The 220,588-nt window shown below is 64.7% G+C and carries 207 protein-coding genes, 5 tRNA genes, 1 rRNA gene, 2 pseudogenes and 1 riboswitch; of the genes and pseudogenes, 52 read left to right on the top strand and 163 right to left on the bottom strand.

Annotation, left to right across the window (positions count from 1 at the left end):
- Positions 1-285: 285 nt before the first annotated feature.
- A complete protein-coding gene (locus CFB43_RS02505; RefSeq protein ID WP_089424403.1) occupies positions 286-1,062 on the bottom strand; it encodes an enoyl-CoA hydratase in 777 nt (258 codons plus the stop codon).
- Between the two features lie 129 nt (positions 1,063-1,191).
- On the opposite strand from CFB43_RS02505, the gene paaN reads away from it, so the two are divergent.
- The 5 genes from paaN (at position 1,192) to paaK (ending at position 6,816) form a co-directional block, all read left to right on the top strand.
- Positions 1,192-2,898 carry a phenylacetic acid degradation protein PaaN gene (gene paaN / locus CFB43_RS02500; RefSeq protein WP_089494030.1) on the top strand — a complete coding sequence of 569 codons (1,707 nt, stop codon included), beginning with the start codon at positions 1,192-1,194 and terminating at the stop codon, positions 2,896-2,898.
- Positions 2,899-2,985: 87 nt separating this feature from the next.
- A complete protein-coding gene (gene pcaF, locus CFB43_RS02495) occupies positions 2,986-4,188 on the top strand; it encodes a 3-oxoadipyl-CoA thiolase (RefSeq protein WP_089494029.1) in 1,203 nt (400 codons plus the stop codon).
- Positions 4,189-4,233: 45 nt separating this feature from the next.
- Positions 4,234-5,025, top strand: a complete 792-nt coding sequence (gene paaG / locus CFB43_RS02490) for a 2-(1,2-epoxy-1,2-dihydrophenyl)acetyl-CoA isomerase PaaG (RefSeq protein ID WP_089494028.1) — start codon at positions 4,234-4,236, stop codon at positions 5,023-5,025.
- A gap of 1 nt (position 5,026) precedes the next feature.
- Positions 5,027-5,479 carry a hydroxyphenylacetyl-CoA thioesterase PaaI gene (gene paaI / locus CFB43_RS02485; RefSeq protein WP_071335534.1) on the top strand — a complete coding sequence of 151 codons (453 nt, stop codon included), beginning with the start codon at positions 5,027-5,029 and terminating at the stop codon, positions 5,477-5,479.
- Positions 5,480-5,517: 38 nt separating this feature from the next.
- Positions 5,518-6,816 carry a phenylacetate--CoA ligase PaaK gene (gene paaK / locus CFB43_RS02480; RefSeq protein WP_089494027.1) on the top strand — a complete coding sequence of 433 codons (1,299 nt, stop codon included), beginning with the start codon at positions 5,518-5,520 and terminating at the stop codon, positions 6,814-6,816.
- Between the two features lie 264 nt (positions 6,817-7,080).
- Here paaK and mltA read toward each other — a convergent pair whose 3' ends face one another.
- Positions 7,081-8,205 (bottom strand): murein transglycosylase A, encoded by a 1,125-nt coding sequence (gene mltA / locus CFB43_RS02475; RefSeq protein WP_226275398.1) that lies wholly within the window; start codon positions 8,203-8,205, stop codon positions 7,081-7,083.
- 28 nt (positions 8,206-8,233) lie between these two features.
- Here mltA and CFB43_RS38745 point away from each other — a divergent pair, with 28 nt between their 5' ends.
- Positions 8,234-8,365 carry a hypothetical protein gene (locus CFB43_RS38745; RefSeq protein WP_256940834.1) on the top strand — a complete coding sequence of 44 codons (132 nt, stop codon included), beginning with the start codon at positions 8,234-8,236 and terminating at the stop codon, positions 8,363-8,365.
- A 22-nt stretch (positions 8,366-8,387) separates the two neighbouring features.
- Here the strand turns inward: CFB43_RS38745 and apaG are convergent, their stop codons facing one another.
- On the bottom strand, positions 8,388-8,762 hold the full coding sequence (gene apaG, locus CFB43_RS02470) for a Co2+/Mg2+ efflux protein ApaG (protein WP_011350820.1): 375 nt from the start codon (positions 8,760-8,762) through the stop codon (positions 8,388-8,390).
- A 178-nt stretch (positions 8,763-8,940) separates the two neighbouring features.
- On the opposite strand from apaG, the gene rpe reads away from it, so the two are divergent.
- The 8 genes from rpe to CFB43_RS02430 all read left to right on the top strand — a co-directional run bounded on the left by rpe (position 8,941) and on the right by CFB43_RS02430 (position 16,255).
- On the top strand, positions 8,941-9,627 hold the full coding sequence (gene rpe, locus CFB43_RS02465; protein ID WP_011883156.1) for a ribulose-phosphate 3-epimerase: 687 nt from the start codon (positions 8,941-8,943) through the stop codon (positions 9,625-9,627).
- Positions 9,628-9,631: 4 nt separating this feature from the next.
- On the top strand, positions 9,632-10,396 hold the full coding sequence (locus tag CFB43_RS02460) for a phosphoglycolate phosphatase (protein WP_089494026.1): 765 nt from the start codon (positions 9,632-9,634) through the stop codon (positions 10,394-10,396).
- Between the two features lie 357 nt (positions 10,397-10,753).
- On the top strand, positions 10,754-12,247 hold the full coding sequence (gene trpE, locus CFB43_RS02455; RefSeq protein WP_039362349.1) for an anthranilate synthase component I: 1,494 nt from the start codon (positions 10,754-10,756) through the stop codon (positions 12,245-12,247).
- A 13-nt stretch (positions 12,248-12,260) separates the two neighbouring features.
- The gene (locus CFB43_RS02450) at positions 12,261-12,851 is read left to right on the top strand and encodes an aminodeoxychorismate/anthranilate synthase component II (protein ID WP_089430556.1); all 591 of its coding nucleotides are present in this window, start codon (positions 12,261-12,263) and stop codon (positions 12,849-12,851) included.
- A 13-nt stretch (positions 12,852-12,864) separates the two neighbouring features.
- On the top strand, positions 12,865-13,896 hold the full coding sequence (gene trpD, locus CFB43_RS02445; RefSeq protein WP_043191545.1) for an anthranilate phosphoribosyltransferase: 1,032 nt from the start codon (positions 12,865-12,867) through the stop codon (positions 13,894-13,896).
- Positions 13,897-13,925: 29 nt separating this feature from the next.
- Positions 13,926-14,711, top strand: a complete 786-nt coding sequence (trpC, locus tag CFB43_RS02440) for an indole-3-glycerol phosphate synthase TrpC (protein WP_089472085.1) — start codon at positions 13,926-13,928, stop codon at positions 14,709-14,711.
- Positions 14,711-15,337 carry a CYTH domain-containing protein gene (locus tag CFB43_RS02435; RefSeq protein WP_089494025.1) on the top strand — a complete coding sequence of 209 codons (627 nt, stop codon included), beginning with the start codon at positions 14,711-14,713 and terminating at the stop codon, positions 15,335-15,337. Before trpC ends, CFB43_RS02435 begins: the two co-directional genes overlap by 1 nt.
- A 12-nt stretch (positions 15,338-15,349) precedes the next feature.
- Entirely contained in the window at positions 15,350-16,255 is a 906-nt protein-coding gene (locus CFB43_RS02430; RefSeq protein ID WP_089494024.1) for a uracil-DNA glycosylase, read from the top strand.
- 117 nt (positions 16,256-16,372) lie between these two features.
- Here the strand turns inward: CFB43_RS02430 and CFB43_RS02425 are convergent, their stop codons facing one another.
- From CFB43_RS02425 to CFB43_RS02410, 4 genes are all read right to left on the bottom strand, one after another.
- On the bottom strand, positions 16,373-16,969 hold the full coding sequence (locus CFB43_RS02425) for an FMN-dependent NADH-azoreductase (protein ID WP_089472082.1): 597 nt from the start codon (positions 16,967-16,969) through the stop codon (positions 16,373-16,375).
- A 147-nt stretch (positions 16,970-17,116) separates the two neighbouring features.
- A complete protein-coding gene (locus CFB43_RS02420) occupies positions 17,117-18,916 on the bottom strand; it encodes a M61 family metallopeptidase (RefSeq protein WP_089494023.1) in 1,800 nt (599 codons plus the stop codon).
- A gap of 102 nt (positions 18,917-19,018) precedes the next feature.
- Positions 19,019-19,747, bottom strand: a complete 729-nt coding sequence (locus CFB43_RS02415; protein WP_089424391.1) for a DsbC family protein — start codon at positions 19,745-19,747, stop codon at positions 19,019-19,021.
- Positions 19,748-19,841: 94 nt separating this feature from the next.
- Positions 19,842-21,020 carry a UbiH/UbiF family hydroxylase gene (locus tag CFB43_RS02410; protein ID WP_089494022.1) on the bottom strand — a complete coding sequence of 393 codons (1,179 nt, stop codon included), beginning with the start codon at positions 21,018-21,020 and terminating at the stop codon, positions 19,842-19,844.
- A 246-nt stretch (positions 21,021-21,266) separates the two neighbouring features.
- On the opposite strand from CFB43_RS02410, the gene ychF reads away from it, so the two are divergent.
- Together ychF and CFB43_RS02400 are read left to right on the top strand one after the other, a co-directional pair.
- Positions 21,267-22,361 carry a redox-regulated ATPase YchF gene (gene ychF, locus CFB43_RS02405; RefSeq protein WP_089439131.1) on the top strand — a complete coding sequence of 365 codons (1,095 nt, stop codon included), beginning with the start codon at positions 21,267-21,269 and terminating at the stop codon, positions 22,359-22,361.
- A gap of 358 nt (positions 22,362-22,719) precedes the next feature.
- Positions 22,720-23,925, top strand: coding sequence for an IS110 family transposase (locus tag CFB43_RS02400; RefSeq protein ID WP_179254787.1), 1,206 nt, complete (start codon positions 22,720-22,722; stop codon positions 23,923-23,925).
- Positions 23,926-23,959: 34 nt separating this feature from the next.
- On the opposite strand, the gene CFB43_RS02395 is transcribed toward CFB43_RS02400, so the two are convergent.
- The 5 genes from CFB43_RS02395 to CFB43_RS02375 form a co-directional block, all read right to left on the bottom strand.
- Positions 23,960-25,021 (bottom strand): radical SAM protein, encoded by a 1,062-nt coding sequence (locus CFB43_RS02395; protein WP_089494020.1) that lies wholly within the window; start codon positions 25,019-25,021, stop codon positions 23,960-23,962.
- 39 nt (positions 25,022-25,060) lie between these two features.
- Positions 25,061-26,032, bottom strand: coding sequence for an alpha/beta hydrolase family protein (locus CFB43_RS02390; RefSeq protein WP_226275387.1), 972 nt, complete (start codon positions 26,030-26,032; stop codon positions 25,061-25,063).
- A 240-nt stretch (positions 26,033-26,272) separates the two neighbouring features.
- Entirely contained in the window at positions 26,273-27,664 is a 1,392-nt protein-coding gene (gabP, locus tag CFB43_RS02385) for a GABA permease (RefSeq protein ID WP_089494019.1), read from the bottom strand.
- Positions 27,665-28,082: 418 nt separating this feature from the next.
- A complete protein-coding gene (locus tag CFB43_RS02380; protein ID WP_089494018.1) occupies positions 28,083-28,427 on the bottom strand; it encodes an MmcQ/YjbR family DNA-binding protein in 345 nt (114 codons plus the stop codon).
- Positions 28,428-28,508: 81 nt separating this feature from the next.
- Positions 28,509-29,813, bottom strand: a complete 1,305-nt coding sequence (locus CFB43_RS02375; RefSeq protein ID WP_089494017.1) for an MFS transporter — start codon at positions 29,811-29,813, stop codon at positions 28,509-28,511.
- Positions 29,814-30,006: 193 nt separating this feature from the next.
- Between CFB43_RS02375 and gcvA the strand changes: the two genes are divergently transcribed.
- The 3 genes from gcvA to ettA all read left to right on the top strand — a co-directional run bounded on the left by gcvA (position 30,007) and on the right by ettA (position 33,189).
- Positions 30,007-30,924: a transcriptional regulator GcvA gene (gcvA, locus tag CFB43_RS02370; RefSeq protein ID WP_089494016.1), complete on the top strand. Its 918-nt coding sequence runs from the start codon at positions 30,007-30,009 to the stop codon at positions 30,922-30,924.
- Positions 30,925-31,008: 84 nt separating this feature from the next.
- Positions 31,009-31,317 (top strand): DUF3761 domain-containing protein, encoded by a 309-nt coding sequence (locus CFB43_RS02365; protein ID WP_089494015.1) that lies wholly within the window; start codon positions 31,009-31,011, stop codon positions 31,315-31,317.
- 204 nt (positions 31,318-31,521) lie between these two features.
- Positions 31,522-33,189, top strand: coding sequence for an energy-dependent translational throttle protein EttA (gene ettA / locus CFB43_RS02360; RefSeq protein WP_089472072.1), 1,668 nt, complete (start codon positions 31,522-31,524; stop codon positions 33,187-33,189).
- A 137-nt stretch (positions 33,190-33,326) separates the two neighbouring features.
- Here ettA and CFB43_RS02355 read toward each other — a convergent pair whose 3' ends face one another.
- The 4 genes from CFB43_RS02355 to CFB43_RS02340 are packed head-to-tail and all read right to left on the bottom strand — an operon-like array spanning position 33,327 to position 36,641.
- Positions 33,327-33,950 carry an HAD family hydrolase gene (locus tag CFB43_RS02355; protein WP_089494014.1) on the bottom strand — a complete coding sequence of 208 codons (624 nt, stop codon included), beginning with the start codon at positions 33,948-33,950 and terminating at the stop codon, positions 33,327-33,329.
- Positions 33,947-34,498 (bottom strand): cysteine hydrolase family protein, encoded by a 552-nt coding sequence (locus CFB43_RS02350; RefSeq protein ID WP_089494013.1) that lies wholly within the window; start codon positions 34,496-34,498, stop codon positions 33,947-33,949. The genes CFB43_RS02355 and CFB43_RS02350 overlap by 4 nt, the downstream gene beginning before the upstream one ends.
- Before the next feature lie 55 nt (positions 34,499-34,553).
- Positions 34,554-36,368 (bottom strand): aminopeptidase P family protein, encoded by a 1,815-nt coding sequence (locus CFB43_RS02345; RefSeq protein WP_089494012.1) that lies wholly within the window; start codon positions 36,366-36,368, stop codon positions 34,554-34,556.
- Positions 36,369-36,386: 18 nt separating this feature from the next.
- Positions 36,387-36,641 carry a hypothetical protein gene (locus CFB43_RS02340; protein ID WP_039352130.1) on the bottom strand — a complete coding sequence of 85 codons (255 nt, stop codon included), beginning with the start codon at positions 36,639-36,641 and terminating at the stop codon, positions 36,387-36,389.
- Between the two features lie 171 nt (positions 36,642-36,812).
- Between CFB43_RS02340 and CFB43_RS02335 the strand changes: the two genes are divergently transcribed.
- The 7 genes from CFB43_RS02335 (at position 36,813) to CFB43_RS02305 (ending at position 42,912) form a co-directional block, all read left to right on the top strand.
- Positions 36,813-37,577: a response regulator transcription factor gene (locus CFB43_RS02335; RefSeq protein ID WP_089494011.1), complete on the top strand. Its 765-nt coding sequence runs from the start codon at positions 36,813-36,815 to the stop codon at positions 37,575-37,577.
- Positions 37,578-37,603: 26 nt separating this feature from the next.
- The gene (gene hemA, locus CFB43_RS02330) at positions 37,604-38,902 is read left to right on the top strand and encodes a glutamyl-tRNA reductase (protein ID WP_089424380.1); all 1,299 of its coding nucleotides are present in this window, start codon (positions 37,604-37,606) and stop codon (positions 38,900-38,902) included.
- 81 nt (positions 38,903-38,983) lie between these two features.
- Entirely contained in the window at positions 38,984-40,066 is a 1,083-nt protein-coding gene (gene prfA / locus CFB43_RS02325; protein WP_089430537.1) for a peptide chain release factor 1, read from the top strand.
- A 7-nt stretch (positions 40,067-40,073) separates the two neighbouring features.
- Positions 40,074-40,916, top strand: a complete 843-nt coding sequence (prmC, locus tag CFB43_RS02320; protein WP_089494010.1) for a peptide chain release factor N(5)-glutamine methyltransferase — start codon at positions 40,074-40,076, stop codon at positions 40,914-40,916.
- A gap of 67 nt (positions 40,917-40,983) precedes the next feature.
- Positions 40,984-41,295: a Grx4 family monothiol glutaredoxin gene (gene grxD / locus CFB43_RS02315; RefSeq protein ID WP_011350791.1), complete on the top strand. Its 312-nt coding sequence runs from the start codon at positions 40,984-40,986 to the stop codon at positions 41,293-41,295.
- A gap of 16 nt (positions 41,296-41,311) precedes the next feature.
- Positions 41,312-41,908 carry a UbiX family flavin prenyltransferase gene (locus tag CFB43_RS02310; RefSeq protein ID WP_089494009.1) on the top strand — a complete coding sequence of 199 codons (597 nt, stop codon included), beginning with the start codon at positions 41,312-41,314 and terminating at the stop codon, positions 41,906-41,908.
- 212 nt (positions 41,909-42,120) lie between these two features.
- The gene (locus CFB43_RS02305) at positions 42,121-42,912 is read left to right on the top strand and encodes a DODA-type extradiol aromatic ring-opening family dioxygenase (protein ID WP_089494008.1); all 792 of its coding nucleotides are present in this window, start codon (positions 42,121-42,123) and stop codon (positions 42,910-42,912) included.
- Positions 42,913-43,023: 111 nt separating this feature from the next.
- Here the strand turns inward: CFB43_RS02305 and CFB43_RS02300 are convergent, their stop codons facing one another.
- On the bottom strand, positions 43,024-44,622 hold the full coding sequence (locus tag CFB43_RS02300; RefSeq protein WP_089472067.1) for an APC family permease: 1,599 nt from the start codon (positions 44,620-44,622) through the stop codon (positions 43,024-43,026).
- Between the two features lie 420 nt (positions 44,623-45,042).
- Between CFB43_RS02300 and CFB43_RS02290 the strand changes: the two genes are divergently transcribed.
- A complete protein-coding gene (locus CFB43_RS02290; protein ID WP_006477070.1) occupies positions 45,043-45,246 on the top strand; it encodes a cold-shock protein in 204 nt (67 codons plus the stop codon).
- A gap of 99 nt (positions 45,247-45,345) precedes the next feature.
- Here the strand turns inward: CFB43_RS02290 and CFB43_RS02285 are convergent, their stop codons facing one another.
- The 3 genes from CFB43_RS02285 to CFB43_RS02275 form a co-directional block, all read right to left on the bottom strand.
- Positions 45,346-46,596, bottom strand: coding sequence for an Hsp70 family protein (locus CFB43_RS02285; RefSeq protein ID WP_089424376.1), 1,251 nt, complete (start codon positions 46,594-46,596; stop codon positions 45,346-45,348).
- 188 nt (positions 46,597-46,784) lie between these two features.
- A complete protein-coding gene (locus CFB43_RS02280) occupies positions 46,785-47,390 on the bottom strand; it encodes a nitroreductase family protein (protein ID WP_089439116.1) in 606 nt (201 codons plus the stop codon).
- Between the two features lie 164 nt (positions 47,391-47,554).
- Positions 47,555-48,838 carry an MFS transporter gene (locus CFB43_RS02275; protein WP_089494007.1) on the bottom strand — a complete coding sequence of 428 codons (1,284 nt, stop codon included), beginning with the start codon at positions 48,836-48,838 and terminating at the stop codon, positions 47,555-47,557.
- 219 nt (positions 48,839-49,057) lie between these two features.
- Between CFB43_RS02275 and CFB43_RS02270 the strand changes: the two genes are divergently transcribed.
- Positions 49,058-49,678: a TetR/AcrR family transcriptional regulator gene (locus tag CFB43_RS02270; RefSeq protein WP_069247011.1), complete on the top strand. Its 621-nt coding sequence runs from the start codon at positions 49,058-49,060 to the stop codon at positions 49,676-49,678.
- Between the two features lie 55 nt (positions 49,679-49,733).
- Positions 49,734-50,306 carry a DUF1415 domain-containing protein gene (locus CFB43_RS02265; RefSeq protein ID WP_089494006.1) on the top strand — a complete coding sequence of 191 codons (573 nt, stop codon included), beginning with the start codon at positions 49,734-49,736 and terminating at the stop codon, positions 50,304-50,306.
- Positions 50,307-50,331: 25 nt separating this feature from the next.
- Here CFB43_RS02265 and CFB43_RS02260 read toward each other — a convergent pair whose 3' ends face one another.
- From CFB43_RS02260 to CFB43_RS02250, 3 genes are all read right to left on the bottom strand, one after another.
- Positions 50,332-51,222: a class I SAM-dependent methyltransferase gene (locus tag CFB43_RS02260; protein ID WP_089424408.1), complete on the bottom strand. Its 891-nt coding sequence runs from the start codon at positions 51,220-51,222 to the stop codon at positions 50,332-50,334.
- An 89-nt stretch (positions 51,223-51,311) separates the two neighbouring features.
- Positions 51,312-52,445: a methyltransferase gene (locus CFB43_RS02255; RefSeq protein WP_089494005.1), complete on the bottom strand. Its 1,134-nt coding sequence runs from the start codon at positions 52,443-52,445 to the stop codon at positions 51,312-51,314.
- 138 nt (positions 52,446-52,583) lie between these two features.
- Positions 52,584-53,078, bottom strand: a complete 495-nt coding sequence (locus CFB43_RS02250) for an LEA type 2 family protein (protein WP_089494004.1) — start codon at positions 53,076-53,078, stop codon at positions 52,584-52,586.
- A 642-nt stretch (positions 53,079-53,720) separates the two neighbouring features.
- On the opposite strand from CFB43_RS02250, the gene CFB43_RS02240 reads away from it, so the two are divergent.
- Entirely contained in the window at positions 53,721-55,889 is a 2,169-nt protein-coding gene (locus tag CFB43_RS02240) for a M1 family metallopeptidase (protein ID WP_089494003.1), read from the top strand.
- 123 nt (positions 55,890-56,012) lie between these two features.
- Here the strand turns inward: CFB43_RS02240 and CFB43_RS02235 are convergent, their stop codons facing one another.
- Complete coding sequence (locus tag CFB43_RS02235; protein WP_089494002.1) at positions 56,013-56,933, bottom strand: LysR family transcriptional regulator; 921 nt, start codon at positions 56,931-56,933, stop codon at positions 56,013-56,015.
- A 161-nt stretch (positions 56,934-57,094) separates the two neighbouring features.
- On the opposite strand from CFB43_RS02235, the gene CFB43_RS02230 reads away from it, so the two are divergent.
- The gene (locus CFB43_RS02230; RefSeq protein ID WP_089494001.1) at positions 57,095-58,072 is read left to right on the top strand and encodes a quinone oxidoreductase family protein; all 978 of its coding nucleotides are present in this window, start codon (positions 57,095-57,097) and stop codon (positions 58,070-58,072) included.
- Positions 58,073-58,099: 27 nt separating this feature from the next.
- Positions 58,100-58,246, top strand: a pseudogene (locus CFB43_RS02225) (DUF1427 family protein); the annotation flags it as partial.
- Between the two features lie 27 nt (positions 58,247-58,273).
- Here the strand turns inward: CFB43_RS02225 and CFB43_RS02220 are convergent.
- On the bottom strand, positions 58,274-59,299 hold the full coding sequence (locus tag CFB43_RS02220) for a transporter (protein WP_089494000.1): 1,026 nt from the start codon (positions 59,297-59,299) through the stop codon (positions 58,274-58,276).
- A gap of 201 nt (positions 59,300-59,500) precedes the next feature.
- On the bottom strand, positions 59,501-60,454 hold the full coding sequence (locus tag CFB43_RS02215) for a phage tail protein (protein WP_089455494.1): 954 nt from the start codon (positions 60,452-60,454) through the stop codon (positions 59,501-59,503).
- A 121-nt stretch (positions 60,455-60,575) separates the two neighbouring features.
- Between CFB43_RS02215 and CFB43_RS02210 the strand changes: the two genes are divergently transcribed.
- From CFB43_RS02210 to CFB43_RS02195, 4 genes are all read left to right on the top strand, one after another.
- Positions 60,576-61,421: a M15 family metallopeptidase gene (locus CFB43_RS02210; protein ID WP_089493999.1), complete on the top strand. Its 846-nt coding sequence runs from the start codon at positions 60,576-60,578 to the stop codon at positions 61,419-61,421.
- A gap of 301 nt (positions 61,422-61,722) precedes the next feature.
- Complete coding sequence (tssM, locus tag CFB43_RS02205; protein WP_089493998.1) at positions 61,723-65,667, top strand: type VI secretion system membrane subunit TssM; 3,945 nt, start codon at positions 61,723-61,725, stop codon at positions 65,665-65,667.
- Complete coding sequence (gene tagF / locus CFB43_RS02200) at positions 65,664-66,653, top strand: type VI secretion system-associated protein TagF (protein ID WP_069246999.1); 990 nt, start codon at positions 65,664-65,666, stop codon at positions 66,651-66,653. The genes tssM and tagF overlap by 4 nt, the downstream gene beginning before the upstream one ends.
- 4 nt (positions 66,654-66,657) lie before the next feature.
- Positions 66,658-67,620: an OmpA family protein gene (locus CFB43_RS02195; protein ID WP_179254786.1), complete on the top strand. Its 963-nt coding sequence runs from the start codon at positions 66,658-66,660 to the stop codon at positions 67,618-67,620.
- A 138-nt stretch (positions 67,621-67,758) separates the two neighbouring features.
- Here the strand turns inward: CFB43_RS02195 and CFB43_RS02190 are convergent, their stop codons facing one another.
- The 15 genes from CFB43_RS02190 to CFB43_RS02125 form a co-directional block, all read right to left on the bottom strand.
- Positions 67,759-68,415: a hypothetical protein gene (locus CFB43_RS02190; RefSeq protein ID WP_089493997.1), complete on the bottom strand. Its 657-nt coding sequence runs from the start codon at positions 68,413-68,415 to the stop codon at positions 67,759-67,761.
- A gap of 227 nt (positions 68,416-68,642) precedes the next feature.
- Positions 68,643-69,398: a hypothetical protein gene (locus tag CFB43_RS02185; protein WP_144023032.1), complete on the bottom strand. Its 756-nt coding sequence runs from the start codon at positions 69,396-69,398 to the stop codon at positions 68,643-68,645.
- A gap of 49 nt (positions 69,399-69,447) precedes the next feature.
- Positions 69,448-70,233, bottom strand: coding sequence for a hypothetical protein (locus CFB43_RS02180; RefSeq protein WP_089493995.1), 786 nt, complete (start codon positions 70,231-70,233; stop codon positions 69,448-69,450).
- Between the two features lie 32 nt (positions 70,234-70,265).
- A complete protein-coding gene (locus CFB43_RS37520) occupies positions 70,266-71,015 on the bottom strand; it encodes a hypothetical protein (protein WP_144023031.1) in 750 nt (249 codons plus the stop codon).
- Between the two features lie 46 nt (positions 71,016-71,061).
- On the bottom strand, positions 71,062-72,585 hold the full coding sequence (locus CFB43_RS02175; protein WP_089493994.1) for a hypothetical protein: 1,524 nt from the start codon (positions 72,583-72,585) through the stop codon (positions 71,062-71,064).
- A 1-nt stretch (position 72,586) separates the two neighbouring features.
- The gene (locus CFB43_RS02170; RefSeq protein ID WP_089493993.1) at positions 72,587-75,265 is read right to left on the bottom strand and encodes a type VI secretion system Vgr family protein; all 2,679 of its coding nucleotides are present in this window, start codon (positions 75,263-75,265) and stop codon (positions 72,587-72,589) included.
- Between the two features lie 121 nt (positions 75,266-75,386).
- Positions 75,387-76,508: a type VI secretion system protein TssA gene (tssA, locus tag CFB43_RS02165; protein WP_089493992.1), complete on the bottom strand. Its 1,122-nt coding sequence runs from the start codon at positions 76,506-76,508 to the stop codon at positions 75,387-75,389.
- Positions 76,509-76,550: 42 nt separating this feature from the next.
- Positions 76,551-79,220 (bottom strand): type VI secretion system ATPase TssH, encoded by a 2,670-nt coding sequence (gene tssH, locus CFB43_RS02160; protein WP_089493991.1) that lies wholly within the window; start codon positions 79,218-79,220, stop codon positions 76,551-76,553.
- A gap of 52 nt (positions 79,221-79,272) precedes the next feature.
- Positions 79,273-80,373, bottom strand: a complete 1,101-nt coding sequence (gene tssG / locus CFB43_RS02155; protein WP_089493990.1) for a type VI secretion system baseplate subunit TssG — start codon at positions 80,371-80,373, stop codon at positions 79,273-79,275.
- Positions 80,337-82,172 (bottom strand): type VI secretion system baseplate subunit TssF, encoded by a 1,836-nt coding sequence (tssF, locus tag CFB43_RS02150; RefSeq protein ID WP_089493989.1) that lies wholly within the window; start codon positions 82,170-82,172, stop codon positions 80,337-80,339. Before tssF ends, tssG begins: the two co-directional genes overlap by 37 nt.
- 77 nt (positions 82,173-82,249) lie before the next feature.
- Positions 82,250-82,735, bottom strand: coding sequence for a type VI secretion system baseplate subunit TssE (gene tssE / locus CFB43_RS02145; protein ID WP_021161818.1), 486 nt, complete (start codon positions 82,733-82,735; stop codon positions 82,250-82,252).
- Between the two features lie 62 nt (positions 82,736-82,797).
- Positions 82,798-83,301, bottom strand: coding sequence for an Hcp family type VI secretion system effector (locus CFB43_RS02140; RefSeq protein WP_006477093.1), 504 nt, complete (start codon positions 83,299-83,301; stop codon positions 82,798-82,800).
- A 70-nt stretch (positions 83,302-83,371) separates the two neighbouring features.
- Positions 83,372-84,862 carry a type VI secretion system contractile sheath large subunit gene (gene tssC / locus CFB43_RS02135; protein WP_011350759.1) on the bottom strand — a complete coding sequence of 497 codons (1,491 nt, stop codon included), beginning with the start codon at positions 84,860-84,862 and terminating at the stop codon, positions 83,372-83,374.
- Positions 84,863-84,877: 15 nt separating this feature from the next.
- On the bottom strand, positions 84,878-85,393 hold the full coding sequence (gene tssB / locus CFB43_RS02130) for a type VI secretion system contractile sheath small subunit (protein WP_027783377.1): 516 nt from the start codon (positions 85,391-85,393) through the stop codon (positions 84,878-84,880).
- A 46-nt stretch (positions 85,394-85,439) separates the two neighbouring features.
- Complete coding sequence (locus CFB43_RS02125) at positions 85,440-86,069, bottom strand: tetratricopeptide repeat protein (RefSeq protein ID WP_089439098.1); 630 nt, start codon at positions 86,067-86,069, stop codon at positions 85,440-85,442.
- Between the two features lie 374 nt (positions 86,070-86,443).
- On the opposite strand from CFB43_RS02125, the gene tssJ reads away from it, so the two are divergent.
- From tssJ to icmH, 3 genes are all read left to right on the top strand, one after another.
- Positions 86,444-87,055: a type VI secretion system lipoprotein TssJ gene (tssJ, locus tag CFB43_RS02120; RefSeq protein WP_089424355.1), complete on the top strand. Its 612-nt coding sequence runs from the start codon at positions 86,444-86,446 to the stop codon at positions 87,053-87,055.
- Positions 87,056-87,158: 103 nt separating this feature from the next.
- Positions 87,159-88,505 carry a type VI secretion system baseplate subunit TssK gene (gene tssK / locus CFB43_RS02115; protein ID WP_039352024.1) on the top strand — a complete coding sequence of 449 codons (1,347 nt, stop codon included), beginning with the start codon at positions 87,159-87,161 and terminating at the stop codon, positions 88,503-88,505.
- Positions 88,502-89,284, top strand: a complete 783-nt coding sequence (gene icmH / locus CFB43_RS02110; RefSeq protein ID WP_071335501.1) for a type IVB secretion system protein IcmH/DotU — start codon at positions 88,502-88,504, stop codon at positions 89,282-89,284. Before tssK ends, icmH begins: the two co-directional genes overlap by 4 nt.
- Positions 89,285-89,372: 88 nt before the next feature.
- On the opposite strand, the gene CFB43_RS02105 is transcribed toward icmH, so the two are convergent.
- The 6 genes and pseudogenes from CFB43_RS02105 to tssI form a co-directional block, all read right to left on the bottom strand.
- The gene (locus tag CFB43_RS02105; protein WP_089493988.1) at positions 89,373-89,690 is read right to left on the bottom strand and encodes a DUF7716 domain-containing protein; all 318 of its coding nucleotides are present in this window, start codon (positions 89,688-89,690) and stop codon (positions 89,373-89,375) included.
- Between the two features lie 164 nt (positions 89,691-89,854).
- On the bottom strand, positions 89,855-90,229 hold the full coding sequence (locus CFB43_RS02100; RefSeq protein ID WP_089493987.1) for an Imm10 family immunity protein: 375 nt from the start codon (positions 90,227-90,229) through the stop codon (positions 89,855-89,857).
- Positions 90,230-90,275: 46 nt separating this feature from the next.
- Positions 90,276-90,803 (bottom strand): annotated as a pseudogene (locus CFB43_RS02095) (RHS domain-containing protein); the annotation flags it as partial.
- A gap of 103 nt (positions 90,804-90,906) precedes the next feature.
- The gene (locus CFB43_RS02090; RefSeq protein WP_089460360.1) at positions 90,907-91,329 is read right to left on the bottom strand and encodes a hypothetical protein; all 423 of its coding nucleotides are present in this window, start codon (positions 91,327-91,329) and stop codon (positions 90,907-90,909) included.
- Positions 91,322-95,995, bottom strand: a complete 4,674-nt coding sequence (locus CFB43_RS02085; protein ID WP_179254785.1) for an RHS repeat-associated core domain-containing protein — start codon at positions 95,993-95,995, stop codon at positions 91,322-91,324. The genes CFB43_RS02090 and CFB43_RS02085 overlap by 8 nt, the downstream gene beginning before the upstream one ends.
- Before the next feature lie 37 nt (positions 95,996-96,032).
- On the bottom strand, positions 96,033-99,212 hold the full coding sequence (tssI, locus tag CFB43_RS02080; protein WP_089493985.1) for a type VI secretion system Vgr family protein: 3,180 nt from the start codon (positions 99,210-99,212) through the stop codon (positions 96,033-96,035).
- 322 nt (positions 99,213-99,534) lie between these two features.
- On the opposite strand from tssI, the gene CFB43_RS02075 reads away from it, so the two are divergent.
- Positions 99,535-100,335: a transporter substrate-binding domain-containing protein gene (locus tag CFB43_RS02075; RefSeq protein WP_034189797.1), complete on the top strand. Its 801-nt coding sequence runs from the start codon at positions 99,535-99,537 to the stop codon at positions 100,333-100,335.
- Positions 100,336-100,394: 59 nt separating this feature from the next.
- Here the strand turns inward: CFB43_RS02075 and CFB43_RS02070 are convergent, their stop codons facing one another.
- The gene (locus CFB43_RS02070; RefSeq protein WP_011350748.1) at positions 100,395-100,598 is read right to left on the bottom strand and encodes a hypothetical protein; all 204 of its coding nucleotides are present in this window, start codon (positions 100,596-100,598) and stop codon (positions 100,395-100,397) included.
- 357 nt (positions 100,599-100,955) lie between these two features.
- Positions 100,956-101,498 carry a hypothetical protein gene (locus tag CFB43_RS02065; RefSeq protein ID WP_089493984.1) on the bottom strand — a complete coding sequence of 181 codons (543 nt, stop codon included), beginning with the start codon at positions 101,496-101,498 and terminating at the stop codon, positions 100,956-100,958.
- A 460-nt stretch (positions 101,499-101,958) separates the two neighbouring features.
- Here CFB43_RS02065 and CFB43_RS02060 point away from each other — a divergent pair, with 460 nt between their 5' ends.
- Positions 101,959-102,981, top strand: coding sequence for a sensor histidine kinase (locus tag CFB43_RS02060; protein WP_373452524.1), 1,023 nt, complete (start codon positions 101,959-101,961; stop codon positions 102,979-102,981).
- Position 102,982: 1 nt separating this feature from the next.
- Complete coding sequence (locus CFB43_RS02055) at positions 102,983-103,717, top strand: LytR/AlgR family response regulator transcription factor (protein ID WP_089493982.1); 735 nt, start codon at positions 102,983-102,985, stop codon at positions 103,715-103,717.
- A 69-nt stretch (positions 103,718-103,786) separates the two neighbouring features.
- Here CFB43_RS02055 and CFB43_RS02050 read toward each other — a convergent pair whose 3' ends face one another.
- The 12 genes from CFB43_RS02050 to CFB43_RS02000 all read right to left on the bottom strand — a co-directional run bounded on the left by CFB43_RS02050 (position 103,787) and on the right by CFB43_RS02000 (position 116,424).
- Complete coding sequence (locus tag CFB43_RS02050; protein WP_256989899.1) at positions 103,787-104,296, bottom strand: hypothetical protein; 510 nt, start codon at positions 104,294-104,296, stop codon at positions 103,787-103,789.
- Positions 104,297-104,324: 28 nt separating this feature from the next.
- Complete coding sequence (locus CFB43_RS02045; protein ID WP_089493981.1) at positions 104,325-106,223, bottom strand: TIGR02594 family protein; 1,899 nt, start codon at positions 106,221-106,223, stop codon at positions 104,325-104,327.
- Positions 106,224-106,247: 24 nt separating this feature from the next.
- Positions 106,248-106,796 (bottom strand): hypothetical protein, encoded by a 549-nt coding sequence (locus CFB43_RS02040; protein ID WP_226207853.1) that lies wholly within the window; start codon positions 106,794-106,796, stop codon positions 106,248-106,250.
- Positions 106,797-106,799: 3 nt separating this feature from the next.
- On the bottom strand, positions 106,800-109,700 hold the full coding sequence (locus CFB43_RS02035; RefSeq protein ID WP_089493980.1) for a type VI secretion system Vgr family protein: 2,901 nt from the start codon (positions 109,698-109,700) through the stop codon (positions 106,800-106,802).
- A gap of 897 nt (positions 109,701-110,597) precedes the next feature.
- Entirely contained in the window at positions 110,598-110,801 is a 204-nt protein-coding gene (locus CFB43_RS37515; RefSeq protein ID WP_144023030.1) for a hypothetical protein, read from the bottom strand.
- Between the two features lie 481 nt (positions 110,802-111,282).
- Positions 111,283-111,358, bottom strand: a tRNA-Thr gene (locus tag CFB43_RS02030).
- 18 nt (positions 111,359-111,376) lie between these two features.
- On the bottom strand, positions 111,377-111,904 hold the full coding sequence (locus tag CFB43_RS02025) for a ClpXP protease specificity-enhancing factor (protein WP_089493979.1): 528 nt from the start codon (positions 111,902-111,904) through the stop codon (positions 111,377-111,379).
- A gap of 71 nt (positions 111,905-111,975) precedes the next feature.
- Positions 111,976-112,587, bottom strand: coding sequence for a glutathione S-transferase N-terminal domain-containing protein (locus CFB43_RS02020; protein ID WP_006400565.1), 612 nt, complete (start codon positions 112,585-112,587; stop codon positions 111,976-111,978).
- Positions 112,588-112,679: 92 nt separating this feature from the next.
- Complete coding sequence (locus CFB43_RS02015; protein WP_071335456.1) at positions 112,680-113,438, bottom strand: cytochrome c1; 759 nt, start codon at positions 113,436-113,438, stop codon at positions 112,680-112,682.
- Positions 113,439-113,459: 21 nt separating this feature from the next.
- The gene (locus CFB43_RS02010; RefSeq protein WP_089493978.1) at positions 113,460-114,842 is read right to left on the bottom strand and encodes a cytochrome b; all 1,383 of its coding nucleotides are present in this window, start codon (positions 114,840-114,842) and stop codon (positions 113,460-113,462) included.
- A complete protein-coding gene (gene petA / locus CFB43_RS02005; RefSeq protein WP_039366620.1) occupies positions 114,839-115,459 on the bottom strand; it encodes a ubiquinol-cytochrome c reductase iron-sulfur subunit in 621 nt (206 codons plus the stop codon). The genes CFB43_RS02010 and petA overlap by 4 nt, the downstream gene beginning before the upstream one ends.
- Positions 115,460-115,677: 218 nt before the next feature.
- Positions 115,678-116,424 carry a Nif3-like dinuclear metal center hexameric protein gene (locus CFB43_RS02000; protein WP_089439076.1) on the bottom strand — a complete coding sequence of 249 codons (747 nt, stop codon included), beginning with the start codon at positions 116,422-116,424 and terminating at the stop codon, positions 115,678-115,680.
- Positions 116,425-116,445: 21 nt separating this feature from the next.
- Between CFB43_RS02000 and CFB43_RS01995 the strand changes: the two genes are divergently transcribed.
- The gene (locus CFB43_RS01995; RefSeq protein WP_089493977.1) at positions 116,446-117,651 is read left to right on the top strand and encodes a Do family serine endopeptidase; all 1,206 of its coding nucleotides are present in this window, start codon (positions 116,446-116,448) and stop codon (positions 117,649-117,651) included.
- A gap of 212 nt (positions 117,652-117,863) precedes the next feature.
- Here the strand turns inward: CFB43_RS01995 and tatC are convergent, their stop codons facing one another.
- The 29 genes from tatC to CFB43_RS01850 all read right to left on the bottom strand — a co-directional run bounded on the left by tatC (position 117,864) and on the right by CFB43_RS01850 (position 139,434).
- Positions 117,864-118,652: a twin-arginine translocase subunit TatC gene (gene tatC, locus CFB43_RS01990; protein ID WP_046544799.1), complete on the bottom strand. Its 789-nt coding sequence runs from the start codon at positions 118,650-118,652 to the stop codon at positions 117,864-117,866.
- Between the two features lie 41 nt (positions 118,653-118,693).
- Positions 118,694-119,224 carry a Sec-independent protein translocase protein TatB gene (tatB, locus tag CFB43_RS01985; RefSeq protein WP_089493976.1) on the bottom strand — a complete coding sequence of 177 codons (531 nt, stop codon included), beginning with the start codon at positions 119,222-119,224 and terminating at the stop codon, positions 118,694-118,696.
- Positions 119,225-119,250: 26 nt separating this feature from the next.
- A complete protein-coding gene (tatA, locus tag CFB43_RS01980; RefSeq protein ID WP_021161850.1) occupies positions 119,251-119,481 on the bottom strand; it encodes a Sec-independent protein translocase subunit TatA in 231 nt (76 codons plus the stop codon).
- 93 nt (positions 119,482-119,574) lie between these two features.
- Entirely contained in the window at positions 119,575-119,940 is a 366-nt protein-coding gene (locus tag CFB43_RS01975; RefSeq protein ID WP_059491979.1) for a histidine triad nucleotide-binding protein, read from the bottom strand.
- 31 nt (positions 119,941-119,971) lie between these two features.
- Positions 119,972-120,364: a DUF4870 family protein gene (locus CFB43_RS01970; protein ID WP_046544796.1), complete on the bottom strand. Its 393-nt coding sequence runs from the start codon at positions 120,362-120,364 to the stop codon at positions 119,972-119,974.
- 69 nt (positions 120,365-120,433) lie between these two features.
- Positions 120,434-120,799, bottom strand: coding sequence for a phosphoribosyl-ATP diphosphatase (locus CFB43_RS01965; RefSeq protein ID WP_006485344.1), 366 nt, complete (start codon positions 120,797-120,799; stop codon positions 120,434-120,436).
- On the bottom strand, positions 120,796-121,212 hold the full coding sequence (gene hisI / locus CFB43_RS01960; RefSeq protein WP_089493975.1) for a phosphoribosyl-AMP cyclohydrolase: 417 nt from the start codon (positions 121,210-121,212) through the stop codon (positions 120,796-120,798). Before hisI ends, CFB43_RS01965 begins: the two co-directional genes overlap by 4 nt.
- Positions 121,212-121,985, bottom strand: a complete 774-nt coding sequence (hisF, locus tag CFB43_RS01955; protein ID WP_011350732.1) for an imidazole glycerol phosphate synthase subunit HisF — start codon at positions 121,983-121,985, stop codon at positions 121,212-121,214. Before hisF ends, hisI begins: the two co-directional genes overlap by 1 nt.
- A gap of 107 nt (positions 121,986-122,092) precedes the next feature.
- Positions 122,093-122,848, bottom strand: a complete 756-nt coding sequence (hisA, locus tag CFB43_RS01950; RefSeq protein WP_089472032.1) for a 1-(5-phosphoribosyl)-5-[(5-phosphoribosylamino)methylideneamino]imidazole-4-carboxamide isomerase — start codon at positions 122,846-122,848, stop codon at positions 122,093-122,095.
- Between the two features lie 164 nt (positions 122,849-123,012).
- Positions 123,013-123,654, bottom strand: coding sequence for an imidazole glycerol phosphate synthase subunit HisH (gene hisH, locus CFB43_RS01945; RefSeq protein WP_089424337.1), 642 nt, complete (start codon positions 123,652-123,654; stop codon positions 123,013-123,015).
- Entirely contained in the window at positions 123,651-124,271 is a 621-nt protein-coding gene (locus CFB43_RS01940) for a YchE family NAAT transporter (RefSeq protein ID WP_039366649.1), read from the bottom strand. The genes hisH and CFB43_RS01940 overlap by 4 nt, the downstream gene beginning before the upstream one ends.
- 66 nt (positions 124,272-124,337) lie before the next feature.
- Entirely contained in the window at positions 124,338-124,925 is a 588-nt protein-coding gene (gene hisB / locus CFB43_RS01935; protein WP_011350728.1) for an imidazoleglycerol-phosphate dehydratase HisB, read from the bottom strand.
- A gap of 65 nt (positions 124,926-124,990) precedes the next feature.
- Complete coding sequence (gene hisC / locus CFB43_RS01930; RefSeq protein ID WP_089493974.1) at positions 124,991-126,064, bottom strand: histidinol-phosphate transaminase; 1,074 nt, start codon at positions 126,062-126,064, stop codon at positions 124,991-124,993.
- Positions 126,065-126,208: 144 nt separating this feature from the next.
- Positions 126,209-127,525: a histidinol dehydrogenase gene (hisD, locus tag CFB43_RS01925; protein ID WP_089424335.1), complete on the bottom strand. Its 1,317-nt coding sequence runs from the start codon at positions 127,523-127,525 to the stop codon at positions 126,209-126,211.
- Positions 127,526-127,549: 24 nt separating this feature from the next.
- Positions 127,550-128,203, bottom strand: coding sequence for an ATP phosphoribosyltransferase (gene hisG / locus CFB43_RS01920; RefSeq protein WP_089493973.1), 654 nt, complete (start codon positions 128,201-128,203; stop codon positions 127,550-127,552).
- Complete coding sequence (gene murA, locus CFB43_RS01915) at positions 128,200-129,549, bottom strand: UDP-N-acetylglucosamine 1-carboxyvinyltransferase (protein ID WP_089493972.1); 1,350 nt, start codon at positions 129,547-129,549, stop codon at positions 128,200-128,202. The genes hisG and murA overlap by 4 nt, the downstream gene beginning before the upstream one ends.
- 14 nt (positions 129,550-129,563) lie before the next feature.
- Complete coding sequence (locus CFB43_RS01910) at positions 129,564-129,803, bottom strand: BolA family protein (RefSeq protein ID WP_006477131.1); 240 nt, start codon at positions 129,801-129,803, stop codon at positions 129,564-129,566.
- A gap of 56 nt (positions 129,804-129,859) precedes the next feature.
- A complete protein-coding gene (locus CFB43_RS01905; RefSeq protein ID WP_256989898.1) occupies positions 129,860-130,699 on the bottom strand; it encodes an ABC transporter permease in 840 nt (279 codons plus the stop codon).
- Positions 130,696-131,622: an ABC transporter ATP-binding protein gene (locus CFB43_RS01900; protein ID WP_059522281.1), complete on the bottom strand. Its 927-nt coding sequence runs from the start codon at positions 131,620-131,622 to the stop codon at positions 130,696-130,698. The genes CFB43_RS01905 and CFB43_RS01900 overlap by 4 nt, the downstream gene beginning before the upstream one ends.
- A gap of 192 nt (positions 131,623-131,814) precedes the next feature.
- Complete coding sequence (locus CFB43_RS01895; RefSeq protein ID WP_089493970.1) at positions 131,815-132,090, bottom strand: STAS domain-containing protein; 276 nt, start codon at positions 132,088-132,090, stop codon at positions 131,815-131,817.
- A complete protein-coding gene (locus CFB43_RS01890) occupies positions 132,087-132,716 on the bottom strand; it encodes an MlaC/ttg2D family ABC transporter substrate-binding protein (RefSeq protein WP_050013177.1) in 630 nt (209 codons plus the stop codon). Before CFB43_RS01890 ends, CFB43_RS01895 begins: the two co-directional genes overlap by 4 nt.
- Positions 132,717-132,827: 111 nt before the next feature.
- Positions 132,828-133,793 carry an MlaA family lipoprotein gene (locus tag CFB43_RS01885; protein WP_046546273.1) on the bottom strand — a complete coding sequence of 322 codons (966 nt, stop codon included), beginning with the start codon at positions 133,791-133,793 and terminating at the stop codon, positions 132,828-132,830.
- A 30-nt stretch (positions 133,794-133,823) separates the two neighbouring features.
- Positions 133,824-134,387, bottom strand: coding sequence for an outer membrane lipid asymmetry maintenance protein MlaD (mlaD, locus tag CFB43_RS01880; RefSeq protein WP_089439068.1), 564 nt, complete (start codon positions 134,385-134,387; stop codon positions 133,824-133,826).
- A 24-nt stretch (positions 134,388-134,411) separates the two neighbouring features.
- Positions 134,412-135,179, bottom strand: coding sequence for a lipid asymmetry maintenance ABC transporter permease subunit MlaE (gene mlaE, locus CFB43_RS01875; protein ID WP_006486220.1), 768 nt, complete (start codon positions 135,177-135,179; stop codon positions 134,412-134,414).
- Positions 135,176-135,997, bottom strand: a complete 822-nt coding sequence (locus CFB43_RS01870; protein WP_006477138.1) for an ABC transporter ATP-binding protein — start codon at positions 135,995-135,997, stop codon at positions 135,176-135,178. Before CFB43_RS01870 ends, mlaE begins: the two co-directional genes overlap by 4 nt.
- A gap of 84 nt (positions 135,998-136,081) precedes the next feature.
- A complete protein-coding gene (thiE, locus tag CFB43_RS01865) occupies positions 136,082-137,206 on the bottom strand; it encodes a thiamine phosphate synthase (protein ID WP_089493969.1) in 1,125 nt (374 codons plus the stop codon).
- Positions 137,203-138,018: a thiazole synthase gene (locus CFB43_RS01860; protein WP_089455465.1), complete on the bottom strand. Its 816-nt coding sequence runs from the start codon at positions 138,016-138,018 to the stop codon at positions 137,203-137,205. The genes thiE and CFB43_RS01860 overlap by 4 nt, the downstream gene beginning before the upstream one ends.
- 49 nt (positions 138,019-138,067) lie before the next feature.
- On the bottom strand, positions 138,068-138,265 hold the full coding sequence (thiS, locus tag CFB43_RS01855; protein WP_011350713.1) for a sulfur carrier protein ThiS: 198 nt from the start codon (positions 138,263-138,265) through the stop codon (positions 138,068-138,070).
- 32 nt (positions 138,266-138,297) lie between these two features.
- Complete coding sequence (locus CFB43_RS01850; RefSeq protein ID WP_089493968.1) at positions 138,298-139,434, bottom strand: FAD-dependent oxidoreductase; 1,137 nt, start codon at positions 139,432-139,434, stop codon at positions 138,298-138,300.
- A gap of 225 nt (positions 139,435-139,659) precedes the next feature.
- Positions 139,660-139,783, bottom strand: a riboswitch (TPP riboswitch).
- A 269-nt stretch (positions 139,784-140,052) separates the two neighbouring features.
- Between CFB43_RS01850 and CFB43_RS01840 the strand changes: the two genes are divergently transcribed.
- The 4 genes from CFB43_RS01840 (at position 140,053) to CFB43_RS01825 (ending at position 145,434) form a co-directional block, all read left to right on the top strand.
- Positions 140,053-141,822 (top strand): ABC transporter ATP-binding protein/permease, encoded by a 1,770-nt coding sequence (locus tag CFB43_RS01840; protein ID WP_089493967.1) that lies wholly within the window; start codon positions 140,053-140,055, stop codon positions 141,820-141,822.
- Entirely contained in the window at positions 141,819-142,595 is a 777-nt protein-coding gene (locus CFB43_RS01835; protein WP_089493966.1) for an SDR family NAD(P)-dependent oxidoreductase, read from the top strand. The genes CFB43_RS01840 and CFB43_RS01835 overlap by 4 nt, the downstream gene beginning before the upstream one ends.
- Before the next feature lie 234 nt (positions 142,596-142,829).
- Positions 142,830-144,092, top strand: a complete 1,263-nt coding sequence (locus CFB43_RS01830; RefSeq protein ID WP_089493965.1) for an MFS transporter — start codon at positions 142,830-142,832, stop codon at positions 144,090-144,092.
- A 25-nt stretch (positions 144,093-144,117) separates the two neighbouring features.
- Entirely contained in the window at positions 144,118-145,434 is a 1,317-nt protein-coding gene (locus tag CFB43_RS01825) for a D-amino acid dehydrogenase (protein ID WP_089493964.1), read from the top strand.
- An 87-nt stretch (positions 145,435-145,521) separates the two neighbouring features.
- Here CFB43_RS01825 and thpR read toward each other — a convergent pair whose 3' ends face one another.
- From thpR to CFB43_RS01795, 5 genes are all read right to left on the bottom strand, one after another.
- Positions 145,522-146,100, bottom strand: a complete 579-nt coding sequence (gene thpR, locus CFB43_RS01820) for an RNA 2',3'-cyclic phosphodiesterase (protein ID WP_089493963.1) — start codon at positions 146,098-146,100, stop codon at positions 145,522-145,524.
- Entirely contained in the window at positions 146,097-147,587 is a 1,491-nt protein-coding gene (locus CFB43_RS01815) for an alanine/glycine:cation symporter family protein (RefSeq protein ID WP_089493962.1), read from the bottom strand. Before CFB43_RS01815 ends, thpR begins: the two co-directional genes overlap by 4 nt.
- 367 nt (positions 147,588-147,954) lie before the next feature.
- A complete protein-coding gene (locus CFB43_RS01810) occupies positions 147,955-149,421 on the bottom strand; it encodes a glutamate synthase subunit beta (RefSeq protein WP_089493961.1) in 1,467 nt (488 codons plus the stop codon).
- Positions 149,422-149,506: 85 nt separating this feature from the next.
- Positions 149,507-154,210, bottom strand: a complete 4,704-nt coding sequence (locus CFB43_RS01805; RefSeq protein WP_089424321.1) for a glutamate synthase-related protein — start codon at positions 154,208-154,210, stop codon at positions 149,507-149,509.
- 289 nt (positions 154,211-154,499) lie between these two features.
- The gene (locus tag CFB43_RS01795; RefSeq protein WP_006477151.1) at positions 154,500-155,213 is read right to left on the bottom strand and encodes a transposase; all 714 of its coding nucleotides are present in this window, start codon (positions 155,211-155,213) and stop codon (positions 154,500-154,502) included.
- A 193-nt stretch (positions 155,214-155,406) separates the two neighbouring features.
- Between CFB43_RS01795 and CFB43_RS01790 the strand changes: the two genes are divergently transcribed.
- Positions 155,407-156,132, top strand: a complete 726-nt coding sequence (locus tag CFB43_RS01790; RefSeq protein ID WP_089472018.1) for an OmpW/AlkL family protein — start codon at positions 155,407-155,409, stop codon at positions 156,130-156,132.
- 169 nt (positions 156,133-156,301) lie between these two features.
- Here CFB43_RS01790 and ugpQ read toward each other — a convergent pair whose 3' ends face one another.
- The 12 genes from ugpQ to CFB43_RS01730 all read right to left on the bottom strand — a co-directional run bounded on the left by ugpQ (position 156,302) and on the right by CFB43_RS01730 (position 168,422).
- A complete protein-coding gene (ugpQ, locus tag CFB43_RS01785) occupies positions 156,302-157,075 on the bottom strand; it encodes a glycerophosphodiester phosphodiesterase (RefSeq protein WP_089493960.1) in 774 nt (257 codons plus the stop codon).
- Positions 157,076-157,103: 28 nt separating this feature from the next.
- Positions 157,104-158,189 carry a sn-glycerol-3-phosphate import ATP-binding protein UgpC gene (locus tag CFB43_RS01780; protein WP_089493959.1) on the bottom strand — a complete coding sequence of 362 codons (1,086 nt, stop codon included), beginning with the start codon at positions 158,187-158,189 and terminating at the stop codon, positions 157,104-157,106.
- Between the two features lie 32 nt (positions 158,190-158,221).
- A complete protein-coding gene (gene ugpE, locus CFB43_RS01775) occupies positions 158,222-159,067 on the bottom strand; it encodes a sn-glycerol-3-phosphate ABC transporter permease UgpE (RefSeq protein WP_039366729.1) in 846 nt (281 codons plus the stop codon).
- Positions 159,064-159,948 (bottom strand): sn-glycerol-3-phosphate ABC transporter permease UgpA, encoded by an 885-nt coding sequence (ugpA, locus tag CFB43_RS01770; RefSeq protein WP_089493958.1) that lies wholly within the window; start codon positions 159,946-159,948, stop codon positions 159,064-159,066. The genes ugpE and ugpA overlap by 4 nt, the downstream gene beginning before the upstream one ends.
- Before the next feature lie 102 nt (positions 159,949-160,050).
- Positions 160,051-161,385, bottom strand: coding sequence for a sn-glycerol-3-phosphate ABC transporter substrate-binding protein UgpB (gene ugpB, locus CFB43_RS01765; protein ID WP_089424316.1), 1,335 nt, complete (start codon positions 161,383-161,385; stop codon positions 160,051-160,053).
- 90 nt (positions 161,386-161,475) lie between these two features.
- On the bottom strand, positions 161,476-162,684 hold the full coding sequence (locus tag CFB43_RS01760; protein WP_089493957.1) for a deoxyguanosinetriphosphate triphosphohydrolase: 1,209 nt from the start codon (positions 162,682-162,684) through the stop codon (positions 161,476-161,478).
- Positions 162,685-162,725: 41 nt separating this feature from the next.
- A complete protein-coding gene (aroB, locus tag CFB43_RS01755; RefSeq protein WP_089493956.1) occupies positions 162,726-163,805 on the bottom strand; it encodes a 3-dehydroquinate synthase in 1,080 nt (359 codons plus the stop codon).
- On the bottom strand, positions 163,802-164,356 hold the full coding sequence (locus CFB43_RS01750) for a shikimate kinase (RefSeq protein ID WP_089424313.1): 555 nt from the start codon (positions 164,354-164,356) through the stop codon (positions 163,802-163,804). The genes aroB and CFB43_RS01750 overlap by 4 nt, the downstream gene beginning before the upstream one ends.
- A 40-nt stretch (positions 164,357-164,396) precedes the next feature.
- Positions 164,397-166,028 (bottom strand): type IV pilus secretin PilQ, encoded by a 1,632-nt coding sequence (locus CFB43_RS01745; protein ID WP_089493955.1) that lies wholly within the window; start codon positions 166,026-166,028, stop codon positions 164,397-164,399.
- The gene (locus CFB43_RS01740; RefSeq protein ID WP_089493954.1) at positions 166,025-166,894 is read right to left on the bottom strand and encodes a pilus assembly protein; all 870 of its coding nucleotides are present in this window, start codon (positions 166,892-166,894) and stop codon (positions 166,025-166,027) included. The genes CFB43_RS01745 and CFB43_RS01740 overlap by 4 nt, the downstream gene beginning before the upstream one ends.
- Positions 166,891-167,499: a fimbrial protein gene (locus CFB43_RS01735; RefSeq protein WP_089493953.1), complete on the bottom strand. Its 609-nt coding sequence runs from the start codon at positions 167,497-167,499 to the stop codon at positions 166,891-166,893. Before CFB43_RS01735 ends, CFB43_RS01740 begins: the two co-directional genes overlap by 4 nt.
- Positions 167,496-168,422, bottom strand: a complete 927-nt coding sequence (locus tag CFB43_RS01730) for a competence protein ComA (RefSeq protein ID WP_089493952.1) — start codon at positions 168,420-168,422, stop codon at positions 167,496-167,498. The genes CFB43_RS01735 and CFB43_RS01730 overlap by 4 nt, the downstream gene beginning before the upstream one ends.
- Positions 168,423-168,648: 226 nt before the next feature.
- Here CFB43_RS01730 and CFB43_RS01725 point away from each other — a divergent pair, with 226 nt between their 5' ends.
- On the top strand, positions 168,649-171,033 hold the full coding sequence (locus CFB43_RS01725) for a penicillin-binding protein 1A (protein WP_089493951.1): 2,385 nt from the start codon (positions 168,649-168,651) through the stop codon (positions 171,031-171,033).
- 90 nt (positions 171,034-171,123) lie between these two features.
- Here the strand turns inward: CFB43_RS01725 and cyaY are convergent, their stop codons facing one another.
- A complete protein-coding gene (cyaY, locus tag CFB43_RS01720; protein ID WP_069246934.1) occupies positions 171,124-171,453 on the bottom strand; it encodes an iron donor protein CyaY in 330 nt (109 codons plus the stop codon).
- A 36-nt stretch (positions 171,454-171,489) separates the two neighbouring features.
- Between cyaY and lptM the strand changes: the two genes are divergently transcribed.
- Positions 171,490-171,765 carry an LPS translocon maturation chaperone LptM gene (lptM, locus tag CFB43_RS01715; RefSeq protein ID WP_089455451.1) on the top strand — a complete coding sequence of 92 codons (276 nt, stop codon included), beginning with the start codon at positions 171,490-171,492 and terminating at the stop codon, positions 171,763-171,765.
- A 78-nt stretch (positions 171,766-171,843) separates the two neighbouring features.
- On the opposite strand, the gene msrQ is transcribed toward lptM, so the two are convergent.
- The 5 genes from msrQ to CFB43_RS01685 all read right to left on the bottom strand — a co-directional run bounded on the left by msrQ (position 171,844) and on the right by CFB43_RS01685 (position 177,972).
- Positions 171,844-172,530 (bottom strand): protein-methionine-sulfoxide reductase heme-binding subunit MsrQ, encoded by a 687-nt coding sequence (msrQ, locus tag CFB43_RS01710; RefSeq protein WP_089493950.1) that lies wholly within the window; start codon positions 172,528-172,530, stop codon positions 171,844-171,846.
- A gap of 20 nt (positions 172,531-172,550) precedes the next feature.
- Complete coding sequence (gene msrP, locus CFB43_RS01705; protein WP_089493949.1) at positions 172,551-173,546, bottom strand: protein-methionine-sulfoxide reductase catalytic subunit MsrP; 996 nt, start codon at positions 173,544-173,546, stop codon at positions 172,551-172,553.
- Between the two features lie 158 nt (positions 173,547-173,704).
- Positions 173,705-174,895, bottom strand: a complete 1,191-nt coding sequence (gene ccsB, locus CFB43_RS01700; RefSeq protein WP_089493948.1) for a c-type cytochrome biogenesis protein CcsB — start codon at positions 174,893-174,895, stop codon at positions 173,705-173,707.
- 4 nt (positions 174,896-174,899) lie between these two features.
- On the bottom strand, positions 174,900-177,116 hold the full coding sequence (locus CFB43_RS01695) for a cytochrome c biogenesis protein ResB (RefSeq protein WP_089493947.1): 2,217 nt from the start codon (positions 177,114-177,116) through the stop codon (positions 174,900-174,902).
- Positions 177,117-177,318: 202 nt separating this feature from the next.
- Positions 177,319-177,972 carry a c-type cytochrome gene (locus tag CFB43_RS01685; RefSeq protein WP_089493946.1) on the bottom strand — a complete coding sequence of 218 codons (654 nt, stop codon included), beginning with the start codon at positions 177,970-177,972 and terminating at the stop codon, positions 177,319-177,321.
- Positions 177,973-178,186: 214 nt separating this feature from the next.
- Here CFB43_RS01685 and yihA point away from each other — a divergent pair, with 214 nt between their 5' ends.
- A complete protein-coding gene (yihA, locus tag CFB43_RS01680) occupies positions 178,187-178,846 on the top strand; it encodes a ribosome biogenesis GTP-binding protein YihA/YsxC (RefSeq protein ID WP_089444802.1) in 660 nt (219 codons plus the stop codon).
- Positions 178,847-179,098: 252 nt separating this feature from the next.
- The gene (gene hemB, locus CFB43_RS01675; protein WP_089424302.1) at positions 179,099-180,097 is read left to right on the top strand and encodes a porphobilinogen synthase; all 999 of its coding nucleotides are present in this window, start codon (positions 179,099-179,101) and stop codon (positions 180,095-180,097) included.
- 151 nt (positions 180,098-180,248) lie between these two features.
- Here the strand turns inward: hemB and dsbD are convergent, their stop codons facing one another.
- The 50 genes from dsbD to rrf form a co-directional block, all read right to left on the bottom strand.
- Positions 180,249-182,105 (bottom strand): protein-disulfide reductase DsbD, encoded by a 1,857-nt coding sequence (dsbD, locus tag CFB43_RS01670; RefSeq protein WP_089493945.1) that lies wholly within the window; start codon positions 182,103-182,105, stop codon positions 180,249-180,251.
- Positions 182,098-182,424: a divalent-cation tolerance protein CutA gene (gene cutA / locus CFB43_RS01665; RefSeq protein ID WP_089472004.1), complete on the bottom strand. Its 327-nt coding sequence runs from the start codon at positions 182,422-182,424 to the stop codon at positions 182,098-182,100. Before cutA ends, dsbD begins: the two co-directional genes overlap by 8 nt.
- 202 nt (positions 182,425-182,626) lie before the next feature.
- On the bottom strand, positions 182,627-183,022 hold the full coding sequence (rplQ, locus tag CFB43_RS01660; protein ID WP_006477175.1) for a 50S ribosomal protein L17: 396 nt from the start codon (positions 183,020-183,022) through the stop codon (positions 182,627-182,629).
- A gap of 138 nt (positions 183,023-183,160) precedes the next feature.
- Positions 183,161-184,138, bottom strand: coding sequence for a DNA-directed RNA polymerase subunit alpha (locus tag CFB43_RS01655; RefSeq protein ID WP_006477176.1), 978 nt, complete (start codon positions 184,136-184,138; stop codon positions 183,161-183,163).
- 124 nt (positions 184,139-184,262) lie between these two features.
- Positions 184,263-184,886 carry a 30S ribosomal protein S4 gene (gene rpsD / locus CFB43_RS01650; protein WP_021161733.1) on the bottom strand — a complete coding sequence of 208 codons (624 nt, stop codon included), beginning with the start codon at positions 184,884-184,886 and terminating at the stop codon, positions 184,263-184,265.
- A gap of 154 nt (positions 184,887-185,040) precedes the next feature.
- The gene (gene rpsK / locus CFB43_RS01645; protein ID WP_004197937.1) at positions 185,041-185,442 is read right to left on the bottom strand and encodes a 30S ribosomal protein S11; all 402 of its coding nucleotides are present in this window, start codon (positions 185,440-185,442) and stop codon (positions 185,041-185,043) included.
- 28 nt (positions 185,443-185,470) lie between these two features.
- On the bottom strand, positions 185,471-185,836 hold the full coding sequence (gene rpsM, locus CFB43_RS01640; protein WP_006477178.1) for a 30S ribosomal protein S13: 366 nt from the start codon (positions 185,834-185,836) through the stop codon (positions 185,471-185,473).
- 38 nt (positions 185,837-185,874) lie between these two features.
- Positions 185,875-185,991, bottom strand: coding sequence for a 50S ribosomal protein L36 (rpmJ, locus tag CFB43_RS01635; protein ID WP_004199844.1), 117 nt, complete (start codon positions 185,989-185,991; stop codon positions 185,875-185,877).
- 20 nt (positions 185,992-186,011) lie between these two features.
- Positions 186,012-186,230: a translation initiation factor IF-1 gene (infA, locus tag CFB43_RS01630; protein ID WP_004521905.1), complete on the bottom strand. Its 219-nt coding sequence runs from the start codon at positions 186,228-186,230 to the stop codon at positions 186,012-186,014.
- 7 nt (positions 186,231-186,237) lie between these two features.
- Positions 186,238-187,587 (bottom strand): preprotein translocase subunit SecY, encoded by a 1,350-nt coding sequence (gene secY, locus CFB43_RS01625; protein WP_006482915.1) that lies wholly within the window; start codon positions 187,585-187,587, stop codon positions 186,238-186,240.
- 42 nt (positions 187,588-187,629) lie between these two features.
- On the bottom strand, positions 187,630-188,064 hold the full coding sequence (gene rplO / locus CFB43_RS01620; protein ID WP_006477180.1) for a 50S ribosomal protein L15: 435 nt from the start codon (positions 188,062-188,064) through the stop codon (positions 187,630-187,632).
- Positions 188,065-188,090: 26 nt separating this feature from the next.
- Positions 188,091-188,273 carry a 50S ribosomal protein L30 gene (gene rpmD / locus CFB43_RS01615; protein ID WP_006400644.1) on the bottom strand — a complete coding sequence of 61 codons (183 nt, stop codon included), beginning with the start codon at positions 188,271-188,273 and terminating at the stop codon, positions 188,091-188,093.
- A 15-nt stretch (positions 188,274-188,288) separates the two neighbouring features.
- Complete coding sequence (gene rpsE / locus CFB43_RS01610; protein ID WP_006482895.1) at positions 188,289-188,807, bottom strand: 30S ribosomal protein S5; 519 nt, start codon at positions 188,805-188,807, stop codon at positions 188,289-188,291.
- 14 nt (positions 188,808-188,821) lie between these two features.
- Positions 188,822-189,187, bottom strand: a complete 366-nt coding sequence (gene rplR / locus CFB43_RS01605; RefSeq protein ID WP_006477183.1) for a 50S ribosomal protein L18 — start codon at positions 189,185-189,187, stop codon at positions 188,822-188,824.
- A gap of 12 nt (positions 189,188-189,199) precedes the next feature.
- Complete coding sequence (gene rplF / locus CFB43_RS01600) at positions 189,200-189,730, bottom strand: 50S ribosomal protein L6 (protein ID WP_006758786.1); 531 nt, start codon at positions 189,728-189,730, stop codon at positions 189,200-189,202.
- An 18-nt stretch (positions 189,731-189,748) separates the two neighbouring features.
- Positions 189,749-190,144 (bottom strand): 30S ribosomal protein S8, encoded by a 396-nt coding sequence (gene rpsH / locus CFB43_RS01595; RefSeq protein WP_011350677.1) that lies wholly within the window; start codon positions 190,142-190,144, stop codon positions 189,749-189,751.
- 14 nt (positions 190,145-190,158) lie between these two features.
- Positions 190,159-190,464 carry a 30S ribosomal protein S14 gene (rpsN, locus tag CFB43_RS01590; protein ID WP_011350676.1) on the bottom strand — a complete coding sequence of 102 codons (306 nt, stop codon included), beginning with the start codon at positions 190,462-190,464 and terminating at the stop codon, positions 190,159-190,161.
- 7 nt (positions 190,465-190,471) lie between these two features.
- Positions 190,472-191,011, bottom strand: coding sequence for a 50S ribosomal protein L5 (rplE, locus tag CFB43_RS01585; protein ID WP_006477186.1), 540 nt, complete (start codon positions 191,009-191,011; stop codon positions 190,472-190,474).
- A 16-nt stretch (positions 191,012-191,027) separates the two neighbouring features.
- Entirely contained in the window at positions 191,028-191,336 is a 309-nt protein-coding gene (rplX, locus tag CFB43_RS01580; protein WP_006477187.1) for a 50S ribosomal protein L24, read from the bottom strand.
- Between the two features lie 9 nt (positions 191,337-191,345).
- Positions 191,346-191,714 carry a 50S ribosomal protein L14 gene (gene rplN, locus CFB43_RS01575; protein WP_006482918.1) on the bottom strand — a complete coding sequence of 123 codons (369 nt, stop codon included), beginning with the start codon at positions 191,712-191,714 and terminating at the stop codon, positions 191,346-191,348.
- A gap of 309 nt (positions 191,715-192,023) precedes the next feature.
- Entirely contained in the window at positions 192,024-192,296 is a 273-nt protein-coding gene (rpsQ, locus tag CFB43_RS01570; protein ID WP_006477189.1) for a 30S ribosomal protein S17, read from the bottom strand.
- Complete coding sequence (gene rpmC, locus CFB43_RS01565) at positions 192,293-192,487, bottom strand: 50S ribosomal protein L29 (RefSeq protein WP_006400652.1); 195 nt, start codon at positions 192,485-192,487, stop codon at positions 192,293-192,295. Before rpmC ends, rpsQ begins: the two co-directional genes overlap by 4 nt.
- 9 nt (positions 192,488-192,496) lie before the next feature.
- The gene (gene rplP / locus CFB43_RS01560; protein WP_006482873.1) at positions 192,497-192,913 is read right to left on the bottom strand and encodes a 50S ribosomal protein L16; all 417 of its coding nucleotides are present in this window, start codon (positions 192,911-192,913) and stop codon (positions 192,497-192,499) included.
- Positions 192,914-192,915: 2 nt separating this feature from the next.
- Positions 192,916-193,716, bottom strand: coding sequence for a 30S ribosomal protein S3 (gene rpsC / locus CFB43_RS01555; RefSeq protein WP_006482899.1), 801 nt, complete (start codon positions 193,714-193,716; stop codon positions 192,916-192,918).
- Positions 193,717-193,727: 11 nt separating this feature from the next.
- On the bottom strand, positions 193,728-194,057 hold the full coding sequence (gene rplV, locus CFB43_RS01550) for a 50S ribosomal protein L22 (protein ID WP_004199272.1): 330 nt from the start codon (positions 194,055-194,057) through the stop codon (positions 193,728-193,730).
- Between the two features lie 12 nt (positions 194,058-194,069).
- Positions 194,070-194,345: a 30S ribosomal protein S19 gene (gene rpsS / locus CFB43_RS01545; RefSeq protein ID WP_004199273.1), complete on the bottom strand. Its 276-nt coding sequence runs from the start codon at positions 194,343-194,345 to the stop codon at positions 194,070-194,072.
- 10 nt (positions 194,346-194,355) lie between these two features.
- Positions 194,356-195,183 (bottom strand): 50S ribosomal protein L2, encoded by an 828-nt coding sequence (gene rplB / locus CFB43_RS01540; protein WP_006482900.1) that lies wholly within the window; start codon positions 195,181-195,183, stop codon positions 194,356-194,358.
- Between the two features lie 2 nt (positions 195,184-195,185).
- Complete coding sequence (rplW, locus tag CFB43_RS01535; protein WP_004199275.1) at positions 195,186-195,500, bottom strand: 50S ribosomal protein L23; 315 nt, start codon at positions 195,498-195,500, stop codon at positions 195,186-195,188.
- Positions 195,497-196,117: a 50S ribosomal protein L4 gene (rplD, locus tag CFB43_RS01530; RefSeq protein ID WP_011350675.1), complete on the bottom strand. Its 621-nt coding sequence runs from the start codon at positions 196,115-196,117 to the stop codon at positions 195,497-195,499. The genes rplW and rplD overlap by 4 nt, the downstream gene beginning before the upstream one ends.
- Positions 196,117-196,767 (bottom strand): 50S ribosomal protein L3, encoded by a 651-nt coding sequence (gene rplC / locus CFB43_RS01525; protein WP_006482922.1) that lies wholly within the window; start codon positions 196,765-196,767, stop codon positions 196,117-196,119. The genes rplD and rplC overlap by 1 nt, the downstream gene beginning before the upstream one ends.
- 177 nt (positions 196,768-196,944) lie before the next feature.
- Complete coding sequence (gene rpsJ / locus CFB43_RS01520) at positions 196,945-197,256, bottom strand: 30S ribosomal protein S10 (RefSeq protein WP_004199280.1); 312 nt, start codon at positions 197,254-197,256, stop codon at positions 196,945-196,947.
- A 287-nt stretch (positions 197,257-197,543) separates the two neighbouring features.
- Positions 197,544-198,734 carry an elongation factor Tu gene (gene tuf / locus CFB43_RS01515; RefSeq protein WP_011350666.1) on the bottom strand — a complete coding sequence of 397 codons (1,191 nt, stop codon included), beginning with the start codon at positions 198,732-198,734 and terminating at the stop codon, positions 197,544-197,546.
- 39 nt (positions 198,735-198,773) lie between these two features.
- A complete protein-coding gene (gene fusA, locus CFB43_RS01510; RefSeq protein WP_089472003.1) occupies positions 198,774-200,876 on the bottom strand; it encodes an elongation factor G in 2,103 nt (700 codons plus the stop codon).
- A gap of 123 nt (positions 200,877-200,999) precedes the next feature.
- The gene (gene rpsG / locus CFB43_RS01505) at positions 201,000-201,470 is read right to left on the bottom strand and encodes a 30S ribosomal protein S7 (RefSeq protein ID WP_006477195.1); all 471 of its coding nucleotides are present in this window, start codon (positions 201,468-201,470) and stop codon (positions 201,000-201,002) included.
- A gap of 172 nt (positions 201,471-201,642) precedes the next feature.
- Positions 201,643-202,023, bottom strand: coding sequence for a 30S ribosomal protein S12 (rpsL, locus tag CFB43_RS01500; RefSeq protein WP_006400662.1), 381 nt, complete (start codon positions 202,021-202,023; stop codon positions 201,643-201,645).
- Between the two features lie 227 nt (positions 202,024-202,250).
- The gene (gene recQ / locus CFB43_RS01490; protein ID WP_089424299.1) at positions 202,251-204,098 is read right to left on the bottom strand and encodes a DNA helicase RecQ; all 1,848 of its coding nucleotides are present in this window, start codon (positions 204,096-204,098) and stop codon (positions 202,251-202,253) included.
- Positions 204,099-204,335: 237 nt separating this feature from the next.
- Complete coding sequence (rpoC, locus tag CFB43_RS01485) at positions 204,336-208,580, bottom strand: DNA-directed RNA polymerase subunit beta' (RefSeq protein ID WP_046544763.1); 4,245 nt, start codon at positions 208,578-208,580, stop codon at positions 204,336-204,338.
- 21 nt (positions 208,581-208,601) lie between these two features.
- Entirely contained in the window at positions 208,602-212,708 is a 4,107-nt protein-coding gene (gene rpoB / locus CFB43_RS01480) for a DNA-directed RNA polymerase subunit beta (protein WP_039339224.1), read from the bottom strand.
- Positions 212,709-213,085: 377 nt separating this feature from the next.
- Positions 213,086-213,460, bottom strand: a complete 375-nt coding sequence (rplL, locus tag CFB43_RS01475; RefSeq protein ID WP_021161757.1) for a 50S ribosomal protein L7/L12 — start codon at positions 213,458-213,460, stop codon at positions 213,086-213,088.
- A gap of 63 nt (positions 213,461-213,523) precedes the next feature.
- Positions 213,524-214,021, bottom strand: coding sequence for a 50S ribosomal protein L10 (gene rplJ, locus CFB43_RS01470; protein WP_021161756.1), 498 nt, complete (start codon positions 214,019-214,021; stop codon positions 213,524-213,526).
- Positions 214,022-214,329: 308 nt separating this feature from the next.
- A complete protein-coding gene (gene rplA, locus CFB43_RS01465; RefSeq protein ID WP_006482906.1) occupies positions 214,330-215,028 on the bottom strand; it encodes a 50S ribosomal protein L1 in 699 nt (232 codons plus the stop codon).
- Complete coding sequence (rplK, locus tag CFB43_RS01460) at positions 215,029-215,460, bottom strand: 50S ribosomal protein L11 (protein WP_006477201.1); 432 nt, start codon at positions 215,458-215,460, stop codon at positions 215,029-215,031.
- Positions 215,461-215,602: 142 nt separating this feature from the next.
- Complete coding sequence (gene nusG, locus CFB43_RS01455) at positions 215,603-216,160, bottom strand: transcription termination/antitermination protein NusG (RefSeq protein WP_006400672.1); 558 nt, start codon at positions 216,158-216,160, stop codon at positions 215,603-215,605.
- Between the two features lies 1 nt (position 216,161).
- Positions 216,162-216,542, bottom strand: coding sequence for a preprotein translocase subunit SecE (gene secE / locus CFB43_RS01450; RefSeq protein ID WP_006482892.1), 381 nt, complete (start codon positions 216,540-216,542; stop codon positions 216,162-216,164).
- A gap of 43 nt (positions 216,543-216,585) precedes the next feature.
- Positions 216,586-216,661 (bottom strand) — tRNA-Trp (locus CFB43_RS01445).
- A 59-nt stretch (positions 216,662-216,720) separates the two neighbouring features.
- Positions 216,721-217,911 (bottom strand): elongation factor Tu, encoded by a 1,191-nt coding sequence (gene tuf, locus CFB43_RS01440; protein WP_011350666.1) that lies wholly within the window; start codon positions 217,909-217,911, stop codon positions 216,721-216,723.
- 66 nt (positions 217,912-217,977) lie between these two features.
- A tRNA-Thr gene (locus CFB43_RS01435) sits at positions 217,978-218,052 on the bottom strand.
- A gap of 24 nt (positions 218,053-218,076) precedes the next feature.
- Positions 218,077-218,150 (bottom strand) — tRNA-Gly (locus CFB43_RS01430).
- 44 nt (positions 218,151-218,194) lie between these two features.
- Positions 218,195-218,280 (bottom strand) — tRNA-Tyr (locus CFB43_RS01425).
- A gap of 2,191 nt (positions 218,281-220,471) precedes the next feature.
- Positions 220,472-220,584: ribosomal RNA gene (gene rrf, locus CFB43_RS01420) — 5S ribosomal RNA — on the bottom strand.
- Positions 220,585-220,588: the final 4 nt, after the last annotated feature.

Here is a 220,588-nt window from a genome sequence, read left to right as displayed (position 1 = left end):
ACACTGCATCGTTGCGACTGCGGGGCTCAACTTCCAGGCCAGCTGCGCGCTCCAGACTCCAGCACACCGCCAACCCTGCTTCCCTTCTCCCGCGCCGCGTTTCCGTTAGCGCGAAAGAGGCGTGATTCTAAGCACCCGCCCCCGTCTACGCAAGCCCCTTTGTGAAAATATTTTGAAAAAGCCCCCGTGCGCTGACGCGCACGGGGGCTTGGGGCTCGGCAAGCCCGGCAATCACGCCGACAACCGATACCCACCAGTCGCCGGCCAACTACCCAAGTAGCCCGATCAGCGGTGCTTGAACACCGGCTTCCGTTTCTCGACGAATGCCGCCATCCCTTCCTTCTGGTCTTCGGTCGCGAACAGCGAATGAAACAGCCGACGCTCGAAGTGGACGCCTTCGGCCAGCGTCGTCTCGTACGCACGGTTCACCGACTCCTTGACCATCATGACCGCCGGCAGCGAAAACTCGGCGATCGTCGCCGCGGCGGCAAGCGCCTCGTCGAGCAGCGTGTCGGCCGGCAGCACGCGAGACACGAGCCCCGCGCGCTCCGCTTCGGCAGCATCCATGAAACGGGCAGTCAGGCACATATCCATCGCCTTCGCCTTCGACACCGCGCGCGGCAGACGCTGCGTGCCGCCCGCACCCGGCATGACACCCAGCTTGATTTCCGGCTGGCCGAACTTGGCCGTGTCCGCTGCAAAAATGATGTCGCACATCATGGCCAGCTCACAACCACCGCCCAGCGCAAAGCCCGAAACCGCCGCAATGATCGGCTTGCGGATCTCACGGACCGTCTCCCAGTTGCGCGTGATGTAGTCGCCCCGGTAGACATCCATATAGGAGTAGGTCGCCATCATGCCGATGTCCGCGCCAGCCGCGAACGCCTTCTCGCTCCCGGTCACGACGATCGCGCCGATGCCATCGTCCGCATCGAACGCCTTCAGCGCGTCGCCCAGCTCATCCATCAGTGCATCGTTCAGCGCATTCAGCGCCTTCGGACGGTTCAGCGTAACCAGCCCGACACGCCCCCGGGTCTCCACCAGGATGTTCTCGTAAGCCATCTATTTCTCCTCGATCAATGAAATGAGAAACGCCTCGCACATGCGAATAGTTTGATGCTACCATTCTCCGACCAACCGGTCGGTTAATTAATCGATCCAACCCCTCTCAACGTCCATCAGGCTGCCGCCATGACCCATGCACTGTTCACGAAGCACGAAGACACGCTGAAACACGCACTCGCCGCCATCGAGAGCCGCGGGTACTGGAGCCCGTTCGCCGAAATGCCAAGTCCCAAAGTGTACGGGGAAAGCGCGAACGCAGATGGTGAGGCCGCGTTCAAGTCGCACCTCGACAAGACGTTCGCGCTCGACCAGCCGGCGTCCGGAGAAACGGTCGGCGCAGAGCGGTCGCCGTACGGCATTGCACTGGGCATCCGGTATCCGAAGTCGACGCCCGACGAACTGATCGCCGCCGCTGCCGCAGCACAACGCTCGTGGCGCGAAGCCGGCCCAAGCGCCTGGATCGGTGTCAGTCTCGAAATCCTCGCGCGCCTGAATCGCGCCAGCTTCGAAATCGCCTACAGCGTGATGCACACCACGGGACAGGCATTCATGATGGCGTTCCAGGCCGGCGGCCCGCACGCACAAGATCGTGCGCTCGAAGCAGTCGCCTATGCATGGGACGAACTGCGCCGCATCCCGGCCGACGCGCACTGGGAAAAACCGCAAGGCAAGAACCCGCCGCTCGCGATGCACAAGCGCTACACGATCGTCCCGCGCGGCACCGGGCTCGTGCTCGGCTGCTGCACCTTCCCGACCTGGAACGGCTATCCCGGCCTGTTCGCCGATCTCGCAACCGGCAACACCGTGATCGTCAAGCCGCATCCGGGCGCGATCCTGCCGCTCGCCATCACCGTCCGGATCGCTCGCGACGTGCTACGCGAAGCCGGTTTCGATCCGAACGTCGTCACGCTCCTCGCGACCGAACCCAACGACGGCGCACTCGTCCAGGATCTCGCGCTGCGCCCCGAGATCAAGCTGATCGACTTCACCGGCAGCACGCAAAACGGCACGTGGCTCGAACGCCATGCCCACCAGGCACAGGTCTATACAGAGAAGGCTGGCGTCAACCAGATCGTGATCGACTCGACCGACGACCTGAAGGCCGTCGCCAAGAACATCGCGTTCTCGCTAGCGCTGTACTCCGGCCAGATGTGCACGGCACCGCAGAACATCTACGTGCCGCGCGACGGCATCCGGACGGCGGACGGCCATGCGAGCTTCGACGAGGTCGCACAAGCCATCGCCGTTGCCGTGCAAAAACTCACCGGCGACCCGGCACGCTCGGTCGAACTGATCGGCGCAATCCAGAACGAAAGCGTGACCGCACGCATCGACAACGCCCGCGAGCTCGGCCGCGTGCTCGCCGATAGCCTGACCCTCCAGCACCCTGCGTTCCCCGATGCCCGCGTGCGCACGCCGCTCGTGCTGCAACTCGACGTGGCCGATCGCGAGAAATTCACGCAGGAATGGTTCGGCCCGATCTCGTTCGTGATCGCGACCGACTCGACCACGCAGTCGCTCGACCTCGCCGGGGAAATCGCGGCCGAACATGGCGCGCTGACCCTCTCCGTCTACAGCACCGACGACGCGATCGTCGACGCCGCCCACGACGCGGCGGTACGCGGTGGCGTCGCATTGTCGATCAACCTGACGGGCGGCGTGTTCGTGAACCAGTCTGCCGCGTTCTCGGATTTCCACGGCACGGGCGCGAATCCGGCAGCCAACGCGGCGTTGGCCGACCCGGCGTTCGTCGCCAACCGGTTCCGCGTAGTGCAAAGCCGCGTCCATGTTGCGCCGAAAGCAGCCCCCGTGGAAGCCGGCCAACCGGTATAACCCGAATGGCCGACGTGCAAACGCCGCCACGTTCTCTACCATGAACGAATCCGCCACCCGGCGGGTTCGTTGCTCATCGATACGCCCATGACAGACGCCTTTATCTGCGACGCGATTCGCACTCCCATCGGCCGCTACGGCGGCGCCCTGAAAGACGTCCGTGCCGACGACCTCGGTGCGGTGCCGCTCAAGGCGCTCGTCGAGCGCAACCGTGACGTCGACTGGACGGCAATCGACGATGTGATCTACGGCTGCGCGAACCAGGCCGGCGAGGACAACCGCAACGTCGCGCACATGTCGGCGCTGCTCGCGGGCCTGCCGACCGACGTGCCCGGCACGACGCTGAACCGGCTGTGCGGCTCCGGGATGGACGCGGTCGGCACCGCCGCCCGCGCGATCAAGGCCGGCGAGGCGCGTCTGATGATCGCGGGCGGCGTCGAGAGCATGACGCGTGCGCCGTTCGTGATGGGCAAGGCCCCGAGCGCGTTCGCACGCCAGGCCGACATCTTCGACACGACGATCGGCTGGCGCTTCATCAATCCCCTGATGAAACAGCTGTATGGCGTCGATTCGATGCCCGAGACGGCCGAAAACGTCGCAGTCGACTACAACATCAGCCGCGCCGACCAGGATCTGTTCGCGCTGCGCAGCCAGCAGAAGGCCGCGCGTGCGCAGCAGGACGGGACGCTCGCTGGCGAAATCGTCGCGGTCACGATTCCGCAGAAGAAAGGCGATCCGGTGGTCGTCTCGCGCGACGAGCATCCGCGCGAGACTTCGCTCGAAGCGCTCGCGAAGCTGAAGGGCGTCGTGCGCCCGGACGGCTCGGTGACGGCCGGCAACGCCTCGGGTGTCAACGACGGTGCGTGCGCGCTGCTGCTCGCCAATGCGCAGGCAGCCGACCAGTACGGCCTGCGCCGCCGCGCACGCGTTATCGGCATGGCGACAGCCGGCGTCGCGCCGCGCGTGATGGGCATCGGCCCCGGGCCGGCCACGCAAAAACTGCTGCATCAGCTCGGCATGACCATCGATCAGTTCGACGTGATCGAGCTGAACGAGGCGTTCGCGTCGCAAGGTCTCGCGGTGCTGCGCATGCTCGGCGTCGCCGACGACGATCCGCGCGTGAACCCGAACGGCGGTGCGATCGCGCTGGGACATCCGCTCGGCGCATCGGGCGCCCGGCTCGTGACCACGGCGCTCCACCAACTCGAGCGTACGGGCGGCCGCTTTGCGCTCTGTACGATGTGCATCGGCGTCGGCCAGGGCATCGCACTCGCGATCGAACGCGTGTAACCGACGCACCGCACGCCTATAACGAAGTCATGAAGGAGACACCGCATGTCCTATCAGGCGATTCAGCTGGAAATCGATCAGGCCTCGAACGTAGCCACGATTACCCTCAACCGCCCCGACAAGCTGAACAGCTTTACGCGGGCGATGCATCGCGAGTTGCAGTCGGCACTCGATGATGTCGAGGCGGCCGGCGCGCGCGCGCTGATCCTGACGGGTGCGGGGCGCGGCTTCTGCGCGGGCCAGGACCTGGCTGATCTCGACTTCACGCCGGGCGCGTCCACCGATCTCGGCGCGCTGATCGACGAGCACTTCAATCCCCTGATCCGCCGCCTGCAGCGTCTGCCGATTCCGGTGATCGCCGCCGTCAACGGCACGGCGGCCGGCGCCGGTGCGAACCTCGCGCTCGCCTGCGATCTCGTGTTCGCCGCCCGCTCGAGCAGTTTCATCCAGGCCTTCGTCAAGATCGGTCTCGTGCCCGATTCGGGCGGCACGTGGTTCCTGCCGCAACGCGTCGGCATGGCACGCGCGCTGGGGCTCGCGCTGACCGGCGACAAGCTCGGCGCCGAACAGGCCGAGCAATGGGGCTTGATCTGGCGCGCGGTCGACGACGACGCGCTCGCTGCGTCAGCCCGTCAGCTCGCCACCCAGCTCGCGCAGCAGCCGACGCTCGCGATCGCATCGATCAAGCAATCGATGCGTGCCAGTGTCACGAACACGCTCGACCAGCAACTCGACATGGAACGCGACCTGCAGCGCATGCTCGGCCAGTCGCACGACTACGCGGAAGGCGTGAAGGCATTCATCGAGAAGCGTGCGCCGCGCTTCGAGGGGCGTTGACATGACAAACGCCACTGCCACGCTGGACCCCGATGCGCTCGCCCGCGCCACCGCGCGGGCCATGTACGACGCCGACGCATGCAGCCGTGCGTTCGGGATGGAAATCGCCGAAGTACGCGCCGGCTACGCGCGCCTGCAGATGCGCGTGCGGCCCGAATTCCTGAACGGGCATCAGACCTGCCATGGCGGGATCATCTTCACGCTGGCCGATTCGACGTTCGCGTTCGCGTGCAACTCGTACAACGTGAATACCGTCGCGGCCGGCTGCTCGATCGAATTCCTGCGCCCCGTGCACGGCGATGACGTGCTGACGGCCGAGGCGATCGAACAGGCGCGCGCCGGCCGCCAAGGCATCTACGACATCCGTGTCACGAACCAGACCGGCGAAACCGTCGCGATGTTTCGCGGCAAATCCGCCCAGATCAAGGGCACGGTCATCCCGGAAGACCGCTGACGTCGACGGCTCGCACATAACAAACACTGGAGACATGCATGACTACCCCGCTACCGCTCGAGCCGATCGAGACCGCCTCACGCGACGAGCTGACCGCGCTGCAGCTCGAGCGCCTCAAGTGGTCGCTCCGGCATGCGTATGACCACTCTCCCGTCTATCGTCGCAAGTTCGACGACGCGGGCGTCCATCCGGACGACCTGAAGACGCTCGCCGACCTGTCGCGCTTCCCGTTCACGACGAAGAGCGACCTGCGCGACAGTTACCCGTTCGGGATGTTCGCGGTGCCGCAGGACCAGATCTCGCGCATTCATGCGTCGTCGGGCACGACCGGCAAGCCGACGGTCGTCGGCTATACGGCCGGCGACATCGACACATGGGCGAATCTCGTCGCGCGCTCGATCCGCGCCGCCGGTGCGCGCCGCGGCGACAAGGTGCACGTCAGCTACGGCTATGGCTTGTTCACGGGCGGGCTTGGCGCGCACTACGGTGCCGAACGCGCAGGGCTGACCGTGATCCCGTTCGGTGGCGGCCAGACCGAGAAGCAGGTGCAGCTGATCCAGGATTTCCGACCCGACATCATCATGGTCACGCCGAGCTACATGCTGTCGATCGCCGACGAAATCGAGCGCCAGGGTCTCGATCCCGTGCAGAGTTCGCTGCGCATCGGCATCTTCGGCGCGGAACCCTGGACCAACGACATGCGCGTCGCGATCGAGCAGCGGATGGGCATCGATGCGGTCGACATTTACGGGCTGTCCGAAGTGATGGGCCCCGGCGTCGCATCCGAATGCGTCGAGACCAAGGATGGTCCGACCATCTGGGAAGACCACTTCTACCCGGAAATCATCGATCCCGAAACCGGCGAAGTGCTTCCGGACGGCGAACTCGGCGAGCTCGTGTTCACGTCGCTGACGAAGGAGGCGCTGCCGATCGTCCGCTACCGGACCCGCGACCTCACGCGGCTGTTGCCCGGCACTGCCCGCACGATGCGCCGGATGGAGAAGATCACCGGGCGCTCGGACGACATGATGATCGTGCGCGGCGTCAACGTGTTCCCGACGCAAATCGAGGAGCAGTTGCTCAAGCAGCACGCGCTCGCCCCGCACTATCAGATCGTGCTGACGAAGGAAGGCCCGCTCGACGTGATGACGCTCAATGTCGAGCCTTGCCCCGAGACAGCACCCGATACGGCGGCGATCCATGCGGCAAAACAGGCGCTCGCCTACGACATCAAGTCGCTGATCGGCGTGACGGCCGTGATCAACGTGCTGCCCGTGAACGGGATCGAGCGGTCGGTCGGCAAGGCGCGACGCGTCGTCGACAAGCGCAGGGGCTGACGAAAGTCGCTGCGCGTGAATGACGCGCGGTGAATCCGTGGCTGCAAATGAAACAGCCCGATCGGCCAACACCGATCGGGCTGTTTCATTCCGGGATGCATTTGGGCATCCGCCGACGCAACAAGCGCATCACGAAATCTGACACTGCACGTCCGCCCTCACGATCAGAGCAACGTGCCCCACGCGCACAGCCGCTTCTACGAATGCAGCGTCTGCCGCATCGGCGGTGACCCGAGGAACCCCAGCCACCCGCGCCGCGTCACATCACGAATTCGGGAACAGCAGCCACATCCGGCCGACCTGCTTCATCCGCCCAGCCTGATCGCCTGCATCGTCGCCGAGCCCCCAGAAATAGTCGGCCCGCACGCCGCCCTTGATCGCGGAGCCCGTATCCTGCGCGAACACGAGCCGGTTCATCGGCGTATTCGTCAGCGGGCGCGTCGTCTGCAGGAACACGGGCGTGCCAAGCGGGATCGACGACGGGTCGACGGCGATCGAACGCTCCGGCGTCAGCGGCACGCCCAACGCGCCGATCGGGCCGTCCGCACCGCCGTGCGGTGCATCTTCCTTGGTCGGCATGTCGCGGAAGAACACGAACCGCGGGTTCGTGTCGAGCAACGCGTCGACCCGGGTCGGGTTCGCCTTTGCCCACGCCTTGATGCCCTGCATCGTCGCCTGAGCGGGCGTCAGCTCGCCACGATCGAGCAGCCACTTGCCGATCGAGCGGTACGGCTGGTTGTTGGTGCCGCCGAAGCCGACCCGCATCACCGAACCGTCGTCGAGCAGCACGCGCCCCGAGCCCTGCACCTGCAGGAAGAACGCTTCGATCGGGTCGTCGACCCACACGAGTTCGTTGCCGTTCAGGATGCCGGCGCGTTCGAGCTGCGCGCGTGCCGGGAGCGCGGCGCCCGCGCGATAACCGGCCGGCCAGCGGTAGAGCGCGTACTGATACGGACCGCGACGCACGCGCGAACCGTGCAGCAGCGGCTCGTAATAGCCGGTCACGAGCCCGTCGAGCGTACCGTCGGTGTTCGCGAGCTGGAACGGCGTGAAATACGTTTCGAAAAACGTGCGTGCACTGCTGACGTCGAGCTCGTCGAGCCTGTCGGCGGCCGCGCACGCGCGTGCCCAGGCCGGCTGGCGCGCGAGCCGCACGCAGTTCTGCCGCAGCGCGGCGGTTGCGCCGAGCAGCGAATCGTCCTGCCAGCCCGGCACCTGCTGCCACGCGACCGGCGTGAGCCGCTTCGCGGCAACCTGGCCCGGCACGATCGCCGCGCCGGTCGGCGGTTTCAGCGACGACGTCCGCGTCGGCGCGCCACCGCACGCCGCCAGCAGCGCCGCCGCGGCTGCAGCCGCAACCCACCCGGCCACCCGGGGCCCAAACCACATACAATGTCCGTTCTTGATGGAAACCGCCATGTCAGATTTTCTCGACCAATATCCGATGCTCATCTTCGCGCTCGAAGCCTTCGTAGCGCTCGCCCTGCTGATCTTCATCGTCGTGTGGACGTCGTCGGGCAGAAAGAAGCACACCCGCAAGCCGCGCTAACACCCTGACGCACGCCGCACGCTCAATGCAGCGTGCGCGGCATGTGCAGGGCGAACTCGTCGACCGGCGCCTCGAAGCGCTCGCCGTCCTCCGCCACGCAGAAGTACGCGCCACGCATCGTGCCGACCGGTGTCGCGATCACGGCCCAGCTCGTGTACTCGAAGTGCTCGCCCGGCTGCAGCAGCGGCTGGTGCCCGACGACGCCGAGCCCCTTCACTTCCTGCACGTGGTTCTCGCTGTCCGTGATGATCCAGTGACGCGCGATCAGCTGTGCCGCGACCTGCCCGGTGTTGCGGATCGTCAGCGTGTACGCGAATGCGTATTGACGGCGATCGGGGTCGGATTGTTCCGGCAAGTAGCTGGTTTTCACCGAAACGGTGAATTGATACTGACTCATGGTGTTTCCGCTGGAAGATGACTGCCCGTGCCGGCATGGGCAACGGGGCCGCGGGCGCGCCGCATTGGTTCGGCATTCTATGCGCAATCCGGCCTCGACCGCACGGCCTGCGGCCGCGCACCGGGTCGCCGGACGGTAGAATGGCGGTTTTGCGCCGCAACGTCCCCGCTCCCCTGCCATGACCCAATTCCGCATCGCTCCCAGCATCCTGTCGGCCGATTTCGCACGGCTCGGCGAAGAAGTCCGCAACGTGGTCGCCGCCGGCGCCGACTGGATCCACTTCGACGTGATGGACAACCATTACGTGCCGAACCTGACCATCGGCCCGCTCGTATGCGAAGCGATCCGCCCGCACGTACAGGTGCCGATCGACGTGCACCTGATGGTGCGCCCGGTCGACCGGATCGTGCCCGATTTTGCGAAGGCCGGTGCCAACCTGATCAGCTTCCACCCGGAAGGCTCCGATCACATCGACCGCACGCTGTCGCTGATCCGCGACCACGGCTGCAAGGCCGGCCTCGTGTTCAACCCGGCCACGCCGCTGAACTACCTCGACCACGTGATGGATCGCCTCGACTTCGTGCTGCTGATGTCGGTCAACCCGGGCTTCGGCGGCCAGTCGTTCATTCCGGAAACGCTGAACAAGCTGCGCGAAGCACGCGCACGCATCGACGCGTACACCGAGCGCACCGGCCGCGAGATCCTGCTCGAGGTCGACGGTGGCGTGAAGACCGACAACATCGCGGAAATCGCGGCGGCCGGCGCCGACACCTTCGTCGCGGGTTCGGCGATCTTCGGCAAGCCCGACTACCGCAAGGTGATCGACGAGATGCGCGCCGCGCTCGCTACCGTCGAGCGGAGCTGACGCCGTGGCCGACTCGTCGCTCGCCGGCCATGCGCCGGCCGGGGCCGCGCCGCAAGCCGCCCCGATCCGCTTCGCCACGTCGCGCATCGACGCGGCGCTGATCGATCTCGACGGCACCATGGTCGATACGGCCGACGATTTCACGGCCGGCCTGAACGGGATGCTGGCGCAGCTCGGCGCGCCGGCCACGTCGCGCGGCGAGGTGATCGGCTACGTCGGCAAGGGCTCCGAACACCTGATCCAGAGCGTGCTGAAGCCGCGCTTCGCGGCCGACGAGGCGCACGCGCGCTTCGACGACGCGCTGGCGATCTACCAGACCGAGTACGCGAAGATCAACGGCCGCCACACACGCCTCTACCCGGACGTTGCCGAAGGCCTCGACGCGCTGCGCGCAGCCGGCATCCGGCTCGCGTGCGTGACGAACAAGCCGCATCGCTTCGCGGTCGAGCTGCTCGAGCAATACGGGCTGGCCGATTGCTTCGGCATCGTGCTCGGCGGCGACAGCGTCGCGCGCAAGAAGCCCGATCCGCTGCCGATGCTGACGGCCTGCAACGCGCTCGGCGTCGCACCGGATGCGGCAGTCGCGATCGGCGACTCGGAAAACGACGCGCTGGCAGGCCGCGCGGCCGGGATGGCGACGCTGACGGTGCCGTACGGCTACAACCATGGCAAAGCTATACAAACGATAAATTCGGATGGTATAGTCGATTCGTTGCTGGTCGCGGCTCGCGCAATCTCCGCGCACAACGCAGGCCGGCCAACTCTCTGATTATTTCTTCCATCTGCATGTTTCTGAATAAAAAACGGAGTCTGAGCAGCATCGACCGGGGAGCCTGGCCCTGGCGTCGCTGGTCGCGCTAACCTCTTCGATGAGGTACGCTGAAGCACGTCTTCAGCGCCGTTTTTTATCTCGCTGCGCATCCGCGCGCCGATCGTCGCACCACCTCGAGTTCTACCGCGTCCGAACGCTTGCGTTCCGGCTCGGCCGCAGGCTCGCGACGTTCACGCCCGGAGTGCCGGCCGGCAACAGGCACTTCTCGATCGACCGCCCTTTCGCCGACGGCAACCTGCGCAGCGTCAAGTGATCCCTGGCGCACGCGCCGCTCGTCCCGAACAGGACCGGAACATGACCGAACTCGAATTTCAATCGCTCGCGAACGAAGGCTACAACCGCATCCCGCTGATCGCGGAAGCCCTCGCCGATCTCGAAACGCCGCTGTCTCTCTACCTGAAGCTGGCCCAGCCCGAACGCTCGGGCGCCAACTCGTTCCTGCTCGAATCGGTGGTCGGCGGCGAACGCTTCGGCCGCTATTCGTTCATCGGCCTGCCGGCCCGTACGCTCGTGCGGACCCGCAACGGCGTATCGGAAGTCGTGCGCGACGGCCAGGTCGTCGAGACACATGACGGCGACCCGTTCCAGTTCATCGAATCGTTCCAGGCGCGCTTTAAGGTGGCGCAGCGCCCGGGCCTGCCGCGCTTCTGCGGCGGTCTTGCCGGCTACTTCGGCTACGACGCGGTGCGCTACATCGAGAAGAAGCTCGCGAACACCGCGCCGCGCGACGATCTCGGCCTGCCCGACATCCAGTTGCTGCTGACCGAGGAAGTCGCGGTCATCGACAACCTCGCCGGCAAGCTGTACCTGATCATCTACGCGGACCCGAGCCAGGCCGAAGCCTATACGAAGGCGAAACAGCGCCTGCGCGAACTGAAGCAGCGCCTGCGCACGACCGTGCAGCCGCCCGTTACGTCGGCGAGCGTGCGCACCGAGACGTTCCGCGAATTCAAGAAGGACGACTATCTGGCCGCCGTGCGCCAGGCGAAGGAATACATCGCGGCCGGCGAGCTGATGCAGATCCAGGTCGGCCAGCGCCTGACGAAACCGTACCGCGACAATCCGCTGTCGCTGTATCGCGCGCTGCGTTCGCTGAATCCGTCGCCGTACATGTACTACTACAACTTCGGCGATTTCCACGTGGTCGGCGCATCGCCGGAAATCCTCGTGCGCCAGGAAAAACGCGGGGAAGACCAGATCGTCACGATCCGCCCGCTCGCCGGCACGCGACCGCGCGGCAACACGCCCGAGCGTGACGCGGAACTCGCGACCGAGCTGCTCAACGATCCGAAGGAGATCGCCGAGCACGTGATGCTGATCGACCTCGCGCGCAACGACGTCGGCCGCATCGCGGAAATCGGCTCGGTGCACGTGACCGACCAGATGGTCATCGAGAAATACTCGCACGTGCAGCACATCGTCAGCTCGGTCGAAGGCAAGCTGAAGCCCGGCATGACGAACTACGACGTGCTGCGCGCGACGTTCCCGGCTGGCACGCTGTCCGGCGCGCCGAAGGTCCGTGCGATGGAACTGATCGACGAACTCGAGCCGGTCAAGCGCGGGCTGTACGGCGGCGCCGTCGGCTACCTGTCGTTCTCGGGCGAGATGGATCTCGCGATCGCGATCCGCACGGGCCTGATCCACAACGGCAACCTGTACGTGCAAGCGGCGGCCGGCGTCGTCGCGGATTCGGTGCCCGAATCCGAATGGCAAGAGACCGAAAACAAGGCGCGCGCGGTGCTGCGTGCGGCCGAACAGGTCCAGGACGGCCTCGATAGCGACTTCTGACCGGAGACTGACCATGCTGCTCATGATCGACAACTACGACTCGTTTACCTACAACCTGGTCCAGTACTTCGGCGAACTCGGCGAGGACGTGCGCACCTACCGCAACGACGAAATCACGCTCGACGAAATCGCGCGCCTGAATCCCGATGCGATCTGCCTGTCGCCCGGCCCGAGCAACCCGCAGCACGCGGGCATCACGCTCGACGTGCTGAAGGAATTCGCGGGCAAGAAGCCGATCCTCGGCGTGTGCCTCGGCCATCAGGCGATCGGCGAGGCCTTCGGCGGCCGCGTCGTGCGCGCGAAGACCATCATGCACGGCAAGGTGAGCAAGATCGAAACCGACTGCCGCGGCGTGTTCGCCGACCTGCCGAAGCACTTCGACGTCACGCGCTATCACTCGCTTGCGATCGAGCGCGAATCGCTGCCCGACTGCCTCGAGGTGTCCGCCTGGACCGACGACGGCGAAATCATGGGCGTGCGCCACAAGACGCTGCCGATCGAAGGCGTGCAGTTCCACCCGGAATCGATCCTGTCCGAGCATGGCCATGCGCTGCTCGAGAATTTCCTGAAACAGGCCCGCGCCGCGGCCGCGCAAGCCGCCTGACGGGAGCCTCACGATGACGATTACCCCGCAGGAAGCGCTGCAGCGCACGATCGAACACCGCGAAATCTTCCACGACGAGATGCTGCACCTGATGCGGCTGATCATGCGCGGCGACATGTCGCCCGTGATGGCGGCCGCGATCATCACCGGGTTGCGCGTGAAGAAGGAGACGATCGGCGAGATCGCCGCCGCCGCGACCGTGATGCGCGAATTCGCGAACCACGTCGAGGTGCAGGACAATTCGAACTTCGTCGACATCGTCGGCACCGGCGGCGACGGCTCGCACACGTTCAACATCTCGACCGCGTCGATGTTCGTCACGGCCGCGGCCGGCGCGAAAGTCGCGAAGCACGGCAACCGCGGCGTATCGAGCAAGTCCGGCAGCGCCGACGTGCTCGAGGCGCTCGGCGTGAACATCGACCTGCAGTCCGACCAGGTTGCCGCGTCGATCGCCGAAACGGGCATGGGCTTCATGTTCGCGCCGAACCATCACCCGGCGATGAAGAACATCGCGGCCGTGCGCCGCGAGCTCGGCGTGCGCACGATCTTCAACATCCTCGGCCCGCTGACCAACCCGGCCGGTGCGCCGAACCAGCTGATGGGCGTGTTCCACCCCGACCTCGTCGGCATCCAGGTGCGCGTGATGCAGCGCCTGGGCGCGCAGCACGTGCTGGTCGTGTACGGCAAGGACGGGATGGACGAGGTATCGCTTGGCGCGGCAACGCTCGTCGGCGAGCTGCGCGACGGCAAGGTGCACGAATACGAGATCCATCCGGAAGACTTCGGCCTGCAGATGGTGTCGAACCGCACGCTGAAGGTCGAAAATGCCGACGAATCGCGCACGATGCTGCTCGGCGCGCTGGACAACCAGCCGGGCGTCGCGCGCGAGATCGTCACGCTGAACGCCGGCACCGCGCTCTATGCGGCGAACGTCGCCGAGTCGATCGCGGACGGCATCCAGCTCGCCCGCGAAGCGATCGCGAGCGGCAAGGCCCGCGCCAAAGTCGACGAACTCGTGCGCTTCACGCAGCAGTTCAAGCGCTGACTCCCCTTACGAATCAAGCAGGAATCCACATGAGCGACATTCTCGACCGAATCATCGCCGTCAAGCGCGAAGAAGTCGCGGCGGCCATGCGCAGCGCGCCGCTCGAGGCACTGAAACTGGAAGCGTCCGCGCGCGACCTGCGCGACTTCGTCGGCGCATTGCGCGCGAAGCATGCGGCCGGCCACGCGGCCGTGATTTCCGAAATCAAGAAGGCCAGCCCGTCGAAGGGCGTGCTGCGCGAGCATTTCGTGCCGGCCGACATCGCGCGTTCGTATGCAGCGCACGGCGCCGCGTGCCTGTCGGTGCTGACCGACGAGCAGTTCTTCCAGGGCAGCGCCCGCTATCTCGAACAAGCGCGCGCGGCCTGCGAGCTGCCGGTGCTGCGCAAGGACTTCATCGTCGACGCGTACCAGATCATCGAAGCGCGCGCGATGGGTGCCGACGCGATCCTGCTGATCGCCGCCGCACTCGACACGCCGCTGATGCAGGATCTCGAAGCGTATGCGCACTCGCTCGGCCTCGCGGTGCTGGTCGAAGTACACGACCGCAACGAGATGGAGCAGGCGCTGACGCTCAAGACGCCGCTGCTCGGCATCAACAACCGCAACCTGCGCACGTTCGAGACGTCGATCCAGACCACGCTCGACATGCTCGACATGATTCCGGCGGACCGGATCGTCGTGACCGAATCCGGCATCCTGTCGCGCACCGACGTCGACACGATGCGTGCGGCAAACGTGAACACGTTCCTCGTCGGCGAGGCGTTCATGCGCGCCGAGCAGCCGGGCGAGGAACTCGCACGGATGTTCTTCTGATGGCGATCGAAAAGGAAATCAAGCTCGCGCTGCCGGCCGGCCAGGCCGACGCCGCGCGACGCTTCTTCGAGACGCTGACCGGCGAACCCGGTCGCGACATCATGCTCGCAAACGTCTATTACGACACGCCCGATCTCGCGCTGGCCCGCTCGAAGAGCGCGGTGCGCGTGCGCCGCACGCCGCAAGGCTGGCTGCAGACGTTCAAGACGGTCGGCAGCGCGGAAGGCGGCCTGCATCGCCGCCACGAGTGGGAGCTGCCGGTCGCCGGCGACGCGCTCGAAATCGACGCGCTCGTCGCGGCCTGCGACGTGCCGGAAGCCGCCGCCGCGCTGAATGACGCGGCCGGCTCGCTGTCGGCGCTGTTTCGCACGGATTTTTCGCGTACGCTGTGGCGCATCGCAATCGGCGGCGCAACCGTCGAAGCCGCGGTGGACCTCGGCGAGATCGTCGTCCAGGCGGAACACGAAACGCGCCGCGAACCGATCAGCGAAATCGAACTCGAACTGATCGACGGCCCGGAGGCGGCGCTCGCAACGCTCGCCGCCGAATTGCAGCAAGCGCTGCCGGGCCTCGTTCCCGAAAACATCAGCAAGGCGCAGCGCGGCTACCGGCTGCGCGCGCAATAACCCGCATCACGCATGGCAACCCGCAAGACTTCCCGCGCGCCGCAACAGGCGTCGCTGTTCGATGATCCCGTGCCGGAAACGGCACCGGCCGATACCCCGTCCCCGGCGCCCGAAGCGCCCGCGGCCGGACGCAAGCCCGCAAAGAAAGCCGCGGCTCCGGCTGCGGCCCCGACGGCACCGCAGCCCGTTGCCGCCGACGTCCCGCACCTCGCCGCGCAATTCGACGCGCTGCCGCCCGTCTGGCGCGACGTGCTGAAACCCTTTACCGACAGCGACGCGTACGCGCCGCTGTGCCGCTTCGTCGATGACGAGCGTGCGGCCGGCAAGACGGTCTACCCGACCGACGTGTTCCGCGCGCTGCGCCTGACGAGCCCGGACGACGTAAAAGTCGTGATCCTCGGCCAGGATCCGTACCACGGCGACGATCGCGGCACGCCGCAGGCGCACGGGCTCGCGTTCTCGGTGCCGCCGGCCGTGCGCACGCCGCCGTCGCTGCGCAACATCTTCAAGGAAATCGCCGCGAACTTCGGCCACGACACACCGCGCCACGGCTGCCTCGACACCTGGGCGCGCCAGGGCGTGCTGCTGCTCAACACGGTGCTGACGGTCGAGCGCGGGGCCGCCGCGAGCCATGCGAAGCGCGGTTGGGAGCAATGCACGGACACGCTGATCCGCGAACTCGCCGGCCGCCATCAGGGGCTCGTCTTCATGCTGTGGGGCGCCCACGCGCAGGCGAAGCGCGCGCTGTTCGACGCCAGCGCGCACCGCGTGCTCGAGGCGCCGCATCCGTCGCCGCTGTCCGCGCACCGCGGCTTCCTCGGCTGCCGCCATTTCGCGCTCGCGAACGATTATCTGGTCGAGGCAGGCCGCGAACCGATCGACTGGCGCCTGCCTGAAGTGGCGGAAACGCTCGCGTAACCGCCGCGCCGCCGTTCGTTCGCCACGGCAGCCGGCATGCGAAAACGCCGCGCCCCTTTCGGGACGCGGCGTTTTTTTATCGGGCGATACGGCGGGTGCGGCGCACCCGCATCGACCTTACGCGGCGGCGATCGCTTCGCGTGCGCCGGCCAGCGCTGCGCTTTGCGCATCCGCGCCGAGGTTCAGGCCTTCCGCGAAGATGAAGTTCACGTCGGTCATGCCGACGAAGCCGAGGAACGTGCGCAGGTACGGGGTCTGGCTGTCGTTCGGCGTACCGGCGTACTTGCCGCCACGGGCCGTCACCACGTGAACCTTCTTGCCCTTGATCAGGCCTTCCGGACCGTTCTCGGTGTAGCGGAACGTGACGCCTGCACGTGCGATCCAGTCGAAGTACGTCTTCAGTTGCGACGAGATGCCGAAGTTGTACATCGGTGCGCCGATCACGATGATGTCGGCAGCTTGCAGTTCGGCGATCAGTGCATCGCTCTTCGCGACGATCGCATTCTGTTCCGCGGTGCGCTGGTCGGCCGGCGTGAAGAACGCGCCGAGCACCGATTCGTCGAGGTGCGGCAGCGCATCGGCCAGCAGGTCGCGAACCACGACGTTCGCGCCGGGATTCGATTGTTGCAGCTTTGCCGTCAGTTCGTTGGCCAGCAGCGTGGATTGCGCACCTTGCGAACGCGCGGCGGAATTGATTTGCAGAATGGTCGTCATGTCAGGCTCCAGTAGGGTTGCGCTTTGGTAGCGCGAGTGACGCCATTGTGCGTGGCCGCATGACCGCGAAAAAGCGGGTTCAAGGCGACGGATTGTTGCAGCAGCAGAACAATCGTTGATCGCGCCCCGATACCCGCTTCAATACGCTCAACCCTTCAGCCAGGCCTCCCGGGCCTTCGAGACCGCGGCCGGCTTCGCGGCCGCCGACAGCCGGTAGCGCGTGACTTCCGGGCCGTCGAGCTTCAGTTTCGCGGTGCGGAGCTCGTCGCGACGGAAGGCGTGAACCTCGACCTTGTCACCCGGCCGGTAGCGAGCGAGCAGTGCGTCGAGGTTGGTGCCCGTAACGCGCAGCCCGTCGACGGCGATCAGCGTGTCGCCGGCCGACAGCCCCGCGCGATGTGCGGCGCCGCCTTCGTAGACGGCCGCGAACGTGCAGTCCGCGCCGCCGCGCAGGCGCGCGCCGATCGTCGGCTTCGCGATCGCGCCGTTCGCGACATCGGGCGCAAGCGTCACGCCGAACGGTGCGAGCAGTTCGGCGAGTGGCAGGTCGCGCGTGCCGTGCACGGCATCGGCGAACAGGCGGCCGAGCGCGACGCCCGTCGCCTCTTCGATCAGCGCCTCGACTTCGTTCTCCTCGACGCCCGCCTGCTTGCCGCGGTAGAAATCGCGGCCGTAGCGCTGCCACAGCAGGCGCATCACGTCGTCGAGCGACTTCTTGTTGCGCGTCTGCGCGCGGATCGCGAGATCGAAGGCGAGCGCGACGAGCGAACCCTTCGTGTAGTAGCTGACGATCGCGTTGGTCGCGTTCTCGTCCTGGCGGTAGTACTTGATCCACGCGTCGAACGAGCTTTCGGCGACGCTCTGCTTCAGGCGCCCCGTGCCGCGCAGCACGCCGCCGACCGTACGGCCGAGCGCCGCGAAATATTCGTCCTGCGACATCAGCCCGCTGCGCACCAGCATCAGGTCGTCGTAATACGACGTGAAGCCTTCGAACAGCCACAGCAGCGACGTATAGTTTTCCTTCGACAGGTCATACGGCACGAACGCCGCCGGCTTGATGCGCTTCACGTTCCACGTATGGAAGTACTCGTGGCTGCAGAGCCCGAGATACGTGCGATAGCCTTCCGTCGTTTCGGGCCGCCCCTTCACCGGCAGGTCGGTGCGGTTGCAGATCAGCGCGGTCGACGCGCGGTGCTCGAGGCCACCGTAGCCGTCGCTGACCGCCAGCGTCATGAACACATAGCGGTCCATCGGCGCTTTCTTCGATTTCGGCTCGAACAGCGCAATCTGCGCTTCGCACACGCGCTTCAGGTCGGCGCGCAGGCGCTCCAGGTCGAGTTGCGTCACGCGCCCCGCGATCACGATGTCGTGCGGCACGCCGTGCGCGTCGAACGTCGCGAGCGCGAATTCGCCGATCGTCACCGGATGGTCGGAGAGCTCGTCGTAGTTCGCTGCGCGATAGGCGCCGAACCCGTAACGCTTGGTGCCGCGCGCCTCGGGCAGCGACGTGCCGACGCGCCATGCGCGGAACGCCGCACCGGCCGGCTTCGCGATATCGACTTCACACGGCGCCTCCTCGTGGCCCGCAACGCTCAGGAACACGGCCGTCGCGTTGAAGAAGCCGCCCGATTCATCGAGATACGCGGAGCGCACCGACAGGTCCCACGCATACACGTCGTAGCGCAGCGTCAGCGTGCCGTTCACGGGTGCGGCCTGCCACGTGTGCTTGTCGGTCTTCGCGATCCGCACCTTGCGGCCTGCGTCGTTGAACGCGCCGAGCGTCACGATGTTGCGCGCGAACTCGCGCACCAGGTAGCTGCCCGGAATCCACACCGGCAACGAAAAGCGCTGGCCTTCGGGGTCGGGATCGGTGACCGTCACCGACACTTCGAACAGGTGCGCGGCAAGATCTTTCGGAACTATCGAATAGCGGATCGGCTGGGTCATCGTGGCAATCGGTCGGTCGAATACGGCGGCGGAAACGAAGAGAGGCGCCGGCAGATGCGGGCGCCCCTCGCTGGCCGGGCCATACGGCCCGGCGTGTGTCGGTTACTTGCTCGAGGCGAGCGCCTGGTTGAGCTGGTCGGCCGACACGGCGCCCGGCAGGCGGCGGCCGTCCGGCAGGAAGATCGTCGGCGTGCCCGTGACGTTCATCCCGCGGCCGAGCGCGAGGTTCTTGTCGAGCGCGGTCGTGTCGCAAGTACCGGCGCCGGACGGCGCGCGGTGGTCGAGCATCCAGCCCTGCCACGTTTTCGCGCGATCGGTCGCGCACCAGATCGCCTTCGACTTCGCGGTCGAATCCGGCGACAGCACCGGGTACAGGAACGTGTAGACGGTCACGTTGTCGACCGACTGCAGCGTCGTCTCGAGCTTCTTGCAATACGGGCAGTTCGGATCGGAGAACACGGCGATCTTGCGGGCGCCGTTGCCCTTGACGACCTTGATCGCATTCGCGAACGGCAGGCTCGCGAAGTCGATCTTGTTGATTTCGGACAGGCGCGCGTCGGTCAGGTTCTTGTGCGTCTTGGTGTCGACGAGATCGCCGAGCAGCACGTAATCGCCTGCCGCATCGCTATAGATGATCTGCGAGCCGAGGTTGACTTCGTAAAGGCCGGCGACCGGCGCTTTCGACACGCTCTTGATCGGTGCGTCGCTGCCGAGGCGGGCCTGCAGCGTTGCTTTCAGCTTGTCGGTGGTCTGGTCGGCCTGCGCGGTGCAGCCAAGCGTCGCCATCGTGACGGCCAGCGCCAGCGACGCGATGCGGATCGTTTTTTTCATCGAAATCTTCCTTCAGCTCAATCGGAGTGCACGGCACAGTGTACGCCGTAACGGAACCGTGTCCGACCGGCGAAGCGGCCGAAGGTTCGATCGATCAGCCGAGCGCGGCCGATACGAGCCAGCGCTTCACGAGCGGCTGCGCGCCGACGAAGGCCATGCCCGCGTTGCGCACGACCTTCGCGAGCGAGCCCGGCACGGCGAACAGCCGCTGCAACCCATCGGTCGCGACCATCAGCGCGCGGATGTCCTCGCGGCGCGAACGCTCGTAGCGACGCAGCAGCACCGTATCACCGAGGTTGCGGAAGCTTTCCTTGCCCGCGATCGCGTCGGCAAGCGCCGCGACGTCGCGCAAGCCGAGATTCATCCCCTGCCCCGCGAGCGGGTGGATCAGGTGCGCGGCATCGCCGACGAGCGCGACGCGCGGTGCGATCAGCTTGTCGACCGTCTGCAGCGCCAGCGGGAAGCCGGCAGCCGGCGTCACGCAGTCGAGCGTGCCGACCTGACCGTGCGACACGCGCTCGACTTCGGCCGCGAGCTGCGCCGGATCGAGTGCGAGCAATTCGTCTGCATGCGCGGTGTGCGCGGACCAGACGAGCGATACATGGCCGTCCGGCAGCGGCAGCAGCGCGACGATCTCGCCTTCGTGGAACCACTGGTAGGCGGTCTCGCGGTGCGGCAACGACGCCTTGAAGTTCGCGACGACGCCGGTTTGCCGGTAGTCGCGCCGCTCGACCTTGGCCCCCATTTGCGAGCGCACCCACGAATGCGCGCCGTCCGCGCCGACGACGAGGTCCGCTTCCAGCACCTGCCCCGACGACAGCGTGAGCACGGCCGCGTCGTCGCGCACGTCGAAGCCCTGTGCGCGCGCATCGAACCACGTGAGGTTCGGCTGGAACCGCAGCGCGGCGTCGAGCGACGCCTCGACCAGCGACGATTCGGCGATCCACGCGAGCTGCGGCACGGACGCCTGGTACGCGGAGAAATGCAGTTCCGCGTGCGCGTCGCCGTACACGCGCATGTCGTAGACCGGCGCAAGCCGGCTGTGATCGAGCGCCTGCCAGACGCGCAGCCGCTCGAGCAGCGCCTGCGAACTGGAGGACAGCGCGTAGACGCGCGTGTCGAAGGCGAGATCGGCGGGGCGCGGCGTGGCCGGCTGGGCGAGCAAGGCTGTCTTGTAGCCGGACTGGGTCAGCGCGAGCGCGGCCGTCTTGCCGACGAGCCCGCCGCCGACCACGGCGACGTCGAAGGTGTGGTGGGCAGTCATGGCGGGCATTATAGCCGCGGGGCCAAACCCTTACGCGGCCGGACTTTGCGGGAAATCAGCAGAATCGCAGGGCGATGCGGCAACGCAGCGGCCCGCCGCATCGGCCATTCGGCGCCTGCCCGGAATCCGGGGCGTCGGCACGGTACAATAGCGACTTTGACCGTCGGCCCGCCGCGCCCCACGCGCCGGCCGCCCTTTTTTCCCGCGCCGCCGTGCCCTGTCCGGCCGCGCCGCCTTACCCGTCCGAAGGATTCCATGAGTCTCAAATGCGGCATCGTCGGCTTGCCCAACGTCGGCAAGTCCACCCTGTTCAATGCGCTGACCAAGGCCGGCATCGCCGCCGAGAACTACCCGTTCTGCACGATCGAGCCGAACGTCGGCATCGTCGAAGTGCCCGATACGCGCCTGAAGGCGCTCTCCGAGATCGTCAAGCCGGAGCGTGTCGTACCGGCCGTCGTCGAATTCGTCGACATCGCGGGCCTCGTCGCGGGCGCGAGCAAGGGTGAAGGCCTCGGCAACCAGTTCCTCGCGAACATCCGCGAAACCGACGCGATCACGCACGTCGTGCGCTGCTTCGAGGACGAGAACGTCATTCACGTCGCCGGCAAGGTCAGCCCGATCGACGACATCGAAGTGATCAACACCGAGCTCGCGCTCGCCGACCTCGGCACCGTCGAGAAGGCGCTCACGCGCTATTCGAAGGCCGCGAAGTCGGGCAACGACAAGGAAGCGGCAAAGCTCGTCGCGGTGCTCGAAAAAGTGCGCGCTCAACTCGACCAGGGCAAGGCCGTGCGCGGCCTCGAACTGTCGGACGACGAAGCGGCGCTGATCAAGCCGTTCTGCCTGATCACCGCGAAGCCGGCGATGTACGTGGCCAACGTGAAGGACGACGGTTTCGAGAACAACCCGCATCTCGACGCGGTCCGCAAGTACGCGGAAAGCGAGAATGCGCCGGTCGTGGCCGTATGTGCGGCGATCGAGGCGGAAATCGCCGATCTCGACGATGCGGACAAGGAAGCGTTCCTCGCCGACATGGGCATGGAAGAGCCGGGCCTCGACCGCGTGATCCGCGCGGGCTTCAAGCTGCTCGGTCTGCAGACGTACTTCACCGCGGGCGTGAAGGAAGTGCGCGCATGGACGATCCATATCGGCGACACGGCGCCGCAGGCAGCCGGCGTGATCCACACCGACTTCGAGCGCGGCTTCATCCGCGCGCAGACGATCGCGTTCGACGATTTCGTCACGTACAAGGGTGAGCAAGGCGCGAAGGAAGCCGGCAAGATGCGGGCGGAAGGGAAGGAATATGTCGTGCACGACGGCGACGTGATGAACTTCCTGTTCAACGTCTGAGCGTTGCGTTATCGCCTCAGTGAAAAGCCCGCTTCTGCGGGCTTTTCACTTTTCGGTGTACCTGCCTAGTCACGACCGGAGCCGCCCGTGTCCGATTTAGATCCGGCTATGCATAGCTGCATGGTGCCCCCGTTACTATCTTCACGCCCCGATAATTGGGGCTTTGGCCAGCCAGGCCCGGCATGATTCTCGCCCCCAGTCGCAGTCATGATCCGGGGGGTGTTGTCACCGGGCCTGGTGGGTGGCTGGTGATCGCTAATAGGGGTTTGGCCGGGATATCCCGACGCCGTCCGTAACGTGGATGCCGAGACTTGCCACCGTTGTTGCAGGCCAATCCGTTCACTCTGCTCATACTTCGATGCAAGACACTCAACAACATGGCGCCGTCGATGTCTTCATCGGCGTCGATGTCGGTAAAGGCCAGCATCATGCCGTCGCGCTTGATCGGAACGGCAAGCGCCTGTACAACAAGGCGCTACCCAACGACGAGGCCAAGCTGCGAGCCCTCATCGCCGAGCTCAAGACTCAGGGTCAACTGCTATTCGTCGTCGATCAGCCATCCACCATCGGCGCGCTTCCTGTAGCCGTCGCCCGCGCCGAAGGCGTACTCGTCGCCTATCTGCCGGGACTGGCTATGCGCCGCATCGCCGACCTACATGCAGGCGAAGCCAAGACCGATGCCCGCGATGCCGCGATCATTGCCGAAGCCGCTCGCTCGATGCCGCACACACTGCGCTCGCTTCGGTTGGCCGACGAGCAGCTCGCCGAACTCACCATGCTGTGCGGCTTCGACGACGATCTCGCCGACCAAGTCACTCAAACCAGCAACCGCATTCGCGGCTTGCTCACCCAGATCCATCCCGCTCTCGAACGCGTTCTCGGACCGCGCCTCGATCATCCAGCGGTACTCGATCTGCTTGAGCGCTACCCGTCGCCAGCCGCGCTTGCCGCCACCAGCGAGAAGACGCTCGCCAACCGCCTGACCAAACTCGCACCGCGCATGGGCAAAGGCTTGGCGACCGAGATCGTTCAGGCACTCAGCGAACAAGCCGTGACCGTGCCCGGCACGCAAGCCGCCACCATCGTCATGCCTCGCTTGGCCCAGCAGCTTGCGGCCTTGCGTAAGCAACGTGACGAGGTCGCCGCCGAAGTTGAGCGACTGGTGCTTGCTCACCCTCTTTGGCCGGTCCTGACCAGCATGCCGGGAGTCGGCGTCAGGACCGCCGCCAGACTCCTGACCGAGGTCGCGCATAAAGCGTTCGCTTCGGCCGCCCACTTGGCGGCCTACGCTGGTCTTGCCCCGGTCACCCGGCGCTCAGGCTCATCCATCCGTGGTGAGCACCCATCCAGACGCGGCAACAAGGTGCTCAAGCGCGCCTTGTTCCTATCCGCCTTCGCGGCATTGCGGGATCCTGTCTCGCGGGCTTACTACGCGCGCAAGATCCAGCAGGGCAAGCGCCACAACCAAGCACTCATCGCGCTGGCACGGCGACGCTGCGACGTCCTGTTCGCCATGCTGCGCGACGGCACCATTTACCAACCCAAGTCCGCCCCTAACGCTTGACGAAGGACATAGGGGCACCCCCCCCTGTGCCGTCTCATTGCATTGCGCAAATCGACGCGCGCTCCATACGGTTGCGCGGATGGTATTTCGACCAGACAAACTGACTGAAATAGCTTTCAGCAACCTCCGTCCATGTCCGAAGTCCGTCGTCTTCCTGCAGTACGTGCCTCGCGTTAACCAGCAACCAGGACATCACGGCCTGGCTGTCGCGACACTTCGCGCATTCTCCTGACGTACAACAGCGCGCAAGCGAGACAAAATCGGCACGATACGCATTGAACCTGGGTAGCGCGGGCCACCCCGACGCGAACCGATCCACGTTTTGCGGATGATCTTCGCTGACGCTCGGACAACTAGCACCATTGAATGCTCCCCAGGCGGTCTCACCCCGCATCAGGGCCGTCAGATAATAGGGATGGCTTGCAATGGTTTCAGGGTATTTCGCTTTCAAGTCGAGCAGGACGTCCAGCAACCGCTCCTCGCCTCGTCGACGTAGCGGGCCGTCAACGTCGTAGGGACTGTAGTAATTGAACAGCAACCGATTCCCGTTATCTCGAATTTTGCGCACCGTTTCCTCGATGTACGCAATACCGTCAATCGTCACTGCATAGACAAAACCCGCACGTTCGTCGTCGCGATAGTTTGCCAGCGTCTTGTCGAATAAGCCGGTGAAGCGTTTTCCGTTCGGACCAATCGCACGCAATTCATCGTCGAGTGGCCCGCCGCCAAATACGGAGATCGCGATGGTGATGTCCTCGAATCCTTCATACGGGATTTTTCGAAGTCCATTCGTCGACACTGACACTTTCGGCATGTATTTCCTGAACATCCGTATCCGATCGAGGTGCAATGCAGGCTCGCCGCCAATCAATAGCGGCGCGTTGACCCCGCGCGCAGCCTCCTCCGTCACACGCTGCTCAAGGCGACGCGCATCGCTCAACTCTTGCGATGCTGTATCGAATTCGTTCTCGAAAAACCAGCAGCCCTTGCAACGGAGGTTGCATTGATTCGTGAGATGGTAAAGCGACGCGCGCGTCTCCTTCGCCTCATTTCTGACGGCCCTGAAGCGCGATTTCATTTCTGTTGAATCATCCATCATGGTCTCCTGATGTGAGGATGCGAACGACACGCGCCGTCAGCGCAGCAACCCTCTGGTGAGTTCCGGCCACAGCGACGAATGCTCGCGGCGGAACATGCCGACGTGGCCAATTGCTCGGCCGTCGGGATTTTCTGGATGGATGAAGTGGACGTCGGACTTGGCGCTCGGCAGCAGGCGCAGCCAATCTGCAATATTGGCCGGCGTGGCAAGCGGGTCGTCGGTTGCGGCCACAACGGTGACGGGAGCGATAAATTCGTCGTAGTAGTGGCGCACCACCTCTGCTCCGAATTCGTTCGCCACATATCCGGGCCGACGGCACCATCGGGCCCACTGACGTCCGACGCACGGCGGCAGATCATCTCCCCAGCCGAATACCCTGGCCGGAACGTAACCGAGCAGTCGAGCGGAAATCGGCACATACAGATGGGCAAGCAGCAAGGCCGCGAAACGCTTTGGCCAGCGAATATTGCCGACATACCCGGAAGACGCCGAGATGGCGCATAGCGAGCGAATCGACGCGTGATTCGGCATCAGACCGACCAGCTGTGCGCCCGCGCTATGCCCAATCAAGTGCGCGTCGCGCGCCCGGGTTTTGCCAAGGAGCCAGTCGAGCGCTGCGGGCATGTCGAGTTGCCCCCAGTCCTGTTTTCGCGCCCGGGACTGGCGGACGTGATCCGTACCGAGCGACGCGCCGATCCCCCGATAATCGAATACGACCGTTGCATGACCGCCTTTGCTTAGCCAATCTGCAAACGGGAAATAAAAGGATTGTCGGATTCCCGTCGCAGGGCAGATGAGCACCGGGGAACGATCACCCTCGGCCGCCGGGAAATAGGTTCCCTTGAGCTGGAATCCGTCGCGGGCGGAGAAAGTTATGCCGACGCGAGCAGTCGAACGCTCAGTCATTGTTGCGACCTCGATACAGTCGACAAACGACAAGGCGTATCGATCGCGCAATTGGATATCAGGTGCTTCCTGATAATGCCGATCATCAACAAAGGATGCCAAATTGATTCATCCATCGATTCACCTCGGTAATCGAAGCAATCAATGTACGAGCATGTCTTTGTTGACGAAATCAGACGAGTTCGATTATTGCGAGCTAGTTGCTTCTTGCCTCTCGCAACGCGTCGCGCGTCGGCATTTTCGGCCGCATTGGATGCGACAAAAGCAAATGGCCCGACCGGCAAACGCCGGTCGGGCCATTTTTCATGACGCGGGCTTTCCGCCCGCCATCACTTCACCCACTCAAGTCGCCGACACGCGCCGCCCTTCGCTCGCCTGCGCATCGCGACCACGCTTGTTCAGCCACGACGCCAGCAACACGATCAGCGCCAGCACGGCCGTCGCCCCCACTTCCATCCGGTGATCCTCGCTCACGAGCATCACGGTCAGTGTGCCGCAGATGAACAGGATCACCAACCACGTGAGCCACGGGAACAACCACATCCGCAGCGTCAGGTCCGCACCGGTCGATTCGAGCGTCTTGCGCATCCGCAGCTGCGAGATCGCGATCACGAGATACACGAGCAGCGCGATCGCGCCCGACGTTGCCAGCAGGAAGCCGAACACCTGCTCCGGCATCAGATAGTTCGCGATCACGGTCAGGAAACCGAACGCGGTCGACGCGAGCACGGCCGCGCGCGGCGTGCCGGTCGAATCGGTGCGGTGCAGGAACGCGGGCGCATCCTTGCGCTTGGACAGCGAGAACAGCATCCGCGACGCGGTGTACAGCGCCGAATTCAGGCAGCTCGCGACCGACACCAGCACGATCACGTCGATGATCGCCTTCGCGTTCGGGACGCCGATCAGCTCCATCGCGCGCTGATACGAGCCGTGCTTCGGCAGCAGCGGGTCGTTCCACGGCACGATGGCCGCAACGACGAGAATCGAGCCGAGATAGAACAGCGTGATACGCCAGATCACCGAGTTGGTCGCGCGCACGATCTGGCGTTGCGGGTTGTCCGATTCGGCGGCCGCGATCGTCACGATCTCGGTGCCGAGGAACGAGAACATCGTCGTCAGCATCGCCGCGAGCACCGCGCCGGCGCCGTGCGGCATGAAGCCGTCATGCACGAACAGGTTCGACACGCCCGACACAGCCGGCGCCGGGATGATGCCGACGATCGCCGCACCGCCGATGCACAGGAACACGACGATCGCGACAACCTTGATTAGCGCGAACCAGAATTCGAATTCGCCGTAGTTCTTGACCGAGAAGAGGTTGGTCACCGTCAGCACCAGCGTGATGCCAAGCGCGAAGACCCAGGTCGCGACGCCAGGGAACCATGCGTTGAGAATGGTCGCGGCGGCGGTCGCCTCGATCGGGATCACCAGCACCCAGAACCACCAGTACAGCCAGCCGATCGAGAAACCGGCCCAGTGGCCGATCGCGCGATCGGCATAGGTGGAGAACGAACCGCTGTCCGGATGGGCGACTGCCATCTCGCCGAGCATGCGCATCACGAGCACGACCAGCACCCCTGCGATCGCATACGCGAGGATCGACGCCGGGCCGGCTTCCGCGATCGCGTGGCCGGAGCCGACGAACAGGCCCGCGCCGATCACGCCGGCAATCGACATCATCGTCACGTGCCGCTGCTTCAGGCCCGTGCCCAGGCCTGTGTTGCTTCCACTCATCTGTCTCTCTCCAAAAAACGGTTCCGGTATGGCCGGGTATCGCGTGAAGGCAGCACGGGGGATTGTGGTTCTTGAGCCGGGCCGGATGCGGCGCCTGCACGGGATGCAGGCGCGCAGCCGGATCGGGGGCCGTTCCGGAACGGGTCGCGACGCAGTCTGCGAAGCTGCGGGTGCGATGCGGCACGCAGGGCGCCGGCGCATCGCGTGCGCCCTTTCCGTCGGCTTTCGTCAGCTGCCTTCGAAGCGAAGGAGTGTAAGCATCAAACGGTTCTTCACTAAGAACCAATTGAAGAATTTCGATGGAACCACTTGTTGCATCGACATCGATCGATGCAACGCTTGTACCGTCCGTGGCGACTCGCGAGCGCGCCGAAAGCGCCCGGCGACATCGGGTCAGTCAGTCGCAACCGGCGGCGCGTCAGCGCGTGCCGTTCGCCATCTCGTCACGCCATTTGGCGGGGACGACGGCCTGCCATTCTCGCAGAAGCAGGCTTTTCACGGCGTCCGGATGGGCCGCCGACAGCCGCACCAGCACGATCGGCCAGCCGACGTAGTGATCCGTCACGTAATACACGTCGGGTTCCGATTCGATCAGCCACGCGCGCTCGTCGGGGCCGACGCCTTTCACGACGAGCGTGTCGCCGTCCTCGCGCAGCCGCGCGAGCATCTTGCCCTTCACCTTGAGTGAGGGCGTGCCGTATGACGTGCCTTCCTCGACGCCGCGCCACGCCAGCGCGATCTGCCGGACTTCGTCGAATGTCATGGAGCCTCCCGGCTGGATGCCTTCGGTTCACGATCCGGCCACCCTACCGGAATTCGCGAAGCCGTGCCGTGGGCAGTGCGCTTATCCGCGCGCTGCACGCGCGGCCGTCGACGCACGCCCCGTCGTCGCGACGATCGCGAACGCGATCGCATTCGCGGCGGCACTGGCCAGGATCGGAACGAGATAGCCGCCGCCCGCGTCATAGATGAAGCCGGCCGCGGTCGGCCCGATCAGCGTGCCGAATGCGACGCTCGTATAGAGCACGCCGATGATCCCGCTCACGTTGCGGCCGCCGAAATAGTCCATCACCACCGCCGGCAGCACCGCGACCCAGCCCCCGTAGAACACGCCGAACCCGAGTGCGAACGCGGCAAGCGTGGGGACGGTGCCGGCGCCGGCCCACGCAACGAGCGCGACGGCCATGCCCGCGAACATCGCGAGCAGCGACGTGCGGCGGCCGAAGCGGTCGGCGAGGCCGCCGAGGAAGAAGCGGCCGGCCGTGCTGCCGACGCCGATCGCGCCGAGCAGCAGCACGGCCGTCGATGACGAGACGCCATGATCGAGCGCGTACGGCACGAGATGAACGAACGGGACGAACACGCCAAACGAGCAGATGAGGCATGCCGCGTAGAGACTCGCGAACGAACGCGACGTAACGGCTTCGCGCACCGTCGCGCCGGCAGCCGGCTTGCGACTCGCGGCTGTACCGGACACCGAAGCCCCCGCATCGCGCGCGGTGGCTTTCGCGCCGCCGCCCTCGACGGACTCATGCGCCGCCTCCCCGTCCGGCAGCAGCCCCCGCCCGCGCGGATCGTTCTCGATCAGCAACGCCATCCCCGCGCCGATCACGACCGCGATCACGGCCAGCGCGAAATACGCACCGCGCCAGCCGACGTGCGCGATCAGCGCGGACGCGAGCGGCGGCATCACCAGCGTGCCGACGCCGATCCCGGCGACCGCGAGCCCCGACGCGAAGCCGCGCCGGCGCACGAACCAGCGCTGCACGGCGCCGACAGCCGGCACGTACGCGCAGCCGACGCCGAGACCGACACCGAGCCCGTACGCGACATAGACCTGCACCAGCGTATGCGCGGCGCCGGCAGCCGCGAGCCCGATGCCCGTCAGCAGCATCCCGGCGACAGCGAGCCGCCGCGAGCCGAAGCGGTCGGCCAGCGGCCCGCTGACGATGCCGAAGCCGAAATACAGGAAGCCGGCGAGCGAGAACACGAGCGAGATCTGTCCGCGCGACGCGGCGAAATCCTGCTGCAGCGACTCGACGAAGGCGCTGAACGTGTATGCGCTGCCGAAACCGACGAACGTGACGGCAAACGCGGCCGCCACCACGTACCAGCCGTAGAAAACGCGCGATGCGCCCTGGCGGTTCATGACGATGCTCCTCTCAGGTTCCGCCGGCTGCCGGGCGGCGTCCGGATTGCCTCATGGATATAGTTGAACTATGTTGATCGCACCGGCTGCCGACAGGCAGTCGCGAAGCATACGATCCGATGCGTCAACGGTACTCGTGCATACGCATCGTCTCAAACGATATTTCGTCGGACTTTCGATTTAGAAAAACTGAATGAATCGTTCCCGCTTGCCGCCTCTCAACCCGCTGCGCGCATTCGAAGCGGCCGCCCGCCACCTGTCGGTGAAGGCGGCTGCCGAGGAGCTGTCGGTCACGCCCGGCGCGGTAAGCCAGATGATCCGCACGCTCGAGACGCATCTCGGTGTACAGCTGTTCGAGCGCGTCAACCGCGGCATCCTGCTCACGGCCGCCGGCCGCGACTACCTGCCGCCGGTGCGCAACGCGTTCCGGCAGATCGCCGATGCGTCGCAGCGCGTGTCGGGTGCGGCCGACAGCGGCGTGCTGACGGTGAGCGTCACGCCGTTTTTCGCATCCGCGTGGCTCGTCCCGCGCCTCGCGCAGTTTCGGGAGGCTTGCCCGGACGTCGACCTGCAGGTCGTCACGAGCCATGCACCGGCTGATTTCTCGCGCGACGGTGTAGACGTCGCGATCCGTCATGGCCTCGGGCGCTACATCGGGCTGTGCAGCGAGCGCCTGCTGACGGTGGAGATCGTCGCGCTCGCGTCGCCCGAACTCGTCGCGCGGCTCGGCATGCCGGCGACGCCGGCCGAGCTCGTCGGCTGGCCGCAGTTGCACGACGCCGAGCGCAAGGGCTGGCACATCTGGTTCGGCGCACAGCGGATCGACGACTTCGGCCCGCCGCGCGGCCCCGCGTTCGACGACTCGGGCCTGTTGCTGCAGGCGATCGTCGCCGGCCAGGGCGCCGGGCTGCTGCCGGCCGCGATGGTGCGCGGCGAGCTGGCGAGCGGCCGACTCGTGCAGCTCGCCGACGTCGCGTGGCTCGACGATTTCGCGTACTACCTCGTCTATCCGCCGCATCACGCGGAACGGTCAAAAGTTGCCGCCTTTCGCCGATGGATCCTCGACGCCGCACTGGCCGACGGCGCGGCATCGATGTCCGGCGCGGCGTAGCGTCACGCGCCCCTCACGGCGCGGCTTCTCCGCCGATCGGCTAACATGCGGCCCGGCACCGATAACAACAGACCGAGAGAGACCATGCCCGCCCTGCTCCGCCGCGCGACACGCATTGCGACGCTGTCCGCCGCATTTTTCGTCGCGTGCACCGTGCTGCCCGTTCCGGCCCACGCGTACCGCGCACCGACCGGCTACGGCAACGAAGCCGATCTCGACCGACACGACACGTATCGCAACCGCGACGGCGAAACCGTGCACGCCCCCGCGCATTCGAAATCGGGCCGCGTGCCCGACGGCGCGAGCGCGCGCTGCCGCGACGGCACGTACAGCTTCAGCCGCCACCGGCGCGGCACGTGCTCGGGGCACGGCGGCGTCGCCGCGTGGCTGTAGCCTCGGCCGAATGGCCAATCCGGACCGCTGCAGCCCCCCGCCGCTGTCAGCGACGCTCGGCGGCGAAGTACAATAGCCGCTCGCACCGCCCACACGCGGCGACGCCGCCGCGCCCTGCGCGGCACGCTCCGTACCGAATCACCCGACGCCGCCACGCCCGCGCGCTGCGCGGCAGTCTCAACCACTTCTGACTTTCACACCGAAATGGCCCAATACGTTTTCACGATGAACCGGGTCGGCAAGATCGTGCCGCCCAAGCGCCAGATCCTGAAGGACATCTCGCTGTCGTTCTTTCCCGGCGCGAAGATCGGCGTGCTCGGCCTGAACGGCTCGGGCAAGTCGACGCTGATCCGCATCATGGCGGGCGTCGACAAGGACATCGAAGGCGAAGCCACGCCGATGCCGAACCTGAACATCGGCTACCTGCCGCAGGAACCGCAGCTCGACCCGACGAAGACGGTGCGCGAAGCCGTCGAGGAAGGCCTTGGCGACCTGTTCCAGGCCAACAAGAAGCTCGAGGAAATCTACGCGGCGTACGCGGAGCCGGACGCCGACTTCGACGCGCTCGCAGCCGAGCAGGCGAAGTACGAGGCGATCCTCGCGTCGAGCGACGGCGGCAGCCCCGAGCAGCAGCTCGAAGTGGCCGCCGACGCACTGCGCCTGCCGTCGTGGGACGCCAGGATCGAACACCTGTCGGGCGGTGAAAAGCGCCGCGTCGCGCTGTGCAAGCTGCTGCTCGAAAAACCCGACATGCTGCTGCTCGACGAACCGACCAACCACCTCGACGCGGAATCGGTCGACTGGCTCGAGCAGTTCCTGGTGCGCTTCCCGGGCACCGTCGTCGCGGTCACCCACGATCGCTACTTCCTCGACAACGCGGCCGAGTGGATTCTCGAACTCGACCGCGGCCACGGCATTCCGTGGAAGGGCAACTACAGCAGCTGGCTCGACCAGAAGGAAGAGCGCCTGAAGCAGGAAGAAGCGTCGGAATCGGCGCGCCAGAAGGCGATCAAGAAGGAACTGGAGTGGGTGCGCCAGAACCCGAAGGGCCGCCAGGCGAAGTCGAAGGCCCGTATCGCGCGCTTCGAGGAGCTGAGCAGCCAGGAATACCAGAAGCGCAACGAAACGCAGGAAATCTTCATTCCGGCCGGCGAACGCCTCGGCAATGAAGTGATCGAGTTCAAGAACGTCAGCAAGTCGTTCGGCGACCGCCTGCTGATCGACAATCTGAGCTTCAAGATCCCGGCCGGCGCGATCGTCGGCATCATCGGCCCGAACGGCGCCGGCAAGTCGACGCTGTTCAAGATGCTGACCGGCAAGGAACAGCCGGATTCGGGCGAAGTCGTAATGGGGCCGACGGTGAAGCTCGCGTATGTCGATCAGAGCCGCGACGCGCTCGACGGCACGAAGACGGTATTCGAGGAAATCTCGGGCGGCGCCGACGTGCTGACGGTGGGCAAGTACGAAACGCCGTCGCGTGCGTACATCGGCCGCTTCAACTTCAAGGGCGGCGACCAGCAGAAGATCGTCGGCAACCTGTCCGGCGGTGAACGCGGCCGCCTGCACCTCGCGAAGACGCTGATCTCGGGCGGCAACGTGCTGCTGCTGGACGAACCGTCGAACGACCTCGACGTCGAAACGCTGCGCGCGCTGGAAGACGCGCTGCTCGAATTCGCGGGCTCGGTGATGGTGATCTCGCACGATCGCTGGTTCCTCGACCGGATCGCGACGCACATCCTCGCGTTCGAAGGCGATTCGCAGGTCACGTTCTTCGACGGCAACTACCAGGAATACGAAGCCGACAAGCGTGCACGCCTCGGCGAGGAAGCCGCGAAGCCGAAACGTCTGCGCTACAAGCCGATCAGCCGCTGACCGGCACGACCCGGGTGCCCGGCGCCGCAGCAACGCGGGGCCGGTCGCCGAGGGTAGCCGCTTCAGGAAGCGTCACAACAAAAAAGCGGGCCGCTGGCCCGCTTTTTCTATCCGATGGCAGGCTGCTCGCCCGCCGCTTACGCGAGCGCGCCCAGTTCGCGCAGCCGCGCCTCGGTCGTCGCCGCACTCGTGTGATGAATGCCGTGCCAGCCGAGCGCCGTCGCGGCCGCGGCGTTCTTCGCGTTGTCGTCGATGAATACGAGTTCGTGCGGCGCGATGCCCGGCAGGTGCGGTTCGATCCGCGCATGCATCTCGCGGTAGATCGCCGGATCGGGCTTCACGAGCTTCACACGACCCGACACGACGATCTCCTTGAAACGCCGCAGCACCGGGAAGTTGTCCCACGCATACGGAAACGTCTGCGCGGACCAGTTCGTCAGGCCGAAAAGCGGCATCCCTTGCGCTTCAAGTCGATCGACGAGCGCGGCGCCCTCTTCGAGCACACCGCCGATCATCTCGTGCCAGCGCGCGTAGAACGCGCGGATCAGCGCCTCGTGCTCCGGAAACTTCGCAACGAGCTCCGCCGTGCCTTCCTCGATCGTCTGCCCGCCGTCCTGACGGATCACCCAGTCCATCGCGCACACGTGCGTGAGGAACCAGCGACGCTCCGCGTCGTCGGGAATCAGCTCCCGGTAAAGGTACTCCGGGCTCCAGTCGATCAGCACGCCGCCGAAATCGAACACCACGGCCTTGATCGTCATGCGAACTCCGTCGAAAGGACGTCCGCGAGCGAGCGCGGCGTCACCGGGTTGCCCGACAGCGAATTGTTTTGCCATACGAAGTGATGGTGCGCGACGATCTGCGCAGCCGACAGGTGCGTGCGCTCGTTCGTCGTGTGCAGATCGGACACGACCGTCGTCCGGTAGCCAAGCAGCGCCGCGCGGCGTGCGGCCGAATCGACGCAGAACTCGGTTGCATAACCGCAGATCAGCACCGAACGGACGCCGTGGCGGTCGAGCTGCGCCGCGAGCGGCGTGTCGTGAAACGAATCGCTCACCTGCTTGCGCACGCGCCAGTCGTCGTTCCCGACGACCAGCCCCGCATGCAGCTCCCAGCCCGGCGTGCCGGGCACGATGTCGTCGTCCGCATCGCCGTCGTGCTGCACGAAGCACACGGGCGCGTTCGCCGCGCGCGCCGCCGCCGTCAGCCGGTTGATGCCCGATACCACGTCGTCGAGCCGGTAAGCGGGCCGCGCCCGCTCCACCAGCCCGCGCTGCATGTCGACCACGATCACTGCGGTGTCCGCCATTGCCTGCCCTCGGTTGTGTCGTTCGGCCGTTGTCCGGCCGTTATCGCATGTTGTGTCAGATCGGCTGCGTGCGCGCGTCGAGCCACGCCTTCGCATCGCCGCTCAGGTGCCGGCCGACACGCTCGCGCACCGTCGCGTGATACGTGTTCAGCCATGCGCGCTCATCGTCGTGCAGCATCTCGATCAGCACGCAGCGCGTGTCGATCGGGCACAGCGTCAGCGTCTCGAATGCGAGGAAATCGCCGAATTCCGTTTGCCCGGCCGCGCGGTTCACGACCAGGTTCTCGATCCGGATGCCCCACTGGCCGGGACGGTAGACGCCCGGCTCGATCGACGTGATCATGCCCTCTTCCATCGCCGTGTGCGGCTCGGCCGGCGCGTAGTGCGAGATCACCTGCGGGCCTTCGTGCACGTTCAAGAAGTAGCCGACGCCATGCCCCGTGCCGTGGCCGTAGTCGAGCCCGGCCGCCCACATCGGTGCGCGCGCGATCGCGTCGAGCATCGGCGAGCGGATGCCGCGCGGGAAGCGGGCGCGCGACAGCGCCATCATCGACTTCAGCACGATCGTGAAATCGCGCCGCTGCAGGTCGCTGACGGTGCCGACCGGCACGACACGCGTGATGTCGGTCGTGCCCGTCACGTACTGGCCGCCCGAATCGATCAGCAGCAGGCCGTCGCCGGCGATCGTCGCGTGCGACGCCGGCGTCGCGTGGTAGTGCGGCATTGCGCCATTCGCGTTGAAGCCCGCAATCGTCGCGAAGCTTGCCGACACATAGCCGGGGCGCCGGGCGCGGGCGGCCGTGAGCTTTTCCTCGATCGTCAGCTCGGTGATCGTCTCGCGGTTCACCGCCTGCTCGAACCACGCGAAGAACTCCGCGAGCGCGGCGCCGTCGTGTTCCATCGTCACGCGCACGTGCTCGATCTCGGCGGACGTCTTGCGCGACTTCGCGAACGTCGACGGATTCACGGCCTCGACGAGCTTCACGCCGGCCGGCACGGCCTCGAGCGTGCCGAACGTCACGCGGCGGGGGTCGATCAGCAGCGTCGCGCCGTCCGGCAGCGACGCGAGCGCGGCGCGCGCGGCGTCGTAGGCACGAACGTCGACACCATCCTTCGCGAGCGACGCGGTCAGCGCCGGCGACACCTTGCCGTCGGCGACGAACAACGTCGCGCGATCGGCGCCGATCATTGCGTGCGCAACGAATACGGGATTGAAGTTGACGTCGGCGCCGCGCAGGTTGAACAGCCATGCGAGATCGTCGAGCGTCGAGACGAAATGCCATTGCGCACCCTGCGCGCACATCGCGCGGCGCACTTCGGCCAGCTTGCTCGCGCGCGTCGTGTCGGCCTGCGGCGCCGTGTGCTCGAACACCGCGTCGCCGGGCAGCCCCGGCCGCTCGGGCCAGATCGCGTCGAGCAGGTCGAGATCGGTGCGCAGCGCGATGCCGCGCGCATTCAACGCACCCGTCAGCCCGCGTGCGGCCGCGACGCCCAGCACGGCGCCGTCGACGCCGACCGTCGCACCGGCCGCCACGTTCTGCGCGAGCCAGTCGACGTGTGGCGCGCTCTGCTGCCCGCCCGTCATCTTCATCAATTGCACGCCCGTGCCGGCCAGTTCGGCCTCGGCCTGCACCCAGTAGCGGCTGTCGACCCATAGCCCCGCGAAATCCGCGGTCACGACCAGCGTGCCGACCGAGCCCGTGAAGCCGGACAGCCAGCGGCGGGCCTGCCAGCGCTCCGGCAGATACTCGGACAGATGGGGATCGGCGGACGGCACGAGATAGGCGGCCAGGTCCTCGCGGGCCATGGCGCCACGCAGCAGCGCGAGGCGGGCCGGCACCGGCGAGACTTCGGGAAGACGGGCATTCATGATTTCACCTGAGAACATTCAGCGACGGGCCGACAGCGTAACCGTCACGGCTACGACGAGGAACGCGACACCGGTGCAGACCGGCCATTCGAGCGTCTCGCCATCGTAAAACAGTCCCGAGAGATTGCCGGCCATGCGGGCCGCGCCCGCGCCGACGATGCCGGCGAGCACCGCGATCCACCATGCCGGCCGGCCCGTGCGCCGCATCGGATGCAGCCATCGGCCGAACAGCCCGACGGCCGCTCCCAGGACAAGGATTCCAAACCAGTTCATTCGACGCCTTCTATAAATTCAGATTCGTCCCATAGGCGTGAACGTTGCCAGCGGCTAGCATCGATTCATCCATCGAACCCGAGACCAGCCGGGTGCCGCCAACATTCGAGTGTAGGGGCCGACTCGACGTTATGGCAAGCGCGCGCCGGCTGCCGTATTGAAGAAATTCTCATGCGAATCGCTCTGATCGATCCGGACGCGCGCCATGCCGCGCTCCTGAACCGCCTGCTCTTTGCGGGCGGTCATGTGTGCCACGCGTTTCCGTCCAGCGCGGCGTTGTTCGAGTGGCTCGCCACCGACAACACGTGCGACATGCTGATCACCGGCCACTGGGCCGGCGACCAGCCGGCCGAGGAAGTCATCCCGCGTGCGCAGACAGTCCTGCCGGGGCTGCCGGCCATCGCCGTGATGCTGCTGCCGCGCGAAAGCGAAATCGTATCGTGCCTGCACGCGGGCGCCGACGATTGCCTCGTACGCCCCGTGAGCGGGCCCGAGCTGCTCGCGCGCGTGAACGCGCTGAGCCGGCGCGCCGGCGTCCGCCGGCCGCCCAACCGCTCGCGCGAAATGTATGGCGAATACGTTTTCGACGCCACGCATTGCCTCGTTCGCTTCGACGACGCAATCGTTTCACTCACGCCGAAGGAGTTCCGGTTCGCGCAGTTGCTGTTCACGAACCTGTCGCGGCCGGTGTCGCGCGCCCATATCCTCGAAACGGTGTGGGCGCGCCGCCGCGACATGAAGTCGCGCACGCTCGATACCCATGCGTCCCGGCTGCGCAGCAAACTACGGCTGCTTCCGGAGCGCGGCTACCGGCTGCTGCCGCTCTACGGCTACGGCTATCAGCTCGACCGCGTGCCGATCGAGCCCCCAAATTCCCGGCCCCGCCACGCCGATGCCCGGTATGCAGCGAGTGAGGAAATCGCTGAAACGCTATAATATGGGGCTAAACGATAGCCCTCGATATGCAACTCCTCACGATCGGAATCAATCACCACACTGCGCCTGTCGCCTTGCGCGAACGCGTGGCGTTTCCGCTCGAGCAGATCAAGCCGGCTCTCGTCACGTTCAAGAACGTGTTTCTCGGCCCCCAGGCGCCCAATACGCCCGAAGCGGCGATCCTCTCCACCTGCAACCGCACCGAGCTGTATTGCGCGACCGACGATCGTGCGGCACGCGAAGGCGCGATCCGCTGGCTGTCGGAGTATCACCGGATCCCGGTCGACGAACTCGCGCCGCATGTCTACGCGCTGCCGCAGTCGGAAGCGGTCCGGCACGCATTTCGGGTCGCCTCCGGCCTCGATTCGATGGTGCTCGGCGAAACGCAGATTCTGGGCCAGATGAAGGACGCCGTCCGCACCGCGACGGAAGCCGGCGCACTCGGCACCTATCTGAACCAGCTGTTCCAGCGCACGTTCGCGGTAGCGAAGGAAGTGCGCGGCACGACCGAAATCGGCACGCAGTCGGTGTCGATGGCCGCCGCCGCGGTGCGCCTCGCGCAACGGATCTTCGAAAAGGTGTCGGATCAGCGCGTGCTGTTCATCGGCGCCGGCGAAATGATCGAGCTGTGCGCGACGCACTTCGCCGCGCAAGGCCCGCGCGAACTCGTCGTCGCGAACCGCACGGCCGAACGCGGCCAGCGGCTCGCCGAACGCTTCAACGGCCGTGCGATGCCGCTCGCGGATCTGCCGACCCGCATGCACGAGTTCGACATCATCGTGTCGTGCACGGCGTCGACGCTGCCGATCATCGGCCTCGGCGCAGTCGAGCGCGCGGTGAAGGCGCGCCGCCACCGGCCGATCTTCATGGTCGACCTCGCGGTGCCGCGCGACATCGAGCCTGAAGTCGGCAAGCTGAAGGACGTGTTCCTCTACACCGTCGACGATCTCGGCGCGATCGTGCGCGAAGGCAATGCATCGCGCCAGGCCGCGGTCGCGCAGGCCGAAACGATCATCGAAACGCGCGTGCAGAATTTCATGCAATGGCTCGACACGCGCAGCGTCGTGCCGGTGATCCGTCACATGCATACGCAGGCCGACGCACTGCGCCGGGCCGAAGTCGACAAGGCGCAGAAGCTGCTCGCGCGCGGCGACGATCCGGCCGCCGTGCTCGAAGCGCTGTCGCAAGCGCTGACCAACAAGCTGATCCACGGCCCGACGAGCGCGCTCAACCGCGTGAACGGCGCCGATCGCGATTCGCTGATCGACCTGATGCGCGGCTTCTACCAGCACGCCCCGCGCTCGAACGACCAGTCCGGCCACTAGCGCCGCCAATCGCCCTGCCGCCGGCCGCGCGCCGGCCTATCCTTTCCGAATACCCCTTGCCCGGGAGCGCCGCTCCACACCATGAAGACGAGCATGCAACGCAAGCTCGACCAGCTGTCCACACGGCTGGCCGAACTGAACGACCTGCTGAGCCGCGAAAACGTCACGGCCGACCTCGACCAGTACCGCAAGCTCACGCGTGAACATGCGGAACTCGGCCCGGTGGTCGAACAGTACGCGCTGTGGCGCCAGTCGCGCAGCGACGAGACGGCTGCACAGGAACTGCTCGGCGATCTGTCGATGCGCGACTTCGCGGAAGACGAAATCCGCAGCGCACGCGAGCGCATGACCCGCCTCGAGACCGAGCTGCAGAAGATGCTGCTGCCGAAGGATCCGAACGACGACCGCAACATCTTCCTCGAAATCCGTGCGGGCACGGGCGGCGACGAATCGGCGCTGTTCGCGGGCGACCTGCTGCGCATGTACCTGCGCTTCGCGGAACGCCAGCGCTGGCAGGTCGAAATGATGTCGGAGAGCGCGTCGGATCTCGGCGGCTACAAGGAAGTGATCGTGCGGATCGCGGGCCAGGGCGCGTATTCGCGCCTGAAGTTCGAATCGGGCGGCCATCGCGTGCAGCGCGTGCCGGCCACCGAAACGCAGGGGCGCATCCACACGTCCGCGTGCACGGTCGCGGTGATGCCGGAAGCCGACGAAATCGGCGAGGTCGAGATCAATCCGGCCGATCTGCGGATCGACACGTTCCGCGCGTCCGGCGCGGGCGGCCAGCACATCAACAAGACCGATTCGGCGGTGCGCGTCACGCACATTCCGACCGGAATCGTCGTCGAGTGCCAGGACGACCGCTCGCAGCACAAGAACAAGGATCGCGCGCTGAAGGTGCTCGCCGCGCGCATCAAGGACAAGCAGTATCACGAGCAGCACGCGAAGGAAGCCGCGACGCGCAAGAGCCTGATCGGCTCCGGTGACCGCTCGGAGCGGATCCGCACGTACAACTTCCCGCAGGGCCGGATGACCGACCACCGGATCAACCTGACGCTGTACCGGCTCGAAGCACTCATGGACGGCGACCTCGACGAACTGATCAGCGCGCTGGTCAGCGAACACCAGGCCGAACTGCTCGCGTCGCTCGGCGATGCCGACTGAGACCGCAATGCCCGACACCACCGCCGACGAACTGCTGCGCGCGTCGCCGCTCGACGCGGTCGATGCGCGCGTGTTGCTCGCGCACGCGCTCGGCTGGACCCGCACGCAACTGATCACGCGCGGCGACGCGCCGCTCGACATGGCCGCGGTCGAACGCTATCGCGCGCTCGAGGCGCGCCGCCTGGCCGGCGAGCCGGTCGCGCAGCTCGTCGGGATGCGCGAATTCTTCGGCCGGCCGTTCGACGTAACGCCCGACGTGCTGATTCCGCGCCCCGAAACCGAACTGCTCGTCGAGGCCGCACTCGATGCGATCGACGGGCTGCCGCATCCGGCCGTGCTCGATCTCGGCACGGGTAGCGGCGCGATCGCCGTATCGATCGCCGCCGAGCGTCCCGATGCGCGCGTGTGGGCGCTCGACCGTTCGCCGACCGCCCTCGAGGTCGCACAACGCAACGCCGGCAAGCTGCTCGACGCGCGCCGCCCCGGCGGCCCGCTGCACTGGCTGCAGAGCGACTGGTACACGGCACTCGATCCGGCACTCGCATTCGACACGATCGTCAGCAACCCGCCTTACATCGCGCAGCACGATCCGCACCTCGAGCAGGGCGACCTGCGTTTCGAGCCGCGCGGCGCACTCACCGACGATGCCGACGGCCTCAGCGCGATCCGCACGATCGTCGCGGGCGCCGGCTCTTATCTGAAACCGGGCGGCACGCTCTGGATCGAGCATGGCTACGACCAGGCCGAGGCCGTGCGCGCGGTGCTCGCCTCCCACGGCTTCGTCGCGGTCGAATCGCTTGCCGATCTGGCCGCCATCGAACGCACGACAGGCGGCCGCCTGCCGGGCTGATGCCCGGCCCGCCCGGTTGAAATCCGCTATCATTTCGATCTAACGCCCCGCAAACGCAAGGTCAGTCATGGACACCCAACAACGTATCAAGCAAATCGTCGACGAAAACCAGGTCGTGCTCTTCATGAAGGGCAACGCGCAATTCCCGATGTGCGGCTTTTCGGGCCGCGCCATCCAGGTGCTGAAAGCCTGCGGCGTCGACCAGTTCAAGACGGTCAACGTCCTCGAAGACGACGAGATCCGCCAGGGCATCAAGGCATTCTCGAACTGGCCGACCATCCCGCAGCTCTATGTGAAGGGCGAATTCATCGGCGGCTCGGACATCATGATGGAGATGTACCAGTCGGGCGAACTGCAGCAACTGTTCGCCGCCGCATAATACGCCCCGCCTTTCGATGGCCTCTCCCAGCGCGCCGCCATGCCGGCTGATCGTCGCGATCACCGGCGCCACCGGCGCGATCTACGGCGTACGGCTGCTCGACCTGCTGCGCGCCGCCGGCGGCGTCGAAACGCACCTGCTGATTTCGAACGCCGGCTGGCTCAACATCCAGCACGAACTGAAGCTGTCGAAGGCCGATGTCGAAAGCCGTGCGGACGTCGTGCATTCGGTGCGCGACGTCGGCGCGACGATCGCATCGGGGTCGTTCGCGACCGACGGCATGGTGATCGCGCCCTGCTCGATGAAGACGCTCGCGAGCGTCGCGCACGGGCTGTCCGACAACCTGATCACGCGCGCAGCCGACGTCACGCTGAAGGAACGCCGCCGCCTCGTGCTGATGGTGCGCGAAACGCCGTTCAACCTCGCGCATCTGCGCAACATGACGGCCGTCACCGAAATGGGCGGCATCGTCTTCCCGCCACTGCCCGCGTTCTACGCGATGCCGAAGACGATCGAGGAACTCGTCGACCAGACCGTCACGCGCGTGCTCGACCTGTTCGCGCTCAGCGCACCACTGACGACGCCGTGGGCCGGTATCCGGCACGCGCAGTAAGCGAGCACCCCACGGTCCGTTCGTCGCACATCCGCGCCGATTTTCACTGAAATTCGTTCAATTTCGCGCATACGGCGCCCAGCTGCCGTGAAGCGCACGGCGCTGCGCCCGGATTATCAACAAACAAGCGTCAATCAAATTCCCGATCGCAGATTTATCAATATCCGGTGCGCGCCTATAGTCACAGGCAAATCCCCTTGCAGGCCACCACCATGAACCGCTTGCCTTCGCTCTACCTGTCCCACGGCGCCCCGACGCTGCCGATCGACCCGACGCTGCCGTCCGGCGCGTTCACGCACCTCGCCGCCGAATTGCCGCGCCCGCGCGCGGTGCTGATGCTGTCCGCGCACTGGGGCACGCAGCGGCCCGTTGCCAGCATCGCCGCGCATCCGGAAACGATCCACGATTTCTACGGCTTTCCGCAGGCGCTGTACGACATCCGCTACCCGGCGCCCGGCGCGCCCGACGTCGCCGAGCGCGCGGCCGGGCTGCTGAATGCGGCCGGCATCGAGACCGCGACGACCGAGCACGGCCTCGACCACGGCGCGTGGGTGCCGATGCTGCTGATGTTCCCGGAAGCCGACGTGCCGGTGGCGCAGCTGTCGATCCAGCCGCGCGCGGATGCCGCCCACCACTTCGCGCTCGGCCGCGCGCTGCGACCGCTGCGCGACGAAGGCGTGATGGTGATCGGCTCCGGCCAGATCACGCACAACCTGCGCGCCGCCGATTTCGGTGCGGCACCGGAGGATGCGGACCCGCGCGTCACGGAGTTCACCGACTGGTTCGAGGCGAAGCTGGCCGCGCGTGACGTCGATGCGCTGCTCGACTACCGCCGGCAGGCGCCGCACGCGGCGCTGATGCATCCGACCGACGAGCATCTGCTGCCGGTGTTCACGGCACTCGGCGCGGCGGACGACGACTACCAGCTCGGCATCCAGTCGCTCGGCACGTACCAGCGCGTGCTCGCGATGACGAACTACGTGTTCGCCGGCACAACCGCCTGAGCGGCCGCGCGGCAGCCGCCGACCGCCCAACAAAAAACCCGCCCGAGCATCGCTCGGGCGGGTTTTTTACGCTGCTTGCTGCCGCCGCCGGATCCGGCGGCAGGTCACGCGTCAGGCACCGACCCCTTCGAGGATCTCGTCGTGCGACTCGCGCTCGTCGAGATACTTGGTCCGGTAGCCGGTATTTACGCCCCAGAAGTAGAACACCAGCGAGATCGCCGCGACGACCACCATGTCCCAGCCGTACGGCAGCACGCCGTGGCCGCCGAACTCCTTGCTGCCGATCAGCGACAGCACGGCCATCGTCGGCAGGTACGCGACCAGCCACCAGGCGGCCTTCAGGTCGTCACCCCAGCCGGTCCAGCCCGACTTCGCCTGGAAGTAGAAGTACACCGGCAGCGCGACGATCATCAGCAGGATGATTTCGCCCGTCAGCGGCCACTTCGCCCAGTACAGGATCAGCGACGCGCAGACGAATGCGAACGGTGCGATCAACTTCATCAGCGGAATCGACAGCGGACGCTCGATGTCGGTCGCCGAACGGCGCAGCGCCATCAGGCTGATCGGGCCGGTCAGGTACGAAATCACCGTCGCCACCGAGATCACTGCCGCGAGCGAGCTCCAGCCGCGGAAGAAGAACAGGAAGATGAACGACACGAGCAGGTTGAACCACATCGCCTGGCGCGGCACGCCGTAGATCGGGTGCACGTTGCCGAACATCTTCGGCATCGTGTTGTTGCGCTCCATCGCGTAGATCATGCGGGTGGTCGTCGCCATGTAGGTCGTACCGGTGCCGCTGGGGCTGATGAACGCGTCGACATACAGCAGGATCGCGAGCCAGTTCAGGTTCAGCGCGATCGCGAGTTCCGCGAACGGCGACGAGAAGTTGAAGTGCGCCCAGCCCTTCGCGACGTCGGCCGGATTCACCGAGCCGATATACGCCATCTGCAGCAGCACGTAGATCACGAGCGCGAGCAGGATCGACGTGATCACCGCGAACGGCACGCTGCGCGACGGGTTGCGCGCTTCACCGGCCAGGTTCACCGGGCTCTGGAAGCCGTTGAACGCGAACACGATGCCGCTCGTCGCGACCGCGGTCAGCACCGCCGACCAGCCGTACGGCGCGAAGCTTGCATTCGATGCCGTGCCGAGGTTCTCCGCATGGAAGCTCGTCAGCATCAGGCCCAGGATCGTGAGGCCGGGGATCAGGAACTTGAAGATCGTGATCGCGGTGTTCGCCCGCGCAAAGGCCTTGACGCCCCAGTAGTTCAGCATGAAGTAGATGACGACCAGTACGGCCGACAACAGCAGGCCGAGCGTCTGTAATTCGCCGTTCACGAACAGTGCGTGCGCCCAAGGATACGGCCACGTGCTCATGTACTGGATCGACGCTTCGGCCTCGATCGGGATCACGGATACGATCGCGATCCAGTTCGCCCACGCACTGATGAAACCGACCAGCGAACCGTGCGAGTAGCGCGCGTAGCGCACCATGCCGCCCGACTCGGGGAACATCGCGCCCAATTCCGCGTAAGTCAGTGCAATGGCGAGAATCACGACAGCGCCGATGATCCATGCGCAGATCGCCGCCGGACCGGCAATCTTCGCGGCCTTCCAGGCGCCGAACAGCCAGCCCGAGCCGATAATCGAACCCAGCCCCGTCAGCATCAATGCAAACGGGCCGATGTTCCGTTGAATAGAACTCTTCACATCCTCTCCTGTGTCTCAAAAAGCATGGTCGGCTCGCCGTCCGGGATCGGCTCGGACAGCACCGCGCACGCAATTTTGGGGGGGCGTGTCACCCGATCGGGGCAACCCGTCCACGCGGCGCGTAGTTTAACGGTTGCACCTCAAACGTGGCGCCAAAATCGTTCGGCCCCTACAAAAAATTCGCATCGTTTGCAAGCTTTGTAAACCTCATCTCCGCAATAACCCTGAGTCCATGGAAATACGGTTGACCACGCGGTTGATAAGCCGTATAAAGGACTTCGCAGGATTTCAAGTGGCGAGTGAATTGGTTCTTTCGTAGTTCGCCCATCAACGGTACTCCGGTTGGTCCTATTACCCCTTCCTTGATTTTCCGCACCCCATGGGCCTCGGCCCCGTTTTATCTTTTTAGGAACAAGTAACATGGCAACCGGTACCGTCAAGTGGTTCAATGACGCAAAGGGCTTCGGCTTCATCACCCCGGAAGGCGGCGGCGACGATCTGTTCGCGCACTTCTCGGAAATCCGCGTCGAAGGCTTCAAGACGCTGCAAGAAAACCAGAAGGTTGAATTCGAAGTGAAGACGGGCCCGAAGGGTCTGCAAGCTGCGAACATCCGTCCGGTCTAAGCTTGGCGCGATAATTCGTGAAAAAAAGCCCCGCTTCGGCGGGGCTTTTTGTTTTTCGGCGCCGGTCGACCGGCATCACGGCCTTTCAGCCGCCCGCATTCAGCCGAACAATCGCTGCGCGTGAATGCCGAGACCCGTCGCGACACTCGCGAGGCGGTCGCCGAACACCGGTTGCGCATCCGGGAATGCGCCCGCGAGCGCGCCCGACAGGAACGCGAGCCCCGTCGAGCCGCCGGTGAAATACAGGGCGCCCACATCGCGCGGCGCCACGCCCGCCAGCCGCACCGTCTCGCGCGCGGCGTCGACGATGCGTGCGGTGTCGTCGCGGCTCGCGTCGACGAGCCGGTCGGCATCGAATGCGATCTGCAGATCCTCTTCCACGTCGTTCAGGTCGATCATCGTCTCCCCGCCCGCCGCGACGCCGATCTTCGCTTCTTCCGCACGCGCCATCAGCGCATGCCCGAGCCGCTGCTCGACCACACTCGTGAGCCGGTCGTACTGCTGCACGTCCCGGTACAGGTGCTTCATCAGCTTCAGCTCGCCGAGCCGCTTCGGCGTGTAGACCGTGTTGATCAGGTGCCAGGTGGCGAGATCGAAGTAGATCTTGTTCGGCAGCTCGCGCCCTTCGGGGTCGAGCGAACGGTAGCCGAATGCGGGCAGGATCGCCGCCAGCTCGACACGCCGGTCGTAATCGGTGCCAGCGACGTGCACGCCGTGGTGGGCCAGCACGTCGTCCTTGCGCTCGAGCCGCGCCATCCGTTCGGGCCCGACGCGCACCAGCGAGAAGTCGGACGTGCCGCCGCCGATGTCGGCGACGAGCACGAGGCGCTCCGCCTGCTGGCGCGACTCGTAGTCGAACGCGGCCGCGATCGGTTCGTACTGGAATTGCACGTCCGCAAAGCCGACCGATCGCGCGGCGGCCTCGAGCTGATCCTGGGCGAGGCGGTCGGCGCGCGGATCGTCGTCGACGAAGAACACCGGCCGGCCGAGCACCGCACGGCCGATCGGCGCGCCCGCGCGGGCTTCGGCCTTGCGCTTCAGGTGCGTCAGGAAGCGCGCGATGATTTCGGTGTACGCGATCGCGCTGCCGTCGCCGAGATCGGTCGTCGTTTCCGCGAGCGGCGAGCCGAGGATGCTCTTCATCGAGCGCATCAGCCGGCCGTCGAAACCGTCGATATAGGAAGCCAGCGCCGCACGGCCGTATTCGACCGTCTCTTCGTCGTTGTTGAAGAAGATCGCGGTGGGCAGCGTCAGGTGGTCGCCCTCGACGGGCGCGAGGCGCATGCCGTCGCCGTCGGGCAGCGCCACGGCGGAATTGGACGTGCCGAAATCGATCGCGCAGTAAGTCATGGGAAGTTGCCGCAGCAGGGCCGGCGCGAAAACGGAAAGGACGGGCTTTTTAACATGAAGCCCGCGGGATCACAACCGGGGCCGGCCACCAGTCCCGCGCAACGGGCCCGGGAGGCGGGGGCGCGCAACCTGGCGCGCTGGAGAGCGATGCGGGCGGGATGCGCGACGCAGCCCGTCCGCCACGCAGGTCAGGCTGCCGCGTCGAAACCCTTCTTCCATGCGCCCGCATAGACGACCTCGCCGATCGCATGGCGCGTGCGCGGCGCCTTCTCGCGATCGCGCAGCACCGGATCGAGCTTGTCGACGTTGCCGTAGTGACCGAGCGAGATGATCGCCGGAATCGCGACGTCGGCCGGAATCGCGAACGCATCGCGGAACGCCTTCGCGTCGAAGCCGCTCATCTGGTGGGCGGCCAGGCCCAGTGCGTGCGCCTGCAGCACCAGCGACATCGCGGCGGCACCCGCGTCGTACAGCGCGGTGGGGGCCGGCTCACCCTTCGGCGTGAGCGTGTGCGCGGTCACCGCGATCAGCACGGGCGCCGGCGCATTCCAGCCCTGGTTGAACGGCACCAGCGTCGCGAACGCGCGTTTGAACGCGTCTTCGTCCTGCGTGCGGTCGAATACGATGAAGCGCCACGGCTGCGCGTTGTACGCGGACGGCGCCCAGCGGGCGGCTTCGAGCACCGCGTGCAGATCGCCGGCGCTGACGGCTTCATCCGAATACGCGCGCGGGCTCCAGCGGCCCGCGATCAGATCGTGAATCGAAACAGTGGTGGGAGCAGGTTTGACGGACATGCGGTTCCTCGCTGACATCGATGAAGGGGCGCGAACGCCTCGCGAACCGAAAGCATACCCGCTTGAGCCGATGCGCGCCCGATCCTCCCGCGCTATGCAAATCTCCGGGCGTGCATTGCCCGGCCGACCGCCGCGCGACCGGCCGGGCCATCGGATTGCCGCGCTCAGGCCGCCTGCGCGGCTGCGCGCGACGGGCCGCGGTTGATCCGCAGCACGATCAGCGCGCCGACGATGCACAGGCCGCCCGAGATCATCGACGCGATCGTGTAGGTGCCGAGGCTGGCGCGCAGCAGCCCCGCGCCGAGCGCCGCGAACGCCGCGCCGAGCTGGTGGCCGGCGACGATCCAGCCGAACACGACGGGCGCCGCGGCCTTGCCGAACACGTCGGTCGCGAGGCGCACGGTCGGCGGCACGGTCGCGATCCAGTCGAGCCCGTAGAACATCGCGAACAGCGGCAGCCCGAAGAAATCGATCCCGAACGCGTGCGGCAGGTAGATCAGCGACAGCCCGCGCAGCCCGTAGTACCAGAACAACAGCATGCGATTGTCGTAGCGGTCGGACAGCCAGCCCGACAGCGTCGTGCCGAACAGGTCGAACACGCCCATTGCCGCAAGCAGCGACGCGCCCTGCACTTCCGTCATCCCGTAGTCGCTGCACATCGCGATCAGGTGCGTGCCGACGTAACCGTTGGTGCTCGCGCCGCAGATGAAGAAGCTGAAGAACAGCAGCCAGAAATCGCGCGAACGGCTCGCCGTCAGCAACGTGCGGAACGCGACCGTGAGCGGGTTCTCCTTCGACGCCTCGGGCGCGGCCGGCGCATCGGCCGGTTCGCCGTACGGGCGCAGCTGCACGTCGGCCGGCCGTTCAGGCAACAGGAATGCAACCAGCGGAATCACGATCGCGGCCGCGACCGCGACGACCAACACGACCGGCCGCCAGCCATGGCGCTGCGCGATCGCCGCGAGCATCGGCAGGAACACGAGCTGGCCGGTGGCCGTGCTCGCGGTCAGGATCCCCATCACGAGGCCGCGCCGCGCATGGAACCAGCGCGTGACGAAGGTCGCGGACAGCGTCAGCGCAACGACCCCCGTCGAGCAGCCGACCATCAGGCCCCAGATCACGACCATCTGCCAGCTCTGCGTCATCATCGACGACAGCGCGACGCCCGCGCTCATCGTCACGAGCGCGGTGAGAATGGTCGGACGCAGCCCGAAGCGCTGCATCGCGGCGGCCGCGAACGGGCCCGTCAGTCCGTACAGCGCGATGTTCACCGAGATCGCCAGCGAAATCGCCGCGCGGCTCCAGCCGAGCTCGCGCTCGAGCGGCACCATCAGCACGCTCGGCGTCGCGCGCGTGCCGGCCGCCGCCAGCAGGATCAGGAATACCACCGCCGCCGCGAGCCATCCGTAGTGGAAGCGCCCGCCGATTCGTGTCACCGCCCAGTTCATCTTCGCGTTCTCCAGTTGGCGGCTCCGGTGCCTCCGCACCCGCGCCGCCCGCCCTGCCAGGCCACCTCCGCCGCACGCTGCATCGGCTGACCCGGGCCGACGCTTGGCATTTGTCTGTCGATCCGGCCGGTATTGTTACCGACCAGTCACAAGTGTGTTGCGATCGTAGTGACCAATCGGTAACATGTCAAGCAATCCAATATGCAGTCGAGGGTCATCATGTCGGGCATCGAGATCGCCAAACCGCTGCCGCGCCGCACGCGCCGGCCGATCGACGGCGCCACCGCGCAGGAGCACCTGCTGCGCGCCGCCGAGGAGCTGTTTTACAAGGAAGGCGTTCGGACGGTGGGCGTCGAGGCGGTCGTGGAGCGCGCGGGCGTCAACAAGATGAGCCTGTATCGCCAGTTCTCGTCGAAGGACGAGCTGATCCTCGCGTACCTGGAGCGGATGGATGCGTGCTTCTTCGACCGCTTCAACACGAGCGTCGCGAAGCACCCGGGCCAGCCGAAAGCGCAGCTGATCCAGTATTTCGTCGATCTCGCCGAGCGCGCGACGCAGAAGGATTACCGCGGTTGCCCGTTCGTCAACGTCGCGGCCGAATTCCCGGATGCGTCGCACCCGGCGCGCGAGCGCGTCGCGCAGAACAAGGAACAGCTGATGAAGCGGCTCGTCGCGCTATGCGAAGACGCCGGCGCGCGGCAGCCGCAGGCGCTCGCCGACTCGCTCGCGCTGGTGATCGAAGGCATCTACGCGGCAAGCCAGACCTACCGGCACGGCGAAACGCCGATCGGCGTCGCGCCCGCACTCGTCACGCAGTTGATCGAGGCCGCCTGCGCGTGACGGCGCGCCCGCTACAATGCGGCCCTCGCCGCCCTTCCGCCCGACTGGTTTCACGATGACCGACACCCGCCCCGAATCGCACGACGACATCCTCGCCGCCACGCGGCACTGGCTCGCGCGCGCGGTGATCGGGCTCAATCTGTGCCCGTTCGCGAAAAGCGTCTATGTGAAGGAACAGGTGCGCTACGCGATCAGCGAGGCGACGACGCTGGAAGACGCGCTCGCCGAACTCGAAACGGAACTGCGCGCGCTCGACGCGGCGGACCCGCGGCAGGTCGACACGACGCTCGTGATCTTCCCGCATGCGTTCGCCGATTTCATCGACTACAACGATGCGCTGTTCTTTGCCGACCGACTGGTGCGGCAACTGCGGCTCGACGGCGTGCTGCAGATCGCGAGCTTCCATCCGGACTACCGGTTCGAGGGCAGCGAGCCCGACGACATCGAGAACTACACGAACCGCGCGCCGTACCCGATCCTGCACCTGCTGCGCGAGGACAGCATCGCACGCGCGGTCGACGCGTTCCCGGACGCGTCCGCGATCTACGAAAAGAATCAGGAAACGCTGCGGCGCCTCGGCCATGACGGCTGGCGCGAATGGATGCGCCGGCCGGGCGACGACGTCTGACGCGACGCGCCCGCCCACGCGCAGGTCAACCGGCGGCCGGTTCGACGACCTCGCCGCCCGCGGCCGCGGCCTCCGGCACGAAGAAGCGTGCGTTCAGCTCGGCCAGCCCGAACATCCCGAGGATCTCGTTCAACCGCTCGCCGGGCCGCCGGCGCGGCAGGTTCTTGTACTGCGCGATGATCAGCTCGTTCTTCATCGAATGCTCCCAGCCGACCAGCTCGGTCACGCTGACCTGGTAGCCGTGCGCTTCGAGCTGCAGGCAGCGCAGCACGTTGGTGATCTGGCTGCCGAATTCGCGCGTATGCAGCGGATGCCGCCACACTTCCGTCAGCGCGTTCGCGAGCGACTTGCCCTTGTTCTTGCGCAGCACGCCCGCGACTTCCGCCTGGCAGCACGGCACCAGCACGATGTGTTGCGCGCGCTTCGCGAGCGCGAAGCGGATCGCGTCGTCGGTCGCCGTGTCGCACGCGTGCAGCGCGGTGACGACGTCGACCGTTTCAGGCAGTTTCGGCGACGTGATCGAATCGGCGACCGACAGGTTCAGGAACGACATGCCGCCGAACCCGAGCCGCGCGGCAAGCTCGGCCGAGCGCGTGACGAGCTCCTCGCGGGTCTCGATCCCGTACACGTGCGACGCGAACGCCGGCGTGCCGTGCCCCGGCTGCTGCTTGAAGAACAGGTCGTACAGGATGAAGCCGAGATACGACTTGCCGGCGCCGTGATCGACGAGCGTCACGCTGCCACGCTCGGCCTGCACGCCGGCAAGCAGCGGCTCGATGAACTGGAACAGGTGATAGACCTGCTTCAGCTTGCGGCGGCTGTCCTGGTTCAGCTTCCCGTCGCGGGTGAGGATGTGCAGTTCCTTCAGCAGCTCGACGGACTGCTCCGGGCGGATTTCGTGGGTCTTGTTCGACATCGTGATGCGGCGCCGGGCCACGGTCGGTCGACCACGGCCCGGCGGCGGGAATTCGTGAGGAATGGCGACAGTTTACCGAAAATGCGCGGTCAGGCTCGTGCGCCGAGCCGCCAGAGCGACGTGACCTCGGCCTGGCGTGCCGCGTGCAGCGGATCGTCGGCGTCCATCGCCTTCGGGTGCGCGGGACGGATGTCGTCGCGGCCAAGCACGACGAGGCCGGCTTCGTCGATCCATTGCAGCAGCGTGTCGCGCGGCCGCAGGCCGAGATGCTCGGCGAAATCGGACAGGATCAGCCAGCCTTCGCCGCCCGGCTCGAGGTGCGCGGCGAGCCCCGCGAGGAAACCGCGCAGCATGCGGCTGTCCGGATCGTAGACCGCGTATTCGATCGGCGCGCTCGGCCGGGCCGGCACCCACGGCGGGTTGCAGACCACGAGCGGCGCACGGCCGGCCGGAAACAGATCCGCCTCGACGACTTCGACGCGATCCGCGTGACCCAGCCGCTCGACGTTCTCGCGCGCACAGGCGAGCGCGCGCGGATCCTGGTCGGTCGCGACGACACGCTCGACGCCGCGCGACGCCAGCACGGCCGCCAGCACGCCGGTGCCGGCGCCGATATCGAACGCGAGCGACGTCGCCGGCAGCGGCGCGCGCGCGACGAGTTCGACGTATTCGCCGCGCACCGGCGAGAACACGCCGTAGTGCGGGTGAATCGGCGCACCACCGAGCGCCGGGATCGGCACCCCTTTCTTGCGCCATTCGTGCGCGCCGACGAGGCCGAGCAGTTCGCGCAACGACACGACCGACGGCGCGCCGCCGGGCCCGTACGCCTCCTCGCATGCGGCACGCACGTCGGGCGCGCGGCGCAACGGAATCGTGTAGTCGGCATCGAGCGGGATCAGCAGCATGCCGAGCGTGCGGGCGCGCTGCGACTGCGCGAGACGATGCAGGTTGAACGCGTCGACGCCAGCCGCGGCTTTCGCCTTCTTCGGCTTGCGCTCGACACGGCGCGCCATCGCCTGCACGAGCTGGCGCGCATTCTGGAAATCGCCCTGCCAGACGAGCGCGGTGCCCTCGCAGGCGAGACGGTAGGCCGCGTCGGCGGTGAGGCGGTCGTCGGCAGGCACCGCGCGCTTGGGCGGTTGCACGCCGGCTTCGGAGCGCCAGCGCACGGCATGATCGGCGCCGTCGGCGTCGGTCCAGTGGAAAACGGGGAAATCGGTCACGCGAACTCGGTTACGGTTGGCTTCAACGGGCGGCGCGACGGTATGGCGGGCGCCGCGCGGCTCACACCATACCGCGCTTTGCCCGCGCGGCAAAGCGCGGGGGCCGGCCCTTGCCGCGCGCCGCCGGTTTCGCCGGGTTCAGCCGCCCCACCCCGGCATCGCCGGCAGGCGCAACGTGCCGGCATCGTTGAAGTGCACGGTGCCGAGCACGCCGCCCGCGAGCCGGCCGCGCAACGCATACGGCAGCTCGCCGTTCGCGGCCGCGCCGGGCAGGTTCCACGCCTGCCGCGCGGCGGCGAAGGCCGACACGGAAACCGGCACGTCGAGCACGGCCTCGCCGAAGCGCGGCACGGTGCCCGAGCGATCGCTGACGCCGCTCGCGAACGGCGTGCCGTTCAGGTCGAGCGCGACCGAAATGCCGTCGTAGTCGATCGGCGCGTCGTTCGGGTTCTGCACACGCAGCTTCAGGCTGAAACGCATCTCGAGGCCTTGCCCGACGAGCGGGTCGAGCCCGGCGACCGTCACGCGCACCGGGTCGCGCGTCAGCCCCGCGCAGCCGCCGAGCAGGAGCACGGCGGCGAACAGCAGCAGCACGGCGCGCAGCGGCGCGATACGGAACAGGGTGCGTGGCATGGGAGAACCTCCTCGCGGCAATCGGTGAGCTTGTCGTCGCTGCATTGTACCGAGCACGCCCCGGTACGCCGGGTTTCGTAGTTTTCGCAGCCACGCGAGATCGTTAATAGATTAAAACTACGAAAATAACATCCGGACGGAAAGCGCATTAATGCTTCCCAGCATTCAATGAAGCACGGCGAATTCAATAGATGCAATTTCTAAATTTTTCGTTTCCTTTACCTAAAACCATCAAGTATATTTACGCATCCTTCGAGCAAGCCGACAAACCTTGAAGCCGCATGACGGTGATTTTACGGAACGGCGACACGCCTTCCTGCCATCCTGCGACGAGGCCCGGCCAGCCCCGTAGGTCGTCTGTTCAAAGGGGAAAGCACGCCCGCCCAGGGCGTGCGGCTCCGTGTCGTGCGCGCGAAATCAATTCAGTACAACACGCGCCGGCCATTTTGAACCGGCAAGTTAACCGACATCCGGAAATCCAGAGGGGGCAGTAAACCATGATTACCTTCACGTAGTCGGCCGCCGTCTTTTCGAATAATCCGTCATTGGCATTTTCATCGCTGTTGATTAACGGCGAGGGGATTGTCTTTGCCGGCGTTTTCGCAGCACTGAACGATTCTTTCAACAATCGAGGTTTCAGTCATGTCGATCAACATTCGCAAGATGCGTTATCTGCCGATCGTCGCCGCGCTCGCGCTAGCCGGGTGCGGCGGCGACGACGGCGGCGTGGGCTCGGCGTCCGCGCTCAGCTCCGCCGGCGCGCCGCACTCGGGCTCGTCGCCCACCGTCACCGCGCCGCCGAGCGCATCCAATGTCGACAAGAGCGTCTCGCCTGTCGAGTTGCCGGACACGGTGGTACCCGTGAACTACCGGCTGTGGTTCCGCCCGAACGACGCGCTGAACGCGTTCGACGGCCGTGCCGACGTCGAGATCAAGGTGCTGAAGCCGGTCAACAACATCGTGATCGCCGGCCACCGGATCAAGTTCACGAACGGCCGCATCACGCTGCAGCCGGGCAACATCCAGCTGATCGCGACGCCGCAGGACAAGGGCGACTTCTACCAGCTGCGCCCCGTGAGCGGCACGATCTCGCCGGGCAACTATTCGCTGCACATGGAGTGGTCGGGCATCATCAACTTCAAGTCGTATGACGATCCGGTCGCAAAGACCGGCGGCAGCTGCGGCGACGATCCGTATCCGGGCTGCTCGGCCGCGGAAGGCATCTTCCGCGTCGACCTGAAGGGCACCGACGGCAAGACGAGCGGTGCGATCCTCACGCAAGGCGAAACCAACCTGTCGCGCCAGTGGTTCCCCGGCTGGGACGAGCCGGCATTCCGCCCGACCTACGAAGTGACGGCCGAAGTGCCGCAAAGCTGGCGGGTCGTGTCGAACGCGGCCGAGAAGCCGGCGACCAACGTCGGCGGCGGCTACAAGCTCGTGCAGTTCGAGAAGACCCCGCCGATGCCGTCGTACCTGCTGTTCTTCGGCGGCGGCCTGTTCGACACCTACGAGGACGACTTCTCGAGCCCGCTGCCGGGCGGCAAGGGCGGCCTGCACCTGCGCGTGTTCACGCCGCCGGGCATGAGCGACTGGGCGAAGCCGGCGATGGACCGCACCAAGCAGGCGCTCGACTTCTACTACCGCTACACGGGCATCGCGCTGCCGCTGACGAAGTTCGACACGGTGGCCGCGAACGACGCGTTCAAGGAGCAGAAGGACCTGAACTTCGGCGGGATGGAGAACTGGGGATCGATCCTCGAGTTCGCCGACGACATCCTGCCGCAGCCGGGCCAGCCGATGTCGCACTACGGCAACGAGGTGCTGACGCACGAAGTCGCGCACCAGTGGTTCGGCGATCTGGTCACGACCGACTGGTGGGACAACGTGTGGCTCAACGAGTCGTTCGCGACGTTCTTCGAGACGAAGACGACGATCCAGTTCTTCCCCAACGAGTTCAGCTGGCTCGACCAGGTGAAGAACAAGTACCGCGTGATCAATCGTGACATCGGCCCGAACGCGTTCCCGGTCGCACCGAACTTCAACGGCTGGGCGTCGAACGACTTCGTGCTGAGCGCCAGCGCGTTCACGTACGACAAGGGCGGCCACGTGCTGAAGACGCTCGAGAACTATCTCGGCGAACAGACGCTGCGCAAGGGTCTGCAGCAGTACCTGGTCGACTACTCGTTCGGCAACGGTACGCCGAAGCGTCTGTGGGATGCGCTGTCGAAGGAAAGCGGCCAGGCGATCGGCGCGATCGGCGACAGCTACGTCCGCCAGACCGGCGTGCCGCTGATCTCGCTCGACACGCAGTGCGACCTGACGAAGAACCAGACGGTCATCACGCTGAAACAGCAGCCGTTCCCGAACAAGAACGCGTATCCGGGCCTGCAATGGACGGTGCCGATCACGCTCGCGTACGGCCAGGGTCTCGCGAAACGCACGACGCTCGCGCTGAAGGACACGCAGACGCAAACGCGCGTCGACGGCTGCGCGGGCGTGGTCGCCGACCCGAGCGGGCTCGACTACTACGTCGTGAACTACAGCGACGCGGCCTGGAGCGGGCTGCTCACGCAGGTCAACGGCTCGACCGATCCGGTCCTGCTCGCGAACCTGAAGAGCGAGGCCGCACTGCTCGTCGCGAACAACCTCGCACCGGCCTCGCGCTCGACGTCGATCGGCTCGGTCGCTTCGCCGGCCGCGATGAAGCTGCGCCAGACGCCGACCTTCGGCGGCCTCGAGCCGGTGACGAAGGAACGCCCGGCACTGCACTACCAGGGCATCTTCAAGCCGCGCAAGGTAGTGACGCAGTAACGGTGCGCCTCCGGCCGGCGCCGCGCAGTTTGCGGCTGCCGGCCGGCGTGCCGGTTTCTCCGACCTTTGACGGGCCTCGCTTGCGAGGCCCTTTTTTCTTTCGGCACGGGCGCTCGGCCGCCGTCATGCCCACGCGGCGTCCCATGCCGGCTGCGCGAACCACGTCGCGAGAAACGCAACGAGCCGCGACGCGCGCGCGGTGCCTCGCGCCTGCTGGCGCAATACGTGGATCGTCGCCGGCTCGGGCGCGGCCGCGAACTCCGGCAGCACCGCGCGCAAGCGTCCGTCGCGCAGAGCATCGCCCGCGAGCCAGGTCGGCAGGTGCGCGAGGCCGAGCCCGTCGATCGCGGCTTCGAGCAACGCTTCCGAATGATTGCTGCGAAACCGCGGCTGCGCCGGCACGTGGCGGCGCTCGCCGAAGCGCCATGCGCCCGGCGGCGGCGCGCCGTGCCAGGCGAGGCAGTCGTGACCGGCGAGCGCGTCGGGCGACTCGGGCTCGCCGCGCCGCGCGAGATACGCCGCGCTCGCGCACAGCACGCGCCGCTGCGGCGCGAGCACGGTCGCGACGAAGCGCGTGTCCTCGAGCGGGCCGATGCGCACCGCGAGGTCGACGTCGGAGCCGAGCCGCGCGCCTTGCAGGTCGATCATGCTGTCGGTCAGCACCAGGTCGACCTGCAGCGCCGGATGACGCTGCATGAAGGCAGCCAGCGCGGCCATCAGGTGCCGGCGGCCGAACGGCGCCGGACAGTCGACGCGCAGCAGCCCGCTCGGCTCGTCGTGCTGGCTGTGCAGGTCTTCCTGCAGGCCGCGCAGCTCGGCCAGCATCCGCGTCGCGCGCCCGTACAGCAACTGCCCGGCCTCGGTCGGCCGCAGCGCATGCGTGGTGCGATGCAGGAGGCGGATGCCGAGCTGCGTCTCGAGCCGGTCGATGCGCCGCGTGACCGACGACGCGGCGACACCCAGCCGGCGCGCGGCCGCCGAGAAGCTCTGCTGGTCGACCACGTCGACGAACAGCGCCAGATGCGGGGAAAGAAAGTCGTCCATTCGGTGCCTTCGGGGTTGGCTATGCGTTTAACGCAAAGCAATCATCCGCCTTTGCGCGTTTCCACGTCAAACCGGGCCGACTAGACTGCATGCATCCTTTCCACTCGCTGCACGCACCGCCCCATCGGGCCGCGCGACAGCCATCCGCCACGGAGATCATCATGCGCAGTATCCGCTTCGACGCCCCCGCCGCCGACATCGAGTCGCTCGACGCGCGCGTCCGGGAAATCGACCCGCCCGTCCCGGCCGACGGCCAGATGCTGATCGAGGTGCGCGCGGCCGGCGTGAACCCGAGCGACGTGAAGGCCGCGCTCGGCCGCATGCCGCACGCGGTGTGGCCGCGCACGCCCGGGCGCGACTGGGCCGGCATCGTGCGCAGCGGCCCGGACGGCTGGATCGGCGCGCCGGTGTGGGGCTCGGGCGGCGATCTCGGCGTGCATCGCGACGGCTCGCACGCGGAATGGCTCGTGCTCGACGCGGCCCTGGTGCGCCGCAAGCCCGCCGTGCTGACGCTCGACGAAGCGGCCGGCGTCGGCGTGCCGTTCGTCACCGCGTACGAAGGCTTGCGCCGCGCCGGCATGCCGACGGCCGGCGACGTCGTGCTCGTGTTCGGTGCGAACGGGAAGGTCGGCCAGGCGGCGATCCAGCTCGCGAGCGCGCACGGCGCGACCGTGATCGGCGTCGAGCGCAGCGCCGGCGGCTATCGCGGCCACGCATCGAGCGACGTGCACATGATCGACGCGTCGAAAGAACCAGTGGCCGACGCGGTACGCGCGGCAACCGGCGGCCACGGCGCGGACATCGTCTACAACACGGTGGGCAGCCCGTACTTCGAAGCGGCGAACGCATCGATGGCGATCGGCGCGCGGCAGATCTTCATCTCGACGATCGACCGCAGCGTGCCGTTCGACATCTTCGCGTTCTATCGCGGCCAGCACACGTTCGTGGGCGTCGATTCACTGCAGCTCGGCGGCGCCACGGTCGCGCAGATCCTCGACACGCTCGCGCCCGGCTTCGGCAACGGCACGCTGCGCCCGTTCCCGATCGGCGACGACTACGTATACCCGCTCGAGCACGCACACGACGCGTATCGCGCGGTGCTGGCCGGTGCGCGCGAGCGCGTCATCCTCAAGCCCTGACGCCGGACCACACGGGAGACTGCCATGATGGATTACGTGACTTCGCTCGCGGTGGGCCTCGGCGTCGGCGTGGTGTACGCGCTGCTGCACGTGCGCTCGCCCGCCCCGCCGCTCGTCGCGCTCGTGGGCCTGCTCGGGATGGTGATCGGCGAACGCGCGATCGCGCTGCTGCGCTGACGTGTCGATGCGGCGCCGGTGGCGCTAGCGGTCGTTGCGCCGGCGGAACGCCCACCACGCGGCGAGCGCCGTGAAACCCGCGACGAGCAGCACCATCAGCCAGAAGCCGTGCTTGTTCTCCGAGAACGGCACGCCGCCGACGTTCATCCCGAAGAAGCCGGCGACGATGTTGATCGGCAGCGCGATCACGGTCACGAGCGTCAGCGTGAACAGCGTCCGGTTGTTCTGCTCGTCGAGACGCGAACCGATCTCTTCCTGCAACAGCTTGATCCGCTCGTTGAGCCCGGCCAGATCGGCCAGCACCAGCGAGAACTCTTCGGTGGATTCGCGCAGCTCCTGCACGTCTTCCAGATGCAGCCACGCGGGCGGCTTCGCGAGCAGCCGGAAGATCGACCCGGGCTCGGGCGCGAGCATGCGCTGCAGGCGCGTCAGCGTGCGGCGCATCGCGCCGAGCTCGATGCGGCTCGACGTGAGCCGCTGCGACAGGAAGCGATCCTCGATGCGGTCGACGTCGACGCTCGTGCGCCGCATGATCTGGATCAGCAGGTCGGCCTGGTCGCGCAGCAGGTGCACGAGCAGTTCCGCGGGCGACCTGAACTGCTCGCCGTCGCGCACGCATGCGCGCAGCGTGTCGACCGAGCGCAGCGGCTTGAGCCGCGCGGTGACCATGATGCGCCGCTCGACGTGGACGAACAGCGTCGCGATCTCCGACGGCGTCAGTTCGAGGTTGAACATCACGTCGTTGACGATCGCGCGCAGCGCGCTGTCTTCCTGCTCGATGCGCGTCGAGCGCGAGCCTTCGTGGAGGAATTCGAAGAAGCTGTCGGGCAGCCCGAGATGCGTGCGCATCCAGCGCTCGCTCGCGCCGTGCGCGAGATTGAAGTGCAGCCAGACGAAATCGTCCGACGCGGCATCGTGCTCGCGGCACGTGCGCAGCCACCCGGCCGCCGCGTCCGCATCGAGCGTCGCGCCGGAGCCGCCGGGAACGAAGCGGAATCCGCACACCATGCCGGACGTATCGGCGCCGTAAGTCTGAACGATCAGGTCCATCGTGTCGAAGGTCGTGCGGCGCGCCGCGCAAAGCGGATCTCGCGCCCGCGCCGGAAAAGGAAAGGAGACGTATGCCCGACGGGCATGACGCGCCGGTGACAGCGTCACGCCGCATCATACCGCCCGGTTCCGCGGCCCCCAAAAGCAACGCGCCGCCCAACGGGCGGCGCAGGTGCGGCGAGTCGACACGCGCGGGACGCGTTACTGCCGCGTCTCCGACTGCGCGGCGCTCGGGCACGCGGGGTCCTTGCCCCAGTGGCCATCGCAGACGCGCCAGCGGCACAGTTGATCCTCGAAGAAACCGCGCTCCGAACACTCCTTCACGCGCGACGCCAGCGAGCCGGTCGTCGCGGCCGTCTTGGTCGGCACGGCCTGCGCCTTCTGCGCGGCGAGCTTCTTGTCGGCCGGCTTCGTGCGCGCGACGAGCGCCGCGAGCAGGTCCGCATCCGGATCGTCCTTGCCGGCAGCCTTCGCGGTACGGGCCGGCGTCGCGTCGCGATGCTTCTTCGCCTGCGCGAGCTCGGCCTGCTGTTCCTTGTGACGCTTGCGGGCCTCGGCTTTCGTGTCGGCCTTCGTATCGGTCTTGCCGTGCGCGGCGACTTTCGCGCCCTTCGCGGCGTCGGCCTTGGCGGTTTTGGTCGTCGCGGCGGCGGCGGCGGCGGCCGCACCGGCCGTGGCCGCACCCGACGCGTCGTCGGCGCCGTTGGCGAGCGCACGCGACAGGCGGCTGTTGTCCGCGGCGGGCGCGGACGATGCGGATGCAACGGTTCGGGAAGCCGCGTCGTCGTTGACGATCGTGGCGGGCTGCGCGGCGGATGCGGCGGACGCGGCATTCTGCGCGACCTGCACGGCGGCATCGCTGGCCGCCGCGGCCTTCGCCGGCGCGGCTGCCGGCGCAGCCTCGGCCGTGACGGCGGGGGCCTGCCCGCCCGCATGCTGCATGCGCCATGCGCCCCAGCCACCGACGGCGACCACCAGGGCCACGACGGCGGCGATCGGCGCCTTCAGCGAACGGCGCGGCGGCTCGGCCGGCGGCGTGACACGTCCTTCCAGATTCGCGAGAATGCGCGACTGCTGAGCTCCGTCGCCTGCCGGTTTGGTATCGGACAGCAGGCTGGGCGGAGATTTCGAATTTGAATTTTCCGGCGCACTCATTCAGCGTCTCATTGAATCCTGGTTTAATTCACCGCGATAATATAGCCCGGCCTCTCGAAGCAGCCTGATTCTAAGAGCAAGCATTGCAAAACACAATCAATTCCAATTTCCGGGGATTTCTTTGATTGCCGTCGCACTCGTCGCCTATTTCGCCCTTGCCGTCGCGGTCGCGGCACTGTTGCTTTTACCGGGTATCCGCGCGACCGTATTCGAATCCGTCGCCCAGTTTCACGGCCGTCTAACGCGCCGCGCGAACGATCGCGCCTCGCGTACGCGAAGTCAGATTGTTAAATCGGCAAGCGCTACGCGCGGTGCTTTAAACGACGTGCAAAATTTACTGATTCGCCGGCGCTTGATGATTATGGTATCGGCAGGTATTCTTGCGACGCCGCCATTGGTCGCCATTGCGTTACGCGGCCGGCAATTGTTCCAGTACGACGACACGGCGCGCGTGCCCGACGAGAAGATCGCCGCGCTGCTGCAGGGCGAACAGCTCGTGCCGCCCCCGCCGCTGCCGCCGGAAGTCTTCGCCACCAAGGAAGTCGAACAGGTACGCCCGGCGCTGAAGGATGCGAGCCGCGACTGGAACCTGCTGGACCCGGATTTCCGTACGCGTTTGCTGCTGGTCTACAAGATCATGCACGAACAATATGGTTATGAAATGGCGTTGCTGGAAGGTTACCGGAGCCCGGAACGGCAGAACCGGCTGGCGCAGATGGGCACCAACGTGACCAATGCGGCCGCCTTCCAGAGTTATCACCAATTCGGGCTGGCGGCCGACAATGCATTCCTGCGTGACGGCAAGCTGGTCATCTCCGAGAAAGATCCGTGGGCGATGCGCGGCTACCAGTTGTATGGCCAGGTCGCCGAACAGGTTGGCCTGACCTGGGGGGGCCGCTGGAAAATGATGGATCTCGGGCACGTGGAATACCATAAACCCGGTTTTAAACTGGGACGCGGCAGCTAGCCAGGGCTGCCGGACAGGAAATAATGAGGGCGGCATGGGGCTTTTTAATATCCCGGCAGGAAACGATATGGGCGGCGCAAAAAATCATGCATTCCGGTGCGCGATTTTTTCCGGCCGCCGCTTCCGTTTTAAATCTCACAGCGTCCTTTCGTTAATGCGCGCGCCTTCTCCGATGCCGCGGGCGCATTGATGCCAGCCCCCTTCATCCCGTTTGACAGCATGGCGACACATCGCGGCGCCACCCTTGCCGCTCGGCGCGCCTGCGTCGCCTCATCGAATCGCACCGGAACCTGAACGTCCTATGCAACGCATCCTCAACGTGCTGACTCATCCGCGTACGCTCTCGATCGTCGGGATCGTCGCGCTAGCGGCCATCCTCTTCATCGTCGCCGACATGCTGCAGCTGCCGCTCCTGTGGGCGGCGATCGCCTTCGCGGCGATCCTCGCGCTGTGGCTCGTCGTCGCGCTGTGGCGCCGCTGGCGCGTGAAGCGCGCGAACCAGCAGCTCGGCCAGGTGCTGGAAGAGCAGGCGGAAACCGGCAAGATCGCCGCGCCCGCCGCCGCCGCGCTCGCCCCCGACGCGAAGACGGCCGACCTCGACGTGCTGCGCACGCGCCTGTCGGATGCGGTGAAGACGATCAAGACGTCGAAGATCGGCCAGGTGTCGGGCGGCTCCGCGCTGTACGAACTGCCGTGGTACATCGTGATCGGCAACCCGGCCGCGGGCAAGAGCAGCGCCGTGCTCAATTCCGGCCTGCAGTTCCCGTTCGCGGACAAGAACAGCGCCGTGATCCACGGCATCGGCGGTACGCGTAACTGCGACTGGTTCTTCACGACCGAGGGGATCCTGCTCGATACGGCCGGCCGCTATTCGGTGCACGAAGAAGACCGCAGCGAGTGGCTCGGCTTCCTCGGCCTGCTCAAGCGCTACCGCCCGAAGGCGCCGATCAACGGCATCATCGTCACCGCGAGCATCGCCGAACTCACCGGCAACCGCCCCGAATTCGCGATCAACCTCGCGAAAAACCTCCGCCAGCGCGTTCAGGAGCTGACGGAGAAGCTCGAAGTGTTCGCGCCGGTCTACGTGATGTTCACGAAGGCCGACCTGATCACCGGCTTCACCGAATTCTTCAGCAGCAGCGACAAGCACGAGTACGACCGCGTGTGGGGCGCCACCCTGCCCTACGAACCCGACGACAAGCGTGACGTCGTCGCGCAGTTCGACACGCACTTCGAGGAACTCTACGAAGGGCTGAAGGAGATCAGCGTCGCGCAGCTGTCGCTGTCGCGCGGCAACCAGCTGTCGCCGGGCCAGCTGAGCTTCCCGCTCGAATTCTCGACGATCAAGCCGTCGCTGCGCGCGTTCCTCGCGACGCTGTTCGAGAACAACCCGTTCCAGTACAAGCCGATCTTCCGCGGCTTCTACTTCACCAGCGCGCTGCAGGAAGGCGAAACCAACAGCGCGGCCGCGCAGCGCATCGCGCATCGCTTCGGCCTCGACGGCGCCGCGCTGCCGAAGCCGCACAGCGCGTTCTCGAAGAACGGCTTCTTCCTGCGCGACCTGTTCTCGAAGGTGATCTTCGCGGACCGCCAGACGGTGCGGCAGTTCGCGAGCCCGACCAAGACGCGGCTGCGCTACGCGACCTTCTTCGGCTTCGTCGCGGCGCTCGCGCTCGCGCTGGGCGGCTGGACCTGGTCGACGATCGGCAACCAGCAGCTCGTCGCGAACGTGCAGGCCGACCTCGACAACGTCACGCGCCTGCAGCAGGGCCGCAACGACCTGCAGTCGCGCCTGCAGGCGATGGACATCCTCGAGGACCGGATCGAGCAACTCGAGCAGTTCCGCCGCGACAAGCCGATTTCGGTGTCGCTCGGCCTGTACCAGGGCGACCGTCTCGAGCAGCACCTGCTGACCGAGTACTACAACGGCGTGCGGCAGATCCTGCTGGCCCCGGTGTCGCAGAACCTCGCGTCGTTCATGAAGGACGTGAACGCGCACCCCGAACAGCTCGTGCCGATGACGCGCCCGCCCGAATCGGGCGCCGTGCAGGGCGGCACGATGCCGGTCTCGACGAACGCGGCGGGCGCCGCGCCGCAGGCCGGTGCCGCACTGGCCGCGTCTGGCGCCGCGCCGGCCGCAGCGCAGCAGCCGGCCGCACCGCAGGGCGGCCTCTACAGCGATGCGTCGCCGACCAACGTGCAGGACGCATACAACGCGCTCAAGACGTACCTGATGCTGTCCGACAAGCGTCACGTCGAGCAGGCGCACCTGACCGACCAGCTCGCCCGCTTCTGGCGCGGCTGGCTCGAGACGAATCGCGGCAACATGCCGCGTGACGAGATGATCAAGAGCGCGGAACGCATGATCTCGTTCTACCTGGCCCGCGTGAACGACGACAACTGGCCGATGATCGACGCGAACCTCGCGCTCGTCGACCAGACCCGCGAGAACCTGCGCCACGTCGTGCGCGGGATGCCGGCCCGCCAGCGCGTCTATGAGGAAATCAAGGCACGCGCGTCGACCCGCTTCGCGCCGATGACCATCGCGCGCATCGTCGGCGACGGCAACCAGGGGCTCGTGGCCGGCAGCTACGCGATTCCGGGCACGTTCACGCGCGAAGCGTGGTTCGACTACGTGCAGCCGGCGATCCGCGACGCGGCGACCAAGGAACTGCAGGCGAAGGACTGGGTGCTGAACACGTCGACGCAGGACGACCTGACGCTCGAGGGCAGCCCCGAGCAGATCCAGAAGACGCTGGTCGGCATGTACAAGACCGAGTACGCGCAGCACTGGCAGAAGTTCATGCAGGGCATCGCGGTGCAGGGCTTCAGCAGCTTCGGCCAGGCCGTCGACGGGATGAACCGCCTCGGCGACCCGCAGGATTCGCCGATCCGCAAGATCCTCGAGACCGCGTACGACCAGACCTCGTGGGACAACCCGTCGCTCGCGAACGTGACGATCAAGAAGGCACAGACGGGCGTCGTGAACTGGGTCAAGCAACTGTTCTCGCGCTCGCCGGCCGGCCAGGTGGCGGCCGCCAACATCGACATCAACGGCAATCCGGCCGAGGTGCCGATGGGTCCGATCGGCCAGGAGTTCATCGGGCTCGCGCGGATCGTCGCGTTGCATGACGGCACGTCGATGCTCAAGGGCTACATGGAATCGCTGTCGAAGGTCCGCACGCGCTTCAACGTGATCAAGAACCAGGGCGACCCGGGCCCGGGCGCACGCCAGCTGATGCAGCAGACGCTCGACGGCAACGGTTCGGAACTCGCCGATTCGCTAAAGCTCGTCGACGAGCAGATGCTGACGGGCCTCACCGATTCGCAACGCAAGTCGCTGCGTCCGCTGCTGGTGCGGCCGCTGATGCAGGCGTTCGCGGTCGTGATCCAGCCGGCCAGCGCCGAAGTCAACAAGGTGTGGAACGCGCAGGTCTACCAGCCGTTCCAGAACTCGCTCGCGACGAAGTACCCGTTCGCGGCGAGCGCGAAGGTCGAGGCCGGCGCCGGTGAAATCGCGCAGGTGTTCGGTCCGGACGGTTCGATCGCGAAGTTCGTCGGCACGACGCTCGGGCCGCTCGCGGTGCGCCGCGGCGACACCCTCGCCGCCCGCACGTGGGGCGACATGGGCATCGGCCTCACGCCGGACTTCACGAACGGCTTCGCACGCTGGGTCGCGCCGCTCGCCGGCGGTGCGGCCGGCAGCGCCGCCGCGTCGTCCGAGCCGCAGACCGTGTTCCAGATCCTGCCACAGCCGAGCACGGGCACGACGGAATACACGATCGCGATCGACGGCCAGCAGCTGCGCTACCGCAACACGCCGCCGCAGTGGACCAACTTCGTGTGGCCGAACCCGCAGGGCTCGCCGGGCGCGACGCTGTCCGCGACGACCTTCGACGGCCGCACGGTGCAGCTCGTCAACGAGCCGGGCCGCTACGGTCTCGAGAAACTGATCAACTCGGCGCAGCGCAAACGCCGTCCGGACGGCACCTTCGACCTGACGTGGGCGCAAGGCAGCGTGAACGTGTCGGTGACGATGCGCATCATCAGCACGTCGCAACCGTCCGGCGGCGGCGGTGACCAGCCGCAGCAGCAGAGCCTGCGTGGCCTGCAGCTGCCGTCGTCGGTCGCCGACGCGAGCGCGGGCGCCGCGCAGAACGCAACCCAGACCGCCGGCACGGGCACGCCGGCCGCAGCGCCGGCCGTCGCGGCCGCCAACGCAACGCATGCCCAGGGGGCGCAATGACGCAAACCGTACAGGCGCAGATCGCCTACTTCGGCAAGATTCCGTCGCGCGGCGACTTCGTGAAGAGCCCGCACAACCCGCAGTTGCTGCAGACGCTCGACCGCTGGATCGCGCAGGCGCTCGAGCTGCTCGCGGAAGATCCGCGCTGGAAGCTCGTCTACGAGGATGCGAAGCCGATGCATTTCGCGTTCCTCGGCTCGCGCAGCAAGCTCGCGATCGCGGGCCACATGGTCGCGAGCCACGACGTGTCGATGCGCCGCTTCCCGTTCCTCGGCGCGACCGCGCTCGAGGTCGACCGGCCGCTCGCGTTCCTCGCGCGCAGCCCGCTCGCGTTCGCGCGGCTGTGGTCGCGCGTCGCCACGCAGATCCCGCCGCTGCTCGGCAAGGACGAGCCGCCCGGCGCGCTGCAGGCGCTCGGCGACACGCAGGTGCCGATCGACATCGGCGGCCCCGGCACGTCGCATGACGGCACCTTCAACGATTTCGTCGAGCACCAGACGCTGCACGGCCTCCAGGAGATGCTGCTGGAAAGCGGTCATCCGGTGCGGCTGCGCGGCGCGATGCTCGCGCTCGGCTCGCTGCTACGGCCAGTGATGCAGAGCGGCTCGTCGCACATCGAGCGCGGCCTCACGCTGCCGCTGCCGGTCGATCCGTTCTACCGCAGCCTCGTCGCCGCGTTCTGGCTCGAACTGATCGCACCGTTCGTCGCGCAGGCCGACTTCGAGCTCGCGATCTTCATCGGCACGATCGCCGAGCGCGAACGGCTCATCATCGGCTTCAACGGCGCGTCGGCGAAGACGCTGCTGAGCGTCGTCGACCCGCAGACCTACGCCGCCCACAACATCGACATCGACGATCCCGAGTGGATCGACGCCCATGCGCAAAACGATCACCAGATCAGCAAGCTCGTCAGCTACCTCGACCAACCGCAACTCTCGCTGCGTGTCGCCATCGACGCGTTCCGCGAAGCGTTCATCGGAGGCTGACGGGATGCATTGCACGATTCATGCCCGGCGCACGCGCTTTTCGGCCGCGCGCTCGCCCGCCGTCGCCGCCCTCCTCGCTGCCGGGCTCTTCGCCAGCGGCGCGGCCCTCGCGCAGAACACCGGCGCGACCGTCACACCGGTCGGCAACGGCACGGTCGCGACCACCGCGCTGTCCGCGAACCCCGGCGCCGCGCCGGGGACGGCGTCCGGCGCCGTCGTGCACGGCACGGCCGGCACCGCGAACACCGTCACGCCGCCGCCCGCGACCGCGACGCCCGGCCAGGTGGTCGTCGGCGGCAAGGTGCCCGACGAGGCGACCAAGGCCGCCGTGCTGCAGAAGCTGCGCGATACCTACGGCGCGACGAACGTCGTCGACCAGATCGAGGTGGGGGACGTCGCAACACCGCCGAACTGGAGCGCGAACGTGCAGAAGCTGCTCGGCACGCAGCTCAAGCAGATCAGCAAGGGGCAGCTGAAGATCAACGGCACGCAGATCGAGATGAAGGGCGAGGTGCACAACGAGGCACAACGCCAGCAGCTCGCGAGCGACATGGCGAACACGCTGAACCCGACGTATACGATCAAGAACGGGCTGCGCGTGTCGGCGTCCGAACAGGGCGTGCTCGACCAGACGCTTGCCAACCGGACGATCGAGTTCGAGACGGGCAGCGCGACGCTCACGCCGCAGGGCAAGCTGATCCTCGACCAGATGGCGGCGGCACTTGCGAAGATGCCGAACCGCACGGTCGACATCATCGGCCACACCGACAACTCGGGGAACCGCACGTCGAACATCGCGCTGAGCCAGGCGCGCGCGGATTCGGTGAAGGGCTACCTGATCACGAAGAGCATTCCGCCGCAGCAGATGACGACGACGGGCGTCGGGCCGGATCAGCCGATCGCGCCGAACGATACGGCGGATGGGCGGGCACGGAATCGGCGGATCGAGTTTCGGGTGGGGCAGTAGGCGGAGGGCGTTGCCGCCTCGCGGGGCGGTGTTCGCATCGCTTCGTTGGATGCGGGTCGCGCGGGGCTGTCGGCATGCAGGCCCTCTAAACCCTCGCTGGCGGCTGTCGAATCGTGACCGGCCGCCAGCCTCGCTGTTTCAATCGTCCATCAACGTGACCGGCTTCCCGTGAACGCGCTCCAGCCGACGGGGTGTGACAATCATCAACAGGATGCCCTTGACGGCAAGGCCCGCGAAGAACAGCGAGCACGGGGTCAGCAACACCGTCGAAAACAACAACAAATCCGCTGACGCCGGCAAAGGTGCCCGTATCCTCACAGCCAGGAACACGGCCGGCGCGGCGAACAGGACGAGCCCCTGAGCGATCCGGGCAATCGGGCCGCGATGGTTCGACAACGTGCTCAACTGCTGCATTGCCGACGGGCTGTACTGAATCTCGCTGCCTGCGTCTCTGAAGGCCTGCACGATGAACTCGGGCTTCCCGAGAACGGCGGATACCTGGCGGGCCGTCACGACCACCCAGAGAAGGGTTCCCGTCACGGCCACTGCGATGCATACGGCGCGAAGCGTCGACGGCATCGGCGCGGATGACACATAAAACATCCACGAGATACCCGCGATCCACACGTAGATCGACGCGTTTGCGAGAACCGCAGCCACGCCGTATAGCCACAGGCGCCCGCGCCCGTCGTCGACTCGCCATGCAGCGGCCTGGCCGATGCTGGTGGCCAGCGCCACACCAGCGGCGATCTTCCACGGCAGCGAATCGTCGAGAAACAGCGGCGATCCGATCATAACCGCACATCCGATCAGGAATGCGCCGGCGAGCAGATTCGCTTTGAAGATTGCGAGATATCGATCGTGGATGGTGCAGGTTCCGTCGTTTCCATTGGCGGTATTGAGTCAAATGCCGTCACGTATTTTCAGGCTGTGGCGGTGCCACGGGAATCTGAGCGTTGCGAAGCGGACGCTGCTGCATGCGGGGCGATATGTGGCCGGTACGACCAGCAACGAATTACAGGTCATTGCGCGAGGATGATTCTCTTGCCGGTTCGCCGCTCAAGCTTCAACGGCAAATACACACGAAAGAATAGCTGCCGCACATAAAAATTCCCGACAAGTGACAGCGTCATTGGAAACGCAAGAAGCGAAAAAACGATACACAACACGTGGGGACCGATGTTCTCGTCAAAAACATGATTCACATTCCCCCCTAACGCAGCTGCGAGCGGCGTCAAATACGCAACCACCGACAACACCCCCGGTTTCAATGGATTTCTTGCTGTCAAACCATCGATATACCCACCACAAGAATGACGCAGGACCAGGTTTTTTCCATTGTCGTGATAAATCGTCTGCACGACTGACTCTATCTTTGCCGCACGACGAAAGTCCGAAAGAACCAAGAAGGCATGACGCGCGATAAGCGCGAAACAAGCCGCTATTACCGAAACCTTCAATACGAGCGGAATCGGGATGGACAGCAAATAAAACAGCCAGAGCAATGCAATCATCAAAAACGGGAACAGCATCAGCATTGAGACAATGCCTTCCACCCAGAGCCTACGTGGCCGTCGGTTCATCACATAGTGCAAAATCATTACAGTCGACACGAAGAGCTGAACGGCCAGCACTAACTTCCACAACGAGGCCGCGACCACCCCAAATTGTGAAAACACGAAATACCCGCCGGCCACGAGCGAACTCACCACCAGCTCAAGAACCGCCAATTTTCCGTGAAAATCTATCGGTGAAGCATCATCAAGGTCAATTGTCATTATTTACGGTTCAAAAAGCTGGCAACCCTCGGTTTCAGATGATCGACGCTCATGATCCAAGAATGACCTTCTTCCCGGTTTTTCGCTCTAGCTTGATAGCGATATAAATATGAAAATAAGCAAATCTCACAAAGAATTTCATCATGAGCCAGCAAGTGATAGGAAGCCCTATCGCCGACAAGATAATAAACATCCCATGCGGCCCACCATTCCCTTCAAAAAGCCGGGCTGACAACATAGAATATCCGATAAGAATCGGACCGACCACCGAGACCAGCCAATATGGGACTGCGATCGATTTTCCCGGCCCGTCCAGCTTTCCAATAACAGAATCAGACTCGTCTGGATACACAATACGATCACTTTCGTTCTTGAAAAGCCGCTCAAGCAATCCAAGCCGATCATTTTCCCGAGCAAAAGCAGCCCATGAGAGCCAGGCCCAAGTTGCCGTCACCGCCAAGCACATCAAAAGTGCAATCGAGCGAATTGCAACTGACATCGGCGCAAAACAAAAATAAAACAACCAGTACGAACCGAGCAGCATCCATGTCGGGATAAATCCGACACACACTGCAACCCCCTCCCAAATCAGCCGCCTCGATTGCCGATTCAGAAAATAATGCACATACAAAAACAGGGGACACCCGATCTCCAGCACCAAGGCAATGACCCAGGGTAGCCTAGACGACCAAAAGCCGTTGAATGCATGCCAATATATGATTATAGGGATGATTCCAATTACCAATCCGATTTTGGCGGCCAACGGATGATCATCAATCCGGGTTCTGTTGCCTTTCCTCTTATCGCCTGAGCCGCGCATCACATCAGGTTTCATGGCGTCACTCCGAGGAAGCAGAAAGTCTATATTTATGGAGCAAGTATGACTTTCTTACCGGTCTGTCGTTCGAGTTTCCAAGCAAGATACACATGAAAAAAGAAAATTCGCGCAATCATTTTAGCGAACAACCAGCACGTAGCCGGAAGCGCAAAAACGGATAGAAAAATAAGTGGAACGTGCAGGGTGCTATTGCCGGTACCCATATGTATCGTCGATATCGCAAATCCCCCACCGATAGGACCTAATATCGAAACAACCCACATCGGCATGATCCAGGAGCGGCCTGGCCCCTCAAGCTCAGAGACTTCCGCATCAGAAGCTCCTGCCGGATAAATGATCCTGTCGCCCCTTACCATGTAGAGTTTTTTAGTCAAATCAAATCGGACAGTCGCACGCCGATAACTCCACCATGAAAGCACTACCCACCAAGCAACAATCAGAGTACAGGTCGAAAAACCGAGATATCGCAACCAAGTTGGCAGAGGAGCAAATCCAAAATAGAAAAAACACCATGACCCGAACATCAACCACATCGGCCCGAACATGCCGATGCACGTCGCAACGCCTGCCCAAACGAGTCGCTTCGATTGGCGATTGAAAATATAATTTGCAATCAGTACCAGCGAGGAAATAACCAGAACAGTAAGTGCAATCCTCCACGGCTGAAATGGCGATCCGCTGTCTCCAAACATGATCCAATAGATACCAACAGGACCAATGCCGATCACCAGACCTAACATCGCCGTTTTAAGATTATCGTCAATTCTCGTTCTTTCCACACCATCCCCACTGAGTCAAACTTCCCTTGCATCCTAATTCATGACGTCACTGCGCCGGAAATATTACCCACGACGATTCGGAGTATGAACTCCCATAATCAGCAGGAATTTGCTGCTCCAGCAGCTTTCCGGCTTCGCGAATGAGATTCGATACGTATTCGTTAAATTTCTCCATAGTCGCACCAGCCTCCCGGATCACCGACGCCAACCCTTCGGCCACGCCAAAATGGTTAAATGCCATGGCGACACCTATGCCGAATACCCATGTGACTGCCAACAACCCAAGGGCAATGACCGTAACCGGAAGGGCGATCGCCGTCCCACTTGCGACGAAAGCCAAGACTAGGGCGTATGCAATCGTTGCAAATATCGTCGTAAATATTGCCTGCAGCCCATCGGATATCAGTATTGCCAGCAAGTCCACTATGTCCTTATGCGCCGGACTGCCAACTGGCTCGAACCAGTAATCGTGAGCCCAGGCCATCGTATCTACTGCGAGGGCAAAATAGAACATCCGGCCGGTTAGCGTCTTGATACTCAATCCTCCTTTTACGCTTTCCCACGAAGCTCGAAACGGCGCGGTCAGAGAGCCCGTACCCGCAGCCAACGTCATGACACGCATGTCATTAGCTCGTGCCTGATAAGTAGCCAGGAGCCAGCCGAAGAGCTTGCGCTCCTTCGCGGACGTCGAAAACAGCAGACTAAATTCACCGGCCGAATTTCTATGCATCAGGAACTCGCGGTTCCAGAACTCCCTAAGCGGTCCATTCGGACCGAATGCATCCCATGCGTATCCGAATCCGGCCGATCCGGTGACCATTCCGATAAGAAAGTTCCGCGAGATCGTCCCCGTAGGATCCCATTTGAACACTCGGGTACCACTCTTAAAAAACGCAGTAAGCTCCTCTGGAACCTCTGAACCGCTGGTCTGCGTGACCTTAAATGCATGGATAGCCGGCAACCCTCCCCTGGGCTTGGTCGCTCTTGCTTCTGAACGCGGAACCGGTGCAGATGCGAATTGAGTCCTGCCTTCCGCCACGGCCGCATTTTTCAGCCCCGATCGCCCCGCTCGGGAGTGATCGAGGGCTGGCACGGGTTGCTGACCAGCGGTAGACGCGCTACCAAGCCGCTCCAGGTCATTCGCTAGCGTCTGACCAGACTGACTGTTGTGCAAGACGATCAACAAGGGCGCCGGCTTGTCCTTCGGGTCGTCAGTGCAACCCTTTGTACAGTCCATCTTGGCAATTGGATAGCACCCCAGTACCTTTTGGCCCTGCTTGAGAATCAGGCTCCCCTCGAAATTACGGCCGATCCAGATGTGACACGACTCCCCGTCCTTGAACGTCGTCTCACCGGTATTCACCTTTCGCTTCGTGTCATAAAAGCGCCCAGTCGGTCGATCGGGATGCGTCGTCGTGACGGTATACGTCGCGCCAGCATGAAGCTTGATGTCGAACACCACGTCCCGATGCTTGCGCAACAGCACCGTCAGATCCGTCTCGGCTCGGCAGCTCACTGCCTCCCCCGGCAAATCAATACAAACATTATGCTGAACAAGCGGCCTGCCCATTTCACTCTCCCGTCCGTTTGACCTGGCTGGCCACGAACTCGTCAAAATCGATGTTCTTCAATTCCGCCCGGCCTTCCGCGTCGAGCGCGACGCTATGTTCGGTCCCGTCCTCGGTCGCGAACTTGATCGGTTCCCCGTGCGGCACGTTGCCGTCGGCGTCGACATAGCGAATCCGCATGTCCGCCTTGCGGCCCTCGGCCTTGAACGTCTTGTGCATGCTCGTCGGCCCGCTGAATGCATGCTGCCCGCCCTTCACGTCGATCTGGCCCGGTGCGTGGATCTCGATGTTGCCGTCCTTGATCCGGACATACGCGCCGCCCGCCGTCAGCAGGATCTCCTGCTTCGCGACGCCTTCGATCGATGCCGTCGCCGATAACACCTTGATCGCCTTCTGCGCAATCATCTCGACGTTGTCGCTGTGTGCCTGAATCTCGACCGGCCCCTTGCCGGCGAAGAGCTTCATGCCCGCGTTCTGCACGAACAGGCTGAGCTTGTCCTTGACGCTCGCCACCAGCGACTTGCCGCTCGCGAGATGCGTGCTTTGACCGCTGACAAGGTTCACGTGCCGGTCCGCTGCCACGTGCGCGCTCTGCTGCGACGCCATTCCGATCCCCGCCGGGCTCGCGAACAGCATCACCGGCTCCTTGAACGCATTCGCGTCACCCGTCCCGCCGCCCGACGTCCTGCCGCCCGACGACGCCCCCGCCACGCTGTTCTTCGTCGCATCGGCGAACTGCTTCAATGCGTCGTGACCGGGGCCGAGGCTTTCGGCCTGATGCATTTCACTGGCCTGCGACATCGCTTCCAGTAGCCCGTCTGCATCGGTGAGTTGGTCCCGCGCCTCGCTCGCATCGAGCGGTTGGCTATTCGCCGCTTTCGGATGCGTCGTGACGTACAGCCCCTGCCCGGCACGCACGGCACCATACGCATCGGTGCGCAAGTCGAACCCCGAGCCGAGATACGCGCCCCGCGTGTTGCCGTTCTGCTCGATCAGGTAGCCGAGATGCAATAGCGAATTCGCACTGCTGCTGAACAGGCGTGCACGGTTCTGGCCGGTCGCGTCGTCGAGCACCATCTCGTTGTGCCCCGACCCCGCGTACTCCTTCGACCGGAAGCCCGACAGGATGCCGTCGCTATGCCACTGCGGCCTGGTTGCCCCGTTGTAGACGCGATGCATGACGATCGGCCGGTCGCAGTCTCCGCCGATGTAACCGATCAGCACTTCCTCGCCGACCCGCGGAATATGGACGGCGCCGTAGCCGCCGCCGGTATCCGACTGCACGACACGCATCCAGCACGATGCGGTTTCGGTGCCCCCGTTCTGCCGGTCCCAGACGAACATGACCTTGATGCGGTTCAGCTCGTCCGTATACACCTCTTCGCCCTTCGGCCCGACGACGACGGCCGTCTCGAGCTGCATCACGGGCTTCTTGTGCTCGAACGGGCTGCGATACGGCACCGCCGCACGTTGCGCTTCGACCTCGACGAGATAGAACCCGGCCGAACCGTCGTCATGACCCACTTCGAACGAAACAGCCGAACCGTGACCGGCTTTGGCCTGCGCGAGCCGCGCCTGCAGGCTGTGCGGGAAGTTCGCTTCGTGGTCCGAGATCGGCAGGTTGTTCTCGATGTACCGCGACACCTTCAAGGCCGCAAATTCCCGGTCCTGCGCCGAATCGCGGTCGTGCTCGGGATGGTCCGCCAGCGTGAAGCGCCGCCCCGCGTCGATCCCCCGCACGCCGCCCACGCCGAAGAAGCGTTTCGCGCGCGACTCCCATTCCTCGAGGCGGATCTTCGACAGATGCTCGCCGCGGTCCTGCCCCGCGTACGTGTATGCGCCGGTGTATTCGTAGATCTCCGTCTGGCCCGGCAGATCGCCCTGACCGGCCTTCGTGGGCAACGTCGTGCCGTTCGGATTGTCGGGCGTCGACGGCGATTTGTAATCGAACGTGCGCGTGGTGTGCTGCGAACTCTGCAAGGTGCGCGACGCGGCCCACTGCGTGAATCCGGTGGCTTCGCTCCCGGCTCCCGAGCGGTCGAACCGGACGATATTCGGCGACACTTCGTCGAGCGCGTGCAGGTCGTCGGTGATGACGAGCGTGTGCGCGCTGCCGTCCTCGGCATGCCGCCAGAAGCCGAACAGCCCTTCGTCTTCCATCAGGCGATGCACGAAGTTCCAGTCGGTTTCGCTCTGGCGACAGTAGGACCGCGACGGCAGCGGCTTCGACAGCGCAAACTGATAGCGCCCCCTGGCCTGTGGATGCGTATCGAACACGTCGGCCAATATCGCGTCGACCGGCTTGTCCTGCCAGTACCGCATGTCGCTGCGGAACTTGAGGAAGTGCATCCACGACGCAAAGGTAAGCTGGTAGCCCGACAGGCTGCCGTCCGTGCCGAGCCGGCGCGCCGTATGGACGTAGCCGTTGATCGGGAGATACGACCGGTCCACCTGCTGGATCCACAGCGTCATCGGCTGCGCGATCAGCGTCTTGAGCTCGACGTCGCTCGCGCTGGACACGAGATCGAGCGTCACGCTGAAGTCTCGGCCCAGTTCGGAACAGATCACGGCCCGGCGCGGCACCAGCGCGTTGTTCGGCAGCGACGGGATGTCTGTCTTCAGCAGGCGATCCTGCTGAATCAGGCCACCGCGAATCGCCTGCGCCAGTTCTGTCATGTTCATGCGTCACTCATCTTCTTGTTTGCCGCGGACCCGCCCGGGTCCGCGCTCTCAGGAAAGAGCCCTTCTCTCACCGCACGACGGCGTCCGGGCACGCGTCACGCGCGCCGCCACCACATCGTCTTCACGACTGCTCGTCCGGCCTCACACCCAGCAACTCACGAATATGCGACAGCGAGCCGTCGTCCTTCACGACGCTCTCGAGCCACTTGTGCAGCGGCATGTCGGCCCATTCGGCGGCCTTGTCGGCGAGATACGCGACCGGGCTGTGCGGCTCGGTCTGGCGGAAGTAACGGGCGACCGCGCGCAACTGGTCGACGGCCTGCGCACGGTTCTGGATGCCGGCGATCATCTGCGTCACCGGGGCGCGCGGAACGGGCTGCGGCTGCACGTGAGTGTCCTCCGTCTGGATCGGGTTGCCGAACACCGGCTCGATGCGCTCGGGCTGCGCCTGCTGCGCCGCCTGCGTGTGCGGCGCGCTGCCCGTATAGCCCTGCTCGCGCGCAAAGCGCTCGGCGAGCCGGTACACGGTCTCGAACGCATCGCGCGCCTGCCGGAAGCTCGGCGCCGAATCGCCCGCGCGCTCGACGAGCCGCTCCTCGAACGCATCGAGCGCGAATTCGAACGCCTTCAGGTTCGCGAGCAACGCGGTGTAGAACGCGATCGACGTCACGCGCCGCGACGAATCGATCTGCTCGATCGACGGCTTGCCGCGTGCGATGTCGTCCGCATGTTCGGGGTCGCGCTTGATGGCCTGCGCGACGTGCTGCGCCACTTCCCAGTCGAGCGTGCTGAACGCGTTCGACGCGCCGTCCGTCATCGGCACCGCGCGCAGCAGCTCGGCCGTGCGGCCGGACAGCCACGCGACGTTGCCGAGCCGGTGCTCGGTGTCGCCATCCTCGGGCAGCGGGTGGACGGTGTCCCAGAAGTCGCGGCACAGGCCCTCGAGCAGCGCATAGCCTTCGGTGAGGCCGGTGATGCCGTCCTCGAGCGCGAGCGCCTCGGTCAGCCACACGGCGAGCCGCAGGTCCTTCGTGCGCGTGCGCAGCAGCTCGCCTGCATGGTCGACCACGAAGCCCCAGTCGGCCTCCTTGATCTCGGTCACCCACTCGCCCTGGTCGAGCGTCGGATCGTCGTAGCGCCGCGCATCCTGGATCGCGTCGAATTCGTTCGAAAACAGCAGATCGTCGCCGCTGGGCGACGCCTCGCTGATCGGCGTCAGCAGCTCGGGGAGATTGATCGGCATGGTTCGGTCAGTTCATCAAATGCTTGCGTTGCTTGGCCGCGCTCATTCGACGGTGTACGTGAATTCGCCGGCCTCGTCCGCGCGCACCGCGATGCGCGCGATGGCCTCGCCGTCGGCGATCCGGCCGAGCACATGGCCCGCGATCTCCGGCAGCAGCGTGCCGTTCAGGATGTGGTCGACGTTGCGGGCGCCCGAATCGACCTCGGTGCAGCGCGCGAGCACCGCCTCGACGAGCGACTCGTCCCATTCGAACACGGCCTTGTGGTTCGCCTCGATCCGGCGGCGGATCCGCTCGAGCTTCAGCTCGATGATCTCGGCCAGCACGTCGTCGGAAATCGGGTAGTACGGCACGACCTTCATCCGCCCGAGGAACGCGGGCTTGAAGGTCTTGTACAGCTGCGGGCGCAGCGTCTCGGCGAGCGCGTCCGGATCGGGCAGCTCCTCGGCCGGCTTGTTCAGGCACGCCTGCATCACCGCGGATGAACCGACGTTCGACGTCAGGATGATCAGCGTGTTGCGGAAGTCGATCTCGCGGCCTTCCGCATCGTCCATCGCGCCCTTGTCGAACACCTGGAAGAACATCTCGAGCACGTCGGGGTGCGCCTTCTCGACCTCGTCGAGCAGCACGACGGAATACGGGTTGCGGCGCACGGCCTCGGTCAGCACGCCGCCTTCGCCATAGCCGACATAGCCCGGCGGCGAGCCCTTCAGGCCCGACACGCTGTGCGCTTCCTGGTACTCGCTCATGTTGATCGTGACCATCTTGCGCTCGCCGCCGTACAGGATGTCGGCCAGCGCGAGCGCCGTCTCGGTCTTGCCGACGCCCGACGGCCCGACGAACATGAACACGCCGCGCGGCTTGTTCGGATCCTCGAGGCTCGCGGTCGCGGTGCGCACGCGCTGCGCGATCGCTTCCAGCGCGTGATCCTGGCCGATCACGCGCGCGGCGAGCAGCGGCTGCAGGTTCAGCACGGTGTCGATCTCGTCCTTCACCATCCGGCCGAGCGGAATGCCCGTCCACGCGGCGACGATCTCGGCCACCACGTGGCCGTCGACCTGCAGCGGCACCATCGGCTCGCCGTCCTGCAGCGCGTGCAGCGCCGCGACGCGTTCGGCGAGCTTGTCGCGGGTGGCTTGCACGTCGACCGGCTGGCCGTCTTCCGACGGGCCGCGTGCCTTGTCGAGCGCTTCGCGCAGTTCGGTGATCTCGGCGACGATCACGCGCTCGGCTTCATAGCGCGCTTCGTCCTTCGCCAGTTGCTCGAGCGCCGTGTCGCGCGTGCCGCGCAGCTCGCCGAGCCGCTCGTCGTGCGACGCGCCGCCCGCTGCCTCGCGCTCCAGCGACGCGATTTCCGCGTCGATCCGCTCGATGCGCTTCTTCGTGTCGTCGATCGCCGCCGGCGTCGCGCTGTGCGCGAGCGCGACCTTCGCGCACGCGGTGTCGAGCACGCTGATCGCCTTGTCCGGCAGCTGGCGGCCGCTGATGTAGCGGTGCGACAGGCGCACGGCCTCGGTGATCGCGTCGTCGAGGATCCGCACGTTGAAGTGCTTCTCCATCAGGCCGGACATCCCGCGCAGCATCGCGGCCGCGAGCGGCTCGCTCGGCTCCTCGACCTTCACGACCTGGAAGCGCCGCGCGAGGGCCGCGTCCTTCTCGAAGTACTTCTTGTATTCGCTCCACGTCGTCGCGGCGATCGTGCGCAGCTCGCCGCGCGCGAGCGCCGGCTTGAGCAGGTTCGCCGCGTCGTTCTGACCGGCCTGGCCGCCCGCGCCGATGATCGTGTGCGCTTCGTCGATGAACAGGATGATCGGATGCGCGCTCTTCTTCACCTCGTCGATCACGCTCTTCAGGCGGTTCTCGAACTCGCCCTTCACGCTCGCGCCGGCCTGCAGCAGCCCCATGTCGAGCGCGTGCAGCGCGACGCCGCGCAGCGGCGGCGGCACGTCGTCGGCCGCGATGCGCAGCGCGAGACCCTCGACGACCGCCGTTTTGCCGACGCCGGCCTCGCCGGTCATGATCGGATTGTTCTGGCGGCGGCGCATCAGGATGTCGATCGCCTGGCGGATCTCGGCTTCGCGGCCGATCACCGGGTCGATCTTGCCGTCGCGTGCGCGCTGCGTGAGGTTGGTCGTGTACGTGTCGAGCGCGGGCGTCTTCGACGGGCCAGATGCGGGCGCCAGGCCGTCGGCGGCCGGCGCGACGTCGCTCCCTTCGTCGTCCGCCTGACGCGGCTCGGCTTCGCTCGAGCCGGCCATGATCTCGTCGAACTTGTGCTTCAGGTCCGTCACGTTCATTTCCGCGAACTGCGACGACATCCGCTGCGCGAACTGCGCGAGATCGGGCGCGGTCAGCAGCGCGAGCAGCAGGTGCCCCGAACGGATGCGGCCGAGCTGCGAGTCGAGCGACGCGATCAGCCAGGCGTGTTCGAACAGCGCGATCAGGTGCACGGAGAACACCGGCGTGCGCGTGTTGCCCGTCTTCAGGCGCGTCAGTTCGCGCTCGAGATCGGCGTGCAGCGCATGCGGATCGACGCGGCTCGCGCGCAGTGCGAGCGGCAGGTCGCCCGTCGCTTCGTCGAGCAACGCGAGGAACAGGTGCTCGAGATCGACCTCGTAGTGGCCGCGCGCCAGGCACGCGCTCGCCGCACGCTCGGTCGCGTGGCGGCACAGCGGGTTCAGTTTCGTGATCAGGGTCTTCAGAGGCGTGCTCATGGCGTCGATCTCAGGTTCGATTGCGTGTTTGTTGTCGTTTGGAATGAGTGAATCAATGAATCACGTGCAGTTCGTAGCGGGCGTCGGAGCGGTCGTCGATCGCGTCGCGCGTGCAGAGGAACGCGTCCCAGCCGAGCCGCGAGCCCGCGCCGAGCACGCTCGCGCCGACTTCGGTGCGCTTGAGCACGAGCTTCACTTCGTATTCGAGCGTGACGCCGGCGAGCAGCGTCAGCATCCGCTCCAGTGCGATGGCGTGCGCGCCGCCGGGCAGGAACGCCTCGTAGTCGCGCTTGAACAGCGGGCCGACGACGATCCGCGCGCGCATGTCGCGCTGCCACACGCGTTCGCCGACGAGCGCCGTCGCGCCGAGCACCGCGTTGACTTCGCCGAGCACGCTCAGCTGGTCGGGCGGCACGTCGTACCACTTGCCGACGAACTGGTCGATCTTCACCGGCACGCGGAAATAGTCGGACAGCGTGCGCTGCAGGTACGCGGCCGACATCGGCCGGTGCCGCGCGGCAAGCGCATAGCCGGCCACGGCCTCGTCGAGCACGCCGCCCACGCCGGCCGCGAGACTGTCGCGCACCTCGTCGCTCGGCACGCCCGCGATCGCGAGCAACAGCGGCAGATAGCGCTCGTCACGGTCGAGCTCGTAGTGGAACGGCAGCCGGTATTTCTTCCACGCGGCATAGAACAGCGCGGTCGCGCGGTTCGAGAACACGTCGAAGAAGGCACGCGCCGCATGGTCGCGCTTCAGGTGCTCGCGCGCGACGATCTGCTCGGTGTAATGCAGCGGCAGCGCGCCCTGCCCGCCGAGCAGCCCGAAGAACGCGGGCGTCAGCTCGACGTGGCCGAGCTCACCGGCCGCGAGCGCGGCGCCGCGCGCCTCGCCCGTGTCGAGGTGGGTGCCATCGTCGTCGAACGAACGCGCGCCTTCGATCTCGCTCGGCGGAAAGCCGAGCGACAACGTATTGCGGAATTCGATGCGCTGCGCGACCACGTCGCCCTGCCGCCACGCGCCGGGCGCGTCCGACGCCTGCCGCGCGAACAGCCCTTCGAGCACGCGCACCGCCTGGAAAAACTCGAAGCGGTGCGGCTCGTCGAGCAGCGCGTCGACTACGCCAGGATCGATTCGCCGGTCCGGGGCTTGCATCGGATGATCTCCTCGCCGGTGCGCTTCGACACGACGACTAGTTGAACGAAACTGTTGAGGTGCACGTACAGCCCGAAGAAGCTGTCGAGCACGCGCACGAACGAGGCCAGGCTCGCGCCGACGAAGTGTTCCTCGTCGATCGTCAGGCGGATCTCGATGCCGCGCACGAAGGTCGCGAACGGCTTGCCGGGCAGCCACTGCACGGCGCCGCGCTGCTCGATGCCGGCCAGGCCGTCGATCTGGCGCATCGACACGGCGGTGCGCCGCAGGTCGTACAGCGTCAGCATTTCCTTCAGCGGCGCGAGGCCATGCGCGACCAGCGACACGTGATTGAGCGCGAGATGCGACACGAGCCGCCAATGCGCGGCGCGGCCGCGCTCGAAGCGCACGCTCTGCGTCGGGCGGCACAGTAGTGAAATGCCGCTCGTCTGCGCGCCGCCTTCCTGGAACAAGTCGCCGCCTTCGAGCCCGAACGCGAGCATCGCCGGCAGGTCGCGGTTCGTGCAGGTGAGGTCGAGGCTCAGCGTGTCGGTCTGCGGCGACGTCGGCTCGAAATCGATGTCGACGATCGAGATCTCGGTTTCGTAGCCGGGGCTCTTCTGCGCGACCCAGTCGTTGCGGCGCGCGAACCAGTAATGGCCGATCCGCGCCGATTCACCGTGGTGCAGCGAATAGAACGGCCGGAACTCGATCACCGACTCCTCGTGCGCCTGCTGCCTCACGAGCTTCACCGAATCGATCGAATACACCTCGTACGCGAACGCGCGCCGCGCCTCGGCGATCACCGGGTAGGACACCGCGCGGTGCGTGATGCGGATCGGTTCGCCGTGCTGGCGGAACAGGTTGACGATCGGCGTGCAGAACAGCCGGAAGTGGCTCGCCGTCAGCAGTTCGAGCAGCCGCGCGACGTGCGAATCGCTGCGCACGTCCTGCAGCACGAGATGCAGCGTCGCGCGCTGGCAGCGGCCGCTCGCGCGCGCGATCGCCGCGATGTCGAAGTCGACGAAATCGAACTTGTCGGGGAACGCGAAGTATTCGGTGAGCAGGCGATACGCGGGATGCGATTTCGCCGGGTAGTCGATCAGCGCGTCGTCCTCGTCGAAGCCGGCATGCGCGATCGGCAGCTTGCGCAGCGCGGTCCAGCGGCCGTTGCGTTCGGGCTCGACATACGCGCCGAGCACGTTGACGAACAGGCAGTCGGTCAGCGCGGCGACGAACGACTGTTCGCCGTGCAGGTGCGCGCGCAGCGTCGGCAGCTTCAGCGCGCCGAGATCGAGCTGCGCGGCGAGCGATTCGAACGTGATCGAGATCACGCCCGTCGCGTTCGACGGCAGCACCGTCGCGCTCGGCGCGAGCGCGACCGGCGTATAGCGGGCTTCCGAGATGCGGATCGGCGCGAGCGTCACGTCATAGGCGGTGCGGAACCGGCACTGCACGCCGCGGATCGGGCGGCTCTTCAGCTCGGTGCCGCGATCGATCACGACCGGTTCGGTCTGCTGGCCGGGCGACGCCGGCGTAAACTGCGCGATCGAGCACGACGGGAACGGCCGCAGGTAGTGCGGATACAGCACTTCCAGCAGCGCTTCGGTGAATTCCGGGTAATCGTCGTCGAGCTTCTTGTTGATGCGCGCGCCGAGCAGCGCGAACGACTCGATCATCCGCTCGACGTGCGGATCCTCGCAATGCTCGCCCGACAGCGCGAGCCGCGCCGCGATCTTCGGATAGCGTTCGGCGAAATCTCGCGAATAGCGCCGCAAAAACGATAATTCGCGCTCGTAATACGGCAGCAATTCTTCCATCGACGACCCCGAACCTCAATATTTCCTGCCGGACCCTGATCCACCACCGGGCGGTCCGGCCCGCTCGGCGGCTTGATTTACTGCATTCTTGCGGCGCGTGCGCGCGTGACCGAATACTGCAGCGTCGAGGGCTGCAGCATCGCGTCGAAACTCACCGGCTCCTCGGCCGGATGCACGACGAGCAGCGCCTGGATCGCGAAATAAAGCGCGTTGGTGGCCTGCTCGTTCAGCTCGAACGTCACCTGCACCTGCTGCAGACGCGGCTCGTGGCGTGCGATGGCCTGCTGGATCGACTTGCAGATGAACGCGCGATCGTAGTGACTCGCCAGGCTCAGCCCCGCGAAATCGTTCAGCCCGTAGGTCAGCACCGACTTCTGGCACTCCGGCAGCGTGGCCAGCTCGTTCTCGGTGTGGGCGATACGGGTGTTGAGGATCGCCTCGACGTCGCGGGCGACCGTGTTCTTGAGCTCGTCCAGCGACAATTGCCGCATCGCTGCCGAGGCCGGCAGGTGCGGTTCGTCGTCGAACAGCTTGTCGAGAAAACTGGGTTCGAATCGTTTCATCGGCCGGTATGCACAGCGAAAACGGCAACGGGACGCCGTGCGCCCCGTTGCCGCAACCGACCTTAGACCGCGTAGGTCTTGTCGTTCTTCGTCAGACTCCAGGCGCCTTGCGTGTTGCCGCCCTGGTTGCCGCCGATCTTCTGCTGGGTTTGCTTCCACTGCACAGCTGCGTACTTCAGCGAGAACGTCTCGAGCGGCAGACCTTCTTCGCGAACGCTCGGGGCGATGCTCGAGATGATCACGTACTTGAGCTTGACTTCCAGATACTGCACGCGCTTGCCTTCACCGTCAGCGCGCGAGAAATGGACCGTCACCTCGTCGAACGTGGTGCCGCCCGAAGCGTGTTGGTACAGCAGCGGGCTCGACGAATCGATTTCCTTCGTGAAGATCATGTCGCCGTGTTCGCAACGCGTCATCGTGTGACCGCCAGCGGTCGATGCGGTTGCCGAACGCGGCTGAACGATCGAGTGATCCCACGATTTCAGCTCGATCCAGCCCTGGTGGTCCTTGTCCGCGGATTCGCCCTTCACCGCGGGACTACCAAACTGCAAGTGCATATGTAACATGGCCCTTCGACTCCCCAAAGAGGTGGTTTTAACGTCCTACCCAGGCGGCCCGCCCGGGCGATTTACTCGCTTATGAATTTGCCGGTTTGGGCAGATCAGCGACAAGTCGCAGAGAAATCGAGAGTTCGTCGAGCTGAAAGTGCGGGCGCAGGAACGCGACCGAACGATACGAGCCCGGCTTGCCCGGAATCTCCGACACTTGTATGGATGCCTCGCGCAGCGGAAATTGCGCTTTCTGTTCCTGCGAGGCGTTGTCGTCGAGCAGGACGTATTGCGAAATCCACCGGTTGAGGAAAGTCTCCACGTTCTGCGCCGATGCGAAGCTGCCGATCTTGTCCCGCATCATCGCCTTCAGGTAGTGCGCGACGCGCGATACCGAGAAGATGTACTGAAGCTGGGCGGACAGGACGGCGTTCGCATTCGCGCTGTCGGTGCTGTATTTCTTGGGTTTCTGCACCGACTGCGCAGCGAAGAACGCGGCGTAATCTGAGTTCTTGCAATGGACGAGCGGGATGAAGCCGAGGTCGCTCAGCTCCTTTTCGCGGCGATCGGTGATCGCGATTTCGGTCGGGCACTTCAGCGCGACTTCACCGTCGTCGGTCTTGAACGTGTGGGTCGGCAGATCCTCGACGAGGCCGCCGCCTTCGACGCCGCGGATCGCCGCGCACCAGCCGAAGTCGTCGAATGCGGCCGTCAGGCGCGCAGCGAACGCCCACGCGGCGTTGCACCACAGGTATTTGTCGTGGTCGGTGCCGTCGACGTCCTCGACGAAGTTGAAGTTCTCCGCGGTCTGGCCGTCCTTCGGATTGAACGGCAGGCGGCCGAGGAAGCGCGGCAGCGTCAGGCCGACGTAGCGCGAATCTTCGGCATCGCGGAACGACTTCCACTTCGCATATTCGACCGTATCGAACACCTTGCCCAGGTCGCGCGGCTTGCCGAGGTCGGAGAACGACTCGAGGCCGAGCAGCTCGGGCGATGCCGACGCGATGAACGGCGCATGCGCGGCCGCCGCGACGTGCGACATCTGCTCGATGAAGTACATGTCTTCCGGCTGGCGCGAGATCTCGTAATCGCCGATCAGCGCACCGAACGGCGAGCCGCCGAACGTGCCGAATTCCTCTTCGTAGACCTTCTTGAACAGCGCGCTCTGGTCGAACTCGCTCGCGCCCTTGAAATCGCGCACGAGGTCGCGCTTCGGTGCGTGCAGCGCCTTGATCTTGATCGTCTGGCCGGTGTTGCTTTCCTTGACCAGGTAGTCCATCCCGCGCCACGTGCTTTCGAGGCGCTGGAATTCCGGCGCGTGCATCACCGCGGAAAGCTGCGTGGAAATCAGGCGGTCGAGTTCCGCGACGCGCGCGTCGATCGTGGCCGACAGGTTGTCCGACACGATCACCGTGCCGTCGAGCACCTGGTGCACGAGTTCGCCGATCAGGTCCTTCGCACGCGCATGCTCGGAATCGGATTTCGCGACCTTGCTCTTCTCGACGATGTCGTCGAGCAGCGAGGTCCCGGCGGCGTAGTCCGCGCCGCTCGCTTGGGCCGCAGCCGTTTGCTGGTTCATCTCAACACTCCGTCGTCATTCGCCGTCTTTGTCGCTGCCCGTGCCCTTCGCGAGCTCCTGCAGCTGCTGCGTGTTCTTCAGCACCTCGGACAGCAGATCCTCGAGCTTGTCGTTGCCGGCGAGCTTGTTGCGCAGGTCGGCGAGCTTCGAGCGCGCCTCGAGCAGGCGGCGCAGCGGCTCGACCTGTTCGACGACTTCGTCCGGGCTGAAATCCGACAGCGAACGGAACTTCAGGTCGACCGCGAACTTGCCGCCTTCCGGGCTCAGGCGGTTTTCCACCTGGAACGCGGCACGCGGCTCGATCGCCTTCATCACGTCGTCGAAATTGTCGCGATCGATGTTGACGAATTTACGGTCGCGCAGCTTCGGCTGCTCGATTTCGGACTGGCCCGCCAGATCGCCGACGACCCCGACGACGAACGGCAGCTCCTTCACCTCGATCGCATCGCCCTTCTCGACCTCGTAGGTCAATTGGACGCGCGGCGGCCGTATTTTCTGCAAGCTTTTCTGAATGCTTTCTTTCTTGGCCATCTCGACGGCTCCCAGGTTAGTTGTGGTTATCGCGTCAGTGTTGCGGTCAGTTGCGCAGTGCGCCGAACGGGTCCGCGCCGCCCTTCTGCGGCGTGGCGGGCGGCGTCGGCGTGCTGGTCGCCGCTGCTTCGGCCGCCGGTGCCGCGCCGGCCTTCGGACGATGGACGACACGGCGCGGCTGGCGCGGCTTCACGACCTTCGTTTCGGGCGGGAACAGCGCCGATTCGCCCAGCGTATCGCGCAGCTGCTTCGCGAGCGCCTGCGCATCCGACTTCGCGTCACCCGCGAGCGACGAATCCTGGCGCAGCTCGCCGAGCGACTGCGTCGCGATCCGCAGGCCGGCCACGGCCAGCACGCTCTTCGCCTGACGGTCGGTCGCGTCGCGCTGCAGCGCTTCCTGCGCGGCAACGATTGCCTGACCGTAATGGTTCTGGGCGAACTGGATTTGCGCGATGCGCGACCACGGCTCTTCGCGCGTCGGATCCGACTTCGCGAGCTGCTGGTACAGGCCGAGGGCCTTGTCCTGGTCCCCTGCCTTCGCAACTGCATCCGCATCCGCCAGCGACTTGTTGAACACGTCGGCGGTCGGCGGCGCGGGAGGCTGGCTCGCACAACCGGCGATCACGCCGCAAGCCACTACTACCCCAGACAGTTTTGCGAAGAGACGGTCTTTCATCGTTATATCCACCGGCGCGTGAGTTTTAAATCGTTGAGAATCTGGTTCTTTTGCTTTGCAAGAAGCGCGCGGGTATAGTACCGATCAATTTTTCATAATTCAATCGTCGTGTGAAGAGTAATTCCTTTTAAAACCGGGCGCTACCCCCTCCAATGGCCTCTCGCAGCGGGCTCGCAGCGATTTTTCTTTCGGCCGGAACGGGCAAGTTTTACTGGTTTCGCGACGCGCCGCCCGGACGGCGGCAAAATTTTCCGGGCGCCTGCCTCGACGCGGGCGTGCTTAATAGTTGAACAGTGCAATGCCGGGGATACGCAGCGAACGCGGAAATACCCGGCAGATTTGACAGGGATAAAAGGCAGCCCGCCGGAAACACGATGAGATCGTTGATGATTCGCTACGCGCTGCCACTGGTTGCCTGCGCCCTTCTGGCCGGATGCGCGGCCGCCCCGCTGCTCGGCTCGGCCGCGAGCGCCGTGATGTCCGCGGCCGGCATCGGCAAGCCCGAGGTGCCCGACGCGCAGAAGCCGCCGCGCAACCTCGGCATCACCCTCGCCGCCGCGCCGAACCTGAATGCCGCGACCGACCACAAGCCGCTCGCGCTCGTCGTGCGGCTCTATACGCTAAAGGACCCGACGTCGTTCCAGCAGGCGCCGTTCGACGCGTTCACCGATCCGACCAAGGAAAAGGCCGCATTGGGTGCCGATCTGCTCAACGTGCGTGAAATCACGCTGATTCCGGGCCAGCGCTATACGGCGACCGAGAAGGTTTCGCGCGAGGCGCAGGCATTCGGCATCGTCGCGCTGTTCCGCGATCCCGCACTCCAACGATGGAAACTGACGTTCGACCCGGTGAAGTCGGAGAAATCCGGCATAATCATCGGCCTGCATAATTGCGCGATGACGGTCACCGACGGCACTGTCATCGCACCGCAACAGGGTGCGCCTTCACAACCGCTGAATTTGCTTTCTTCGGTCTCCTGCGGTTAAACAATGACGCACGAATGTCAATTAACAAGAGTTAACAATTGGCGATTTAATTCGGGCACGAACAAATCGATTACATCGCAACGCGACATTAACCGGATTTGACATGAGTTATTCGGCCAAGGTGCTGTGGGGGGAAGGGCTGTTCCTCCGGCCTCAACACTTTCAGCGACAGGACGCGTACCACGAAGCGCGCCTGTTCGAATCGATCCAGGCGATCCAGCCGTACAACTGGGGCGTGCGCTCGGTGCGCATCGACCGCGATGCGCTCGGCAGCAACGTGCTGCGGGTGGCCGAGCTTGCGCTCGTGTTCCCGGACGGCGCGCTGTATGCCGCGCCGCAGGCCGACGACCTGCCGCCGCCGATCGCGCTGGACACGCTGCCTGACGGCATCAACGAATTCGTGTTCTATCTTGCGCTGCACCCGCTGCGCGAAAACGGCACCAACTACAGCGACGATCCGGCCGCCGGCTTCATGACGCGCTTCGTCAGCGAGCAGACGAGCGTCGGCGACAACTTCACCGACGCCGCCGAAGCCGACATCACGTTCCTGAAGACGCAGGTCAAGCTGATCGCGCACAGCGAACCGCGAGACCAGCTGCTGTCGGTGCCGCTCGTGCGCGTGCGCCGCACCGCGACGTCCGGTTTCGAGATCGACGATAGCTTCGTGCCGCCGTGCCTCGCGATCGACGCGTCGCCGATCCTCCACCAGCGGCTGCGCCAGCTCGTCGACGCGCTGCAGGCGAAGGTGAACGCGCTGTACGGCTTCCATCGCGAGCCGTCGAAGAACATCATCGAATTCCGCTCGGGCGACATCGCGTCGTTCTGGCTGCTGCACACCGCGAACGCCGCGTTTGCGACGCTCGCGCACCTGCACCAGCACTCGGCGCTGCACCCGGAGCGGCTGTTCCAGGAACTGCTCCGCCTCGCAGGCCAGCTGATGACGTTCTCGAAGGGCTATACGCTCGCCGACCTGCCGGTGTACCGCCATGACGACCCGGGCCCGAGCTTCGCGCGTCTCGACCTGATGCTGCGCGAACTGCTCGACACCGTGATCTCGACGCGCTACTTCGCGATCACGCTCGACGAGGTGCGCCCGTCGTTCCACCTCGGCCGCCTCGATTCCGGCAAGATCGACGACAAGACCGAGTTCTACCTGGCGGTGTCCGCGGACATGCCGAGCGTCGAGCTCGTCGATGCGGTGCCGGCCCGCTTCAAGGTCGGCGCGCCCGACGACGTCGACAAGCTCGTGCTGTCGGCGATGCCCGGCGTGCGGCTCTCGTACACGCCGCAGGTGCCGCCCGCGATTCCGGTGCGCCCCGGCGCATGCTACTTCGCGCTCGATTCGCGTAGCCCGCTGTACGAACGCATGCTGCAGGCCCAGTCCGCGATGATCTACGCGCCGACTGGCATCAATGACCTGAAATTCGAACTGATCGCGGTCACATCATGAGCTACGCGCCTTCCCTGTTCGGCGACAACGCGCCGGCACCCCTGCATACGCCGGCGTCGACCGACGCCTCGTTCCAGGCCCGTTCGCTGCTCGACCTGCTGTACGACGGGTTCTTCATGCTGTTCCTGCTCAAGAACGGGCGGGAGCCGGAGAGCGCGGGCGAGTTCAGCACGCGCATCCAGGAATTCCTGTCGGACTTCGAGCGCGGCGCGAAGAAGCTGAATATCGCCGCTGAAGACGTGTACGGCGCGAAGTTCGCGTTCTGCGCGGCGATCGACGAGATGGTGCTGTCGTCGCAGTTCAAGATCCGCACGGAGTGGGAACGCCGGCCGCTGCAACTCGTGCTGTTCGGCGAGCAGCTCGCGGGCGAGAAGTTTTTTCAGTATCTCGAGGATTGTCGCGCGCAGGGTGCGGCGCGGCTGCAGTCGCTCGAGGTGTTTCATATGTGCCTGCTGCTCGGGTTCCAGGGGAAGTATCTGCTCGAAGGGCCGGAGAAGCTGGCTTACCTCACCGCGCGGCTGGGCGACGAGATCGCGCATATGAAGGGCAAGCGGGCCGCGTTTGCGCCGCATTGGCCGCTGCCGGATCAGATCGCGCATCGACTCAAGCGTGAAGTGCCGGTTTGGGCGATCGGGGCGGTTTTTGCGCTGGTTGCGCTGCTTGGGTATCTCGGGCTGAATACGTATCTGAAGGACAAGACGCTGCAGGCGTTGGCGCCTTATTCCCAAGTCATCAAGGTCGGGCCGGAGTCGGCTAATTTGACGATTTCGTTGCCTTGAGGGGTGGGCGTCGCTCCGGCGCTGATGCTTCATGAAAAAAGGACCGCTTGGCGGTCCTTTTTTACTGTGGCGCGCGGCACATGCCTCGTCAGAGCAGAATGAACTCGTCGTTGTCGACGTAGTACACAAATGCGTCGAATAATTGCGCGACGCTCGGTTCGTCGACTTGGTCATGCGCGTTGATCACGATGTCCTCGATCGTCGCGCTGTCCAGCGTCACTTGCCAACCGGGGTGGCAAGCGATGGCAGGCAACGCTTCGTCTTCAGCGTCGTTCGCGTCTTCGGAGAATGCACCCTCCGTGTCAAGCGTCCATGGCATCGGAGGGAGATAGAGCCATCCGGAGAAATCGCCCGGGCGTTCGAGAATGTGTTTCAGCGACACGACGGTCGCGGGGGTGGTCGACATGGGGTATTGCGGTGATAACAGAGGTAAATGGGCCCGCGTGGCAATGCGGCGGGCGCAACGATATGCATGCGCTGCAGCGCTCGTGTCAGCGAGCCGTGATTATGCCAATTCCGCACGCGTGAGGTTGGTCCTGCGACCGTTGTTGCCTCATGCCCGGCCGCAAATCAATCGAGGTGCAGCGTGATCCTCTGACCCGCGAAGATCGCCGTCAGCCCCTGCTTCAAGTGCTCGAGCCGATCGGTTGCACGCACTTCGATCGTCACCAACGCCAGCCCTCCCGGCCATGCGACATCGCGAGACAGTTCGATGTTGAGCATTTCACCCTGCAGCGAAACCGACGCGACGCCACCGTATCCGGCCACGCCATCGACTTCCATGTAGTAGGTGTCGAGACCGAGCGCCTCGTCCTGCTCGTCGTCTTCGGTTCCGCGCTGCAGGATCACGTAACTGGACGGTGGGTCGTGGTCCGCGAGGCCGACGATGTGGACGCCCTCCTCGAACATGTAGGTCACGATATTCGCGAAGAATCTGAAGTCCATTTCGTTAGGATCCTGATGGATATACGGGATTAGCGACGAACGGCGCGATACCCGCCGCCTTCGACGCCCGCGCGATCACCTCCCGCGCTTCTCCCCACGCCTTATACGACGCCTCCCACACCACATCGCCTTCATCATCCGTCAGCAATTGCGGCGTGCCGATCTGGTCGCAGTGGTAATAGAACGCGTGCGCCTCACCCACCCGTTCCGGCAACCGTTGCAACGGATCGTCTTCCGGTACATAGCGATCGGTCTCACGGCGTGACGGCGTCTCGAACCCGTCTACCGATGCACTTACGTATTGCACCATCGGCACGAACGAACCCGCTTCGTAAAGGTAATGCGTGCTGCCCTGCTCCCCGCTCTCATACGCCAGCGTATCGCCATCCCACCCGAACACCGTGCGCTCGCCGTTCACCTCTTTCGCAATCCGACGGCCCAGCGCATCGTAGTAGTACCGCGACTCGCTCCGGCGAGCCACCTCGTCAACCGTCGCTGCAGTCATCCGATTGAACGCGTTCCACTCGTAACGCTGCTCACCCGCTGGCGATCTGCAGTGGACGAGATTGCCTCGCATAGTTGCTCGGTTTGCAGTCGCCAACCTTCAAGAGTGGTTGGCAAGCACTTTCCCCCACTCAAAATCACCGCCTTAAATTTATAAATAGAATTCTCTCCTATCAGGCCCCGACAGCCAAATCCGGCAGAGAAATACCATTTCTATCCAGTATAGACATTGCCCTATCCAAGAACCTCAAAGGAAGACCCGTCTTCTCCCCATAAAGATCAACAATCCCAACCTCCACCACACTATCAACCAAATTAGAAAATTCATTTATTAAATCACTACTAGACAGCGCATCCTTAAGATCATCTGGCATTGGATCACCCCGCCCATTTAGATCAAGCAATGCGCCTCGCGAATCCCACTCCACCAAGCTTCGACTGGAAACTATCGAATCCAGATGATTCAACAAGGCGTCGATAGCTGGATGAGAAATCCCCTTGGCTTCACAGTACCGCCGCAAGCACAAAGACGCATAGAGCTGCTTCCCTTCAGAAGGACAGCTCTCCAATTTTTCAAGCAGCTTCACTCTATCCATGATGTCCACATCGTTGAATTAAATTCATATTAAATTTCCTGAGCAACGGATTACACACCGTACACGGCGTCTTGTCAGTGCCATGAATTCCACTCGTACTATTTTTACCACGCACGTTGGCTACAGATATCGTCGCACCATCCAAGTCAACACCCTTGTTTCTTGCTCTTGCGATCGCATTCACCTCAGCACATTGAGCATCGAACTCATTCGGCGGAATATCCTTCAATGCGTCCCCGACCTCTGGATTAGTAACGCCACCTTGATTTCGCCCAATAACGATACGCCCATCCTTGGAAACAATCACAGCAACGGTATTCGGTCGCTGCGATGCCGGCAGATTTTGTGCTTTATCTGCAAGCCGGCCCGCAAGGGTGCCACTCAAGCCCAAAGGATCCACCCACTGCACTGGACTTGGCGTGTATTGATAGACGTTCAGCCCACCCGCAAGTCCAATTGGATCCTTCGATACGAATCTACCGCTCTGCGGGTCATAATACCGATACCGGTTATAGTGCAGCCCCGTCTCATCATCAACCTGCTGCCCCTGAAACCGCAGCGAATTCCTCGGCGTAATCCCCGCCCCCTTCGACGCCCGCGCGATCACCTCCCGCGCTTCTCCCCACGCCTTATACGACGCCTCCCACACCACATCGCCTTCATCATCCGTCAGCAATTGCGGCGTGCCGATCTGGTCGCAGTGGTAATAGAACGCGTGCGCCTCACCCACCCGTTCCGGCAACCGTTGCAACGGATCGTCTTCCGGTACATAGCGATCGGTCTCACGGCGTGACGGCGTCTCGAACCCGTCTACCGATGCACTTACGTATTGCACCATCGGCACGAACGAACCCGCTTCGTAAAGGTAATGCGTGCTGCCCTGCTCCCCGCTCTCATACGCCAGCGTATCGCCATCCCACCCGAACACCGTGCGCTCGCCGTTCACCTCTTTCGCAATCCGACGGCCCAGCGCATCGTAGTAGTACCGCGACTCGCTCCGGCGAGCCACCTCGTCAACCGTCGCTGCAGTCATCCGATTGAACGCGTTCCACTCGTAACGCTGCTCACCCGCTGGCGATCTGCGATGAACGAGATTGCCGCGCGCGTCGTACGCGAAATGCTCCCCCGCGTATTGCTTCAACAGGTTGCCCAACACCTTGGGCACTTCCGCGGGGAACGTGCTCTCCGTAGCACGTACCGGACTCGGCCGGCTCTCCGTGCGAGGCGGCTCAACACGTACCGGGTCGATGATGTTGCTCGCCGGATCGAACGCGAACCGCTCCTTGCCCGCCGGACCAATCGACTCCAGCAACCGTCCGACCGGATCGTAACGATAGTCCGTCAACCCTCTGCGATTGTCTTCAATCTGCACGAGCTGGCCGGCCGCATCGTAGCGATACCGGCGCTCTGCCAGCGGCGCGGGTGCATTCGCACGCTGTACCGTGCGCTGCGCCAACCTGCCTGCGCGATCGTATCCAGTGTGTTGATCGATCTTGCTCGGCAGGGTACGTAATATCTCGCGATGCAGATCATCCCGCTCGATCTGAACGAGTTCCTTGCCGTCCAACATCAGTCCGTGAACATGTCCCGAGCCATACGTGAGCCAGTCGACAGCATGGCCGTCCGGCCGGACCGTTCTGATGCGGTTGCCGATTTCGTCGTACTGGTGATGCCACACGAAACTCCGGCTCGCGCCGAACAGGTCGTAAGCGTGATGCTCACGCACCAGATTGCCGACCGGGTCGAAGAACCGTTGAACGCGGCTATATCGATTGCCGGCCTCGATCAATCGTCCCAGCGGATCGTAGGCGAAACGCTCTGCCTCTTCGCCGACCGACCGGCCATCAAGCCGCCCACCGCGATCGTAGGACATCGTCATGACCTGTCCCGCCTCGTCGACCGACTCGAGACGGCTGCTCGCCTCGTCATACGAATAGCGCGTGGCCTTCCCGTCGAAATCGATCTCCTCGATCAATCGGCCTGTTGCGTCATAGCGGAACGTGTAATTCGCGTGATTCTGGTCGGTCAGTCCGACGATCCGACCGAGCCGGTCATAGCGATACGACAGCGATTGCCCCAATGCATCGGTGCGGATATTGATACGCCCGCTCGCGTCGTATCCGTAACGCGTGTTGCGGTTCAGCGGATCGATATGCGTCAGCAGACGCCCTTCCGCGTCGTAGCTCAACTGCTCGCGCCCCGCCGGCGACACGACTTCGATCAACTGGCCATTCGCGCCATAACGGTATGTCGTTACCCCACCCTCGGCATCTTTCGCTTCCGAGAGGCGACCCTGAGCGTCATACGCCCACTGCGATGTCTTGCCCGAGCAGTCGGTATAGCTGATCAACTGGCCGACGTCGTCATACTTCAGCGCTTTTACGCCCCCCTTGGCATCCTTGATCCGGGTAAGCAGCCCTCGCTCGTCGTACGCATACTCGGTCTTGTGGCCGAGCGGATCGACCTCCGCAACCATGTTCCCCGCATCGTCATATTCACGCAGCCACGGGTGCCCAAGCGGATCGGTCACGCGGACGAGTTGGTCCTTCTGGTCATACGCCATCTCGACCACGCTGCCGTCGGTACGTTGATGGCGGACGAAGTTGCCGCGCGCATCGTATTCCATGCGCTCAACGGTACCGTCGCGATGGATGTACTGAACGAGTTTGTCGTTCGCATCCCGGTACATCCACTCTTCGCTACCGTCCGGATGAATCACACGGAACGAATAACCCTTGCTGTCGTAGTAGTGGTGCGTGACATTGCCAAGCGCATCGGTCACGCTGACCATCCGGAAGTCCGGATGCCACGCGAGGCGAACCTCATCGCTGCCGTCATCGGCGTATTCGCGGAAGCATTTTGCCTTCGGCCCGTCACCGTTCCACTCGAGGTTCACACCTCGACCGGTGCGATCGGTATATCGCGTCACGAGGTGATGTCGATAACGGTATTCGCGGCGATTACCGTAGCGATCCGTCGCCCCGATCAAGTCGTTCTCGTCGTCGTACTCATAGTTCGCAAGCGTGCCGACGTATTCGCCTTGTGCGTCATGATGAGTGACGCCAACGATCCGCCCTCGCATGTCATGTCGGAACGCAACCTGAACGTGCGGTGCAATCAGGCGATGCAACCGCCCTTCCGCATCGTAGTCGAGCGTCACCTGATTGCCGGCACGGTCCTTGACGAATGCGAGACGGAACACGTTGCCGTGCCGCTCGTACGCTTCGAGCAACACATGCCCGCGCGTCACGGTCAACCACTGCTCGTCCAGCCGCAACAACGTTTGTCCCTCGGAAAGATCATCGTGCGCACTTCCGACGCGGAGCAGCGGGTATTCGATACTTCGTCCGGCGGCGTCGTGATAGACGAGCTTTTCCGCGGCAATATCGAAACGAGTCGTATATGGCGTAATCCAGCGTGCGCCCAGTTGGCCATGCTCGTCGTTCGCGTCGAAGAACGATCGATAGGTACGCGCCCAGACAATGGGCAACGGCCCGTCGATCGTGAAATCTTCGTGATTGATCTGCTCGTCGCCGAGCGCGAATCCGATTGAATTCAGGGAGGCGGCAGGTGGCGTCTTCACCGGGGTATGTGTCGGGCAACAACTCGGCCCCGGATGATGCGCTTCAGTGGTTTTTTGAACCTCCTCAATTCGATGCTCCGCGCGCGTCTCATTGACCTTCGCCGTCTTGTGTTCCTGAATCCCCGTCGAATGCGGCTTCGGATTGCGCTTGCGCCAGCTCCGCATGCCGTCTTCACCGATCGTGATGATCCACCCGATCTTGCCCGCATCGTTCCCATCGAGCTCGCGAATGCACTTCTGGACCGTCGGAATCCGCTTGTAGATATCGTCAGCGAAGAGCTGCAGCTTCTTCGTCGAATTCGGGTCGATCAAATCGGCGGCCGAGGTCACCGTGTTGATAGCGATCTTCCCCTCGACCTTGCGAATATCCGAGAGGAATCCCCCGATATTGTCGAGAATCTTCCTGCCGTCGTACGCAACGATAGCCGCCCCGACACCCTTCAGATGCGACCCGGCCGACTTCACGTTGTGCCCGACTTCGTACTTTTTCCCCGCCGCGTGTGCGAACACGTCGGCAATCGCCTTCATCAGATCGCCGATGAATTTGGCGCAGTGGTCGAGCAGTTCCTTCAGCCCGTCACGTATCACCTTCAGGAATTTCTCGATCTCGCCCGCGTAACGCTCCTGCACGTTCGCCACCATCGCCGAGATGATCGAATCGCGCAGCGCCAGCATGGCAGCCTCCCCCGCTGCCTTGCCGCTCTCGACGACCTTCTGTCGAATCAGCTTCAGCACGGGGCGCGCGCCAAGCCGAAGCTCGGCCGTAGCCGGCGGCAGCGGCACGACCCCGATCAGGTCGAGACCGAGGTTGACCCAGTCGAACATGTCGATCGGTTTGTCGCCATGCTCGATCATCGCCTTGATATCGAGCACCGCATCGACTGCCGCAAAGATATTGGCCAGAACCGGCACGTTCTCCGCGACCGTCTTCAGCCGGCCGACGTTGACGACGCCGCCGCTGACCTTGATCAGCCACTTGTCGAATGAATCGATGCCAGCTTGTACATCGGCCTCCGTGATCTTCATGATCGGAGACACGAACACATCGGTAGGTTTGGGTTGAAGGACGCCCGCAGCGGTCATGATTTTTCTGTTCTCGAATAGGTGAAAGGGGCGACGCTCAGCTCATTTTCAGCACGGCTGCGGCGCTACGCGCCGTCTGCGCGAGACCGCTGACCTGCTGAGCGGCAGCACTCAACTGGCCCGCTTGCGACAGCGCCGCCTGCGCTCCCGCCGGCAGCATATTGGCCGCAGCCTGCTGTGCGATACCGAGGCCCTGGCCTGCTACCGCCTTCGCCAACGCGGCTCCGCCCTGCGACGCCGAGCTCGCCAATCCCGCGACCGTTTTCGCCGCACCCAGTGCATTCGACGCACCCGCCGGCAACATGCCGCCTACCGCCTGCTGCGCCATGCCCATGCCTTGACCAACGGCGGCCTTCGCCAGCGCCGCGCCACCCTGCGTCGCCGCACCGGCCAGGCCCGTCAGCGCGCCGGCGGCACCGCCTGCTGCCGGCAAAAACGAACCGAGCTGCGCCTGCGCGGTTTCAGCGGCGCCTGCCGCCGGCGCCGGATTGCCCGGCCACGGCGCCACATCGAACCGGCTCGACTGCTGATCCTGCGAGCGGGGATCCTCCCCGAACTTCACCTGCACCGCCCCCGGTGGCAGGCCGCTCACGATCATGTGCCCGTTGTTATCGAGCGCTCCTTTCTTCAACAGCCCGCCATTCGCATCGAACACCGAGAACAAACCGCCCTTCACCGGTTGGCCGTTCCCGTACGTATGCAACAACTCCAACTGCCCCGGCTGATCCGGCCGTGGACTCGGCAACGGATACCCCATGCTCGCCGGCCCCGCGAACGTATGCGACGCCCCCTTCACATCCACCGCGCCCGGCGTATGAATCTCGATGTTCCCGCCTTGAATGCGGATATACCCGCCGCCGCTCGTCAGCAGGATCCCCTGATCGGCCGCGATCTCGATCCGGTCCGTCGCCGACACCACCTTCACCGCCTTCTGCGCGGTCACCTCGATGTTGTCCGACTGCGCCTGGATCTCCACCTTGCCCTTGCCCGCGAACAGCTTCATCCCCGCGTTCTGCACGAACAGGCTCAGCTTCTGCCCGATGCTCCCGATCAGCGACTTGCCTGCGGCCACATGCACACTCTGCCCGCTCGCCACGTTCACGTGATCGTTCGCGACCACATGTACCGACTGCTGCGTCGACATCCCGATCCCCGACGGGCTGCCGAACAGCATCACCGGCTCCTTGAACGCGTTCGCGTTACCCGTGCCGCCGCCGGCCGTACGCCCGCCCGACGCGCTACCCGATGCGCTGTCCTGCGTCGCATCCGTGAACGCGCGCATCGTGTCCTGCGCGTCCTTCAGGCTTTCCGCCTGATGCTGCTCGCTCACGCCCGACATCGCCTCGACGAGACTCTCGCCCGTCACGAGTTGCTGCTGCGCTTCCTTCACGTCGAGCGGCTGGCTGTTCGCCGCCTTCGGATGCGTCGTCACGTACAGGCCCTGGCTCGCCCGCACCGCGCCGTACGCATCCGAGCGCAGGTCGAACCCGCTGCCGAGGTACGACCCGCGCGAATTGCCGTTCTGGTCGATGATGTAGCCCAGATGCAGCAGGCTGTTCGCACTGCTGCTCATCAGCTGCACGCGGTTCTGCCCGGTCGCGTCGTCCATCACGAGCTGGTTGTAGCCGCCGCCCGAATACTCCTTCGACCGATACCCGGACAGGATCCCGTCGGTATGCCATTGCGGCTGGTTCTCACCGTTGTACACGCGCCCGACCGCGAGCGGCCGGTCGCAGTCGCCGCCGACGTAGTCGATCAGCACTTCCTCGCCGATGCGCGGCACATGCACGCCGCCGTAGCCGCCGCCCGTATCCGACTGCACGACGCGTACCCAGCACGACGCGTTCTCGTTGCCCGGATTCAACCGGTCCCACACGAACTGCACGCGGATCCGGTTCAACTCGTCGGTATAGACCTCCTCGCCCTGCGGCCCGACGACGATCGCCGTCTCGAGGTGCATCTCCGGTTTACGATGCTCGAACGGGCTGCGATACGGCACGCTCACGCGCTGCGCTTCGACTTCGACGAGATAGAAGCCGGCCGATCCGTCGTCGTGCTGCACGCGAAACGCGGGATCGGTACCGTAGTTGTCCTGTGCCTGCGTCAACGCTTCGCGCAGGCTGTACGGAAAGTCCGCGCTGTCGCTTGCGACGGGCAGATTGTTCTCGATCCACCACGCCACCTCGATCGCGGCGAATTCGCGCTGATCGGCGGGATCACGATCGTGCTCGGGATGGTCGGCCAGCGTGAAGCGCCGGCCGGCATCGATCGCGCGCACTCCGCCCGCGGCATGGAAACGCTTCGCCCGCGACTCCCACTCCTCCATCTTGATCTTCGTCAGATGGTCGCCGCGCGTCTGGTCGAGATAGGTGTAGGCGCCCGTGTACTCGTAAACTTCGAGTTGATCCGGCAACTCGCCCTGGCCGCCCATCGTCGGCAACGACGTGCCTTTCGGGTTCGACGGCTGCGAAGGATTCTTGTAGTCGAACGTGCGCGTCGTACGCGTCACGCTCTGCAGCGTGCGCGTACCCGACCATTGCGTGAACGCGTCGGGTTCGCTGGCCGCGTCGCCGCGATAAAAGCGCACGGTTTCCGGCGACAGCGGCGCGAACGCCTGCAGGTTGTCGGTGATCACGAGCGTATGCGACTTGCCGTCGTCGGCCTGCTGCCATGCGCTGTAGAGCCCTTCGCTCTCCATCAGCCGATGCACGAAATGCCAGTCGGTATCGTGCTGGCGCGTGTACGAGCGGTTCGGCAAGGGCTTGGTCAGCGCGAAGCGGAAATGCCCCTGCGCCTGCGGGTGCTGGTTCAGCACGTCGCTGATGATCTGGTCGACGGTCGTGTCGTTCCAGAGCCGCTGATCGCGACGAAACTTCAGGAAGTGGGTGAAATCGGCGAACGCGAGCTGATAGGTCGTGAGCCCACCGTCGTCACCGAGCCGGCGCGCGGTATGCACATAGCCATTGATCGGCCGGTAACCAAGATCGCCTTGCTGGATCCACAACGTGACGGGCTGGGCGATCAGCTTTTTAAGTTCCACATCGCTGTCGGTCGACAGCACGTCGAGCGTGAACTCGTATGCGCGCCCGATACGCGAGCGACCGACTGCCCGCTGAACGGTCAGGACGTTGGCCCCCAATGGCGTATCGAGCTTCAGCAACCGGTCCTGCTGAAGCAACCCGCCGCGCAATGCGGCGATTGTGTTCTGCATGTTCATGAACGGCCTTTTTTCTTTTGACACGCCCTCGGATGGCGCGAGCATTCGATTTTGCTCGCGCGATTTTACAGACAAAACCTCGCACGCCCTCAAATCTGACCTGATTTAAACGAGCAGAATCAGATCAGTCCGCGTGCCACGCGGGTGGACGGCAACCATGCCCGCCGTCCCGCACATCGATGAAATCGCTTTCAATCAGGGCCAATTCGACTTCCGGCGCGGCCCGGTTGCGAGTAGTGTCTACGTGCCCGTCTTGCGGCCCGCCGCGCCCCCACCCGGCGCCGGCGCCAACCCACACCACGCTGACCACTGGAGATCTGCGATGAAACGTTCGAAATTCCTGCTGTCGGGCCTGCTGCTCGCGTCGGCCCTCGGCTTCACGGCCGTTGCCGCGCACGCGGAAGACCTGCTCGATTCAGTGAAGAAAGCCGGCGTGCTGCGCGTCGGCCTCGAAGGCACGTATCCGCCGTTCAACTCGCGCGGCACGTCGGGGCAACTCGAAGGCTTCGACGTCGACGTCGCGAACGCGGTCGCCGGCAAGCTCGGCGTGAAGACGCAGTTCGTCCCGACCGAATGGAGCGGCATCATCGCGGGCCTGCAGGCCGGCAAGTTCGACGTGATCGTCAATCAGGTCACGATCACGCCGCAGCGCAAGGAAGCGCTCGACTTCAGCCAGCCGTACACGTACTCGGCGGCGCAACTGATCCAGCGCAAGGACGACACGCGCAACTTCAAGTCGCTCGACGACTTCAAGGGCAAGAAGCTCGGCGTGACGCTCGGCACCAACTATGACCAGATGGCGCGCACCGTGCCCGGCATCGAGGTGCAGACGTATCCGGGCGCGCCGGAGAAGCTGCGCGACCTCGCCGCGGGCCGGATCGAGGCGACGCTCGACGACCGCCTGATGCTGCCGTACATGATCAAGACGTCGAACCTGCCGCTGCGCGCGGGCGCGGTGCTGAACGGCGGCAAGCAGGAAATGGCGATCCCGTTCCGCAAGGGCAACCCGAAGTTCGAGAAAGCGATCAACGACGCGCTCGATTCGTTGCACAAGGACGGCACGCTGAAGAAGATCTCGATGCACTGGTTCGGCAGCGACGTGACCGTGCCGGTCGCGCAGTAAGCGGCCCGGCGCTTCAATGCGTCACGCCCTTCGTCTCGACGAAGGCGTGACGCCTCCCCTCAAGCCGCTTCGTCGAAGCGCGCCAGCAGCATCTGGCCGATCGGTGTCAGCGCCGGGCGCGCGGCCACGGCGTTCATACGCACCTGCGTATCGTCGACCAACCGCTTCTCGACCAGCACGGCGAAGGCCGGATTCGACGGATCGACGCTGTCCGGCGCACGCGCGACGCGCAACAGCATCGAGAATTCATGCGGACTCAGCATGGTCCCTGTCTCCTGATCGTCCGCGGCCCGGTTCGAACCGTCGTCGATCGTATTTTCGAATGAAATGGCGCGATGCATGACCGCTGCGCCGCCGGGAGCGAGATCCCGGTCGGCCCCCACCTGCGACGCGAGCACATCGTCGCGAGCGGGTTGCGCACGTTCCCGGTCCGGCAGTGCCGCCACGACGGGAACGTGCAACGTTATGGGCGCCCCATGACGCGACCGTGACAGGAAAACGGGGCGCAAATCGGTGCACGTCACACACCGCTTTCGGTTCGATGCCGCCACGATCGACGAAGACGGGCCGCATCGCCTGTCAGGCCGTCCACTGACCACTCGCCAGCCGTTTCGCCCCCTTCATCGCGGATCGACCGAATACGGGAAAGTCCCCTGCTTCGATCCGTTCGCATGGCGCATGCAGCGCACGACTACGTTCACCGCGCGCCCGAGCGTCATCCCGATGAGCACGCCCCATACCGCGAACGACAACATCACGAAGCCGCCCGTCGCCGCCCACGGCGCATGCACGGCGACTGCGTAATGGATGCCCGTTTCGGCGACGAACGTCAGCATCAGCGTGACGAGCAGGCTCGCATCGCCCGGCAGGCGCACGCGCAGGCCCGACGAGGCCGGACGGAACGCGAGCCGCCACCGGCTTGCGTGCAGCCAGCCCAGCGCCCCGCCGCCCAGGACGGCCGCCAGCGCGACTGCGTTCGCGTCGATGCCCGCATGCGGAAAGCGTTCGTTCAGACTGACGATGCCGAGCATCCCGAACACGACCGGCGAGATCAGCGGTCGGGCAGCCGGTACCTCGCGCGGGAAACAGCGCTTGATGCCGATATAGAGCAGCACGCAGAACATCACGTAGACGTAAGGCTTCAGGTGAAGGAGCGCGGACATGGTCGGAGTCGCCTGATCGGAGTGGACACGGCAACACCGTACTGCCGGATCCCGGCAGGCGGCGGGGGCTTGCGACGGGCGGCCGGAATTCGCGGACGAGTGGCGCGTCGCGGCGATGATCGTTCGGCTGATCGGGAAGACCGATATGCCCGCGAATCCGGCGGCCGGTGACTTCCGAACCGAAAGGCCGGCGCTTCATGCTCGACACGACACCTGCCGCGTCTGGTGTCCTTCCGCAGCCCCTTCCACTACACTCGTGACGGAAACCGGCCAACCGTCGGCAGCCGACGCGCTTCGTCGCGGCCGCGCACCGTTCGTCGCAATGCGTGCGCAGTCGGCCCGCCCGGCAGTAAGGTCAAGACCATCAGCGCATCGCGCGCCATCCTCACCCGACATCATGCGAGCCACGTCCGACCCTTCGCCGATTTCGCCGCCACCCGCCAGCGCGGCGCCGCGATTGTTGCGCGATCCGGCCGCACTGCTCGCGTTCGCGTGCTTCAACTCGGTCGTCGGCCTGGGTTTCTGGGCGCTCCATTTCCAGGAACCGCTATTGCCCGACCTCGTCGTCGCCAACGCGATCGGTTTCTCCGCGCTGCTGCTCAGTCACGCCGCCGACTGGCTTCTGCCGCACAAGCCGGGGCTCGCACTCAAGGCCATCGTGATCACACCGGTCAGCGTGCTCATCGGTTTCGAGATCACGGCAGCGATCATCAGCGGGAACGTGCCGCACGTGTTCGGGCACGCCCGCATCGGCACGTGGGACAACTACGGGCCGTCGTTTCTCATCTCGGCGATCCTGTTCGTGTGCGTGTCGCTGTTCCTGCAGTCGATGCGCATGCGCGCGACGCTCGAGACCGAGCGCCGCGAAGCCGCCGAGGCGCGCCAGGCCGAGACGGCCGCGCGCCTGGCGCTGCTGCAGGCGCAGATCGAGCCGCACTTCCTGTTCAATACGCTCGCGAACGTGCAGAGCCTGATCGAGCGCGATCCGGCGCGCGCGTCGACGATGCTCGACAGCCTGAACCGCTACCTGCGTGCGAGCCTGCGACGCACGCGCGATGCGACGTCGACGCTCGGCGAGGAGCTCGAGCTCGTCGACGCGTTGCTGAAGATCGCGTCGATCCGGCTCGGCGAGCGGCTTTCCTATGCGATCGACGTGCCGGCGGATCTGCATGCGCTGCCGTTCTCGCCGCTGCTGCTGCAACCGCTCGTCGAGAATGCGCTGCTGCACGGGATCGAGCCGTCGATCGACGGCGGTGTGATCGTGATTCGCGGCAGGATGCGTGGCGACAGCCTGGAACTGAACGTGATCGATACGGGCGTCGGCCTCGGCAAAGGCAACTCGCGCCTGCACGGCGGCGTCGGGCTCGCCAACGTTGCGGCGCGCATCCGGACGCTGCACGGCGAGCGCGGTCGCGTCTCCGTCGAAACGAATGCCGCCGCCGCGCATGGCGTCACCGCTACCCTGCTGATTCCGATCGACTGACATGCCGACCGCCCTCATCGCCGACGACGAACCGAACCTGTCCGCGTCCCTCGCGCAGCGGCTGAATCAGCTCTGGCCCGAACTGGACATCGTCGCGATGCCGCGCAACGGCATCGAAACGCTGGCCGCGCTGAACGCGTCGCCGCGACCGGACATCGCGTTTCTGGATATTCGGATGCCCGGCATCGACGGGCTGAAGCTCGCGGCGCTGGCGCCCGACGTGCATGTCGTGTTCGTCACGGCCTACGACGAATACGCGGTCGACGCGTTCGATCGTGCGGCGGTCGACTATCTGCTGAAGCCGGTGACGGACGAGCGGCTGCTGCGCTGTATCGCGAAGCTGCAGCGCGGCGGGCCTGCGCTTGCGCAGGGCGATGCGCTCGCGCAGGCGGCGCAAGCGCGGGACGCGGCGCCGATCCGATGGCTGACGGTAGGCGTGAAGGATGCGACGCGGCTCGTCTCGGTCGACGACGTGCTGTACTTCCAGGCGTCGGAGAAATACACGGAAATCGTGACGGCCAGCGAACGGCTCGTGATTCGCACGCCGCTGAAGGAACTGATGCAGCGGCTCGATCCGGAGCGGTTCGCGCAGGTGCATCGCGGCGTGATCGTTGCGTACGCAGCGATCGATCGCGTCGAGCGAGACCTGTTGGGACGGTTGCGGATCCGCGTGCACGGGCAGCGGGAGATGCTGCCGGTCAGTCGTGCGTATGCGGGGTTGTTCAGGCAGATGTGACGGTATCTGCCTCCATGCGCTGCGCCCGGAGGGACGACACTGCCGCCATGCCGTTCGCCGGCGCACGGATCAATTACAGGCGTCGAGCCCGAGCACACCTGTTCGCAGCATCACACGTCCCTTGTCCTTGATGAACGACAGACTGTATGCGCGAATGCGCTGCCCGGCGACGCACTGGGCACGGCTTGTATCGATCGAGTAATTGAATTCGGAAACGCACTGCCCGACGGGGAACGTCGACGACGTACGCACGGCATCGGGGCTGTGGTCGCGTCCGGGATAGTACAGATAGGCCGCGTCATGCGCGTTCTTGAACGATCCGAACACGTCCAGATGCTGCGCAAGGAATGTGGCAACGGCGCGCGCCCGTGCCGGACCGCTCGTCGTGGCCGCAAGCGACCGCGATAGCTCCGTGATGTTCGTGCCGAGCGAAAACTTCGGCGCTGCATACGCGGCGAAACCGTCCGGCGACGGGAATGTCGCCCAGAAGTCGCGATCCATCTGCTGGACCTCGGCTTGCGTCAGGCAGTCTTGCGCCGACGGTTGGGAAAATGCGACAGCGCTGCCACCGGCCAGCACTGAAACCAGGACGGTGACGCACCACGTCTTAACGATCTGCATTTTTCTTTTTCTTGGCAAAGGTAATGTGAAACTCGTTATTGAGGTCTTGCGTTGTGCTCTTTTCGAGCTCGATGCCCTTGGCCAAACGGTCCTGCGCAAACTTCAGATAACTGGCGGGCACGAAGAACCCCTTCAGTTCGGAGGCCTTCTGCATACCGAAGTTGATCGCATCGCTCTGATTTCCGCCAAGCAGGATCGGTGCACCCGTGCTCGTCTGCGCATAGACGAAAGCTGCATGCCCGCCCTTCCGGTGCTTGTATATCGCAACGGCACCGAACACGGGTTTGTCGATTTTCACAAAATTCTTGCTGTGACGGAATGATTGAGAATCTGCCGGTGCAGAGGTCATCGGATACCCGGCCTGATGCAGACACCAGTTTGCAAATGACGCACACCAGGGGTTGCCGTCGCCGACCAGCGTCTTGAGATTGACGCCAACTTCCTCATGATAGTTGATCGTCTGCGTAATCACGTCCTCTTTCTGCCCGTGCCACAACTTGGCCTGTTCGATTGCATACGTCATCCACGGCGCCTCGCCCGAATCCGTGTTCAGCGTTGCAATCGGATGCCCCTGGCCTTGCTTGCTGCGATCGAGCGTGGTGTCGGGCTTGCCCGACTTGTTTGCCGTCGCGGGCGCCGCCGACGCGCCTTCCGCATCCGAACCCGTGACAGGTGCCGCGGCACGTCCCGGCTCGGTGTGTGTCGCGCCGACTCCCGTACTCGCCGCAGCAGGCGTGCCCGCCTTCGGACGATCCGTCGTGGTCGCAGGTGCCGCGACGCCCGGGGCCGGCTTCGCGATCTGGCTCAGGTCGACCTTCTGGCCGGCTGCGTCATCGGCCGTTTTGCCCGTGTCGCGTTTGCCACCGTCCGCGTGCGCCGGTGCGGAGTCGGACTTCGAATGTCCATGCGAGCGCGGCGCATGTTCGTCCGCCGGCTTCGTCATGTTGATGTACAGGTAATCGCCGGCAAAGATTCGCGTCGAATGAAGGTGATTGTCCTTCTGCAACTGCTCGACGCTTACTTTGAATTTCGCGGCGATCTTGCCAAGCGTGTCGTGCGAAACGATCTTGTAGCGGAAACCTGCCGGCTTGTCGTGGCGAACGGGGTCCTTCGCAAAGTGCGCACCGGTCGGCGCCGAGACCGTCAGCAGGTCGTGGAAAAACACGTAGGCCGACGATTTCGCCTGCGTCACGATCGTGCCGATCTCCTTCAGCTCCTCCGATCGCTCGATGAACAGCTTGAACTGCTCACCCGCCGCTTCGAACGGTAACAGCGGGAGTTGCCCCGTCCGATCGGTCTTCGTCGACAGGCTCTTGCCCTTGCTCTGCACGACGACCTTCTGGTCGGGAATCGGCTTTGCACCATCCGAAAGCGTCACCGTTGCCGTGCGAATCCACTGCTCATGTCGTGATTTGAGATAAGCGTTGAACCCTTCGTACTTCTCCATCGTCTTCATCATCGAATCGAGTTCGGCGTCGTTCATCGAATCGATCTTGCGCGTGCTGTCAAACCCTGTCCCGTGGCAGATGAACGCGATGTACTTCTCCGTATTGTTCTCCAATGGTGGCGCATAGACATACATCGCATCATGGATCGACATCGGATTGTATTTCCGGCGCAGCATCGCCTTCTTTTCCGCCAAACCGGTCTCGTAGTCGGGAAAGATCAAAAACTCGCCGCTCTTGGTGTCGCCGACACCGATGTGCGTCTTGATGATGCCGCCGTTCGGGTGCTTCTTGTAGTCGCGTGGCGGACGGATGTTGCCGGGGTTGTTGAATCGCCATGCAATCGCCCCGCCGCTGCGCAGCAGGATATCCCCGTTGTCAGCAACGTACTGGACGGTCAGCGTCGCCTTGTCGTGTGTCGCGGAAATGAACTTCGTCATGTCGGAATGCTCAAGATACCGAAATCAGTGCAGCGCCTTCGCCGTCTCCGACAGCGCGCGCTCGACCGTATAGTCCTGCTTCTCGGAATACTGCGCCTCCGCAACCGGAGCGAAGTAATAAGTCCACTCCACTTCGCCTCCGGCAAATAGACGGTAGGTTCTGGTGCTCACGGCACCGGGCTGGTTATAGCCGTGCGTAGCGTCCTTGTGCGCAGTCACCAGATAGACGTTCTTGCCTTTCACCGAGACCATCGCGTCGGTAATGATGTCGTCGCCGCCATTGAAGGTGCTGAACGACAGCTTGTAGTCGTTGAGCTTCTTCTTGTCGTTGACGATCGGGATCTGGTACAGCGTGTGGTCGCTGCTCTCCATGTAGAACGTGTAGTTCAGGTAGCGCAACCGGGCATTGTCGGCCAGCACGCCGGCAGTCAGCATCAGCACGCCATCCTTGACGTTCCAGCGAACGGCACCGCTCTCGTATTGTTCGGCATGCACGCTGCGCAGCGGCAGCGCGGCGACGACAAACGCAGCGGCCACCGTCGTCACGCTGCGCAGGAAACTGAACGATTTCATGGATTACTCTTCACCTTCGAGAATTCGGTTCATGACGGTCGCTGAAATCACGCCCGCGATATGGTCGGCGTCGACGAACTGCCCAGCCCGCTCCTCGATGCCGAGATGGAACGGGTCGTCGTCGGGAGACAACGCCCCGGATGCCGACTCGTCGTGTTCGTCGTGCAACAGCGGTTCGATCGTCACCGGATGCGGCTGCCAGGTGTCCGAACCGATCCGCAGCGTCAGCAGGTCGGGCTGGTCGAGAATCGCACGCGGCAGCCTGCCGTCCTCGGCGACCTGCCCTGCGTGAAGCACCTTGCCGGCGCTGTCAACGATCTGGAATGCCTTGCCGACCCAGCCGAAGTTTTCCGCCAGCAGGTCGGCGCCGATCGCGGCAAAGCGCAGGCTGTGCTTGCCAATCAATTCACCGGTCGGCAACGGCGGCAGCGGATACGACATGCTGGCCGGCCCGTTGAACAGGTGTTGCGCGCCCTTCACGTCGACCTTGCCTGGTGCGTGAATCTCGATGTTGCCGCCCTGGATGCGGATATACGCGCCGCCCGATGTCAGAACCAGCCCCTTGTCCGCGGCAACCTCGACCGTCGCAGTCGACGAAAGCACCTTGACGTCGCGCTGCGCCGTCAGCTCGATGTTGTCGGAGTGCGCCTGGATTTCCACCTTGCCCTTGCCCGAGAACAGCTTCATTCCCGCGTTCTGCACGAACAGGCTCAGTTTGTCGGCCACGCTCGCAATCAGCGATTTGCCCGCAGCGATGTGCGTATTCTGGCCGCTGACGAGATTGACGTGCTGATCGGCCGACACATGCGTGTTTTGCTGCGTCGACAGTGCGATGCCTGCCGGACTGCCGAACAGCATGACCGCTTCGTTGAATGCATTGGCACTCCCTGTCCCGCCTCCCGCCGTACGCCCGCCTGCCGCGCCGCCGGCGGTGTTTTCCTGCGTCGCATCGACGAACTTCTTCAACGCGTCGTAGCCCGACTTGAGCGTCTCGGCCCGATGCTGCTCGCTGACACCCGACAGCGCCTCGACCACGCTTTCCGCGTTGACGAGCTGCTGTTGCGTTTCGCGAACATCGAGTGGCTGGCTGTTCGCCTGCTTCGGGTGCGTCGTCACATACAGCCCCTGCCCCGCGCGCACGGCCCCGTGCGAATCGGTCTTCAGGTCAAAGCCGGTACCCAGGTATGCGCCGCGCGCGTTGCCGCTGTGATCGATCAGATATCCGAGATGCAGCAGCGAATTTGCGCTGCTGCTGTAAAGGCGCATGCGGTTCTGCCCGGTGGCGTCATCGAGAACCATCTCGTTGTAACCGGCACCCGAATACTCTTTCGACCGATAGCCGGACATGATGCCGTTGCTGTGCCATTGCGGCTTCACAGCGCCGTTATAGACGCGATGAAGAATAATTGGCCGATCGCAATCGCCGCCGATATAGCCAACCAGCACTTCCTCGCCGACGCGAGGAACATGCACGCTTCCGTAACCGCCGCCCGTGTCCGATTGGGCAACGCGAACCCAGCACGATGCACGTTCGTCGCCCTGGTTCTGTCGATCCCACACGAACATGACCTTGACCCGGTTCAGTTCGTCCGTGTGCACCTCTTCGCCCTTCGGACCGACGACAATCGCCGTCTCGAGCTCCATCTGCGGCTTCTTGTGATCGAGCGGGCTGCGGTACGGTACGGTGGTCCGCTGCGCTTCGATCTCGACGAGATGGAAACCCGCTGAACCGTCGGCGTGCGCCACCGCGAACGCCCCGGCGTCCGCATACGCAACCTTCACCTGTGCCAGCCGGTCGCGCAATCCGTGCGGAAATCCGGCTTCGTGGGCAGACACCGGAAGATTGTTCTCGATGTATCGCCAGACCTTTATGGCCGCGAATTCGCGCTCGCTTTCCGGGTCGTGATCGTGCTCCGGATGATTGTCCAGTACGAAGCGCTGGCCGGCATCGACGCCGCGCAACCCGCCGACGCCGAAGAAGCGTTTCGCGCGCGATTCCCATTCCTCGAGGCGGATTTTCGACAACTGCTCGCCGCGACGCTGATCCTGATACGTATAGGCGCCCGTATATTCGTAGACTTCCGCCTGCTCGGGAATGCTTCCCTGATCGCTGCGAGTGGGCAACGTCGTCCCGTTGGGGTTGAAGGGCGTCGACGGCGACTTGTAATCGAACGTCCGCGTCGTATGTACAGCGCTTTGAAGCGTTCGCGACCCGGACCACTGCGTCAATGCATCGGTTTCGCTGCGCGTTCCAGAACGGTAGAACTTCGCGTGCCGCGAAGATGCGTCATCGAGCGAATGTATGCCATCGGTGATGACGAGCGTGTGCGACTTGCCGTCCTTGCCCTGCTGCCAGAAGCCGAACAGGCCTTCATCCTCCATCAGCCGGTGGACGAAATTCCAGTCGGTCTCGCTTTGACGGCAGTACGACCGCGACCGGAGCGGTCGCGACAACGCAAACTGGAAATGGCCCCGCGCCTGCGGATGCTGGTTGAACACATCGGCAATGATTTGGTCAACCGGCTGGTCCTGCCAGTACCGCATATCGCTGCGGAATTTCAGGAAATGCATCCACGGCCCGTACGTCAGCTGATAGGTCGTGAGACTTCCGTCGGCGCCAAGGCGTCTAGCCGTGTGGATATAGCCGTTGATGGGCAGATATGATTTATCCGCCTGCTGGATCCACAGCGTCATCGACTGTGCGATCAGTGTCTTGAGTTCGATGTTGCCGGATGCCGACACCACGTCTAGCGTCACGCTGAAATCACGCCCCAACTCGGAACAGGTCACAGCGCGACGCGGCACGATTGCATTCGACGGCAACGACGGAATATCCGTCTTGATCAGTCGGTCCTGCTGAATCAGGCCGCCGCGAATAGCCTGGACCAGCTCGATCATGTTCATGATTTACCCGTATCGCTTTTGTTATGCGAGCCGACACTTCTCCTCTCTCATGGAGTTGACCCCGCTCTCGAATCGCTGGCGATTCTACCGGTTTTCGTCCGAAGGTTTGTGTCAAAAAAGGCAATTGAAATAGATGCCCGCTACAAACTTACAAATACACATAAAAACGAAAGAATTAAGAAGGCGTATTGAAATATATGGTAGCTTTTACCTGACTGACTCATGCTCGCCTCCGCTGATTCATGGGCAAATCCAATGTATCCGCAACAATCGGACGGGCGCATTTGCGGCCCCACCGTCGTTTCGTTACCGATGCGGCCATTCGACGGAAAGTCGCTCCACGCGACGCGTACCGCGAGCCGTACCTGCCCGTCTGACAGGCTCGCGAGAAGTGCAGTGCTGCGATGCGGATACGTGTTGAGAGCCTGGAACGTCGAATGGTGAACGGTGAACGACATTCGCCCCTGAAGAGCTACCGCCTGCGGCCCAGACCTGCAAGCCCTAGCTGCGAAAATTTGTCGATCGTGCCGGCAAATGTCGAGGGGACGGACTACGTGTCGCATCTTGGGCGAACGACAATCCATCCAGTCGGAAGAGCGTTGCAACGAGCTACCCGACGCCACCGATCGCCTCGCGCACGCGCGTACATGCTCACAGCGTTTACCGCGACAAGCCGTCACCTATCGTCCGGCATCGGGACGCCCATTCACACTCGGCCGATGCCAGGTTTCATCGTTGAGTTCACCGCTACTGAAGGAACAATTCGAACGCGCAACCCCAGGCCCGCCCCCAATACAGCCCGTCAGTAATTCATGATATTCATACAATCCAATCAAACCACCAACCGATACGAATTTCCGGGAAATATCAGATGCGAATTTTTAAAAATCCAATAAATTAAACAATATCCCAAAAAATTCCCACCAAAAATCCTGACAACAATTTCAGCCATCTCTGCACCTCGAACCGCTCCAGGGCTGAGTTCCTTATTTCGCCATTTAGCTTCGATTCCAGATATTTCGCAGGCGTCATCGTCATGATGGTCGATACAACAAACACCGGGTTTACTACCAAGCACGGCGCTATCAACAGTCGGTTCATCCAGTCTCCTGCGCCCAATTCGCCATAAGGCATATGTGCTGATAAAGCACTCAAGCCGCACATGATACCCATGGTGACAATTCGCCGCAGGACATGAGAGATCAACTCGGATTTAACTGGCCCGATCGTTATAAGAGTCTCACTAGGACCAAGCAACGAATTTAAAAATTCCCCCCAAAGAAATCAGCACGAATATCCGATGCGCGCTGCCAAACAGGTCCCAGGCAAAGAAAACCTGAATACGACAAAGGGCGACGCAAACGTCGCGCCGCCCTTTGTTGTGAAATGTGTTGCGAGGATGTAGTCGACTCTCACGAAGCCGGCAACATTCGCCCACGAACGTGCCGCTACATTCGATGCCGAAACGATGAACCGGGCTACATGTCGCCGCACGGAACCAGCGACAACGCGCGAGCCGGGAAAGTGAACGCAGAAACGACAAAGGGCCGGGAGGCAAAACCTCCCGGCCCTTCGTTCAATTTGGTGCCGGCTGCAGGACTCGAACCCGCCACCTGATGATTACAAATCAACTGCTCTACCAGATGAGCTAAGCCGGCGTAGCGCGAGATTCTACCTCATTTCACGATCTTGAGGCGAGGTCTGCTGCCACCTTTTGAACCGTCGCCATCGCCGTCGGTTTTCGGCGGTTCGTCGGCGCCTTCGGAGGGTTCCTCGTTCGCGCCGCTGTCGGCCACCGGCGTCAATACGGCAGGCGATTCGTCGCGCTGCGCCTCATCCGCCTCCACGGCTTCATCATCGAACGCACCCGAATCCGCGCCTTCACCCGCAACCGCATCGACCTGGAACGCCATGCCCTGCCCGTTCTCGCGCGCATAGATCGCGAGCACGTTGGCAACCGGAATCTCGATCTTGTGCGCCTTCCCGGAGAACCGGGCCGTGAACTCGATCCACTCGTTGCCCATCTGCAACTGGCTCGTCGCCTCGAAGCTGATGTTGAGCACGATCTCGCCGTCACGCACGAACTGACGCGGTACGCGCGTCGAGTTGTCGACCCTCACCGCGATATGCGGCGTGTAACCGTTATCGGTGCACCACTCGTACAACGCGCGCAGCAGATAAGGCTTCGTTGAAATCTCTTGCATCACAATCCTCGAACCCGGAGCGGGGGCGCGGCACGCCGCGCCGCCCTCTCCGTCATGCACTCATTGCACCATCAACGACGCATGACCTTTTCGGACGGCGTCAGTGCTTCGATGTAGGCCGGACGGCTGAAGATCCGCTCGGCGTACTTCATCAGCGGCGCCGCGTTCTTCGACAGCTCGATGCCGTAGTGATCCAGACGCCACAGCAGCGGTGCGATCGCGACGTCGAGCATCGAGAACTCCTCGCCGAGCATGTACTTGTTCTTCACGAAGATCGGCGCGAGCTGCGTCAGGCGATCGCGGATCGCGAGGCGTGCCTTCTCGTGGTTCTTCTCCGCTGCCTTGCCCTTCTCGTTCTCGAGCGTGCTGACGTGGACGAACAGTTCCTTCTCGAAGTTGAGCAGGAACAGGCGTGCACGTGCGCGCTGCACGGGGTCGGCCGGCATCAGTTGCGGATGCGGGAAGCGCTCGTCGATGTACTCGTTGATGATGTTCGATTCGTACAGGATCAGGTCGCGCTCGACCAGGATCGGCACCTGACCGTACGGGTTCATCACCGAAATGTCTTCCGGCTTGTTGAACAGGTCGACGTCACGGATTTCGAAGTCCATGCCCTTCTCGAACAGCACCAGCCGGCAACGCTGGGAGAACGGGCAAGTTGTGCCGGAATACAGAACCATCATGTTTGCGTTTCCTCAAAAAAGCCGAGGGCCGGCACGCGGCGAACCCCTTCCGGGGTTCCACCTTGCGCCGGCCCCACGCCGGTCAGGCGTGATTACTTGATATCTTTCCAGTACGCGGCATTGAGCCGCCAGGCCAGGAAAGTCAGGACACCGAGAAAGATCAGCACCCATACGCCGAGGCGTTTGCGGGTCTGCTGAGCCGGCTCGGACATCCAGGTCATGTACGCCACCAGGTCGGCAACCGCAGAATCATAATCCACCGCGGACAGTGTCCCCGGTGTGACCTGCTGGAAGCCGACGAGCGTATGGACCTTCTCGCCCGTCTCCTCGTCCGTCTTGTCTTCGAATTTGGCGGTGCGCTGCCCCTGCAGCTGCCACAGTACATGAGGCATGCCGACGTTCTCGAACACCGCGTTGTTCCAGCCGCTCGGCCGTGTATCGTCGCGGTAGAAGCTCCGCAGATACGTATACAGCCAGTCGCGGCCGCGCGCACGCTCCTCGACCGACAGGTCGGGCGGCGAGGTGCCGAGCCAGTTCTTCGCGTCTTCGGGCCGCATCGCGACGGACATCGTGTTGCCGACCTTGTCGGTCGTGAACAGGAGATTCTTTTCGATCTCCTTCTGGGATATGCCCAGATCCGTCAGACGGTTGTAGCGCATCAGGTTCGCGCTGTGGCAGTTCAGGCAATAGTTTACAAACAATTGCGCGCCGTGCTGAAGCGAAACGAGATTTTCCGTGTTATCGGGCGCCCGGTCGAGCGGAAAATTACCCTCCGCCCGAACCGCCGGCGCCGCCAGCAGCGCACACGCGGTCGCCCCGATCAGCGCGAGTGTCGAAAGCAGTTTCTTCATGTCGTTCTCTCCTCGCTCACGTTAATGGGGCTTGAAGCGCACCCGCTCCGGCGGCTGCTTGAACGTGCCAAGCGGCGTCCAGACGGGCATGCCGAGGAAGAACGCGAAGTAGATCAGCGCACAGGCCTGCGCGATCAGCGTCGAGGCCGGCGATGGCGGCCGCGTGCCGAGGAACCCGAGGGTCAGGAACGCCACGACGAAGATCCCGAGGAACACCTTGTGGAATAGCGGCCGGTAGCGGATCGACTTCACCGGGCTGCGGTCGAGCCACGGCAGGAAGAACAGCGAGACCACCGCGGAACCCATCACGACGACGCCCCAGAACTTCGACTCCGTCAGGTACATGAACACGACGATCGCCGCGGCCAGCACCGGCAGGCCGACCTTCCACTTGCCGCGCGCGCGGATCAGCGCGAGCACGCCGAGCAGCGCGATCACGATCATCAGGACGATCTTGAACGGGTCGGTGGTCGCGCGCAGCATCGCGTAGAACGCGGTGAAGTACCAGACCGGCGCGATCTCGGGCGGCGTCTGCAGCGGGTTCGCCGGGACGAAGTTGTTCGCCTCGAGGAAGTAGCCGCCCATCTCCGGCGAGAAGAACACGATCAGCGCGAACACCATCAGGAACCCGCACACGCCGAGGAAATCGTGCACCGAGTAGTACGGATGGAACGGGATGCCGTCGAGCGGCACGCCGTTCTCGTCCTTCTTCGCCTTGATCTCGATGCCGTCCGGGTTGTTCGAACCCACTTCGTGCAGCGCGACGAGGTGCGCGATCACGAGGCCGACCAGCACGAGCGGAATCGCGATCACGTGGAACGCGAAGAAGCGGTTCAGCGTGACGTCCGACACGACGTAGTCGCCGCGAATCCACAGCGACAGGTCGGGGCCGACGAACGGGATCGCCGAGAACAGGTTCACGATCACCTGCGCGCCCCAGAACGACATCTGGCCCCACGGCAGCAGGTAGCCGAAGAACGCCTCGGCCATCAGGCACAGGAAGATCGCGCAGCCGAAGATCCACACGAGTTCGCGCGGCTTGCGGTATGACCCGTAGAGCAGCCCGCGGAACATGTGCAGGTAGACGACCACGAAGAACATCGACGCGCCCGTGGAGTGCATGTAGCGGATCAGCCAGCCCCACGGCACCTCGCGCATGATGTACTCGACCGACGCGAACGCGAGCGTCGAGTCGGGCTTGTAGTTCATCGTCAGGAAGATGCCGGTGACGATCTGGTTGACCAGCACCAGCAGCGCGAGGGAGCCGAAGAAGTACCAGAAGTTGAAGTTCTTCGGCGCGTAGTACTCGGAAACGTGCTTCTTCCAGGTGGACGTGAGCGGGAAGCGCTGATCGATCCAGCCGGTGAGACCTGTCGTGGAGACTTCCTTGTTGTCGGCCATCACGCTTCTCCTTTCTCGTCCTTGCCGATCACGAGGGTCGTTGCCGACGTGAACATGTAGGGCGGGATGTCGAGATTCTGAGGCGCCGGTTTGTTCTTGAACACACGGCCGGCGAGGTCGTAGGTCGAACCATGGCACGGGCAGAGGAAACCGCCCGGCCAGTCGTCCGGCAGGTTCGGCTGCGGACCCGGCGTGAAGCGTTGGCTTGGCGTGCAGCCGAGGTGCGTACACACGGCCATCACGACGAGAATGTTCTTGCGATCGGCCCGCGCGCGATATTCGTTCGCGCAATACGCGGGCAACGGCATCGTATAGGGCTTTTCGGTGGTCGGATCGGCCACTTCCTTGTCGGCCTTGACCACGTCGGCCAGCATCGCGTCGGTGCGGTTCAGGATCCACACCGGCTTGCCGCGCCACGGCACGGTCACCATTTCACCGGGCTTCAGCCCGCTGATGTCGACTTCGACCGGTGCACCGGCCGCTTTCGCTTTCGCGGACGGCGCAAGCGACGCCGCGAAAGGTATGACGGTGGCTACGCCTCCCACGCCACCTGCTACGGATGTCGCAATCAGCCAGGTACGGCGGCCGCTGTCGACGCGTTTCTCTTCCTTGTCTCGCATCACACGCCCCACTTCTGAGTTGGATTTTCCGTCACGACTTTTCATTCCGCCGCTAGTTTGCGCGAATGGAGTCGCCATTTACAAGGCCCGGAGATGAAAATCCCTTCGAAGTGATTGATAGTTAAGGGTTTTCCCCCACTATCGGAGCGATTAAATCATTTCACTTTTAAGCATCCGCTACATTGCGAAATTTCGATGCGCTGCCGCAAATCCGGCATTCAGACCGGGTTATGGATATCGATAAAAAGGTGTTCGATATCGAATTCTTCGGACAAGTGGGCGCCAAGTGCCTGGATTCCGTAGCGCTCGGTCGCATGGTGCCCTGCCGCAACGAACGCGACACCGCTCTCGGCAGCCGTGTGCGTCACGTATTCGGACACCTCGCCCGTCAGGAACACGTCCGCGCCGGCGTCGATCGCCGCGTCGAAATAGCTCTGCGCGGCGCCCGTGCACCACGCGATGCGGCGCAGCTGCATGTCCGGATCGCCGAGCACGAGCGGCGTGCGGCCGAGCGTGCGCTCGACCTTCGCGACGAAGTGCTCGAGCGTGACGGGCATCGGCAGCGTCGCCATCCAGCCGAGGTCGCCTTCGCCGAACCGCTGCTCGCCGATCAGGCCGAGCCGGTCGCCGAGCTGCGCGTTGTTGCCGAATTCGGGATGCGCGTCGAGCGGCAGGTGGAACGCGAACAGATTCAGGTCGTTCGCGAGCAGCAGCTTCAGGCGCTGATACCTGCGGCCCGTGATCTGCGGGGGCTCGTTGCGCCAGAAATAGCCGTGATGGACCAGCACGGCATCCGCCCCCCATTCGAGCGCGGCTTCGAGAAACGCGACCGACGCCGTCACGCCGGTAGCGATCTTGTCGATCTTGCGGCGCCCCTCGACCTGGAGGCCATTCGGGCAATAGTCCTTGAAGCGCGCGGTTTCAAGGGTATTGTTCAAGTACAATTCAAGTTCGATCCGATCCATATAAACCTCTAATCCATTCAGATGCTTAGACGCTTCTGGCTGTTCTTCGCGCAGGCGGTTACCGTGCTGCTCGCGCTGATGTTCATCGTCGTGACGCTCAAGCCGCAATGGCTGCAACGGCAAGGACAGCTCGGCAAGCAGCTCGCCACGCCGATCGTCGCGCTGCGGGAAGTCGCGCCGGGCATCGGCGGCGCACCGGCGACCACGTCGTACGCCGAAGCCGCGCAAAAGGCGATGCCGGCCGTCGTCAACGTGTTCTCCAGCAAGGACGGCTCGCTGCCGCCCGACCCGCGCGCGAAAGATCCGCTGTTCCGCTACTTCTTCGGCGACCGCAACGCCCGCAAGCAGCAGGACGAACCGGCCGCCAACCTTGGCTCGGGCGTTATCGTGAGCCCTGAAGGTTACATTCTAACGAACCAGCACGTCGTGGACGGCGCCGACCAGATCGAAGTCGCGCTCGCCGACGGGCGCACGGGCACCGCGAAGGTGATCGGCAGCGATCCCGAAACCGATCTCGCCGTGCTGAAAATCAACATGACGAACCTGCCGACGATCACGCTCGGCCGCTCCGACCAGTCGCGGGTCGGCGACGTCGTGCTCGCGATCGGCAACCCGTTCGGCGTCGGCCAGACGGTCACGATGGGGATCATCAGCGCGCTGGGCCGCAACCACCTCGGCATCAACACGTTCGAAAACTTCATCCAGACCGATGCGCCGATCAACCCCGGCAACTCGGGCGGCGCGCTGGTCGACGTGAACGGCAACCTGCTCGGCATCAACACCGCGATCTACTCGCGTTCGGGCGGCTCGCTCGGCATCGGCTTCGCGATCCCCGTATCGACCGCGCGCACGGTGCTGGAAAGCATCATCACGACGGGCTCGGTCACGCGCGGCTGGATCGGCGTCGAGCCGCAAGACGTCACGCCGGAGATCGCCGAGTCGTTCGGGCTGACGCAGAAATCGGGCGCGATCGTCGCCGGCGTGCTGCAGGGCGGCCCGGCCGACAAGGCCGGCATCAAGCCGGGCGACATCCTGATCTCGGTCAATGGCGACGAGATCACCGACACCACGAAGCTGCTGAACACCGTCGCGCAAATCAAGCCCGGCACGGCGACCAAGGTGCACGTCGTGCGCAAGGGCAAGGCGTTCGACCTGAACGTGGTGATCGGCAAGCGCCCGCCGCCGCCGAAGCAGGCGCTCGACGAGCAGGACAGCGATACCGAGTGACGTCGGGCGAGCGGCGCACCGCCGCATGCCCGGACACCGTCGGGGAATGACAAAGGGCAGCCGGTTGGCTGCCCTTTTGCTTTGTATCGAAAGACCCGTGTTGCCGGGCAGATGGCCCCGCCCTCCGCTTTCCGACCGACTACGCTACCGGGTTTCGCTCAAGCCCGGCGCCCGGAAGTCCGGCCACCGACGCGCCGCCCGGCGCGTTGCCGTCAACTGGCGGCTTCGCCGTTCTCCGCCTCGCCTTCCTCGGCGGGCTTCTTCGGCACGAAGAACCGCGCCGCCAGCAGCCCGATCTCGAACAGCACGACCAGCGGCAAGGCGAGCATCAGTTGCGAGAACACGTCCGGCGGTGTGACGACCGCCGCGACGACGAACGCGCCGACGATCACGTACGGACGCATCTCCTTCAGCTTCTTCAGCGACAGCACGCCCATCCGGACGAGCAGCACGACGACGATCGGCACCTCGAACGTGACCCCGAACGCGATGAACATCCCGAGCACGAAGCTCAGGTAGTTGTCGATGTCGGTGGTCATTTCCGCGCCGAGCGGCGCGTTGTAGTGCGCCATCACGCGGAAGATCGTCGGAAACACGAGGAAGTACGCAAATGCCATCCCGCACAGGAACAGCAGGTAGCTGCTGCCGACGAGCGGCGCGACGAGCTTCTTCTCGTGCTGGTACAGCCCGGGCGCGACGAACGCCCAGATCTGGTACAGCACGATCGGCAGCGCGATCACGAGCGCGACGAGCATCGTGACCTTCATCGGCACGAAGAACGAGCCGGTGACGTCGGTGACGATCATCTTGCCGTCCTTCGGCAGGTTCTCCATCAGCGGCCGCGCGAGCAGCCGGAAGATGTCGGGCGCCCAGTAGACGAGCCCGAGGAACACGACGATCACGGCCGCGCCCGCGCGAATGATGCGATCGCGAAGCTCGACGAGATGGGAAATGAAGGTTTCTTCCGGGGCGTCGCCCGGGTTCTGCTGGGGGTCGCTCACACCGGCCCTCGGTAGGATTGACGAGCGAGCATGCGCTCGGCTCAGAAGAAGCGCGTCGGCCGGCGCAGGCTGGCCGGCTGGTGACGCGCGACACGCGCGGCGCCCGACTGCACGTGGGTACGGCGGGTGGTCGCGCGCTTGTACCAGGCAGGCGCAGCCGCCTGCTTGACGCGCCAGTTGCGGCGCTTCGGCGCGAGCGCGGCCGAACTGCCGCGCCACGACGGCATGGCGGGCGTATCGGAACCCGTCGAACCGGCGTCGCCCGCCGCTTCGTTGAGACCGCCGACCGCGGAATGCCACGTGTCGTTCAGGTCCTTCTCGTGCTCACGCAGGTTGTCGTGAATCGTCGTCTCGACATTGCGCGCGGCCGACTCGAAATCGGTCTTCATCGTGCGCAACGCGTCGAGTTCGATTTCGCGCGAGACCTCGGCCTTCACGTCGTTGATGTACCGCTGCGCACGGCCGAACAGCGCGCCTGCCGTGCGCGCAACGCGCGGCAGGCGCTCGGGGCCGAGCACCACGAGCGCGACGACGCCGATCAGCGCCATCTTCGAAAGACCGAGATCCAGCATCGCGAATGCCTGTCAGCGTACCGGCGTTACGCCTTGTTCGAGTCGGAACGCGTCGTTTCCTTCGCGTTGACGTCGACCGAGCCCGAGCGCGGCAGTTGCTGCGCGTCCGCCGGTGCTTCGCCGTCCTTCATGCCGTCCTTGAAACCCTTCACGGCGCTGCCGAGATCGTTGCCGATGTTGCGCAGCTTCTTCGTACCGAAAACCAGCGCGACGATCAGCAGCACGATCAGCCAGTGCCAAATGCTCAATCCACCCATGATGAAACCTCTCCTCAACCACGCCGCGATGCGGCGTAAATCGCCGGCAACGCGCCGGCTTCGACCATCGATGCGGGGAAACGCCCCGCGCCGTCAACCCATCCGCTGCCAGGGGCGCGGGCCGGCCAGGATATGCGCGTGCAGGTGGTAGACCTCCTGCCCGCCGCCCGGGCCCGTGTTGATCACCGTACGGAAACCGGTTTCGCCGCCCGTATACGCGACGCCGAGCTGGCCGGCGAGACGCGAGACGAGCAGCATCAGCCGGCCGAGCATCGGTGCATCGGCGTCGCTCGCCGCCGACAGCGTCGGCAGATGCTGGCGCGGAATCACGAGCACGTGGGTCTCGGCCGCCGGGCGGATGTCGCGGAACGCGACGAATTCGTCATCCTCGTGCACCTTCGTGCTCGGGATCTCGCCTGCCGCGATCTTGCAGAACAGGCAATTCGGATCGTGACTCATGTTGCTCCTGCAGACGCCCGAGCGCGGCCGGTCAGAACCAGGCCTGCGGATCGAGCGGCTTGTTGTCGTTCAGGTACAGCCAACCCTTGATGATACGGTACAGCGTCCAGATCCATGTGACAAACATCACTGCGAATCCGACCACCACGAACATCAGCGCGAACCCGATCACATACGCGATCAGCGCGCGCCAGAACGTGCGGATCTGCCACTCGAAGTGGGCCGCATACGGCGTGCCGGCCACATCGTCGCGCTTCACGTAGTTGATGATGATCGCGATGATGCCCGTGACGCCGCCCGTCAGCCAATGAAACGCATAGAGGCCGTAGAGCACGTGAGTCAGCGTGCGCAGCCCGTTCAGGCGCTCGGCGTCCGCGGCCCCCGGCACCGACGGCGGCGGAAACTGGCTTGGCGTATCGGTCATGATGCTACCCCCGTTAGATGACAATTCTTACAGCTTACCGCACTGTGGCCATCCCGCGACAAGGGCCTGTCAACCGCCGTTTTCCTCGCGCTCGCGACGCTTGCGCAGGGCCTTCTCCTCGATACCCGACAGACCTTCGCGGCGCTCGAGCTCGGCGATCACGTCGGCCGGGCTCAGGTCGAAATGCGACAGCATCACGAGGCAGTGGAACCACAGGTCGGCCACCTCGCCGACGAGCGCGGTCGGCGCGCCGCCCTGGCGCACGTCCTTCGCGGCCAGCACGACTTCCGTCGCCTCTTCGCCGATCTTCTTCAGCACCGCGTCGTCGCCCTTGTGGAACAGGCGCGATACGTACGATTGATCGGGATCGCCGCCCTTGCGGCTATCGATCACGGCCGCGAGGCGCAGCAGCGTGTCTTCGGTCGATTGCGTCATTTGTAGATGTGTTCGGGATCTTTCAGCACCGGTTCGACCGCGACCCAATCGCCGCTGTCGACGGTGCCTTCGAATTTCTGGAAGAAGCACGAATGCCGGCCAGTGTGGCACGCGATGCCGGACACCTGCTCGACCTTCAGCAGCACGACGTCCTCGTCGCAGTCGAGCCGTATCTCGTGCACGTGCTGCACGTGGCCCGACTCCTCGCCCTTGAACCACAGGCGCTTGCGCGAGCGCGAATAGTAGACCGCGCGCTGCGTCTCGATCGTCTTCGCCAGTGCCTCGCGGTTCATCCACGCGAACATCAGCACGTCGTTCGTCGACGCTTCCTGCGCGATCACCGGCACGAGGCCGTTGTCGTCCCAGCGGACCTTGTCGAGCCACGCGGGCAATGCATTCGTTTCCGTATTCATCACAGCCTCACCGGGATGCCTTGGTCGGCCATGAAGCGCTTCGCCTCGCCGACCGTGTGCTCGCCGTAGTGGAAGATACTCGCGGCCAGCACCGCGTCGGCGCGGCCGTCCTTGATGCCGTCGGCCAGGTGCTGCAGCGAACCGACGCCGCCCGATGCGATCACCGGCACCGGCACCGCGTCCGACACGCCGCGCGTGAGCGCGAGGTCGAAGCCCGACTTGGTGCCGTCGCGGTCCATGCTCGTGAGCAGGATCTCGCCCGCGCCGAGCTCGGCCATCTTGCGCGCCCATTCGATCGCGTCGAGGCCCGTATTCTTGCGGCCGCCGTGCGTAAAGACTTCCCAGCGCGGCGTCTCGCCATCGGCCGACACGCGCTTCGCGTCGATCGCGACGACGATGCACTGCGAGCCGTACTTGTCGGCCGCGTCGCGCACGAGCTGCGGGTTCGCGACCGCCGACGAATTCATGCTGACCTTGTCCGCGCCCGCGTTCAGCAGGCGCCGCACGTCCTCGACGGCGCGCACGCCGCCGCCGACGGTCAGCGGAATGAAGACCTGCGACGCGACGGCTTCGATGATCGGCAGGATCAGGTCGCGCTGGTCGGACGTCGCGGTGATGTCGAGGAACGTCAGTTCGTCGGCGCCCTGGTCGTCGTAGCGGCGTGCGATCTCGACAGGATCGCCGGCGTCGCGCAGCTCGACGAAGTTGACGCCCTTGACGACACGCCCGGCAGTCACGTCCAGGCAGGGGATGATGCGTTTAGCTAGAGCCATGATGTTGCGCCAAATGCCGCGATGGGACGGCCGGTTGCGGAAAGCCTCGCGCGAGGCTTCCGGTCGGGGCCGCCTGCAGGCAGCCCCGGCGAGCGGGACAACCGCGTTTATGCGTTGTCGAGTTCGCCGTTCAGTTCGTCCGCGCGCCTTTGCGCGGCCGCGAAATCGAGATCGCCGGAGTAGATCGCACGGCCGCAGATCACGCCTTCGACGCCGTGCTCCTCGACTTCGCACAGGTTCTCGATGTCCGTGAGGTTCGACAGGCCGCCGCTGGCGATCACGGGGATGCCGACTGCCTGCGCGAGCTTCACGGTCGCCTCGATGTTGATGCCCTGCAGCATCCCGTCGCGGCCGATGTCCGTGTAGACGATCGATTCGACGCCGTAGTCCTCGAACTTGCGCGCAAGGTCGATCACTTCGTGGCCGGTCAGCTTGCTCCAGCCGTCGGTCGCGACCTTGCCGTCCTTCGCATCCAGGCCGACGATGATGTTGCCGGAGAACGCGGTGCACGCGTCCTGCAGGAAGCCGGGGTTCTTCACGGCGGCCGTACCGATGATCACGTACGACAGGCCGGCGTCGAGATACTTCTCGATCGTCTCGAGGCTGCGGATGCCGCCGCCGAGCTGGACGGGAATTTCATCGCCGACCTCGTCGAGGATCGCTTCGATCGCCTCGAGATTCTTCGGCTTGCCGGCGAACGCGCCGTTCAGGTCGACGAGATGGAGCCGCCGGGCGCCGAGATCGACCCACTTGCGGGCCATCGCCGCCGGGTCCTCGGAAAAAATCGTGGCCTGGTCCATATCGCCCTGTTTGAGGCGCACACACTGACCGTCTTTGAGGTCGATGGCCGGAATCAGCAACATAGCAATCGGGTGTCGTCGTGGAAAAAGAAAAGAATCCGGCGCGTACCGGCCAATCCGGTACCGCGCCGTCTCGCTAGTTTAGTACAACTCTTTCGGCGCTTAGGCGCGAGCGCGCCGTGCGACAGGCCGTTCGGCCAGATCGACTGTGGCTCGCGCACCACGTTTCACGGTTTCCAGTGTACGAAGTTGCGATACAGACGCAATCCGACCTCCGCGCTTTTCTCCGGGTGGAATTGGGTCGCGAAGAGGTTGTCCCGCGCGACCGCGGACGTAAACGGCGCGCCGTAGGCCGTTTCGCCAACCGTATGCGCCGGGTTGTCCGGCGTCACGTAATAACTGTGCACGAAGTAGAAATACGCGTCGTCGGGCACGCCGTCCCACAGCGGGTGCGGCTGCGCCTGGCGCACGCGGTTCCAGCCCATCTGCGGCACCTTGAAGCGCGAGCCGTCGTCCTGCAGCCGGCCGTCGAGCGCGAAACGCACGACCTTGCCGGGCAACAGGCCGAGGCCCTTCGTGTCGCCTTCCGCGCTCCAGTCGAACAGCATCTGCTCGCCGACGCACACGCCGAGCAGCGGCTTGGTGCGCGAGGCCTCGATCACGGCCTCCTGCAGGCCCGACTCGCCGAGGCTGCGCATGCAGTCGGGCATCGCGCCCTGGCCGGGCAGCACGACACGGTCGGCCGCGCGGATCGCGGCCGGCGTGTCGACGATCGCCACGTCGGCGGCCGGTTCGGCCTTCTTGAGCGCCTGCGCGACCGAGCGCAGGTTGCCCATCCCATAATCCACAATCGCAATCGAAGTTTTCATCTCAGTGCAGGCAGTAGCGCCCTCAGTCCATTGACGATGAATTCCACCGCCAGCGCCGACAGCATCAGACCCATCAGCCGCGTGGCGATGTTGATGCCCGTGCGGCCGATCCAGTTCGCGATCGGCTCGGCGAGCCGCATCGCGACGAAACACAGAAAAGCCAGGACCGCGCCGATCGCGACCAGCCCGGCCCGCTCATACCAGTGATGCGAGTTCGCCGCATAGATGATCACCGTGCTGATCGAGCCGGGGCCCGTGAGCAGCGGAATCGCCAGCGGCACGACCGCGATGTTGTCCTTCAGCTCGGCCTCGTGGCGCTCCTCCGGCGTCGATCGCGTGTTGCCGATCTGCGCGTTCAGCATGTTGATCGCCATCAGCAGCATGATGATCCCGCCGCCCACTTCGAGCGACCCGACCGAAATGCCGAAGAAGTCGATGATCTGCTGCCCGAGCAGCGTCGTCACCGTGATCACGCAGAACACCGACACCGACGCGATCCGGATCGTGCGCCGCCGCTCGGCATCCGTCTGCTGCGCCGTCAGGCTCAGGAAGAACGGCACCGCGCCGACCGGGTTGATCAGCGCCAGCAGCGATATGAACGATTTGAGCAGATCCATCGCAAGCCGGCGCCGCGCGCCGAAGCCGTGAGGTTGTCCTTGACGCGCCGTCCGGTCAGTTCAGGTTCAGAGACTGCCCTTCGTCGACGGAATCTGCCCCGCCGCACGCTCGTCCAGCTCCACCGCCGCGCGCAGCGCGCGGCCGAAGGCCTTGAACACCGTTTCGAGCTGATGGTGCGCGTTGATCCCGCGCAGGTTGTCGATGTGCAGCGTGACGCCCGCGTGGTTCACGAAACCGCGGAAGAATTCGATCGACAGGTCGACGTCGAACGTGCCGATCCGCGCCCGCGTGAACGGCACGTGGAATTCGAGGCCCGGCCGGCCGGAGAAGTCGATCACGACGCGCGACAGCGCCTCGTCGAGCGGCACGTACGAATGCCCGTAGCGGCGGATGCCCTTGCGGTCGCCGATCGCCTTCGCGACGGCCTGACCGAGCGTGATGCCGACATCCTCGACCGTGTGGTGGTCGTCGATATGCGTATCGCCATGCGCTTCAACCTCGAGATCGACCAGACCGTGTCGAGCGATCTGATCGAGCATATGGTCGAGGAACGGCACGCCGGTGGCCAGCTTCTGCTGGCCCGTGCCGTCGAGATTGAGCTTCACACGGATCTGCGTTTCGCTGGTATTGCGAACGACTTCCGCCACACGCATGGCAATTCCTTGACTGAGTCGATGTAAATGGGGATTGATCGTTTCGCGCTGCGGCGCCCAGAGGCTCAACCGGGCAGCGCGAGTTTCAAAGCGGCCAGCAGGCGCGCGTTTTCGTCGGGAGAACCGACGGTCAGCCGCACGCATTCAGCCAGCAACGGATGCATTTTACTCACGTTTTTGACCAACACCCGCTCGGTGAGCAGCGCGTCGAACACGGCGGCCGCGTCCGGCACGCGCACCAGCAGGAAATTGCCGGCGCTCGGGAACACCGTCGTGCCCGGCAGCGCGGCCACTTCCCGTGCGAGACGCGTGCGTTCCGCCCGCAGGTCGGCCGCCTGCGCGTCCAGCACGTCGAGGTGGTCGAGCAGGAAATCGGCGGTCGCCTGGGTCAGCACGTTGATGTTGTACGGCGGGCGCACCTTGTCGAATTCGGTCAACCACGCGGGCGAACCGACCAGATAGCCGAGGCGGATGCCCGCGAGGCCGAGCTTCGACACCGTGCGCATCACGACGACGTTGTCGAACTCGGCGGCGCGCGGCAGCCACGAGCGCACGGCGAACGGCTGGTACGCCTCGTCGATCACGACCAGGCTGTGCCGCGCGGCCGCGACGATCCGTTCGATATCGGCATCGTCGTACAGCGTGCCGGTCGGGTTGTTCGGGTACGCGAGATAGACGAGCGCCGGACGATGCTCGGCAACAGCCGCGAGCATCGCGTCGACGTCGAGCGTCAGGTCGGCCTTCAGCGGCACGCCGACGAATTCGAGCTGCGCGAGCTTTGCGGACAGTTCGTACATCACGAAGCCCGGCACCGGCGCGAGCACCTTCGCGCCCGGCTTCGCACAGGCCATCGACATCATGCTGATGATTTCGTCCGAGCCGTTGCCGAGCAGCACGTCGCAGCCGGCCGGCACGCCCATCGCATGGCGCAGCTTGTCGAGCAGCGCGGCCGGGCGCGGCGCCGGGTAGCGGTTCAGCGCGACCTGCGCGAGACGCTCCCCGAGCGCCGCGGCGAGCGGTTCGGGCAGCGGGTACGGGTTCTCCATCGCGTCGAGTTTCACGAACCCGCTCGCGTCCGGCACCGGGTAGCTCGTCATCGCGAGCACGTCGCGGCGGATGATGTCTTGTGGCGTCGTCATGGTCTCAAGCCGGCGTACGTCGCGCCGGCGTCAATAAGTCGGCAAAGCGGCGGCTGCCGCCCTGCACAGGTGTCTCCCGCCCCGACCGTCGGGGGCCGGCCGGGCGGCACATCGGCGCCGGCCACGGCCTCAAGCAGCGTGCGGTCAGTTCTTCATCCGGAATTCGGCGCTCTTCGCGTGCGCCTGCAGCCCCTCGCCGTACGCGAGCTCGGATGCGATCTCGCCGAGCGTCTGCGCACCTTCCGCGCTGACCTCGATCACGCTCGAGCGCTTGATGAAGTCGTACACGCCGAGCGGCGACGAGAAGCGCGCGGTGCGCGACGTCGGCAGCACGTGGTTCGGGCCCGCGCAGTAGTCGCCGAGGCTCTCGCTCGTGTAGCGGCCGAGGAAGATCGCGCCCGCATGGCGGATCTGCTGGCCCCATTGCTGCGGCTCCAGCGCGGAAATTTCCAGGTGCTCGGGCGCGATGTCGTTCGCGATCCGGCAGGCTTCGGCCATGTCGCGCACCTTGATCAGCGCGCCACGGCCTTCGAGCGACGCGCGGATCACGTCCTGGCGCGGCATCGACGGCAGCAGCTCGTCGATCGCCTTTGCGACGCGCTCGAGGAACGCGCCGTCCGGGCACAGCAGGATCGATTGCGCGAGTTCGTCGTGCTCGGCCTGCGAGAACAGATCCATCGCGACCCAGTTCGGGTCGGTCGTGCCGTCGCACAGCACGAGGATTTCCGACGGCCCGGCGATCATGTCGATGCCGACCGTGCCGAACACGCGGCGCTTCGCCGACGCGACGTACGCATTTCCGGGGCCGCAGATCTTGTCGACGGCCGGCACCGTCGCCGTGCCGTAGGCGAGCGCGCCGACCGCCTGCGCACCGCCGATCGTGAACACGCGATCGACGCCGCCGAGCAGCGCCGCGGCGAGCACGAGGTCGTTCTTCACGCCGTCCGGGGTCGGCACGACCATCACGATCTCGCCGACGCCCGCGACGCGCGCGGGAATCGCGTTCATCAGCACCGACGACGGATACGCGGCCTTGCCGCCCGGCACGTACAGGCCGACGCGGTCGAGCGGCGTGATCTTCTGGCCGAGCACCGTGCCATCACTTTCCGTGTATTGCCAGCTGTGCGTGCCGCACTCGATCTTCTGCTTCTCGTGGTACGCACGCACCCGCGCGGCAGCGGCTTCCAGCGCCGCGCGCGCCTTCGGCGCGAGGCCGTCGAGCGCCGTCTGCAGCGCGTCCTGCGGCAGCTCCAGCGCGGCGACGCTCGTCGCGCTCAGCCGGTCGAAGCGGTTCGTGTACTCGAGCACCGCGGCGTCGCCGCGCGACTTCACGTCGGCGAGGATCTGCGCGACCGATTGCTCGATCGCCGCGTCTTCGCTCGCCTCGAATGCGAGCAGCGCGCGCAGCTCGGCGCCGAAGCCTTCGCTCGTCGAATCGAGCTTGCGGATGGTGATGGACATGGGAGTTCCGTTACGGTGATGCGCTCAACCGCCATTCTGCGACGCGCGTTCGAACGCGTCGAGGATCGGCTTGAGCGCCGTGCGCTTCAACTTCAGCGCAGCCTGGTTCACGACGAGGCGCGACGAGATCGCCATGATCTCCTCGACCTCGACCAGATTGTTCGCCTTCAGCGTGCCGCCCGAGCTGACGAGGTCGACGATCGCGTCGGCCAGCCCGACCAGCGGCGCCAGTTCCATCGAGCCGTATAGCTTGATCAGGTCGACGTGCACGCCCTTCGCGGCAAAGTGCTCACGGGCGGTTTCGACGTACTTCGTCGCGACGCGCAGGCGCGCGCCCTGGCGCACGGCGCTCGCATAGTCGAAACCGGCCGACACGGCCACCGACATCCGGCAGCGCGCAATGTTCAGATCGATCGGCTGGTACAGGCCCGAGCCGCCGTGCTCGACCAGCACGTCCTTGCCGGCCACGCCGAAATCGGCCGCGCCGTATTCGACATAGGTCGGCACGTCGCTCGCGCGCACGATGATCACGCGCAGCTCGGGGTTCGTCGTCGGCAGGATCAGCTTGCGCGACGTTTCAGGATCCTCGGTCACCTGCACGCCGGCCGCGGCCAGCAGCGGCAGGGTTTCCTCGAAAATCCGGCCCTTCGACAGGGCAAGGGTCAGCGGCGCGGTCATGCTTGGCTCCCGGAAAGGCGGCGCACGTTCGCGCCGACGGCGGTCAGTTTGGCTTCCATGCGGTCGTAGCCGCGGTCCAGGTGATAGATGCGGTCGACCAGCGTTTCGCCGTCGGCACGCAGCCCGGCGATCACGAGGCTCGCCGACGCGCGCAGGTCGGTCGCCATCACGTTCGCGCCCGACAGCTTCTCGACTCCCGTCACGAGCGCGGTGTTGCCGTCGATCGTGATGTTCGCGCCGAGCCGGTTCAGCTCCTGCACGTGCATGAAACGGTTCTCGAAAATGGTTTCGACGACTTGCGCGGTGCCCGTCGCGACCGTATTGAGGGCCATGAACTGCGCCTGCATGTCGGTCGGGAACGCCGGATATTCCGACGTGCGGATCGTCACCGCCGACGGGCGGCGGTCCATCTTCACGCGCAGCCAGCTGTCGCCTTCCTCGATCGACACGCCGGCTTCGCGCAGCTTGTCGATCACCGCGTCGAGAATGTGCGGGCGCACGCCCGTCAGCATCAAGTCACCGCCGGCCGCCGCGACCGCGCACAGGAACGTGCCGGCCTCGATGCGGTCGGGGATCACCGAATGGCGCGCGCCGTGCAGCCGCTCGACGCCCTGGATCACGAGGCGATCGGTGCCGATGCCGTCGATTTTCGCGCCCATCGCGACCAGCAAGTGTGCGAGATCGCTCACTTCCGGCTCGCGCGCGGCATTTTCGATCACGGTCTCGCCGTCGGCGAGCGTCGCGGCCATCAGCAGGTTTTCCGTGCCCGTCACCGTGATCATGTCGGTCACGATGCGCGCGCCCTTCAGGCGCTTCGCGCGGGCTTCGATGAAGCCGTGCTCGATGCTGATCTCGGCGCCCATCGCCTGCAGGCCCTTGATGTGCTGGTCGACCGGACGCGCGCCGATCGCGCAGCCGCCCGGCAGCGACACCTTTGCCTCGCCGAAGCGCGCGAGCAGCGGCCCGAGCACGAGGATCGACGCGCGCATCGTCTTCACGAGCTCGTACGGCGCGACGAGGTTGTCGACGCGCGACGCGTCGAGCTGCACGCGGCAGCCGTCCGTCTCGCTCTTCACGCCCATCTGGTTCAGCACCTTCAGCGTGGTCCGCACGTCCTTGAGATTCGGCACGTTGTCGAGATCGACCGGGTCACCGGTGAGCAGCCCCGCGCACAGGATCGGCAGCGCGGCATTCTTCGCGCCCGACACGACGATCTCGCCCGACAGGCGGTGGCCGCCTTCGATCACGAGCTTGTCCATCCCATGGCCATGCGCTTCCCCGTTGGCGGCCGGGTGTGCCGTGGCGACGCTCTGGACGGCGTCGCGCTCGTTGACGGTGACTTGCACTCAGTGATTTCCGTTTATGCGTTCTGCCATTCGGCGGGCGTCAGCGTCTTCATGCTGAGCGCGTGAATTTCCTGTTTCATGCGGTCGCCGAGCGCCGCATAGACGAGCTGGTGCCGCTGGATCGGCCGCTTGCCTTCGAAGGCCGCCGACACGATCGTCGCGAAGAAATGCTGGCCGTCGCCTTCGACTTCCAGATGCGTGCAGGCGAGACCGCCGGCGATGTATTGCTTGACCTGTTCGGGAGTCGGCAACATGGTGTAAGGCTCCTGTCGGCGCGCGCCGCCCGGATGGCGGCCGCTGCCTGTCGATATCAATGACGCAGTTTGTAGCCGGTCGCGAGCAGCCGCATCGCGATCAGCGCGAGCAGCACGAAGAAACCGGTGACGATCGCGAGGCTCGCGATCGGGTTGATGTCGGACGCGCCGAAGAACCCGAAACGGAAGCCGTCGATCATGTAGAAAAACGGATTGAGACGCGAGATCTCGCGCCACACGGGCGGCAGCGAGTGCGTCGAATAGAACACGCCGGACAGGAACGTCAGCGGCATGATCAGGAAGTTCTGGAACGCGGCGAGCTGGTCGAACTTCTCGGCCCAGATCCCGGCGATCAGGCCGAGCGTGCCGAGGATTGCCGAGCCGAGCAGCGCGAACGCAATGATGAACAGCGGCGCCGCGAAATGCATCGGGATAAACCAGATCGTCACGACGAACACACCCGCGCCGACCGCGAGGCCGCGCACCACGGACGCGAGCACGTACGCGCCGAAGATGTCGCGGTACGACAGCGGCGGCAGCAGCATGAACACGAGGTTGCCGGTGATCTTCGACTGGATCAGCGACGACGAGCTGTTCGCGAACGCGTTCTGCAGCACGCTCATCATCACGAGGCCCGGCACGAGAAAGCTCACGTACTCGACGCCCGGATAGACTTCGACGCGGCCCGACAGCGCGTGGCCGAAGATCGTCAGATACAGCAGCGCCGTGACGATCGGTGCGCACACCGTCTGGAACGACACTTTCCAGAAACGCAGCAGTTCCTTGTAGAACAGCGTTTGAAACCCGCTTCCCGACACTCGCCGGGCCGCCCCAAGAGTGGCGGGCGCCCCCTCGGGGGGCAGCGAACGCAGTTCGCGTGGGGGTTGTTGATTCATGCCAGACCCTCGATGACCTCGGCCCCGTTCATCACCTGGACGAACACATCCTCGAGGTCGGCCTTGCGGACCTCGATCTCGTCGAACGTGCAGCCCGCCGCGCGGCACTGCGCGAGGATCCGCTCGACATCGTCATAGCTCGTGAGGCGCAGCAGGTGCTCGCCCGGCGCGCGGGCGGCCGGGTCGGACTCCAGCCCGCGCAGCTCGGACGGCAGCGCGCCGGTCGCGAGGCGCAGGTAGAGCTGCAGCCCCGCGAAGCGGCGCAGCAGCGCATCGGTGCGGTCGAGCGCGACCACTTCGCCACGGCGCAGCATCGCGATGCGGTCGCACAGCGACTCGGCTTCCTCGAGGTAATGGGTGGTCAGCACGATCGTGTGGCCTTCGCGGTTCAGGCGCGAGATGAATTTCCACAGCGTTTGGCGCAATTCGACGTCGACGCCGGCGGTCGGTTCGTCGAGCACGATCACGGGCGGCCGGTGCACGAGCGCCTGCGCGACCAGCACGCGGCGCTTCATCCCGCCCGATAGCGCGCGCATGTTCGCGTCGGCCTTCTCGGTGAGGTCGAGATTGGCCATCACTTCGTCGATCCAGTCGTCGTTGCGGCGCAGCCCGAAATAGCCGGACTGGATCCGCAGCGTCTCGCGGACGGTGAAGAACGGATCGAACACGAGTTCCTGCGGCACGACGCCGAGTGCACGGCGCGCGCCACGGAAGTCCTTGACGACGTCGTGACCGCGCACCGAGATACTGCCTTCGTCGGCCCGGGCGAGCCCGGCGAGGATACTGATGAGCGTGGTCTTGCCTGCGCCATTGGGGCCGAGCAGACCGAAAAACTCGCCTTCCTCGACCGACAGGCTGACGCCCTTGAGCGCCTGAAGCGACTTGTAGCGCTTCTTGACGTGACGGATTTCTATGGCTGACATGACTGTGCGCGACGCCAGGGCCGCGACGCCTATTCTGTGCTTGCTGCGTATGAAAATGGGGGCCGGACGCCGATTGGCTGCCCCGCAAAACGCTTGATTATAGGGCAAACCGGCTGGGGGAGCCGGTGCCGGAGGCACGCGGCCTGAAGCTTGCGCGCGCCGGGCGGCGCGGCAGGCTCCGGTCGGACAGGGTCAATGTCGCCCGGTGCCGTCGATGAGCGCGTCGACGCCGTACGCGCGCGCGAGGCTGGCGAGCTTCGGGGGGAGATTGTGGATGTCGAGGGTCGCGCCGCGCGACTTGGCGGCACGTTGCCATGCGAGCAGTACGGCGAGCGCGGACGAATCGAACTGCGTCAGCGCCGCGCAATCGACGGCGGTCGCGCCCGCGCCGATGCGCGCAAGACCGTCCGCGAGCGCGGACTTCGCGCTCGCGACGGTCAGCGAGGAGCCGGCTTCGAAGCCGCTCACGACGCTTGCTTGCCGGCGGCAAGTTGCTGGTTGCGCTGCGTGAGGAACTGGATCAGGCCTTCCACGCCGCTTTGCTGGATCTTCTCGTTGAACTGCTGCTGGTACGTCTGGATCAGCCACGCGCCGAGCACGTTCAGGTCATACACCTTCCAGCCGTTGGCCGTCTTGTACAGGCGGTAGTCGATCTGGACCGGCTGGCCGTTGTTCATCGCGACCGTCTTGACCACGACATCGGTATCGGCCGGATCGGCGCGGAACGGCGGGTACTGGATCTGCTGGTCCGGCTTCAGCTGCGCCAGCGCGCCCGAGTACGTGCGGATCAGCAGCAGCTTGAACTGCTCCTGAACCTGCTGCTGCTGCTCGGCCGTCGCCGTGCGCCAGTTGCGGCCCATCGCGAGCTGCGTGGTGCGGCGGAAATCGGTGTACGGCAGGATGTCCTTGTTGACGATCGTAATGATGCGGTTGGTGTCGCCCTGCTTGATCGTCTGCTGCTTGACTTCGTCGAGCACCTGCTGCGTCGCCGTCTTGATCAGCGCCTGCGGGTTCGACTGGTCGACTTGCGCGTGGGCTGCGCTGCCGAACGAGAACAGCGCCGCGAAAACGGGGATCAGGAACAGTTTTTTCATCATAGTGGCCTGCATGAATGAGTCGATGCGAAGGTTGGAGCAGGTAGCTTACGCGCAAGTTCGCATACGCTACCGACTGAATCGTTTCCGGCTGTAACGAATGTAAATCCGTCAGTGCAGCCGGATGCTCGGGAACCGGAACCCGCCCGGCGACGGCGGCGCCACCTGCATCGCCGGCACGTTCGTCTCGCTGGCCGGGTTCGGCGATTCGGCCGTGCCCGAAGCCGGCGCGGCCACCGCCGCGCCCGATGCGCCTGCCGGCGCCGTTGCACCGCCCACCGCCGCGGCGCCCGCGGCACCAGCCGCGCCAGCTGCCGCCGGTGCCGCGCCGTCTTCCGGCAGGTCGTACTTCGGCAGCGCATCGTTGCTCGACGTCGCGGCCGCCTCGCCGCGCGCGTTGCTGATCAGCATCTGGCGGCGCTGCAGGTATGCGTTACGGACGAACGAATACTTGTCGAGCGCCGCGGCATCCAGCACGTCGCCCGCGCCGAGCAGGTTCGAGCGCGTGTTGACGAGGTTCACGCCGAACAGGCCCCAGCTCAGGCCATCCGGTTTCACGTACGTGAGCGGGTTGCCGACGTAGTCGACGCCCAGGCCGGCCGTGTCGCGCAGCGTGCTCGGGCCGAGTAGCGGCAGCACGAGATACGGGCCCGACGGCATGCCGTAGCGGCCCATCGTGATCCCGAAGTCGGCCGTGTGCTTCGGCAGCTTCGCGATCGTCGCGACGTCGAACAGGCCGCCGACGCCGAACACCGTGTTGATCACGACGCGCATGATGTCGCCGACGCCGTCGGCAATGCGCAGCTGCACGATGTTGTTCGCCGCGATGTAGACGTCACCGATGTTCGAGAAGAAGTTCGTCACGCTGTCGCGCACCGGCTGCGGCACCACGTACTGGTAGCCCTTCGCGACCGGCTTCAGCGCATACGTGTCGACCGTGTCGTTGAACTTGTACATCGACCGGTTGAAGCCTTCGAGCGGATCGCCCTTGGTCGGCGTCTGCACGGTCGCGCAGCCGCTCAACGCGGCGACTGCCGCTACCGCCAGCGCGGCCTGCCTGATGCGGATCGTCTGCATGGTCATTCCCTCTTGTTTTCTCTCGTGTGGTTATTGGCCGGCCGAACCGGACACCGCCGACGCCGGCACCGCCACCGGTGCGGGCGCGGCGGGCGCGGCGGCCGATGCGCCGGCGGCCGGCTTCGCACCGCCCGCATCGGCGGCCTTGCTGTACAGGAACTGGCCGATCAGGTTCTCGAGCACGATCGCCGATTGCGTCATCGTGATCGTATCGCCCGACTTCAGCATTTCGGTGTCACCGCCCGGATCCAGGCCGATATATTGCTCGCCGAGCAGGCCCGACGTCAGGATCTTCGCCGACGAATCCTTCGGGAACTGATACTGGCCGTCGACATCGATCGTGACCAGTGCCTGGTACGTGTTCGTGTCGAAGCCGATCGACTTCACGCGGCCGACCACGACGCCCGCGCTCTTCACCGCCGCGCGCGGCTTCAGCCCGCCGATATTGTCGAATTTCATCCTCACCGAATAGGTCGGCTGAAACGACAGCGAGCTCATGTTGCCGACCTTGAGCGCCAGGAACAGCACCGCAAGGAAGCCCACCACCACGAACAGGCCGACCCAGAAGTCGAGAGCAGTCTTTTTCATCGTCATCCCAAAATTTGGCTTGGCTGAGGCTTAGCTGAACATCAGCGCGGTCAGCAGGAAATCGAGGCCGAGTACGGCGAGCGACGCGAACACGACCGTCTTGGTGGTCGCGCGCGACACGCCCTCGGGCGTGGGCTTCGCTTCATACCCTTGATACAGCGCAATGAAGGTCACGGCGAATCCGAACACGATGCTCTTGATCACGCCGTTGCCGACGTCGGCCCAGACCTGCACGCCGCCCTGCATCTGCGACCAGAACGCGCCCGGATCGACGCCGATCAGCACGACGCCGACGAAGTAACCGCCGAGCACGCCGACCGCGTTGAAGATCGCCGCCAGCAGCGGCATCGCGATGATGCCCGCCCACATGCGCGGCGCGATCACGTTCTTGATCGGGTCCACCGCCATCATCTCGAGCGCGGTGAGCTGTTCGCCGGCTTTCATCAGGCCGATCTCGGCCGTGAGCGACGTGCCTGCACGCCCCGCGAACAGCAGCGCGGTGACGACCGGCCCGAGCTCACGCACGAGCGACAGCGCGACCAGCAGGCCGAGCGCCTGCTCGGAACCGTAGCGGTTCAGCGTGTAATAGCCCTGCAGGCCGAGCACGAAGCCGACGAACAGCCCCGACACGGCAATGATCACGAACGAATAGTTGCCGAGGAAGTGGATCTGCTTCGTGACCAGCCGCGGCCGGCGCAGCAGCGGGAAGAATTCCAGCACGAGGCGCACGAACAGCCGCGTGCCGTAGCCCGCGCGTTCGAGGCCGCCGATGACGTAACGTCCGATCGCGCTGATCATGCGCGCCCTCCGCCGAGGCCGAAATCCGCTGCGAGCGGCGGGCTCGTGTAATGAAATTTGAACGGGCCGTCCGGCGCGCCGTCGATGAACTGCCGCACGCTCGGATCGGTCGACGCGCGCAGCTCGTCGGGCGTGCCCTGCGCGAGCACGCCGCCGTTGGCCAGGAAATACACGTAGTCGGCGATCGCGAACGATTCCGGCACGTCGTGCGTGACGAGGATCGACGTGGCGCCCAGCGCCTGGTTCAGCGTGCGGATCAGGTTCGCGGTGATGCCGAGCGAGATCGGATCGAGGCCCGCGAACGGCTCGTCGTACATGATGAGCTGCGGATCGAGCGCGATCGCGCGTGCCAGCGCGATGCGGCGCGCCATCCCGCCCGACACCTCGGACGGCATCAGGTCGCGCGCGCCGCGCAGCCCGACCGCGTTGAGCTTCATCAGCACGAGGTCGCGGATCAGGTCTTCGGGCAGGTCGGTGTGCTCGCGCAGCGCGAACGCGACGTTCTCGAACACCGACATGTCGGTGAACAGCGCGCCGAACTGGAACAGCATGCCCATCTTGCGGCGCAGCGCGTACAGGCCGTCGCGCGTTTGCGCGCCGACATCGGCGCCGTCGAACAGCACCTGGCCGCGGCGCGCGCGCACGAGGCCGCCGATCAGGCGCAGCACGGTCGTCTTGCCGCAACCCGACCCGCCCATGACCGCAACCACCTGCCCACGCCCGAAGCGCAGGTTCAGGTTGGACAGGACGAGGCGGTCGCCGTAGCCGAAGTCGACGTCGCGAAGTTCCAGCAGTGTCTCGGTAGGAGTGGGGCTCACGGAGCTGACAGTCCTTTTACGCAGAACGCCGAATTATAGGGCCTGCATTGGAATGATGTCGTGAAGCCGTTTCGGGCCCTGCGGTCAACGATTGTCAAATTGTCCGGGAAAGCATTGCTGCATCGCAGCAATGGCAGCCCGATAGTCGGTCGCGCCGGTCACCGCACTGACCACCGCGACACTGCCGACGCCCGTTGCCAGCACGCCGGGCAGCGCGTCGAGCCCCACCCCGCCGATCGCGACGAGCGGCGCGCGAGCGTCAGCGAAGCGCGCATAGCGGGTGATCCGCGCGAGGCCCTGTGGCGGCGCAGCAACGGCCTTGGTCGCGGTCGCGTACACGGGGCCGAGCGCGAGGTAGCTCGGGCGCTCGTGCAATGCCCGCAACATTTCGTAATAACCATGGCTCGAAAGTCCGAGCCGCAGGCCCGCGCGCGCGATCGCGGCCAGATCGGCCGTCTCGAGGTCTTCCTGACCCAGATGAACGCCGTACGCCCCCTCTTCTGCGGCCATCTGCCAGTGATCGTTGATGAACACACGCGCATCGGGATAGCGGCGCCCGGCCGCGACCGCGCGGGCGATTTCCCGCCGCATCACGTCCGGCGTCGCGCCTTTCACACGCAGTTGCACGGTTCGCACGCCGCAATCGAGCACGCGCTCGACCCATTCGGCGTCCGGCACGACCGGATACAGGCCGAGTTGCGCGGGACACGGCGCGAACGCGGGTTCGGGCGCGGCCGGCAGCCCGGCGACCCGCGGAAACCGCGCGGCGTCGACCGGCCACGCATCGGCGGCGCGCGTTTCGTCGCCGTCGCGCCAGGCCAGCGCCAGCACCAGCGCGTCGATCGGCGCAAAGCCGCAATCGAGGAACGCCGCGAGCGCGGCGATCCAGTCGTCCCCGAGCGGATGCGCGGCGTCGAGCGCGTAACGCGCGCCCGCCGTGTGAAACACCGCGCCCTGCTCGTCGAATTCGATCGCGACGGCGCCCGGCGCCGCAGGCCGCGACGCGGCCGACACGCGCGCCTGCGCGGCGCGGTCGCCGGCCGAGACGATCAGCACGTCGCCATCGGCCGGCACATCGGGCACCGCGACGCAGAGCCGCCACGGCGCAGCGCCGCGCGGCCAGTCGCCGAGCCGCGCGCGAATCCGTTCGGCCGCTTCGGCCAGTTCGTCGGCCGGCGGCCAGAATGCATCGGCGAAACGCGCGCTCATGCGGCGCCTCCGTCCTGGTGCCAGAACGGCATCCCGACGACCGGCGTGCTCGCATGCGCGGTCTCGCGCGCATCCATCGGCCCGGCGAGATACGCGGCACGGCCGGCCTCGACGCCCTGCGCAAACGCGCGCGCCATGATCTCGGGATGCGTGGCCTGCGACACGGCCGTGTTCAGCAACACGCCGTCGAAGCCCCACTCCATCACCTGGCACGCATGCGACGGCACCCCGAGCCCCGCGTCGACGATCAGCGGCACGTCCGGCAGCCGCTCGCGCAGCACGCGCAGGCCGTACGGGTTCACGACGCCCTTGCCCGTGCCGATCGGCGCGCCCCACGGCATCAGCGCCTCGCAGCCGACATCGAGCAGGCGCCGGCCGATCACCAGATCCTCGGTGCAGTACGGCAGCACCTTGAAGCCGTCCTTGACCAGTTGCGCGGCCGCTTCGATCAGGCCGACCGGGTCGGGCTGCAGCGTGTAGTCGTCGCCGATCAGTTCGAGCTTGATCCAGTCGGTGCCGAAGACCTCGCGCGCCATGTGTGCGGTCGTCACGGCTTCGGCGACGGTCTGGCAGCCGGCCGTGTTCGGCAGCAGCGGCACCGCGTGGCGCTTGAGCAGGTCGAAGAAGCCGGCTTCGGCCGTGCCGCCGGTCATCTGGCGGCGCAGCGCGACCGTCACCATCCCGGGACGCGACGCGGCGATCGAATCGGACAGCGACTGCAGCGACGGATAGCGCGACGTGCCGAGCAACACGCGGCTTGCGAAGGTTTCGCCGTACAGCGTCAGCGCGTCGGCGGAGGTGAGGGACGTCATGTCGTTTTCCTGAAAGAGCGGGGACGAAGCGTGAACAACGCGGCGGCGCTCAGCCGCCCGCGACCGGGTGCACGACGTCGAGCTTGTCGCCCGCCGCGAGTGCGCGCGCCGCATGCTGCGTGCGCGCGACGAAGTTGCCGTTCAGCGCGACCGCGTACGGCGGACGCGCGCCGTACGCGGCGAGCGCGTCGGCCACCGTTGCGCCGTCGGGCAACGTCAGGTTCTGTTGGTTGATCTGGATGTCCATGGGGCTTCGTCGAATTCGGTCGGCAGCGCGCGTCAGGCCGGCTGACGCGCGTCGTTGCGGTGATGAAGGAGCGTCGGCCAGCGCTCGGCGTCGCGCCACGCGGCGAACGCATCGGCATCGCCGAACGCGCCGCCGAGCGCGGCTTCGGCGAACGCGACCGCCGCGTGCGCGACTTCCGGCGCGATCATGAAGCCGTGCCGGTACAGGCCGTTGACGGCGAGCGTCGACGCGCCGTCCCAGATCACCGCCGGGCGATGATCGGGCAGCGTCGGCCGGCATTGCGCATTGAGTTCGAGAATGCGCGCCTCGCCGAACGCCGGATGCACGGAGAACGCCGCGCTCAGCAGTTCGAGCGCGGAGCGCACGCTGACGGGCGACATGTCCTCCCCCTCCACCTCGGTCGCGCCGATCACATAGAGATCGTCCTGCTTCGGCGCGATGTACAGCGGGTAGCGCGGATGCAGCAGCCGCACGGGCCGGGTGAGCCCGATGCCGGGCGCGCGCACGCGCGCGACTTCGCCGCGGATGCCGCGCAACGCGGGCAGCGCGGGTTTCGCGCCGAGCCCGCGGCAATCGATCGTGAAGTGCGCGGCGGGCAGGTTCGCCTCGTCGATCGTGACGTGCCAGTGCAGGTCGACACCGCGCTCGACGAGGCCGGCCGCGAGCGCGCGCAGCGCCTGGCGATTGTCGAGCTGGCCTTCGTTCGGCAGCAGCAGGCCGCGCGCGAAGCGGCCCGCGAGCACGGGCTCGGCCGCGTCGACCTGCGCGCCGGCGAGCGTCACGAAACCGCGGTCGAACAGGTCGGCCGGCGCGTTCGCGCGCACGCGCCGCTCGAACAGCGGCGCCTCCGCGCGATCGGCGTGATGCCAGACGACGAGCGTGCCGTGCTGCTGGAAGAAGACGGGTTCGGGCAGTTCCGCGAGCCACTGCGGCCAGCGCGCGAGCGACGCGGCGCCCAGCTCGGTGATCAGCAGCTCCGCGCTCGCGGCTTCCGCGAGCGGCGCGAGCATCGCGGCCGCGATCCACGCGGCCGACTGCTCGCCGTCCGGGCCGCCGCGCTCGTAAAGCGCGACGCGATGCCCGTCGCCCGCGAGTCGCCAGGCGATCAGCCGGCCGACGAGGCCGCCGCCGAGCACCGCGAAATCGGGTCGGGAATCCCGGGCGTTCATCGCGCGCCCTCCGCGCGAGCACGCACGACGAGCGTCGACGCGCACGCGCCGCCGCATGCGAACGCACGCGGCATCGGGCCGGAAACCATGCAAAAGACTGAAGATTGTGCGGTCATCATTCCTTCCGTAACGCGCAAAGCGCGTACCCAAAAGGACGAAACCGGCAGCAAAGGCCGGCCGGGCGGGACAAGGGCGCTGACCATGTGGGATGGCAGCCAGCGCGACCCGGCGGGATCAGAAACTTCCCTCGCCGGTATTACCCGGATCGGGTGCGAAGGGTCTTTCTCAGCCTCATCGCGCTGCCCGGAACATCTGCCGGCCGCGCCACGAAGCACCCCTGTTTCGTCGTCGGCCATTAGACCATAAAAGCGGAAAGCGCCGCAAACTGTCCCCCTTGCGGCAAATTCGCCGACGTGCCGCGCCGCTCTGGCACAATGCCCGCAGGCCGGCCGCGCGAGCGGCCGGTTGCCGCGTCACCGCCGGCCTTAAGTGCCGTTTAAGACGCGCGGGCGACCATCCGGACGCCCGCCGTCAGTCGGCGCCGCGTCCCGGCATGCCGTATCGCGGCGCGCGCCCGGCTTCGCCCGGCCCGCGCGCCGGCTACTCATCAGGAAGCACATGACCCAATCGATCGATCCCGTCCGCTCCGCCTCCGACGCGCCGCAGGACGACCGCCCGGTATCCGCATGGAGCCTCATCAAGCCCTACTGGGTATCGTCCGAATGGAAAATCGCGTGGGGCCTGCTGGTCACGATCATCGCGATCAACCTCTGCGTGGTCTGGATCAACGTCCGGCTGAACAAGTGGAACGCGGAGTTCTACAACGCGCTGCAGTCGAAGGACGTCCACGACTTCCCGAACCTGCTGATGCAGTTCTCCGCGCTCGCGTTCGCCTTCATCATCCTCGCCGTGTACGGCCGCTACCTGCGGCAGATGCTCGGCTTCCGCTGGCGCCAGTGGCTCACCGACCGCTTTCTCGGCCAGTGGCTCGGCGATCGCGCGTTCTACCGGATCGAGCGTGACCGCCTCGCCGACAACCCCGACCAGCGGATCACCGACGACCTCCAGTCGTTCGCGACGACCACGCTCGCGCTGTCGCTCGACCTGCTGTCGACGGTCGTCACGCTCGTGTCGTTCATCACGATCCTGTGGTCGCTCGCCGGCGCGCTGACGATTTCGCTCGGCGCGACGCCGATCGCGATCCCCGGCTACATGGTGTGGGCGGCCGCGCTGTACGCGGTGGTCGGCTCGCTGATCATCCAGAAGGTCGGCCATCCGCTCGTGTCGATCAACTACCAGCAGCAGCGCGTCGAGGCCGACTTCCGCTTCGGGCTGATCCGCGTGCGCGAGAACGCCGAGCAGATCGCGTTCTACGACGGCGAGCAGACCGAGACCGGCAACGCGCAAAACCTCTTCATGCGCATCCGCGACAACTGGTGGCGCGTGATGAAGTACACGAAGCGGCTCACGTTCGTGCTGAGCTTCTACGGGCAGATCGCGATCATCTTCCCGCTCGTCGTCGCCGCGCCGCGCTATTTCGCGGGTGCGTTCTCGTTCGGCGTGCTGATGCAGATCTCGTCCGCGTTCGGCACCGTCAGCGATTCGTTCTCGTGGTTCATCAACAGTTACTCGACCCTCGTCGAATGGCGCGCCACCGTCAACCGTCTGCGCGAATTCAAGCGCGTGATGAGCACGTCGCACCTGAAGGAAAGCCTGTCGCCCGCGACCGAGCACGGCGGCATCAACCTGCACTACGTCGACGGCGCGAAACTGTCGACGTCGTCGCTCAAGCTCGCGCTGCCGAACGGCAACGCGCTCGCGAACATCGGCAGCGTCACGATCGAACCCGGCTCGCGCTGGCTCGTGATCGGCAAGTCGGGTTCCGGCAAGAGCACGTTCATGCGCGCGCTCGCGGGCCTGTGGCCGTTCGGCGACGGCGCGATCGACGCGCCGGTCGGCGCGCGGATGATGTTCGTGCCGCAGACGAGCTACTTGCCGATCGGCACGCTGAAGGCTGCGCTCACGTATCCGGCGACAGCCGACGCGTTCAGCGACGAAGCCTGCCGCGACGCGCTGCGCGCATGCCGCCTCGAGGATTACGTCGACCGCCTCGACGAGACCGCGCACTGGACCCGCGTGCTGTCGCCGGGCGAACAGCAGCGCCTGGCCGGCGCGCGCGTGCTGCTGCACAAGCCCGACTTCCTGTTCCTCGACGAAGCGACCAGCGCGCTCGACGCCGACAACGAGGCGCGCCTGTACCACCTGTTCGCCGAACGGCTGCCGAAGGCCGCGATCGTCAGCATCGCGCACCGCGAATCGCTGGCCGCGTTCCACGTCGGCACGATCAACGTCGAGCGCGTGAACGACAGCGACAAGGTCGCGGCTTGAGCGCACGCGCCGCGCCCATCGCACGGATCGCGCTGATCACCGGTGCGAGTTCCGGGATCGGCGCGGCGCTCGCGCGGCGGCTTGCGGCACCCGGCATGGCGCTGGCGCTGCACGCGCGCGGCGCGGACGAAGCGGCGCGCGCCCGGCTCACCGACGTTGCTCACGCATGCACGGCGGCCGGCGCGGCGTGCGTCACGCTCACCGGCGATCTCGGCGAGCCGGGCGTCGCCGCGTCGCTCGTCGATGCGACCGCCACGCACTTCGGCGGGCTCGATCATCTCGTCGCCAATGCCGGCTTCGCCGCGCGGCAATCCTTTTCCGGTCTTTCCGCGGACACGCTCGCGTCCGCCTTCGCGGCGATGCCCGGCGCGTTCTCCGCGCTCGCGGGCCGCGCGCGGCCGCTGCTCGAAGCGTCGGTTGCGCCGCGGATCGTCGCGGTCAGTTCGTTCGTCGCGCACCGCTACCGCGCCGACGCGCCGTTCGCGGCCACCGCCGCGGCGAAGGCTGCGCTCGAATCGCTCGTGCGCTCCGCCGCCGCCGAATTCGCCGCGCGCGGCATCACCGTCAACGCGGTCGCGCCCGGCTTCACGCGCAAGGACCACGGGCCGAGCGCCGGCAATGCCGCCGCATGGGTGCAGGCCGAACAGGCGACACCGCTCGGCCGGATCGCCGAACCCGACGATGTGGCCGCGCTGATCGCGTTCCTGCTGTCGGACGCCGCGCGGCAGATCACCGGCCAGGTCGTGCATGTCGACGGTGGCCTGACGCTCTGAAGCAAGTGCCCGCGCGCCGTGCCGGCGCGTGGACCGTCACCGTTGCCCGGGCCTGCCTGTCGCCCAGGCGCGATCGGATCGGCCATCCCGCCTTTCCAGGACGAACACCCTCCGCCCTCGCTCTTCACCGCGCCGCCGCGCACCGGCACTTCCCTTTTTGGCACCCCGCATCCCGCCCGTAAAATAGCCGCCAGACGGCAGCGCGAGACGAGACAGAAGAGGGGGGCGGCAAGCATGCAGGCATTCCAGTGGTTCAACGAACTGTCGACACGCGAGCGCAGGACGCTGTACGCCGGCTTCGGCGGCTACGCGGTCGACGCGTTCGACTTCATGATCTATTCGTTCCTGATTCCGACGCTGATCGCCACCTGGGGCATGACGAAGAGCGAGGCCGGGATGATCGCGACGAGCTCGCTGATCTCGTCGGCGCTCGGCGGCTGGGTCGCCGGCATCCTTGCCGACCGCTACGGCCGCGTACGCGTGCTGCAGTGGACGATCGCGACGTTCGCGCTGTTCACCTGCCTGTCCGGCTTCACCCATTCGTTCTGGCAACTGCTCGCGACGCGCACGCTGCAGGGCTTCGGCTTCGGCGGCGAATGGTCGGTCGTGACGATCATGATGGCCGAGACGATCCGCACGCCCGAGCATCGCGGGAAAGCGGTCGGCACCGTGCAGAGCAGCTGGTCGTTCGGCTGGGGCGCGGCCGCGATCCTCTACTGGGCGTTCTTCGCGCTGCTGCCCGAGCAGGTCGCATGGCGCGCGTGCTTCTGGATCGGCATCCTGCCCGCGCTGTGGATCCTGTACATCCGTCGCAACGTCAGCGATCCGGACATCTACACGGCCACCCGCCGCGCGCGCGACGAAGGCCGCGTGTCGGGCCACTTCCTCGAGATCTTCTCGCCGCCGCACCTGCGCGCGACGCTGTTCGGCAGCGCGCTGTGCACCGGGATGCTCGGCGGCTACTACGCGATCACGACGTGGCTGCCCACCTACCTGAAAACCGTCCGCCACCTGTCGGTGTTCAACACGAGCGGCTATCTCGTCGTGCTGATCGTCGGCTCGTTCGTCGGCTACGTGGTCGGCGCGATCCTGTCCGACCGGCTCGGCCGCCGCGCGTCGTTCATCCTGTTCGCGATCGGCTCGTTCTCGCTCGGCATGGCGTACACGATGCTGCCGATCACCGACACCGCGATGCTGCTGCTCGGCTTCCCGCTCGGCATCGTCGTGCAGGGAATCTTCGCGGGCGTCGGCGCTTATCTGTCGGAGCTGTATCCGGGCGCGATCCGCGGCTCGGGCCAGGGCTTCTGCTACAACCTCGGGCGCGGGCTCGGCTCATTCTTCCCGATTCTCGTCGGCGCGCTGTCGCAGTCGATGTCGCTCGTGAAGGCGATCGGCCTCGTGGCCGGCGGCGGCTACCTGCTTGTGATCGTCGCCGCGCTCGTGCTGCCGGAAACGCGCGGCAAGTCGCTCGTCGACGATCCGGCCGTCGCGTCATGATCGGCCTCTTCGTTCGGGAAACCGCATGCACGTGATCGTTCTCGGCGCCGGCGTGATCGGCGTCACCACGGCCTGGCACCTGCGCGAAGCAGGCTGCGACGTCACCGTGATCGAACGCGAAGCCGATGTCGCGCAGGCGACGAGCCTCGGCAACGCGGGCGTGATCGCCCCCGGCTACGTGACGCCGTGGGCCGCGCCCGGGATGCCGGGCAAGATCCTCAAGTACCTGTTCAAGCCCGCTTCGCCGCTGATCTTCCGGCCGACGCTCGACGCCGCGCAGTGGCGCTGGATCGCGCGCTGGCTGCGCGAATGCGAGTTCGAGCGGTTCCGTGTGAACAAGCAGCGGATGCAGCGCATCGCGTACTACAGCCGCGCATGCCTGCACGCGTTTCGCGACCGCCATCCGTTCGACTACGGCGCGAGCCGCGGCTACCTGCAACTGCTGCGCGGCGCGTTCGACGTCGAGATGGTGCAGCCCGCGTTGAAGGTGCTGCGCGACGCGGGCATCGCGTTTCGCGAACTCGACGCGGCCGGCTGCACCGCGATCGAACCGGGCCTGCGCTGGGCGCGGCAGGCGCCCGTCGGCGGCATCTACCTGCCCGACGACGAAGCCGGCGACTGTGCACGCTTCACGCGCGAACTGCGGGCACTGTGCGAAGCCTGCGGCGTGACGTTCCGCTTTCGCACGGAAGTGCGGGCGCTCGACGTTGAAGCCGGCCGGGTGCGCGGCGTGCGGATCGTCGGCACCGGCGACGAGGATGGCGGACCGAATCCGCATGCATCGAACCCAGGCGGCAAGCACCGCGACGTGCGGCTCGCTGCCGATGCGATCGTCGTCGCGCTCGGCGTCGACAGCGCCGGCCTGCTGCGGCCGCACGGCATCGACGTGCCGCTGTATCCGGTGAAGGGCTACTCGGCGACGCTCGCCGTCGTCGACGACGAAAAATCGCCACGCGCCGCGCTGATGGACGAATCGCTGAAGACGGCGATCACGCGTTTCGGCCCGACCCTGCGCGTCGCGGGTACCGCGGAACTCGGCAACCGGCACGCCGCGCTGCGCCAGCAGGCGCTCGACACGCTGATGAAGGTGCTCGACGACTGGTTCCCGCACGCGGCCGATCGGGCGTCGGCGCGCTTCTGGGTCGGCCGCCGGCCGATGACGCCCGACGGGCCACCGCTGCTGGGCGCGAGCGGGATCGACGGACTCTGGCTGAACGTCGGCCACGGCTCGACGGGCTGGGCGATGTCGATGGGGTCGGGGAAGGTGGTGGCGGGTCTCGTCACGGGGCGAGAGCCGGAGATCGATCTGTCGGGGTTGACGCTCGAGCGCTACGCCCGGTAGGGCCGGCAGGCCCGCCGATATCGTCGACGCGATGCGCTGACGCGATACACATGGCAGCCGGCAATCGCAACGCGGCTCACAAGCCGCTCACTGCGCCGCCTGGCCGCCCGCCTCGCCGTCCGCCCGCGCAATCGGCGCCGACACGATCGGCCGATGCGACACGCCTTCGTGCGACAACCGGCTTTCGAACAGCGCGAGCGCGTCGAACCGCAGCGCGACCGGCCGCTTCACCGCACCGCCGTGCGCCGGCTGCCCGACCGCATCGTGCGGCAGCCGCGCGAGCGTCACGTGCGGGCGGAACGGCCGCCGGTCGGCCGGCACGCCGAGTTCGCGCAGCTTCGCCGACAGCGCGACATTCAACGCCGCGCACGCCGGCTCGGCGGCCAGCTCGGCGACGATCAGCCGCGCGCGCGGCAGGCTCGGCCACCACGCGATCCGTTCGACCGGCATCAACGGCAGTGCATGCGCGGCCGCGAGCGCCGGCAGGCACGCGGCCAGCGCGTCGCAGCACGCCCGCTCGATCGCGCCGACGAACGCAAGCGTCACATGCAGTTGCGCGGGCAGCGGACGCCGCGCGCCCCGGGTAACCGGCAACGCGTGCAGCGCGTCGCGCGATGCCGCATCGGGCATCAGCGCGACGAACACGCGCAGCCGGTCGCCGTTCATGACTCGCTCGCCGCCACGCGCGGCGCGCGCGCAGGATCAGCCGCGGCCGGACGTTGCGGCAGCGGGCCATGCTCGCCCCACACGTCGGTCGGCAGCACGTTCGCGAGTTCCGGGATCGTATTGCGCGTGAACACCGGATCGGCCACGCCCGCCGCGCGCTGGCGGCGATAGTCGCGCCAGGCCGCGTGCGCGTACTTGCCGAGCGCGAGGATCGCGATCAGGTTGATGATCGCCATCAGCCCCATGCTCGTATCGGCCATCGCCCACACGAGCGGCAGTTGCCCGACGCTGCCGAACATCACCATCGCGAGCACCGCGACGCGGAACAGCGGCAGCACGCCGCGCCGCTTCGTGATGAATTCGACGTTGCCTTCCGCATATGCGTAGTTGCCGATCACCGACGAGTACGCGAAGAAGAAAATCGCGAACGCCATGTAGATGCCGCCCCAGTCGCCGACGTGGCTCGCGATCGAGCGCTGCGTGAGCGCCGCGCCTTCCATGCCGGTGCCGAGTTCGTACTGGCCCGACAGCAGGATCACGAAGGCGGTCGCGCTGCAGATCACGATCGTGTCGACGAACACGCCGAGCATCTGGATCAGCCCCTGCACGACCGGATGCCGCGTGCTGGCGGTTGCCGCCGCATTCGGCGCGCTGCCCATGCCGGCCTCGTTCGAGAACAGCCCGCGCTTCACGCCCATCGCGACCGCCTGGCTGACCGCATAGCCCGTCAGGCCGCCCGCCGCCTGCTCGAGACCGAACGCGCTCTTCACGATCAGCGCGATCACGCCCGGCACCAGCGCGATATGCGTCGCAACCGCATAGACCGCCAGCGCGAGGTAGCCGATCGCCATCAGCGGCACGATCACCTGCGCCACCGCCGCGATCCGGCGAATCCCGCCGAAGATGATCGGCGCGGTCAGCAGCACGAGCCCGAGACCGACCGTCGCGCGGCTCCAGCCGAACGACGTGTCGAACGCATCGGCAATCGCGTTGGCCTGCACCGCATTGAACACGAAGCCGAACGCGAGGATCAGCGACAGCGAGAACAGCACGCCGAAGCCGCGCGAGCGCAGGCCCGTCTGGATGTAGTACGCGGGGCCGCCGCGATAGCTGCCGTCCGGATGCGACACCTTGAAGATCTGCGCGAGCGTCGCCTCGACGAACGCGGACGACATCCCGACCAGCGCCGTCATCCACATCCAGAAGATCGCGCCCGGCCCGCCGACGGTCAGCGCGACCGCGACGCCGGCGATGTTGCCGGTGCCGACGCGGCTCGCGAGCCCGGTCGCGAACGCCTGGAACGACGAGATGCTGCCCGGCTCGCCCTTGCTGCCGACCAGCTTCACGCTGAGCAACAGCGCCTTCAGCTGGATCATCCGAAACCGCAGCGTGAACCACAGGCCCACGCCGAGCAGCAGCGCGATCAGCACGTAGTTCCACAACACGCCGTTGACGGCGTCGATCAGCCCTTGCACGAGTGCTTCCATCCAGAATCCTTGTAAATAGGGTCGGTCACATGTGATAGCCGCTCGCTTCACGGCCGGAGGGGCGACATGATATGACAGTTTGCAAGGATCATTACAAAACGAAAGGTTTGGGATGACCGGAAATTGCTGCCGGATGTGATCAGATTAGGCGACGCTTCGCGAAAATGCGGAGGTGCCAGGATCGTGACAGCCGCGGCGTGGGATCGTGTCGTGGCGCGCCCGGGGCGGTGTCCGACGCAGCGAGACGCCGGCCGGTCGCCCGATACGAAGCGCACGGCGCGCACCGCACGATCACCGAATCGTGTGCGCAAAAAAAACCGGGCGCCCTTTCGGACGCCCGGTTTCCACGACGGCTACCGACCTGCGCTTATCGCGGCAGGTTCGAATGCCCCATCAGATACGCATCGACCGAGCGTGCGCACTGGCGGCCTTCGCGGATCGCCCACACCACGAGCGACTGGCCGCGGCGCATGTCGCCCGCCGCGAACACCTTGTCGACCGACGTGTAGTACGAACGATCGCCTTCGGTCGCCGCACGCGCATTGCCGCGCGCATCCTTCGCGACGCCGAATGCCTCCAGCACGGGCGCTGCCGGCTGCGTGAAGCCCATCGCGAGCAGCACGAGGTCGGCCTTCATTTCGAACTCGGAGCCCGGCACTTCCTGCATCTTGCCGTCCTTCCACTCGACGCGCACCGCGATCAGCTTCTCGACCTTGCCGTTCTTGCCTTCGAGACGCTTCGTCGCGACCGCCCAGTCGCGCTCGCAACCTTCCTCGTGCGACGACGACGTGCGCAGCTTGATCGGCCAGTACGGCCACACGAGCGGCTTGTTTTCCTCTTCCGGCGGCTGCGGCAGCAGCTCGAACTGCGTGACCTGCTTCGCGCCGTGACGGTTCGACGTGCCGACGCAGTCCGAACCCGTGTCGCCACCACCGATCACGATCACGTGCTTGCCCTTCGCGAGCAGCTGGTCGACGAGCTTGTCACCCGCGTTCACGCGGTTCTGCTGCGGCAGGAAGTCCATCGCGTAATGCACGCCTGCGAGTTCGCGGCCCGGCACCGGCAGGTCGCGCGGCGTTTCCGAGCCGCCCGCGATCACGACCGCGTCGAATTCCTCCTTCAGCGTGTCCGGCGAGATGGTTTCCTTCGCGAGGCTGCCGATCGACTCGGGCAGCGGATCCTTGCCGATGAACACGCTGGTGCGGAACGTCACGCCTTCCGCTTCCATCTGGCGCATGCGGCGGTCGATCAGCCACTTCTCGAGCTTGAAGTCGGGGATCCCGTAACGCAGCAGGCCGCCGACACGGTCGTTCTTCTCGAACACCGTCACGTCGTGGCCCGCACGCGCGAGCTGCTGCGCGGCGGCGAGACCCGCAGGGCCCGAACCGACGACCGCGACCTTCTTGCCGGTCTTGTGCTCGGCCGGCAGCGGCTTCACCCAGCCTTCCGCCCAGGCCTTGTCGATGATCGCGTGCTCGATCGACTTGATGCCGACCGGGTCGTCGTTGATCCCGAGCGTGCACGCGGCTTCGCACGGCGCCGGGCAGATGCGGCCCGTGAATTCCGGGAAGTTGTTGGTCGAGTGCAGGACTTCGATCGCCTGCTGCCAGTCCTGGCGGTAAACGAGATCGTTGAAGTCCGGAATGATGTTGTTGACCGGGCAGCCGTTGTTGCAGAACGGGATGCCGCAATCCATGCAGCGCGCGCCTTGGACCTTTGCGTCCGCGTCGGTCAGTGCCGCGACGAATTCCTTGTAGTGCTTCACGCGCGTGAGCGGTGCTTCGTACGCCTCGTGGCGGCGTTCGAACTCCAGAAAACCGGTTGCCTTGCCCATAAGGTGCTCTTCTGTTCGGTGTATCGGGTGGGGGAGCCGCGCGCGGCAGTCATGCGCGCGCGGCATTCGCTATGTCGTTCGTCGCTCAGGCGGCCAGCTCTTCCTTCGCCGCCTTCTTCGCACCGATCTCGCCCAGCGCGCGCTTGTATTCGTGCGGAAACACCTTCACGAACTGGCGGCGCGCCGCGTCCCAGTTTTCCAGCAGCGACTTCGCGCGCGGCGAACCCGTGAACTGGAAATGACGCTCGACGAGCCCCTTGAGCAGCGCTTCGTCCGTCGTGCCTTCGTGCCAGAGCGCGCGGTCGACCGTGCGCTCCTGCTCGGCCTGCTGCAGCACCGGCTCGAGCGCGACCATCGACTTGTTGCACTTCGCCGCGAACGTGCCTTCCGGATCGTAGATGTATGCGAGACCGCCCGACATGCCGGCCGCGAAGTTGCGCCCGGTCTCGCCGAGCACGACGACCGTGCCGCCCGTCATGTATTCGCAACCGTGGTCGCCCGTGCCTTCGACGACCGCCGTCGCACCCGAGTTGCGCACGCAGAAGCGCTCGCCCGCCACGCCGCGGAAGAACGATTCGCCTTCGATCGCGCCGTACATCACCGTGTTGCCGCAGATGATGTTTTCCTCGGACTTGCCGCGGAAGTCGTTGGTCGGGCGGATGATGATCCGGCCGCCCGACAGGCCCTTGCCGACGTAGTCGTTGCCGTCGCCGACGAGGTCGAGCGTCACGCCCTTCGCGAGGAACGCGCCGAAGCTCTGGCCGGCCGTGCCCTTCAGCTGGATGTGCACCGCGTCGTCGGCCAGGCCGTCGTGGCCGTGCTTCTTCGCGATCACGCCCGACAGCATCGCGCCGACCGTCCGGTTCACGTTGCGCACCGGCTGGATGAACGACACATGCTCGCCGTTCTCGATCGCGGCCTTCGCCTTCTCGATCAGCACGTGGTCGAGCGCGCGCTCGAGGCCGTGATCCTGCACGTCGACGTGACGCGGCGCGACGTCCTCGCATTCTTCCGGCTGGTAGAACACGCGCGAGAAGTCGAGGCCCTTCGCCTTCCAGTGCTCGATGCCCTTGCGGGTGTCGAGCAGGTCGGCGCGGCCGATCAGGTCGTCGAACTTCGCGACGCCGAGCTGCGCCATGATCTCGCGCACTTCCTCGGCGACGAAGAAGAAGTAGTTCACGACGTGCTCGGGCTGGCCCTTGAACTTCGCACGCAGCACCGGATCCTGCGTCGCGACGCCGACCGGGCACGTGTTCAGGTGGCACTTGCGCATCATGATGCAACCTTCGACGACGAGCGGCGCCGTCGCGAAGCCGAATTCGTCCGCGCCGAGCAGCGCGCCGATCACGACGTCGCGGCCCGTCTTCATCTGGCCGTCGGCCTGCACGCGGATACGGCCGCGCAGGCGGTTCAGCACCAGCGTCTGCTGCGTTTCGGCCAAGCCGAGTTCCCACGGCGTGCCCGCGTGCTTGACCGACGACAGCGGCGATGCGCCCGTGCCGCCGTCATGGCCGGCGATCACGACGTGATCGGCCTTCGCCTTCGCCACACCGGCCGCGACCGTGCCGACGCCCACTTCCGACACGAGTTTCACGGAGATGCTCGCGCTCGGGTTCACGTTCTTCAGGTCGTGGATCAGCTGCGCCAGATCCTCGATCGAATAGATGTCGTGGTGCGGCGGCGGCGAGATCAGGCCGACGCCCGGCACCGAGTAACGCAGCTTGCCGATGTATTCGGACACCTTGTGGCCCGGCAGCTGGCCGCCTTCGCCCGGCTTCGCGCCCTGCGCCATCTTGATCTGGATCTGGTCGGCCGACGCGAGGTACTCGGCGGTGACGCCGAAGCGGCCCGACGCGACCTGCTTGATCTTCGAGCGCAGCGAATCGCCGTCCTTCAGCGGAATGTCGCTGACGATTTCATCGCCGATCACCGACTTCAGCGTCTCGCCCGACTTGATCGGAATGCCGCGCAGTTCGTTGCGGTAACGCTTCTCGTCCTCGCCGCCTTCGCCGGTGTTCGACTTGCCGCCGATCCGGTTCATCGCGATCGCAAGCGTTGCGTGCGCTTCCGTGCTGATCGAACCGAGCGACATCGCGCCCGTCGCGAAGCGCTTGACGATGTCCTTCGCCGGCTCGACGTCGTCGATCGGGATCGCCTTGGTCGGCTCGACCTTGAACTCGAACAGGCCGCGGAACGTCATGTGACGCTTGGTCTGGTCGTTGATCAGGTGCGCGTATTCCTTGTACGTCTGGTACGAGTTGCTGCGCGTCGCGTGCTGCAGCTTCGCGATCGAATCCGGCGTCCACATGTGGTCTTCGCCACGCACGCGGTACGCATACTCGCCGCCCGCGTCGAGCATGTCGCGCAGGACCGGGCTGTCGCCGAACGCGTCGCGATGCAGGCGGATCGCCTCTTCCGCGACTTCGAACAGGCCGATGCCGCCGACCTTCGACGCCGTGCCCTTGAAGTACTTCTCGACGAGGTCGCTCGACAGGCCGAGCGCTTCGAAGATCTGCGCACCGGTGTACGACATGTACGTCGAGATGCCCATCTTCGACATCACCTTCTGCAGGCCCTTGCCGACCGCCTTCGTGAAGTTGTAGACGGCCTTCTCCGGCGACAGGTCGCCCGGCAGCCCTTCGGCCATCTTCGCGAGCGTTTCCATCGCGAGGTACGGGTGCACGGCTTCCGCGCCGTAGCCCGCGAGCAGCGCGAAGTGGTGCGTCTCACGTGCGGAGCCCGTCTCGACGACGAGGCCCGTGCTCGTGCGCAGCCCCTGCTGGACGAGGTGCGAGTGGATCGCCGACGTGGCGAGCAGCGCCGGAATCGCGACATGCTCGGCGTCCGTCTTGCGGTCCGACACGATCAGCATGTTGTAGCCCGACTTCACCGCGTCGACGGCTTCCGCGCACAGCGACGCGAGGCGTGCCTCGATGCCTTCCTTGCCCCAGGCGACCGGGTAGCAGATGTTCAGTTCGTACGCGCTGAACTTGCCGCCCGTGTACTGGTCGATCGCGCGGATCTTCGCGATGTCCTTGAAGTCGAGCACCGGCTGCGACACTTCGAGACGCATCGGCGGGTTGATGTTGTTCGTGTCGAGCAGGTTCGGCTTCGGGCCGATGAACGACACGAGCGACATGACCATGTTCTCGCGGATCGGGTCGATCGGCGGGTTCGTGACCTGCGCGAACAGCTGCTTGAAGTAGTGATAGAGCGTCTTGTTCTTGTTCGACATCACCGCGAGCGGCGAGTCGTTGCCCATCGAACCGACGGCTTCCTCGCCCTGCTGCGCCATCGGCGCCATCAGGAACTTCAGGTCTTCCTGCGTATAGCCGAACGCCTGCTGGCGGTCGAGCAGCGCGGCGCCCTGCGTGCGGCCGGCCGCGACTTCCTCGGCCTTCGGCTCGATCTCGTCGAGCTTGATGCGCACGGCGTCGATCCAGCTCTTGTATGGCTTCGCGTTCGCGAGGTTGTCCTTCAGTTCCTTGTCGTCGATGATGCGGCCGTGTTCCATGTCGATCAGGAACATCTTGCCCGGCTGCAGGCGCCACTTCTTGACGATCTTCGATTCGGGGATCGGCAGCGTGCCGGCTTCCGACGCCATGATCACGAGATCGTCGTCGGTGACGATGTAGCGCGCCGGACGCAGGCCGTTACGGTCGAGCGTCGCGCCGATCTGGCGGCCGTCGGTGAACGCGATCGCGGCCGGGCCGTCCCACGGCTCCATCATCGCGGCGTGGTATTCGTAGAACGCGCGGCGGTTCTCGTCCATCAGCGTGTGCTGTTCCCATGCTTCCGGGATCATCATCATCACCGCGTGCACGAGCGGGTAGCCGGCCATCACCAGCAGCTCGAGACAGTTGTCGAACGACGCGGTATCCGACTGGCCCGGGTAGATCAGCGGCCACAGCTTCGGCAGATCGTCGGCGAGCACGTGCGACGCGATCGCGCCGGTACGCGCGTTCAGCCAGTTCACGTTGCCCTTCACGGTGTTGATCTCGCCGTTGTGCGCGATCATCCGGTACGGGTGAGCCAGCTCCCACGCCGGGAACGTGTTGGTCGAGAAGCGCTGGTGCACGAGCGCGAGCGCCGACACGACACGCGCGTCCTGCAGGTCGCGGTAATACACGCCGACCTGGCCCGCGAGCAGCAGCCCCTTGTAGACGATCGTGCGCGCCGACATCGACGGCACGAAGTATTCCTTGCCGTGCTTGAGCTTCAGCGCCTGGATGCGGTGGCTCGCCGTCTTACGGATCACGTACAGCTTCCGCTCGAGCGCGTCCGTCACCATGATGTCCTTGCCGCGGCCGATGAAGATCTGGCGGATCAGCGGCTCGCTCGCCTTGACCGTCGGCGAAATCGGCATCGCATGATCGACCGGCACGTCGCGCCAGCCGAGCACGACCTGGCCTTCGGCCTTCACCGTCCGCTCGAGCTCCTGCTCGCACGCGAGACGCGATGCGTTTTCCTTCGGCAGGAAGATCATGCCGACCCCATATTCACCGGCCGGGGGCAGGTTCACGCCCTGCTTCGCCATTTCCTCGCGATAGAACGCGTCCGGAATCTGGATCAGGATGCCCGCGCCGTCGCCCATCAGCGGATCGGCGCCGACCGCGCCACGGTGATCGAGGTTCTCGAGGATCTTCAGACCCTGCTGAATGATCTCGTGGCTCTTCTTGCCCTTGATGTGAGCGACGAAGCCGACGCCACAGGCGTCGTGTTCGTTTTGCGGGTCATACAGACCTTGTGCGGCGGGCACCGCGGCGAGCGGCTGCTGGTGGTCGTTCATGGGGACACCGTCGTAAAGGGGGCCTGGAGGCCGTTGAACCATTTTCTTGTTGCCGTCGCTCCCGCTCCCAACGGGAGACGGCACGGCCGACCGTGGATGGGCATGCTTCGCCCGGGCCACCGGAATTCGGAATATACGCGACGAATCAAAGGAATAGCAACAAAAACCGCTTGATCGAGCCCCAATAAAATGGATGCCTCGATCTGGTGCCGTTTTATTGGGGACGTATCGTTTTGGTGCAAAAAGAAGCGGCACCCGCAGCGCCGCCTCCTGAACCGCCATTCCTGCGTTACTGCTGGATCGGCGGCGTGTTTTCACGCACCTTTCTGGGGCGTCCGCGCGGCAGCGGCGACACGCGCCGGTTCGCGGTACGCGCCGCCCACTCGCGATAATTCTCGCCGCCGAGCACCCAGCCCTTCAACGTCGCCTGCTGCAGCTGGTCGGCCTGGCGCTCGTCGAGCGGCTGCTCGCACAGCTCCTTGTACGCGCGCTGGCGGTCGAACGGCGTATTGCCGAGCGCCCAGTAGAGCGGATGGTCGGTGATCAGGCTGTCGACGGTGAGCCCGACGTGGTGCCGGTAGCTCGACCACCGATAGGCCTCGGGCGTCGCGACGAGCTGCGCGCGCACCGGGCTCATCTCGACCACGCGGCTCGCGAGCAGGAAATAGCGCTCGCCTTCGATCACGGTCGCGCGATAGCGGCCTTCCCACAGGGTGCCGCGCCGCGAGTAGCGGCGGTTGAAATGCGCGACGTAGCGGCGACCGACGGCCTGCATCGCTTTCGGCAGGCTCGCTTCGTCGCTCGGCGTCACGAGCAGTTGCACCTGGCGGGGCAGCAGCACGTAGGCGTGCACCGACAGGTGATGATCGCGCGCGGCGGCCTTCAGGCAATCGATGAAGAGTTCGTAGTCCTGGTCGTCGACGAACGCGGGTTGCTGATCCAGGCCGCGCAGTATCACGTGCTGCGGCTGGTCGGGAACGTAGAGTCGTGCTAACCGTGCCATGCTGAATGTCCGTTTGAACGCGTTAGGAAATACCCGGGGGTCCGAAAGTGCGCACCTGCGTAGAATGCCTGTCCCCGCGGGGCGCGAAAGCGTACGGTCGTACGAAACCTAGGGAGAAAACTCTAACTTACGAGCTTGTTTGGTTTTAAACGCAGTCGTCATAATGAGCACGCCTTTGATCGGAGGAGACACAATGAAACGAAAACTGGCCATTACGGGGGCCGCAGCGCTCGCATTCGCGGGCGGTACGGCACACGCACAATCCGCAGGTGATTTCTACGTCAGCACCGGCTGGCTGCACCTTTCGCCGCAGGACAGCAGCGACCCGCTGTTCGTCTACCGCGTAGGCGGCACGCCCATCAACCAATCCATTCCCAACACCGGCGCGGGCATCAACGACGCCGACACGCTGGGGCTCGCGGCGGGCTACTTCGTCACCGACCATATCTCCACCGAGCTCGTGATGGGGATACCGCCGAAGTTCGACATTACCGGCAAGGGTCAGTTCGATAGATTCGGCGTACTCGGCCGCGCGTACCAGTGGAGCCCCGCCGTCTTGCTGCGCTACCACTTCAACGACGCCAATGCGAAGTTCCGTCCGTATGTCGGTGTCGGCGCGACCTATGTCTGGTTCACCGGCGCGAAGATCACCAACGGCACGTTCGAGAACGGCGTGCTCGGCGGCCCGACCAGCGCGACGACCAGCAACCAGTGGGCGCCCGTCTTCAACGCCGGCTTCACGTACAACTTCACGAAGCACTGGTTCGCGGGGCTGTCGCTCTCGTACATCCCTGTCAGCGTGACCGCGACCTTCACGACGGCCCGCCGGACGCCGGTCGGCACCCTGACCGAAACGTCGAAAGCGAAGATCTCGCTGAACCCGATCGTCACGTACCTGAACCTCGGCTACCGCTTCTAAGCGTAGTCGAATATTTGGGGAATGGTTAATCCTGCTGCAATTTGTAGCGGATTTTTCGTGACGTAACGTCTCCACGATGCGAAACGCCCCGGCGGGAATCCCGTCGGGGCGTCGTTTTTTCGCATCAGGCACGTTCCTGACGCCGGTTTCGCCAGCCGTTGTCGCGCCGTCAGGGGATGGCGATGTCGTCCAGCGCTGCCGGCCCGATCAGGTCGATCCGGTCCGTGCAGACCGCGTCGACGCCCCAGCGGGCGAGTTCGCGTGCCCGTTCGAGGTCGTTTACCGTGTAAACCAGGATGCGCAGCCCGGCCGCCTTGATCGCGCGCACGAGCGGTTCGTCGAGCTGGGTGTGGTCTGCATGCAACGAAACGCAGCCGAGCGCGCCGACGACCTGCGCATGCCAATCGTCCGGCACGGACTCGTAGAGCATTCCGCGCGGCAGCGCAGGCGCCGTCGCGCGTGCCTGTTGCAGCGCATCGAACGAGAACGACGACAGGAGCGGCGGAATCGCGGCATCACGCCAGTACGCGGCCGCGTCGGCCGCCACGCGCTGCCCCGTCTCGCGCTCGCGCCCCGGGCACGGCTTGATCTCGACGTTCGCTGCCAACCCGTGGGCGAGACAGCGCGCCGCCGCCGCCTCGAGCGTCGGCATCCGCTCGCCCGCGAAGCGCGCGTCGCGCCATGCGCCCGCATCGAGCGCGGCCAGCGCGTCATAACGCATGCCCGCCGCCGCGCCGTGACCGTTCGACGTGCGGTCGACCGTGTCGTCGTGCAGCAGGAACGTCACGTCGTCGGCCGATAGCTTCGCGTCGAACTCGACCATCCGGTGGCCACGGCGCGCGCCCTCGTCGAGCGCGGCGAGCGTGTTCTCCGGCGCGAGCGTGCCGCCGCCGCGATGGGCGACGACGCGCGGATAAGGCCACCAGTCGGTACGGGTCGTCATCGTCGGTCTCTCGGCAAGGTCAGCAGGGTCAGCCGGCACGCTTGCCGGTCTCGGGATCGAAGAAATGCAGGCGGTGCGCCGGCAGCGCGGCCGCCAGCGCCGTGCCGCGCGCGGGACGGTCCGCGTGCGGCAGGCGCACCGCGACGTCGTGATTGCCCCAGCGGCCGTGCGCGAGATTGTCCGCGCCGAGCAGCTCGCACGAGTCGACCGGCAGCGTCGCCTGCGCGACGCCCGGCTGCGGCGTCATGTGTTCGGGACGCACGCCGAGCACCCAGTCGCGCCCGGTGGCGATCTCGCGGCCGATGCCGGGGGCGCCCGCGACCGGCAGCGCGGGGCCGCCGCCCGCGACCGTAAACGTCGCGCCGTCGTCCGACAGCCGGCCGTGCATCAGGTTCATCGCGGGCGAGCCGATGAAGCCCGCGACGAACACCGTCGCCGGCTTCTCGTACACGTCGACCGGCGCGCCGATCTGCTCCGCGTAGCCGCGGTTCATCACGATCACGCGCTGCGCAAGGGTCATCGCCTCGATCTGGTCGTGCGTCACGTAGACGCTCGTCGTCGCGAGCCGCGCATGCAGCCGCTGGATCTCGAGCCGCATCTGTACGCGCAACTTCGCGTCGAGGTTCGACAACGGCTCGTCGAACAGGAACACCGACGGCTCGCGCACGATCGCGCGCCCCATCGCGACACGCTGCCGCTGGCCGCCCGACAGCTCGCGCGGCCGCCGCGCGAGCAGCGGCTCGAGCTCGAGGATCTTCGCGGCCGCGGCCACCCGCGAATCGATCGTCGCGCGCTCGATCCCGCGGATCTTCAGCCCGTAGCCCATGTTCTGCGCGACCGTCATGTGCGGGTACAGCGCATAGTTCTGGAACACCATCGCGATGTCGCGATCCTTCGGCTCCAGCGCGTTGACGACGCGCTCGCCGATCGCGATCTCGCCGTCCGTCACCGTCTCGAGCCCCGCGATCATCCGCAGCAACGTCGACTTGCCGCAGCCCGACGGGCCGACCAGCACGATGAATTCGCCGTCGGCGATCTCCACGTCGATGCCATGCAGCACGTGCTGCTTGCCGTCGTAGGATTTCCTGACGCCCTTCAAGCTCAGCGCAGCCATTCTTGGTCTTTCTCCCGGTTGCCGTCCGTCATTTATTTCTCGGAATCGACGAGGCCGCGCACGAACCAGCGCTGCATCGCCAGCACGACGACGAGCGGCGGGATCATTCCCAGCAGCGTCGCCGCCATCACGTATTGCCATTCGGTCGCGGCGTCGCCGCTCGCGATCATCGTCTTGATACCCACCACCGCCGTCGACAGCGAGGCCTCCGTCGTGATCAGGATCGGCCACAGATACTGGTTCCAGCCGTAGATGAACGTGATCACGAACAGCGCCGCGATGCTCGTCTTCGACAGTGGCAGCACGACGTCCCAGAAGAACCGCAGCGGCCCCGCGCCGTCGATGCGTGCGGCATCCATCAGCTCGTCGGGCAGCGTCATGAAGAACTGGCGGAACAGGAACGTCGCGGTCGCCGATGCGATCAGCGGCAGCGTGAGCCCCGCGTAGGTGTTCGTCAGGTGCAGCGTCGACACGACTTGCACGGTCGGGAAGATCCGCACTTCCACCGGCAGCATCAGCGTGACGAAGATCAGCCAGAACGCCGTGTTGCGGAACGGGAAGCGGAAATAGACGATCGCGTACGCGGACAGGATCGACACCGCGATCTTGCCCACCGCGATGCCGAGCGCCATCGCGAAGCTGTTCACGAGCAGGCGGCCGAACGGCGCCGTCGTACCGCCGCTGCCATGCCCCCAGATGTACGCGACGTTCTCGAACAGGTGCGTGCTCGGCACGAGCGACAGCGGCACCGTGAACACTTCCTGCGCGTTCATCGTCGCCGCGCAGAACGCGACGTAGACGGGAAACACGATCAGCACCACACCCGCGATCAGCACCGCGTGGCAGAACAGGTCGAAGCCCTTGCGATTTTCGATCATGCGTATTGCACCCTGCGTTCGACGAAGCGGAACTGGATCACCGTGAGCCCGACGACGATGATCATCAGCACGACCGACTGCGCGCCCGAGCTGCCGATGTCGAGCCCCTGGAAGCCCTCCGCGAAGATCTTGTAGATCAGTGTCTTCGTGCTCTGCGCCGGACCGCCGCCGGTGGCCGCGTCGATCACCGGGAACGTGTCGAAGAACGCGTAGACGAGGTTCACGACCAGCAGGAAGAAGCTGGTGGGCGACAGCAGCGGCAGCACGATGTTGAAGAAGCGCCGCACCGGCCCGGCGCCGTCGATCGCCGCCGCCTCGATCAGCGAGCGCGGAATCGCCTGCAGGCCCGCGTAGAAGAACAGGAAGTTGTAGCTCACCTGCTTCCACACCGATGCGAGCACGACGAGGAACATCGCCTGCCCGCCGTTCAGCGCGTGATTCCACACGATGCCGCTCTTCGCGAGCGCATAGGTGATCAGGCCGATGCTCGGGTTGAACAGGAACGCCCACAGCACGGCAGCGATGGTCGGGGCGACCGCGTATGGCCAGATCAGCAGCGTGCGGTACACGCGCGCGCCGCGGATCACGCGATCGGCGCACGCGGCGAGAACCAGCGACACGACGAGCCCGCTCACCGTGACGAGCGAACTGAACACGAGCGTCGTGCGGAACGAATCGAGATATAGCGGATCGGCGAACAGGTGCGCGAAGTTCGCAAGGCCGACGAATTCGCTCGACGTGCCGAACGCGTCCTGCATCTGCGTCGACTGCCATAGCGCGACGCCGGCCGGCCACAGGAAGAACACGGCGGTGATCGCGAGCTGCGGCGCGATCAGCAGGTACGGCAGCAGGCTCGTACCGAAACGGGAACGGGATTGCATCGCGAAGATCCGGTCAGGCGCAACGGAAAGGGGGCGTGCCGCCGGCCGGCACGCGCATCCGCACTGGATGCGACGCGGCCGGCGGCACGGTGCGATGCGGGCTCAGCCGCCCGACTTCTCGAAGCGGCGCAGCAGTTCGTCGCCGCGCGACGCGGCCGAATCGAGCGCGTCCTTCGGCGACTTCTTCTGCGCCCAGACCTGTTCGAACTCCTCGTCGACCACCGTGCGGATCTGCGGCATGTTACCCAGGCGCAGCCCCTTCGTGTACGGCAGCGGTGGCTTGTTCAGCATCTGCTTGATCGCGGTTTCGGCGCTCGGGTTCTTCGCGTAGAAGCCCTGCTGGCGCGTGAGGTCGTACGCCGCGGTCGTCACGGGCAGGTAGCCCGTGTCCTGGTGCCACTTCGCGGCGACCGCCGGCGAGGCCAGGTACGCGAGGAATTTCGCGACGCCCTTGTAGGTCGCCGGATCCTTGCCCGCCAGCACCCACAGGCTCGCACCGCCGATGATCGCGTTCTGCGGAGCGCCCTTCACGTTCGCGTCGTACGGCATCATGCCCGTGCCGTAGCTGAACTTCGCGAACTTCTGCACGTTCGCGAGCGCGCCCGACGACGTCGTCAGGATCCCGCAGTCGCCGCTGTAGAACTTCGCCGACGCCTCATCCTTGCGGCCCGCGTACGTGAACGTGCCGTCCTTCGCCATCTGTTGCAGGAACGAGATGTGCGCAATCTGCTGCGGCTTGTTGAATTCGAGCGCCGCGTCGGTACCGTCGAAGCCGTTGTTGCGGCTCGCGAACGGCAGCCCGTGCCACGCGCTGTAGTTCTCGAGCTGGATCCAGCCCTGCCAGCCGGTCGTGAAGCCGCACGCCATCCCCGACTTGCGCAGCTTCTCGGCATCGGCCTGCACGTCGGCCCACGTCTTCGGCGGCTGGTTCGGGTCGAGCCCGGCCTTCTTGAACGCGTCCTTGTTGTAGTACAGCACCGGCGTCGAGCTGTTGAACGGCATCGAGACGAGATGGCCCGTCTTCGCGTCGCTGTAGTAGCTCGCGATGGTCGGCACGAACGCCTTTTCGTCGAGCGGCACGCCGGCCTGCTTGAACACGTCGTAGACGGGCACGACGGCCTTCTTCGCCTGCATCATCGTGGCCGTGCCGACTTCGTAGACCTGGAGGATCGCCGGCGCGTTGCCGCTGCGATAGGCGGCGATGCCGGCCGCGAGCGCCTGGTCGTAGGTGCCCTTGAAGACCGGCACGATCTTGTAGTCGCTCTGCGACGCATTGAACTGGTCGGCGATCGCATTGACCCGCTCGCCGAGCGCGGCCTCCATCGCATGCCAGAACTGGATTTCCGTCGCGGCGAGCGCCACGTGCTGTACCCCGAACATCAGCGCGCCGCCGAGCGCGATCGAACGAACCAGTGTCCCCGCAGGCTTCTTCTTCATCGACCTCTCTCCTATGAAAACGTTACCAACAGCGTGTGCAACATTCCCGTCGCCATTGAACCGGCGAAGTCTAGTGATCGTTTGTGACAGTCAGTTGTCGCCGATGACGAACAGGCGCTGATACTCCTTCAGCGCGAAGCGGTCGGTCATGCCGGCGATGTAGTGCGCGACGAGGCGCGGCTGCTGCGCGGTGTCGTCGGACTGGTACGGCGGCGGCAACAGGCGCGGATCGTCGATGAACGCGTCGAACAGGCCGGTGACGACCCGCTGCGCCTTGCTCGCCATGCGCATCACCTTGTAGTGGCGATAGAGGTTCTTGAAGAGGAAACGCTTGAGGGCGGCCGCCTGCGCGGCGACCGTTTCGCTGTGCGACACGAGCGGCGGCGCGGCGCGCACGTCGTCGAGCGATGCGGGCGCGACACGCGCGAGATTGCGCGTCGTCTCGTCGATCAGGTCGACGATCAGCGTGTTGATGATGCGGCGCACCGTCTCGTGCACGAGACGGCGGCCTTCGAGGTACGGGAATTCGGCGAGCGCCGCCTCGTAGTGGCGCTGCCACAGCTCGACTTCCGCGAGCTGCTCGATCGTGATCAGGCCGGAACGCAGGCCGTCGTCGACGTCGTGGTTGTTGTACGCGATCTCGTCCGCGATGTTGGCGAGCTGCGCTTCGAGCGACGGCTGGCGGCCTTGCAGGAAGCGCTCGCCGAGCGCGCCGAGCTTGCGCGCATTCTCGCGCGAGCAGTGCTTCAGAATGCCTTCGCGCGTCTCGAAGCACAGGTTCAGCCCGTCGAACGCGCCGTAGTGCTCCTCGAGCTCGTCGACGACCGCGAGGCTCTGCAGGTTGTGCTCGAAGCCGCCATGCTCGCGCATGCAGGCATTCAGCGCGTCCTGCCCGGCATGGCCGAACGGCGTATGGCCGAGGTCGTGCGCGAGCGAGATCGCCTCGACGAGATCCTCGTTCAGGCGCAGGTTGCGCGCGACCGAGCGCGCGATCTGCGCGACTTCGAGACTGTGCGTGAGACGGGTGCGGAACAGGTCGCCTTCGTGATTGACGAAGACCTGCGTCTTGTATTCGAGCCGGCGAAATGCGGTCGAATGGACGATGCGGTCGCGGTCGCGCTGGAATTCGGTGCGCGCCGCCGGCGGTGCTTCCGGATGGCGACGGCCGCGCGACTGCGACGCATGTGCCGCATACGGAGCGAGATGGGCTTCCAGCGCCGCCAGCGTCGGCGGCTCGGCCACCGGCGCAACTGACGCGTGGCCGGCTTCGGGCAGTGTGCTGCTGGATGTCTCGCTCACGTCTCCTCCATGTCAGGGGCGCCGGGGCATCCGGGCCGCCGTTAGCGGGTGGTCTGCGCCAGTGTGGCGAACACGGCTTCGTCCGGCGCCTGCGTGATCAGCGTATCGCCGAATCGCTTCAGCAGGATGAACTTGATCGCGCCGGCCTCGGCCTTCTTGTCGACGCGCATCAGGTCCATATAGCGCGCGTCGCCGAGCGCGGGCCCGCGGGTCGGCAGGTGCGCAGCCGCGATCACCGCATCGAGGCGCTGCCGCGACGCTTCGTCGAGCAGGCCGAGCCGCACCGACAGATCACCCGCCATCACCATCCCACAGCCGACCGCCTCGCCGTGCAGCCATTCGCCGTAGCCGAGCCCGGCCTCGATCGCATGGCCGAACGTGTGGCCGAAATTCAGGATCGCACGCAGGCCGCCTTCGCGTTCGTCGGCCGCCACCACGCTTGCCTTGATCTCGCACGAGCGCTTCACCGCATGCGCGAGCGCAGCCGGGTCGCGACGGTTCAGCGCGTCGACGTTCGCCTCGATCCAGTCGAAGAATTCCGCATCGGCGATCGCGCCGGTCTTGATGATCTCGGCGACGCCGGCTGCCAGTTCGCGGTCGGGCAGCGTCGTCAGCGCGCCGATGTCCGCGATCACGGCCTGCGGCTGGTAGAACGCGCCAATCATGTTCTTGCCGAGCGGGTGGTTGATGCCCGTCTTGCCGCCGACCGACGAGTCGACCTGCGACAGCAGCGTCGTCGGCACCTGGATGAACGGCACGCCGCGCATGTAGCACGCGGCGGCAAAGCCCGTCATGTCGCCGATCACGCCGCCGCCGACCGCGACGAGCGTCGTCTTGCGGTCCGCGCGGTCGGTCAGCAGGCCGTCGAAGATCAGGTTCAGCGTTTCCCAGTTCTTGTACGCCTCGCCGTCCGGCAGCACGACCGTCGACACGCGTTTGCCGAGCGGCGCAAGCGCCGCGCGCAGCGCGTCGCCGTAGAGCGGATCGACCGTCGTGTTCGTGACGATCGTGACGGACGAGCCCTTGATATGAGGCGCGAACAGCTCGGCGCGACCGATCAAGCCGGCGCCAATGTGAATCGGATAGGCGCGGTCGCCCAGGTCGACGTTGACAGTAATCATGCTTGTAGCGGCTTGGCGATGACGCCGGCCAGTTCGAGTTGCATCAGCACCATGTTGACGAGACCGTTGACCGACGGACGGCCGGTCTCGATGACGAAATCCGCGCATTCGCGGTACAGCGGGTCGCGTACCTCGTACAGCGCTTCGAGACGCCCCTTCGGATCTTCGGTCTGCAGCAGCGGGCGATTCTTGTCCTTGCGCGTGCGCAGCCACAGATCGTGCGGATTGGCGCGCAGGTAGACGACGATGCCGTGGTTTTTCAGGCAGTCGCGGTTTTCCGGGCGCAGCACCGCGCCGCCGCCCGTCGCGAGCACGATGTTCTCGCGCTGCGTGAGATCGGCGATCACCTGCGTTTCGCGATCGCGAAACCCGGCCTCGCCCTCCATCTCGAAGATCACCGGAATGCGCGCGCCCGTGCGGGCCTCGATTTCGTGGTCGGAGTCGAAGAACGTCCTGTCGAGACGGCGCGCGACCGCACGGCCCACGGTGGTCTTACCCGCTCCCATAAGGCCGACGAAAAATACGTTTGCATGTGGGTCCCGCGCTTGCAACGGCTTCCTCTGCTTCAATCTTGCTGGTGTGTGGCGCAGCTTACTGGCAAAGCGGCTGCCTTGTCGAGCCTGCGCCGGCGGCTTCCGGCCCCGTTTTCTCGGCATCCGTGCTGACCGCGCCGCGCGCATTACAGCGCGCATCGACGACGGTCGGCGTGATGAAGACGACCAGCTCGTTACGTTGATCGCGTTGCGCGCGGTGCCGGAAAAGCGCGCCCAGAAACGGTATTTTGCCCAAGAGCGGCACGCGCGTCACATCGTTCCGGTTCAGTTGTTCATAGATCCCGCCGATCGCGACCGTCCCGCCGTTCTCGACCTCGACGCGCGTCTGGACGTGCTTCGTATGGATCGCCGGGCCGGCCGCCGTCGGCTCGCCGATACTGTCCTTCGTCACGTCCAGGTCGAGCACCACGCGCCCGTCCGGCGTGATTTGCGGCTCGACCTCCAGTTTGAGCGTGGCCCGGCGGAACTGCACGCCGCTCACGCCGTTCCCGACCTTCGCCTGGTACGGCAACTCCGACCCCTGTTCGACGATGGCCTTGACGCGGTCGGCGGTCACCACGCGCGGGCTCGAAACGATCTGGCCCCGCCCCTGTGCCTCGAGCGCGCTCAGTTCGACGTCGAGCACACGGCTGAGCGGCGCGGCGAACAGCGTGAAGCCGGCGGTTGCCGCTTCGAAGCCGCCGAGCGGCCGTGCAGCCAGGTCGAGCGCATTGCGGGCACCGGTCGCAAACGTGGCGCTCTCGCCCGACGGCGGCCGCTCCTGCGCGCGCAGCGCGACACGTGCGCCGAGATTGCGCGAAAAACCCTGCTCGCCCTCGACGATGCGGGCCTCGATCCGGACCTGCCGCGACGGCCGGTCGATCGCCTCGATCAGGCTCGCGACCTGGTCGAGACGCGGCGCGAGATCGGTGACGAACAGCAGGTTCGTGCGCGGATCGGCCGCCGCTGCGCCACGCTTCGACAGCAGCCGCTGGCCGGTCGCGCCGGCCAGCAGTCGCTGCACGTCCTGCGCGCGCGGGTAGTGCAGCGCGAACGTCCGGCTCGCAAGCGGCTCCAGATCGGCGGCCCGCGCGTGCATTTCGAAGCGCTCGCGTTCGCGGGCGGCCAGTTCGACCGCCGGCGTGACCCATATCACGTTGCCCCGCCGGGTCATCGCGAGCGCGTGTGTGTCGAGTAGCGTGTCGAAGGCATCGCGCCAAGGGACATTGTTCAGACGTAACGTGACGGTACCGCGCACCTGCTCGCTGACGACGATATTGAGCCCCGTGAACCGTGCGAACGCGTCGAACGCGGCCGCAAGCCCTGCGCCCTGCAGATTCAGCGAGATCCGCCGCGTGTCGTCCGCATCGCCCGGTTGCCGGGCCGCAGCGTCGCCCATCCGGGCCGGCGGCGCCAACGGGATCGGCGGCCCCTCCAGCCCGGGTGCCGAGGTGGCGGCCTCCGCCTGAAACGCCGCGCGAGCCGCCTGGTCGAACGGCGGCGGCCCGGCCTCCGTCGCTACGGCGTGATCCGCCCCGTCCACCCCGCCTTGTGGCAATGGAAGGCCCGGCACCTGCGCATCCAACGATGCGGCAGGCCAGACGGCCGGCAGCGGCGGCAATGACGCGCTTGCACTGGCCGCGGTCAAGCCTACCCAAACGGCGAGCACCCGGCATCCGTGCTTGATCATGGCCGCCTCCCGTCGTCCAGCGTGACCCGGTACGCGCCATCCGCCGTTGCGAGCGTCACGGTGACGGGGTCGACGCGCACCACTCGCGCGGCCCCGAGGGTATCGCCGGGAACCACGGCCGTGAACGCGCCGCCACCGTCGTCGAACAGCGCGAGACCTGCATGACCGTCGCGAATCGTGCCAGCCAGGCGGGCAGCCGCCCCCTGCGCTTCGGACGAACCGGCCTCGCCGAACGGATCGGCGCCGGGTGCGCCGGCCAGAACCGACGCCTCCCCGCCTGTGAACGTTGGCGCCGGCAACGCCGGAAACACGTCGACGGACATTTCAACGCGCGCGGCCTCCTTTCCCCGTTCGACACGCAGCGCGGACGGCACTGCCAGCACCGGGAAGCGGGCCAGCTCGCCGACCATCTGCAGCAACGCGTGAAAGCGGCCCTCCGCGACGATGCGCACCGTGCGCCTGCCGTCCGGCACCGCGCCATCGGCGCGCAGCGGTTCGATCGATACGTCGCGCAGCCCGCTCGACGCGGCGCGATCCGCCAGTTCCAGCATCAACGCAGCCCATTCCGGCGTACGCGGCGAGCGATCGCCGTGTGCCGCCGCCGGCTGCACGCCGCGTTGCCGTGCAGCGGCAGCCAGGACACGCCGCGCGTCGGCCTCCCGCATCTGCGCCGCGGCGAGCAACGCGCGGCCATGCGCGAGCCCGCTCCAGTCGGCAGCATTCGCCAGATGAATGCCGCCCGCGAGCACGGCCGCGAATGCGAGCCCACAGCCTGCGAGGTGCGCAGCCGCCGGCGACACGCGCCGCATGCCGCCTCGCCATCCGTCGCTGCGCAGTGCGGACCGATGCGCGAGCACCGCCGTCATGCGCCACCTCCCGACGCTTTCCGGGACGCCATCGCGTCGAGCCAGCGCAGCTGGATCGAGAACCGGAACGGCATCCCGCCTGTCACGACCGGAGCACCGGAAGCAGGCTTCAGTGCATCGATATCGATCCGCCAGCCACGTTGCTCGCGCGCCATCCCCCCGAGCCATCGCGCGGCCGCCCGGTAGCTCGCGGCACGCGCGTCGAGCACGGCACCGGCCGACGTCGTGCGCAGCGCATCGAGCCGGACGGTGCCGTCGCGCACCTGCGCCAGCGTGGCCAGCAGCCCTGCGACGTGCCGATAAGGCGCGGCGAGCGCGGCCGCCTGCGCGTCGCGTTGCGCGGCAACGGCCGCAGCCTTGGCTGCGCGTGTCGCGGCCCCCACCTGCGGCTGCAACTGCCGCAGCCGCGCCTCCACACTCGCGCGCTCGGCATCCACGCGCCACCGCGCCCCGGTGGCGGCGCCCGTCCACAGGCCGACGCCGAGCACACCAAGCAGAATCGCCGCACCGCACTGCGTGGCCCGGCGACGTCGCAACGCCTGCGCCAGCCGCTCGCGGTACGGCAGCAGGTTGAAGCCGCCCGGCTCCGCACGACGGGCCGTCATTCCCACACCCCGCGCAATGCCAGCCCGAATGCGACCGCCCATGCCGGGCCGCCCGGCATGCCGGCGGGCAGGCATGGCTGCCCGCTCCAGCCGGTGCAGTCGAACGACACCGCAACCGCGCCGAGCACGTCGCCAATCTCGGCGACGGACGTGTCGAAGCGGGCGATACACCGCTCGTCCCCTGACACGAGTACGCAACACACGGCCCCGAGCGCGCGCTGGCGCAATGCATCGGAAAACGCCCCCGGCACGGCGCCGGACAGCGTCAGCACCGGTACGGCCAACGGGCCGTCGATTCGCCAGCCGTGCACGCCCGAGTCATGGAACCAGAGCGCCGCGTAGGGGCCCGCCTGCGCGTCGGGTTCGAATTGCGCGGCATAGCGCAACGCACGCAGCGCCGCGGCCGACTCGCCGTCGACCACCGTCAGGTCGACACCGGCCTGGGCGGCCACGTCGATCCGCCGTTCGAGCAGCGCCAGCGGAGCCACGGCAATCTCGATCTCGCCGGCTCGTGCGCCGCCGTCCTGCCGCCAGTCGAACGCGAGACTGTCCGGCGCCAGCCCCGAGATGCGTTCGGCCGCCTGCCGCGCGGCGTCCTCGACATCGGCCCGCCCGGCCAGGTCGAGCGTCGCGGTGCGCATCTCGTCATCGTGCAACGCCATCACGCCGCGCGCGTCGCACCGCACCCCGGCCGCCGACAGCCTCGACACGGCGGCGGCCAGCGCACGCGCAACCGCCGCCCAGCGCGCATCCTCCGGGCCGCCCGCCAACCCGACCGGCTCCCGCTCCAGCCCCTCGACGCACACCTCCGCGCCCCGGCCGCACCGGCTCAGCACGGCCACCCTGACCTCGTCTGCACCGACGTCGATTCCCGTCGACCGATGCCCACCCTGCGCAAACCGCGCTCGCCATCGTCCCGCCATCCCATCCTCCCGAAATCGTCGCGGCCCATGCCGCGTTTCCGAGACCTGATTCTGCAAATCGGCGCGTGCGGCCGACAGTCGGCCTAACGGCCAGCATCCGCTCGCGACGGCCATGCGCAGGCTATGCTGGAAGCACGCCAGACCGCGTCTTCGCGGCGGGCGCCCCCCGCGTCAGGACCGGTCTTACCGGGCAGCTATAATCGCGGGACTGTTTTCCGGTATGCCTATGCAATCCACGACTCCTACGTCCCCGCCTCCCGCCCCGGAGCCGAAGAAGCGGCCCTGGTGGCAAAAAGTCCTGCTCGGATTCGCCACGATGTGCGTCGCGCTCGTCGTGGCCGGCGGCCTCGTGCTCGGCTACGCGCTCGTCGTTGCGTGGCCGAACATGCCGTCGCTCGACGCGCTGACCGACTATCGGCCGAAGGTGCCGCTGCGCATCTATACGTCCGATCACGTGCTGATCGGCGAATTCGGCGAAGAGCGCCGCGACGTCGTCCATTTCAAGGACGTGCCCGATTCGCTGAAGAAGGCGATCCTCGCGATCGAGGATGCACGCTTCTACGATCACGGCGGCGTCGACCTCACCGGCATCGTCCGCGCCGGCATCGTCGCGCTGACGAACGGCCATGCGTCGCAGGGTGCGAGCACGATCACGATGCAGGTCGCGCGCAACTTCTTCCTGTCGAGCGAGAAGACCTACACGCGCAAGATCTACGAGATGCTGCTCGCGTACCGGATCGAGCGTGCGCTGACGAAGGATCAGATTCTCGAGGTCTACATGAATCAGATCTATCTCGGCCAGCGCGCGTATGGCTTCGCCAGCGCCGCGCGGGTCTACTTCGGCAAGGACCTGAAGGACATCTCGCTCGCCGAAGCCGCAATGCTTGCCGGGCTGCCGAAGGCGCCGTCCGCGTACAACCCGGTCGTGAACCCGAAGCGTGCGAAGGTGCGCCAGGAATACATCCTGCAACGGATGCTCGAGCTGAACTTCATCTCGCGCGAGCAGTATGACGAGGCCGTCGCGCAGCCGCTCGTCGTCAAGGGCCCGGGCCGCGATTTCAGCGTGCACGCCGAGTACGTCGCGGAAATGGTCCGACAAATGATGTACGCGCAGTACCGTGAGGAAACCTACACGCGCGGCTTCAACGTCGTCACGACGATCGACTCCGCGGATCAGCAGGTCGCGTACACCGCGCTGCGCAAGGGCATCATGGATTACGAACGCCGGCACGGCTATCGCGGGCCGGAAGGCTTCATCGAGCTGCCGGCCGGTGCCGACGACCGCGAACAGGCGATCGACGATGCGCTGCTCGAACACCCCGACAACGGCGAACTGATCGCCGCGGTCGTCACGGCCGCCAGCCCGCGCCAGATCACGGTCGCATTCATCGACGGCAGCAATGCGACGATCGAGGGCGACAACCTGCGCTTCGCGTCGGGCGCGCTGTCGGCCAATGCGCAGCCGAATCGCCGCATCCGCCCGGGCGCGATCGTCCGCGTCGTGAAGAACGACGCCGGCAAATGGTCGATCACGCAGTTGCCGCAGGTCGAGGGGGCGTTCCTGTCGATCGTCCCGCAGGACGGCGCGATCCGCTCGCTCGTCGGCGGCTTCGACTACAACAAGAACAAGTTCAACCACGTCACGCAGGCGTGGCGGCAGCCGGGTTCGTCGTTCAAGCCGTTCATCTATTCGGCGTCGCTCGACAAGGGCCTCGGGCCGGCCACCGTGATCAACGACGGCCCGCTGTATTTCAGCGCCGCCGAAACGGGTGGCCAGCCCTGGGAGCCGAAAAACTACGGCGGCGGCTTCGAAGGCCCGATGTCGATGCGCACCGCGCTGCAGCGCTCGCGCAACCTCGTGTCGATCCGGATCCTGAACCACATCGGCACGAAGTACGCGCAGCAGTACATCACCCGCTTCGGCTTCGACGCCGAACGCCATCCGGCCTACCTGCCGATGGCACTCGGCGCGGGCCAGGTCACGCCCCTGCAGATGGCGGGCGCGTACTCGGTCTTCGCGAACGGCGGCTACCGCGTCAATCCGTACCTGATCGCCGAAGTCACCGATCCGAACGGCGCGATCGTCGTGCGTGCGCAGCCGCTCGTCGCCGAGCAGAATGCGCCGCGCGCGATCGACCCGCGCAACGCGTACGTGATGAACAGCCTGCTGCAGAGTGTCGCGCAGCGCGGCACGGGCGCACGGACCAACGTGCTGAAGCGCACCGACCTCGCGGGCAAGACCGGCACGACGAACGACTCGCACGACGCGTGGTTCGCCGGCTACCAGCACACGCTCGCCGCGATCGCGTGGATCGGCTACGACAATCCGCGCAGCCTCGGCGATCGCGAAACGGGGGGCGGCCTGTCGCTGCCGGTCTGGATCGACTACATGGGCGCCGCGCTGAAGGGCGTGCCCGAGTTCAAGCCGACGATGCCGGACGGTGTCGAATCGCTCGGCGGCGAGTTGTACTTCACCGAGTTCGCGCCGGGCCACGGCTTCGTGTCGACGGTCGGCGTACCGCAGGCACCGGTCGCGCAGAACGTCGACGCCACCGTGCCGCACGTCGACGAGCAGGAAAAGCAGGACATCATGAACCTGTTCGCGCACTGACCACCGGCCCGACATGAAAAAAGCGCCCCGCGGGGCGCTTTTTCCTTGGCATGACGCGTCGACGCGCAGCCCCGGCTTCGGCCGGAGCGGTTACGGCGCGCTGAACGTGATCGGCAGGCCGGCCTGCTGCGTCGCGTATTCGGTGAGCGCCGAGAAAAACTCGGTGCCCGTGCGCGTGTCGCGCCATTCGCCGTCGATGAAACGGTAGTGGAAACCGCCCGCCCTCGCGGCGATCCACACTTCCTTCATCGGCGGCTGCAGGTTGACGATGATCTTCGAGCCGTTCTCGAACGTCAGCGTCAGGACGCTGCCGTTGCGCTCCAGATCGATGTCGTGATCGCCGTCGTTGGCGTCGTCGACAGTACGCTCGACGGCCGCCAGCACGGCCTCGGCACGGGTCAGGTATTCGGTATCGGACATGCTAAACTCTATCGGTTCAATTGTTCAGGGACGATCATGCGAGTCGTTTTCCGGATGAGCGCGATTGTAGCGGCTTTGGCGATTCTTGCTGGCTGCGGTCAAAGCGGCGCGCTCTATCTGCCCACCGTGCCTCCGATGCCCAAGCCACTCCAGCAGCAGGACACCCCGCCGTCGGACGTGAAGCCGACCGATGAAAACGCGTCGTCCGACAGTGTGCCCGATTCGTCCGGCACGCCGCTCACGCTGTCACCCGAACTGTCGAGCAGCGCATCGTCGATGCCTGCACCAGCGTCGAGCCCGGCCGCGAAGTAACGACGCGCCGCCTGCACGGCTCACGAAACAAGGCGATGACTTCCCGGTCATCGCCTTTTGTTTTTTCAGGCTGCGCCGTCACGCGCGCACGCGCCGCCATCCCCATGCGATGAGCCGCCAGCCGAGCAGCACGGCGACGATTCCCGCATACAGCTTCGGCTGCGCCAGATTGTGCTTGCCGGCTCGCATCCACCAGAAGTGCAGCACGGCGAGCAGCGCGATCACGTAGATCGCGCTGTGCAGCGTCGCCCAGTGGCGGCCCAGGCGGCGCACCATCGCGCGCGGCGACGTCGCCGCGAGCGGAATCAGCAGCACGAACGCGGCGAAACCGACCGTGATGAACGGGCGCTTGCCGACGTCCTTCAGGATCGCGACGACGTCGAACCACTTGTCGAACCACAGGTAGGTCGTGAAGTGCAGCGTCGCGTAGAAGAACGCGAACAGCCCGATCATCCGCCGAAAGCGCAGCAGCGTGGCGAACCCCGTCATGCGCCGAAGCGGCGTGACGGCGAGCGTGATGCACAGGATCACGAGCGTCCAGAGCCCCGTCGAGCGCGTGATGAACTCGATCGGATTCGCGCCGAGCCGGTCGGTCAGCCCGAACAGCACGAGTCGCGCGAGCGGATAAAGGCCGGCCGCGAAAACCAGCACCTTGGCCGGCGCGAGCCAGCGCGGTGCGGCGGGACGGACCGCGCCGCGCCGTGCGGCACGTGCAGCCTGGCCGGCGCCGGCCGTGGGCGCGGCCGTCAGCGTCGAAGGGGGCATGTCGTTTCTCACCATCGCCCTCAGAAATTCTTCTTCAGGTCCATGCCCTGATACATCGACGCGACCAGGTCGCCGTAGCCGTTGAACATCAGCGTCTTGCGCTTCGGCGTGAAAAAGCCGTCCTCGCCGATGCGCCGCTCGGTCGCCTGGCTCCAGCGCGGATGATCGACGTTCGGGTTCACGTTCGAATAAAAGCCGTACTCGTTCGACGCGTACGTATTCCAGCTCGTCTTCGGCTGCTTGTCGACGAAGCGGATCTTCACGAGCGACTTCGCGCTCTTGAAGCCGTACTTCCACGGCACGACGATCCGCACCGGCGCGCCGTTCTGGTTCGGCAGCACCTGCCCGTAAACGCCCATTGTCAGCAGCGTCAGCGGATTCATCGCCTCGTCCATCCGCAATCCTTCCGAGTACGGCCAGTCGAGCACGGGCGTCGAGAGGCCGGGCATCTGCGACGGATCGGCCAGCGTGACGAACTGCACGTATTTCGCGTTGCCGGTCGGCTGCACGCGCTTGATCAGCTCGGACAGCGGCACGCCGATCCACGGGATCACCATCGACCAGCCCTCGACGCAGCGCAGCCGGTACACGCGCTCCTCGAGCGGCGCGAGCTTCAGCAGTTCGTCGAGATCGAACACCTTCGGATGCAGCACCTCGCCCTCGACGCTCACCCGCCACGGGCGCGGCCGCAGCGTGCCCGCGTTTTGCGCGGGGTCGCTCTTGTCGGTGCCGAATTCGTAAAAGTTGTTGTAGGTGGTGATGTCCTTGAACGGCGTCACCTTGTCGGCCGCGACGAACTTCGGATTCGTCTTCGCCGCGAGCTTCGCGGCCCGCGCATCGGGCGACGCATAGCCGGCCAATGCTGCGCCGCTGCCGCCGAGCAACCCGCCCGCCGCCGCGAGGCCGGCCGCCTGCAATACGCGCCGCCGGTTCTCGAACACCGCACGCGGCGTGATTTCGCCGGGCGCAATATCGCCGCCGGTCAGTACGTTCCGCAAAGGGCGTTTGATCCACATCGTGCTGCTCCTCCTGCCTGCGCCGCGCGCAGTTTCATGAGCGTTCGACCCGGCCCGTCTTGCGCCGTTCGACGCCCGGACCGCCCGCCCGTTACAAAAGAAAACCGCCGGGCACGCAGTGCACCGGCGGTCTCATAGTCGGACGAACAGCGGAAATCTTACAGCTTGCCGTAGCTGTGCAGCCCGGACAGGAACATGTTGACACCGAGGAACGCGAAGGTCGTCACGAGCAGGCCCGTGAGCGCCCACCATGCGGCCACCGTGCCGCGCAGGCCCTTCATCAGGCGCATGTGCAGCCACGCCGCGTAGTTGAGCCACACGATCAGCGCCCAGGTTTCCTTCGGGTCCCAGCTCCAGTAGCCGCCCCATGCTTCGGCGGCCCACAGCGCGCCGAGGATCGTCGCGATCGTAAAGAACGCGAAACCGACCGCGATCGACTTGACCATCACGTCGTGGAGCACGTCGAGCGTCGGCAGGCGATCGGCGAGCACGCCGCGCTCCTTCATCAGGTACGCGACCGACACCATCGCCGACAGCGCGAAGCTGCCATAGCCGATGAAGTTCGCCGGCACGTGGATCTTCATCCACCAGCTCTGCAGCGCCGGCACGAGCGGCTGGATCTGCTGCGCGTCGCGCGCGACCGAGTACCACATCAGGAAGCCCACGGCCGCGCTGATCACCAGCAGCACGAACGCACCGAGCGCGCGCGTGCCGTAGTGGCCTTCGTAATACAGATAGAGCAGCGCGGTGATCAGGCTGAACAGCACGAACACTTCATACAGGTTCGATACCGGAATGTGCCCGACGTCCGCCCCGATCAGGTAGGACTCGTACCAGCGCACCATCAGGCCGGTGAAGCCCATCAGCACGGCGACCCACGTTAGCTTCTGGCCGATCGCGGAGCCCGACTCCGAGCGCGCGAGCAAGCCGATCCAGTAGAAAATCGTTGCGAGCACGAACAGCGCGCTCATCCACAGGATCGCCGACTGGCTCGACAGGAAGTACTTGAGGAAGAACGCCGAATCGGCGCGCGCGAGATCGCCCTGGTAGATCTGGATCGACAGCAGCGCCAGCACGGCGATCGACGCCATCATCAGCCGCGCGGGCTTCCAGCGCCAGCCGAGCGCGATGAGCGCCGGCACGGTGCCGATCATCACCGCCTTGTCGTAGTAATCCATGTGCGCGTTGTAGTGCACGAGCGCATAGCCCGCGCCCACCACGAGCGCCAGTGCGAACAGCCAGTCGAGCAGCGACAGGCGCGCGAGGAACGGACGGTCGTCGAACAGCGGCGCCGTAACCGGAGCCTGGGCCGACGCCCGATGGGAAGAGGAGACTTGCGTGAGATCCATGATGTTACCGGGTGGAATTCTCGGAATCGGAACCGCCGCCGGCAGGCGGACGGGCCGTCGATACCGCACCGGCCGGTGCGGCGTCGCGAGGTGCGGCGTGCAAGGCGGCACCGGCCGCGTCGCGCGTCTGCACGAACTCTTTCTCGAAATCGAAGGTCTTGCGGGCCGTGGACATTGCCATCACCACATCGACGCCCGAACCGGCGTCCTTCAACCAGAACCAGAGGCGCCGCTCGCGCACGTAGAACATCGAGAAGATGCCGGCGACCAGCAGCAGGCTGCCAAGATACACCAGATTCTTGCCGGGTGCGCGCGTCAACTGAAATACCGAAGCTTGCACCTGCTTGAATGAGTCAAGCTGCAAATAGACCGGCGATCCATACAAAAAGCTGTCGGATAGCGCGTTGATCGCGTTCTGCACGAAGCGGATCGTGTCGGTGCCCTGCTGCGCCGCCGGCTCGCCCGCACGCTCGCGCGCGATCTGCCAGACCTCCCACATCGAGCCTTCGAGCATGCGCAACAGCAGGCTCGCGGCCTTCTCCTGCTCGGCCTTCGGCACCGAGCGGTCGATGAACGTCGCCACGGCCTGGAAGCCGCCGATCGGCTGGCCATCGGCGCCACGGCCGACGCTGTCGTCGCCCGCCGCAAAAAGGGTCAGCACCTTCAGCGCGCTGTCCTGCAGGCGGCTGCGCAGCGATGCGTCCATGCCCGGCAGCGAACGCTGCGCGAAGCGCGCAGCGGCCTCGGCGCGCGCGGACGGATCCTCGAGCGCGGCACGCAGGTGCATCCATTCGCCGATCGAATCCTGGCTGTCGGCCGGAATCCGCATGTAGCGGAACGGGTCGTTCGGGCTCGCACGCACGCCGGCGAGGAACACGCGCTCGCCGTTCATGTCGACGGGCAGCATATAGTTGTTGAATTCGCGCGCCTGGCCGTCCTTGCCGCGGATCTTGTACTGCACGGACGGGCCGATGTTGTGGAGCTGCGTCGGCTTCGACGTCTTCGCGCCGGAGCCCAGGCGTTCGTCGAACGCTTCCTTCAGCGAGCTCGTCGTCGCGACACCGCGCACGTCCGGCTTGCCGTTCGCGTCGGCCATGTTCTCGACGTTGATCGCACGGAAATCGGAGAACTCGATCGTGTCGCCGTCGTTGCCCGGCATCTGCAGCGGCGCCGAACTGCCGATCGTCCCCTTCACAGGGAAGGTCTTCGCGTTGCCGCCGGTCATCGGGTAGGCCGTCATCTGCATCTGCGAGCCGCCATCCTGGAAGCTCGACTGGTAGATCGACACGCCCTTGTACGTGAACGGCTTGTTGACCTCGACGCGCGCCGGGATCTTCTGGCCGGTCTCGCGATCGATCACGACGATGTCGCTCGCGAACAGCTTCGGCATGCCCGTCGTGTAGTAGTCGACGATGAATTTGTTGAGCTGGATCGAGAACGGCAGGTCCTGGATCAGCGAGCCGCTCGGCTGGTTCAGGATCGCGGTCGACACGAACTGCCCCTCGGGCACCCACGCGTAGCCGCGGAACGTCGGGTTCGACGCGGACAGGCGATGGTCGGGTGAGATCTCGCTGATCGTCGCGCTCGTGTTGACCGGGCTCTTGCCGAACATCCACATCTGGAATTTGATCGGCAGGTTGCTGTCGAGCAGGCCGCCGATACAGATCACGACGATCGCGAGGTGCGCGGAGATGTAGCCCCACTTGGTCATTGCACCGCGCTTCGCGGAGATCAGCGTCGCGCCGTCGTTCTCACGCACGATGTGCTTGTAGCCGGCCTTGGTGACGAACGTCGCGAGCGTCGCCGTGACCGTCGCGCGCGTGCCGGACGTCGTGTATTCGGCCTTGTGGTGGAACGCCCGCAGGCTGCCTTCGCGAACCTTGTCCTTCCAGCTCTTCGCATCGGCGAGCATCTTCGGCGCGTTGCGGATCACGCACAGCGAGATCGACACGACGAGGAAGATCAGGATCAGCATGAACCACCACGCGCTGTACACGTTGTACAGGCCGAGCGAGCGGAAGATGTCCGCCCAGAACGGCCCGAACTGGTTCACATAATTCGGATACGGATCGTCCTGGGTCAGGACCGTGCCGATGATGCTCGCAATCGACAGCACCACCAGCAGCGCAATCGCGAAGCGCATCGAGCTCAGCAACTCGACCGCACGCTTCGGTGCACCCTGACCCGACTTCGACTGCAACCCCGACGTGGTAACGCTCATTCAAACTCCGACTCAGGGGAAACAGCCCCCAACGCTCACTTTGATTATTGCCCCCGAAGGGGCGGCCAGTACGCTCGTGACGGCCGGCGCGCTGACAAAAAAGAAGGGCGAGGCAACCGCAACGATGCGGCGCCCCACCCTTTTCTTGTTCTGACTCCGGCCGCCCTTCGGGCGCCCGGTCATTCCGTTCGCGGCTGACCGCTCAACGCAGGCCCGCGATGTAATCCGCGACGGCCTTGATCTCGTTGTCCGACAGCCGCGTGGCGATCTGATGCATCGCCTCGTTGTTGTTGCGCGCGCCGGCACCCTGCTGGAACGCGGTCAACTGCGCGACCGTGTAATCGGCCCATTGCCCCGACAGACGCGGGTACTGAACCGGGATCCCTTGCCCTGTCGGCCCGTGGCAGCTCGCGCAGGCGGGTACGCCCTTTTCCGCGATGCCGCCGCGATAGATCTTCTGGCCGATCGGCACGGTTGCCGCATCGCGTGCGGTGCCGAGCTTCGTCGTCTGCGACCCGTAGTACGCTGCGACGTTGCGCATGTCGTCCGCGCTCAGCGCACTCGCGAATCCGACCATCACCGCGTTGGTACGCACCGGCCCCTTCGCGCCCGGCTGCGTCTTGAAGTCGTTCAACTGCTTGACCAGATATTCGGGATGCTGGCCGGCGAGCTTCGGGAAACTGCCCGACGCGCTATTGCCGTCGGCGCCGTGACACGACGCGCAGACTTGCCCGGCAATCGCCTTGCCACGGTCGAGATCCGGCTTTGCCGCATCCGCCGCGTTTGCCTCCGCTACCAAACCTACGAACCCTGCTGCAACCTGAAGCACCATCAGAGACTTGCACAGTCGATTCATTCGCACACCCTGTTTCGTCTTGTGGGAATTTGAGGTTCTGCAAAAAACGACGGCGTTCAGTCTACCGCAGAAGCTACATAAAAGCGCGAGGCAGGCGCCCGGTAGCCTTCGGTAAAACCGCCGTATTGTACAATATCGTGTTGAAAGCTCCGGCGCCTATCGGGGCTACCCCGCCTCCACCAAGCGGCTCGCGCCGCCCGTCCTTCCGGTTCCCATGGCCTTTCTGCTCCATCAAGCCCGCTTCTACACGACCGTCAACCATCTGCGCGACCTGCCGCCGACGGTCCAGCCGGAAATCGCGTTCGCGGGCCGCTCGAATGCCGGCAAGTCGACGGCGATCAACGTGCTGTGCAACCAGAAGCGGCTCGCCTTCGCGTCGAAGACGCCCGGCCGCACGCAGCATATCAACTACTTCTCCGTCGGCCCGGCCGCCGAACCCGTCGCAAACCTCGTCGACCTGCCCGGCTACGGCTACGCGGAAGTGCCCGGCGCCGCCAAGGCGCATTGGGAAATGCTGCTGTCGTCCTACCTCGCGACCCGCTCGCAGCTCTGCGGCCTGATCCTGATGATGGATTCGCGCCGTCCGCTGACCGATCTCGACCGCCGCATGATCGAGTGGTTCGTGCCGACCGGCAAGCCGATCCACACGCTGCTGACGAAGTGCGACAAATTGACGCGGCAGGAAAGCATCAACGCGCTGCGGACCACGCAAAAGGGGCTCGATGCGTATCGTGACCAGGGCGTTCAGGGCAAGCTGACGGTCCAGCTGTTCTCGGCGATGAAGCGCATTGGGCTCGACGAGGCGCACGAATTGATCGAAAGCTGGGTGCGGCCGTCCGTCGCCGACGAAAAAAGCGAGCCTGTAGCACAATGATCGGGCAACGCGCGGCCGGGATCGGCGGCGCGCACCTGACGGCGCCTGCGGTTTCGGCCGGCTCATAAAAAAACCCGCCGTTGAACGGCGGGTCAAACAGCCTAATCGAAAAACGACAGGCACCCGCTCAGGGAGGAGAAGCGGGGAGCTGCACGCGACGCGTGCCGCTCGATCGCTATCATATACCAACGCTCCCGAAAATGACCTAAGGGTTCCGTAAGGTCTTACTGCCCTGATTTCTACCCAATCGCCATGAGCTTCCATCCGCTTCATCGTCCGCGCCGGATGCGCCGCGACGACTTCTCCCGGCGCCTGATGCGCGAAAACCGCCTGACCACCGACGACCTGATCTATCCGGTGTTCGTCGTCGAAGGCACCAACGAACGGCAGCCGGTGCCGTCGATGCCCGGCGTCGAACGCGTGTCCGTCGATCTGCTGATGCAGGTCGCCGAGCAGTGCGTCGAACTCGGCGTGCCCGTGCTGTCGCTGTTCCCGGCCATCGAGCCGTCGGTGAAAACGCCTGACGGCCGCGAGGCAGCCAATCCGGAAGGCCTGATCCCGCGCGCGGTGCGCGAGCTGAAGAAGCGCTTCCCCGAACTCGGCGTGCTGACCGACGTCGCACTCGATCCGTACACGAGCCACGGCCAGGACGGCGTGCTCGACGAAAACGGCTACGTGATCAACGACGACACGATCGAAATCCTGATTGATCAGGCGCGCGCGCAGGCGGAAGCCGGCGTCGACATCGTCGCGCCGTCGGACATGATGGACGGCCGCATCGGCGCGATCCGCGAAATGCTGGAAAGCGACGGTCATATCCACACGCGGATCATGGCCTATTCGGCCAAGTTCGCGTCGGCGTTCTACGGCCCGTTCCGTGACGCGGTCGGCTCGGCGTCCAATCTGGGCAAGGGCAACAAGATGACCTACCAGATGGATCCGGCGAACAGCGACGAAGCGCTGCGCGAAGTGCGCCTGGACATCGACGAAGGCGCCGACATGGTGATGGTCAAGCCCGGCATGCCGTACCTCGACATCGTGCGCCGCGTGAAGGACGAGTTCCGCTTCCCGACCTACGTGTACCAGGTGAGCGGTGAATACGCGATGCTGAAGGCCGCCGCGATGAACGGCTGGCTCGATCACGACAAGGTCGTGCTGGAATCGCTGCTCGCGTTCAAGCGTGCGGGCGCCGACGGCGTGCTCACGTACTTCGCGCTCGACGCCGCGCGTCTGCTGAAAGCACAGCGCTAAGCGCCTGCCGGCAGGTGGAAAGAAAAACGGCGGGACACTTCGGTGTCCCGCCGTTTTTTTGTTTGCTGTCGATCGCGGCCGTATGCCTCGATCGTCAATTCATGCCACGAAAGCGCGCCGGTTGGCACCAGCGCGCCCGCGACGCGCATGGTCATACCGTCGGGACCGCAGCCCGGTCGAGGCTGCGCAGGAACGTCTCGGCCGCCTGATAGCCGACCACGCGCCCGATCTCGTTGCCGCTTCGATCGAAGAAGATGATGCCCGGCGGGCCGAACAGGTTGAAGCGCTTCAGCAGCGCCTGGTCATCCGGGTTGTTCGCGGTGACGTCCGCGCGCACCAGGTGAAGCTGCGCGAGTCGCGCCTGCACGCGCGCGTCGGTAAACGTCAGATGCTCCATCTCCTTGCAGCTCACGCACCAGTCGGCGTAGAAGTCGAGCATCACGGGCTGGCCCGCCGTCTTCAGCAGCGTGTCGAGCTCGCCGCTCGAGCGCACCGATGCGAACGCGGGACCGTCCTGAGCAACGGCCGCGCCTGCTGCCGCCGTACCGCCCGACGCAACCGTGCGTGCCGCCAGCACCGCCAGCGGCTTGACCGGATCGGTCGAGCCCGCGGCCAAGCCGACGAGCAGCGTGGCCGCCCAGATCGCGAGCGCAGCGCCCAAGCCACGGCCAAGGCGACGCCAGATCGACGTGGCGCCGGCATTCGGCGTGAACAGCCCAAGCGCCGCGGCCGCGATCAGCAGCCACAACGCAGCGAGCACCATCTTCAGGCCACCGGCCAGCACCGGCCACACGATCCACAGCGCGGCTGCGAGCAGCACGATGCCGAAGAACACCTTCACGCCGTCCATCCAAGCGCCGGCGCGCGGCAGTACCGTCCCGGCCCCGACACCGACGACCAGCAGCGGCACGCCCAGCCCCAGCCCCATCGCGAACAATGCAGCGCCGCCGAGCAGCGCATTGCCCGTGTGCGCGATGAAGGCGAGCACCGCGAACAGCGGTGCCGTCATGCATGCGCCGACAACCAGTGCGGACAGCGCGCCCATCGCCGCGACCGCGACGAAATGACCGCCCTGGCGCGCGCTCGATGCCTCGGCCGCGCCGTTCTGCCAGCGTGCGGGCAGCGCGATGTCCTTGCCCGAGATCAGCGAGACGGCAAACGCGGTCAACAGCACGCCGAACGCGCCGAGCACCCACGGGTTCTGCAGCCACGCGCCGAGGCTCTGGCCCACCAGCGCCGCGGCGATGCCGAGCACCGTGTAGACCAGCGCCATGCCGACCACATAGGTCAGCGACAGCGCGAAGCCGCGCGCATGCGTCGCGCGTGTGCCTTGTCCGATGATGATCGCCGACACGATCGGAATCATCGGATACGAACACGGCAGGAGGCTCAGCACGACGCCCGCGACGAAATACAGTCCGACGATCGTGAAGAAGCCATGCCCTTCGAGCAGCGACTGCGCGAAATCGGCGCTCGTGACCTTGTCGAACCAGCTGCCCGCGGCAACCGCATCGGCGGACGACGGCGACGACGAGGCGGCGCCCAGCGCGGCGCCATCGACCTTCACGACGTGCTCGGCCGGCGGATAGCAGATGCCCTCGTCCGCGCACCCCTGCGACGTCACCGCGAGCTCGAACGGACCTGACGCCTGCTTGACGGGCACATGCACGACGACTTCGTCACGGTAGGTCTCGACGTCCTTCTGGAACGTCTGGTCGAACTTCACGTGGCCGGCCGGGAATTGCGGATCGCCGAGCGTCGCCTGCCCGCTCTTCACCGCGAACGCGAACCGCTCGCGGTACAGGTAATAGCCGTTGGCGACCTTGAAGTGGACGTCCACCTGCCCCGGCGATTCGCTCGCACTGAACTTGAACGCAACCGACGGATCGAGGAAATCGTCGGCCGCGCGCGCGGCCGACAGGCCGCCGAGCACGAGCATGAACGACAACAGGACTGCGAGGAATCGCAGCGCGCGCACGCGCACGGGAAGCGCCATACCGTTAAACATGAAATAGACGTTGAGTTTCGCTCGTCACCCACTGGCCGTACGCGGCCGATGCCGTCGTCTGCCACGAGACGATTTCGGGCGTCTCGTAAGGATGATGCGCGAGAATAAATCGCTCCAGTTCGAGCGCCCGCACGGGGCTCGTCTTGAACAGCAACTGGATCTCGTCGGCCGTTTCGACCTTGCCCTGCCAGTGGTAGCGCGACTTGATCGCGCCGAGCTCCGACACGCACGCGGCAAGCCGTGCATCGAGCGCACCGTCGGAAAGCGTCTTGGCGGTCTCGGCATCGGGCACCGTCGTCAGCATCAGCACCACTATCATCCGCGCCCTCCTGGCTGGTCTATCGGCTCCTGCCGACGCGAATTGCCCACCTGGAGCGCGCGCCGGCTGCCCCGTATCGTAGCGCAGCCCGCGCAACGCTGCCGGCACCGCCCTGCGACAATCGATCGCAGCCGGCGCCGGAAAAACAAAAAGGGCCAAGCAATTGCTCGGCCCCTTTCAGATACTGCTGCGTACCGGAAGCTTACTCAGCTTCTTGCACGTTTTCCGTTTCGTCGACTTCCGGACGATCGAGCAGCTCGACCAGTGCCATCGGCGCGTTGTCGCCCACGCGGAAGCCGAACTTCAGCACGCGCAGGTAGCCGCCCGGACGGTTCGCGAAACGCGGACCGAGCACGTCGAACAGCTTCGCCACCGAGTCACGATCGCGCAGGCGGTTGAACGCCAGGCGACGGTTTGCCAGCGACGGCTTCTTGCCGAGCGTAATCAGCGGCTCGACGACTTTACGGAGTTCCTTCGCCTTCGGCAGCGTCGTCTTGATGACTTCGTGCTCGATCAGCGAGTTGGACATGTTACGGAGCATAGCCAGACGGTGGCTGCTCGTGCGGTTCAGTTTCCGCAGACCATGACGATGGCGCATTTCAGTTTCCTTGATTCAAAGTTTTGATCCAGCTCTTCTATCGCACCTCGATGGGTGCACGGGCCGGTAACGAAAAAAAGCAAGATGCGGATTTTAAAGGAAAATCCGCATCTTTGCCAACTACAGCAACAACCAGGCTTACTTGTCGAGACCAGCCGGCGGCCAGTTTTCGAGCTTCATGCCCAGCGTGAGACCGCGCGAAGCGAGCACTTCCTTGATCTCGTTGAGCGACTTGCGACCGAGGTTCGGCGTCTTCAGCAGCTCGTTTTCCGTGCGCTGGATCAGGTCGCCGATGTAGTAGATGTTCTCGGCCTTCAGGCAGTTCGCCGAACGAACCGTCAGCTCGAGATCGTCCACCGGACGCAGCAGGATCGGGTCGATCTGCGGTGCACGCGACGGCGCTTCGGCTGCCGTTTCCGTGCCTTCCAGCGCCGCGAACACGGACAGCTGGTCGACCAGGATGCGGGCCGATTGACGGATCGCTTCTTCCGGCGTGATCACACCGCTCGTCTCGATGTTCATCACGAGCTTGTCGAGGTCGGTACGCTGCTCGACACGTGCGCTTTCGACAGCGTAGCTCACGCGGCGAACCGGCGAGAACGATGCGTCGAGGACGATGCGGCCGATGATCTTGGCCGTGTCTTCGCCGTAGCGACGAACGTTGCCGGGCACATAGCCGCGACCCTTTTCGATCTTGATCTGAACGTCGAGCTTGCCGCCCTTCGACAGATGCGCAATCACGTGATTCGGGTTGATGACTTCGCAGTCGTGAGCCAGCTCGATATCGCCGGCCGTGACCACGCCTTCACCTTCCTTGCGCAGCGTAACCGTCACTTCGTCACGGTTATGCAGCTTGAACACCACGCCCTTCAGGTTCAGCAGCAGGTTGACGACGTCTTCCTGCACGCCATCCAGCGTCGAGTACTCGTGCACCACGCCCGCGATCGTCACTTCGGTCGGCGCGTAGCCAACCATCGACGACAGCAGCACGCGGCGAAGCGCATTGCCCAAGGTGTGGCCGTAACCGCGTTCGAACGGTTCCATGACCACCCTCGCGTGGTTCTCGCCCAGCGATTCCACGGCGATGATCTTGGGTTTCAGCAAACTGGTTTGCATGGGCTTTCCTTTTCAATACCCTCGGCTCGTTACACCGATAAGGCTGACCGGTAACAACCAGAAAATAAACAGCCGAGGCCCCTCCTTGCGCAACGCAATCGGGGTACCTCGGCCGTCAATCGGATTAACGCGAATACAATTCGACGATCAGGCTTTCGTTGATGTCGCCTGCGATTTCAGCGCGTTCCGGCATTTGCTTGAACGTGCCTTCGAACTTCTTCGCATCGACTGCAACCCAGCTCGGCATGCCGCCTTGCTCGGCCAGCGACAGCGCTTCGACGATACGCGCCTGCTTCTTCGCCTTTTCGCGGATCGCGACGATGTCACCTGCCTTCACTTGCTGCGACGGGACGTTCGCAACGACGCCGTTCACGGTGATCGACTTGTGGCTCACCAGCTGACGCGCTTCAGCGCGGGTCGAGCCGAAGCCCATGCGATACACGACGTTGTCGAGACGCGACTCGAGCAGTTGCAGCAGGTTTTCACCCGTGTTGCCCTTGCGGCGGTCGGCTTCAGCGAAGTAGCGGCGGAACTGACGCTCCAGCACGCCGTAGATACGCTTGACCTTCTGCTTTTCGCGCAGCTGCGTACCGTAGTCGGACGTACGTGCGCCCGAGGTACGGCCGTGCTGACCCGGCTTGCTGTCGAGCTTGCACTTGTCGGCGAGCGAGCGGCGTGCGCTCTTCAGGAACAGGTCGGTGCCTTCACGGCGGGACAGCTTGGCCTTCGGGCCGATATAACGTGCCACTTTGCATTCCTCTATCAATCAGTCACGCAGATCTGAATCCGCGCTAGTTCGCGCCCTTTGGGGCGAACGGTGGGCTTAGTCAATCAAAAAAGCAACGCCCGTCGACGCTAAGCGGCGACAGGCAATGTGCTAGCACGAACGTGCCAGCACACCTTTAGATACGACGACGCTTCGGCGGACGGCAGCCGTTGTGCGGAATCGGGGTGACGTCCGAAATCGCGGTGATCTTGATGCCGAGGCCGTGCAGTGCGCGCACTGCCGACTCGCGACCCGGGCCCGGGCCCTTGATCCGCACTTCCAGATTCTTCACGCCGTATTCCATCGCGACGCGGCCAGCCGACTCGGCTGCGACCTGGGCAGCGAACGGCGTCGATTTGCGCGAGCCCTTGAAGCCCTGACCGCCCGACGTCGCCCATGCCAGTGCGTTGCCTTGGCGATCGGTGATCGTGATGATCGTGTTGTTGAACGACGCGTGAACGTGAACCACGCCTTCAGCGACGTTCTTCTTAACCTTCTTGCGAACGCGTTGCGCCGCGGTGTTCGAAGCCTTAGCCATTACGTTTTCCTGTAACTGTCAGTTCCGCTTACTTCTTCAGCGCTTGCGCTGCACGACGCGGACCCTTGCGAGTACGTGCGTTCGTACGCGTACGCTGACCGCGCATCGGCAGGCCCTTGCGATGACGAACACCACGGTAGCAACCGAGGTCCATCAGGCGCTTGATGTTCATCGTCACTTCACGGCGCAGATCGCCTTCGACGACAAACTTGCCCACTTCTTCACGCAGCTTTTCCAAGTCTGCGTCGGTCAAGTCCTTGACCTTCTTCGAAAAATCGACGCCAGCTGCCACGCAGATGCTGCGCGAACGGGTGCGGCCGACACCAAAGATTGCCGTCAGGCCGATCTCGGTGTGCTGGTGATTCGGGATGTTAACCCCTGCGATACGAGCCATTGTTTTTCCTCAAACAAAAAGCGCAAACAAACGCGCGGTCAGCCTTGGCGCTGCTTGTGGCGCGGATCCGAGCTGCAGATCACGCGAACGACGCCTTTGCGCTTGATGATCTTGCAATTGCGGCAAATGCGCTTAACCGATGCCATCACTTTCATGATAATACCCTTTTTTCAAATCACTTCGCCCGGAACACGATCCGCGCACGAGACAGATCGTAAGGCGTCAATTCAACCGTCACCTTGTCGCCCGGCAGGATGCGGATGTAGTGCATCCGCATCTTTCCGGAAATATGCCCCAACACGACATGGCCGTTTTCCAGCTTCACACGGAAGGTCGCATTCGGGAGGTTTTCGATCACCTCACCCTGCATCTGGATTACATCGTCTTTGGCCATAGTCCTTTCAACGCATCGGGATGTTGCCGCCCTTGAAGTTCGCCTTCTTGAGCAGTGACTCATACTGTTGCGACATAACGTACGACTGCACCTGCGCCATAAAGTCCATCGTGACGACGACAATGATCAGCAGCGACGTTCCACCAAAATAAAACGGCACGTTCCAGCGCAGCACCAGAAACTCTGGCAGCAGACACACGAAGACGATGTAGATCGCACCGGCCAGCGTCAGACGCGTGAGGATGCGGTCGATATATCGTGCGGTCTGATCGCCCGGGCGGATGCCCGGAACAAACGCGCCACTCTTCTTCAGGTTGTCTGCGGTTTCCCTGCTGTTGAACACCAGTGCGGTGTAGAAAAAGCAGAAAAACACGATCGCCAGCGTGTACAGCAGCACATAGACCGGCTGGCCCGGCTTCAGCGCTTCCGCAACGTTATGCAACGTATTGGAAATCCAGCTTCCCGTCGGCTGACCGGTACTGAACCAGCCGAGAATCGTTGCCGGGAACAGAATGATCGACGATGCGAAGATCGGCGGAATCACACCCGACATGTTCAGCTTCAGCGGCAGATGCGACGACTGCCCACCGTAGATCTTGTTGCCGACCTGGCGCTTCGCGTAGTTCACGAGGATCTTGCGCTGACCGCGTTCGATGAACACGACCAGGTAAGTCACCGCGGCAATCAGGACAACGATGATGATCGCCGAAATGATGCTCATCGAACCCGTACGCACCAGCTCGAACAACCCACCGACGGCATTCGGGAACCCTGCTGCGATCCCGCCGAAGATGATGATCGAGATACCGTTGCCCAGACCACGCTCGGTAATCTGCTCGCCGAGCCACATCAGGAACATCGTACCGGTAACCAGCGTCACGACCGTCGTCAGACGGAACAGCATGCCGGGGTCAGTAACGAGGCCCGGCTGGTTTTCCAGCGCAGCCGCGATACCGAACGCCTGGAAGGTCGCGAGCACCACGGTGAAATACCGCGTGTACTGCGTGATCTTCCGTTGCCCTGCCTGCCCTTCCTTCTTCAGCGCCTCGAGCTGCGGCGAGACAATCGCCAGCAACTGCATGATGATCGACGCCGAGATGTACGGCATGATCCCCAGCGCAAAGATCGTGAAGCGGGAAAGCGCGCCACCCGAGAACATGTTGAACATGCCCAGGATGCCGCCCGCCTGGCTCTGGAACAGCTTCGCCAGTTGATCCGGATCGATGCCCGGCACGGGAATGTGCGCGCCGATGCGATAGACGATCAGCGCCAGGAGCAAGAACATTGCTCGCCGGCGCAGATCGCCGAATTTCGCCGTGCTTCGACCGGGTTTTGCAAGACTCGGGCTGTTAGCCAAGTACCTTCTCCGATGAATGCAAGTGACGACGCGCTACGCGTGTCACTCGGCGAACGAACCGCCAGCCGCTTCGATCGCAGCGCGCGCACCCTTGGTGGCACCGAGACCCTTCACGACGATCTTGCGCTTCAGTTCGCCCGTCGCGATGATCTTTGCGCTCTTCGTCAGCTCGCCGACCAGGCCGGCTTGCTTCAGTGCGAGCAGATCGATCTCATCGACCGGCAGCTTCTCGAGGTCGCTCAGGCGCACTTCACCGACGAATTCCTTCGTCAGCGACGTGAAGCCGCGCTTCGGCAGACGACGTTGCAGCGGCATCTGACCGCCTTCGAAACCGACTTTGTGGAAGCCGCCCGAACGCGATTTCTGACCCTTGTGACCACGGCCAGCCGTCTTGCCGAGGCCCGAACCGATGCCACGGCCGACGCGACGCTTGGCGTGCTTGGCGCCAGCTGCCGGCTTCAGGTTATTCAATTCCATATCAACTCCTTGATCCGTAGGGCCGCTTACGCGATGACCTTAACGAGGTACGAGACCTTGTTGATCATGCCGCGGACCGCCGGCGTGTCCTGAAGCTCGCTGACCGAGTTGAGTCGGCGCAGGCCCAGGCCACGCACGGTCGCGCGGTGCGATTCGCGGGTCCCGATCAGGCTCTTAACGAGCTGAACCTTGACAGTTTTTTCAGACATGGTGACCACCCGGGCTTAGCCCAAAATTTCTTCGACGGACTTGCCGCGCTTCGCCGCGATGTCTGCCGGGGTGGACTGCTTGCGCAGACCGTCCAGCGTGGCGCGAACGAGGTTGTACGGGTTCGTCGAACCGTGGCTCTTCGCCACGACGTTCTGAACGCCCATCACGTCGAACACTGCGCGCATCGGGCCGCCGGCGATCACGCCCGTACCTGCCTTCGCCGGAGCGAGGAGGACAGCGGATGCGCCATGCTTGCCGTGCACTTCGTGTTGCAGCGTGCCGTTCTTGAGCGGCACCTTGAACATGTTGCGGCGAGCTTGTTCCATTGCCTTCTGGACAGCGACCGGCACTTCCTTCGCCTTGCCCTTGCCCATACCGATGCGGCCATCACCGTCGCCAACCACGGTCAGTGCGGCGAAGCCGAGAATACGGCCACCCTTCACGACCTTGGTCACGCGATTGACCGAAATCATCTTTTCGCGAAGGCCGTCGTCGCGCTCGTCAGCCTGAACTTTCGCTTGCATCTTTGCCATGACGAATTCCTTCCTTAGAACTTGAGCCCAGCTTCGCGAGCTGCCTCAGCCAGCGCCTTGACGCGGCCGTGGTAGCGGAAGCCCGAGCGGTCGAAGGCGACGGATTCGATGCCGGCAGCCTTTGCCTTTTCGGCAATACGCTTGCCGATCAGCGTCGCGGCATTGACGTTGCCGCCCTTGCCCGACTTGTCGGCCAGTTCTGCGCGCACTTCTGCTTCGAGCGTCGACGCGCTGGCGAGCACCTTGGTGCCGCACGGCGAGAACACTTGAGCGTAGATGTGCGTGTTCGTGCGATGCACGGCGAGACGCGCGACCTGCAGCTCAGCGATCTTGATACGCGTCTGGCGAGCGCGGCGCAGGCGAGATTGAGTCTTATCCATGATTGCGCACCCTTACTTCTTCTTCGTTTCTTTGAGGATCACAACCTCGTCGGAATAGCGCACACCCTTGCCCTTGTAGGGCTCCGGCGGACGGTAACCGCGGACTTCCGCAGCTACTTGACCGACTTGTTGCTTGTTGATCCCCTTGATCACGATTTCGGTTTGCGTCGGGGTTTCTGCCTTGACGCCTTCCGGCATCTGGTGCACCACCGGGTGCGAGAAACCCAGCGACAGGTTCAGCTTGTCGCCTTGCGCTTGCGCACGATAACCGACGCCAACCAGCGTCAGCTTGCGCTCGAAACCCTTGGTCACGCCGTGCACGGCATTCGCGATAATCGCGCGCATCGTGCCCGACAGTGCATTTGCTTCGCGGCTTTCGTCCACCGGCGACAGGTTCAGCGTGCCGTCGTTGTTCGCCACGTTCACGAGCGGATTGATCGCTTGCGTGATGGTGCCCAGCGGGCCCTTGACGGTGATCGCACCGTCGGCCAGCTTGACTTCCGCGCCTTGCAGCGCGATCGGGCTCTTACCTACTCGAGACATGTTTCTCTCTCCTCGGCTTTAAGCGACGTAGCAGATGACTTCGCCGCCGACGCCGGTAGCGCGCGCCTTGCGGTCGGTCATCACGCCCTTGGGCGTCGACACGATTGCCACACCGAGGCCATTCATGACCTGCGGGATGTCGTTACGGCCGCGGTACACGCGCAGGCCAGGCTTCGACACGCGTTCGATGCGTTCGATGACCGGGCGGCCAGCGTAGTACTTCAGCGCGATATTCAGTTCGGACTTCGCACCTTCCGCCTTCACGGCGAAATCGTCGATATAGCCTTCGTCTTTCAGGACTTGCGCGATTGCAACCTTGACTTTCGACGAGGGCATCGACACCGATACCTTCTCGACCATCTGCCCGTTGCGGATGCGAGTCAGCATATCGGCGATAGGATCACTCATGCTCATTTACGTTTCTCCTATTACCAGCTCGCCTTGGTCAGGCCAGGAATCTCGCCACGGAATGCGATTTCACGAATCTTGTTACGCGCGAGGCCGAATTTACGGAACGTGCCACGCGGACGGCCCGTGATCGCGCAGCGGTTACGCTGGCGGGTCGGGTTTGCGTTGCGGGGCAGTTGCTGCAGCTCAAGGCGTGCTTCGTAGCGCTCTTCTTCCGACTTGCTTTGGTCTTCGACGATCGCCTTCAGCGCATCGCGCTTTGCTGCGAACTTCGCGACCAGGCGGGCGCGCTTCTTTTCACGTTCGATCAGTGCCAGTTTAGCCACGGTAACCTCAGTTTCTGAACGGGAACTTGAAGCTGGCGAGCAGAGCCTTTGCTTCGTCGTCGGTCTTCGCAGTCGTCGTGATGCTGATGTTCAGCCCACGCAGTGCGTCGATCTTGTCGTAGTCGATTTCGGGGAAAATGATCTGCTCTTTCACACCGATGTTGTAGTTGCCACGGCCATCGAAAGCACGACCCGACACGCCGCGGAAGTCACGCACGCGGGGCAGGGCAACCGTCACGAAACGGTCGAGGAATTCGTACATCGCTTGGCCACGCAGCGTCACCATCGCGCCGATCGGGTAGCCCTGGCGGATCTTGAAACCTGCGATTGCCTTGCGTGCCTTGGTCACGACCGGCTTCTGACCAGCGATCTTCGTGAGGTCGCCAACGGCGTTCTCGATGATCTTCTTGTCAGCGATCGCTTCGCCAAGACCCATGTTCAGCGTGATCTTGGTGATGCGCGGCACTTCCATGACCGACTTGTAACCGAACTTCTCGATCAGGCCGGGCACAACCTTTTCTTTGTAAAACTCTTGAAAACGAGCCATTTTTTACTCCGCTGCGTCAGGCGCTCAGTACAGCACCGGTCGTCTTCAGGAAGCGAACCTTCTTGCCTTCCTCGACCTTGATGCCAACACGCGACGCCTTGCCATTCGCGTCGACCAGTGCGACGTTCGAAATATGCAGGGGCATCGTCTTCGCTTCCACGCCGCCCGTCGTACCCTTCATCGGGTTCGGCTTCACATGCTTCTTGACGAGGTTGATACCTTCAACCGTCACATGCTCTGCACCGACAGCCAGCACGACGCCGCGCTTGCCCTTGTCCTTGCCAGTGACGACGATGACTTCGTCACCTTTGCGAATCTTGTTCATCGCGACTCCTTACAGCACTTCCGGCGCAAGCGAAACGATCTTCATGAATCGTTCGCTACGCAGCTCACGCGTGACCGGCCCGAAAATACGGGTGCCGATCGGCTCGAGCTTGTTATTCAAAAGCACAGCGGCGTTGCCGTCGAACTTGATCAGCGAGCCGTCTTGACGGCGCACGCCCTTGGCGGTGCGGACCACCACGGCGTTGTAAATTTCGCCTTTCTTCACGCGCCCGCGCGGCGTTGCCTCTTTGACGCTCACCTTGATGATGTCGCCAATGCCGGCATAACGACGCTTCGAGCCGCCGAGCACCTTGATGCACAGGACTTCACGTGCACCCGTGTTGTCGGCTACTTCGAGCCGAGATTCGGTCTGGATCATGGTTTGTCTTTCCCAACTTAATCCGGATGCACCACCATGATGCATTCGGTCAGTCTTGGTCCCGTCAGCCAATCGGCTGCTTGGGTTGGAACAGCAGCGACGGCAAACGAAACCCGCCATCGCAATTCGGTGAATCTTTCGGACAGGCAGGCGCCAGTCCGCTTCCCCCACCAACTTCGCCCGCGACGGGGCTCCCATAAAGAGGGAAGACCAGGATTATAACAAATAATCCTGGTCACGCAAGCAAATACTTTGCGATTTCAAGCACTTCGCGGAGAAGTGCCTGTTACTGCCTACTGCGCTGCCCGCTTAGATGACGCGAGCTGCTTCGACGAGGCGCGACACCGTCCAGGCCTTCGTCTTCGACACAGGACGAGTTTCCTGGATTTCGACGAGATCGCCTTCGTTGTAGGTGTTCGCTTCATCGTGCGCGTGGTACTTCTTAGAACGCACGACATACTTGCCGTAGATCGGGTGCTTGACGCGGTGCTCGATCAGCACGGTGACGGTCTTGTCCATCTTGTTGCTGACGACCCGACCGACCAGCGTCCGCTTCAGCGAGGTTTTCACGCTATCGTTCATTTCTGGTTCGCCTTCTGAGTCATGACGGTCCGCACACGTGCGATGTCGCGACGAACCTTCTTCAGCTGGCTCGTGTTCGTGAGCTGCTGGGTCGCGAGTTGCATGCGCAGGCCGAATTGCGCCTTCAGCAGGTCCGCCAGCTCCTTGTTGAGCGCGGCCTGGTCTTTCTGGAGAAGTTCGGAAGCCTTCATATTTTCTCCTTAGGCGCCGAGCTGGCGCACGATGAACGCCGTCTTCAGCGGCAGCTTGGCTGCAGCCAGACGGAACGCTTCGCGTGCCAGTTCTTCGGTTACGCCGTCCATTTCATAGAGCATCTTGCCCGGCTGAATCTCGGCGACGTAGTACTCCGGGTTACCCTTACCGTTACCCATACGCACTTCGGCCGGCTTCTGCGAAATCGGCTTGTCCGGGAAGATCCGGATCCAGATGCGGCCGCCACGCTTGATGTGACGCGTCATTGCACGACGCGCCGCTTCAATCTGGCGTGCGGTCAGACGACCGCGACCGATAGCCTTCAGGCCGAATTCACCGAACGACACTGCGTTGCCGCGCGTCGCCTTGCCGGTGTTACGACCCTTCTGCTCTTTACGATACTTTCTGCGTTTCGGTTGCAGCATCGTTATTCTCCAGTCTTGCCGTCTTCGGGCTTGCCGGCGCCGCGGCGCGGTGCGCCACGACGAGCACCCGGAGCGCCGCCTTCGCCGTCACGGCGCGGACGACGGTCGCCCGGACGCGCATTGCGACGCGGACGCTTGTCTTCGGCTACTTCTTCCACCACCGGTGCGTCGTTGCGGCCGAGCGTGTCGCCCTTGTAAACCCACACCTTGACGCCGATGATCCCGTAGGTCGTCTTCGCTTCCGAGGTTGCGTAGTCGATATCGGCACGCAGCGTGTGAAGGGGCACGCGACCTTCGCGATACCACTCCGTACGAGCGATTTCGATACCGTTCAGACGGCCCGCGCTCATGATCTTGATGCCTTGGGCACCCAGACGCATCGCGTTCTGCATCGCACGCTTCATCGCGCGACGGAACATGATCCGGCGCTCGAGCTGTTGCGTGATCGAGTCAGCGATCAGCTGAGCATCGGTTTCCGGCTTGCGGATTTCTTCGATGTTGACGTGAACCGGAACGCCCATGCGGCGTTGCAGTTCCGTCTTCAGCTGCTCGATATCCTCGCCCTTCTTGCCGATGACCACACCCGGACGCGAGCTGTAAATCGTGATGCGCGCGTTCTTCGCCGGACGCTCGATGACGACCCGACCGACCGAAGCGTTCTTCAGCTTCTTCTTCAGGTATTCACGAACACCGATGTCTTCCTGCAGCATCGCCGCGAAATTGTTGTTGTTCGCGTACCAACGCGAAGCCCAATTGCGGCTGACAGCCAGGCGGAAGCCAGTCGGATGAATTTTCTGTCCCATCGTATGGCTCCTTAATTCCCGACCGTCACAGTGATGTGACAGGATTGCTTCTCGATGCGGTTACCGCGGCCCTTGGCGCGCGCGGTGAAACGCTTGAGCGATGCAGCCTTGTCGACGTAGATGCTCTTGATCTTGAGCTCGTCGATATCAGCGCCTTCGTTGTGCTCCGCATTCGCGATTGCCGACAGCACAACCTTCTTCACGATGCCAGCCGCCTTCTTCGGCGAGAACGTCAGAACGTTCAGCGCCTTGTCGACCGGCAAACCGCGGATCTGGTCAGCCACAAGGCGCGTTTTCTGCGCCGAGATGCGGGCACCGCGATGAATTGCTTTCACTTCCATCTTGATTGCCCCTTATTTCTTGGCCTTCTTGTCGGCTGCGTGACCCTTGAACGTACGGGTCAGTGCGAACTCGCCAAGCTTGTGGCCGACCATGTTTTCCGAGATGTACACCGGAACGTGTTGACGGCCGTTGTGAACAGCGATCGTCAGGCCGATGAAATCCGGCAGAATCGTCGAGCGACGCGACCAGGTCTTGATCGGCTTTTTGTCGCGCGAAGCTGCAGCCGCCTCAACTTTCTTCAGCAAATGGGCGTCGCAGAACGGACCTTTTTTAACAGAACGTGCCATTGCCTACTCCTTAACGCTTGTGACGGCGCTGGACGATCATCGTCGTCGTGCGCTTGTTGCTACGGGTGCGATAACCCTTAGCCGGCGTACCCCACGGGCTAACCGGATCGCGACCTGCAGCCGTCTTGCCCTCACCACCACCGTGCGGGTGATCAACCGGGTTCATCGCAACGCCACGCACCGTCGGGCGGATACCGCGCCAGCGGTTCGCGCCAGCCTTGCCGATCTGGCGCAGGCTATGCTCTTCGTTGCCGACTTCACCGATCGTTGCACGGCACTCGATGTGCACGCGGCGGATTTCGCCCGAACGCAGACGAACCTGCGCGTAGACGCCTTCACGTGCGAGCAGCATGGCCGACGTACCAGCCGAACGCGCCATTTGCGCGCCCTTGCCCGGCAGCATCTCGATGCAGTGGATCGTCGTACCGACCGGAATGTTGCGGATCGGCAGCGTGTTGCCTGCACGGATCGGCGCTTCCGAACCCGACATCAGCTGTTGGCCGACGGTCAGGCCCTTCGGGGCGATGATGTAGCGACGTTCGCCGTCTGCGTAGAGCACCAGCGCGATGTTCGCGCTACGGTTCGGGTCGTACTCGAGACGCTCGACCTTTGCCGGAATGCCATCCTTCGTGCGACGGAAATCGACGATACGGTAGTGCTGCTTGTGACCACCACCCTTGTGACGCGTGGTGATACGACCGTTGTTGTTACGGCCGGCGGTCGAGCTCTGCGAATCGAGCAGTGCCGCGAACGGCTTGCCCTGGTGCAGGTTCTTGTTGACCACCTTGACCATCGCGCGGCGACCCGGCGATGTCGGCTTAACTTTAACGATTGCCATGATTACTTGGCCTCCGCTTCAAAGTTGATTTCCTGGCCGGGCTTCAGGCAAACGTACGCCTTCTTCACGTCCTTGCGGCGGCCCATCGAACGGCCAAAGCGCTTCTGCTTGCCCTTCTGAACCAGCACGTTGACGGAATCAACTTCAACCTTGAACAGCAGCTCGACAGCCGCCTTCACTTCCTGCTTCGTGGCATCCGGTGCGACTTCGAACACGACTTGCTCGTTCTTGTCGGCAACCAGCGTCGCCTTTTCCGAGATCACCGGCGCGAGCAGGACCTGCATCAAACGATGATCGTTCTTGCGAATCTCGCTCATGACAGCAACTCCTCGATCTGGGCGACCGCAGCCTTCGTGACCAGCACTTTCTTGAAGTAGATCAGCGACAGCGGGTCAGCGTAGCGCGGCTCGACAATCGCCACGTGCGGCAGGTTGCGCGAAGCCAGGTACAGGTTCTCGTCGACCGTATCCGTAATGATCAGCACGGAGTCGAGACCCATGGTCTTGAATTTTTCGGCCAGCAACTTGGTCTTCGGCGCTTCGAGGATGATGTCCTCGACGACCGACAGACGGCCTTCACGGGCCAGCTGCGAGAAGATCGAGCAGAGACCTGCGCGATGCATCTTCTTGTTGACCTTGTGCGAGAAGTTTTCTTCCGGCGAATTCGGGAAGATACGACCACCGCCACGCCACAACGGGCTCGACGACATACCGGCACGAGCGCGGCCCGTACCCTTCTGGCGCCACGGCTTCTTCGTCGTGTGCTTGACTTGCTCACGGTCCTTCTGTGCGCGGTTACCCTGGCGAGCATTCGCCTGGTAAGCGACGACGACCTGGTGGATCAGCGCTTCGTTGTAGTCACGACCGAACACGACGTCCGATGCGTTGACCACTGCACCTTCCTGACCATTTTCGTTCAGGAGCTTGAGTTCCATTATTTCGCCCCCTTGGTCTTGACGGCCGGCGTAACGAAGACCTTGCCGCCCTTCGCGCCCGGAATCGCACCCTTCACGAGCAGCAGCTTGCGCTCTGCGTCGATACGGGCGATTTCGAGGTTCTGCACCGTCACCGTCACGTCACCCATGTGACCCGTCATGCGTTTACCCGGGAAAACACGACCCGGATCCTGCGCCATACCGATCGAGCCCGGCACGTTGTGCGAGCGCGAGTTACCGTGCGTGGCACGGCCGGAGGAGAAGTTGTAACGCTTGATCGTACCGGCGTAGCCCTTACCGATCGACACGCCTTGCACGTCGACCTTCTGGCCCACTTCGAAAAGATCAGCACCGACCACGGCGCCATTCGACAGCTCAGCTGCCTTGGCCGCGTCAATGCGGAATTCCTTGAGGATTTCACCGGCTTCGACACCGGCTTTGGCGAGATGACCTGCCAGCGGCTTCGTCACGCGCGAGGCACGACGGGAGCCGAATGCAACCTGCACGGCCGTGTAGCCGTCGGTTTCAACAGTCTTGATCTGCGTCACGCGGTTGTCCGACACGTCCAGCACGGTGACGGGAATCGAATCCCCTTCCGCCGTGAAGATACGGGTCATGCCAACCTTGCGACCTACGAGTCCAAGGCTCATCATTTTCTCCATTCCCGACTGCGATTGGTCGGGGCTGATTTACAAAATGCCGGGCACGCAAGGCCCAACTTTTTTACGCGAATACGCGAAAAGCCAAGCATTATAGCCCGCCTTCGCGTTTTCCGCAAGCAATCAAAGACTTAGCGCCGCCCGGCAAGCCGATCGACGCCGGAAGCCTTACTGCAGCTTGATTTCCACGTCGACGCCAGCCGGAAGGTCGAGCTTCATCAGCGCGTCAACCGTCTTGTCGGTCGGATCGACGATGTCCATCAGGCGCTGGTGGGTACGGATTTCGAGCTGATCGCGCGACGTCTTGTTGACGTGCGGCGAACGCAGGATGTCAAAACGCTGAATGCGCGTCGGCAGCGGCACCGGGCCACGGACGATTGCGCCAGTCCGCTTCGCGGTATCGACGATCTCGGCAGCCGATTGATCGATCAGACGATAGTCGAATGCCTTCAGGCGAATGCGGATTTTCTGTTGCTGCATGACGATTCCTTGGAAAGAGCGAGGCGATGTTGCATCGCCGGACACTAAAAGAACGTGAAACTTGACGCCTGCGGGGAGCGAGACATCAGGTTCCGGACGGTACTTCCACTGCTAAGCCCGCGATTCTACACGAAATTCCGGCGCGTTGGTGCGAGTTTCTCGCCCCGCGCTTTCGCGTGACGGAAAAACAAAACCGGGTGCCAGCGCAAGCTGGACACCCGGTTTCGACGGTACGGACTGCATACCGCGGAATCGCGGACCCCGTCGGGATCCGCGGATCGTCGATATTACTCGATGATCTTGGCGACGACACCGGCGCCGACCGTACGGCCGCCTTCGCGGATTGCGAAGCGCAGACCTTCTTCCATCGCGATCGGAGCAATCAGCTTCACCGTGATCGACACGTTGTCGCCCGGCATCACCATTTCCTTGTCCTTCGGCAGCTCGATCGAGCCCGTCACGTCCGTCGTACGGAAGTAGAACTGCGGACGGTAGTTGTTGAAGAACGGCGTGTGACGGCCGCCTTCGTCCTTGCTCAGCACGTACACTTCAGCCGTGAAGTGCGTGTGCGGCGTGATCGAACCCGGCTTCGCCAGAACCTGGCCACGCTCCACGTCTTCACGCTTCGTGCCGCGCAGCAGGATACCAACGTTGTCGCCTGCTTGACCTTGGTCCAGCAGCTTGCGGAACATTTCAACGCCCGTGCAGGTCGTCTTCACCGTCGGCTTGATACCGACGATTTCGATTTCTTCGCCGACCTTCACGATGCCGCGCTCAACGCGACCCGTCACGACCGTACCACGGCCCGAGATCGAGAACACGTCTTCAACCGGCATCAGGAACGCGCCGTCAACTGCACGCTCCGGCGTCGGGATGTACGTGTCCAGCGCGTCGGCCAGGCTCATGATCGCCACTTCGCCCAGCTCGCCCGTGTCGCCTTCCAGCGCCAGCTTGGCCGAACCCTTCACGATCGGCGTGTCGTCGCCCGGGAAGTCGTACTTCGACAGGAGTTCGCGAACTTCCATCTCGACCAGCTCGAGCAGTTCAGCGTCGTCCACCATGTCGCACTTGTTCAGGAACACGATGATGTACGGAACGCCAACCTGACGTGCCAGCAGGATGTGCTCGCGCGTTTGCGGCATCGGGCCGTCTGCTGCCGAGCAAACCAGGATCGCGCCGTCCATCTGCGCTGCGCCCGTGATCATGTTCTTCACATAGTCAGCGTGGCCCGGGCAGTCGACGTGTGCGTAGTGGCGGTTAGCCGTTTCGTACTCGACGTGTGCCGTGTTGATCGTGATGCCGCGCGCCTTTTCTTCCGGTGCCGCGTCGATCTGGTCGTATGCCTTCGCTTCGCCGCCGAACTTCTTCGTCAGAACCGTCGTGATCGCTGCCGTCAGCGTCGTCTTGCCGTGGTCAACGTGACCAATCGTACCAACGTTCACGTGCGGCTTGGTCCGCTCGAATTTACCTTTTGCCATGATTCTCTTCTTTCAAAAATTATCGATTGAGATAACGAATTACTTCGACTTCGCGCTGATGATCGCGTCAGCAACGTTGCGCGGAGCTTCAGCGTAGTGCTTGAACTCCATCGTGTACGTTGCACGACCTTGCGTCAGCGAACGCAGCGACGTCGAGTAACCGAACATTTCCGACAGCGGTACTTCGGCGCGCACGATCTTGCCGCCGCCAACCATGTCTTCCATGCCCTGGACGATACCGCGACGGCCCGACAGGTCGCCCATCACGTTGCCCATGTAGTCTTCCGGCGTCTCGACTTCGACAGCCATCATCGGCTCGAGGACGACCGGGTTCGCCTTGCGCATCGCTTCCTTGAACGCCATCGAACCGGCCATGCGGAACGCGTTTTCGTTCGAGTCAACGTCGTGGTACGAACCGAACGTCAGGTGAACCTTCACGTCGACGACCGGGAAGCCGGCCAGCACGCCCGACTTCAGCGTGTCCTGGATACCCTTGTCGACCGCCGGGATGTATTCACGCGGAATCACACCACCCTTGATCTCGTCGAAGAACTCGTAGCCCTTGCCTTGTTCGTTCGGCTCGAGCGTGATGACTGCGTGACCGTACTGGCCGCGACCACCCGACTGCTTGACGAACTTGCCGTCGACGTCCTTCGCCGTCGAACGGATCGTTTCGCGGTAGGCAACCTGCGGCTTGCCGACCGTTGCTTCCACGCCGAATTCACGCTTCATCCGGTCGACCAGAATTTCGAGGTGGAGCTCGCCCATGCCCGAAATGATGGTCTGGCCCGACTCTTCATCGGTCTGCACGCGGAACGACGGATCTTCCTGAGCCAGACGGTTCAGCGCCAGGCCCATCTTTTCCTGGTCAGCCTTGGTCTTCGGCTCGACAGCCTGCGAAATCACCGGCTCCGGGAACACCATGCGCTCGAGAATGATCGGGTTCGCCGGATCGCACAGCGTGTCGCCCGTGGTCGCTTCCTTCAGGCCGACCGCAGCAGCGATGTCGCCTGCGCGAACTTCCTTGATTTCTTCGCGCTGGTTCGCGTGCATCTGCAGAATACGACCCAGACGTTCCTTCTTGTCCTTCGTCGAGTTCAGCAGCGTGTCGCCCGAATTCACCACGCCCGAGTACACGCGGAAGAAGATCAGCTGGCCGACGAACGGGTCGGTCATGATCTTGAACGCGAGTGCCGAGAACTTCTCGTCGTCCGACGCGCGGCGCTCTGCCGACTCGCCGTTTTCGAGTTCGCCCTTGACCGGCGGGATGTCGACCGGCGACGGCAGGAAGTCGATCACGGCGTCGAGCATACGCTGCACGCCCTTGTTCTTGAACGCGGTACCGCACAGCATCGGCTGGATTTCGCACGCGATCGTACGGTCACGCAGCGCCTTGACGATGTCGGCTTCCGGCAGGTCGCCTTCTTCCAGGTACTTGTTCATCAGGTCTTCGTTGGCTTCAGCAGCCACTTCGACCATCTTTTCGCGCCATTCCTTGCAGGTCTCTGCGAGCTCGGCCGGGATGTCGACGTAGTCGAACTTCGTGCCTTGCGACGCTTCGTCCCAAATGATCGCCTTCATCTTGATCAGGTCGACGACGCCCTTGAAGTTCTCTTCCGCGCCGATCGGCACCACGACCGGAACCGGGTTCGCCTTCAGGCGCAGACGGAGCTGGTCGTAGACCTTGAAGAAGTTCGCGCCGGTACGGTCCATCTTGTTGACGAACGCGAGACGGGGCACCTTGTACTTGTTAGCCTGGCGCCACACCGTTTCCGACTGCGGCTGCACGCCGCCCACTGCGCAGTACACCATGCACGCGCCGTCGAGCACGCGCATCGAGCGCTCGACTTCAATCGTGAAGTCGACGTGGCCCGGGGTGTCGATGATGTTGATGCGGTGTTCCGGATAGTTGCCGCCCATGCCCTTCCAGAAGGCGGTGGTAGCAGCGGACGTGATCGTGATGCCACGCTCCTGTTCCTGCTCCATCCAGTCCATCGTGGCTGCGCCGTCGTGGACTTCACCGATCTTGTGGTTCACACCGGTGTAAAACAGAATGCGCTCGGTCGTCGTCGTTTTGCCGGCGTCGATGTGAGCGCTAATACCGATATTGCGGTAGCGCTCGATAGGAGTCTTGCGAGCCACTTTGATCCTCTACTGGGATGACACGATGCAGCCCTGCTGCATCATGCTTCAACACAAACGGGCGAGGCGCCTGAAAAGCGCACCCGCCCGGAATTTATTTCCGCTAAAAGCCCAGCCAGGCGCTTAGAAACGGAAATGCGAGAACGCGCGGTTGGCTTCTGCCATGCGGTGAACTTCGTCGCGCTTCTTCATCGCGCCGCCACGGCCTTCGGCCGCTTCGGAGAGTTCACCTGCCAGACGCAGGGCCATCGACTTCTCGCTACGCTTCTTCGCAGCCTCACGCAGCCAGCGCATCGCCAATGCCATACGACGCGACGGGCGCACTTCGACCGGAACTTGATAGTTGGCACCACCAACGCGACGGCTCTTCACTTCGACCACCGGCTTGACGTTGTTGAGCGCAACCGTGAACACTTCCAGCGGGTCCTTGCCACCCTTGGTCTGGATTTGTTCGAATGCGCCATAAACGATGCGCTCTGCGACCGACTTCTTGCCGGACAGCATCAGCATGTTCATGAACTTGGCTACATCAACGTTACCGAACTTCGGATCCGGCAACACTTCCCGCTTGGGGACTTCGCGACGACGCGGCATGATTCTTCCTTTACCTGTTCAGTTGGAGCTGGTTCCAGCTCCGCGGCCACCAACAAACCCGATCACATCTTCACGACTAACCAGCTTGGCCGGGTGACCACTTACTCGACAGCACCGGCAATCCGGCACTCCCGCCTTGACCGCCCTGTGGCGATCCCTGATCAAAAACTGCTTACTTGGCAGCCTTTGCACGCTTCGCGCCGTACTTCGAGCGCGCTTGCTTACGGTCCTTGACGCCCTGGGTATCCAGCGAGCCGCGAACCATGTGGTAACGCACACCCGGCAAGTCCTTCACACGGCCGCCGCGGATCAGCACAACCGAGTGTTCCTGCAGGTTGTGGCCTTCACCGCCGATGTACGAAATCACTTCGAAGCCGTTCGTCAGACGAACCTTGGCGACCTTACGGAGTGCCGAGTTCGGCTTCTTCGGCGTCGTCGTGTACACACGGGTGCACACGCCGCGACGCTGGGGGCAGTCCTGCAGGGCCGGGCTCTTGCTCTTCGTCGTTTCCGACTGACGGCCTTTGCGAACCAGTTGGTTGATGGTTGGCATTGTTTATTCCTGAAATTGAACAAAATCTGCGCATCGATTTCGGGCAAAGCGAGAATCGGCGCACAGTTGACTTCCGAACCGGCGAAACGGGTGCGAACCTTGGAACGCGACTCGGCCCACCGAATACCGGAACCCAGCATGATATTCCGGAAATACCAACTAAGTCAACGGCTTGCGTGATTCATCCGCCGAACGCGTGGTTTACCGGAAGGGTCGGAACGCCTGTGTCAGGCGGACTCGACGACGTCGATGATCTCGTCGCCGAAGCGTTCGAGCTTGCGCACGCCCATACCGGGGATATGGCGCAGGTCGTCGATCGTCTCCGGCGCGTTGCGCGCGATCTCGGCGAGCGTTGCGTCGTGGAAGATCACGTAGGCCGGCACGCCGTCCGTTTTCGCCGTTTCCGCACGCCACGCACGCAGCGCATCCCATCGTGCGCGCTCACGGGTGCCCATACCGGCCGTCGGGTCGACGCGCGTACCGCTGCGGCTTGACGACTGGCGCGTGCGCTGCGGCTTCACGTAGCGGCGCAGCGTGACCTTCTCCTCGTTCTTCAGCACGGGCTTCGCGGCCTCGGTCAGCACGAGCGCGCCGAAGCCGCCATGATCGACGGCCAGGTAGCCGTACGCGACGAGCTGCCGGAAAATCGCCCGCCATTCGGGCTCCGACAGCGATGCGCCGATCCCGAACGTCGTGAGCTGGTCGTGGCCGCGCTGCAACACCTTTTCGGTGCGCCCGCCGCGCAGGATCTCGATCAGGTGGCTCGAGCCGAAATTGAAACCGCTCGCGCGCTGCGCGCGGAACACGCAGGACAGCGCCATCTGCGCTTCACGCGTGGCGTCCCACGAAGCCGGCGGCTCGAGGCACGTGTCGCAGTTGCCGCACGGCTTGCTCTCCTCGCCGAAGTAGTTCAGCAGCCTCACGCGGCGGCACGAGATCGTCTCGCACAGCCCGAGCAGCGCGTCGAGCTTCGACGTCTGGACGCGCTTGTGCGCATCATCCGCATCGGACTCGTCGATCATCTTGCGCTGCTGGACGACGTCGCCGAGGCCGTACGCCATCCACGCATTCGCGGGCATCCCGTCGCGGCCGGCGCGGCCCGTCTCCTGGTAGTAGCCTTCGACGCTCTTCGGCAGATCCAGGTGCGCGACGAAGCGCACGTCCGGCTTGTCGATGCCCATGCCGAACGCGATCGTCGCGCACATCACGATACCTTCCTCGCGCTGGAACATTTCCTGATGCTTCTGCCGCACCTCGAACTCCATCCCCGCGTGATACGGCAGCGCACGCACGCCCTGCGCCTTCAGCCATTCGGCCGTTTCCTCGACCTTGCGGCGCGACAGGCAATAGACGACGCCTGCATCGGTCGTACCGTCGGCATTCGTGTGCTCGGCGCGAATGAAATCGAGCAGTTGCGAACGCGCGTTGTCCTTTTCGACGATCCGGTAGCGGATGTTCGGGCGGTCGAAGCTCGACACGAACACGCGCGCATCGTCGAGCGCGAGACGGTGGATGATCTCGTCGCGCGTGATCGCATCGGCCGTGGCGGTCAGCGCGATGCGCGGCACCGACGGAAACCGCTCGTGCAGCACCGACAGCTGGATATATTCCGGGCGGAAATCGTGCCCCCATTGCGACACGCAGTGCGCTTCGTCGATCGCGAACAGGCCGATCTTCGCGCGCTCGAGCAGATCGAGGAAACGCCCCGTCATCAGCCGTTCCGGCGCGACGTAGAGCAGATCGATTTCGCCCTCGCGCAGCGCGCGCTCGGTCGCCGCGGCCTCGGCGCCCGACAGCGTCGAATTCAGGTACGCGGCGCGCACCCCCACTTCGCTCAGCGCGGCGACCTGGTCCTGCATCAGCGCGATCAACGGCGACACGACGATGCCGGCGCCCTGCCCGGCTTCGCGGCGCAGCAACGCGGGAATCTGATAGCACAGCGACTTGCCGCCGCCGGTTGGCATCAGCACGAGGCAATCGCCGCCGCCGGCGACGTGCTCGACGATCTCGCCCTGCTGGCCGCGAAAGGCGGGGTAACCAAATACTTCGTCGAGGATTTCGAGGGCGCGGGACATGAATGAGGACAGGGACGGCTAAACGATGACGCAATTTTAACAACCCGCTCGCGCGACGCGTGGCGAATCGTGCGGTTTGGCCGATCGGCCAGGGTTCGTTCGTGTGCATGACGGGCTGCGACAGCCGCGCGACAGGCCCGTCATGCGCATGAACGACAGACGAAAAAAAACCGCCCGGCATAACCGGGCGGTCTCGGTGACAGCAAGGTAAGGCAAGGCGGCTCGCGCCGCCCGCACTTACTCGGCTGCCGGGTGTTGCTGCGGCTCTTCTGCCGGCGCGCTCGGCGTGCCGAAGTCGAATGCCTCTTCCGCTGCGATCTGGTCGAAACGCTCGCGATCCGACGATTCCTTCGCCTTGCGCGCCTTGTGGAACGCGAGACCCGTACCGGCCGGAATCAGACGGCCGACGATCACGTTTTCCTTCAGGCCACGCAGATCGTCGCGCTTGCCCATGATCGCCGCTTCGGTCAGCACGCGGGTCGTTTCCTGGAACGATGCCGCGGAGATGAACGAGTCGGTCGACAGCGATGCCTTCGTGATACCGAGCAGCACGTTGTCGTACGAAGCCGGACGCTTGTCCTCGGCGATCATGCGATCGTTCTCGTCCAGCATGTCGGAACGCTCGACCTGTTCGCCCGGGATGAAGCGCGTATCACCGTTGTCGGTGATCTGCACACGACGCAGCATCTGGCGAACGATCACCTCGATGTGCTTGTCGTTGATCTTCACGCCCTGCAGACGATACACGTCCTGCACTTCGTCGACGATGTAGCGCGACAGCGCCTCGATACCCTGCAGACGCAGGATGTCGTGCGGATCGGCCGGACCGTCCACGATCATTTCGCCCTTGTTGACCACCTGGGCATCGTGAACCAGAACCTGCTTTTCCTTCGCGATCAGGAACTCGTGCTGATTGCCTTCGAGGTCCGTGATGACGAGACGCTGCTTGCCCTTCGTGTCCTTACCGAACGACGTCGTACCGGTGACTTCCGCGAGAATGCCGGCATCCTTCGGCGAACGCGCTTCGAACAGTTCCGCCACCCGCGGCAGACCGCCGGTAATGTCACGCGTCTTCTGCGCTTCCGTCGGGATACGTGCGAGCACTTCACCGACCTGCACCTGCTGACCATCCTTCACGGTGATCAGTGCGCCGACCTGGAAGCCGATCTGCACCGCGTGCTCCGTGCCCGGAATCTTCACTTCGTCGCCGTTCGCGTCGAGCAGCTTGACCTGCGGACGCACGCTCTTCGAAGCTTGCGAGCCACGACGCTTCACGTCGATCACGACCAGCGTCGACAGGCCGGTCACGTCGTCGATCTGCTTCGCGACGGTCACGCCTTCCTCGACGTTCTCGAACTTCACCGTACCACCGTACTCGGTGATGATCGGACGCGTCAGCGGATCCCACGTGGCGAGCTGCGTGCCTGCCTTGATCGTCGCACCGTCGAGCTGCAGCAGCGTCGCGCCGTACGGCACTTTGTGACGCTCGCGCTCGCGACCGAAATCGTCGGTGATCATCGCTTCGCCCGAACGGGAAATGACGATCTGCTCGCCCTTCGCGTTCGTGACGTAGCGCATCGTCGCCGTGAAGCGCACGATACCGTTGCTCTTCGCTTCGACCGACGAAGCCACTGCCGCACGCGATGCCGCACCACCGATGTGGAACGTACGCATCGTCAGCTGCGTGCCCGGCTCACCGATCGACTGTGCCGCGATCACGCCGACTGCTTCGCCGACGTTCACGAGCGAGCCGCGGCCGAGGTCACGGCCGTAGCAGGCCGCGCACAGGCCGTAGCGCGTTTCGCAGGTCAGCGGCGTGCGCACGCGCACTTCGTCGATGCCGAGGCGTTCGATTTCCTCGACCGCCGTTTCGTCGAGCAGCGTGCCCGATTCGTACACCGTTTCCTGCGTTTCCGGGTTCACGACGTCCGCCACCGCAACGCGGCCGAGGATACGGTCACGCAGCGCTTCGACGACTTCACCGCCTTCGACGAGCGCCTTCATCGCCACGCCGTTCGACGTGCCGCAATCGTCTTCCACCACGACCAGATCCTGCGTGACGTCGACGAGACGACGCGTCAGGTAACCCGAGTTCGCGGTCTTCAGTGCCGTATCAGCCAGACCCTTACGTGCACCGTGGGTCGAGATGAAGTACTGCAACACGTTCAGACCTTCGCGGAAGTTCGCGGTAATCGGCGTCTCGATAATCGAGCCGTCCGGCTTCGCCATCAGGCCTCGCATACCGGCCAGCTGACGAATCTGAACCGCCGAACCCCGGGCGCCCGAGTCGGCCATCATGTAGATCGAGTTGAACGATTCCTGGCGCGTTTCCTTGCCGTCGCGGTCCGTCACCGGCTCCGTCGACAGCTGCTCCATCATCGCCTTGCCGACCGCTTCCGACGTTGCCGACCAGATGTCGACCACGTTGTTGTAGCGTTCCTGCGCGGTGACGAGACCCGACATGTACTGGCGGTCGTACTCCTTCACCTTCTTCGCGGCGTCGCCGACGATCGTTTCCTTCTGCGGCGGCACGAGCATGTCGTCCACGCAAATCGAAATACCGGCACGCGTCGCGAGACGGAAACCCGACTGCATCAGCTGGTCGGCAAACACCACCGTCGCGCGCAGACCGCACTTGCGGAACGCCGTGTTGATCAGGCGCGAGATTTCCTTCTTCTTCAGCGGCTTGTTCAGCACCGAGAACGGCAGGCCGTGCGGCAGGATCTCCGACAGGATCGCGCGGCCGACGGTCGTCGCGTACAGCGAGATCTTCGGTACGAACGGCGGTGCGCCTTCCGACGTGTCTTCGTTGTGGACCATTTCGGTGATCCGCACGTTGACACGCGATGCCAGCTCGACTTCCTTGTTCTCGTACGCGCGGATCACTTCCGACACGCCCGTGAACGACAGGCCCTCGCCCTTGGCGTTAACCGCTTCGCGGGTCGCGTAGTACAGACCCAGCACGATATCCTGCGACGGCACGATCGACGGATCGCCGTTGGCCGGGAACAGCACGTTGTTCGACGCCAGCATCAGCGTACGCGCTTCCATCTGCGCTTCGAGCGACAGCGGCACGTGAACGGCCATCTGGTCACCGTCGAAGTCGGCGTTGAACGCCGCGCAGACGAGCGGGTGCAGCTGAATTGCCTTGCCTTCGATCAGCACCGGCTCGAACGCCTGGATACCGAGACGGTGCAGCGTCGGCGCACGGTTCAGCATCACCGGGTGCTCGCGGATCACCTCTTCGAGGATGTCCCACACCACCGGCGTCTGGTTCTCGACTTCCTTCTTCGCAGCCTTGATGGTCGTCGCGACACCCATCACTTCCAGCTTGTTGAAGATGAACGGCTTGAACAGCTCGAGCGCCATCAGCTTCGGCAGGCCGCACTGGTGCAGCTTCAGCGTCGGGCCGACCACGATGACCGAACGGCCCGAGTAGTCGACGCGCTTGCCCAGCAGGTTCTGACGGAAACGACCGCCCTTACCCTTGATCATGTCGGCGAGCGACTTCAGCGGACGCTTGTTCGCGCCCGTCATCGCCTTGCCGCGACGACCGTTGTCGAGCAGCGAGTCGACGGCTTCCTGCAGCATCCGCTTTTCGTTGCGGACGATGATTTCAGGTGCCTTCAGCTCGAGCAGGCGCTTCAACCGGTTGTTACGGTTGATCACGCGGCGATACAGGTCGTTCAGGTCCGACGTCGCGAAACGGCCGCCGTCCAGCGGCACGAGCGGACGCAGTTCCGGCGGCAGCACCGGCAGCACTTCGAGGATCATCCACTCGGGCTTGATGCCCGAGCGCTGGAATGCCTCGAGGACCTTCAGGCGCTTCGCGTACTTCTTGATCTTCGCTTCCGAGCCGGTGTTCTTCAGCTCGGTGCGCAGCGTCTCGACCTGCTCGTCGATGTTGATCGCGCGCAGCAGTTCACGCACGCCTTCCGCGCCCATTTCGGCACGGAATTCGTCGCCGTATTCCTCGACCTTGTTGTAGTAATCCTCTTCGGTCATGATCTGCCGCGCCTTCAGCGGCGTCATGCCCGGTTCGATCACCACATAGGCTTCGAAGTACAGCACGCGTTCGATGTCGCGCAGCGTCATGTCGAGCACCATGCCCAGACGCGACGGCAGCGACTTCAGGAACCAGATGTGAGCGACCGGCGAGGCCAGCTCGATGTGGCCCATCCGTTCGCGACGCACCTTCGCCAGCGTCACTTCGACGCCGCACTTCTCGCAGATCACGCCGCGGTGCTTCAGACGCTTGTACTTGCCGCACAGGCACTCGTAGTCCTTGATCGGCCCGAAGATCTTCGCGCAGAAGAGACCATCGCGTTCCGGCTTGAACGTACGGTAGTTGATGGTCTCCGGCTTCTTCACTTCGCCGAACGACCACGAACGGATCTTGTCCGGCGAGGCCAGACCGATCTTGATCGCGTCGAAAACTTCTTCCTGTTGGACTTGCTTGAATAGATCGAGCAGAGCTTTCATTGCTTTCTCTCCGTAGTCCGATTAATTGCGGTCGAGATCGATATCGATACCGAGCGAGCGGATTTCCTTCACGAGCACGTTGAAGGATTCCGGCATGCCTGCATCGATCACGTGATCGCCCTTGACGAGGTTTTCGTACACCTTCGTCCGGCCGGTCACGTCGTCCGACTTCACCGTCAGCATTTCCTGCAGCACGTAGGACGCGCCGTACGCTTCGAGTGCCCACACTTCCATTTCACCGAAACGCTGGCCACCGAACTGCGCCTTACCACCCAGCGGCTGCTGCGTGACGAGCGAGTACGGGCCGGTCGAACGCGCGTGCATCTTGTCGTCGACCAAGTGGTGCAGCTTCAGGTAGTGCATGTAGCCGAGCGTCACGCGACGTTCGAACATTTCACCCGTGCGGCCGTCGTACAGACGGACCTGGTTCTTCGACGGGTTCATGCCGAGCTGTTCAGCGATGTCGTCCGGGAACGCGAGGTCGAGCATCTTGCCCATTTCTTCCTCGGTCGCACCGTCGAACACCGGCGTTGCGAACGGCACGCCTTCGCGCAGGTTCTTCGCGAGTTCGAGGATCTCTTCGTCGGTGAAGCTTTCCAGGTCTTCCTGGCGGCCCGAGTCGTTGTAGATCTTCGTCAGGAACACGCGCAGTTCCTCGATCTTCGCCTGACGCTGCAGCATTTCGCCGATACGCCAGCCGAGGCCCTTCGCGGCCCAGCCGAGGTGCACTTCCAGAACCTGACCCACGTTCATCCGCGACGGAACGCCCAGCGGGTTCAGCACGACGTCTGCCGGACGGCCATCGGCCATGTACGGCATGTCTTCGATCGGGACGATCTTCGACACGACACCCTTGTTACCGTGACGGCCTGCCATCTTGTCGCCAGGCTGCAGGCGACGCTTGACCGCGAGGTACACCTTGACCATCTTCAGCACGCCCGGCGGCAGTTCGTCGCCTTGCGTGAGCTTCTTGCGCTTCTCTTCGAACGCGAGGTCGAACTGGTGACGCTTTTCTTCGATCGAGTTCTTGATCGCTTCGAGCTGCGCCGCTGCTTCGTCGTCCGCGAGGCGGATGTCGAACCAGTGGTAGTGGTCGAGGTCTTCCAGGTAAGCCTGGTCGATCTTCGTGCCCTTCGCGAGCTTCTTCGGACCGCCGTTCGCGACCTTGCCCACGAGCATGCGTGCGAGACGCTGGAACGCGTCGCCTTCCACGATGCGCAGCTGGTCGTTCAGGTCGAGACGGTAACGCTTCAGTTCGTCGTCGATGATCTGTTGCGCACGCTTGTCGCGCTGGATGCCTTCACGCGTGAACACCTGGACGTCGATCACGGTGCCGCTCATGCCCGACGGCACGCGCAGCGACGTGTCCTTCACGTCCGAGGCCTTCTCGCCGAAGATCGCGCGCAGCAGCTTTTCTTCCGGCGTCAGCTGGGTCTCGCCCTTCGGCGTGACCTTGCCGACCAGCACGTCGCCTGCTTCGACTTCAGCACCGATGTACACGATGCCCGATTCGTCGAGACGGCCGAGCTGGACTTCCGCCAGATTCGAGATGTCGCGCGTGATTTCTTCCGGCCCGAGCTTCGTGTCGCGTGCAACGACGTTCAGCTCTTCGATGTGGATCGACGTGTAGCGATCGTCGGCCACGACCTTCTCCGAGATCAGGATCGAATCCTCGAAGTTGTAGCCGTTCCACGGCATGAACGCGATCAGCATGTTCTGGCCGAGCGCGAGCTCACCCAGGTCCGTCGAGGCGCCGTCGGCCAGCACGTCGCCGCGCGAGACCTTGTCGCCCATCTTCACGATCGGACGCTGGTTGATGTTCGTGTTCTGGTTCGAACGCGTGTACTTGATCAGGTTGTAGATGTCGACACCGACTTCACCTGCGACTGCTTCGTCGTCGTTCACGCGAATCACGATACGGCCTGCATCGACATAGTCGACGACGCCGCCGCGGAACGCCTGAACCGTCGTACCCGAGTCGACCGCACAGGTGCGCTCGATGCCCGTACCGACGACCGGCTTTTCCGGACGCAGACACGGCACGGCCTGACGCTGCATGTTCGAACCCATCAGCGCACGGTTCGCGTCATCGTGCTCGAGGAACGGAATCAGCGAAGCTGCCACCGACACGATCTGCGACGGCGCGACGTCCATGTACTGGATACGGTCCGGCGTGACCATCATCGTTTCGCCGGCTTCCCGCGACGACACGAGTTCGTCGATCAGCTGGCCGTTCTCGTCGATCGCGGCGTTTGCCTGAGCGATCATGTAGCGGCCTTCTTCGATCGCCGACAGGTAATCGATCTGGTCGGTCACCTTGCTGTCCACGACCTTGCGGTACGGCGTCTCGAGGAAGCCATACTCGTTCAGGTGCGCATACAGTGCGAGCGAGTTGATCAGGCCGATGTTCGGACCTTCCGGCGTTTCGATCGGGCACACGCGGCCATAGTGGGTCGGGTGCACGTCGCGGACTTCAAAGCCTGCGCGTTCGCGCGTCAGACCGCCCGGGCCCAGTGCGGAAACACGACGCTTGTGCGTGATTTCCGACAGCGGGTTGGTCTGGTCCATGAACTGCGACAGCTGCGACGAACCGAAGAACTCGCGGATCGCCGACGAAATCGGCTTCGAGTTGATCAGGTCGTGCGGCATCAGGTTTTCGCTTTCGGCTTGGCCGAGGCGTTCCTTGACCGCGCGCTCGACACGCACGAGACCTGCGCGGAACTGGTTTTCCGCCAGTTCGCCGACGCAACGCACACGACGGTTGCCGAGGTGGTCGATGTCGTCCACTTCGCCCTTGCCGTTGCGCAGCTCGACGAGGATCTTGATCGTCGCGAGGATGTCGTCGTCCTGCAGCGTCATCGGGCCGGTGATCTCGTCACGGCTGACGCGGCGGTTGAACTTCATACGGCCGACCTTCGACAGGTCGTACGCTTCTTCGCTGTAGAACAGACGGTTGAACAGTGCCTCGACCGCTTCTTCGGTCGGCGGCTCGCCCGGACGCATCATGCGGTAGATCGCGATGCGCGCGGCCGTCTTGTCGGTCGTTTCGTCGACACGCAGCGTCGACGAGATGTACGGGCCCTGGTCCAGATCGTTCGTGTAGAGCGTCTGGATGTCCTTGATGCCCGCTTCGCGCAGCTTCTCGAGCACGCTTTCCGTGACTTCGTCGTTCGCGCTCGCGATCACTTCGCCGGTGTCGCCGTCGACGACGTTCTTCGCCAGCACGCGGCCGAGCAGATAGTCTTCCGGCACCGAGATGAACTTGGTCTTCGCGGCTTCGAGGTCGCGAATGTGCTTCGCGTTGATCCGCTTGTCCTTCTGGACGATGACCTTGCCATCACGATCCGTGATGTCGAAGCGCGCGACTTCACCACGCAGGCGCTCGGGCACGAACTCGAGTTGTGCGCCTTCGTCCATCAGCGTGAAGTTGTCGAACACGAAGAAGTTCGCGAGGATCTGTTCCGGCGTGAGGCCGATGGCCTTCAGCAGGATCGTGACCGGCATCTTGCGGCGACGGTCGACGCGGAAGTACAGGATGTCCTTCGGATCGAATTCGAAGTCGAGCCACGAGCCGCGGTACGGAATGATCCGTGCCGAGAACAGCAGCTTGCCCGAGCTGTGCGTCTTGCCCTTGTCGTGTTCGAAGAACACGCCCGGCGAACGGTGCAGCTGCGAGACGATGACACGCTCGGTGCCGTTGATGACGAACGAGCCCGTCGGCGTCATGAGCGGAATTTCGCCCATGTACACTTCCTGCTCTTTCACTTCCTTGACGACCGGCTTGTTCGGCGATTCCTTGTCGAGAATGACAAGGCGGACCTTCGCGCGCAGCGCGGAGCAGTACGTCAGGCCGCGCTGCTGGCATTCCTTGATGTTGAATGCCGGCGCGGACAACGCATAGCTCACGAACTCGAGACGTGCGAAACCGTTGTGCGAAACAATGGGAAATACCGATGTGAACGCGGCCTGCAAACCTTCAGGCTTGCGTTGCGTGGCCGGCACATCGGCTTGCAGAAACGTGCTGAATGATTCAAGCTGGGTAGCCAGCAAGAAAGGAACTTGGTGAACGATGGGGCGCTTCGCGAAACTCTTGCGAATGCGCTTCTTCTCGGTGAAGGAATATTGCATACGATCTCCGAATCACGGCGGGTGCTATCGAGGCGGAATACCTGGACGTTTCAAACCCGAGTGTTCACCGACTGAGACCCGATGGCCGTCCGACGGCTTGAACGAGCCGAGAAGCTTGGTGGTTGGCCGCTACCAACCGCTGGCTGACGGCAGCGGATGCCTGTGTTGCCCGCTACCCGACCAAACTTGCCTTCTGCAGTCGCTTCAGAAGACAAAGAGAACCGCCATTCGTGACCAATGACAACGATCAGGCGGTTTTCTTTGGCTTCTGGGGCCGATTATTCGGGCTCCCGAATGAGTGCCAGAATAACGTCCCCACAAAGCACAAAAAGGCCGGCGGTGAAAATACCGCCAGCCTTCGCACAGCGCGCCGAAACTTACTTGACTTCGACCTTCGCGCCTGCTTCTTCCAGCTTCTTCTTGGCTTCTTCAGCAGCAGCCTTGTCGACGCCTTCCTTGACAGCCTTCGGTGCGCCGTCAACGACGTCCTTCGCTTCCTTCAGGCCCAGGCCCGTCAGTTCGCGAACTGCCTTGATGACTGCAACCTTGTTGCTGCCTGCTTCAGCCAGAACGACCGTGAATTCGGTCTTTTCTTCTGCTGCAGCAGCTGCGCCGCCGCCTGCCGGGCCAGCGACTGCCACTGCAGCTGCCGACACGCCAAACTTCTCTTCGAATGCCTTGACCAGTTCGTTCAGTTCCAGAACGGTCATCCCTTCGACTGCTGCCAGGATGTCTTCTTTTGCGATTGCCATTTGAAATACTCCTAAATTGAATTCGGATACAGCCAGCGATCAATGACGCTGATGCACGCTCGATTACGCAGCTTCCGCTTGCTTCTTCTCGGCCAGCGCGGCCAGAGCGCGCGCGAAGCCCGAAACAGGCGATTGCATAACGAACAGCAGCTTCGAGAGCAGTTCTTCGCGGCTCGGGATGCTTGCCAGCGCTTGCACGCCAGCCTTGTCCATCACCTTGCCATCGAACGAACCAGCCTTGATGACCAACTTGTCATTGCTCTTGCTGAAGTCGTTGACGACCTTAGCAGCAGCAATTGCATCTTCCGAGATGCCGTAGATCAACGGGCCAGTCATCTGCTCTGCCAGCGGAGCAAACGGGGTACCTTCAACAGCGCGACGCGCCAGCGTGTTCTTCAACACGCGCAGGTAAACCTGTTGCTCACGCGCTTTCGCGCGCAGCTTGGTCAGATCGCCAACCGCAATTCCACGATACTCAGCCAGCACAACGGTCTGGGCCTTCGCGACTTGCGCGGAAACCTCAGCGACGACGGCTTGCTTGTCTTCTCTATTAAGCGGCACGGTTAGCCTCCAGAAACGATACGTTCGGCGCGGCCGGCATGGCCGAAACCTCACGTACCTCGTTCAACAACGGCGTCCGACCTCGTTAGGAGTATTTCCACCTCACGCCGGGAATCGCTTCGCGGCCTGCGGCTTCACCACTGCAAAACTTTTTCGGGTTCGCCATCTGCGTTGGCTTGAATTAAGGGAACACCTGACTGCTGCGCCCCACCAACGGTCTTTGATAACCGGTTGCCCGCCCTACCGCACGAACAACCGCCCAAAGCCCATGTAGGCCGCTTCGCGAACGAAGCGGCCCGAATACTTGCTTACTGTGCTGCCAGCGTAGCCTGGTCCACACGCACGCCGACGCCCATCGTGCTCGACAGTGCGATCTTGCGCAGGTAGACGCCCTTGCTCGTTGCCGGCTTTGCCTTCTGCAGCGCTTCGATCAGTGCCGACAGGTTCGAACGCAGTGCGGTCGGTTCGAACGATGCACGGCCGATGGTCGCGTGGATGATACCGGCCTTGTCGACACGGAATTGCACCTGACCAGCCTTCGCGTTCTTGACGGCGGTTGCGACGTCCGGCGTGACCGTGCCGACCTTCGGGTTCGGCATCAGGCCGCGCGGGCCCAGGATCTGACCGAGCGTACCGACGATACGCATCGTGTCCGGCGAAGCGATCACGATGTCGAAGTCCATTTGGCCAGCCTTGATCTGCTCTGCCAGGTCTTCCATACCAACGATTTCCGCGCCTGCTGCACGCGCTTGCTCAGCCTTCTCGCCTTGCGCGAACACAGCAACGCGAACCGACTTGCCCGTACCTGCCGGCAGAACGACCGAACCACGAACGACTTGATCCGACTTCTTCGCATCGATGCCGAGCTGGACTGCGACGTCGATCGACTCGTCGAACTTCGCGCTCGCGCATTCCTTCACGAGGCTCAGTGCGTCTTCGATCGCGTACAGCTTCTGACGATCAACCTTGGCGGCAAATGCCTGACGGCGCTTGGAGATCTTAGCCATTTACACGCCCTCCACAGTGATGCCCATCGAGCGTGCGCTACCAGCGATGGTGCGAACGGCTGCGTCCAGATCAGCTGCCGTAAGGTCCGGCATCTTGGTCTTCGCGATTTCTTCAGCTTGAGCGCGCGTGATCGAACCGACCTTGTCGGTGTGCGGCTTGCTCGAGCCCTTGTCCACCTTCGCCGCCTTCTTGATCAGGACGGTCGCAGGCGGCGTCTTCATCACGAACGTGAAGCTCTTGTCAGCGAATGCCGTGATGACCACCGGCACCGGCAGACCCGGCTCCATGCCTTGAGTCTGCGCGTTGAACGCCTTGCAGAACTCCATGATGTTCAGGCCGCGCTGGCCCAGTGCCGGACCGACCGGCGGCGACGGGTTGGCTTTACCTGCAGGGATCTGCAGCTTGATAAAGCCGATAATCTTCTTTGCCATTTGTGAACCTCATTGGAACGCCGGAGAAGGCGTTCGGTGAGTGATAACGCGCTTTCGCCACTGGCTACTGACGCTCCTCAACGGCCATGACGCGGACCGTAAGCGCGAAGGTGGGCAGCCGAGGCTGCCCACCGAATCGGGATCAAACTTTTTCGACCTGGCCGAACTCGAGTTCGACCGGGGTGGATCGGCCAAAGATGGTGACCGACACACGCACGCGCGATTTTTCGTAGTTGACTTCTTCGACGGTGCCGTTGAAGTCCGTGAACGGGCCTTCCTTGACACGCACCATCTCGCCGACTTCGAACAGGGTCTTCGGGCGCGGCTTCTCAACGCCTTCCTGCATCTGCGACATGATCTTCTCGACTTCCTTCGGGGAAATCGGGGTCGGACGGTTGCGCGCACCGCCGACGAAACCGGTGACCTTCGCGGTGTTCTTCACGAGGTGCCACGTTTCGTCCGTCATCTCCATCTCAACCAGCACGTAGCCGGGGAAGAAACGACGCTCAGTCACTGCCTTGTGGCCGCCTTTGACTTCGACCACTTCTTCGGTCGGGACCAGGATCTGACCGAATTTGTCCTGCATGCCAGCACGTTCGATGCGCTCCTGAAGCGCACGCTGCACGCTCTTCTCCATACCGGAGTAGGCGTGCACGACGTACCAACGTTTTCCGCTCGGGGATGCCGGAGTATCGCTCATATCATTTCCAACCCAGAATCGCCGAGAAAATCACCCATTCGATCGATTTGTCACTCAACCAGAGGAAAATCGCCATCACGAGCACGAAACCGAACACGACGAGTGTGGTTTGCGTTGCTTCCTTGCGGGTGGGCCAAACGACCTTCCGGACTTCCTTGTACGAATCCTTGGCAAAGGCGATGAGACTCTTGCCAGGTGCGGACATCAGCCCGACGGCAACGCCGGCGATGATACCTACCGCCAACGCAGCACCGCGGACATACCATTGCTGATTGGCCAGCCAGAAGAAGCCCACGAATCCGGCCAAGACCAACAATACACCCAGGGCCAGCATCAGCTTATCGCCGGAGGTATTTACAGTTTCGACGGATGGATTCGCCATAACACCTTAAAACAAATGCCACGTAGGACACGTGGCTATTTTTTGGCAGGGGCAGAGGGAATCGAACCCCCAACCTTCGGTTTTGGAGACCGACGCTCTGCCAGTTGAGCTATACCCCTAAACCATGCTGGGGCTGGCTGTTGCCAGCCCCAAAACTGTCGATCAACGAATAACTGGCTTACTCGATGATCTTGGCGACGACACCGGCGCCGACCGTACGGCCGCCTTCGCGGATTGCGAAGCGCAGACCTTCTTCCATCGCGATCGGAGCAATCAGCTTCACCGTGATCGACACGTTGTCGCCCGGCATCACCATTTCCTTGTCCTTCGGCAGCTCGATCGAGCCCGTCACGTCCGTCGTACGGAAGTAGAACTGCGGACGGTAGTTGTTGAAGAACGGCGTGTGACGGCCGCCTTCGTCCTTGCTCAGCACGTACACTTCAGCCGTGAAGTGCGTGTGCGGCGTGATCGAACCCGGCTTCGCCAGAACCTGGCCACGCTCCACGTCTTCACGCTTCGTGCCGCGCAGCAGGATACCAACGTTGTCGCCTGCTTGACCTTGGTCCAGCAGCTTGCGGAACATTTCAACGCCCGTGCAGGTCGTCTTCACCGTCGGCTTGATACCGACGATTTCGATTTCTTCGCCGACCTTCACGATGCCGCGCTCAACGCGACCCGTCACGACCGTACCACGGCCCGAGATCGAGAACACGTCTTCAACCGGCATCAGGAACGCGCCGTCAACTGCACGCTCCGGCGTCGGGATGTACGTGTCCAGCGCGTCGGCCAGGCTCATGATCGCCACTTCGCCCAGCTCGCCCGTGTCGCCTTCCAGCGCCAGCTTGGCCGAACCCTTCACGATCGGCGTGTCGTCGCCCGGGAAGTCGTACTTCGACAGGAGTTCGCGAACTTCCATCTCGACCAGCTCGAGCAGTTCAGCGTCGTCCACCATGTCGCACTTGTTCAGGAACACGATGATGTACGGAACGCCAACCTGACGTGCCAGCAGGATGTGCTCGCGCGTTTGCGGCATCGGGCCGTCTGCTGCCGAGCAAACCAGGATCGCGCCGTCCATCTGCGCTGCGCCCGTGATCATGTTCTTCACATAGTCAGCGTGGCCCGGGCAGTCGACGTGTGCGTAGTGGCGGTTAGCCGTTTCGTACTCGACGTGTGCCGTGTTGATCGTGATGCCGCGCGCCTTTTCTTCCGGTGCCGCGTCGATCTGGTCGTATGCCTTCGCTTCGCCGCCGAACTTCTTCGTCAGAACCGTCGTGATCGCTGCCGTCAGCGTCGTCTTGCCGTGGTCAACGTGACCAATCGTACCAACGTTCACGTGCGGCTTGGTCCGCTCAAATTTACCCTTGGCCATTTTCGACTCCCAGAAGGAATTTCACAGGTTGCGCCGCGCGCAAACAAGACACTGACTTTTTACTGCTGGTGCCCATGGGCAGGATCGAACTGCCGACCTCTCCCTTACCAAGGGAGTGCTCTACCACTGAGCCACATGGGCGCTTTACGCTTCAACTTCGCGGTCTGGAGCGGGTGAAGGGAATCGAACCCTCGTCGTAAGCTTGGAAGGCTTCTGCTCTACCATTGAGCTACACCCGCACGGGCCACAAACGATTCCTTACCGCTCACTGCGCTGATAATCTTGGTGGAGGAGGTTGGATTCGAACCAACGTAGGCGTAAGCCAACAGATTTACAGTCTGCCCCCTTTAGCCACTCGGGCACCCCTCCGTAGAGAACTGACGATTATGGGGGTGCATCGCACTTCTGTCAAGCGGATCCGGAAGATTATTTTTACTTTCTTCCCGACACCTGCCTGACCACCGATCTCCCGCCCTTGCCCGGCTAAGGCAAGCATGGGTACTGCTGATCAATGCCACATCTTCGTCAGACTCCGCCCTCAACGTCGATCTGCATCTACGCTGAAAACGAAAGACCGCCATCATACGACCTCTTACGCGCTCTGCCAAGCGGGTAAGCGAAAAATTTCCGCAAATTTCGTGCCGAGTGGATTCGCTGATATGCCCCCCGATATTTCAAGGGATATCGCTTCCAATCTCACCGGTTGTCTGACCGGACCTGCGGGGGGATGACGTGTCGAGGCTTTCGGGTGTTTTCCAGCAACTGCATCGGATCCTGCGGCCACGGCAACCGACAGGAAGTGGTGGGCGCGCCACCGACCCTAGCCGACTTCAGCCACGGCCGCGATACCATCGCAGGACAGCTGCCCGCCTCCGGTTCCGATCCTCATGCGCCTGCTTGCCCTTGCGATGACCTTCACGGCTTTGACCGCGCATGTCGCGGGTCCGTCGGATGCCTGGTGTCGATCGAGCACGATCACCAGGCTCCGCCATCAGGCACTGCCGACAGCCACGCCCCGGGACGCAGCGCGGCAGCTTCATTGCTCGTCGCATATGACCGACTGAAACCCGCGCTCGATGCCCGGTGCCTCGGTTCGGCACACGTCGGTTTCGTTGGGGCGTCCCGCTGAGCAAGATGCAATCGCCTATGCGTGGCTGCTCAACGATGCGTCCACGTACCTCGTCGGCGCAGGCGATAGTGCGTCAGAAGGTGAGTCCGGCGGCCCAGCCTGAAGCGACGCATTGCAGCCACTACTCGGCGATGATATGCGGTCCCGCCTCGGCCTGCCCGCGGGCTTGTCGACGTGATCTCGGCGAGCATTCTGCAATGTGCCGCCCACTCCTTCGCCATCATGCAAGCCGACCAACGTCAGCATCTGGTTGGCCTACCGCAGCGAATCCACGGCATACGCATGACATCCCGCATGCCCGGACGATGCCCGCATCGTGCAGCTGAACGCTAGTACCTGCGCAGGATTCGACGCCGGCGCGTTCTCCGCTCCGCATCCATCCGACGACGACGGAAAGCTGGCGTGCGACATCCAGTCTCCGACATCGATCGCTCGCTGCCCGGCGTTGGTCGTGCTAACCCGAAATCAAGGCAGGAACACGACCCGTCAGTTTTCGCCGGGCAATGGCTCCGCACTCCGGGATCCGAGTACCGCATGCACGGTGCGATCGACCGGCATCGACGCCGGCGGCAAGCACTTCGCGTTATGGGTAATGGGCGAGACTGCTTTGGCGGCACGGCCTATTCACTCATCGAAGAAATCGATGCGGTGCGAGACGGGCAGCCCGTGCTCGTCAAACGGAACAGCGCGGATTTCTGATGCTATCGGGTCGACGAACTCGCGGACGCAGGTTCGCGCTAGCAGCGCCCATGTCCATCCGGTGGGTTACACGCGCCCGTTCCGTCGCTCAAACCGACTTGAGCGAAGATGCAACCAATTGAGTCATAAACAACCCTGAATGGCTACACAATGAGATTCACGGCGCGATTCGACTTCGTCCGCTCGATGGGCATCAGCCACTCAGCGCGCGCAGCGAGAACGCGCCAAACGTCCGATAGAGGGCCCCGTTGCCCCGCATGCCGAGGGCTCGTTGTGGTGACGGGGGCCGCGACATGCTTGATAGGCACGAAATTGCAATAGTGACTTTTGGCCGAGGATGAGCTCGATATGCCGCTGAACGATGCCCAATAATCGGCAATCGAGGAGTTGGCGATGCTCCACCGGGCCGCAGCCCGGCAACGCTCAAATCTGCCCTGAGCGGTAGCCAGATACGCGAGATGGAGTCGCTACTCGACCTGGCCGCAATCGTCGCGAGCAGCGGGAGGATGAATGTTTGAATGTGGGTTTCAGCCAACGCCAACTCCCAGTGCGGGAGCAGCTCGATCGGTTTGATCTGTAGCGCGGCGCTGCGAGTTCTCGGGAACGGCAGGTGTCTGAATCGACGCATTCGGCGCCTGGATGTGGCTAGGCCGCCACTCCGCGCCCCCGTGCATTTCCGCCGCGCCAATGCAAAAACCCCCGCCTTTCGGGCGGGGGTTTCTGGCTTAGGGAGCCTGACGATTACCTACTTTCACACGGGAATCCGCACTATCATCGGCGTAGAGTCGTTTCACGGTCCTGTTCGGGATGGGAAGGGGTGGGACCGACTCGCTATGGTCATCAGGCAAA

The sequence above is a fragment of the Burkholderia sp. AU15512 genome, from assembly GCF_002223325.1.
Classification (GTDB): Bacteria; Pseudomonadota; Gammaproteobacteria; order Burkholderiales; family Burkholderiaceae; genus Burkholderia.
This window is presented reverse-complemented; position numbering and strand designations above follow the sequence as displayed.

Excerpts from the sequence above, each read along its gene's own strand:
- rpmC (WP_006400652.1), bottom strand. The coding sequence starts at position 192,487 with ATGAAGGCTTCCGAACTTCTCCAGAAAGACCAGGCCGCGCTCAACAAG.
- CFB43_RS01790 (WP_089472018.1), top strand. The coding sequence starts at position 155,407 with ATGAAACGAAAACTGGCCATTACGGGGGCCGCAGCGCTCGCATTCGCG.
- rpoC (WP_046544763.1), bottom strand. The coding sequence starts at position 208,580 with ATGAAAGCTCTGCTCGATCTATTCAAGCAAGTCCAACAGGAAGAAGTT.
- CFB43_RS02070 (WP_011350748.1), bottom strand. The coding sequence starts at position 100,598 with ATGCTGAGTCCGCATGAATTCTCGATGCTGTTGCGCGTCGCGCGTGCG.
- CFB43_RS02190 (WP_089493997.1), bottom strand. The coding sequence starts at position 68,415 with ATGATCGGATCGCCGCTGTTTCTCGACGATTCGCTGCCGTGGAAGATC.
- tssI (WP_089493985.1), bottom strand. The coding sequence starts at position 99,212 with ATGAACATGCAGAACACAATCGCCGCATTGCGCGGCGGGTTGCTTCAG.
- gabP (WP_089494019.1), bottom strand. The coding sequence starts at position 27,664 with ATGAGTGGAAGCAACACAGGCCTGGGCACGGGCCTGAAGCAGCGGCAC.
- hisA (WP_089472032.1), bottom strand. The coding sequence starts at position 122,848 with ATGTTGCTGATTCCGGCCATCGACCTCAAAGACGGTCAGTGTGTGCGC.
- CFB43_RS02045 (WP_089493981.1), bottom strand. The coding sequence starts at position 106,223 with ATGACGAAGTTCATTTCCGCGACACACGACAAGGCGACGCTGACCGTC.
- tssA (WP_089493992.1), bottom strand. The coding sequence starts at position 76,508 with ATGCCGATCAATCTCCCCGAGCTGCTGACGCCGATCAGCGAGGCGTCG.
- mlaD (WP_089439068.1), bottom strand. The coding sequence starts at position 134,387 with ATGACGATGAAAAAGACTGCTCTCGACTTCTGGGTCGGCCTGTTCGTG.
- rpsL (WP_006400662.1), bottom strand. The coding sequence starts at position 202,023 with ATGCCAACCATCAACCAACTGGTTCGCAAAGGCCGTCAGTCGGAAACG.
- CFB43_RS01730 (WP_089493952.1), bottom strand. The coding sequence starts at position 168,422 with ATGGCGGGACGATGGCGAGCGCGGTTTGCGCAGGGTGGGCATCGGTCG.
- thiS (WP_011350713.1), bottom strand. The coding sequence starts at position 138,265 with ATGGACATCCAGATCAACCAACAGAACCTGACGTTGCCCGACGGCGCA.
- CFB43_RS01830 (WP_089493965.1), top strand. The coding sequence starts at position 142,830 with ATGCAGGCATTCCAGTGGTTCAACGAACTGTCGACACGCGAGCGCAGG.
- tatB (WP_089493976.1), bottom strand. The coding sequence starts at position 119,224 with ATGCTGGATCTCGGTCTTTCGAAGATGGCGCTGATCGGCGTCGTCGCG.
- CFB43_RS01655 (WP_006477176.1), bottom strand. The coding sequence starts at position 184,138 with ATGCAAACCAGTTTGCTGAAACCCAAGATCATCGCCGTGGAATCGCTG.
- rpmD (WP_006400644.1), bottom strand. The coding sequence starts at position 188,273 with ATGTCTGAAAAAACTGTCAAGGTTCAGCTCGTTAAGAGCCTGATCGGG.
- rpsK (WP_004197937.1), bottom strand. The coding sequence starts at position 185,442 with ATGGCTAAGGCTTCGAACACCGCGGCGCAACGCGTTCGCAAGAAGGTT.
- ugpQ (WP_089493960.1), bottom strand. The coding sequence starts at position 157,075 with ATGACGACCCGTACCGACTGGTGGCCTTATCCGCGCGTCGTCGCCCAT.
- yihA (WP_089444802.1), top strand. The coding sequence starts at position 178,187 with ATGGCCTTTCTGCTCCATCAAGCCCGCTTCTACACGACCGTCAACCAT.
- paaI (WP_071335534.1), top strand. The coding sequence starts at position 5,027 with ATGACAAACGCCACTGCCACGCTGGACCCCGATGCGCTCGCCCGCGCC.
- CFB43_RS02220 (WP_089494000.1), bottom strand. The coding sequence starts at position 59,299 with ATGGACCTGATCGTTCAGACTTACGGCGCCGATACGTCCGGCATGGTG.
- paaN (WP_089494030.1), top strand. The coding sequence starts at position 1,192 with ATGACCCATGCACTGTTCACGAAGCACGAAGACACGCTGAAACACGCA.
- CFB43_RS02410 (WP_089494022.1), bottom strand. The coding sequence starts at position 21,020 with ATGCCCGCCATGACTGCCCACCACACCTTCGACGTCGCCGTGGTCGGC.
- CFB43_RS02310 (WP_089494009.1), top strand. The coding sequence starts at position 41,312 with ATGGCCTCTCCCAGCGCGCCGCCATGCCGGCTGATCGTCGCGATCACC.
- CFB43_RS01910 (WP_006477131.1), bottom strand. The coding sequence starts at position 129,803 with ATGTTGCCGACTCCCGAACAGGTCAAGCAATACATCGCCGGCGGTCTC.
- trpE (WP_039362349.1), top strand. The coding sequence starts at position 10,754 with ATGACCGAACTCGAATTTCAATCGCTCGCGAACGAAGGCTACAACCGC.
- CFB43_RS02015 (WP_071335456.1), bottom strand. The coding sequence starts at position 113,438 with ATGAAGAAACTGCTTTCGACACTCGCGCTGATCGGGGCGACCGCGTGT.
- CFB43_RS02305 (WP_089494008.1), top strand. The coding sequence starts at position 42,121 with ATGAACCGCTTGCCTTCGCTCTACCTGTCCCACGGCGCCCCGACGCTG.
- rplA (WP_006482906.1), bottom strand. The coding sequence starts at position 215,028 with ATGGCTAAGATCTCCAAGCGCCGTCAGGCATTTGCCGCCAAGGTTGAT.
- CFB43_RS01740 (WP_089493954.1), bottom strand. The coding sequence starts at position 166,894 with ATGACGGCGGTGCTCGCGCATCGGTCCGCACTGCGCAGCGACGGATGG.
- CFB43_RS02000 (WP_089439076.1), bottom strand. The coding sequence starts at position 116,424 with ATGGATCGGATCGAACTTGAATTGTACTTGAACAATACCCTTGAAACC.
- CFB43_RS01685 (WP_089493946.1), bottom strand. The coding sequence starts at position 177,972 with ATGAATCGACTGTGCAAGTCTCTGATGGTGCTTCAGGTTGCAGCAGGG.
- icmH (WP_071335501.1), top strand. The coding sequence starts at position 88,502 with ATGAGCTACGCGCCTTCCCTGTTCGGCGACAACGCGCCGGCACCCCTG.
- CFB43_RS02345 (WP_089494012.1), bottom strand. The coding sequence starts at position 36,368 with ATGAATGCCCGTCTTCCCGAAGTCTCGCCGGTGCCGGCCCGCCTCGCG.
- rplC (WP_006482922.1), bottom strand. The coding sequence starts at position 196,767 with ATGAGCCTTGGACTCGTAGGTCGCAAGGTTGGCATGACCCGTATCTTC.
- rplF (WP_006758786.1), bottom strand. The coding sequence starts at position 189,730 with ATGTCTCGAGTAGGTAAGAGCCCGATCGCGCTGCAAGGCGCGGAAGTC.
- pcaF (WP_089494029.1), top strand. The coding sequence starts at position 2,986 with ATGACAGACGCCTTTATCTGCGACGCGATTCGCACTCCCATCGGCCGC.
- CFB43_RS02275 (WP_089494007.1), bottom strand. The coding sequence starts at position 48,838 with ATGAACTGGGCGGTGACACGAATCGGCGGGCGCTTCCACTACGGATGG.
- CFB43_RS02240 (WP_089494003.1), top strand. The coding sequence starts at position 53,721 with ATGTCGATCAACATTCGCAAGATGCGTTATCTGCCGATCGTCGCCGCG.
- trpD (WP_043191545.1), top strand. The coding sequence starts at position 12,865 with ATGACGATTACCCCGCAGGAAGCGCTGCAGCGCACGATCGAACACCGC.
- rplL (WP_021161757.1), bottom strand. The coding sequence starts at position 213,460 with ATGGCAATCGCAAAAGAAGACATCCTGGCAGCAGTCGAAGGGATGACC.
- cutA (WP_089472004.1), bottom strand. The coding sequence starts at position 182,424 with ATGATAGTGGTGCTGATGCTGACGACGGTGCCCGATGCCGAGACCGCC.
- hisH (WP_089424337.1), bottom strand. The coding sequence starts at position 123,654 with ATGAAAACTTCGATTGCGATTGTGGATTATGGGATGGGCAACCTGCGC.
- CFB43_RS02425 (WP_089472082.1), bottom strand. The coding sequence starts at position 16,969 with ATGACGACCATTCTGCAAATCAATTCCGCCGCGCGTTCGCAAGGTGCG.
- rplV (WP_004199272.1), bottom strand. The coding sequence starts at position 194,057 with ATGGAAGTGAAAGCAATTCATCGCGGTGCCCGCATCTCGGCGCAGAAA.
- tssC (WP_011350759.1), bottom strand. The coding sequence starts at position 84,862 with ATGAACCAGCAAACGGCTGCGGCCCAAGCGAGCGGCGCGGACTACGCC.
- rpsM (WP_006477178.1), bottom strand. The coding sequence starts at position 185,836 with ATGGCTCGTATCGCAGGGGTTAACATCCCGAATCACCAGCACACCGAG.
- tatA (WP_021161850.1), bottom strand. The coding sequence starts at position 119,481 with ATGGGTGGATTGAGCATTTGGCACTGGCTGATCGTGCTGCTGATCGTC.
- tuf (WP_011350666.1), bottom strand. The coding sequence starts at position 217,911 with ATGGCCAAGGGTAAATTTGAGCGGACCAAGCCGCACGTGAACGTTGGT.
- CFB43_RS02250 (WP_089494004.1), bottom strand. The coding sequence starts at position 53,078 with ATGCCACGCACCCTGTTCCGTATCGCGCCGCTGCGCGCCGTGCTGCTG.
- cyaY (WP_069246934.1), bottom strand. The coding sequence starts at position 171,453 with ATGTCCGATACCGAATACCTGACCCGTGCCGAGGCCGTGCTGGCGGCC.
- rplP (WP_006482873.1), bottom strand. The coding sequence starts at position 192,913 with ATGCTGCAACCGAAACGCAGAAAGTATCGTAAAGAGCAGAAGGGTCGT.
- hisI (WP_089493975.1), bottom strand. The coding sequence starts at position 121,212 with ATGAATACGGAAACGAATGCATTGCCCGCGTGGCTCGACAAGGTCCGC.
- rplQ (WP_006477175.1), bottom strand. The coding sequence starts at position 183,022 with ATGCGCCATCGTCATGGTCTGCGGAAACTGAACCGCACGAGCAGCCAC.
- CFB43_RS01850 (WP_089493968.1), bottom strand. The coding sequence starts at position 139,434 with ATGAACGCCCGGGATTCCCGACCCGATTTCGCGGTGCTCGGCGGCGGC.
- CFB43_RS02265 (WP_089494006.1), top strand. The coding sequence starts at position 49,734 with ATGACCGACACCCGCCCCGAATCGCACGACGACATCCTCGCCGCCACG.
- tssB (WP_027783377.1), bottom strand. The coding sequence starts at position 85,393 with ATGGCCAAGAAAGAAAGCATTCAGAAAAGCTTGCAGAAAATACGGCCG.
- msrP (WP_089493949.1), bottom strand. The coding sequence starts at position 173,546 with ATGTGGATCAAACGCCCTTTGCGGAACGTACTGACCGGCGGCGATATT.
- CFB43_RS02365 (WP_089494015.1), top strand. The coding sequence starts at position 31,009 with ATGCCCGCCCTGCTCCGCCGCGCGACACGCATTGCGACGCTGTCCGCC.
- CFB43_RS02340 (WP_039352130.1), bottom strand. The coding sequence starts at position 36,641 with ATGAACTGGTTTGGAATCCTTGTCCTGGGAGCGGCCGTCGGGCTGTTC.
- CFB43_RS02105 (WP_089493988.1), bottom strand. The coding sequence starts at position 89,690 with ATGTCGACCACCCCCGCGACCGTCGTGTCGCTGAAACACATTCTCGAA.
- tssJ (WP_089424355.1), top strand. The coding sequence starts at position 86,444 with ATGAGATCGTTGATGATTCGCTACGCGCTGCCACTGGTTGCCTGCGCC.
- CFB43_RS02290 (WP_006477070.1), top strand. The coding sequence starts at position 45,043 with ATGGCAACCGGTACCGTCAAGTGGTTCAATGACGCAAAGGGCTTCGGC.
- CFB43_RS02100 (WP_089493987.1), bottom strand. The coding sequence starts at position 90,229 with ATGGACTTCAGATTCTTCGCGAATATCGTGACCTACATGTTCGAGGAG.
- apaG (WP_011350820.1), bottom strand. The coding sequence starts at position 8,762 with ATGAGTCAGTATCAATTCACCGTTTCGGTGAAAACCAGCTACTTGCCG.
- tssG (WP_089493990.1), bottom strand. The coding sequence starts at position 80,373 with ATGCAAGCCCCGGACCGGCGAATCGATCCTGGCGTAGTCGACGCGCTG.
- tssH (WP_089493991.1), bottom strand. The coding sequence starts at position 79,220 with ATGAGCACGCCTCTGAAGACCCTGATCACGAAACTGAACCCGCTGTGC.
- CFB43_RS01940 (WP_039366649.1), bottom strand. The coding sequence starts at position 124,271 with ATGGATCTGCTCAAATCGTTCATATCGCTGCTGGCGCTGATCAACCCG.
- ychF (WP_089439131.1), top strand. The coding sequence starts at position 21,267 with ATGAGTCTCAAATGCGGCATCGTCGGCTTGCCCAACGTCGGCAAGTCC.
- CFB43_RS02400 (WP_179254787.1), top strand. The coding sequence starts at position 22,720 with ATGCAAGACACTCAACAACATGGCGCCGTCGATGTCTTCATCGGCGTC.
- CFB43_RS37515 (WP_144023030.1), bottom strand. The coding sequence starts at position 110,801 with ATGAACCGACTGTTGATAGCGCCGTGCTTGGTAGTAAACCCGGTGTTT.
- thpR (WP_089493963.1), bottom strand. The coding sequence starts at position 146,100 with ATGAACGGCGACCGGCTGCGCGTGTTCGTCGCGCTGATGCCCGATGCG.
- hisF (WP_011350732.1), bottom strand. The coding sequence starts at position 121,985 with ATGGCTCTAGCTAAACGCATCATCCCCTGCCTGGACGTGACTGCCGGG.
- rplE (WP_006477186.1), bottom strand. The coding sequence starts at position 191,011 with ATGGCTCGTTTTCAAGAGTTTTACAAAGAAAAGGTTGTGCCCGGCCTG.
- prmC (WP_089494010.1), top strand. The coding sequence starts at position 40,074 with ATGCCCGACACCACCGCCGACGAACTGCTGCGCGCGTCGCCGCTCGAC.
- CFB43_RS02435 (WP_089494025.1), top strand. The coding sequence starts at position 14,711 with ATGGCGATCGAAAAGGAAATCAAGCTCGCGCTGCCGGCCGGCCAGGCC.
- lptM (WP_089455451.1), top strand. The coding sequence starts at position 171,490 with ATGCGAGTCGTTTTCCGGATGAGCGCGATTGTAGCGGCTTTGGCGATT.
- CFB43_RS01745 (WP_089493955.1), bottom strand. The coding sequence starts at position 166,028 with ATGATCAAGCACGGATGCCGGGTGCTCGCCGTTTGGGTAGGCTTGACC.
- CFB43_RS01825 (WP_089493964.1), top strand. The coding sequence starts at position 144,118 with ATGCACGTGATCGTTCTCGGCGCCGGCGTGATCGGCGTCACCACGGCC.
- CFB43_RS01840 (WP_089493967.1), top strand. The coding sequence starts at position 140,053 with ATGACCCAATCGATCGATCCCGTCCGCTCCGCCTCCGACGCGCCGCAG.
- hisD (WP_089424335.1), bottom strand. The coding sequence starts at position 127,525 with ATGTCCATCACCATCCGCAAGCTCGATTCGACGAGCGAAGGCTTCGGC.
- CFB43_RS02285 (WP_089424376.1), bottom strand. The coding sequence starts at position 46,596 with ATGACTTACTGCGCGATCGATTTCGGCACGTCCAATTCCGCCGTGGCG.
- CFB43_RS02065 (WP_089493984.1), bottom strand. The coding sequence starts at position 101,498 with ATGTCCGCGCTCCTTCACCTGAAGCCTTACGTCTACGTGATGTTCTGC.
- paaG (WP_089494028.1), top strand. The coding sequence starts at position 4,234 with ATGTCCTATCAGGCGATTCAGCTGGAAATCGATCAGGCCTCGAACGTA.
- CFB43_RS01795 (WP_006477151.1), bottom strand. The coding sequence starts at position 155,213 with ATGGCACGGTTAGCACGACTCTACGTTCCCGACCAGCCGCAGCACGTG.
- CFB43_RS02260 (WP_089424408.1), bottom strand. The coding sequence starts at position 51,222 with ATGTCGAACAAGACCCACGAAATCCGCCCGGAGCAGTCCGTCGAGCTG.
- CFB43_RS02505 (WP_089424403.1), bottom strand. The coding sequence starts at position 1,062 with ATGGCTTACGAGAACATCCTGGTGGAGACCCGGGGGCGTGTCGGGCTG.
- rpmJ (WP_004199844.1), bottom strand. The coding sequence starts at position 185,991 with ATGAAAGTGATGGCATCGGTTAAGCGCATTTGCCGCAATTGCAAGATC.
- rpsG (WP_006477195.1), bottom strand. The coding sequence starts at position 201,470 with ATGCCGCGTCGTCGCGAAGTCCCCAAGCGGGAAGTGTTGCCGGATCCG.
- rpoB (WP_039339224.1), bottom strand. The coding sequence starts at position 212,708 with ATGCAATATTCCTTCACCGAGAAGAAGCGCATTCGCAAGAGTTTCGCG.
- CFB43_RS02170 (WP_089493993.1), bottom strand. The coding sequence starts at position 75,265 with ATGAACATGACAGAACTGGCGCAGGCGATTCGCGGTGGCCTGATTCAG.
- rpsH (WP_011350677.1), bottom strand. The coding sequence starts at position 190,144 with ATGAGCATGAGTGATCCTATCGCCGATATGCTGACTCGCATCCGCAAC.
- CFB43_RS02375 (WP_089494017.1), bottom strand. The coding sequence starts at position 29,813 with ATGAACCGCCAGGGCGCATCGCGCGTTTTCTACGGCTGGTACGTGGTG.
- aroB (WP_089493956.1), bottom strand. The coding sequence starts at position 163,805 with ATGATTACTGTCAACGTCGACCTGGGCGACCGCGCCTATCCGATTCAC.
- hisG (WP_089493973.1), bottom strand. The coding sequence starts at position 128,203 with ATGACCGCGCCGCTGACCCTTGCCCTGTCGAAGGGCCGGATTTTCGAG.
- rplB (WP_006482900.1), bottom strand. The coding sequence starts at position 195,183 with ATGGCAATCGTTAAAGTTAAGCCGACATCGCCGGGTCGCCGCGCGATG.
- hemB (WP_089424302.1), top strand. The coding sequence starts at position 179,099 with ATGAGCTTCCATCCGCTTCATCGTCCGCGCCGGATGCGCCGCGACGAC.
- CFB43_RS02380 (WP_089494018.1), bottom strand. The coding sequence starts at position 28,427 with ATGACATTCGACGAAGTCCGGCAGATCGCGCTGGCGTGGCGCGGCGTC.
- tssF (WP_089493989.1), bottom strand. The coding sequence starts at position 82,172 with ATGGAAGAATTGCTGCCGTATTACGAGCGCGAATTATCGTTTTTGCGG.
- rpsS (WP_004199273.1), bottom strand. The coding sequence starts at position 194,345 with ATGGCACGTTCTGTTAAAAAAGGTCCGTTCTGCGACGCCCATTTGCTG.
- rpsJ (WP_004199280.1), bottom strand. The coding sequence starts at position 197,256 with ATGCAGCAACAGAAAATCCGCATTCGCCTGAAGGCATTCGACTATCGT.
- CFB43_RS01815 (WP_089493962.1), bottom strand. The coding sequence starts at position 147,587 with ATGGAAGCACTCGTGCAAGGGCTGATCGACGCCGTCAACGGCGTGTTG.
- CFB43_RS02395 (WP_089494020.1), bottom strand. The coding sequence starts at position 25,021 with ATGGATGATTCAACAGAAATGAAATCGCGCTTCAGGGCCGTCAGAAAT.
- hisB (WP_011350728.1), bottom strand. The coding sequence starts at position 124,925 with ATGCGTGTGGCGGAAGTCGTTCGCAATACCAGCGAAACGCAGATCCGT.
- ettA (WP_089472072.1), top strand. The coding sequence starts at position 31,522 with ATGGCCCAATACGTTTTCACGATGAACCGGGTCGGCAAGATCGTGCCG.
- paaK (WP_089494027.1), top strand. The coding sequence starts at position 5,518 with ATGACTACCCCGCTACCGCTCGAGCCGATCGAGACCGCCTCACGCGAC.
- CFB43_RS38745 (WP_256940834.1), top strand. The coding sequence starts at position 8,234 with ATGTCAGATTTTCTCGACCAATATCCGATGCTCATCTTCGCGCTCGAA.
- CFB43_RS02280 (WP_089439116.1), bottom strand. The coding sequence starts at position 47,390 with ATGTCCGTCAAACCTGCTCCCACCACTGTTTCGATTCACGATCTGATC.
- CFB43_RS01900 (WP_059522281.1), bottom strand. The coding sequence starts at position 131,622 with ATGTCAGCCATAGAAATCCGTCACGTCAAGAAGCGCTACAAGTCGCTT.
- thiE (WP_089493969.1), bottom strand. The coding sequence starts at position 137,206 with ATGAGCGCGCGTTTCGCCGATGCATTCTGGCCGCCGGCCGACGAACTG.
- CFB43_RS02075 (WP_034189797.1), top strand. The coding sequence starts at position 99,535 with ATGAAACGTTCGAAATTCCTGCTGTCGGGCCTGCTGCTCGCGTCGGCC.
- tssE (WP_021161818.1), bottom strand. The coding sequence starts at position 82,735 with ATGAAACGATTCGAACCCAGTTTTCTCGACAAGCTGTTCGACGACGAA.
- ccsB (WP_089493948.1), bottom strand. The coding sequence starts at position 174,895 with ATGGATCTCACGCAAGTCTCCTCTTCCCATCGGGCGTCGGCCCAGGCT.
- CFB43_RS02025 (WP_089493979.1), bottom strand. The coding sequence starts at position 111,904 with ATGCAAGAGATTTCAACGAAGCCTTATCTGCTGCGCGCGTTGTACGAG.
- CFB43_RS02180 (WP_089493995.1), bottom strand. The coding sequence starts at position 70,233 with ATGAAACCTGATGTGATGCGCGGCTCAGGCGATAAGAGGAAAGGCAAC.
- CFB43_RS02450 (WP_089430556.1), top strand. The coding sequence starts at position 12,261 with ATGCTGCTCATGATCGACAACTACGACTCGTTTACCTACAACCTGGTC.
- CFB43_RS02195 (WP_179254786.1), top strand. The coding sequence starts at position 66,658 with ATGCATTGCACGATTCATGCCCGGCGCACGCGCTTTTCGGCCGCGCGC.
- rplK (WP_006477201.1), bottom strand. The coding sequence starts at position 215,460 with ATGGCAAAGAAGATTATCGGCTTTATCAAGCTGCAGATCCCTGCAGGT.
- CFB43_RS02430 (WP_089494024.1), top strand. The coding sequence starts at position 15,350 with ATGGCAACCCGCAAGACTTCCCGCGCGCCGCAACAGGCGTCGCTGTTC.
- prfA (WP_089430537.1), top strand. The coding sequence starts at position 38,984 with ATGAAGACGAGCATGCAACGCAAGCTCGACCAGCTGTCCACACGGCTG.
- CFB43_RS02035 (WP_089493980.1), bottom strand. The coding sequence starts at position 109,700 with ATGAACATGATCGAGCTGGTCCAGGCTATTCGCGGCGGCCTGATTCAG.
- CFB43_RS02085 (WP_179254785.1), bottom strand. The coding sequence starts at position 95,995 with ATGACCGCTGCGGGCGTCCTTCAACCCAAACCTACCGATGTGTTCGTG.
- CFB43_RS01970 (WP_046544796.1), bottom strand. The coding sequence starts at position 120,364 with ATGACCGATACGCCAAGCCAGTTTCCGCCGCCGTCGGTGCCGGGGGCC.
- rplR (WP_006477183.1), bottom strand. The coding sequence starts at position 189,187 with ATGGATAAGACTCAATCTCGCCTGCGCCGCGCTCGCCAGACGCGTATC.
- CFB43_RS01905 (WP_256989898.1), bottom strand. The coding sequence starts at position 130,699 with ATGAATCAACAACCCCCACGCGAACTGCGTTCGCTGCCCCCCGAGGGG.
- CFB43_RS01965 (WP_006485344.1), bottom strand. The coding sequence starts at position 120,799 with ATGACGCAATCGACCGAAGACACGCTGCTGCGCCTCGCGGCCGTGATC.
- CFB43_RS01995 (WP_089493977.1), top strand. The coding sequence starts at position 116,446 with ATGCTTAGACGCTTCTGGCTGTTCTTCGCGCAGGCGGTTACCGTGCTG.
- CFB43_RS02090 (WP_089460360.1), bottom strand. The coding sequence starts at position 91,329 with ATGGATAGAGTGAAGCTGCTTGAAAAATTGGAGAGCTGTCCTTCTGAA.
- rpsC (WP_006482899.1), bottom strand. The coding sequence starts at position 193,716 with ATGGGACAGAAAATTCATCCGACTGGCTTCCGCCTGGCTGTCAGCCGC.
- rplN (WP_006482918.1), bottom strand. The coding sequence starts at position 191,714 with ATGATCCAGACCGAATCTCGGCTCGAAGTAGCCGACAACACGGGTGCA.
- tuf (WP_011350666.1), bottom strand. The coding sequence starts at position 198,734 with ATGGCAAAAGGTAAATTCGAGCGGACCAAGCCGCACGTGAACGTTGGT.
- rplD (WP_011350675.1), bottom strand. The coding sequence starts at position 196,117 with ATGGAACTCAAGCTCCTGAACGAAAATGGTCAGGAAGGTGCAGTGGTC.
- petA (WP_039366620.1), bottom strand. The coding sequence starts at position 115,459 with ATGCGAGACAAGGAAGAGAAACGCGTCGACAGCGGCCGCCGTACCTGG.
- CFB43_RS01695 (WP_089493947.1), bottom strand. The coding sequence starts at position 177,116 with ATGAGCGTTACCACGTCGGGGTTGCAGTCGAAGTCGGGTCAGGGTGCA.
- CFB43_RS02270 (WP_069247011.1), top strand. The coding sequence starts at position 49,058 with ATGTCGGGCATCGAGATCGCCAAACCGCTGCCGCGCCGCACGCGCCGG.
- CFB43_RS01885 (WP_046546273.1), bottom strand. The coding sequence starts at position 133,793 with ATGCAGACGATCCGCATCAGGCAGGCCGCGCTGGCGGTAGCGGCAGTC.
- rplX (WP_006477187.1), bottom strand. The coding sequence starts at position 191,336 with ATGAACAAGATTCGCAAAGGTGACGAAGTCATCGTCGTCACTGGCAAG.
- CFB43_RS02125 (WP_089439098.1), bottom strand. The coding sequence starts at position 86,069 with ATGAAAGACCGTCTCTTCGCAAAACTGTCTGGGGTAGTAGTGGCTTGC.
- tagF (WP_069246999.1), top strand. The coding sequence starts at position 65,664 with ATGACGCAAACCGTACAGGCGCAGATCGCCTACTTCGGCAAGATTCCG.
- hisC (WP_089493974.1), bottom strand. The coding sequence starts at position 126,064 with ATGACGACGCCACAAGACATCATCCGCCGCGACGTGCTCGCGATGACG.
- CFB43_RS02020 (WP_006400565.1), bottom strand. The coding sequence starts at position 112,587 with ATGATGGTTCTGTATTCCGGCACAACTTGCCCGTTCTCCCAGCGTTGC.
- CFB43_RS01975 (WP_059491979.1), bottom strand. The coding sequence starts at position 119,940 with ATGAGTCACGATCCGAATTGCCTGTTCTGCAAGATCGCGGCAGGCGAG.
- infA (WP_004521905.1), bottom strand. The coding sequence starts at position 186,230 with ATGGCCAAAGACGATGTAATCCAGATGCAGGGTGAGGTGATCGAAAAC.
- ugpE (WP_039366729.1), bottom strand. The coding sequence starts at position 159,067 with ATGATCGAAAATCGCAAGGGCTTCGACCTGTTCTGCCACGCGGTGCTG.
- rpsE (WP_006482895.1), bottom strand. The coding sequence starts at position 188,807 with ATGGCAAAGATGCAAGCGAAAGTTCAGGCTGACGAGCGCGACGACGGC.
- CFB43_RS01805 (WP_089424321.1), bottom strand. The coding sequence starts at position 154,210 with ATGAACGACCACCAGCAGCCGCTCGCCGCGGTGCCCGCCGCACAAGGT.
- rpe (WP_011883156.1), top strand. The coding sequence starts at position 8,941 with ATGACCCAATTCCGCATCGCTCCCAGCATCCTGTCGGCCGATTTCGCA.
- ugpB (WP_089424316.1), bottom strand. The coding sequence starts at position 161,385 with ATGAAGAAGAAGCCTGCGGGGACACTGGTTCGTTCGATCGCGCTCGGC.
- CFB43_RS01780 (WP_089493959.1), bottom strand. The coding sequence starts at position 158,189 with ATGGCTGCGCTGAGCTTGAAGGGCGTCAGGAAATCCTACGACGGCAAG.
- tssK (WP_039352024.1), top strand. The coding sequence starts at position 87,159 with ATGAGTTATTCGGCCAAGGTGCTGTGGGGGGAAGGGCTGTTCCTCCGG.
- CFB43_RS02215 (WP_089455494.1), bottom strand. The coding sequence starts at position 60,454 with ATGAGTGCGCCGGAAAATTCAAATTCGAAATCTCCGCCCAGCCTGCTG.
- rplO (WP_006477180.1), bottom strand. The coding sequence starts at position 188,064 with ATGGAATTGAATAACCTGAAGCCGGCAGCTGGCGCCAAGCACGCCAAG.
- CFB43_RS02355 (WP_089494014.1), bottom strand. The coding sequence starts at position 33,950 with ATGACGATCAAGGCCGTGGTGTTCGATTTCGGCGGCGTGCTGATCGAC.
- CFB43_RS02185 (WP_144023032.1), bottom strand. The coding sequence starts at position 69,398 with ATGACAATTGACCTTGATGATGCTTCACCGATAGATTTTCACGGAAAA.
- CFB43_RS02040 (WP_226207853.1), bottom strand. The coding sequence starts at position 106,796 with ATGAAATCGTTCAGTTTCCTGCGCAGCGTGACGACGGTGGCCGCTGCG.
- CFB43_RS01810 (WP_089493961.1), bottom strand. The coding sequence starts at position 149,421 with ATGGGCAAGGCAACCGGTTTTCTGGAGTTCGAACGCCGCCACGAGGCG.
- tssM (WP_089493998.1), top strand. The coding sequence starts at position 61,723 with ATGCAACGCATCCTCAACGTGCTGACTCATCCGCGTACGCTCTCGATC.
- recQ (WP_089424299.1), bottom strand. The coding sequence starts at position 204,098 with ATGTCCCGCGCCCTCGAAATCCTCGACGAAGTATTTGGTTACCCCGCC.
- CFB43_RS02230 (WP_089494001.1), top strand. The coding sequence starts at position 57,095 with ATGCGCAGTATCCGCTTCGACGCCCCCGCCGCCGACATCGAGTCGCTC.
- CFB43_RS02350 (WP_089494013.1), bottom strand. The coding sequence starts at position 34,498 with ATGGCGGACACCGCAGTGATCGTGGTCGACATGCAGCGCGGGCTGGTG.
- CFB43_RS01725 (WP_089493951.1), top strand. The coding sequence starts at position 168,649 with ATGCAATCCACGACTCCTACGTCCCCGCCTCCCGCCCCGGAGCCGAAG.
- rplW (WP_004199275.1), bottom strand. The coding sequence starts at position 195,500 with ATGAGCGAGATTCGCAAGAACGATCATCGTTTGATGCAGGTCCTGCTC.
- CFB43_RS02140 (WP_006477093.1), bottom strand. The coding sequence starts at position 83,301 with ATGTTACATATGCACTTGCAGTTTGGTAGTCCCGCGGTGAAGGGCGAA.
- CFB43_RS02420 (WP_089494023.1), bottom strand. The coding sequence starts at position 18,916 with ATGACCCAGCCGATCCGCTATTCGATAGTTCCGAAAGATCTTGCCGCG.
- mltA (WP_226275398.1), bottom strand. The coding sequence starts at position 8,205 with ATGTGGTTTGGGCCCCGGGTGGCCGGGTGGGTTGCGGCTGCAGCCGCG.
- secE (WP_006482892.1), bottom strand. The coding sequence starts at position 216,542 with ATGGCGAATCCATCCGTCGAAACTGTAAATACCTCCGGCGATAAGCTG.
- mlaE (WP_006486220.1), bottom strand. The coding sequence starts at position 135,179 with ATGATCAGCGCGATCGGACGTTACGTCATCGGCGGCCTCGAACGCGCG.
- CFB43_RS02055 (WP_089493982.1), top strand. The coding sequence starts at position 102,983 with ATGCCGACCGCCCTCATCGCCGACGACGAACCGAACCTGTCCGCGTCC.
- nusG (WP_006400672.1), bottom strand. The coding sequence starts at position 216,160 with ATGAGCGATACTCCGGCATCCCCGAGCGGAAAACGTTGGTACGTCGTG.
- CFB43_RS02175 (WP_089493994.1), bottom strand. The coding sequence starts at position 72,585 with ATGGGCAGGCCGCTTGTTCAGCATAATGTTTGTATTGATTTGCCGGGG.
- CFB43_RS01860 (WP_089455465.1), bottom strand. The coding sequence starts at position 138,018 with ATGACGTCCCTCACCTCCGCCGACGCGCTGACGCTGTACGGCGAAACC.
- hemA (WP_089424380.1), top strand. The coding sequence starts at position 37,604 with ATGCAACTCCTCACGATCGGAATCAATCACCACACTGCGCCTGTCGCC.
- CFB43_RS01890 (WP_050013177.1), bottom strand. The coding sequence starts at position 132,716 with ATGAAAAAACTGTTCCTGATCCCCGTTTTCGCGGCGCTGTTCTCGTTC.
- rpsQ (WP_006477189.1), bottom strand. The coding sequence starts at position 192,296 with ATGAACGATAGCGTGAAAACCTCGCTGAAGCGGACGCTGGTCGGTCGG.
- ugpA (WP_089493958.1), bottom strand. The coding sequence starts at position 159,948 with ATGCAATCCCGTTCCCGTTTCGGTACGAGCCTGCTGCCGTACCTGCTG.
- dsbD (WP_089493945.1), bottom strand. The coding sequence starts at position 182,105 with ATGTTTAACGGTATGGCGCTTCCCGTGCGCGTGCGCGCGCTGCGATTC.
- CFB43_RS02415 (WP_089424391.1), bottom strand. The coding sequence starts at position 19,747 with ATGAAAAAAACGATCCGCATCGCGTCGCTGGCGCTGGCCGTCACGATG.
- CFB43_RS01735 (WP_089493953.1), bottom strand. The coding sequence starts at position 167,499 with ATGACGGCCCGTCGTGCGGAGCCGGGCGGCTTCAACCTGCTGCCGTAC.
- trpC (WP_089472085.1), top strand. The coding sequence starts at position 13,926 with ATGAGCGACATTCTCGACCGAATCATCGCCGTCAAGCGCGAAGAAGTC.
- CFB43_RS02235 (WP_089494002.1), bottom strand. The coding sequence starts at position 56,933 with ATGGACGACTTTCTTTCCCCGCATCTGGCGCTGTTCGTCGACGTGGTC.
- CFB43_RS02335 (WP_089494011.1), top strand. The coding sequence starts at position 36,813 with ATGCGAATCGCTCTGATCGATCCGGACGCGCGCCATGCCGCGCTCCTG.
- msrQ (WP_089493950.1), bottom strand. The coding sequence starts at position 172,530 with ATGCCCCCTTCGACGCTGACGGCCGCGCCCACGGCCGGCGCCGGCCAG.
- gcvA (WP_089494016.1), top strand. The coding sequence starts at position 30,007 with ATGAATCGTTCCCGCTTGCCGCCTCTCAACCCGCTGCGCGCATTCGAA.
- grxD (WP_011350791.1), top strand. The coding sequence starts at position 40,984 with ATGGACACCCAACAACGTATCAAGCAAATCGTCGACGAAAACCAGGTC.